Genomic DNA, 230,686 nt, shown 5'->3' on the forward strand with positions numbered 1-230,686 from the left:
GGCCGGATCGTAGATGATTGGCGGCGGGTTGTGAAGCCCGAAAGAAACGGCGGTGGAAGCGCCGAAAGCGTGGGCGGTTTGGAAAGCGCCCCTCCTTGGTTTACGCTCGACGGTGGAACTGGAACGCATCGCGCAGTTGTTCCAAGAGAACTTCACGCGCTTCGGCGAGTTGGGCGCGGCCGTTTCTATCTGGCAACACGGAAAACCCCTCCTGGAATTGCACGGTGGCTTTCGCCAATCGAAACGCGAACAACCTTGGACCGCCGACACGCTCGTTCTCTTCTGGTCCGCCACGAAGGGACTCGGGAGCGCGTGTCTGCTGCACGTTTTGCAAGAACGCGGGATCAGCCTCGAACGAACGGTCGCCGAATTCTGGCCGGAATTTGCGCAGTCCGGAAAAGATCAGGTGACCCTCGGAGAACTACTCTCACACCAGGCCGGGCTGAGCGCGCTCGACGAGCAGACCGACATTCTCGATTACGCCGCGGTGATCGCTGCGCTCGAGAAACAAAAGCCGCTCTGGCCGCCGGGAACGGCGCACGGTTACCACGCTCGCACTTTCGGATTTCTGGTCGATGAATGCGTTCGCCGAATTACCGGCAAACGAATCTCTGAATACTGGCGAGAAATCTTCGCCAAACCGCTTGGACTCGACATCTGGATCGGCCTGCCCGAAACGCAGCTGCCTCGGACCGCGACCATTTATGCGGCCAAGGCCGGCGGCGAGCAAAGCCCGCCGGAGTTCTATCGCGAGCTGGCGACGCCCGGGACGCTGGTGAAGAAGACGTTCACCTCGCCCGCCGGCTTGCATTCCATTGCAGCAATGAATACGAGGGAAAATCGCGCCCTTCAGATTGTCTCCTTCAGCGGAATTGGAAGCGCCTCAGCGCTCGCGAAATTCTACGCGATGCTCGCCAACGACGGCGAAATGGAAGGCCGCCGCTATTTCAAGACTGAGACGATCACCCAAATGACGACGCCCCTCGCCGCCGGCATCGATTGCATTCTCCAAATTCCAACCGCGTTCTCCGCCGGGTTCATGAAGGACGCGGCGGGATCTCCGAAAAAAATCTTCGGTCCGTCGTCGTCGGCTTTCGGCCATCCCGGCGCCGGCGGCAGCAACGCCTTCGCCGATCCGGAGAACGGCATCGCGTTCGCCTACGTCATGAACCAGATGGAACAATCCCTCCTGCCTAACGAAAAGTCGTTGCGGCTGATCGACGCGACCTACGCGTAACGAACTATTCGCCCATCGCTGTGACGACAATTTTCCGGTGATGCGGCGCGCGACGATGCTCAAAGAGGAAGATACCCTGCCAGGTTCCAAGCTGTAGTTTGCCGTCGAGAATCGGGATGACCTCGCTCGTCCGGGTGAGCGCCATCCGGATGTGCGAAGTGCTGTCATCGGGACCTTCGTCATCGTGCTCATAATCGGCGTTCTCCGGGACCAGGCGCTCGAAGAATTTTTCCAGATCGCGTCGCGCGGCGGGAGCGGCGTTCTCCATGATAACAAGACTGCAACTTGTGTGGCGGACGAAAACGGTCGCGGTCCCGTTAGCGATCCCACTTTGTCTCACGATCTTTGCCACTAGGTCGGTGACCTCGTAAGTCCCCTTCCCTTTGGTCCGGACTTCGAGCGTTTCGCTGTGCACAGCCATCGCCGCATCCTAACGCGCGCCGGCCCCGTCGCAATGCTCGGAAGTTTTGACTTCGCAGCAAACCACGGACGCGGGATAGTCGGGAGGCCGATGCAAGCTGACCTCGAGCGCATCCTTTACGACGAAGCAACGATCCATCGCCGGCTCAATGAACTGGCGGCGCGCATCACGGCTGATTATCGCGATCGCGAGCTTACCGTTGTCGCGATCCTCAACGGCAGCCTGATCCTGACGGCGGATTTGCTCCGGCGGCTCCCGCTCCCGTTGAAACTCGATTGCGTGAGCGTGGCGAGCTACCACGGCGGGACGAAAAGCGCGGGTGAGTTGATGTTCCGCCAGGTCCCGTTCCCCGATATTGCCGGGCGTCACGTCCTTATCCTGGACGACATCCTCGACAGCGGCGTGACCCTGGCGACGATCCGCGAGAAGCTCGATGCGGCCGGCCCGCTCAGCATTCGAATCTGCGTGTTGCTCGCGAAAAAACGGACGAGGGTACGGGCGGTGGAACCGGATTACGTCGGGTTTGAGATTGCGGACGAATTCGTTGTCGGTTACGGGCTCGATTACATGGAACGCTACCGCAATCTGCCGTGCATCGGCGTGCTCCGGAAGGAATTGATCGGCGCAGGCGCCAACGGGAAATGAAGGTGCGGGTTCAGTTTTTCTCGCGGTTGCGCGATTTGGCCGGGACGGCCGCGATCGAGCTGGATGTCCCGGAGCGAACGACTGCCGCCGAATTGTTGGAGATGGTTTATGCCAGATCCCCGGCGTTGCGCAATTGGGACAAGAGCATTCTCGTGGCAAGCGGCGTCGAGTTCGTCGAGCGCGACTATGTTGTGCAACCAAATGACGAAATATCGATTATGCCGCCGGTTCAGGGCGGCTGAGCCTGAAAGCTTCAAGGAGCGGCGGTTTGAAACCGCCGGACGAAGAAGGGCGGTTTGGAAAGCGCCCCTCCTTGGTCCCTCAATCCCGGAAGTTCTTGAAGTTCGTGGCCACGCCGAAATCGCGGCCGCGGACGAACGCAATCACCGCCTGGAGATCGTCCCTCTTCTTCCCCGTCACGCGAATCTGCCGGTCCTGGAGTTGGCTTTGGACCTTGAAGTTTTGGGCTTTGATCGCCTGGATGATCTCCTTGGCCTTGTCTCCTTCGAGGCCCTGCTGAATTTTCAATTCCTGCCGGGCATGCCCCAGCGGTGAAATCGCTGGCTCAACCTGCTCGACATTTCGCAGATCGACGCCGCGCTTGCTCAGTTTCCCAACGACGATCTCGCGCAGGCCGCGCAAACGGGACGCGTCCTCGGCCGTGAGGGTGATCTTTTCCTTCTCCACCAGGATTTCGGCCGTTGTTCCCTTGAAATCGAACCGGGTCGCCAGTTCCTTGCGGGCTTGGTTGACCGCATTATCCATTTCCTGCGCGTCTACTTCTGAAACAATGTCGAACGAAGGCATCGGGTGATTTTCAATTTGCGATTTTCGATTTTCGATTGGTTCCGAGCCCGGAGTCAAGCTCGCGTGCTCGTTCTGGGGGTCGCTCTCGCCGTTGTTGTCGGTTTACCGGGGTGTCGTCGCGCGGGATCGAAGGAAGAAAGGGCCCTGCGCGCTGAGTTGAACAAGGCGCTTGCGGAAAAATCGTATGGACATGCGGTGGAGCTGGCGCGGCGCCACCTGAAATTGCGGCCGCAGGACAACGGCACCTGGGATCGGCTGGTGAGAGCGCAATTTGGGCTGAACGACCTCCCCGCCGTGAGCCAGAGCCTGGATGATTGGCGGAACTCGGTGTCCCAGCCTTCGCCGAAGCTCGACGAATACGCCGGGGATTACGCGGCCGCGAAAAAGGATGCTCCGTGGGCCGTGGCTGCCTGGAGAAAAGTGACCGCCGCCGATCCAAAGAACATCCGGGTTTGGGAAAAAATCGCGCGCCTCGAAAAGACGCAGAGACGTTGGGAGCAGGAAAACGATGCCTGGACCGCTTACCTCCGTGTCCAGGACAACGCGATGGCGCGCGTCAATCGAGCGCTGTGCCGGCGCCAACTCCATCGCTGGCCGGAGGCTTTTGAGGACTTGGCGCGAGCGCAGGCCCTTGCGCCCACTGACCCGGAGGTCCAGCACGGCGGCAAATTGCTCCAGCAAACGGAAAAATTCCTGACCGAAATTCGTGAGCTCGATTCAGCCCTCGCGGTGTCGCCCAACGATGCCGGGTTGCTCGCAGACCGGGCGCTGCTGTTCCTGCGCTGCCAGGATTACGAGCTCGCCTTGGAAGATGCGGAGGCCGCCGGCAATCACGGACCTTGGGCGGTAAGGCCGAAGTTGTTTTATGCCCTCGCCCTGATTGCTCTCGGCCGTTCGGATGAATGCGAGAAACTCGCCGTCCATCCACTCGTCCGCCTCGAGACGCTCACCCCGGAATTTCTCGAAACCATGGGCCGGCTCGATTCGGAGATCTCGGTGGAGCCGAACAATGCGGAGCTCCATGTCTCGCGGGCCTGGCAACTGAATGAAATTGGGCAACCCGCGCTCGCCTTGCAGGACGCGGAAACGGCGGCGCGCCTAGACCCAAAGGCCGCCGGCGCCTGCGCGGAAGCGAGCTATGCGTTGACGAAGCTCGGGCGGACAACGGAAGCGATCGAGCAAATCAGGCGAGCCACGGAACTCGACCCGAGTTTGTCAACGGCATGGCAATATCGCGGCGAGCTGGAAATGGCGCGCGGCGAAACCCTTTCCGCCATCGAATCGTTCACCCACGCGATCGAGGCCAACCAGACGGTGACCGCCCTGCAAAAGCGCGAACAATGTTATCGCCGGCTCGGATTGCTCGTGAAAGCGGAGCAGGATCGCAAGGCGAGGGAGGAGATGGCTCGCGCGGCCAAATAACTAGTAAGGCATTTTGTCGATCCGGATATTGCCGCCGCGTGCTTCCAGGGAAATGACCGCCTGTGCATCAGATCCAATGACCTCCGCCACAGAGTGAACGACGTCCCCCGGGCTCGTTTTGCTCGTGCCAAAGCCATTGGCGATCTTTCCTTCGGGGGCAGTCGCGCTCAGGTTGATGGACGCGTCGCTTGGAAAAATCGCGCGAAGGCCTCCATGAGTATTGAGCGCCTTGATTGCAAACTCGTGGTTTTCCCACCAATCGTAGGCCACATCGAGTCGTCCGGTTTCGACCGAGAGATCGAGATTGCCGAAGCAATTGTGACCGATCATCCAGCCGTTCACGAGGTGGGCTTTTGCGCTGCCGCCATTCCGCAGTCCTTCCACGAGGACTTCGCCGTTGGTCAGCTCGAGTTGGGTGATCTTCGCTGTTTGCGGCACGACGATGATGTAATCCACCGTGCCGGAACGATCGCTCAGGACATTTTTCCGGGGCGGAAAACTCGTAGTAATGGCGACGCTTTTCCGGCTCGCCTTCGTATCCACGACGATTCCCTGGAGCCGTTCCGTGTTATACGCCTTCTTGATCGCCTGGACGATAACGGCCGGCCGATCGGCCGCGTAGACCCGAATCGATCCATCGGTGTTCTGAATGCTCAGAGTCACGTCCGCATCGACGTCGAACTTCTGGTCGGTGATTTCTTCGAGCGGCTCAACGGCAAAGGCCGGCGTGACGCATATGGCACACAGGACCAATGAATAAAATCTGCCGCTACTCATATCGCAACGCCACCATTGGATCGACTTTCATGGCGCGACGCGCGGGAATGTAACTGGCGAGGGCCGCGGCGGCGATGAGCAGGCCGATTACGCTGCCGTAGGTCACGACGTCTGTCGTCTGGACGCCGTAAAGCATTGTGCTGAGCAATCGAGTAAGCGCGACCGACGCCAGGGTACCGACGACGACGCCGGCGAGCACAAGCGCGAAACTTTGCCGGAAAATCATGCGCAACATATCGAAGCGCTGGGCCCCGAGTGCCATTCGAATTCCGATCTCCGTCGTGCGTTGCGCTGTGATGTAAGCCATCACGCCGTAGAGCCCCACCATCGCAAGCAGCAGCGCTGCGCCCGCAAATTCACCCACCATCACCATGCCGAAACGCCGGTTGTCCAGCGAAGACGAGATAAGCTGTTCCAGCGTCTCGAACTTGATCGGCATTTCGGGATTCGCCGACTGCGCTTCACGGCGCAACGCGCTGATCAACGACCTCGCGTCACTCTGCGCGCGCACGACGTACGAAAAGTCGGAGGCCGAACCCCGCTGGAAGTAGTTTACGTAAACGGTCGGCTGCGGATCTGCCTCGAGCGTCTGGTCGCGCACATCTCCCACCACCCCGACGATATTCAGCAAATGCAGATCGCCATCCATGTTCCCGAACTGGATCTGCTTTCCGAGCGGATCCGTGTTCGAGAAATATCGCTTCGCGAGCGATTCGCTGATCACGGCGACGTGCGGACTGTCCGGCCCGTCGCTTTCCTGGAAAGTGCGTCCACGCAACAGCGGAATGTGCATGGTGGTGAAATAGCCGCCGCTGGCGACGCGATGCTGGGCGTCGCCGATCCGATCCGTCCCCATCAGTGCGGTCATCTTCTTTCCAAACTCCTCCATCGAACCGACGGTCACGCCGCCCTCCTCGATCAGGAAGCGGCCGTTGGCGCCATTGCCGCTCATTGGCAAAACATCGGTGCCGCCGACACTGGTCACACCGGGGATGCTTTCGACCCGGGCGAGTAATTGCTGGTAGGCCTGTGCGAGCCGCCGTCTGTCCGCCAAATCCTCCGGGTCAGGCATCGAGACGGTCATTGCCACGGCGCTTTGGGTGACGAACCCCGGATTGATCGCGAGCAGTTGCTGGAAACTGCGGGCGAGCAAACCCGCGCCGACAAGCAACATCATGGTAAGCGCGACCTGGCCCACGATGAGTCCGTTGCGGATCCGGCGATTCGCGCGGCTCGCCGATTGCCCGCGACCGGCATCCTGCAAATCGTTTTGCAGCCGATTTCGGGAGGCGTGCGCGGCGGGCACAAGTCCAAGCACGATCCCGAGGACGATGGCCACGCCGGTCGACAACAGAAGCACGTTCGGGTTGAGGCCAATCTTTCCCACCTGGGGGAGACTTCCGTGATACAAGCCCACGATCAGATCGACACCCCAGGCCGAGAAAATCGCGCCAAGGGCCGCGCCGAATATTGTGAGGAGAAGCGCCTCGATGATGAATTGGCGCGCCAGTCGTCCGCTTGACGCGCCGAGAGCAGCGCGCAACGCAATTTCCTTTCGGCGGACGGTTGCCCGGACGAGCAACAGGTTACCCACGTTCGAACCGGCGATGAGCAACAATACGCCCACCGCACCGCACAAAACGTAAAGGACGCGACGCACGTCCTGCACGCTTCGCTCCCGCAAGGGCAGCGCTGCGAAGCTGGCCGCATCGATCTCGCGGCCGTATTCCTGTTTCAATTGCTGACCGATCGTCGCGATGTCGCCACGGGCCTGCTCGAGCGTGACGCCCGCCTTCACCCGCGCCGCGACCTTCCAATTGTGACCGCTTCGCGAAGTGTTTGGTGGAAGCGTTTCCGCCGGATACCAGAGATCGGCGCTGGAAGGAAATTCAAGCTCCGCCGGCACAACGCCGATAACCGCGAAACTGCGATTGGCGAAGCGCAAATTTATCCCATCAAGACTCGCCGGCGCACCGAGCTGACTTTTCCAAAATGAGTAGCTAACAACCGCGACGTTCTCCGGCTTATTGCCCGAGAAGAAACGACCCATCATCGGCTGGATGCCGAGCACGCGAAAGAAATCCGCAGAGACCAGGGCCGTGTTTGCCCGGATGGCGTCTCGACCGCCCGCCACCGGTTGGGTCCAGACCGAATAGCGCGCGCTCGCTTCGAAACTGTGATTGCGCCCCGCGAGATCGTTATAGTTCGCTTCGCAAACCGGCATACCTCTGCCGCGTTCGTCGAGCTCGCGAACCTCGACCAAACGCTCGGGGTTCGGATACGGCGCCGGCCGAAGGAGAACTGCATCGACCACGCTGAAGATCGCTGTGGCCGCGCCCATCCCGAGCGCGAGCGTGATGATGGCGATTAAGGTAAACGCCGGCGATTTTACCAGGGAACGAAATGCGTATTTCAGGTCTGGAATCATAAGATGAATGGCGAAAGCGCTACTCGTAGCGCAACGCGACCATCGGATCGACTTTCATGGCCCGGCGCGCGGGGACGTAACTGGCCAGCATGGCTGCGGCGCCAAGCAAAAGGATCACGGCTGCATAAATCGAGACGTCGTTTGCGCCGACGCCGTAGAGCAACGTCGCCATCACTCGGGTTGCGGCGAGCGCCACCACAAAGCCGACCACGATTCCAATGATCACCAATGTCATGCTTTGCCGCAGCACCATCCCGAGCATTTGCGCTTTCTGGGCGCCGAGCGCCATCCGGATCCCGATCTCGCGGGTCCGCTGGGTGACGCTGTAGGCAATCACGCCGTAGATCCCGATCGCCGCGAGCACCATCGCGACGCCGGCGAACACCGCGAGCAGCAGCATGTTGAATTTTGGCTGGGCAAGATGCCGGTCAACGAATGCGGTCATCGGCTCGAGCGTCGGCACGTAGGTGTCCTTGTCCACTTCATGAATCGCGCGTTTCACGTCGCCGTTGAGGCCGACGAGATTCGTCGAGCTGACGCGCAGGACGATGTCGAGGCTGCGCCCCGGGTCCTGCGCGAACGGGATATACATTTCGGGCCCCTGCGGCTCCGCGAGCGAATCATGCCGGGTATTGGCAACTACCCCGATCACTTCGCGCGTGTCGACCTTGTTTTGCGCCTGATCGACCATTACCTGCTGACCGATTGGGTTCTTTCCGGGGAAATGTTTTTGGGCAAACGCTTCGTTGATCATGATCACCAAAGGCGAATCCTTGGTGTCCGCGCGAGTAAAGTCGCGCCCCTGGAGGACGGGGATCTTCATTGTCTTGAAATAATCCGGCTTCGCCAGCAGGTAACTCGCACCCGGATGATTGCCCCGCGGCAACGGCGCCGCCCCGCTGGGCATGAACGACTGGGAGCGCTGATTGTCGCCGAGCGGGATCGGATTCACGCCGCCCGCTGCTTCGACGCCAGGAACGGCCCCGATCTTCTCCATGATCAGGTCGTAAGTCCGGATTTGCTGGTCGACCTCGGGATAACGAATCTTCGGCAAAGTGATCGACAACGTCAGGACTCGGACGGGATCGAAACCTGGATTGGTCGCGCGGAGATTGAGGAAGCTCTTAATCAAGAGGCCGGCGCCGGCGAGCAAAAGCAGCGAAAGCGAAACCTGCGAGACAACGAGAAAAGCGCGGAGACGATTGGTATGCAGTCCACCGGTCGAGCCTTTCGCGCCCTGCTGGAGCGATTCATTGACCGCGGGCCGCGATACCTGGAGCGCGGGAATGAGACCGAAGAGCAGCGTGCTTCCAATCGCCAGGGCGAAAGTGAACGCGGCGACCGTCGTGTTGACCTTGATCTCGCCAAGGTGCGGCAAGCCCTGCGGACCAGCGGCCCCGAGCAGATCGACTCCCCACCACGCGAGAAGCAAACCGGCAGCGCCACCGAGGACCGCAAGCAACAGGCTTTCGCAAAGCAATTGCCGGACGACCAACACGCGACTCGCGCCGAGCGCGGTGCGGATCGCGATCTCGCGACTGCGCGAGGCGGCTCGCGCCAGAAGAAGATTCGCGACGTTGGCGCACGCGATGAGCAAGACCAGCGCAACCGCGCCCAAAAGAACGAGCAAGGCCGGACGAACGTCGCCCACGACATCGGTGTGCAGTTTCACCACCGACGTTCCGATGAAGTTCAGGTTTGTATCCGGATATTGCTTCGAAAGGCGGCTCGCGATCGCAGTCGTTTCCGCTTCCGCTGTCTGAATGCTCACCCCCGGCTTCAGCCGGCCCACCACCGTCAGAAAATGAGAGCCGCGATTGGTCAGGAATTGCTGTCCGAGATATTCGAGCGGCAAGGCATAATCGATGTGTTCGTCCTCGACCGGGAATTTCCAGCCCGGAGGCATCACGCCGACGACCGTATGCGGACGCGCCGAGATCGTGACCTTCTGACCGATAATCTTCGAATCGCCGCCGAACGCGCTTTTCCAAAGCGGATAAGTCAGGACCACGACCCGGTCCGCTTCATTTTTCGCGTCTTCCCTGGTGAACCCGCGGCCGAGCATCGGCTGGACACCCAGGACATCGAACACTTCTGGCGTAATCGCGAGGCCTTCCAGCGCCTTGGCGTCTTCGACGAGCGATAAGGTTCCGCCAGTGCGCGTGTAGGTCGCCATCGCCGCGAAGCTCTGGCTTTGATCGCGCAGGTCCGCGTAATCCGGGAACGAGTGAACATTGCCGCGGACTTTGCCCTTGTCGTTCGCATAGCGGCCCCAAACGTTGACGATCTCGTCCGGGTTCTTGAACGGCAACGGCCGGAGCATGACGGTGTCGATCACGCTGAAGATCGCGCTGTTCGCGCCGATCCCGAGCGCGAGGGTGAGAATGGCGATGATGGCGAAGACCGGTGCTTTGATCAGCATCCGGAAGGCGTATTTTAGGTCGGTTAGCATGGAGTTTTTGTCGGTTGGCGGGGCCGGAAATTGTCAGACGATGAAGCCGTCTCGGAGTTGGATGATGCGATTGCCGTAGGCGGCGTTCACATCGGAGTGGGTCACCTGGATGATCGTCGTCCCCTGCTCGTTCAGGCTCTTGAACATCTCCATGATTTCCTTCCCCTGGTCCGAGTGCAGGTTGCCGGTCGGCTCGTCCGCCAGGATGAGCTTCGGGTTTGCGATCATGGCGCGGGCGATGCTGACGAGCTGTTGCTGGCCGCCCGAGAGCTGGCGCGGATAGAGGTCCTTCTTTCCGACGATGTGAAACTTGTCGAGCGTATCGCAGACGATCGAATCCCGTCCGGATTTGCTGACGTGTCGATACGACAGCGGGATGTCGAGATTCTCGTAAACGGTCAGGTCGTCGAGAAGATGGTAAGCCTGGAAAACAAAGCCGATCTTTTCGTTCCGGAGCGTGGCGCGCTCCTTCGGCTTCAGGCTGTGGACCCCGACGTCGTCGAAGAAATACTCGCCGCTCCAGGCGTGGTCGTGCATGCCGAGGACGTGAAGCAACGACGATTTCCCGGCGCCGGACGGTCCCATGATGGAGACGAAGTCGCCTTCGTTCACCTCCAGGTTGATGTCGCGGAGGACGTAAAAGAACTTCCCTTTCGCGAGCGGATAAAAGCGCTCGAGGTGTTTGAGTGTGATCATTGACATAAGTTTCTTAGCTTTGCGCCAGGGCGATTTTCGGGTCCAGGCGCGCGGCGCGCCGCGCTGGGAGGTAACAAGCAACCAGCGCCACGAAAAGGAGCAACAAGGGAATTGCGGCGAAGGTCAGCGGATCGGTCGCGGCCACGCCAAAGAGAAGGTTCGCAATGAGCCGGCTAAGGGCGAAGGCGCCAGCGATACCGACCACAACACCAATCACGGTCAGAATCATGCCTTGCCGGATTACGAGCCCAAGCACGTCGGACTTTTGCGCGCCGAGCGCCATGCGGATTCCGATTTCCTGGGTTCGTTGCGTCACCGAGTAGGCCATCACACCGTAAATGCCAAGGGCCGCCAAAAGCAGGGCCGCGGCGGCGAAAACGGCGAAGAGCTGCATCGACACGCGACGCGTGCCTAACGAGTTCGCGACTACGTCATCCAGCGTCCGGACATTGTAAACCGGCTGGTCCTTGTCCAGCGCCTGGACTTCGCGGCGCAGCGTGGTGGCGAACGCCGCCGGATCGCCTGCCGTGCGAATGACCATCCCCATGAAATTCCATTGCGAGTCCTGAGCGTGCGGCACATAGATTTGCGCACCGCCTTCCCCGGTGAAAGAACCCGTCTTCGTATCGCCGACCACGCCGACAATTTCGCGCATGAATTTTTCGTCGTGCCAGATGGAAAGGCGCTTGCCGATCGCCTCCGCCGGTGAACCGAAATGATGTTTTGCGATGGTTTCATTGATGATGACCACCTTCGGCCCGTCAGCATTGTCGCGCAGTTCAAAGGTGCGTCCGGCCAGCAACGGAATTTGCAGGGCGCGAAAATAATCCCCCGTGATGGTGGAAAACATCGCGTCCCTGTTTTCGTCCACCGTGAGCGGCCGGCCTTCCGGAATAAACCCGCGTCCAATCATGTAACCGCTTGCGTTCAGCGGAAGATTGACGCTACCCCCCACTGCTTGCACGCCCGGCGCCGCCTCCAGCCGCTCTTTTAACTGCCGGAAGAACTCCACGAACTGTTGATCTTTGTACTTCGCACCGGGCAACGCCAGGTTGGCGATGAGGACATTGTGCGCATTAAAGCCCGGCCGTATTTCCTGGAGACGAAGGAAGCTCTTGATAAGCAATCCCGCGCCGACCAGCAGCATGAGCGAGAGGGCCACCTCACCGATCAAGAGCAGGCTGCGCGCGCTCGTCCGGCGATGTCCTTCGCCGCTGCGCCCGCCTTCTTTCAGCGAGCTGGTAACGTCGAGCTTCGAGGCCTGGAGGGCCGGGGCGATGCCGAAGAGAATTCCAGTCACTGCAGAGACGCCCAGCGCGAAAGTTAGGACGCGATAATCGATCCCGATCTGGTCAAGCCGCGGTGCGCCTTCGGGCAACATCGACATCAGCACCTGGGTTAGCCACATGCTGAGGAGAAGTCCGGCCATCCCGCCGATGATCGAAAGCAGCAAACTTTCCGTCAGCATCTGCCGGAGAACGCGCGAGCGGCTCGCGCCCATCGCGGCCCGGATCGCAATTTCCTTTTGCCGCGCGGCACTTCGCGCCAGAAGCAGATTGGCGACGTTCGCGCAGGCAATGAGGAGAACCAGACCGACGGCGCCGAGGAGAGCGAGGAGAGACGGCTTTACTTCTCGAACGAGCCTTTCGTGCAAAGTCGAAACAGAAACATCCCAGCCTTTGTTCGACTCGTGAAATTGCTTGTCGAGCTGCGCGTTGATCGCGCTCAGACGAGTTTGCGTTTTCTGCACGTCGATCCCGGGATTCAGACGCGCGATGGCGGACCACGAGCGGTTATCGCGCGGTTCTTCCGAAAGATTGACCGCGCTTGTCACCCAGATTTGCGTTTGCTCCGGATATTCAAACCCCGGCGGCATCACACCAAGAACGGTGATGGGCCTCGAGCTGATTTGGACCTGCTTTCCGACGATGGCCGGATCGGATCCAAAGCGGCGCTTCCACAGACCATGGCTGATGATCGCGGTGGTTATTGTCCCTGGCTTGTCGTCCTCAGGAAGGAACGCTCGCCCGAGAAAAGGCTGAACCCCGAGGACGTTGAAGAACCCGGTCGTCACTCCAGCGCGTGGCACGCGTTCCGGCTCCGCTCCATCGGCGCCGAGGTTGGCGCTAGCGGTCCAGTAGGCGGCCGTGCTCGCAAAAAGATCGGTTTGTTTTGACCAATCGGTAAAGTCGAGAAACGAGATGTTGCTGTCGGTAATGCCCGCGGTGGGATTTTTGCCTTCGAAGTAGACGATGCGCTCGGCGTCCGGAAACTGAAGCGGACGGAGAAGAACGCCGTTCACCAGACTGAAAATGGCGGTATTCGCGCCGATGCCGAGACCAAGCGCAAGAATGGCGACGATGGTAAAGCCTTTGTTCTTGAGAAGGAGACGAAGGCCGTAACGAATATCCTGGATGAGTGTGTTCATGGGTTAATTGCTGGCGAGGGCTTTGATCGGATCGAGCCGGGCCGCGCGTCGAGCCGGAAGGTAACAGGCGAAAAAGGAAACCGCGGCGAGCACCACCGGGATCCACACGAAGGTCGCCGGATCGGTGGCGCCGACACCGAAGAGAAGGCTGGCGAGCAATCGCGTGAGCGAGAACGCGCCGATCAAGCCGATGACAATACCGGCCAGCGTGAGCGACATGCCTTGCCTGACGATTAGTTTCAAAACGTCGCGGGCCTGCGCCCCGAGCGCCATGCGAATGCCGATCTCATGCGTTCGCTGCACAACGGTTTGGGCGAGAACCCCGTAAATTCCGATCGCGGCCAGAAGCAGAGCGAGCCCCGCGAAGCCGGCGAGAAGGAACATGGAGACGCGGCGCAACGAAATCGACTTCACCAGCACCTCGTCCATGGTGGCGACATTAAAGACCGCCTGCTCGGGATCGATGGCGAGGATCTCGCGCCGGACAGTTTCAATCATGGCCGCCGGTTCGGTGCGGGTGCGGACGACCAGCGTGAGCGTCGATTGCGACTGTTGCAGCAGCGGGACATAGAGCGCGACCCCGCCGGAAGTGTCGAGTCCGTATTGCTTCACGTCCCCGACGACGCCCACCACCGTCCTCCACGGATTCTGCTGGCCTGGAGCCGAGGCATAAAACCGAACCCGTTTTCCGACCGCCTCTTCGTTCGGCCAAAATTTTCTGGCCATCGCTTCGCTCACGAGGACGGCCAGCGGGGCCTCCGCCGTATCCTCCAACCGGAGCGGCCGGCCACGAACAAGCGGAATGGCCATTGTCCGCGCATAATCCGGCGTCACGAAATAATTATCGATGTCCGGCAACTCACCGGGCGGCCGTGGTTGTCCCTCGATCTCGATCGTCCGCCGATCAAAATTATCGCCAACCGGCAAAACGCTCGTCAGGCCGGCGTCTTCGACGGCGGGCAGAGCGCGCAATCGCTGAATAAGTCGATCAAAGAATCCATTCCACTGCTCGGCCTTGGGATACTTCGCACGGGGCAGCCAGACATTCATCGTCACCAGCTGCCGGGCCTTGAAGCCTGGATTGACGTTGTTGAGCTGAACAACCGTCTTGATCAACAATCCGGCGGCGATCAACAACACCATCGCGAGCGCGATCTCGGTCACGACGAGCGCGCTTCGAAGCGGGCTGCGCATGGAACCGGCACCGGGCGTCCGGCCGCCATCGTTAAGAGTTTCATTGAGATTCACCCTCGACGCCCGCAAGGCCGGGGCTGAGCCGAACGCCACGCCGGTCAACAACGACATCACAAAAGCGAACCCCAGCACGCCGCCGTCGATCTCCACTGTGGCGAGCATCGGGACGAGGCGCGAACCCAGCGCCTCGATCGCGCTCGTGCACCACATCGCCGTCACCACCCCAAGCGCGCCGCCCGCCGTTGCGAGCAGGATGCTTTCCGTCATGAACTGCCGGATCAAACGCGATCGGCTCGCGCCAACCGCCGCGCGAATCGCCACTTCGCGATAGCGGCCGATCGACCGGGCGAGCAAAAGATTGCCGACATTCGCGCAGGCAATCAGCAATAGGAACACAACCGCTCCCAACAACATGACGAGCGCAGGCCGCGCCGGACTCACCAAATCTTCGCGGAGATTGACCAGATGAATGCCGGCGTTGGAATCGCTTTCCGGGTGCTCAGCCTGAAGCTGCTTCGCAATCAGAGCCATCTCCGCCTGCGCCCGCGCGAGACTAACCCCAGGCTTGAGCCGCGCGATGGCACGCAGATGCCGGCTGCCGCGGTCCTTTTCAGCAGGCTGTTCCGCCACCGGTCGATAAAATTCTGCCGGCGCCGGGAGCAGGCCAGTGGGCAAAGAATGGAAACTCGCCGGCAAAACGCCGATAACCGTGTACGGCCGGGCGCTGAGGGTGATGGTCTTGCCAACGATGTTCGGGTCACCGGCAAACCGTTTTTGCCAAAGAGCGTAACCCAGGACCGCGACGTAATCTTTCCCGTCCACCTGTTCTTCGGGCGTGAAGAATCGGCCCAGCAACGGCTTCGCCTGCATCACGTCGAAGAAGCCGTCGCCGACCTGGGCACCGAAAATTCGTTCGGGTTCGCCCGCACCGGTTAACACGGGACGAAAGTCCGTATACGTACTGATCTCTTCAAAGACGTGATTCCGAGCGCGGTAATCGGCGATGTCGGTCGCGGAAACCTGGCCGCGCAAGCTCCCCGCGGCTTTGTCTTCGCCCCAGACGAGAACAAGCGACTCGGGATTCTGATACGGAAGCGTCTTGAGAAGGGCAGCGTTTACGACGCTAAAGACCGCGGTGTTTGCGCCAATGCCGAGCGCTAGTGAGATGATCGCGACCGCCGTGAATCCCGGACTCTTGAAAAGCATGCGGGCGCCAAAACGAATGTCCTGGAGAAGGGTGTCCATGTCAGGGTTCCCTCAAGGCGGTGATGGGGTTGACTTTCATGGCGCGGCGCGCCGGGATGTAGGTGGCAATTGTCGCAACCGCGAGGAGCAACAGCGGGATGATCGCAAAGACGAACGGATCGGTTACGCTCACCTGGTAGAGCAGGCTGCGGAGAAGCCGGGTTAACGCGAAGGCTGCGGCCAGCCCAATGACAATGCCGGCGATTGTCGTCATCATCGAATTGGTGAAGACGAGCTTCAGGATATCCGCGCCCCGCGCGCCCAGCGCGATTCGGATCCCCATCTCGTGAGTGCGCTGGGTGACGGTGTAGGCGATCACGCCGTAAATCCCCACGGCGGCCAGCACAAGTGCGAGCCCAGCAAAGACGCCGAGCAACCACATGTTAAAGCGGCGCTGCGCCATCGAATCGGCCAGATACAATTGCATGGTCTTGATCTCGGAAACCGGCTGGTCCTTATCGAGCGCCTGGACTTGTTCGCGGAGCGTTTGGCCGAGCGCGGTCGGGTCGATCGACGAGCGCACAATGATCGTCAGCGCGGAGGTTACGCTGGAGAGATAGCCGGGAGCGCTTTGGAACAACGGCACGTAAGCCTCCGGCTTCACCTCGGCATCGACGCCGTAATTCCGCACATCGGCGACCACTCCGACGATCTCGCGCAAATCTTTCGGAGCGCCGCTCATGTCCACCCGTTTACCGATCGGGTCTTCGCCGGCGAAAAAGCGTGCCGCCATCGTTTCGTTGATGATGACGACGCCCGGCGCGGGCTCCTTGTCGGAAGGCCCAAAGGCGCGGCCTTTCAGCAGGCGCATACCCATCGCGGCAAAGTAATCCGGACTGATAACCCGATAATCGGTCATCGCCCGTTGCCCCGGCGGTGCTGGCGTTCGTCCCTCGACGTCAAACCCAGTCGAGCTGCCGCCGTTCAACGGAATGTCGGTCACGACGCCTGCGGCGCTGACTCCGGGGACGTTGCGGAGCCGCTCGAGCAGCCGATCGAAAAACGCGGTCTGTTCTTCGTGCTTCGAATACTTAGCGACCGGAAGCGAAACGAACGCAGTCAGGACATGGTCGGCCTTGAATCCGGGATCGACGGCGAGTAAACGGGCGAAGCTTCGGATCATCAACCCCGCGCCGATCAGCAGCACGAGGGAGAGCGCCACTTCCGAGATGACGAGCAACGAGCGCATCCGATGCCGCCTCGGCGCATCGCTTCCGCCGCGGCCGCTTTCTTTGAGGCCTTCGTTTAGATCGGACTTCGAGACCTGCCAGGCCGGCGCGAGGCCGAAGAGAACGCCGGTCAATACCGACACCGCAGCGGTGAAGAGAAACACGGTGCGGTTGACGCCAATCTCGGCGAGACGCGGCAGGTTCGCCGGCTTCAATGAGACGAGCAGGTCGAGGCTCCAGATGGCGAGAAGCAAGCCGACAGCGCCACCGATGATGGCGAGGAGAACGCTTTCGGTGAGAAGCAGCCTAGCGACCCGGGACCGGCTCGCGCCGAGCGCACCACGAATGGCCATTTCGCGATGGCGCGCCGCAGCCCGGGCGAGAAGCAGGTTCGCGACGTTGGCGCAGGCGATGAGGAGAACGAACGCGACCGCGCCGAGGAGCACGACGAGCATCGGTCGGACGTTGCCCACCATGTGCTCCTGGAGCGAGACGACCTTCACGCCGACACCAGTATTCGTTTGCGGATAACGTTCGGCCTGAGACTGCGCGACCGCGGTCATGTTCGCCTGGGCTTGCTTGAGCGAAACGCCCGGCTTCAAGCGCGCGACGACGTCGATGAAATTCGTATCGCGAGTGGCGCGCTCAGCAGCATTGAACGCGACCGGCGTCCAGATTTGGGCGCGCGGACTGGGAAACGCGAACCCGCGCGGCATGACGCCGATGATGGTGTAGGTCTGGTCGCTCAACGTGATCGTCTGCCGAATCGCGTTCGGATCGCCGGCGAAACGGCGTTGCCAGAATTCGTAGCTCAGGATGACGACCCGATCGCCGCCGTCACGGTCTTCCTCCGCGGTGAAATCTCGGCCGAGGACCGGTTGCACGCCGAGCAATTGAAACATGTCGCCGGAAACGCGCGCGCCGATGACACGCTCCGGTTTATCTGTGCCGGTAAGATTGAAACCCTGGCCGTTCCAGGTGGCAATGCGTTCGAAGACCTGGTTCTCGGTTCGCCATTCGAGAAAATTCGCGGGGGAGGTCGGCGCCTCGTCGAGCGTCGGTTGCGTACCGAAAACTCGGACCAGTTGTTCCGCATGGGGATAAGGCAATGGCTGAAGCAGAACCGCATTGACCACGCTGAAGATGGCGGTGTTCGCGCCAATGGCGAGGCCGATGGTGAGAATGGCAATGAAGGTAAAGGCCGGCGATTTCACCAGCATCCGAATCGCGTATCGAATGTCGTTCATAATTGCTTCGTTCGCATCATGGGACCAAGCGTAACCGTCGTGTTTCGGCACAGCGCGTATCCAGCTTTCGTCGCGGATCGGCAAAGAATTGGCGGGCCAGCCCCTCGGCGCACTGCCGGTAGTCGTTGTAGTCTCTCGCGGGCGTTGGATCCTCTATTGTAACCTGAATGTGCGCGGCATCCCTGAAGACGACGTTGGTCGCATTATCATAGAGCTTCTCGATCTCATAGCCCGCCAGTCCCGACAGGGATGCATCCAATTCCCCGGTAAAAACGAGCTGCGGCCCATCATAATCTACGTGGGAATTTTCAATCGGCTCGGCGCGCCCCGAGGGCCACAACGCGCAGGTCTTGAAATTTCCCAGCCCTACTTCCTTGCCGAGAAGAGCGCGGACGATTTCGGATTTGGCCGCCGCTTGCGCATATTCATCCATGGACTCGAACGACTTCTCCTCGTTACAGTCAATGGAGAGTTGCTGTCCCTGGTGATACTTGCCCTGAACGGGAAACGGAACCGGGAAGGGCGCGCCCTCGCTCAGGGCTTCTTGCATTCCCTTCTTGCGCTCCATCTCTTCTTGCTTTGTCATCCTTTCCTGAATCTGGACCAGGAGCTCGCCGTCACTGCGAGCCGCGGCGTCCATGTAAGTCAACAGGTTTTGGATGCGGCGTTCGAAAGTCATAAAGAAGCCGCCAAACAACCAGTCGCGGACGAAGCTGAGCACCTTGCCATCGTCCAGTCGTGTGTCCCCGATCGATAGTGGCTGCTGTCGGAGCCGGGGAATCGCGGCAAGAAAGCGGCTCCGTAACTGGGGAAACTTGGACGAGCAGGCGGCGTCGGCCGCACATTTGGAGAAGAGCTTGTTCAGCACAACCTCGGTGCCCCGAAGATCGTCGACTACTTCTTGATCTTCCGGAAGGTCGGCGCCGTCATGCACGATGGAACGAACGCTCGAGGGATAATAGCGCGCCATCGTAAGTGCCAACCTCGTGCCGTAGGAAGCTCCCCAGAGATTCCACTGCTTCGCCCCCAGGGCCTTCCTCAGCGCTTCCATGTCATTGGAACTCTGGACGCTGTTATATTGCGAAAGATCTACGCCCTGCTTAATGAACTGATCTCGGCAGGTCTTCAGCCCCTTAAACCAATCGTCTTCCGGGGGGCAGTAAAGCGCCGGATTTGATCGGCCAGCGCCCCTTTGATCGAAAAACACCCAATCCCTATCAACAACCGTGTCACGGATGCTTGCAGTTGTGACCAATCTCTCTGCAAAAACCAGGCTTGTTCCTCCAGGCCCTCCGTTCAGAAAAAGGACTGGGTTTTCCGAATCTATGTTTTTCGCCGCCTTAACGACCATGAAAGCGAGCTCGATGGATCGGCCTTGTGGATCATCGTAGTTCTCAGGCACCTTCAGCCGGCCACACGTGACAGGAAGCAGCGCCTTACTCGAATCGAATGGGCAGTCGATCTTCTCCAATGAACCTTCGACTTGGGCAGCAGGGACCGCTTTCAAAGCAATGCCGCCTAACGCCGCCGCACCGAAAATCGCGACGATAGAGTTCAGCCGGAGCGGGTGTGGTTTCATCAAAGTGGCGTTAACCGGTCATGCTCCGTGGCCGAGCGCGATCATCGGGTCGGCTTTTGTTGCGCGTAGCGCAGGGATGTAACTGGCCAGAAGTGACACTGCGATGAGCGCGAGAGTCACTCCGGCGAACGTCATCGCGTCGAAGGCGCCGACGTTGAAGAGCATTGCCTGCAAGGCGCGGCTGCTCATGACTCCGAGGACCAGTCCGGCCGCGATGCCGATCAGGACCAGCCTGGCGGCGCGGCCGATGACGAGCCGCAAGACGTCGCCGCGTTGCGCGCCGAGGGCCATTCGCACTCCCATCTCATGGGTGCGTTGGACGACGAGGAACGACATCACGCCGTAGATCCCAACGGACGCCAGAACCAGCGCGACGGCGGCAAAGACGCCGATCAACACGACCGAAAGCCGCCGCGGAGCGATCGAGTCGGCGGCCACCTGCTCGAGCGTCCGGACATTCGCGGCCGGGAGATCGGGATCCAGCCGGGTGATCTCGCGGCGAATCGCCGACGTCAGCGAACGCGGATCCTGCGAACTGCGCACGGACAGGATCATGCCGCGATAGGGCACCTGGTTGTGTGGCTGGTAATCCTCGGGCTTTGGTTCCAGGTCGAGACCCCGATGCCGCATGTCGCCCACAACGCCGACGATGGTGATCCATTTTACGTCCGGCTTGCGCGGATCGCTAAAGGTGATGCGTTTGCCGACGGCCTCCTGGTTTGGAAACCATTTTTTTGCGAACGTGCTGTTAACGATCGTCACGCCCGGGCCATCGAACTGATCGCCCTCATTAAAGAATCGGCCCTGCAAAAGCGGGACCTTCAGGACGGAGAAATATTCCGGGGTAATGTTCCGAATCTCTTCGTCGGGGAAAACTTTCTCGGCCATGTGGTCGCGGCCTTCGATCGCGAACGAGCTATCGCTGTTTGTTCCGCTCAGAGGCAAAATGCTGGTGAACGCCGCCGCTTCGACGCCCGGCAACGCTTTGATCCGCCGGGTCGCTTCCGCATAGAAATCGGCGACCGGTTTACCACGTGGATATTTCAGGAGCGGCAGCGAGACCTCCATGGTGAGCACGTTTTTGGTCTCGAAACCGGGATGCACATTTTGGAGGCGCACGAAGCTTTTCAGCAACAGGCCGGCGCCGACGAGGAGGACGAGCGCGAGCGCTACTTCGGCAATGACGAGCGCGTTGCGGAGGCGGTTCCCGCGGATGCCGGTGGTCGAGCCGCGTCCGCCTTCCTTGAGTGCTTCGGTCAATTCCGGTTTGCCGCTCGCGAGGGCCGGAATAAGCCCGATCACAATTCCAGTCCCGACAGCAGTGGCGAGGGTGACAAAGAGGACGCGCAGATCGAGACCGACCTCCGCCAGGCGCGGCACGGTTTGCGAACCGATCGAGCGGAGCAGATCAAGCCCCCAGAAAGCGAGGAGAACGCCCGTGGCTCCGCCCACCAGCGCCAGCAAAATGCTTTCCGAAAGCATCTGTCGCACGAGCTGAGTCCGGCCCGCGCCCAGGGCGAGACGGATCGCAAACTCGCGTTCCCGCGCCCCCGCCCGCGCGAGGAGCATGGTAGTGAGATTCGCGCAGGCAATCAACAGAACCATCACCACCGCTCCGAGCAGAATCATCAGGGCCGGCCGCATCCCGCCGATGACCAGATCGTGCATCGGATAAATTGTGGCGCCGAACTTCGTGGACGGTTCGTAATTGTCCGGGTAGAGCGGGTGCCAGTTGGCTACGATGGTGTTCGCCTCGGCCTGCGCCTGCGCGAGGGTCCTTCCCGGTTTCAGGCGACCGACCACGCCGTAGCTGCGCGAACCGCGCGATTCGAGCTCGTTTTTCGTAAATGCGATCGGCTTCCAGATATCCGCCCGCTCGGAAAAGGTTCCGCCCTGTACGCCGAAAAGAGGCAACGGGAATTCGAACTTCGCCGGCATGATGCCGACGACCGCATAGCTCTTGCCGTTAATCAGCACCTGCGAGCCGATGAGCTGCGGATCGGAATTGAAGCGCCGCCGCCAGAGCCGCTCGCTGACCATGACGACGTTGTCGTTGCCTTCGCCGAACTCGCTGTCGCTGAAGACGCGCCCTTTGATCGGCGTAACCCCAAGGAGCGGAAACAGGCTCGGCGTCACCACCGCGCCCGAGATCCTTTCCGGCATGTCGCCGCCCGTCAGATTGAAATCCGCGAAGTTGAAGGCAGCGATTCGTTCATAACTTTGCGTCTGCTTTTCCCAATCGAGATATTCCGGAGCCGAGACCGGAATTTGATCGAGCCCCTGCCCGCTGAATTTTTCGAAAAGCAAAACGAGATTCCCCGGCGCCTTGAACGGCAGCGGACGGATCAGGAGCGCGTTAACCAGGCTGAACACCGCTGTGTTCGCCGCGATCGCAAGCGCGATGGTGACGACAGCCACGAGGGCGAACCCCGGGGTTTTGGCAAGACTGCGAAAGGCGAGACGGAGTTGATTCATATGGTAGGGACGCCGCGCCGCGGCGTCCGCGAGGTGGAGTTAATCGTTTGAGTTGAATTCGAGCGACGGACGGCGCAGCGCGCCGTCCCTACCACGGGCGCGTTATTCATAGCGCAGCGCCTCCATCGGATCCAAGCGCATGGCCGCGCGCGCCGGCAGGTAACACGCCGCGAGTCCGACTAAGAACAGGATCACCGGCACGAGGGTGAAGCTCGGCGGATCGTGCGCAGAAATTCCGTTCAGGCTTCCGGACAAAAGCTGGGCGAGAAAAAACGCGCTGATGAAGCCAATGACGAGGCCGGTCAGAATCAGCCGCAAACCCTGGCCGGTGACGAGCCGCAACACATCACCGGTCTGGGCGCCGAGCGCCATCCGCACCCCGATTTCCTGGGTTCGTTGCCGAACGGAATAGGCCATTACGCCGTAAAGTCCGAGCGACGCGAGAAAGAGCGCAAGCCCCGCGAAAATGGTAAAGAGCGTTCCGAAAAAGCGCCGATCCCAGAACGATTGCGCGACCACTTCGTCCATGGTGAGGACGCGATAGATGGGAAGGTCCTTGTTTACCGACAGCACCGTATTGCGCGCCAGGTTCGAGAACTTGGCCGGATCGGTTTTCGTCCGCACCATCACGGACATGAAACGGCTCGGCACCTGGTCCTGCGGAAAATAAACCGACGGTATTTTGGCCCTCTTGGTCAGTTTGTCGTAAACGACGGGTCGGACGATTCCGACAATGGTCGACCATTTCGGCGGTTCGCCCGCTTTGTCGAGGAACCGGAGCTGATGGCCGATTGGATCGTCGTTGGGAAACCAGGCACGGGCGCCATCTTCGTCGATCAACACCACCCGCGGCGCGTCCTTGGTGTCGGCGACCGTGAAATCGCGACCGCGGAGAAGCGGGACGTGAGCGGTTTGCAAATAGCCCGGCGTGATACTCAACTGCCGCATCTTTCTTGCGTCCTGGAGTTGTTTCGGCTCCGGCTCGCCGTCCAGGATAAATAGGCTCACGCCGATGTTGCCCGAGGCGGGAAGCGAAGTGGTGGCGCCCGAGGCTTCCACGCCGGGCAGGGCCGCAAGTTTCGGAATCAGCTGGGCGAAGAAACGCGGCGCGGCTTCGCTTTCCGGGAACTGCGCCTCCGGCAAACCGACGCGGAACGTGAGCGTGCGCGACGGGTCGGCGCCAATGTCGGTCTTCTGCAAAAACAGGAAGCTGCGCATCATCAGGCCCGCGCCGATAAGAAGAACGAGCGCAAGCGCGACCTCAGCGACGACGAGCGAGTTGCGCATCCGCTGGCCTTTGGCGCCCCCGGCCCCGGTGCGCCCACCTTCCTTAAGCGCATCGACGAGCTGCGGGTTCGAAGCCTGGAAGGCGGGAACCACTCCGAAAAGGAAGCTGGAGAGAGCGCCGATGCCGAGCGCAAACGAAAACACGCGCCAATCGAAATCGAATCGGATCCAGTACGGAACTTCGTTCGGCAACGCCGTCAGCATCAAGTCCACGCCCCAGACGGCAAAGAGCAATCCGAGAGCGCTGCCGATCATTCCGAGGACAAGACTTTCGGAGAGCAATTGGCGAACGATCTGGCGACGAGAAGCGCCAAGCGCCAGGCGGATCCCGATTTCCTTGGCGCGGGTTGCGCCGCGAGCGAGAAGAAGATTCGCGACGTTCGCGCACGCGATCAGGTGGACGAAGAGGACCGCGCCCATAACGAGCAACGTCAGCGTTTTGAAATTGTGCACGCTCTCTTCCCGGAACGAATTGACGTGCACGCTAACGCCGGTGTTCGTGTCGGGATGTTGCGCCGCGATCCGGGCCGTGATCGCTTCGAGTTCCGCACGCGCCTGCTCGATCGAAACGCCCTTCTTCACCTTGCCCATGCAATCGAGGAAGAAATTGCCGCGCGGATTAGCTTTCTCGTCCAACTGGAGCGGCATCCAGATGTCGCAGATTTCGGGGAACCGCCAGCCTTTCGGCATGACGCCGATGACGGTCACCTGCTTGCCGTTGATCGGAATGGTCTTGCCGACGACTCCTTTGTCGCCGGCGAAATGTTCCTGCCAGACCTGATAGCCGATCAGCGCGACTGGCGGCGCGTTCAGTTCGTCTTCTTCGGGCCGGAACAGCCGGCCGAGAATCGGTTGCACGCCCATGAACGAAAAGGCGTCCGCGGAAATCTGTCCGCCGAGATAACGTTCCGGCTTATCGCCCCCCGTAATGATAAAGGTCGCTTCCTGGACCGCCGCGATCCCATCGAGGGTGGTCGCGTTTTTCTTCCACTCCAGGTAATCGGGGAACGCCGTGCCGTTGTCATGGCCGGGGTCTTTGGTGAAAAACTCCGAGACGGCGACCAGGCGGTCCTGGTCCTGGAGGTACGGCATCGGCCGGAGGAGGAGCGCGTTGATCGCCGAGAACATCGTGGTCGACGCGCCGATTCCGAGCGCGATCGCCAGGACCGCAATCATCGTAAACCCCGGGGTCTTCACGAGCATCCGACACGCGTATCTAAGATCTCGTACCATCAGACCGGACCCCAGGGTTGCTTACATGGAGATCGAGAGCCTCCAGCTTCCGTAGCCGCCTAATGTGGGAGGGGCCGGCTGGCCCCGACGAATCGCCGCACCAAGGCGGCTCCCACATTGGGCAGGCGCTCCGCAGATCAGCGAAGCGGCTACAGAAGACATAACTGATTAACTAACCAGACTTGTTAGGCGGCCATCCGGTCTTCGACCACGCGGCCGTCGAACAGATGAATGGTGCGGTCCGCATGCTCCGCAAAACGGGTGTCGTGCGTGACCATGCAAATCGTCGCCCCACCGTCGTGCAGTTCCTTGAGCAGCGCCATCACCGCCTCGCCGTTGCGCGAATCGAGGTTACCCGTCGGTTCGTCCGCGAGGAGAATCGCCGGCTTGCCCGCGAGGGCGCGAGCGACTGCGACGCGCTGTTGCTGACCGCCCGAAAGCTGGCTGGGCAAATGCTTGGCGCGATGCCCCATGCCGACGCGCTCGAGAGCTTCGAGCACGAAACCCTTGCGGTCGCTGGAACCCATCCCGCGATAGGTCAGCGGCAATTCCACGTTCTCATAAACGGTGAGATCGCCGATCAGGTTGAAGCTTTGGAAAATGAATCCGATCTCGCGATTCCGGATCCGGGCGCGGTCGGGAAACGAAAGGTTCGCCACCTCGGTCCCCTTGAGCGAGTAGCTGCCGCCGGACGGCGTGTCCAGCAATCCAAGAATGGAGAGCAGCGTTGATTTGCCGCAGCCCGACGGCCCGGCAATGGAGACATATTCGCCGGTCCGGATATCCAGGTGGATGCCCGAAAGCGCGTGGGTTTCCACTTCATCCGTCAGGAAGACTTTGGTGACGCCGTCGAGATGGATGAGTGTGTTGTTGCCGTTCCCGCCGGTGCTGCGGGCCGGTTGTTCGTTGATGGTTTCAGTTGAGGCCATGATGTTGGTTTGGGTCGTTAGCTGCGTTGTCGTGGTTAGTTATCAGTTAAGGCGGATGCGCTCGTGAGCGTCCATTGAACTGGTGTCGGAAAGAATTACCTGATCGCCGGGCTCGAGCCCGTTGATGATCTCGATCGTGTTGACGGAGCTGCGGCCAAGCTTGACCGGCGTCCGAACCGCTTCGGAAGTGCCGGCGACGAGTTTGAAAATGCCAACCGTGTTGTTTTCCTGGCCGAAAGCCGGCCGGCCGACGTAGATCACATTATCTAGACGTTCCAGTTCGATCGTTCCGTCTACACTAAGATCGGGACGCGCCCCTTTTGGCAGCTCGCCGTCAATCGCCACGTCCACCGTTACCGTCCCCTGCTCTACCGCGGGGTCGACCCGGATCACGTGTCCGGCTACGACGCCGTTGCGGGTGTCGATCGAGGCGACCTGGGCGTTCTGGATATCCTTCGCCTGTGTTTCGGCGATCTTGACCTGCGCCTTGAGTTTCGTCGGGTCTGCCACCCGGGCCAGGTTATCGCCCGGCTTGATCCGCTGGCCGACCTGCACCGGCAATTGCTGGAGAACGCCAGTCATGCCGGCTTTCACATGTAACTGCTGCACCTGGTCCATCTTCAGTTTCGCAAATTCCTTCGCCTGATCGACGGCCGCCTGTTTCGACGCGATCTGGGGCTCGATCGAGCTGCGCGAGAATTCGAGACGCTTGGTTTCGATCTTATCGCGGTTCTCGAGCTCCGCTTCCTTTACCTTCGAGGTCTTGTAAACGAGCTCGGAGACCAGGCCGTTTTTCGCGAGCTGATCGTTGGTTTGGCGCTCCATCTTCGCCTGTTCGTATTCGGAATGAACGCGCGCCGTGATCGATTCCTGGTCGAGCAGCTCCCGCTGCAGTGTTGCCCGCAACGTGGTCAACTCGGCCTCCACCGCTTTCGCTTTCGACTCGGCGTCGCCGGCCGCCTGTTCAAGCTCAGGACTCGTCAGTTCCAAAATCACGCTGTCCGGCGTGACGTCCGTGCCGGGCCAGATCACGATTTTCTCGACCCGGCCGTCGGTGTTCGCCGCGATCCAGCGAATATCGACCGGCACGAGCGTGCCGAGACCGCGGACCTGCCGGACCATCGGCCCGCGCTTCACCGTATCGATCCAGACGGTCGAGCGATCGATGCTCGGCACCGCCGGTTTCAGGCGGGAGAGAAGAAAAGTAACGACGATCAGTCCGAGGACGGAAGCCGCGATATAGATGATGCGTTTCTGCCGTTTCTTTTTCGCTACCCCGGCGCGTGGCACATCCATGGAATTGCTAGGCTGGGTGAAACCGGATGGCCGCACAATGGTGTTTTCGGCTTTGGCTCCTGAGGCTTGGGTCATGGTAATCTCCGCGGTTAGAGGGCCGCGACCGAACGAACGAGATGAACCAGCGCCATGGCGGTGTAAATCAGCGGCACGGCGACCGTCATCACGATTACGCCGAAGAACGCGGCCTCGGTGGCAAATATCGAGCGTGCTTCGTTCATAAAGTATTCGCGGCTGATGGCGCGAATGGAGGCACGGCGCGAATCGTAGCCGCGTCCGCGGCTCGGCATCGAGGAAACCTGATAACCGAAGTCAGTCTTCGGCATGCGGAGGCCATTGCGTTCGTTGAAATGATTTGTGGGTTTCATATTCGTCCTGCTCTAGTGGGATGCGTCGTTGGGGCGACTTGGATTCAAGTTTTTGTGTGGTCGCCGCCCCCCTATTGCAATGCCCGTGCCACGAGGAAAAACAAAGTTATAAATGCCTTTTCCTAAAGTGGTTATGCAGACACACCAAAAACCGCTCTCCCCGGAAAAGCTTCGGTTGTGGGATTCCACTGTCCCGAATGTGGGACGGCGAAATCCTCATTTTCCTCGTGATCGTGCTCGTGCTCGTGATCGTGCTCGATCCCTCTCGATTTCGATCACGAGCAGGAGCACGAGCACGATTACGAAATGTCGCGGCGCACAGGCCGCTCCCACATTCTATTTCGGCAGCCGAAGTAAGGCTTCACATCCCGGCCCTGCGCGATTAGCCAGCGTCAACGATCCCCCATGCGCTTCCGCGATCTGCCGGCTCAGCGCCAAACCGATTCCCGAGCCGCCCGGTTTCGTGGTGAAAAACGGCACGAACAAATTCGTCGGATTCATAATGCCCGGTCCGGTGTCGCGGACGAAAACTTCCACGCACTCCGCCAGGTCGCGCCATCCCGCCGTGACTGTGCCGGCGGTTTCGAGCGCAGCTTCCGCGGCGTTATGCAGCAGGTTGATGAGCAATTGTTCCAATTGCGCCGCGTCAGCCTCGACCATCACTTCTGCCCCCTCCACGACACGAACGGCGATCCGCGTTTCCAGGCTGGCCACCCGCTTCACCAGCTCCCCGAGATTGACCGGCTCCTTCAACGGAGAGGGCAGTCGCGCCAGCCGCGCATACGCTTGCATGAATCGGCTGAGCGATTCGGCGCGAGTCGCGATAATGTTCAAACCGCTGCGCGCATCGTCGCGCCAGTCCGCTGGCGGCGGGTCGCGGCGAATGAGGGTCTCGAGGCTGCCGGCGATCGATTTGATCGGCGCCAGCGAATTGTTCATTTCGTGGCCGATCACGCGGACGAGGCGCTGCCACGCGTTGCGTTCTTCCTCGCGCAGGGTCCGGCTCAGGTCGGTCAGCACCAGTAGTTCGTGCGGCAAACCACGTTCGCGAAAGGAGCTGCGCTTGACGCCCCAGCGCCCGGCGCCGCCGGGAAAGGTCAGGGTAAGCGGCGCGTCCTGGTCGGCATCCAGGCAGACTTCCAACCCTAGATCTTTCGATCGGCGGCCGAGCAGCTTGTCCATCGGATGGCCTAACAAATCTTCGCCCGCCCGGTTTACCAGGCGGAGCCGGCGATCGGGATCGAAAGTGAAAACCGCCACGTCGATCTCCGCCATGATGGTGCGAAGCAGCGCGGTCGCCTCGAACGCGCCCAGCCGCTGTAAACGCAGGGTCTCGCCAAGCGCGTTGATTTCCATGAGCGCTTCGCCGAGCGCGTCATCGGCCCGGGCACCGCGGGCCCGGATGGAATAGTCACCCTCACGGAGCGCCGCCAGGAGATTGGTCATCGTCTGCAAAGGCCGAACGATGTGTTCCCGCGCATTCATGATGAAAGTCAGCGCGGCCCCGGCGATGAAAAGCGTCAGGGTCCATTGCACCTTGGCGGTGTGATCGCCGAACCAGAGAAGAATCAAGGCCACGATCGCGGCCGGAGCCGCCGCGCCAAGCGTAAGCCAGGTCAGCCGGCCCTCGTGCGTGAGGCGGTGCCGCAGCTTCTTGATCGTTTTCTTCATCTGCGCGCGAAGCAGCCGGGGCCACTACCGCTACGCCTAAAGACCATACTGTTGCAAGCGCCGATAAAACGCGCTCCTGCTCAGGCCCAGCGCTTCCGCCGCTTTCCGCGCGTTGCCGTCGAAACGCGAGAGCGCTTTTTTGATCAGGAAAGATTCCACTTCCTCCAGGCTCATGTCTTCCAGACGCGGCGTGTCTGAAATTCCACTTGTTAGGCCAAGATCGTTCGCTTTCACTTGCTGGCCCTGCGTCATCAGGACGGCGCGCTCGATGACGTGATCCAGCTCCCGGACGTTGCCCGGAAAGTGGTGCTGCATCAGAACGTCGCGCGCTTTTTCTTCGAAACCGGTCAGCGTTTTCCGATATCGCTTTGCGTGTTGGCGGAGAAAATTGTTGGCCAGCGGCATGATGTCTTCCCGCCGCTCCCGCAACGGCGGCAGTGCGATTTCGATCGTATTCAGCCGGAAGAGCAGGTCCTGGCGGAAACGTCCCTGGGCTACTTCCTCATGCGGATTCGCATTCGTTGCCGAGATGATCCGCACGTTCGCCTTCAACGTTTTCGAAGAACCCACTCGCTCGAACTCGCCGGTCTCGATCACCCGCAGCAGCTTCGCTTGCTGGTTCATCGGCACGTTCGCGATCTCATCCATGAAGAGCGTGCTCTCGTCCGCCAGCTCGAAGCGTCCCGCCCGGTCCGTCTTCGCGTCGGTAAACGCCCCTTTTACGTGCCCGAAAAGTTCGCTCTCGAAAATTCCCTCCGACAACCCGCCCATGTTCACCGTGATCATGGTGTGCGAGGCGCGGTTCGACAGGGCGTGGATCGCCCGCGCCACCAGTCCCTTGCCCGTCCCGTTTTCCCCCGTGATGAGCACGTTCGCGTCCGACGGCGCCACCCGCGAAATAATCTCCAGCACCGGCCGCATCCGGGGCGATTCCGCGATGATGTTCGGCGCGTTGCCGCGCAACAATTGATTCGCGGCCTCGAGCCGTCGTCCTTTCCGCAACGCTCCCGCCAGCTCGATTTGCGTCCGCACCACCGCCATCAGACGATCGTTGTCCCACGGTTTCGGAATGAAATCGCGCGCGCCGCGCTTCATCGCTTCCACCGCCAGATCGATTGTCGCCCACGCCGTCATCACCACGATCGGCAGCGTATTATCGAGCGCCTGGATTTTCGGGATCACCTCCAGCCCCTCCTGCCCCGAGGTCGTGTCCCGGGTGTAATTCAGGTCCATGATCAGGAGCGCGTAATCCTTCTTCTCCAGCGCCTGAAAAATCCCCGCGAGCGACGTCACCGCCTCCGTCTGGTGCCCCTCCCCCTTGAGCAAAATGCGCAATGCCTCCAGGACATCGTTCTGGTCATCCGCAATCAGAATCCTGCTCATCCGCTAAACGATGAACCGCGTTTCTGGTGTGCTGTCAATTCCGGTGGCGTGAGGCGCAGCCTTTTACGCCGTTTACGCCAGGATCCGATTGTGAAATAATGTCCTCTGTGAGCACGCGCGAGTTAATCGAGAAAGAGATCTCTACCTTGCCCGAGAATTTGCAGCGCAAGGTCTATGATTTCGCTGTGCGTCTCAAGAAGAGCCGAGGCGACGAATCGCTCAAAGGGGCAGAATTCAGCGAATCTGTTCTATCCCGTAATTGGAACTCCCCAGACGAGGATGCCGCGTGGGCAAACCTGTAGCCGGAGAAGCCGTCGTATTTCCGTTTCGGCAAACGGACTTGAAAGCGGGCAAACGCACGCCTGCATTAGTGCTTGTCGATCTTCCGGGCGACGACGTGATTCTCTTTGCCAGGTCACGAAGCCGCGCCAGATCTGATGGATCGTCAGTCGCATTGGACCCTGCCGACTTCGGACGTGGAAAGCTCAATCAAACGAGCTCTATCCGTCCCCAACGGCTGTTCACCGTCGAGCAAAGCATGATTGTGTATTCAGCCGGGAAGGTGAAGGGAACAAAGCTCGCTGAAGTTCTGGCGAACGTGCAAACGCTGTTCGCATAAAACGACTCCACGATGCCTGCGACCGAAAACCAGCGCCTCGCTTTCCGCGATAAGTTTAGAAGCCTTCACTACGAGGCTTTCCAGTCGTGGTTCGAAGAACTTATGCGGGCGGTCCATTCGGTGGGGGACTTTCAAGCCGTGCGAAAAACGCAGGGCGACGGTGGACTCGACGGCTTCGTCATCAGTTCACAAATGGTTTACGCCGTTTATGCTCCGGCCCGGAGAAAAGAAGACCGAGACTCTGAGACTGCGGCAAAGATACGGACAGATTTTGAGAAGGCTGCCACGACACTAGCAGGCAGACTGAAAACTTGGGTATTCGTCCACAATCATCCTGAGGGCAAACTCGGAAAGCGATCGACAACCGCGGTGGCCGAGCTCAGACGCCTGCATCCTCCTATCGGGATCAGCGTGCTCGGCATTAACGAGCTGTGGGAAAAGCTGGCAGAGCTGCCGGCCGACAGACTCAGGCAATTATTTGGCGAATTTCCTCAGTCAGAACCCCGCTGGCGTTCGCCGGATCCAGAAATCCCTGCGCGCATCAAGAAGCTATTAGACGCGGCAAAAGCCCTTGCGGACGCGGATCGCTTTACCGAGGCGATTCCAATTCTTAAAAAGGCATTAAGTGCTGCGATTCGCTCGAAGCACGAATTGGCTGAAGCCAAAATTCGAATCCGGATTGGCCACGCCCTATTTGAAGGACGTGAGGACTACGCGGGAGCGCAAGAGCATTTCCGCAGGGTTCTCGAATTGGCCGGAGAATCACCGTCTACAATACGCCACGCCGCGCTGCACGGTCTTGCTGACATGCTGCTGTGGGCTGGAAAATTGGACGAGGCAGAGGCGGTCATTCACAACTCGTTAGAAATCGCAAAAGTACTCGGTGACCAGGATGCTGCCGCGCGTTCACTCATTTCACTTGCCCTATTGGAACGGAGTCTTGGCCGCGCCGAAACAGCAGAGACGCATCTGGGCGATGCCATTCGGACTTTTCACCAATTCGCGCTGACGTTGAAGGGCGAGAAGCGTCAAAAAAACGCCCATGTGCTTGCGGTATGCTATCAAAACAAAGCCCAACTCAAACGCGACGATGGCAAGTTAGAGGAAGCTCTTGCGCTCTACGCCAAGGTGGAAGAACTCCACCGCGAGTCAGGTGACAGACTGAACTCCGGCAAGCTTCATCTCCTCACCGGGAGGCTTTATTGCGCAAACGCTGACGCGGAGTCTGGATTTCAGAGTTTCAAGAGGGCGATGGAAATGTTCTTGGAACTGAACAACACACTCTGGATAGCGCGAACCACAGCATCGGTCGCACGACTGTTTGCTCAACACGAACGCTGGGAAGAAGCTGCGAAAGCTGCTCTTGCAGCGAAAAATGGGTTCGAAGAGGCGAATGCAGGAGAGGAGCTTGTGGAGAGTCTCTTGTTCGCCGCAGACGTCTTCGCTCAATTAGTCAAAGCGGGATTCCGCGAAAACGTCCGAAAGCAAATTTACGATCTCTGCAAGAGCGCGCCGGAGGCACTAAAGGCTCAAGTGGCTGCAAAAATCACAGGTCAGATGGACCGAGTTCATGCCGAGATCGATGAGAAGGTGCGAACAGATGAGGCAATCGGTGGTTTTATAAGCGACGCACGGACGCTGGCCGAAAAGGAGGGACTTCATGAGGAACTGGCCGAATGTCTTCTAGCGGAGATCCGCCTGCTGACTCGAAAAGAGGACAAGGAGCAGCGGCAACAAATTTTGGAGGCTGCAATCGCGGTTCTGAAAAAGGCTCTCGACGCGACTAGCGTACCGAAACGTCGTGGTCACCTCATGGGAGAACTCAGTGCGCTTTTTCGCAGGCTTGGAAGCAGAAGGGAATCCATGTTATGGCTTCGGCGCGCTGGCGAAATCTTTGAGCAATCAGGTGATGTTTTCGGGTTGGCCAACTTTCACGGCTCGCTGGCCGAGCTACATAGAGAAAATGGAAGCTTGGAAGATGAAATCGCTGCCCACAAGAGGGTCCTCGAACTGACTGAAGGCAGGTCATTTCACCACCTCGCCGCTGGGACCCGGATTAACCTTGCTGCTTCATTGCGATTTAGTGGCGACTTTGACAACGCACTGGCGCTTCTCGCGGAGGCGGAAGCGATCTGCGAGCGGCATCGAATTAAAGATTTCATCCCGGCGATTGCCAGAAACCGGAGCGATATAGAGACAGAACAGAGAGCTGGGCAAGCGGCGGCGCATACGCTCCCGCAAATGCTTTGCAGTCTTCAGCAGTTAGTGCGGTACAAACCGGAGAATACTGTCGCTTACTTGGCGTTTTGGTATTTCGCTTGGAAGACTGAACTCATGGCCGTCCTTCGTGCGGGGCCCGGGATTTCGCTCATGCTTGTCACGGATGACGTGTCGCAGTTTATGGAATTTGCGGCGAAGTTCAGCAACCTCGCTGACCATTTCTTGATGGCGACGACTCGAAAACCCACTGTGGCGGCAGAGGAGCAGGTTCTCCCAATACCGCCAGCTTGGCGGTTTCCTGCAAGTTTTCCATTTCTAGGAATTCGGCAGGTCAAAGCACAGTCAACCGAAGAAGAACCGAACGCGCAAGCAGAGGTAGATGCCGGACCGCCAACCGTCCGATTGTCTGGCCCGGCAACGATGCTGCCGCCATACATGTTTGTGTCTGTTCCGTCCAAAGTACCCGGAGAAGGGCACGTGTCCGCGCTTAGCGTTCCTCGTCTGCCGCAGGAAGCAATTGACCTCATGACTCGCCGTCCAATTAGGGAGCTGGTTCGCCGCCGGGCCCTTTGGTTTCCGTCGCCGCGATTCGATTCAAAGGATGTCTTCCTGACCGATTTACGTGTCGCTCACGAGCGCGACGTGTTCCCCGTTTATTATAATCGCCTCCCGAGTTCCGACGCAGTGACCGCGATCGCGGCGGTAGCGATTCCGATTCCTGCCTCAGTCTTGAAAACCGGCGGGCACAAACTGGCCGACAAATGGAAGCGTGCGCTTTTGAAAATCACACGACTCGGAAAGGACGAGGCACGGATGGCCCTTCTCGACCTTCCCGATGCGTTATCTAATGATACTGGCAGCGAGGCTGCATCACTTCTCGAGGTCCATCTCTTCGAGTTCACTGAAATTGCTCGCAAAGTGATTCGTCCGGCGATTCTAGTCCGCGGGAGAATGGTGTCGCCCCAGCCTAAGAGTTGAAGATCACAGTTTCCAAAATCGAATGCGACTTTGTCGGGCCATGGCTGATTCAACCGCGCTCCTATTTCGGCAAGCAGAGATCGATTCTTTCAACTAGTCCTCGTATGAACTCCTTGCACTCCCAGGAATAATCCGGTGCGATCGCTCTCGGCTCGCCGTGCGTATCAACGTCAGCTTCGTGTGCGATTTGGTTGCGGCGTTTGTTGTAGCGATCGAGCCGCGCGGCTATGTCGTCCCGTGTCGTCTTCGGGCCTTGCCACCGTATAGCGACGTCAGACAGGATGTCTGGGATACCGAGAATCTTAAATGCGTTGACCACTTTGTCGGGGGCCTGGAATGCTTTGAATCGCGCGATTTTTTCGCGGATTTCTTCGGCGAGTAACCGCGGCCCGTTAGCTGCACGAACAAAGCGCAGGCTGTGTTGAACATCTTCTCGTTTTCTTGTAGGCATCACCGTTCCGACCGCATCTGCGAGGAGTTCCGAGACCATAAAGTCTTCATCGGCAAGCAGCGCCGGTAGATATGCTGCAAGTACGTCGTGCACATATGCATCAAGGGCGCCCACGGCCGAAACGACCGTTGCTCTAGGCAGCCACAGCAAATAGTCATTCGCCTTTGAGAGGGCTCCTCGACGTCCCAGATTCTTGCGCTGTCTAAGCTCGTAGTACATATCGAGGTACTTCTCTGCTCCCACTAAGTTCCTCCGGAACTTCTGAAGCGGGGAAACGCGAAATCGGAGGCGAACCTTCGTCGTCATTATCTTGCTATTCAATGCGATCGAGGTCGTACCCGCAACACTCAGTTCGATGCCGCATTCGGCACGGGGAGGGGGTCGCGTCAAAACATTAACATTCAAATCAGCTCACTTTTCTCTGGAGCCCGTCGCCCGGATCACTTCTTTGGTTTACCTTCCTCGCCGCGGACTTCCCGGGCGCCCTTCTTTGCGTTGGTGCCACTCAGTCTGCCCGCCACGGCGGGCGAACAAATCTGGGTGAATTACTCACTGGGGAGAGATCGCGGGCCGTTGCGCTCGCAAAAACATATTTCTGGATTTTGCCGGTCGCGGTTTTGGGGAACTCGGGGACGAAGGTCACGCCGTGCGGCGCTTTGAAGTGGGCGAGGTTGGCGCGCGCAAAATCGCGGAGCTCGCCCTCATCGGCGTGCGCGCCTTGCTTGAGAACAACAACGGCGTGCGGGGCTTCGCCCCATTTTTCAGGGTCTCCAAGGGATTAGAGCTAAATATCGATACTTGGACCCGACCCCGATGCCCCATAAGGTCAACATCGCGTCACCACACCAAGACGCGCATCGGCGCTACATCTTCTAATTTGGGTCGACTGGAAGAAGCCCTACTTTCTTACCCGTAACGGTGAGTTCTAATATCCCCGTATAGATCAGCTTCTGAAACGTCTCACTTGCCGCATTGCTGGTTCGAACAAACGTGCTTTTCGCTTGGATCGTAAGCGTTCGCGACTTCGGAAGGATGTCACCCGGACCAACCGACTTCATTTCTCCATCGAAGACCATCTTCCATCCTTGGACCTTGGCTTGTCCCGCAGGCTCGTCGACCAGTCCTTCAAAATGAAGACGTCCAGAACGAATGCCTCGGATTAGCTTTGCGTTGACCGATATTCCCAGTCTTACGACTTCCGGGCGCGCTGAAGTTGTGCACGCGACTTCGCACGTCCACGGCCCCTCTTTCCTTTTGGCGGGATCATTGGCGACATCCCACATTTGCCTTATCGCCTCACCAAGAGGGACAGCAGCTTGGCGTGGCGACAACCGGAAATCGTTTTCCTCGTCGGTTATTATCGGTTCTTTGGTGCCATCTGCGTGGGCAAAATAGGCTGCGATCGGCGTCAATTCCCAGATTTCTAAGAGGGCAGACGTTCTTAGGCCGATACCATCCAACCAGTCATGTTTTTGCGTATCGACATATCGATAGAGACTAACATTTTTCTTCTTTGCGAGAGAGTGCGCCGTTTCGGAAAACCCGGCCCGGGAAACCATAATTCCGATGTGTGCGCCAACGTCCTCCATCAGGCCAGCAAAAGCCGCCACATCATTGACATCGGGCTTACTGCTCCAGTTCTTGCAATCCACGATAATCAATACTTCTTCGGTCGAGACTGTTGCACGAATGCAAATGTCCACCTGGCGCTTTCGACCGAGCTTGCCGAATATCCGCTCGTTCGTCGTCACTTTTACATCGCCACCAAAACTTCTCTGAAGCCGGGCAACAATAGCCTCAAATTCTTGCCAGCTAATCGTCTCGCTCATTTTACGTCTTATCTTCTAAAGGGCCCGGTAATGTCCATTCGTCCGGCCGCTGCACAAATTGTTTGGGCGGAGGAAAACGAGGTAGGGGTCGCGTCTAAACATTTGACATTTGTTCGGCGGACTTCGGCAGAACGCCGGATTGGCGGGCGCGTATGCTTCTATCGACGCCATCCTTTTCGCTGAAGGCGGTCGCCAGATTCACTCCTTTGGTTTCGCCTTCTTAATGCGGACTCTAACGAAAGGTCGGTCATCGCAGTCGGTAACCGGGGGTCAGTCCTTTTTTCCTGCATTCTCAGTCTCTTGGAAGCCACCCGGACGGGCATTCAAACCTGGGAGAATCGCTTACTGCCGAGAGATTGCAGAGCGTTGCGCTCGCAACACGTATTTCTGGATTTTGCCGGGCGCGGTTTTTGGAAGCTCGGGGACGAAGGTCACCCGGTGCGGCGCTTTGAAGTGGGCAAGATTCTCGCGCGCGAAATCGCGGAGCTCGCCCTCATCCGCCTGCGCGCCGTGCTTGAGCACCACAAAGCATGCGGCGCTTCGCAACGGCATGCCTTGTTCAGCAACCACCGTTATTCAGCAACCACCGCTACTTGGCAACCAGCCTTCGGAGATTGGCAGACTTTGCAAAGTGTGTGACGGTCACAGGAATTTGAAGCCGTGCCGTCTTCTCCCCAGCCGACTCTTTGGCGCACCTGTCGGGTGCTGGCCAGCCGGAAACGCCTTCAGATGCTCGCCTGCCTGATCCGCCACCCAGGCCAGACGGTCTCTGCGGTCGCGCAACAGACAAGGTTGTCGATGCCGGCCGCCAGTCAATACCTGCGCGCCTTGGAAACGCGAGGATTGCTCACTTGCCGGCGCGTCGCCAAGCGGGTGGAATACCGGCCGGCGCCAGCCACGAGCGACAGTGCCGGTGCGGAAATTGTCGACGCCCTGCGCCTGGCCTTCGGGCGAGGAGAACAGCCGGCCGACGCGATCTTCAAACTAGCGACGGCCTTCACCCATCCGCGACGAATTGAAGTGTTTCGCGCTTTGAAGAAGGGCGCGGCATCGTTTGCCAAACTGCAAGCCGCGACCCACATCTCGGCGCGAGCTTTGGCCCGGCATCTTTCGAAACTCAAGTCGAGAGGGTTTGTGAAGAGGGAGAAGCAAATTTGGATGCTGAACGTCCCCAGGCATCCGCTCGCCCGTGCCTTGGCCCGTCTGGCAAGAGGATAGGTCGATCGAGAGTCAGACTTTGCAAACCACGCCGAACAGCGCCGCAGGAGAGTCAGCTTTGCAAAGTGTGCTTTACGGGACGTGTGTGCCTCACAGGGCGCGGCGCAAAGTCAGACTTTGCAAAGTGTGCCGCAAGCGGGCGGACGGTCCTGTCTCACTGAAGAAAGATCGCAGGCCGTTGCGCTCGCAAAACGTATTTCTGGATCTTGCCGGTCGCCGTTTTGGGGAGCTCGGAGACGAAGGTCACACGGTGCGGCGCGTTGAAGTGGACGGAGCCGCAATCAGGATCCTGCTCATCAGTTAAACGATGAACCGCGTTTCCGACGTGCTGTCAATCAGGCGCTTGCTCAAGTTCATTGAAATGCGCTTCAGGGTTCCGTGAAATTTTCAGCGCCAAAATTCCTTTTTTTTGCCTTGCCGCTCCATTCCCGAATTCCTAGCGTGGCGGCTGAACCTCACCCTCACCCCTCTCCCACGAGATAACTATGAAACCCACCGGAATCACGCGCAGGCGTTTTCTCGAAACCACCGCCGCGACCGCAGGCGCCGCCATGTTGCCACTCGGCGCGCTCGCGCAAACCAAGGCCAAGTTCCGGCGATACAACGTCATGAGCGCCGGCGGCAAGAAAGCGCTGGCGAGTTATGCCAGGGGCGTGAAGGCCATGCTCGCGCTGAAGGCGGACCATCCGCAGAATTGGTTCCGCAATGCCTTTATCCACCTGATGGATTGCCCCCCACGGCAATTGGTGGTTCTATGTCTGGCACCGCGGTTATCTCGGCTATTTCGAAGAGACCATTCGCAACCTGAGCGGCGACCCGACCTTCGCGATTCCCTATTGGGATTGGACGACCTTGCCCGAGATCCCCGCTGCCATGTTCGACGGCCTCCTGACGCCTCGCGACATGGGGTTCGAGCCTTACACCGGCAACCTCGGGCGCTTCACTGCTTTTGCTAAGCCCGCTCTCGAGAAATACTGGAATAGCCTTACTCCGGCCCAAAAAAACCAGCTCAACGTCCGTGGTTACACGGAATTCGAGCTCCTCTGGAACGATGTCACAGGCTATAGCCCTAAAAACCAATTCGGGATCTCGGGCAACATGGGCTACGCCATCACCTGTGGAGCGCGGTATCTCACTCGCGACAATCCGAAGCTCGACAAAAAAACCGCCTATGACGTGTCCCCCCGGATTGTCCACAGCGGGTTGTTACCAAAGGATTTTTACAGCTCGGACGACAAGCTGAGCTTCACCAGTTCCAAGACTCCTTCGCATAACACTCAGCCGGACAGTTCGACGGAGTTCTCCATCCTGGAAGGGTTCCCGCATAACAAGGTTCACAATTACATCGGCGGTGTCGGCCCGATCGATCCCGGACCGTACGGCAACATGACGAACTTCCTGTCGCCGGTCGATCCGATCTTCTTCCTGCACCACTCGAATATGGACCGGCTCTGGGATGTCTGGACGCGCAAACAGCAGGCACTGAAGCTGCCCTGGCTGCCCACTGGGCAGGATCTCGAAACGCTCTCCAAAGAGCTGTTCCTGTTTTACGTCAACGGCAAAGGTCAATACGTGGGCGAAAGCAAGGCGGGAGAATATTTGAACATGGACCGGTTTGGGTATGACTATGAGCCCGGCTTCGGCGAAGAAATTATCAAAGCGCCTGAGGAGGTGACCACCCGCGCGAATCAGCCATCGCCGGTCTCAAAAGGAACCGTGCAAGCCAATAACGCGTCCGTCCCGGTGGTCGCTGACTCCATTCAAAAGCACATTGACGCAAAGAAACCCGCACTTTTCGCGAAGATCACCCTCCCACGTCCCGATATGAGTTCGTCCCTAACCCGCGAATTTGACGTCTTCGTCGGCGCCCCGGACAACGCCGGGGAGCTGAATGAGGACAGCCCCCATTTCGCAGGGACCATCGCGTTTTTCGGCAAGATGCCCAGCATGGAGGGCATGCCGATGGATGCAACCTTTACGGTCCCGCTGCCCAATGCGCCGCAGGCCTTTGCGGAAGCTCTTGCCGCCACCCCGGACAGGACGGCCCCGGCTAACGTTAAAGTCCGTGTCGTGCCTTCTCACGGCCCACGGGAAAAGATGCCGACGCTCAAGGCGGTCTCAATCCACTCCTTGTAGCTGCGATGTTCAGGATCGTAACCGCGTTTGCCTTCGTTGCGCTCCTCGTCCGATTTGCAGGCGCCGCGGACTGGCGCGAGGTCGATTCGATTCTGCCCCGCGCCCTGGAAGCGGGCGAGACCGCGTTCATCCAGGTGCAAGTAGGAACGCTCGCGCGTGGAAAAGAGATTGAAGTCACGACGACTTCGGAACACGAGCTCGGCGTCATTTCTCCTCACGGAATCCGCACCGGACAAGAGGCCGGGATTTATACTTTGCCAGTCCCGTCAGAATTCATCGTCAACGGCCACATCATCGTCCGGCTGTCGCTGAGTTATCGTGGCGCCCATCGCGCCCCGACCAACGAGGAGGTAAAGAGCGTCCGCGTGAAGATCGCCGGCGGAGAGAAATAGGAGCTCCCCCCGCCGACTCGCCGAGCCGTTGAAATAAAGGAAGCCGTCAGAACAGCCCCTGATTATTGACTGGCCGCTTTTTCCGCCCGCTCGAGGAGTCGCGGTGCCTCCATTTTCTCTGCCCATGCGGCGAATGCCGGAGTGGGCCCGCGCCAGCGGAGGGTTTCGACATTTTTGAAGAGCGGCGCGTCGGTGCGCAGGGTCGCAAGCTTCTTGAACAGCAGCGCGAGCTTTCGCTGTTGGCCCAGAATGTTTGGCGGAAACTTTTCAATCGGGCCGTAGCGGTTCAAAAGCTCGGCGGCGCCTTTCATGCCGATTCCGGGAATGCCTGGATAGCCGTCCGCCGCATCACCCACGAGCGCGAGCAGATCGGGGATGAGCGGCGGATCGACGCCGAATTTTTCGCGGATCGCGGCGGCATCGCGAATGATCTTGCGGCGACCATCGATCTGGACGACGCGCGTATCCCGGACGCATTGCCCCAGGTCTTTGTCCGGCGTCCAGATCGCGACTTTCTCCACCTTCTTGTTCTTCGACGCAATGTGCGCCGCCGACGCGAGCGCATCATCAGCTTCGAGCTCAATCATCGGCCAGACGACAACGCCCATCGCGGCCAGTGCTTCTTCGAGCGGATGGAACTGCGCCCAGAGCGCCGGCTCGATCCCGTCGCCAGTCTTGTATCCTGTCCAAAGCCGATTCCGAAACGACTCGATCACGTGGTCCGTGCCGACGCCGATGTACATGTCACCCGTCTCAATCATCTGCAGGACGCCTTGGAGCACCCCAACCACGGCGCCGTAAGGCCGGTCGGCGCCTTTGGTGAAACGTCGCAACCCGTAGAAGTGCCGGAAGAGCTCGTACGTGCCGTCAATGAGATGGACCACCATTTCGCCACCAACTCTACCTCACGGCTCAAGCTGCCGCCGTGGCTACAGCGTTCGTCCTCGTTCGTAAACTCTGTTTGGGAACGCACTTGTCCCCGCAACTCCGTTGCTTCGTCATTCGTAATTGGTCATTCGTCATTTCATCAGCTTCTCCGGAAAATGCGCGTGCTGCTCCCGTCGCAGAATGAGCTGCTGACGCCAGCGTAACGTCCGCCCCGGGTTCCTCGGATCCCAGCCTTTTGGATTTGGCAACACCGCTGCCAGCATGGCCGATTGCTCCCGCGTCAGCCCGCGCGCACTGACGCCGAAATAATGCTGCGACGCCGCTTCCACGCCGTAAACTCCGCGCCCCATCTCGATCACGTTCGCATACAGCTCCAGGATTCGCCGTTTGGGCAGCAGCATTTCCATCCAGATCGTGTAGTATGATTCCAATCCTTTCCTGATCCAGGAGCGTCCCTGCCACAGAAAAATCGACCGCGCGCATTGATTCGTGATCGTGGACGCCCCCCGCACCGGTTTCCCGTTCCGCTCCGCCTTTTCCATCGCGCGATCCATCTCTTCCCAATCAAACCCAAAATGCCGGAAGAACCGCTGATCTTCCGATATCCAAAGGTGCTTCAAAAACATCTCCGGAATCTGCGACAACGGAACCCAGCGATAGCGTAACGGAGCCTTCGGCCCGCTCGACGACACCTGCTCAATCCACATCGGCAATGTCCGCGGCGGATTGACAGATCGCACCACTGCCACCTGCAAAGCCGGGATGAGGAGCAAAACTACCAACCCGACCAGGAGCCATTTCCAACGGCGCTTACGACCGCGCGAGGCGGACTTCTTTTGGCGCTCTTTCTTTTTCGACATCTTCGCCAAGAGACCGCGGTGGCACCCCTCGCGCAACCAAGGGTCAGTCTGCGATCGTGCGAAGTCGCTCAACCGCGCTGAAAACGATTTCGAAAAGGGCCGCCTTAATGCATCAATGGTTTGCGGCGAATCGGCGCATACCACCTGCGCAAGTTCGCAGCTACGATTTGAGCAAAGCCTCCATTGCCTCAAAGGCGAGATGCCTGGGCCGCGCCCGCCCCTGTTCCCATTCCTGCAAGGTGCGCCTTGATATCCGCAGCTTCAAAGCAGCTTCGCTCTGGGAGAAGTTGTTCTTCTTGCGCCATTCGTAAAGACGCTCGCCAAACGGAACCGGCACCGACGACGCCCTCGCCTTTCGCTTCATGACCCGCCGCACCCGACAGCTCATTGAACACCTCCTGGCTTAGCAATCATATACGTGACCCACGTATATGAGCGAAGGGTGAAACCAGACATTGGTCGCTCAAGCCCACGCCGCGACGCGGTCGCGGGCCCTGGCGATATACGTGATTCACGTATGTCATCGCTTCGCGCTGCTGATTGCCAGTTTCGGATCAGCGACCTGATAGCGAGCGCTGATCATTGACAAGCCGAGCGTTGTGACGCGGTCGGCGCACAATTGCCGTGTAAGCCGTCTTTCATTCGTTCCCCCGGCTCCTCTCGTGATTTCGCACTCATTGGTCTAGACCCAGAGCGTTCTATCGAAAGTACGATACTGAATCGCTTCGCTGACGTGCTCGGGGGTGATGGAATCCGAAGCGGCGAGGTCGGCGACGGTGCGGGAGACTTTCAGGATGCGGTCGTAGGCGCGGGCGCTGAGGTTTAGTTCGGTCATCACGACCCGGATCAACTCCTGCGATTCGTCGGTGAGCTGGCAAAGTTGTTTGATCTGACGCGGGCCCATCCGGGCGTTGCAGTTCACTTTCTTGTCGGAACGAAAACGGGCGCGCTGCCTTTCGCGGGCCAGCTGGACGCGTTCGCGAATTGCAGCAGAGGGTTCTTCGGCGCGCGTGCTCGAGATGTCCCGGTATTCGACGGCGGGCACTTCGATGTGGAGATCGATCCGGTCGAGCAGCGGACCGGATATCCGCCGGCGATAGCGCTCGACCTGGATCGGGCCGCGGCGGCATTCGCGGTTCAGATCGCAAACTTCAACGATCGCACCTTCTGTAATTCCGGGGATTGGCCTAATGCACATTATAAATCTCGACGAGGCCAAACCCCAAGGAACCGTTTTTTTCTTCCAGGATGGCGGTGAATGCGCCCGGTGCCAGCGGTGTCGGGGTAAAGATGCCTGACTCTAGCGGAAGGGGCACGAGTCCTCGGAGCGGAAATTCCACATCCGCCGAAACGTTAAGCATCCAGTTGTTGTTCAAAATCGGGGGCGTGGCGCCTTGCAGCGCGAGCGTTGGATCGGCGACCACCGGACTAAGGGGCAGCGAAGGTCCCATCCCACGCACCGCCACCCGGGTAGGGTTGCTGCTGCCGCCGAGTATAAACCCTCCGATCACGCCACTGGCACCGGCACCGGGATCGACAAAGCCGCGCGCGCTGATGTTGGCTAATTCCGAGCCAGCCGCGGGATCGAGGTCGTAGACGTCCACCACACCTACGCCGGTCCCTCCGTTCCTCCCGGCCAGGATCGCGGTGTAAGAAGCGCAGGGCGGCAGCGTGACGATCATGGCAGACTCCAGCTCGTGTGTCGGCGCCAGACCGACGGCCATGAGTTGCGCTGCTTGGGCCGGGTCATCCCGCCAGTTGTCATTCGACAAGAGAGGGTTTCCACCGCTATCGCGCAGATTCAGGGTTGGATCGGCCAGCGGATTCGGGATGCCGAAGGCGGCCAGGGATGGTCCAATGCCACGGATCGCCACGGTTTTGGGCGCATTCCCGGTGACGATAAATCCGACAATCAGGACCTTAGGTCCGATTCCAACCAGGGCCCGGGCGGAGATATTCAGGAGCTGAGCCGGGGACAGGGTTGCGGGTAGGCACGGCCCACAGACGACTCCACTCGACAAAACCTGGATCGTGTCAACGCGCCAGCCTGGAGAGGCCATGCTGTTGTCTGATCCCATGCGGAACCGCAGCCTGATTGTTTGTCCATTGACGTTCGGTCCGAGGTTCGCCACGGTACAGACGTAGCCGCACGAAGAGCCAGACCACGCCATTCGACCCGCAATCGGACTGTCGGTACTGGGGTCGATTTCAGCGTTATAGCCACCGGTGACAAAAGTCCCCCTCACTTCTGGAGCGAGGATGTCGGTGAATGCTCCGCCCAGGATGTTGGGTGACGAAACTTCCAGGACACCGCCATCAAAGCCGCTTTGCAGATCGAAATTACTGCGGAAGCTCACCTGTGCTGTGCTCGAGGTGATAGGAATCTCCGGACTGACGAGCAGCGCGTCGCGGATCGTCGCCGGGGCGGCGACGAAGGCGGCATTCAGCGGGGTATCAGAGTTGGTGGTCGAGGTCATCCACCCTGGGGCGATAGGTGTCGCGTTCCAGTTCGCGGGCAAGGCGGGCGCGGTCACATTGTCGAAGCTCTCGCTGAAAATTGTCCCCGGGCATGGCGTTACCGTAATGGGAGCTGTGGGGCCGGTACTGGCCACGGAAAAGCCTCCTCCGGCCTGGCCGCCCGCCTCGTTATAGTAAACGCCAGCCATGCTTGCGACGATGACCGCGAAGCTCAGCGAGATGGAGCCGCCCGGGAGGACGACAAACGGGCCGTTCCACGTAAGCCTCTGCCCGGAGACGGTCGGATTGCTGGTCGTTACGCCGGAAGTCAAATTCGATATGTAGCTGAATCCCGCCGGAAGCGTATCCGTAATTGAACTCAGCGTGACGGACATTGTGTTCGGATTATCGATCTTAATGGTGTAGTCGTTCCGCGACCGTGCCACTGATGTTGGGTTGAGAGCCGTTTTCGAAGTGACAAGAGGGCGCCTGCTAGCCGGGAAGGCTGTCAGATGCGAGAAGGTGGCGGAGCCGAGGGCGGGAATGCTGAAGTTCCAGCTGATCCCGGCCCCGTTATCCCGGTAGTCGATGCAGGCGCACTGATTCGGGAAAGCCGTTTGCGTGGCGATGCGGGCCCACACCAAATCGTAGCTTTCCTCATAATAGTTGCTGGGGCCCGTGAGCGGAATCCACTCCTCGATTCTGCCGGCCGGCATATTGTTCGCATTGACAGAGCAACCCACCGATCGGCGGTTGCCGAAGAGTGTGGTGAAACCGAAGCCTAAATCGGACCTTGCGAGCTTCGCGTCCCCCGCCCGATAGAGTACTCCGGTCGCCGGCCCGCCATTGTTGATGATCATGACGTCCGTTCGGTAAAAGTCATCTCCGGCGATGTAGGTATCGGTTTGCTGAATTCTGAGGGCGCTCGGGGGGAGACCCACGAGCGTAACGGCCCTGAATGGGTCAACTGCCGTCCCCGTGCCCGTCCGGACCTGGCTGATCCGCGTGAACACTACCCGCGGGCCGAGCAGGGCTGCTGCCGCCGTCCCTCCGTGTGCACTCAAATCAGGCGCGTAGAGCCTTCCGCCCGTGGCGATGAAAGTGCCGCAATCACCTGGAAATATGCCCGAGGGATAGAACTCGAAGACCGTCCCGTCTAAGATGTGCGCGACCTGGCAGCCTAGCTCGTCGCCGATGTAGACATGGGTGAGTGGACCTGCGGGCGCCCCAATGTCCACAACCGGAACGCGGGCGGGCCCATCGGGTACCGTGATATTCTTGGACGGATTCACGATGGGCGCGGGATTGCTCATCGCGAACGGGCACCACGCCGCGCTGGCCGACGCTGCAAGCAGCGCAATGGTCGCCCTCATCGTTAATTTCGTTGTCGTGCATTTCCCCCATCGACCAAGGTCGAAAGGGTTGTTCTTATCGTTTGGGGTTTTCATGGGAATGGTTTTGCAACTGCCGGCGAGAGCCGGAGCGTCGAACGACGGGACTGAAGGAAGAGCCGATCGATTCGTTGTTCATTGGGCGGGGATCGCGTTAAGCGGCCTTCCAGCGAAGGATCAGCCCCACGGACTTCTGCAGCCCGGCTGAAGATACGTTGAAACGTCGGGGGACGTAATCTCGGGTTGGGTCTACGAAAAGCGTCGGAAAGTGTCAACCAATCTTTTCAAAGCGGCTTTTTCGAAATTCCCTTCGCGCGCAATGCAGGCCGGTAAGGTCGCAGCCGCCGAGTGGATCGGTGAGTCGAGAGGTTCCCATCACAGGGCGGTTGCAGGGGGAACTGCGACTGGAGACAGCCGCCGCCGCTACGAGGCCGGCAACAGGCAAAAACCGCGTCCGCAATTCTGCCCTTGCGAGCGCTCGCCGTTGATCCTACAAACGCATGCGGGAAGAATGACCCGCTTTCGCAAAAACTACGGCGTGGCAGGGCACGAAACTAGACCCAGAGCGTCCGGTCGAAGGTGCGGTATTGGATCGCTTCGCTGACATGCTCCGGGGTGATTTCGCTTAATTCGGCGAGGTCGGCGACGGTGCGGGAGACTTTCAGGATGCGGTCGTAGGCGCGGGCACTGAGGTTTAATTCGGTCATGGCCACGCGGATCAATTCCTGCGATTCGTCGGTGAGCTGGCAATGTTGTTTGATCTGGCGCGGACCCATCCGGGCGTTGCAATTCACTTTCTTGTCGGAACGAAAACGGGTGCGCTGCCTTTCGCGGGCCAGCTGGACGCGTTCGCGAATCGCGGCGGAAGGTTCTTCGGCGCGCGTGCTGGAGATGTCGCGGTATTCGACCGCGGGCACTTCGATGTGGAGATCGATCCGGTCGAGGAGCGGACCGGAGATCCGGCGGCGATAGCGCTGGACCTGAACCGGCCCGCAACGGCATTCGCGTTTCAGATCGCCGAAGTAGCCGCAGGGACATGGGTTCATCGCGGCGACAAGCATGAACTCGGACGGAAAAGTCACGCTGCCGGCGGCGCGGGAGACGGTGACCTTTCCATCTTCGAACGGGTAGCGACGTATATCACCAACAGCGTGCCAGAAACAATCTCTGGTTCGATGAAGATTTTCTTTTCGCAATGGAGAAATGGAGATCGAGCGAGGAGTTCTCTTCACCAAGTACAACCAAGATTGTGGGGCTGTGCTTGTCGCATGATCGTCGATCATGGATATCAATGTTGAACGACTGCCGAGAGATTTTATTGCCGCAAGCCACGTAGCTCGCGTGGCTATTCAGCTGGCCAGCATTGGACAGAGCACGCCCGAACAGGAACTAAATCGGGCGTGGCGACTGATTGAGGTCGCGAGAGGTATGGTTCGAGAACATGCGGCTTTTCGCCCGGTTTCGACAGAGCCCCCAAAGCCGGCCGAAAAGCCTGAGGCGGAATTTGTGTCATTGCCAGGACCTGGCAAGCGGTGTCCGATCAGCGGTCTTTCACGCTCGACACTCTATCAGCTTGCGGCACTCGGGAAAATCAGAATGATCTCGCTTCGCCGCGAGGGCAATTCTCGCGGGAAAAGGTTAGTCGTGGTTGAATCTGTCAGGCATTATCTCCGGATGTTGGACGTGCAACAAAACCAGCCGTTACCCGATTTTGTCTGATTGAAGCCCCGCCTCGTGCCACCTACCGGGCGCCTAGAATTGACTAAAATTCTTGCATCTTGCGCTAAATGGTCCAAGTCGGATGGAAATTCGCACAAGCGAATCAACGTCCGCTTAGGAATTGACTGTTACGTCGAATCTTAGCACTCTCGCTTCGGTGGTATTTCCGAGGAACTTGTCACCGGCCGGCTCTCATTGCCCCCACAATGAGCGTGAGAGGCGGCACTTCCGTTTCCAATCAGTGAACCCAAGTGCGCTACACAGTGGAATGGCGGCAGCCGCATTCGTGGCCGTGACTCAACTGCTAACACGCGACCACCTGAACCACGCGCACCTTGCTGCCTTAACACTGTATGCGATCTCGCTTCCGCCCCTTATCACCGCTGCAATCGATCCTCGGACAGACAAGGCTGAAACCTGGGTAAAAATGGGCCTTCTTACAACAATGGCAACGTTGCTGTTTCTCGTGGCTACAAGTGCATTGTTCTGGTCGTTTAATGCATTTATTGGGTGCTCATTTCTCCTAAGCGCTGTCGTAACGGTTTTCGTAGGGGTTCTGAAGAGCGACTAACCCAAGCGAGCCGGCCGCGCCGCGGTCGTTCACGCGACATCCGTTTTCGAGCGGATGACGATGTCGCCACTTATTCAAATACTTCTGGATCGAGAGCACACGCTGCGAAGATATTGCTTGCGCATCCCGAAACTTCCTTGCTAAAACAAAACCCATCGCCATGAGGTCCCCCTGCCTGGTTCTCCTTATTACCTTTCTCGCCGTAACGGCGGTGACCGGCCAAGATGTTTATGTCTGGAAAACTGCGCCTTTCACGCGGTGTCCGTTGATCGGAAACGCCAGCCCGGGCACATCGAAGGCAAACAGTAACCAGAACAAAAATCGTTGGCACATACCCACGACCGCGCAATTTGACGCCCGCGTTACTTTGGCTGCCCTGTTGCAACCGGGCCGCGATGAAAGGCGATGGAATTCGCGCAAAGCAGGGCGAATTGTCGGGTACGTTGCGAAGGTCACGCCAGGAGGGATCAGCCACGGAGAGTCGTGCAACTGCGGGGCGAGGGCGGAGATCGACGCGGACACGCATATCGATCTTTTTCCTAACTCCGATCGGGCCACTCTGAACGATCCGTCGAAAAAGATCATCGTAGAGGTAACGCCACGAATTCGCGAAATCATGGCGGCACGAGGGATTGACTGGAAAACTAGAAAACTGAAGCGGACCCTTGAGGGACACTGGGTCGAATTTGAAGGCTGGCTATTCTTTGACCCCGATCACAAGACTGGTGCAGTGCACAGTGATCCAAATGAAGCCGTCGTCCCAGAGGAAAACTGGCGGGCTTCCGGTTGGGAGATCCATCCGGTGACACGGATTCGCGTTCTCAACGGCCGCCCGAATGCGATACGTCCGCGACGGTAGTGCAACGAGCCCAACTGATGAGTCGACTTCATTCGACCGACCGAATCGCATCAAGCAAACGTCTACGGTCTACCTAACTGGCCGTGGCGGGCTAATCGACGATCCCCGAGCCCAAATCTATTGCTGCGGCGCCGTGATCCCCGCGACCGGGTGTATTTCCCACGCTGCGAGCATTCCCGTGTCGTCGATGTTACTTCGATTTAAGAGCGGCCTCTTTTTGGCGTGATGGGTGTCGAAAAAGCCCTTGCCCAAAACCGTCACCACGGGATGGGAGTTTAGCGGCAGCGGTCTGCTTGAGGCTCGGAAGCGTGCGAAGGCTTGCCCTTTCTTCGTCCATCCGAACACGACCTTGCGAAGCGCGCACCATCGAGTTCCGAGAGGCACTTCAGCCAGGATGCGTCCGCGCTTTCGTCCGGTGGCGTCGGCGAGTTCGAAATGGATGTCGCCGTCCGCCTCCGCCTTTACCTCGACGACCTTTCCCGTGACTTTGTACCACTGCTGCTCGACGGGCGCGCGGGGTGATTTCCCGGTCAGACCGGGCACGGGCGCAAGCGCATACATACCCGACGGCGTGATGGTTCGGAAGCTGGATGCCTGCGCTGGTTGGCGGGCAGGGTCCAGCTTCGCAACCTTCCGGTCGTCGCTGTGAGCGCCGACACACTTGCAGGGCGAGGTGAAATACGTAGGCGGCCGCTCCTTCGCGTTGGCGCAGGGGTTTGCCGCAAGAATCACGAGACTGGTGGCGAAGACCAGCCCCAGGGAGTGCCGGGGATTCACGAAGGCAGCAAATCCTAAATCGCGCTCGCTAGGCAAGCCCTTTCTGATTTTTCCGCCAAAGTAAGAAGCCCTATTCGGTACTCAGCCAAAAGCCGCACGTTGGTGGTACCGTCATCCGTTATCGAGCGGATGACGGTGTCACCACTCGCATTTCAACGCGTGATCAGGCTACTGGGCGCAGCTTGTTACTTCGTCGGAGGCAGATTATTGATCAGCCTGAAACAAATCTCTTGCTTTGTGAATGCTTTCAGCAAACACTCAATTTCTATATGACAGCATCCACAGCGACAATGATAAGCGACGAATCCTACGCAGCTCCAACGACGGGCCGATATCTGGCCACGGTACGAGAGGCCGCTGGATTAACACAATCTCAGCTCGCGCAGGCAGTTACGTTCAGCACCGCGACGCTTTCCAGGATTGAGTCCGGCGACAAACTGGCAAGCTATGAGGATATCTCAGCTCTTTTAAAGGCGATCGGAACGCCCAAGGCCGCGGAGCTAACTGAGTTCCTAAACCAAGAATGGGACGAAGTCACCCGCCCCGAGTTTGACCACCCAAATCGCGGCGCTCTCTGGGAAGCAAATCTCGCTCTCAGGAAGGTAGCCGCGCTCCGCCGTGATCCGAATTTAAAGGCCGTATTTCTCCGTCAGATTGACCTTTACGAGGGAGAACTGCGTCGCGTTATCAAACTATTGGTCACCCGCGATCATCAGATCGCCGTTATCGGAAGCATCGGTGTCGGAAAGTCGACTGCAATCTGCAAATTGACCGGACTCCTCCGGATCGACGAGCCGAAACTTGATCGCCAGATTGTTTTAGAAACGGGAGCTGGAGGAATCACACTTTGTGAAGTCCACATTGCGCAAGGGCCGCGATACGGCATCAGAATAGTACCACGAAGTGAGGAGTCAATTCGACGGGATGTAGAAGACTTGTCGGATTACATTGTGACGCAGGCAAAGCCAGTTTCGCCTAGCGTGGAGCAAGAAGAAGAGGGTGACACGCTGGGTCTCTCTAAAGAGGTCGTCAGAGCTATCCGCAACATGGCCGGCATGACGGAACGGCGGCGGGAGCTAAATGGGCGTCGTGTTCGCTTTGATCCAGCGAAGGACTTAGCAATACAATTGGGCAGCGCCCAGGAACTATGCGTGCACATTTTAACGAAAATGGACCTGCTCCGCCGCAATCGCCGGGACGCATGGTATCCCGAAAATCACCCCCACCCCCCCAGCGCCTGGCTGCAGGAAATCTTTGCGGCCATCAATAATGGTCGTCATCCAGAATTCACCTTACCGCACAAAATCGAGATCATCGTGCCCGAGCCAGTCCTGAATACTCAGGAGCTAGCGATTCGAATCGTTGACACGAAAGGCATTGATCAAACCGCCGAACGTCAAGACCTCGAATGCCACTTTGACGACTCGAAGACGTTGGTCGTTCTCTGTAGTCGCTTCAACGATGCGCCTGAAATTGCTCTCCAGACTCTTCTTCGCCGCGCAAAGGATTCAGGTGCCCGTGATATTGCACCGAAAACAATTCTCCTTGTTCTTGCCCGCCCCGAGGAGGCACTCGCTGTGAAACACGATGACGGCGTTCGCGTTGAAGACGAGCAAGAAGGCTGCGAGCTAAAGCGCGACCAAATCCGGTTAAGGCTGAGTCAACAAGGATTGGCCGACATCGCCGTCGAGTTCTTCAATGCGCGGGAGGAACGACCAGACGAACTGCGGGAACTGCTAATACGGAAGATCGAGGAGCATAGGACATACTTTGCGAATCAGATCACACACCTGGTGGAGGCCGTCGATAACCTGAGCGATAACAGGCAAGACGAGCAGATCCGAATGGTTTTCGAACATGTAATGAGTGATCTGCGTTCGTGGATCAGGGGCAATCGCCAAATTGAATTATCTCAAGAAGGCGTGCAACAACCACTGGTGGCCGCGATTGATGGAACTCGATACGCGAGCACAATCCGCGCTGCGGTTCGCCGTTATGGCGACTGGTACAATCTTGATTACTACCACCACTTGGCATTTGGAGTTCGTCGATTGGCAGTAGAGCAGATCGGGGCACGAATCGAAAAGTTCAAAGTCATCGCCAATAACCTTAGAAACAACGATGACCTTTCACCCGCAAAGGAATTCCTCGAAGGAGTGAATCGGCGGCTAGACGCTTTGATCGACGAAAGCTATCGGCGAATTCAATCTGCGGGCAGGGAAGCCTTCAAACAAACTCTCGCCAAACACAGCGCGTTTTGGGATCAGTGCGAAGAACGATGGGGGCAAGGGACAGGCTACAGAGTAGCGATTCGCGATATGACGGACCAGGAGCTCCAAAAAGACGCGACGGAACTTGAGAAACTGCTCGTAAGCCTGCTGACTGCGGAGTGGGAAGCCATGGTCCTTACGGTCGAATCGATGTTGGAAAACACGGAGGTTCCTCCATTACCCAGTCAGCCAATAGCGCACCTGCAGGGCACACCGTGAGCTACGATGCTCTGAGCACAAATGCCGTCTCTCTCGCTCATTGTGGGGCAATGAGAGACGGCTGGCGGCAATTCCTCACAGAATACCGCCGGAGCCGAGAATGCCAAGATTCGGCTGCGCGCTTAAACAACCAAAAGTGCGTCGGATTTCCGGACGCGCTTAAAGAACGGGCCAAGATTGAAAATGTTCAGTTGTGATTTCCTTGCCCTGGGGCTGCTCGATCGACTAGAATCACGCCAGTTGACCCCAGAATGATTGCAAAAGCCGTGTCACCGCCCCCAATAATCGTTCAACGCGCTCCGGCGCTGAGAGTTTACCAATGACTCGTATCGCAGTCTCGATATACGATTTGCCACCAATCGAGACTGGCGGGTCAACCGCCCGACAGGGATTTGCATTCCAAGATCACGTAGCCATTGATTTTTGCTTGGAGTTGTTAACCAACGGTCAACTTCAAGAAGTATGGTTGGAAACACAAGATGATATAACTCTGCTGTGGAAGTCAGATTCCGCTTTGCTAGTGGAATTTATCCAGGTCAAAAGCACCCAACTCGACCAGTTATGGTCACTGTCGAAGCTCTATACGGCAGATAATGCAGGTCTTTCAGTGATGGAGAGGTCACTTGAATATGACCGGTGTTCGGAACCGACACTGTTTAGGCTAGTCACTGCGATTCCGTTTAATTCCGAGCTTTCGGTGCTCACGCTTGATCGCGATTGCTCGGCACGACGAGCTCAGCAAAACCAGATTAATGAGCTGATTGGTCGACTGCCGCGAAGATTAGAAAAGATTCGTTCTGCAAATGGTGCCACCTGTAAGGACTGGCTAAATCGCTCGCTCCTTAATTGCCATGATTCCGAGAGCGCCGTTCGCGACCACAACCTGTTAAAGCTAACAAAGGTACTTGAGACAAATGGGACACCCCCGCTCCAGGGGCAACTTCAAGAACTGTACGCACACATTCTGGGCAAAGTCTCTGACATGAGTAAACTTAGCGCCACGACTCACCGTGAGAGCAAGCGGTTTACGGCGGCGACATTTGGCGATTTCCTTGGGGCAAGTGTCAACACTCTGTTCGGTATACCTTCGCCCACGGGCGGCAGGAAACTTCGGGAGAAGATGGAAAAGGCCAATTTGCCAATCGACACGATTTTACAGGCCCAAGAACAACGCCGGTTTTACCGCTCCCGCTCGTTGACGCCCCGATATTTGGAAATTGGTGACGAACCGACCTTGAGCGAGGAGGTTCTAGCGTTGCTAAATCAAGTACGCTCACAGCTAGATGCGGGCGCACTAACCGACGACGGGCCGTCATTCCACGCCCGGTGTCTACAAGAACTCTCCAATTATCGGAATACACATCCTCCTCGGCAGAGACCCTCGCTGGCCGACTTGCAAGGCTGCATGTACAACATCACCGATCGCTGCCTGCATCGTTTTCAACGCGTAACGGCATGAGATCGACGCGAGGCTTGGCTGCAACACCCGCGGGAGTACCCTTACGTGCTGATGATATCTTAGAGTTCCACGCTGCTCGGATTCTTCTGCTGTTTGCCATTTGTGGCACGGGCGGCCGTATCGATAGCCTGACAAAACTCGCGAAACTCGACTTCTTCGTCCGTTATCCTGATTTTTTTCGAAGAGCTTGTCAAACCTTGGGACTGGACGTAGAGGACATTGAAACGACCGTTGAGTCCGCGATGGTTCGGCACCATTACGGCCCCTGGGACAAGCGATACTACCAAGTCCTCGGATATCTTGAGGCCAGAGGTTTGATTCAGACGACGCGGGTGGGACGAGCGTTCAATTTAACTCTAACGCCAAAAGGCAAAGGCATCGCGTCACAATTACGCATGGACCCAAACTTCGCTGTCGTGTGCGGTCAAATGAAACGCGTGAAAAAAGTTTTCGGTCAAAAAAGCGGAGCTTCAATAAAAAATCTTATTTACAGGGTCTTCGAAAAGGAAGTCGCCCTCCTTCGACATGGAGAAAGCATAACGAAAAGTGAATAGCTTACTCATTCGCGGAATTACTCGACGCCATCTCGCGGGAGATGTTGAAGAACTATTATTCGACGAAGGCGTTAATGTCATAGTCGGTCGACCGAACACAGGGAAAACCAAGTGGCTCCAAATGCTTGATTATGCATTAGGCAGTCGGAAGCCGCCGGAGGAGGTATTCGGAAACGATCTGGCCGAGAAATTTGTTTCGATATCCGTAAGCGCTGAAATAAGCGGCGTACCCGCGACGATAGAGCGTCGCTGGAATGAACCAGGGTCGCGTTCAAAGGTCTTTTTGGACGGCGCAGAGATGCTCGCGCCGGACTTCTGCACAATATTAAATAAACGTCTCGGAATTCCTGTCCTTCATTATCCTCAAGGCGACGCCTACGGCAAGCGACCGTGGCCAGAGCTAAGCTGGCGAAGCCTGAGTCGTCACATTTACCGCCGGCAACATTTCTGGGCCGATCTCGCTGAAATGCAACCCACCAGTGAACAACACGCGTGCATTCTCCAATTTTTGGGGCTGGCGGAACATGTATTTTCGAATGAATTCGGCGATTTGGTCAAACAACAGAAGCAGATCTTCGAGCTACAGGCCGCCAAGGATCAGTTTCTCACCATGTTACACGAAGTTTCGCGTGACTTGCTCGACGAAGCCGACCGATCAGTAGCTCTCACGCCCGAATCGATTGCGTCAGCTATGTCTACAGTGAGGGAGCACATTAACGCTACGCGTCAGCAACGAACTCGCATTTTGGAAGAACTTGCCACGTCAGCGGAGAATGGAACACGCGATCAGGATGAAAGCAGTGTAACCTTTTTTCAACAGACCAGCAATGAACTCAGTAGATTTCGGGAAAAGGCGGAAAGCGTTCGTTCCGCGAGACTTCAACTCGAACAACGTGCAAAGGACATTGAGCTCTTCGGCTCGCACGTAACCCAAGAAATTGATCGCCTAGCCAGAGCACGCTCTGCGGGAGCCACTTTGGCGGACTTAAAAGTTACCCATTGTCCCGCTTGCGACCGTTCGCTTGATCCCCCACATACCGAACAGTCTATCTGCTATGTTTGTCGGCATGAGGTTCCCTCCAATACTTCGCCGTCGGATCAGCGAATTGATTTTGAATTGGCACAACTGAAGGCGGAGCAAGCTGAATCTATGGAACTGCTCGCTACATTGCGAGCCGACCTTGAAGCGCACGTAGTTCTCGAGCGTGATTTGAGCGGTAAGCAAAGAAGGACGGAAGCAATGCTCCAGCCGATCCGCCGCAAAGCCGCCGCGATTCTACCGCCCGAGCTCGCAGCGTTGGATGTTCGCACAGGTCAATTAGATGAACGTTTGGCACAGCTCCAACGGATACAAATAACATTCGCGAAGCGTGAGCAACTAACGGCTGAGATTCGACGGATCGAAGCAGCCGTTGCCGAACTTGAGACCAAGGTGCAGGAACAATCGAGGGCGGTCAATTTTGAAGAGGCCGCCGAGTGGCTCGAAGATGGGATTAATGATTATTTGAACGCCATAAACCGTCGCCAGCCCGGCGCGTGGCCCCACGACAACAGGATTAAGGTCTCCCTGCGGGAGAGGCAGTTTCGAATCACGATCGGCGGCAGCAAATGGGACACAAAACTCGGGGGCACTCTCACACTCTACTTTCTACTCGCATATAATTATGGCCTACTGCGCCTAACGAGTCGCGCGCAGTGTCATTATCCGGGTTTGGTGATACTCGACTTTCCTCCCGAACTTGAGGAAACGTCGATCAGAGACAAAGAGAATTTTGTAATCGAACCATTTGTCGATCTGGTACGACGAGCCGGGTTCGAGAAAACTCAGGTGATTGCGGCGGGGGCCGTCTTCGAAAACCTGCAAGATGCAAATCGCATCGAACTAAACCAAGTCTGGACTGTTTGAACCGATCGAGGAATATGGCACGGTTAATTACCGCTCCGCCTCACCACTCCTAGCCAAGAAGCTCAACGCGTTCTTGGATGAATTGCGCGATCTGCGCCGGCGTGAACTGTCGGGCGTCGATGTACCCATCGGTATTGAATACGCCCTCGACCACGCCGTCGTCTAACCGAACAAACATGATCCTTTTGTGGTCCCGTTTCATGATGATTTCTCGGATGGCCCGGAATTCGATACCGCACCAGTCTTTTCCTTGGTATTCCTCGCAGAGAAACACTACAACTAGCTTAGCTCGACTGCGGTAAATGTCTTGGAGCAAGATGTCGAGCGACGGACGTGCCAGTTGGGACACGTAATTGTTGTCGTAAAAGTATGAATTTGGCCCTATCCGACGTTCGAGTTCCAGTGCGATTGCCTCCACGGTTACCCGAGCCTCCCCTGGAAAAGAAAGTGCAACATCAAACGCGTGAGTCGTGATATCAACGGCCTTTGAAATATCACGAACCCACTCAGGAAGAGTGATCCCCTTTGCTCGTAGCTCCTTCGCGAGGTTGATGTCCTTAACGGCCCAGTGCGTGCGATTCATTTCCCACTTCCCAATGTCGAGTTCGAATGCGAGGGCAACGAGGTCCCTTGCCGACAAGAAAGGATGGACCTCTTGCAGTTCGTATTCGATTCGCACCTGACCCTGACGCTTGGTGAGGTCTCTCAGTACGCCAAATTGGGGAGCAACCTTGCTTGGCGTTTCATACGCGAAGATGCTCGGAAGCTTTCTGAGTTCGTTTACAGCATTTGCATCGAGCTCAGCAAAACGCTTGGTGATTGCCGTATCGGTGTACTCCCTCACGCACCGACCGACCTCCAAAAGCCAGGGGCTTCCATTCCACGTTTCTTCGACCGAGGAGACGAGCAAGTTGTACATGTTGTTTGTCTTTAGCAGCGATTAGTCGGAGCGAAGGCCTAATCTATCGGGATGTTTTCATGATGTTATAAAGCCTTAAAGCTAGCCGGAACTGGCGTGCGGTAAAAGGAAGTTTCCACCTCGGATTCGGACCTTGTGCGGCATGTTTTAATGGTGGTCTATGAATGAACCACCATTCGTTAATAAACGGAACCCCGCACAGAAGTGGGTTTGCTATTTCCGCGTCAGCACCAACAAGCAAGGCCACAGCGGCCTTGGATTGGACGCACAACGCGACTCGGTCACTCGCTACATCACGGAGAAAGGCGGCGCGATAATCGCGGTGTTCACTGAAATCGAGTCGGGCAAGAAAGCTTCGAATCGACCAGCCCTGAACGAGGCTATTGCGATGTGCCGTGCCAAACGCGCGACCCTCTGCATCGCGAAGCTGGATCGACTGGCGCGGAACGTTCATTTCATTTCAGGCCTCTTGGAAACGGGGGTCAATTTTCTGGCGGTCGATCAACCAACGAAAGATCGGTTCATGCTGCATCTCCACGCGGCCTTCGCGGAGGAGGAGGCCCGACGAATTTCGATTCGAACCAAGGAGGCGCTGGCGGCCGCGAAGCGACGGGGGGTCGATATCGGTGCGACCGGACGCACACTCGCCGCACGCCACAAGGCCGAAGCCTTGGCCCGGGCCAAGGCTTACGTTCCAATCATCGCCGAGCTACGACGCGCTGGAATCACGCAAGTGCGACAGACCCGAGATGAATTGAACAGGCGTGGAGTGCCTTCGCCTGGCGGCGCGCATTGGCATTTGCTCAATACGCACAAAATGCTCAATCGCATTGCCGCGTTGAGCGGCTAATCATCGAAGCTGTGCGGCCAAGTTGGCCACGTAACTTGGCTTTAGCTTAACACTCTTCATGAGAATCGCGGATGGACTGACCGGCGGGGGCGCGACGGGTTGCGTCAAAGCCGCTCCGGTCAAGACGACGACGCGACCGGTGCTCGTGGGAATGAGAATACGGTCAAAACACCGCAAATGAGGCACAAACCCTACAGCCTCCGCGCTGGTGTTGTGTTTCACCCCCCACCCCAACACGATGAACTTCCCACTTCCGCTCGGAACCGGGAAATAGAGATTTTTCCCACCCGAAAGCCGCCATGCGGTCAACGCACCCGCGCTTTTCGGGTTTCGAAAATAATAAGTGTTGAGGATTTCAATGTAGTCGTCGGGCGCCGGTGCGATGAGCCGCAGTGTTGCCGCTTCCTGCCAGACTCTGAACAAAAGACGTAACGTAGGGTCGCCGGGGATTTGCTGGTGTTCGAGGGGGGAATATCCCGAAAATTGGAGGCCAAAGACGGACTGAGCCCCACCAGGGTTCTCGCCGATGAAGGTGCCAGCACACTTGCCAACCGTCCCACTAATCTGCGGTTGCCAATACAGTCGCGTGTCCCGGCGCATAATATTTGGCGCAATCGAGAGGTCCCAATCAGCCCAATAGTGAGAATGTGTGATATCCCGTTGTGTTTTCATGACGGCTTAAACGCCGTTCGTGCTCCCAGACAACTCCTTTACGATCCGCAATCCGCCACTAGTGTGATTATCCGGTGATTGCCAAGCTAGTGAAAGACAGAAAGAACGCGGGACTACTTGCGCCCGAACAGTTTGCGAAATGGATGAGTTCCAATCGTGCCAATGACAAAAAGCATGGCCGGAAGGTTTACCGCTATCACCCGAGGTCGGACGAACACTCGAAACGCTTGTGTGCACTCGTTTTGGATGACTTGAAGGCCGTCTGTCCCCCGTTGGCTGAGCAGATTAATACGGGCGAAGTTCTCGCCCGAATTAACGCTGTTGTCGTTTTCGACAATGGCAAAACCAAGGCGTTGGATCTCGCGATTGGCGAGCCCACCAGACCGCGGCCAGGAGAGCTAACATTACAAGGCCTTCCGGCGGGAACGATCGGCAAAGTGCGACTCTCTTGTGAAGCAAAACAGTGTATGACGGAGCACTCGAAGACAAAGCCACGTATTTTTGATGAACTCTCCTCCTCGCATGAAATTGTTCACCAAGGAGAATCTTCTGCGATCGCGACCGGGATTGTGGTTGTCAATGCGGCTCCGCGTTTCGCCTCTCCTCTTCGGCAGTCGCCGACCCCAGCTGAGATAATGTTTTCAAAACACTCGCAGCCCAAAGTAACTGCGGACATGGTGCGCCACCTTCGCGGTTTGAAACGTCGAGACGGCGCGACGGGCGTAGGATTCGACGCTTTCGCTACGATTGTCGTTGATTGTGACAACACCAGCGATTGCAGTTTGGTCACCTCTCCGCCAGCGCCACAATTGGCAGAAAGTGACAATTACGAGGCGTTCTTGCTCAAGGTCGCCTCCAGCTATGCGGAGCGTTACGGGTGAACCGTGATTTGCGGAGTCTGCCGAAACAAGTGCTGTTGCGCGGCTGCATTCACGATCTTTGTTCGCGCGAGTTGAAAGTATTCTGCATCCAGCTCGTTCATGATGCTGTTTCTGTTCGCCTTCATCGCAGCCAACGTCGTTGAGCCCGTGCCTCCAAATGGGTCGAGGACAGTGTCGCCAGTAAACGAAAACATCCTTACCAAACGATAAGCAAGTTCGACGGGGAATGGTGCGGGATGATGTTTGGTTGATTCCCCACGGAGGTCAGTCCAAATGGGGCGAAACCACTGGGCCTGTTCTTCCTTTGTGAGTCGAGACGACGATCTCTGATCTGATGTGGGTTGTCGGTAAGCGCCATGCTTTCGCAGCATCAGAATATACTCGATATCATTCTTGATTATCCCGTTGGGCTCGTAAGGCTTTCCGAGAAATCCGCCACCGTTTCCTTCGGCTTCGAACGCCGCGTTGGCTATTTTGTTCCAGAGGATTGGAGTCAGATAGTCAAAACCGAGGCGCTCCGCGCGGACGGAGTAATGCGCATGCAGAGGAATTACGAGGTGTCGTCCGTTGTTTCGACGGCGGGCAAGACAAACATCGCCGGTGTTACAGACGAGTCGTCCTCCGGGTATCAATACGCGATAGCAATGACGCCAGACTTTGTCGATCTCGTCTAGGAAACTGTCCAAATCGGCGAGGTTGCCAAGCTGCGACTCGTGGGCGTTGTAGCGTTTGAGATTAAAATACGGCGGAGACGTTACAACAAGGTGCACGCTCGCATCTGGAATCCACTCCATCGCTCGGGCGTCGCCGCAATGGAGTGTATGCTGAGTGGCGGCACCCGCATATTCGGTTTGCGGCGGGATGGCGGTCGCCGTGATAGAACGCTCCGACCGCGACGCTACGACACTAGGACCGTCCAGCTCTGAGACGGTCGATTTAGGGCGCAGCATTACCGAAGTTTACGACGGCGGAAAGCCCGGTGCAATTCTTCCGTTCATAATCGAGACATCAATTCAGATTTCGGACGCAAGAATTTTGACCACCCAAGTTTCTCCAGCTTGTTGTGCGCCCGCTTTTTCCCTGCACGGGCGTCGGCGACCAACGCCTTTTTCAGTTTTGCGTCATGGCCAGGCAGAAACCGGCCGCCTTTCGTTCGACCACCGCAACCGCACAGACATTCGGGGAGTTTGAGTTTTCTTTTCGTGTTCATCCCAAAATTAAAACACGCCCGGGAATTCCCCCTTTCGACAAGAGTTTCGGTCGCTTTTAGGGGATAGTTCGTCGCCTAAATATCTCCGCGAATTGACGTGCGACACGTCCGCGCCGTCCGCAAGGCCGCGCGCGTCGCGCGCGCACGCGCGAGAGTCTCGGAAGTTGGTTTCTCGATTGGAAGCGGCGCACCCCTACCTATCCGCGTGAGGACGCGACGATTTCGAACTCGACCTTACGCCAAGCGCTGGCTGCGCAGGAACAAGAGAATCCGGCGCAGCCTATTTACAGCGGTGCTGTATGCTCTGGCTGGTTGCCATTCCCCGTAGCGGGATTGCCGAATTCCTGCAGGGGCGATTGCCACGACACGATTTCTGCGCGGTCGAGGCAATTACTATAGTTTTCGCCAAGAATTCCTGTAAACGTGATCGAGTCGCCCTCGGACAACAGGAGGGCTCGATCACGTTCTGAATCGGGGAGCCACAACCAAACATCCGAATCCCACCAAGGTGAAGAACGCGGGTCCATCTGTACATCAACCTTCACCACGTATTCGCCGCTCACAGAATGAACTTTGCCAGTCCATTTTATCTTCTTCCCCTGAATTTGCTTCCAGCTTTCATCTCTTTGAATCTCCGTCTGCGGAGATTCTCGACGTAGGAGCGACGCGACCGTCGGCCAGTCGATGTTGGAAATCGAAATCTCGGGATGGAGCGCTGCCTTCCGCTCCTCCCAAAGAGCACTCAACGATTGCAAGTTCGTGTCAACATACCACCGCCCTACACATACGAGAGACAGGCCGAAATACCAAACCCACACTCTCGAATCCAATGGCTCTGCTGAAAACCACCACCCAGCGATCAAGAGAGCGAACGCACACTGCGCGATGACTATGATACTGCCAAGTGGCGCACCCTTATCTTTTCGTGGCCGTTCGATCCCATAGTAAGAGATCGCCACACCGACGACGAACGCCACCGCTGCGGCTGGAATCGTCTGGGCGCGTGTATAAGAGCTCGGCATTGACGCGGCGACGGCGGCAAACGTGAGGCCATATTCGAGGCCGAACATCACCAGCTCGCGACCAATGGCGTAACCAAGGGCGGTCTCTTGCCGACCCTCTTCCGCGAGAAATAGGCAGAAGCGGTACAGCTTCGTTATCAGGCAGCCTACGGCAGCGAGAATTGCGGCAAGCGCCACGAGCCCCAAAAAGATTGCGACGAGCTGTGCCAAAGAGTCTCCCTCTAGAACCCGGCTGCAGGTATTAACAAACCCGTGCGGAATTCGGCACGATTACAGCACGGCAGATTTACTAGCGTCAAGTGCCGGATTCGGCACGGATGGAGAACCCTCGCAACATGATCGGCCCGCAGTTGAGGCAAATTCGTAATAATCGTGGGCTATCTCAGCCGAAGCTGGCAGAACTGCTCCAGCGGAAGGGCTGGGATATTTCGCGCGATACCGTTGCCAAGATTGAAGATCAGCGGCGGTGGGTGTCCGATTTCGAGACCGCGTTTCTCGCGGAAGTGTTGCAGGTACCGCTGGAGGTGTTATTCGTAGCGCCCGGGCGCTCTCCAAAAGCGCGCGATTACATTTCGCGACTCGAGCGACCGCTAGGTTGAGCAGTCGCTAAAGGGATTGAGCCTGCCGAAGGGAGGTCGTGGAACGCGCACTTTCAGCCCCCGGCATAGGCCGCGTCTTTGTCGCCAGCCTCGGCGATTAAATTATCCCACGGCCAGTGAACGGTACTAAACCGTCGATACAAAAGTAATTGCTTGTCAACAATGTACACTCGCTCTGTCGACTGATTATAGGATAGCACCATCCCGCGACCATCCTCATCAACTTGCAACTCCTCGATTTTTTCCAGCACCGTTTTCAAGTTCCCGCTTTGAATACGGTGCTGTCGTGCATGAGCAACCTTGAAGATATCCTGAAGGGATAAACCGTTAAGAAGATCCGAATCGGAGGCATCCATTATCACGGCAATGGCATGGGCATAAATGCCCGTCGAGTTCTTTCGCGTTCTGATCCCGCCAGACACGTTTGCCGCGAACTGTTGGTAGAGTGGATTAAGCAGCTCCGCGTATTCGAGCGCCGCTTGTTCGAGGGAGGCAGCATCGTCGAATTCCTTTGTGATGAAAAATCCGTCGGTAATTCCTGCTGCATCCAGAGTCTTCAAAGTGAGCTGCTGCAAGATCCCGGCATTAGCGAATGAAAGGGACGCCAGCTGTTCTTGAATGCGGGGAGAGAAATTTATTCCAAGAGCCCTTCCACCTTTATCCAGAATGCGACGCAGGTCCGGTCTGTTCCATTCGACCGCGATCTCGTGGACACGACCAGAAAGGTCCGGATTGAGATGCAGGAGCATGTTCGATTGACTCCAGACACCGACGATCACGACGAACAATCTGTAATCCCACAACGCCTTCAGATCGAATGCGAATTCCCGGCGCGCCGCGATTGTCATATAGTGAAAATCTTCAATAACCAAGCGCCGCCCCGATTCCCGAATCAAGTCCGCGACGAAGCGAAGATCGTTTATATCATGACCCACCTGTTGCGATGTCGTCGCTTCATTTGAAGCCCCACCAAGTTCTGCGCCGAGACCGACTTTGGCCAGCAACTTCACTCCAAATTCTCCCTTGGCCGTAAGTTTACCTTTAATGGCACTGCTGGATTCTGCTGACACAACAAGTTGGATATCAAGCTGCGACAGAGCGTCGATGTAGACATCGCGCACGCTTTTCGACAATCGACATTGCACAACCAGCGCGTCAGGAATCGCATTTTGCCGAAGCCAGGACTTTCCGCACTTCGACTCGCCCCTCAGCGCGATATGTGAATCACGGTTCAGATAAGTTCCGAATTCTGCGTCCAATTCGCCGCGATCAATATACGAAACGGGACGGACCGTAGCGGCAATCCCAAACACCTCATGCGTTTTCATTTGGCCGAGTGTTACCGCCGAATGATCCGAAATCCAGCATCATCGAGCTTAATTCCGGCTCCCGCCGTAGCACGGCGCAGGCGAACTCGTGGAACGGGCTGGGAACGGCTGGGTCGCTCGATGCCGCGCAGCGACATCCTGAAAAGCCCCGCAAGGAACGCGAGATACTGCGGATCGGCCAACCGCTTCCAATACAGATCGTTTAGGCGAGCGTGCTCCTCTGGAGGCAGGCGGAGATATTGATCAAAGGAGGGTGAGGTCATGTGGGGGGATCGAAAGGCGAGCGAGATCGCTAGCTGTTCGATTTTTTGGTGGAGGGTTTCTGGGGGATCATGGGCAAAGTGTGGCAAGTCTCGCGTTCGGGTAGAAGGAAAAAAAGCATCCCTCGGAGCCCAGCCAGAGGGACGTGTCGCGCCACCACGAAAACTTTCCGGAGGCATCGCCGTGGGCTTCGGAGATGCCTCCGTCGCGCTTGGCGGTTGCGTCCGCTACTCCGAGACTGCCCCAATGGCGATCGGGCACCGCGTCGAATGCATTTTTATCAAACTCACGAGACCCTTACGGCAGGTACTCCATCGGTGGAAACACCTGTATCCCGTGCCATTCATAGCCAAGCCCATCTGCGGTTTTGCCAATTCGCAACGCGTGCTTGAGGGCTGCACACTGCGCGGACGGCGATTCGACAACACTCTGAACGAATGTGTATGCAGCATCCTCAAGTTGCGACGCGACAATATGCGGTAAGAGGTAGGGACCGATCCGGCGGATCGAGTTGAGCTGTTTGAGAACTCGACGAATGCGTTGGAAGTGCAGTTCGCGCTCGGCTTGCGAATCGGCGGCATCTGGCTTGAGGAACGATGCCATTGTCGCAATCGCAGTTTCCGCGTCCCGCACCCACGCCACCGATGGAATAGAGATAAACAGCAACCGGGCGAGGGCGATCCAATCCGGATCGCCGTAGGATTCGCGTGCCTTGCGCTCCAGCGCGAGGGCGCTTGCTAGAAAGTCGCCCGCAAGACGCTTCGGCATTTCGCGGCGGAACTGTGCGGCGCGTAACTTCGCATCCAAGATGATCTCCGCGTTCTCTTCGGAAAAAGTCCTCGCTCCATCGGGAGCGAGACAAGCGCCAATAAGGGCAATCGCTTTGTCCAGGGAGAGAGCTGCATCCACTACCGCAGAAATTCGACGAACTTTCTCTCCGAACTCCATCCAACCGGTGTCACCTCGGTGGCGGATGATCGGGGTCGCGAGTTTTCCGCAGCTGCGCGCAAACCGTTTTTGGACGCCGCGAGGAATTGATTCCTCGCGGTCCCCGCACAATTGTACGGCCTTTCCAAGGCAAATCAGATCGTCTCCGGACCAGCCCGGCTCCTTCCTCTTGCGGAAAGTGGCCTCGATCTTGGTAATCACCCATTCCACGAGCGCTGTGTTCGGCGGGTGCGGCATCTCGTCGTAATCATCAACCGTCGCGACATCAGCTCGGTTCGGGTTCGGGGTTTGGTCGATTTTGTTCATCGGTTGGCGGTTTCAAGGTTTGCGTCGCCCACCAGTTCCGGACGAATCCAATATTTTTCGGAATTAGCTCTGCCTGAACGGCCGTACCGAAACTTGCGGTTCCAGCGACGGTTTAGTTGCCACATCCAGCTTCGCATTGGGGTCTTAAAACCAGCGTGATCGTGAATTAGTTGCTCGCCCGATTTCAACGCAAGCAGCAGTTTAGTTTCCTTTCTAGGACCGGGACCAAGCGGCTTGCTCAGGTCGAAGTAACGCGGTTTCACTCCCCCTTTTCTCTCCCGATTTTGTCGGTGATGCGAGCCGGAACGCTGCTTCAAAGCGGAATTGTACGCGCCAACCCCGTTCACCTGTCAAGCGATTCAGAATTCCGTTCGCATGCTCGCAAAGGAGGCCTTCATTCGAGCCCCACAACAACAAACGAAAGGGAAACTCAATGGAAAACACGATGGAAGAAAACGCCGAACGTCATCTCACGAAGGATCAAGATCAACCCTTACCCATCGGAGAGTTCGGGAAGATAGACCTCGCGAAATTCCGGATCCCCCAAGAAGGACTCGGCGAGGGTCAAACCGAGAGAATCATGACAACCGTGCGCGTAGGGAAACCGACGAAGACCGCGTTTTTCCGCGTCAACCCGGCGCAGAATTACCGAATGCTGGCCGGCATTGTCGAGGTCGGCGCAATGGAACCTGAAGCGTATCTTGTTGTCGGGGCTCTTTGCGAGGCGCTGCTCGAGGAAGCGACGTTTTCGACGCGCATGCTGGTGACGGCGGTGACACTCGGCAGCACGCCGTTTATCTGGCCACTGAAAATGTCGACCGATAATTCGTGGACGCGTAGCGCTCACGACGCGGCGGAAATCGCAGAAAAGCGTTGGATTCGCCTTAAGGCGAACTCGGAACTCCGAGCGTACGAACTCATCGCCGCCGTTAACCAGAATCGGGAGCCGGTCTGGCCAGCGTTGTCGTTCGAGGAACTGGTCGATCTCGCGTTTCGCGGTCGCGTGATCGACACGGCTGATCATCCCGTGCTTCGCCAGCTGCGCGGCGAATAAGGTGGATTCGGTGTTCGCGGCTTTCCCTGAAATCTGGGTCGAGGACAGTGAGTTCGCGCAGGCTCCGGGCTGCCGTCCTATACCGCACTGTATCGTCGCCCGTGAGCTTCGCAGCAATCGTGTAATCCACCAGTGGGTCGCCGGCTCGGCGTGGTCGACCGAGCCAGCGAGCCCACATTTTTTATCTAGCGATCAGGCCCTGACAGTCACGTTTTTTGGCTCTGCCGAGGCTGGATGCCGTTTGGCCTTGGGAATGCCGCTACCCGCCAACCACATCGACCTTTACGCGGAATTCCGACTCCTGACGTGCGGGTCGCACTGGGACGGCGGTTATGCGTTGGTCGATGCCCTGCGGTATTTCGGAATCGACGCAGTGGACGCAGCGGGAAAAACCGAGATGCGCAAACTGGCGGTCCGCGGCGGCCCGTTCACCGCAGAGGAGAAACGCGACCTCCTCCGATATTGCGAGCGGGATGTCGAGGCGACCTTGCGGCTTTTTGGCGTAATGCGGGATAAGATTGACCTTCCGCGCGCCTTGATCCGCGGTCGCTACGTGAACGTGGTCGCTATGATGGAGCATCACGGAATTCCGGTCGACGCGGACCTGGTCGGCCAACTCCGGGAAAATTGGGCGGAAATCCGCGGCTTGCTGATTTCGAGCGTTGACCGCGACTACGGCGTCTTCGACCGGGGCTCATTCAGGACTCGTAGGTGGGAGGAATGGCTGCGTACGCGTGGAATTGAGTGGCCTCGGCTTGCTAGCGGCGCGATGGCGCTAGACTTCGACACGTTTCGGGATGTTGCCCGGTCGTATCCAGAAGTCGCGCCGATGAAGGAGCTGCGCGCGACTCTCAGTAAATTGCGGATTGATAGCTTGCCCGTCGGCCCAGACGGCAGGAACCGCACGTTACTCTCTCCCTTTCGCGCGAAAACCGGGCGCAATCAGCCGAAGTCGAGTCAATTCATTTTCGGTCCGGCGAAGTGGGTACGCGGCCTGATTCGCCCACCTGCAGGGAAGGCCCTCGCCTACTGTGATTTTTCAAATCAGGAATTTGGAATTTCGGCTGCGCTCTCCGGAGACATCGGCATGCAAGCGGCATACTGCACGGGCGATCCGTACCTTGCGTTTGCGAAGAGTGCCGGCGCTGCTCCCGAAGACGCGACCGCCAAAAGCCACAGGGCGGCTCGCACGCTGTTCAAGACCTGCGTGCTCGGGATGCAGTACGCCATGGGAGCGGAGACCCTCGCGCGTCGGACCAAGCTTTCTATCGCGCACGCGCGTGCGTTGATCGACACGCACCGCACGACGTATCCCGCGTACTGGAGATGGACTCAGAGCGTGCAGGATCAAGCGACCCTTAACGGGCAGTTGCAGGCCTCTTTCGGATGGCGCGTGCGTGTCAACGACGACACGAATCCGCGGTCGACTGGCAATTTTTTGGCGCAGGCGAACGGCGCGGAGATGCTCCGCGTTGCCTGCATCCTGGCGTCTGAAGCCCGGGTCGCAATCTGCGCTCCCCTGCACGATGCGCTCTTGATCGAAGCCGACGCGGACGACATTGATGTTCACGTCGAGCTTTGCCGGTCGGCAATGCGCCGGGCGAGCGAACTCGTGCTGGCAGGGTTTCCTCTGCGGATCGAGGCCAAAATCACCCGCTATCCTGATCGCTTTCCGACCAGCGCGGCAGCGATGTGGGAAAAAGTCCTGGGCATTCTGGATCAGGTCGCGCCCGATGCCGCGGTGGGTCGCAACGGGACACCGAGTGTGTCGCCGGGAAACACCCGGCTCCTCTTTTCATAACTCTTCTTATGGATCGAAAAGTTTTTGACCTTTCCCACTACCGTGGCCGAGACGAATCACCGATCTCCACCCGGCGGAGTTCGACCGCTTTGGGTGCCCGCAGGCAGGGCGAATTCTTGAAAGGCCCTATTCCGCTGTCGTGGCTCAGCGTTGCCGCCTGTTTACCGGGCAAAGCCCTCCATGTTGGTGTCGCCATCTGGTTTGAGCACGGCCGGAGAAAGCACGCACAGTTCAAATTGACCGCCGCCATCGTCAAACGGTTCGGCGTGGCTCGCAAGGCAGGATATCGCGCTCTGGGCACGTTGGAGCGTGCCGGTTTGATCAAAACAGATCGCCGACACGGCAAGAACCCTATCATCACACTCACTACCGAGCCCAAACCCTTGGACCGGGGCGGCTCGCGCCCCTCCAACGACGTGCAAACGCGGGAAAGACCGGAGCAGCCGTGAGCGGTAAGATTAGAGCTACGCCCTCTTCGCGAATCGCCGAACCTCTCCCGGCTGTCGTGGAACGGCTACTCGCCGTCGCCCATGCGGAGGAACTGCAAGTGAAAGGGCTGCACGAATCGGTTCGTCGGCTGTGCGACGCGATCTCGCGTCAGGATTGGGAAACGGCGGCGGCGATGGCGATAGTCGTTTCGAGCGCGCTACCATCTGCGAACGCCGTGACCCCGTTGGCAGAAAATTGCGGCGATTTGGCTGCGCCTGCTTTTTTAGAATCATGATCACCCAGCGTGCAACAGCCAACCCAATCGCACTGACACCTGCTCCGCCGTTGCGTGTCGCACGCTGGGTGAGGGTGAGTACGGATGAGCAAGCAAAGGACGGGCATGCCGGTCTGCAGAGGCAATACGCTCAAACGGATCGCATCATTGCGACACGTGGCTACGAATTAGTGGCCTCTTTCGAAGTCATCGCGGTAAGCGGCGCTAGTGTGGTTGCGCACGCTCCGGAGTTCCAAGCGCTCATGAACTTGGTTAGGACCGGCGCCATTCAGGCGATTATTGTGAGCGAGGCAAGTCGGCTGATGCGTGTTGACTCTTGGGAGAGTCTCGGTTGCCTGGATTGCCTCGGAAAATATCGTGTCCCGATCATCGCGGACGGCACGGAGATCGATTTTTCGAGTTTTGCTACTGCGATCCCTCTCCTGTTTGCCGCGGACGAACGTCTCGATAACGTGCAGAAGATTTCCGACAGCAAGGCAGCCTTGAGGCTCGAAGGGAAATTGGCATCAGGGGGAAAAACGCTCCCATTCGCAGTGCGCTACAGCAGACGGAAGCACAAATTCCGTTACGACGTGAAGGATATCTGGCGCGTCCAGAAGGCTTTTGAACTGGTAGATTTGGGAAACACCAACCTCTCGTCCGTTGCCCGCGCCACGGGCTTTCAGCGCACCGGCATACGCTATATTCTCACTAACCCAATCTACATCGGCATCCGCCGGTATGACACCAAGCGCGATCCGAACGTGAAACGCGTTGGCCGTGATGGCCGCAAAACCTATCGACCCAAAATTCGGTTACTTCCCGAAGAGATTCTCGAAATACGCGTCATCGCACAGCCAGCGGTCCCGCCCGATCGCTTTCAACGCGTGCAGCGAATATTGGAAGAGTTGCGACTCAACCACGTCGCAACTCTGCCGAAGGAAAAGCGCGTTCACCTCTGCACGACCTACGGGAGATGCGGTTGCTGCGGCCAGGCGCTCTATATTAGTGGAAACGGCAAGAAGGATAAGGTTACAGGGATGCCGCTGCTATGGTACTGCTGCCGCAGCCAGCATCCCGGCAAAAAGGGAACCCTGCCGCGTTGCACCAATTCGTGGACGAATTCCAAAAAACTCAACGCACTGCTCGTCGCGTTTGCGACCAGCGTTCTCACCGATCCGGAGTTGTTGACGGGACTCATCAGAAGATCGATCAAGCTCTCGTCAGATGTAATCCGTCCGTTCCCAAAACGCGGAGGAGTGCAAGAATTGATCGCGAAGCTCGAAAAACAAGAGCACAAACTCATCCGAATGTGCTCTTCGGACGCGATCTCCATCGCGGAATTGAAACGTGAACGAATGAAGGTTCGCGACGAGATGGACCGGCTTCGCGCCGCCAGCTCGCCGCCGGAATGCCGGCCGATGACCCTTGAAGGATTTGCACGGCTGGTAATCAAAGGCGCGCTCGGCTTCCAGCGCCTTCAGAATGCCCGCGAGCAAAAGACGGTGCTGGAGCAAATCTTTTCCGAGGTGTTCTTCCGCCACGACACAATAACGGCGTTTCGCTTCACTCCGAGCCTCGTCGGAAGCACGGACGAGCACGCAAAAGAAATGGGACGGATCATCAATCTGGAAAAACCGTTCCGCATCACACCCGAAATCCCAGAGAGTCACAAGCAGTGCTCCAAGTGCCTTGCGATCTTGCCAAACGATTCATTTCGCAAGGGTCGGTTGCTCTGCCCCGATTGCTTTCGGGTCTACAACACCCAACGATCCCGACACTATCGCCAGCGTCGCACCCTTAACATCGGGCCGCAGGCTTCGGCCTAAGCAAAGGCCTTTTCGGGAGGCCACATCCACGTCTTTGGGATGATTTCTAGGACTTTTTTGACATTGCGTAAGCACTGCTAATGAATTATGATACAGGCTGGTCATTTCACATGCCCAAAGTACGCAATAAACAAACTCGCAAGCGCTCAGCTTTCGCGGAGATGCTCGTCAGCAAGCGTACCGAAGCTGACCTGACGCAGCGAGACCTGGCAAACCCAGACAAGGGCCTAAGCCACAGTTTCATCGCGCTCTTGGAGACTGACCGTCGAGGGAAGGCAGAGCCAACGCTAACTCGCGGCCAAGTGTGGTACCTAATTCAAAAACTGGAAATATGGCCGCCTGATTCGGATCGGTTTTTGGAAGCCGCCGGTCACGAGGCCGATCGGTCGGCCAAAGAGGAATTGGATATTCAGGAACGTTTCGAATTCGACGAGCTTTGGGTCTATGCCCGTTACATTTTGGACCCCGACGATGCTTGGTTCGAGGTCGTCTACAACAATATCGTTGGGAGCCGAGCGATAGCCTATCGGTACTTTACGGAAGACAAGACACCGTTCTTAAACTTGGTTTATCGGTTATCCGAAGCGGGAGTTGATGAAACGCTCCTCAAGAGCCGACTCGAGTGCACTATCGTGCCTCCGGATTTTTTCATCTCAAGCTTTGCGTTATATCTTAAGGACAAACGCCCGCGGTACGGTTGTGGGACAAAGCTCCACGAAGGTCGGGCCGAGAAGTTTTATGCCATGCATGCTTCTGAGGCCTCACGTTTGTTCGAAATGCTCCGCAGGTGGAGGGATTCGCTTCGCCGCGAACATGATATCTCCCTGAGTCCGTTGCGACGAATATATCCGGAACCAAAACAGTCTAAGTTTGTCGCCGAATGATCTAACCGAGGTCCGAAAACAATGGAACGCGCCAACGCCCCTACTCTGAAGGACAAAACGTTTAAGCTTTACGACGTAGTGTCGATGTTATTTGTGGCGGTATATCTCATTTCACAGGTGGCTAGCGCGAAATTGTTTTCGTTCGGACCGTTCCAGTTTCCTGGGGCGATCATAATATTTCCATTCAGTTACATCTTCGGTGACATCTTGACCGAGGTTTACGGTTATGCCCGAACCCGCCGAACCATTTGGATTGGGTTTTTTTCCGCCGTCTTGATGGCCGTCACGTTTTGGGTTGTTGAGAAACTGCCGCCAGCGGCAGGGTGGCTGAATCAAGAGGCTTACGAGAAGATCCTTGGAATAGTACCGCGGGTCGTCCTCGGCAGCATCGTGGGCTACTGGGTGGGAGAGTTCGTGAACTCCTTTGTAATGGCGAAACTAAAGATATTCACCGAAGGCAAGCATCTATGGACACGAACAATAGGCTCGACCCTGGCGGGGCAAGCGTTCGATACCGCCGCCTTTGTTCTCATTGCTTTCTCAAGCATGATGCCCTTCCCGGTGCTCCTTAAGCTTTCCCTCAGCGTTTACGTCTTCAAAGTTGTCTACGAAACCGTGGCAACTCCACTTACCTACGCAATTGTCGGGTACCTGAAGCGTATTGAGGGTATAGACATCTACGACCGCGGGACCAATTTTTCTCCTTTTAGATTTTGAAGGCAACTCCTACAAACATTAGCATCACTGCGACAGAGAAACGGATACGAACTTCTTCCGAGGAAGTGGATCTCCATCGCCTGTACGACGACGCGGCCAAAGATTGGTCGCGAGATACTCCCGAAGTCAGAGACGATCTCATCACATGGCCCTTTCTCGTCAGGAAGATACGGGATTTCGCTTCCAACGGCATTGTCGTCGATATCGGCTGCGGCACTGGCAACATTTGCCGTCTTGCAAGCCCGCATGTGAAAACGGCCATCGGACTAGACATCTCACAAGAAATGATATCTGAAGCCGAGCGATGTTCGGCCGGAGTTCGCAACGTTCTGTATGTCAGAGCCGACATGAGGCACCTTGCAGGCGCGATCGCCCCTACCTCGGCAGATTTGGTTTTGTCAATTTTCGGATATTGCTGCCTTGAATCCCGTGAAGAATTGAACCTCACGTTGCGCGAGACTGCTCATATATTGAAACCTGGCGGACGGCTACTCTTACAGATACCGCACCCCTGCGAACCACTATTTGAAAGCAAGTCGCAATGGGCTCGCGAACTCGACCCCTTGGGAAACTATTTCAACAATGGCGCGACGGTGCGACGACGATTGCGCATGGTAAATGGCAAATGGGTTACCGTAGGTCGCCATCATTTTACCCTCAGTTGTTATTTCGACGAGATATTAAACGTAGGTCTGGCGATTCGGCAGGTCATCGAACCTCAAGCGCCGGCGCAATTGATCGAGAAGCATCCGGATCTTGCTCCCGAAGCGGCACGACCATCGTCCATATTCATCGTGGCGCAGAGGTTGTAGAAGCTGAGGTTGGTGTGGTCGAGGCGGCACGGTTATCACTCAAACCGTCTGGAGCGATCATTCTCTTGAGCGTCACGTGCTTACCCGGCCTATGGCAATCGCGCCACCGCCGGTGACGTGTTGCGAGGCAACGCGATCCGTGCCGCGAGGGTAATCAGTCAGTCATCCCCATCCCGGACCAATCGTTGCCCCGTTCTAACGTCGGGGAGGGCCGCGTCTCGGCGTTTACGGAGTCAGCTGGCAATAGGACCAAAATTATCAGGGCCTCGTCTTGCCAGGTCGGGAGTGCGATTGGAACGACGGTGACGCGGGTTGCGGTATCAATCGTCATTTCTTTCTTTCTATGGTGTGTGCAATTTGCGGCACTTGATTTTGGCCGCGCGGTTTCGATAAAGTTTTTCGCAAGCGATACGGGCTGAGTGCTCATCTGACGGGTTTCCATAAATCTCGATCGCGAAGTACTTTCCCCGTCGCTCGGCGATTCCGAAACGAATCGGCACGTCTAAAAATTCCAGGGATCGGAAAATATGAACATTCACGATAATAGAAAGCACTATAGTTGAATTGTAAGCAAGACTTTAATTATGACATTTTTGACACATTCTCGCACCCGCCTCTTGTCGGCCAATCGCGATCGGCGTGGGAAAACGCTCTACCAGATCGCTATCCTTTGGAGACAAAGCGAAACGAGAGCGCTCCAAGAAGACGGGGAAGAGCCTTGGCGGCGGCTAAGCACGCTGGCGGGTAATGCGCGGCGCTAAGAGTGATGGTCGTTGGCGTCCGTCTTCGAGCGGCTGGCGCATCACTTCGAGGGTCGAGCGTTTGAACTCCGGCAGCTCGTCGAGAAAGAGCACGCCGTGGTGGGCGAGGCTGACTTCGCCAGGCGCGGGAATGGCGGAGCCGCCGAGAAGACCCACATCCGAGATGGTGTGATGCGGCGAGCGAAAGGGCCGGGTGGAAACAAATGCCTGCTCGCCGTTCAGCATTCCCGCGATGCTGTGGATCTTCGTGCTTTCGATCGCTTCCTCGAGCGACATCGGCGGCATGATGGTGGCGATTCGTTTCGATAACATCGATTTGCCGGAGCCAGGCGGGCCGATCATCAACAGGTTATGACCGCCGGAAACGGCCACTTCGATGGCGCGCTTCACGTGCCCCTGCCCTTTCACGTCGGCGAAATCGACCTCGTAGTTTTTGTGGGTGGCGAAAAAGGAACTGAGATCTCCGTAAGTCGGCGCGATCAGCGATTCGCCCCGGATGAACTGGAAGGTTTCGCGCAGATTATGGACGCCGTACACCGTGATACCCTCCACCATCGCGGCTTCGTGCGCGTTGGCTGCGGGGACGAAGATCGCTTCCTTTTTTTGCCGCCGCGCCTCGAGCGCCACCGGCAACACGCCTTTCACGGCCCGGACGCCGCCATCGAGCGCCAGCTCGCCAACGAAGCTGAATTTCTCGAATGGATTGCCGGTGATTTCCTCAGCCACTGCGATCATGCCCAGTGCAATCGGCAGGTCGAAACTCGGCCCTTCTTTCTTAATGTCGGCCGGGGCGAGGTTGATCGTGGTCCGGCCGCGCGGCCAATAATAGCCGCTGTTTTGGATCGCAGTCGTCACCCGATCCCGACTTTCCTTCACCGCCGTGTCAGGCAGGCCGACGATGATGATTTTTATTTCGCCGCGTCCGCCGTTAACCTCAATTTCAACTTCGTAGGCATCAACGCCATAGACCGCGGCAGAATAAATCTTGGCCAGCATGGGGGGAGCCGAAAAGTGGCAGAAACCCTGCCCCGAGAAAAGGTCAATCGACGCCTGCGCGGACCAGCGTCGCCCCGGCGCTTACGACGATCGGCGGCGCTTGCCGTCTTGAATTGCCCGCAGCAGCAGACAACGACAGAACCCGGGGCATGTTGCGTCATCGGGACAGGGGCGGGCGCGGTAACGCCCAAACGCCTCAATTCTCACGCCGATCCGCCCTGGTTTTTCGCATCTTAAAAAGGACAATCGCGGGGGATTCTTGCGGTCGCGATTCCGCTTTTGTAAAAAATTCGTAAAAGCTATCAAACAAGCTCGTTACAGAGGGGTTTCACTATTATTGAACAAGACGCATCCAAAGGCTGTCAGTAATGCGATATTTAATATTTAACGTTGTTAACTACTTTGGAAAATGCTAAAACGAGAAATCGACACGCCTTCCCCAAGTGGAACAACGGGAATTCGGCTCGCGTGTCCCCTTTACCCTGTTCATGAAAAGTTATATGGCTGCTGAAGATAGCGATACTGGAATAAAGATTTACCTGCGTGAGATCGGGCAAATCCCCCTCCTCACTCCCGACCAGGAGATCGAGCTCGCCGCGAAGATCAAGAAGGGCGACCGCGAAGCGCGCGCCCTCATGATTCGCTCCAATTTGCGTTTGGTCGTCAAGATCGCCCACGATTACGCAAACCTTGGCCTGCCGCTTCTCGACCTGATTTCCGAAGGCAACATCGGCCTGATGAAGGCGGTCGAGCGTTTCGATCCCGCCAAGGGCGGAAAACTGAGCACCTACGCCGCCTGGTGGATCAAGCAGTCGATCAAGCGCGCCCTGGCAAACCAGAGCAAGACGATCCGGTTGCCGGTCCATTTGGTGGACAAGATTTCCAAGATGCGCCGGGTTTCGCTCCAGATGAGCGAGGAGCTTGGCCGCGAACCGACCGACGACGAGCTCGGCGAAGAAATCGGCATCGCGAGCGGGAAAGTTTCCCAGCTCAAGACAGTCTCGATCCGGCCCGCGTCCCTCGACGCGCCGATCAGCGATGACGATTCGACCGAGTTCGGCGAAATCGTGGGCGACGAAGAGGCCCAGACGCCGTTCGAGTTGCTCCGCGACAAGAACCTTCGCAACGAGGTCGGCGGTTTGCTGGACGTGCTCGACGATCGTGAACGGAAAATCATTTTCTCGCGCTTCGGGCTCGATGGCGGCAAGCCGAAGACGCTCGAGGAAGTCGGCAAGAAGTTTGGGGTCACCCGCGAACGGATTCGCCAGCTCCAGAACATCGCGCTCTCAAAGCTTCGCCGCGCGCTCAGCAAGAAAGAGCGCCCGGTCGACGTGGAGCTGCCGGTCGAAGCGTAACAACAGTTTAGAAGGAGTCTCAAAAACGCGCGGGAGCAATCTTCCGCGCGTTTTTGTTTTGGTAGGGACACCGCGCTGCGGTGTCCGCGGCGTGTGGTTGCAGAATCATTTCGGACGGCGCAGCGCGCCGTCCCTACCAATTATTCGACCGTCCGCAGCTGCACTGAATCCACTTTGTCGCGCCCGCCGAGCATGTCGCTCAGGACAATGAGATGGTCGCCGGGCTCGGTGAGCTTCTGTTTTCGCAGGTAGGCGATCGCCGCCTCAATCGTGTCGTTCGGGTTTTCGGCAAAGTCGAGCATGACGGGGTGTGTTCCCCAAAGAATCACGATCTGGCGAAAAACGGTTTCGCTGCAGGTGAAGGCAAAGATCGGCGCCGTGGCCGGCCGCAAATTCGAAGCGTAACGCGCCATGGTTCCGTGGTGGGTGAACACGACAATTTTGGATCGGCTCAGCGAATTGGCCAGCACGACGGCGGACGCCACCGTTTTCTGCCGGTTGTCCTCCAACATCGCGTCCTGGCCGTAGCCCGCTCCGCCGCTGCGCTCGATCCGGCGCGCCACGCGGTCGAACACCTTCACACACTCGATCGGGTAACGGCCCGTGGAAGTTTCTCCGCTCAACATGATGGCGTCGGCCTGTTCGAAGACGGCGTTGGCCACATCCGTAATCTCGGCCCGCGTCGGCATTGGATTCTCGATCATCGACTCCAGCATGTGCGTCGCCACGATCACCGGCTTGCCGATCCGCAGGCAGCGCTTCACGATTTTACGCTGGATGATCGGGAGCTCTTCCATCGGACATTCGATCCCCAGATCGCCCCGCGCGATCATGACGACGTCGGCCGCTTCGATCATTTGGGTTATGTGGCGAACGGCGGACTGGTCTTCGATTTTCGCCACAATTTGGGCGGAACTCTTCGCCTTCTTCAGCACCCGGCGCAGCTCCTGGAGATCACTTTTCTTCCGGGCAAAGCTGAGCGCGACGAAATCGACCTTCAGCTCCACACCCAGCGCGATGTCGGCGCGGTCCTTATCAGTCAAGGGCGGCAGGTTCACGTGGACTCCAGGCAGATTGATATGCCGGCGTGAGCCGAGCACGCCCTGCGTTAGCACCTTGCAGCGAATCCGGTTCCGCTTTTTTCCCAGAACCAGGAGCCGCATGACGCCGTTGTCGACCAAAACGATGTCGCCGACGGAGATGTCGTTGACGAGCCCTTCGTAGTTCACGTCGACCGAATATTTTTCCTCGCTCCGCGCGCCGCGGACGGTGAATTCGAGAATATCGCCCGGTTTCAAATTGAGCTCTGTCTTCAGGTCGCCCGTCCGAATCGCCGGTCCCTGGGTATCGAGAAGGATTGCCACCGGCCGCGAAATTTCCGCCGCGATTTTCCGGATCCGCGGAACGATCTCGCGCACCCAGGGATGCTTCGCATGGCTCATGTTCAGGCGAAAAACATCCGCGCCCTCCTGGAGCAATTGCCGCAGCGTCTCGGTCTTCTCCGTGGCCGGACCGATCGTGCAGATGATTTTCGTCTTCCGCATCAGGTTCAGGTTTGAAGTTTAATCCGAGAAAGCAAGGGTCTCCTCCTTCACGCCCGGCGGAGGCGGCATCGCAGGAACCGCGAGTCGCTCCTCGGACGAGAAATCCGGCACCCGCGGAGGAAACGCGATTTCGAACCCGGGGAGATTCAGCGAGAGATTCGGATTATAAAACGGATCGCGGATCAACCGCTTGGGCCAGACGCGCTGGACGTAGCCTGCTTCCTTGAGAAAGAGCGCCTGTTCTTCCAGCGTGCGCTGGTGCCCGCGCGAGGCCGATTCGTGATGAATGAGGTTCGTGTACGGCGTCCACACAACCCAATAGCCCCGTTCGGTCAGGCGCAGGCAAAAATCGATGTCATTGAACGTGACGCTAAGATTTTGCTCATCGAACCCGCCCAGTTCTTCGAAAACTGCTTTGCGGACCGCCATGCAGGCGCCGGTCACGGCCGAGCAATTTTGCCGGAGCCAGGCGCGATTGAAATATCCCGGATGTCCGCGGGGAATACGAGGGAACGCGTGCCCGGCCACTCCGCCGAGACCAAGAATAACTCCGCCGTGTTGCAGGGTCCCGTCCGGATACCAGAGCCGCGCGCCGACTGCGCCGACTTCTTTCCGGGCGGCATGACTGACCATTTCCGTGAGCCATCCCGGCTCGTCGATTTCGGTGTCGTTGTTCAGCAAGACCAGGATGTCTCCCCGCGCCTCAGCCGCTGCGTGATTGTTGAGGCGGCTGTAGTTAAATGGACCGGCGTCGACTACGACTCGGACAAGGCCCTCGCTCTGAGCACGGCGGAAAAAGGCGAAAGTCCGTTCCTCGACCGATCCGTTATCGACGATGATAATTTCGTAGGGCTGGTAATCGGTCCGCGCCCGGATGCTTTCCACACAGCGCTCCAATAATTCCAGCCGGTCGCGCGTCGGGATGATGATGGAAGCGAGCGGCGCGGGCGTGGGCACCGCGTGAATGAAACGGTGGGACTCCGTGTTTTCAGGGCATGGCACCACGGTGCCGGGCATCTGGCGGCGTTTGCAGTAGTCCGCGATCGCGCGGCGCGCGGCTTCTTTCGCGTACGGTTTCGCGTCGGGAACGGCCGCCAGGCTGCCGGTGACCATTCGCCAGTGATAAAGAATGCGCGGAATATGCCGCACCTGTTCGGGGCGCAGTCTCGCCACACAACGAAGCGCGAGATCGTAATCCTGCGAGCCTTCGAATCCCTCCCGGAACCCGCCGATCTCGCGCAAGAGATCGGCGCGATACACCCCCAGGTGGTTAATGTAATTCTGGCCCAGAAAAAGTTCGGGATTCCAGTCCGGCTTGAAGAATGGATTCGAGCGGACGCCGTTCTCATCGATTTTGTCTTCATCGGAGAAAACCAATCCGGCGTCCGGATGGCGATCGATCTCCAGCGCCACCGTGGCCAGGGCGTGCTCCGCCATTTCGTCGTCCTGATCGAGCAGGGCGCACCAGTCGCCCGTAGCGAGCCCGATAGCTGAATTCGAGCAGGCCGAGATATGACCATTGCGCTCGCGGAACGTGATCCTGATCCGGCTCTCTTCGCGGGCAACGGCCTCCAGGAAGGGGCGCACTCCGGTATCCGTCGAAGCGTCGTCCGCAATGCACAGCTCCCAATTCTCATAGATCTGCCGGCGGACGGAGTCGATGGCTGCTTTCAGAAACTGCATGGGCGGATTGTAGACCGGGAGGATCACGGAAATCCGAGGCTTCCGCGGGAGACGCCGCAAAGCGCGCCGGAGACGCACCCTGTCGATGTCGCCAAATTGGCGGAGCCATTCTTCGTAACCGGTTGCGATGCTGGGATCGTCCAAAGGCCTCGACCGACAAACGTCTCTGAACAGCTCGCCGAACCGGATCGCCAGCCGTTCCAGCCTAAAGTGGCGTCGAAAAGTCCGCAGGCCCGCGGCGCCGATCCGATTCAACAATTCGCCATCCGTCACCAACCGTTCAATGGCGTGAGCGAGAGCCGTTGGATCGTTCGGGGGAACAAGAAGCCCATTGCTTCCGTCGCGCAGCCACTCGCTGATACCGCCGACGTCTGTGCTGACCACGCCTTTACCCAAGCCCATCGCTTCCAGGATCGTGATCGGCATGGTCTCGTCGCGCGATGGGCAGACCAGGACGTCGGCTTTCGCCAGGGCGGCGAGCGACGTCTCATGATCGCATTCGCCAGTAAACTCAATGTTATTCGTCCCGGCGGCAGCCTCTTTCACTTCGTCCGCAAACGGCTGTTCGAGAAAACGCCCGATTAGTTTGAAATTCGCTTGCGCCGCGACATCACCCGGAAGTTTACGGATCGCCTCGACGAGCACGTCCTGCCCTTTGCGCGGCTCGATGCTCGCGAGGGTGACGAACCTCGTCCCTTCCCCCTGCGGTTTCGGGGGAATCACGCCCAGGGGATCCGGAATTCCATAAGGCACCACCTCCACCGGGGTGTTCGTCAGGCCTTGGAAGACACGGGCGGTCCGTTCTGTTGGCGTCACCAGCAACGTCGCCAGATGCAGCATGGGCGCGATTTCGGGAATCTCTCGAATCAGGCGCACGGCCACGAGAGTCTCGTGCAGATACCAGATTACGGGCTTGTTCTCCGCCCGCGCGGCCCGGACCGCGTTCCAGCTGACAATCGTGTTGGCCACCACGACGTCGAATTCCGCGACCAACTCGCGGAGGCTTCCTTGTCCGGAATCATCCAGCATGCCAGGCTGAATCACGACCGGGACGTCGCCCAGGAGATCGGAAATCGGCCCTTTCTCTGGCGCGACAACCGTCAGTCTCCATCCGTCGGCATGGAGCGAACGAGCCAGGTGCAGCAGTTGGATCGGAGCGCCGGTCAGGGTCGTTTCATGGCTCACCAACAAAACCGACGGGCGCGAGCCTGACGTGTTACGGTTCACGTCTTGGTACGGATGACTTCGGCGACCAGCTCGCGGAAATCGGCGCCAAACCGTTCCTCCGAAAGTTTTTCTTCGAAGGTAGCGCGACCAGCCTCCCCGAGCTGGCGGGCCAATTCCGGCTTGCCGACGATTCGCTGGATCGCGTTCGCCAGGGCTTTGGGATCTTCGGGTTTAACGAGAATCGCGTCCTTCGCCTCGGTCAGCACTTCGCCAATTCCGCCGACCCTCGCTGAGATCACCGCTTTGCCGAAGGACAACGCCTCGAGAATCGTCACCGGCAGGGCCTCGTCCCGCGATGAACAAACCAGGACGTGGCAACGTTGAATCGCCTCCAATGCGGCGGCGTGATCGCTTTCCGCCTCGATCACCACATTTGGCAGTCGAGCCGCTGACTTCTCGATGCGAGAGCCGAATTCCGAATCCATTACCCGACCGATCAGGCGAAATTCCGTCACCTTTTGCACCCACTCGGGCAGGAGCGAAATGGCTTCCAGAAAGATATCCTGACCCTTCCGCGGTTCGATGCTGCCCAGGAGCAGAAAGCGGAGAATGTCCGGCGGTGATTCGTTCCATCCCCCATCACTCTCACCACGAACATCGGGAATTCCGTACGGCGAACAGACCACCGGTGATTCAGTACACGGCCGGTACACGCTGGCGGTCCGTTCCGTCGGCGCGAGGATAGCGTCGGCCATTGGCAAGGCCGAGCGCAGTTTCGCTTCTTCGCGCAGGTAATGTTCGCCCACCCGGGTTTCGTGCACCCACCAAATGACCGGCACGTTCGCCTTATGCGCGGCCCGGACCGCGCCCTCGGTCCGGACCGTATTCGTCAGGACACAATCGAAATCGCGCGCGAATTTGCCGAACGATTCGTGTCCGGTTTCGCAGAGCGGATCAATGATCAGCGGAATACCCGCGTTCTCGTATTTTTCGCGCAACGGCCCATCCGTCGGGGCCATCACCGTGACAAACATCCCGTTACGCGAGCACCACCGAGCGAGGTGCAGGAGCAACAGGGGCGCGCCGCTCAAGGTCAGGTCGTGCGAGACAAAAAGGAGATCGGGCGAAGCATCAATTGGTGCGGCGGGCTGGACGGCATGCATTCGGATCGGCGTCGGGGAATCGAGATGCAGCCAGTCCCGCATATTGTCCGTGAAATAGGGATCATGAGTGACGTAGCTGCCCCAGCGTTTCAGCAAAAATGTCGTCGCCTTGTCGGCCTTGCGGGGGCGACTTTTTGTTTCCGTCGCACCGATCGAGACGTGGCCGAGATGGCGCAAGGTGGCGTATGGCGTGTAAACACAGCGCAACCCGGCCTCGCGCACCTTGAAACACAGGTCAACGTCGGAATGCGCGATGGGCGTGTTGGCCGCATCGAAGCCGCCGACCTGGAAAAAATCGCTCCGCCGCATCGCCAGGCAGGCCGCCGAGAGCGCGGAGACGTCGCGCAGCGATTGCGCGAAATTGACATGCTCGGTCGAATCCGCCGCGCGCTGGTGAAAAGCCGTTCCGATCAATCCGCGGACGCCGGTGACCAGGCCGGCGTGTTGAATTTGGCCGGTCTCATAAACCAGCTTGGGCGCAACGGCTCCCACCTCAGGATTCTCGAGCGGCTCGATCAGGTTTTGAATCCAGTCGGGCTGGATGCTCTCGACATCGTCGTTGAAAAAAATCAACCGCGTCCCAGTGGCCGCTTCCGCGCCCAGATTGCATTTGTCGGAGAAGTTAAAGGGGGTGTCATAGGGCACAAAGCGAAAGATAACGTTCTCCCCTTCCAGGAACCGGAGCGGCTCGGCCAGCTTGGAGTTGGTCACCAGGATGATCTCGAGGTCGGGATATTTCGTTGCCTGCGGCAGATCGCGCAAACACGCCTGCGCGCGCATCGGCGAATCCGTCGGCACAATGATCGACACGCGCGGCCAGTTTGCGACCTTCAAGCGCGCTCGATTCGCGGTCGGGTATTCGATGATCTCAGCGGGAAGATTACGCCGGCGCATCGCTTCCCCTAAAGCGGCCAGATTGGTCTGGCGCGCTCCGGGTTTGCCCCCCGTCGACCCGGAAGCCGCGTGCTCGCGCCAGTGGTAAAGAACATGTGGAATGTGCCGAATCGATTTCGCGCGCTCCGTTGCCCGCAAGGCAAAGTCGTAGTCCTGCGACATATCGAATTCCTTCCGGAATCCGCCCAGCTCCAGGGCCAGGGAACGGCGGTAAGCGGTCAGATGCCCGATATACATCGAGGCCAGGAGAAGTTCAGGGCTCCACTCCGGCTTGAAAAAGGGCGCGTGCCGTTTTCCTTTCGCGCTCAGGCGGTCTTCGTCGCTGTAAAAAATATCGGCCTGTTCGAATTCCAGGGCAGCCCGCGCCAACTCAAACAAGGCAAAAGGGGCCAGGAGATCGTCATGGTCGACGCATGCCACCAGATCGCCGCTCGCCATTTGCAAAGCGCGGTTGGTGTTCTCCGCGATGCCGAGATTCTCCGTCAATCGCTCGATCCGAATCCGTGCCTCGCTTGCTTCCCAGCGCCGCAACGTCTCGATTGTTTCCGGGCGATCCGAGCCGCCGTCGATCACGCATATCTCCCAATTGCCATAGGTTTGAGCTGCGACGGACTGGAACATCTCCTCCAGATAATTTGCCGGAGTGTTATGGACCGGGGTCAGCAGACTGATCTTGAGGCGCGTTGAAAATTCTCCCGAACTCTGGCGCTGCCGCTCGAGGGCCGTTTCGTCCGGCTCGTGTTCGCTGATCCAGGCCGCATATCGGTCGACCGGCTGGCGGGACGCGGCCGGCGCCGCAGCTTCTTTGGAATCCGGGACTGCCTTTGGCGGGCGAGAAATCCGGAAACTGCGCGGAAGACGCTTGAGTTCGCGGACGACCCTTTCCCCAAAAGATTTGCGGACCTTCGGTCCACCCTGCACCTGAAAACATTTCCCTCCCCTCCGACAGGCAATCTTCGCGGCGTTGAGGATCTGCTTCTGGTCCTTGACCTGGGTTTTGAGTTTTTCGATTTGGCTTTTCAGCTTCTCCGCTTCCGCAACCCAGTTCCGGAGCTGCTCCTGCTGGCCGTCCATGACAAGCTGAGCCTTCGCGCGATCACGGCGCAGATTTTCGAAATGATCCTGGAGTTCCGCCTGGGCCTGTTCGAGCGCCGCAATCGAGCGGCCCTGATGGTCCATGATCGTCTGGACTTTCCCGCGGTCCGCGAGGAGCGAATCGAGCCAGATTTGCCGAACCTGGAGGGTGGCAGTGGTTTTTTCCGCCTGCTCGGCGCGCCCCAGCGCGTCAATGCGAGCCGCGGCCAGCGCGTAAATGGCGCCCAGATCCCTTGCCTCTTCGGAAGATCCAAAAAGCTGTTTCAATAGAAACGGGGCGGAAGAATCGGGCGGTGATTGTCGGGCCAAGCCGAGCCCGAGACCGGCTGGAAACTCCGTGCTCACTCGCTGGGCGGTCCATTCCGTCCAAGCCGTTTTCGGGCTATCAACCCGCTCGAGGCCGGCGCCGTGCAGCAACACGATTGCCTCTGGAGCCAGCTTGGAAGCCCAGGCGGCCAAATCGGCTCGGATTTCCGCCCCCGAGTCGCAATCATCCAGCAGCAGAAGATTGACGCTCCCCTCCGCCAGCTCCGCGAGGGCCGCGCTCGCGGAACCGAAGTAGCGAGCGCACTCGCCGTAAACTTCCTGCCCATCATCCTTCCCTTTTTCCCAGGCAGTATCGTCAGTCTCCGCCTCGCCGTCCCGCTCGCGCCGGACGGCCACGCATTCGCCATCCAGTCCCAGTTCCGTGACAGCCTGGCAAAAGGTGAAAAAGGCCTGGCCGTCGCCAAATCCTAAGGTCACCACCCTTCCCGGTTTCAAGGTCGCGATGAGGTCGTAGAGCAACGGGAGATGAAAACGAACCGGCCCGCCGGAATAAAATTTCGGCTGGAACGCGAGCAGGCTCGGCAACGTCTCGAACATCAGGAAAAGCGCGTGGTTGAACCGCTCAATAGAGGACTAAACAGGCCTGCCTGTCTAACGATTCGCAAAAATCCCTTGCTGGGCGCGGACCCTCCTTCAGAATCATCGGGAGCCGCCCGCGATTGTTAAATGGCGTGGACGAGTTTATTGGGCAGCACGATGCATCGGCATTCCTTCGATAGCATGGCAGAATTTCGGAGCCGGTACCTGGAGCCCCGCCGCCACGAGCCGCTCACGGTTATCGACCTCGGCAGTGCCGACCTGAATGGCTCCTATCGCCAGCTCTTCGCCGCTCCGCCCTGGCGTTACCTCGGGGTCGATCTCGTTCCGGGAGAGAATGTCGATATCGTTCTGCGCGATCCCTACCACTGGCGCGAGCTCGGTTCCGACTCGATCGACGTCGTCGTTTCCGGGCAAACGTTCGAGCACACGGAATTCTTTTGGGAAACGATGCTCGAAATCGCGCGCGTCCTGAAACCCAACGGGATGTGTTGCATCATCGCCCCCTCCTGCGGTCCCGAACATCGTTTCTCCCGAGATTGCTGGCGGATCTTTGCCGACGGTTTTTCGGCTGTGGCGCGCTATGCCGGCCTTGAAGTCGTGGATGTCCAAACCCAATGGGGAGACTTGCCCGACTACGATTCGGAGAGCAACAAGTGGCACGACTCGGTCCTGATCGCGCGGAAGCCGGAACGGCCTTTCGGGACCAGGCTGCGTTGGCAAATCCACTCCTTTCTGAAGCGCCTCGTCCCGCCTCCTGCTCGGGCGCCGGAGACGATTATCCAAATTTTTCATTCCCACGATGGCAGCCACAGCGAGGCCAATTCCGTCACCGCCAGAATCGGGCATGAAGCCTGGAAGGAAGTTTCAATCCTCCTGCCGCCGGGCGCGGGAGCGGCGCCGCTCCGGATCGATTTCATGAGCGACCTGACGGTGATAGACGTGGCTTCCATTGAAGTGGCCACCAAAACCGCGTCCCTGTTTCGCGCAGCCGATCCGGAGAGTTTCAAAACGATCGCCCTTGCCGGTGATGCGCAACCGATCGCTCACCCGGAGTATTTGCGACTCAAGGTCACCGGCATCGATCCCCAGTTGATTCTGCCCGCTTTGCCAGCGGTCCCCGCCGACGAAGCGATCGAAGTGAAACTCCGCCTGCTGGTCTCCGCTCCGGACCAGCCAAAAGAGGCCTGATAAAAGAAACGCGGCGCCAGGTAGGCGCCGCGTCGCTTGCAGAGTTCCTCCGAATTATTTCATTTTCGCCTGCGCAGCCTTGACCATGTCGAGGTGCTTCTTGATCACCGACGACGTTTTCGAAGCGAATGCTTTCACGTCCGCGTCGGTCCCGTCCTTGGCTTCGGCCTGAAACGCGGCCAGGTCTTTCTCGTGGTCCTTCACCATCATGTCGATGTATTCCTTGTCGAAGTTCGCGTCGTTCATCGAATGCGATTTCGATTTTTCTTTCGAAAGATCGACGCCCTTCTTCTTGGCGATCGCCATCAATTCGTTGTTCGCCTTGGTGTGATCGGTCACCATGGTGGTGCCGATTTTCTTTACTTCGGGGCTTTTGCCCTTTTGCTGGGCCATCTTGCCCATGTCGACTTCCATCATGCCGCCCTTCGCAGCCTCTTTCATGAAGGACTTGTCCTTGGCGCTGGGGCCGGCTGCCGCAGAGGGGCTGGCAGTCGGTTTTGACTGGTCCGTTTTAGGCGGCTCCTTCGCGGCCTGCGCCGCCGGGCCGAGGCAAAGCGCGCAACCGGCTGCGATGAGCACCAGGCTTGAGAGTGATTTTGTTGGTTTTTTCATAAGTGTGATCTGGTAGTTAGCGCCGGTTATCCGGCACCTACACTTCGCGTCTTTGACCGCTTTTGGACGTGGGTGTTGCGCCCCATCCGCCCGTTTTCATCGAACCCTGGGCGGCGGCGTCTCTTCCCAGCCGTGCCGCCTCCCCATCGGCGGGATCGATCTCCGCGATCCGATTATAGATCTTCGCTTCGGTATCGCTCTCTCCCAGCTCGTGATAAAGTCGGCCCAGCTCGTGCAGGAGCTTGGTATCGCGCGGTTCGTCCTCCAGCAGCGTCTGCAAGGCGAAAACCCCCAGCCGCGGCCAGCCGGCGGCCATCGCCGCTTCCTTTAAAGCCAGATTGGCCTGGCGATGATACGGTTCGTTCTCCAGGAGATCTTCGATCATTTCAATGGCCCGCTTCGGATCTTTCCGCAGCTCCCGCCGCGCTTTCATCACGGAAAGAAAAGAGGTGTTGAAGAAGGACTTCTTCCCCGCTTTCTGCCGGGTGATCGCCGTGCGACGCAAAAGCTGGCGGCCCTGGAGAAATTCCGGCTCTTCTTTCAGAATTTCCCGCAACAGGGAAATCGCGTAACCCGAATTGCGCAGCTCGATCGCCGCCAACGCTTTTCGCCAGTGACTGCGCAATGGTTCGGTCAGTTCGTTCTCGCTTCTGGGGGGCATGTCATCTGAGGGGAGGAGTGCGGTCAATCCATGTCCTAAAACAAATCCATCTGCGGTTTAACCGGCGCAACAACTACCTTCTTGCTGCGTTTTCCTTTTCTCGGCTTGGGTTCTTCCGCGGCGCCGTTCGGTTTTTCGAGGTGCGAGAGAATGTCCTTGGCGCGATCGAGAATCTCCTTCGGCACCCCGGCCAAACGCGCGACATGGATGCCGTAACTCTTGTCCGCGCCACCCGGAATGATCTTGCGCAGGAAAATGATCTGCTCGTTCCATTCCCGCACGGCCACGTTGAAGTTCGCCACTCCCTTGCGTTCTCCGGCCAGCTTCGTCAGCTCATGGTAATGGGTTGCGAAGAGCGTGCGCGCCTTGATTCTGTCGTGGAGGAATTCGGCCACGCTCCAGGCGATCGAGAGTCCGTCGAAGGTTGAGGTGCCCCGGCCAATCTCATCCAGGATCACCAGGCTGCGTTCCGTCGCGTTGTTGACGATGTTCGCCGTCTCGTTCATTTCCACCATGAAGGTCGATTGGCCCCGGGAAAGATCGTCGCTCGCGCCGACGCGCGTGAAAACCCGATCGACCAGGCCGATCTCCGCGCTCGAGGCCGGGACGAAGCTGCCGATCTGCGCCATTAACACAATCAAGGCTACCTGCCGAATGTAGGTCGATTTGCCGGCCATGTTCGGTCCCGTGATGATGGCGAGGCGCATCCGTTCGCCATCGAGATCAGTGTCGTTAGGCACGAATTTTTCCTCCGCCAGGTTCTGGTCGAGCACCGGATGGCGCCCGTCTCGGATAACCAGCCGGAGCGAATCGTTCAGCACCGGTCGGGAATAACCGTAGAGGCGCGCCGTTTCTGCCAGCGAGCAAATGACATCGAGCGTGCCAATCGCCGCCGCCGTGCTCTGGATCGGCTCCAGTTCGCGGAGCGTCTCTTCGCGGACCGTCTGGAAGAGCTGATACTCGAGTTGCCGCGCTTTTTCATCGGCACCGAGAATCTTCGACTCCATTTCCTTCAGCTCCGGGGTGATGAAGCGCTCGCCGCCCACGGTGGTTTGCTTGCGGACATAACGACCCGGCACGTTTGCGAGGTTCGATTTCGTGATCTCGATGAAATAACCAAAAACCGAGTTGAACCGGACCTTGAGCGATTTGATCCCGGTCTCGGCAATCTCGCGCTCCTGCAATTGCGCGATCCAATTCTTCCCTTCCCGGGAGCCTTGCCGGAGTTCGTCGAGGTCGGCGTTGAATCCGTCCCGAAATATTCCCCCCTCCTTCAAAACCATGGGCGGGTCCTCCACCAGCGCTCCCGCCAGCTTTTCCGTCAGCGCCGGCATCTCCTGGAGCGAGTCAAACACCCGGCGGCAGAGAGTGCCGGGCTGGGGTTCCTTGCCAAATTCCGTCCGATCGATCAGCTTCCGCAACTCCCCCTTCAATTCCGGGATTTGCTGAAGCGAAACTTTGAGCGCCACCAGGTCGCGCGCGTTGCCCGACGCCTGGCTCAACCGGCCGGCGGCGCGCTCCAGGTCCCGGATCGATTTCAAGCAGGCGCGCAGACCTGCCAGAAGATCGGCTTCGTGCAACAAATCGGCGATCAATTGCTGCCGGCACTCCAGTTCGTGGAGATCGCGCAACGGCTGCAAAATCCAGCTTCGCAATTTCCGGCCGCCCATCGGCGTGACCGTGCGGTCCAGCGCGGCGAGCAGGCTCATGTTTCGCGCCCCGCGCGATTCCACCAGCTCGAGATTCGCCTGGGTGGCGGCGTCGAGCAGGACATAATCGTCCCGCGCGTCACAACGCAGCGACGCCAGGTGATCGACTTTCCGGCGCAGCTGCTGCTTTAGGTAATGCACGATTGCGCCCGCCGCACCGATCGCCGCCGGCATCTCGCTGCAACCAAAACCATCGAGTGATTTGACCCGAAAATGTTCGCAGAGCGTGAACCGGGCGTGATCGGTCAGGAACGCGAAGTCATCGTAGGCCAGAGAGCGCGCGATCTCGCCGAACTCACCCATTTGCCGCTCGCTCACCAGCACTTCCGCGGGCGAAATCCGAGCCAGATCGTCCAGCAAAGCGCTGATGTTATTCGCTTCGGTCACGCGAAACTCGCCGGTGCTCAGCTCGGCATAGGCGAAACCAAACCGGCCCTCGTGGAAATAAACCGCGCCGAGATAATTCGGCCGGTTCGCCTTCAACAAATCCAGCTCGCTCACTGTTCCGGCGGTGATGATCTGGGTGATCTCGCGCGTGACGATTTTCCCCGGCCGCGGCTCGCTGGTTTGATCGCAGATCGCGACTCGGCGCCCCGCCTGAATCAATTTCGCGATGTAGCCCTGGGCGGCATGATAAGGCATGCCGCACATCGGCACGCTGTTCCGGTGGGTGAGCGCAAGATTCAAAAGCCCCGACGCTTCCTTGGCGTCCTCGAAAAAGAGCTCGTAAAAATCCCCGAGCCGAAAGAGCAAGAGCGTGTCCGGCGGCACCGAGGCGCGCAGCCGCTGGTATTGCTGCATCATCGGTGTAAGCGCGTCCGGCATGGTTTTCAGCTTGGAATCAAGGGGGCTGTTTTGCGAGTTTGTAATTCGACCGCCGCGTGCGGGCGCGTCGCTTACTTCCATCTACAATACAAAATGAGCGGCGGCCTCTATCAAGCATTCATCTATCTCCTGGCGGCAATCGTTTCGGTGCCGCTGGCGAAACGTCTCGGGCTCGGCTCGGTGATCGGGTACCTCCTGGCGGGCGCGGTCATCGGGCCCTACGCGTTGCGTTTCGTGGAGGGCGGCGGCGACGTCATGCACTTCGCCGAGTTCGGCGTCGTGATGATGCTGTTCGTGATCGGGCTCGAACTGCGGCCGGCGTTGCTCTGGCAAATGCGAAGGCCGATTCTCGGGTTGGGCGGGCTTCAGGTGGTGGGAAGCGCCCTCGTGCTTGGGCTGGTTGCGATTTTGTGCGGGCTCGGCTGGAAAGCGTCGCTCGCCGTCGGCCTGACGCTCGCGATGTCTTCCACCGCGATCGTGTTGCAGTCGCTCGGCGAACGCGGGCTGATGAAAACGCCGGCGGGTGAAAGTTCGTTCGCCGTTCTCCTTTTCCAGGACATCGCCGTGATCCCGATCCTGGCGCTGATGCCGCTACTCTCTCTCAATCCAGGAGAAACGACAAAGCACGAGGGATTGATCAGCAGCCTTCCCGGCTGGCAACAGGCGCTGGTGGTCGTAGCCGCGGTCATTGCGATCGTTTTTGCCGGGCGCTTTTTGCTCCGGCCGTTCTTTCGTTACATAGCCGGAACGCGGTTGCGCGAAATGTTCACCGCGACCGCGCTCTTCATCGTGCTCGGGATTGCGTTGCTCATGCAAAAGCTCGGGCTGTCCCCCGCGCTCGGGACTTTCGTCGCGGGAGTAGTGCTCGCCGAAAGCGAGTATCGGGTTCAGCTCGAAGCGGACATCGAGCCGTTCAAGGGCCTGCTCCTGGGCCTCTTCTTCATCTCGGTCGGCGCGAGCATCGATTTCTCGCTCATAGGCCAACGGCCCGGAGTGATCGCGTTAATTGTGATTGGCTTGCTCGCATTGAAGTTCGTCGTTCTGCTCGCGCTGGGCCGTGCCTTCAAATTGAGGGCGGGCGAAGGGCTGCTCTTCGCGTTCGCGCTCGCGCAGGGCGGGGAGTTCGCGTTCGTGCTCTTTTCGTTCGCGACCCAGAATTCTGTTCTGCCGGCAGACGTGGCGAATCTTCTCGTCGCTTCCGTCGCCCTGAGCATGGCCGCCGCGCCGCTCCTCCTCACTCTTGAGGAAAAATTGGTGAGGCCGATCTTTCAAAAATGTCCGTCACCGGAACGCGACGCAGACGAAATCGACGAGCACGATAATCCCGTCATCCTCGCCGGCTTCGGCCGCTTCGGTCACATCGTCGGCCGTCTTCTCCGCGCGAACGGCTTTCCGACCACGGTTCTCGATCACGACGCCGATCAAGTAGAGACGCTCGCGAAGTACGGAATGAAATCGTTTTACGGCGACGCGTCGCGGCTCGACCTGCTTCATGCAGCGGGCGCGGCCCGGGCCAAACTATTCGTCCTCGCGATCGACGACGAAACCAAGGCGCTCGAAATCATCCGCACCGTGCGGCAGGAATTCCCGCGCTTGAAGATCCTGGCGCGGGCCGCCAGCCGCCAGCACGCTTACGAAATTCTCCGGCTCGGGGTAAGTCAGGTTTATCGGGAAACGCTCGGGAGCGCGCTGGACCTGAGCATTGACGCCCTCCGCGAGTTGGGAATGGACGAGCGCCGTGCCCGACGGGCCGCCGAAATTTTCCGCAAACACGACGAAGCCTCGGTTCGCGAATTGGCCAAGGTGCCGGATGACGATGAAGACTACGTCTCGATCGCCCGCAAACACATCGAGAACCTCGAGCGCGCGCTCGCCTCGGACCTCGAGATGCGCGACGCGCCGGAAACGTCCAGCTAAACGATCGCGGTGCCTTCAGTCGTTGTTCGCTCCGCGAAAAGCGCGCTCAGCCGTTGCGTCACCGGGCCGATCTGGCCGCGGCCAATTGCCCGGCCATCCAGCGTGAGCACACCGGCTAGTTCGCCCATGGTTCCAGTGCAAAACATTTCGTCAGCGGCAAAAATATCGTCGAGCGTCAGGTCCGCTTCGCAACATAGGATCTCGTTGGCGTGGCAAATTTCCAGCACGGTCGCCCGCGTGATCCCTTCTGGACAAGCCACCACCTGCGGCGTCGCCACTTCACCCTTGCGCACGATGAAAACATGAGTCGCGTTTGTCTCCGCCACGAAGCCGCGCAGGTCGAGCATGAGCGCGTCATCGGCTCCGGCCTTGTTCGCTTCGATCTTGGCCAGGATCGAATTCAGCAAATTCGCGTGGTGAATTTGCGGATCGAGGATTTCCGGCGACGGCCGGCGCATCTTGCTTGTGATCAAAGTCAGGCCAGACTTTGCGTAAACTGGCGGCTTAAACTCCGCGAGGACGATCAACGTCGGCCCAGCCTGGTTGAGCCGGGGGTCCATTCCGGAGGTGACTTTTAACCCGCGAGTAAGCGTGAGACGGATATGGACGCCGTCCCGCATTTTGTTGCCCGCGAGCGTTTTCTTAATCTCGGCGATGATTTCTTCGTCGGCCGGAATTTCATCGAACGCCAGCGCTTCGGCGGAACGTCGCAACCGAGCGAGATGCTCGGATAGTTTGAAAATGCGCCCGTTGTAGAGTCGCAATCCCTCCCAAACCGCGTCCCCACCCTGCACTCCCGAATCGAACGGGCTGATCCCGCCTTCATCCCGATGGGCGAGCCGCCCGTTGATATTCACCAACAGGTCGCGGTTTCTCTCGTCGTATCGCTGGAGCATGATTTCATTTCTTGTCACGAGCGCCGCCGAAATCTTGACGGCTTTAAGCCGTCAAGTTTTTTAGTGCAGGCGATGTTCATACAGGCGGTCGTAATATTCGCGAGAGCGATCATACACATCGGACAAATGCGGTGGAACCGGAGGGTGGGTTTGGTCCGATCGTTTTCGGAAACCGGTCGATTGCGCCACCTCTCCATACCAATGCTTTGCCCAGATACCATCGGTCTCGCGCAAACCGGGCGGCCAGGAAAGCATCGCCTCCGTAAACTCGACGCCGACTGCTTCGCATAACAATCGCAGGATTCTCTCGGGATTCTCAAGAACGTCGTGCGCATCAATCACCGGCGGCACCAAACCGCTGCGGGCGGCGACCCAGTCGAAAATCTCCGCCTGCTGGACAAACCCGATGTCTTCCAGCGTCGGATCGTTGTTCTTCTTGAGGTAGGAAATGATCACTTCCGCCGGATCGCGGATCAGAAAGCAATTCGTGACGCTTCCCAGCCAGCTGCGATCCATTTCCGGGAGAAGATGATGCGTCATCTGTTTCTGATAATAGATGCGCTTGCCACCGGGGACCGGCCCAATCAATTGTGCGGCCACTTTGCGCCAGTCGGTTTCGCCGTGTGCAATCACTTCCTCGGCGCCAGGATGGTCGAGTCCAGTCTCGCGCAAATACCAGGCGTAAAACGGCTCGTCGCAGACAACGGTGTCCGGCCGGTTCCCCCACGCCCGCATCATTGCGGTGGAAATGTTGCGCGGCCCCGACCACATGGCGATCCGGACCGGCTGATTGTTCAGCATCGCCGGACATTCGGACGCGAAAGCGATTCTGACGAGATCAATTGGATGACTCCGCGCAAATGCACTGGGATTGCCCGGCGCTCAATCCTTGCGGCTAGATTCGCGCGGACGCTAGGGTCGAAATTCGAGACGACAGAAAGTGCTACAACCAAAGAAATAGGAAAGGAACGGCCATCTGCTTGTCACTCACGGCACACAAAGATCGGGATGAGCGAAAATACTCGTGGGGCCGGCTTTGCGAACTCTCCACGAGACTTGGGTTCCTTTTGCGCCTTCAAGTTCGACGCTCTTAGCGGCAGGCACGTTGACTTCAATGGTTTGGCCTTTTGCGTATTCGAGGAGATTGGGGAATCCCGGTACTCCGTTGACGGTGAAAACCGCCAGTGTAGCAATGACATAGCCACTCAATTCGGGATGCGAGCGAAAGGCTACGAGACGCCCCGTGATATCGGCCCAGTTTTCGATCACCTTCACATTGAACATGGATGTTTCCTGCTTTCCAGCCAGGTAATCCACCACCGCGCGAGCGATTGGCTGGCCGGTTTCTTGTTCGTAGTAGCTGTAAGCGGGAGACGGATTCACCTCGAAGCAATAGTATTCGTCGTCCGGGGTCCGCATAAGGTCAATGCCGCAGAATGGCAAACACAACGCCTGGGAAAGGCGGACGCAGCGCACCGCGATCTCAGTGGGCAATTCGATTTCGCGCATCTCCACTTGTTCGCCATCCCGGTGGGCGTAGCGGTAGTCCACCGCGGTCGTCGCAATCTCGGTGGGAAAGAGCCTATTGCCGACCACGTGGACGCGTATGTTCGTGCCCGTGATTCGCGCTTGAAATTGTGTCGGTAGCGCGCGCAATTTGGATAACTTTTCTGGATGGGAGGAATCAAATTCGCGGACGATCGATCGAATGGAACTTGTCGATTTATAAACCACGGGCCCATGCCGGCGGGCAAAGTCGACGGCCTCATCCGGCTCGTTCGTCACCAATGTCGGCGGGACGAGAAATCCAGCCCGTTGAATCCACTGAGCCTGATAGGGCTTGGATCCGTTCGATGCCATCGCTTCCGCCTTGTTCAGGACCCGGCACTCAGCCATCTCGATCCAATCGGCTAACACCGAATGGAGAAAAGCGGAGTGTTTCACTGCCTGCGGATCGGCCTGCCTCCGCCCGCGGGCGCGACTTTCGGGCAGGCCGCCGTAGTCGATCATACGGCTATAGACCCCGGTGAAATCCTTCAACGGCCACGCCGTCTCCTGCGTCCAAAGCGTCCCGCTCCACCGACCGCCTTGCTGTTCCAAGAGCAGATCGGAAAAGGCAGCCTCGCGTTGGTTAAAGACGACATGGCGAACTTCCGCCTCCGCCGCCGCGGCGAGCGCCATCGCCATCGGCGGCTCCGATGGGATGCCACAGAAAAGAATCATGCGACTTCGGCCTGCACTGGGATTTCGTTCTCTGCGGCGCGCTCCAGAAGGTGGACGACGGCCGCGAGCTCAAGGGCATCCAGCATAGGCAAAATCTCAGCGTGGCGAAAAAGCCAGCGTGCGCCGTGAGGTTGGCCCGAGGTAAAGTGAAGACGGAGAAGCAGCGCGCGAGCCAGCCGCGCGAAGGTCCGACAGGCGGGGAGCAGCCCTGGCGGCAAGTTTCCACAGACTTCCTCTCCGGCGAGCAGCACCGAATGGGCGTTGGGCCCAGGTGGCTCGGCGACAACGGCAAACCCACGCGTTGCGAAGGAGCGCCCAACCGGCCCACTGGAACCGTCCGCTAAAGGCAGGCCATCTGCCGGAAAGCGACGGAGGTTGCTCGTCAGGCGCAACCGCGGGACCGGCAGCCCGGCCTCGGTAGCTAGTCTGAGCCAGCCCGTTGGAGTACGATTCGGGGCGAAACCACGGGTTGTGACCGGATTGATGACAGGACAGGGAAATCCTTCTAACCAACTCTGGAGCAGCGCCGACATCTCCGCCCCTGCATAATCCCGGTCAGCGTTTCCAAATTGCGTGAGGTTGAGGAAAGATAACCGATGCAAGACGACACCTACCTCTGTGTTGTCGATCAGTGTGCCGTCATGCAACTGTACTCGGGAGCGGACGCCGTCCGTATCCAGACGGTGCACCCACCGCGGAGCGAGGACCAGTTCCTCCGCGGCGACGAGCCGGCATGCGCCACTTCCGTGACGGCGGGAGAGGACCGCTGCCACCGCCGCCGCCGACATGTCCGTGCGATGGGCCAGGATGAGAAACTTCATCTTGAGCGCCTCGCCAGCAACTTAGCGCTCCAAGACCTTTGTATCGTAAGAACGTTTGGCCTGCGCGGATCCCGCTTCCATCTCTTGCTGGGCCCGCGCAAGATCCTGCTCGTTGAGCAGAGCGCCTTGGGTAAGGTCTGGCCGCAACTCGCGCCCAATGAATGGCTGAGCCGTCGCGGCTTGTCCCCCTGTTCCCAGGGCAGCCTCGATCGCTTGGATACGCGTGAGCAGATTCGTCAGAACGGCCTCGTTGCCTCCGCTCAGGCTGCCAAGTTCGCCCAACTTTCCACCTTCCCCTTGCTTATCGAATCCTTTATCGAACGCCGCCGATTTGTCGGTTATTGGCTTTTCAAACTCCTTCACCGGCTTTTCGACGATGTCTTTCTCCTTGATTTCCTTGTGGTCCTTCTTCTCGAACTCTTTCCCCTCCTTATCCTTTATGATATCTTTGTGGGTATCTTTCTGATCCTTGATGATCTCCTTAATGTCTTTTTTCTCGAGCTCTTTCCCTTCCTTATCCTTGATGATATCTTTGTGGGTGTCTTTCTGATCCTTGGTGATCTCCTTGATGACCTTGCACTTGACCCGGAGAGTTGCGGTGATGATAGGACCCGGCGCACCAATCGCACTGACGGCTACACAGGTATCCTGCCCGGAATACGATTTTGAGTTAGGGGTGGATGTGTTGCTGAAGTTGGTATTGTTCGCCGTCCCCGGGTAAGGATCGCCGGCGTCACCGCGGTTGACGTTGTGTTCAAGATCTTTTTTCGCGTCGGCCTGGATGAGCGCCACCTTGTAATGATTTTCATCGGTATTGCCGCCCTGGGAATCGTCGATGTGCCATATGAGGAGACCCCCGCCAGGCAGTGAGGCATCGAATCCGGTCCTCTCGCGATTCTCCACGAGGAAGTATTCGCTGCCGGAAGCTCCGTCCTTCCAGAGCCGGAAGACTTGATGGGAGGTCTTCACATCCTCGATGTTTTTTGCACCATTAGCCATCACGTTCATGACCGATGCCCAGCCTTGGTTGGCTTTGCACCACGCCGAGGGATGCACGGGCGTGTCTCCACCCCCGCCCCAGCTTCCGCCCGCCATAAGGCAGAAGTTGCCGATGCCTTCGGAAGTGTTGTCGGTATCGTAGAGATCAGGAAAGCCGAAGAGAAGGTGCCCTAGCTCATGGCAGCACACCCCTATCTTGCAATCTTCGGGCACTGTAAGATAAGCGAATATCTTCGTTCCATCGGCTGTCCTCGCTCCCCCGTCTAACACCCACTTATGGGACCATATGTCCCCCGGATTACCGGTGACCTCTCCGCCGGGGCCGGCGTGAACGACAATGAAGGCATCGACGAACCCATTCCCGTCGTTGTCGAAGGGCGCAAAATTTACCGTTGGATCAGCGGCGGCGACGGCGTCACGCGCCATCGTACGCGCATTGGGCAGCACACCGCCCAGCCCCGCGGCGCCGTGCGCGTAAGCCGCGATGGTTTGTGGCATCGTAAAAGGCCCGACGACCTGCCCTTGGATATCGATTATGCCATGGGTCACATCCTTGTAGTACTCCCGAACGCTCTTGGTCGGCATGACTCCCTGAGAGAAAAAGAGATCGTTGAAGTGCGCTGCGGAGTGGCTCATTTGCTTGTCTGGAAAGTTGACCAAAACTACAATCACGCGCACGACGCCGGCGAGGGGGGCGCGCTCTGCCGCTCCGCTCCGGATCGCCCGCAGCGGCGTGCCGAGCGGATACTCGTCGGGAGGAACGATCATACCATCATTCAACCCCGGTGCCTGGGGCTCTGCCGCGCGCACCAATCCGCGAATGACGCTTCGTTCAGTCGCTCGGAGCGTTTTCAGCTCTGCCTTGATCTTGTCTTGAAGGTCCGGATGGGCCGCTACCATGCAGCGTCGCCCGTCATCCGTCTGGCGTGCCGCTGCGTAAGTCCTCGCGACCTGCGCCGCGAGGATCTTTGCTGCTATATGGATGTCCTCGTTTTTCATTTGATTTGTTTTGGGGAATGTCTTGGAGTTCGTTTTCCTGGGTTCGGAGGTTATCTGCCTGAATCAAAGAGGTTCATTCACTTCTACGGATGCGGCGGTTCGAAGTTCTTGCCGAAGCGCGAAATTCCGCGAAGACCAAATGAATTCCTCTTACGGAACCACTTACGATTCACTTTCCGATTCAAAAGAAACGCCAGGCCGGGCACGAGTCCGGCTGCAAATAGTTCGAGTCCCAAATTGCCCGAACTAACCATGAAAAGAATCCTAATCGCATTCCTCTTTCTGTTGCCCCTGGTTCCGACGACGCAAGCCACCGAACAATCGGTCCTGGCGCGCGTGACAGTTTACTGGGCCAGCGGCGGAAAAGGATCCGATCGCTGGACGCGTCAGCATATTTGCTCGACCGGCACGCGGCTGCGCGCCGGGCACTGCGCGGTCGATCCGCGCCGGATTCCGTACGGAAGCAAAGTCACGCTGCCGGATGGAACGTTGCTCGCGGTCGATACCGGCTCTGCTGTCCGCAGCCGCAAAGCGGCCCGGCTTTCCGGCCGCACGGCAATGGAACGCAACGCGATCGTGATCGATCGCTTTTTCGAGACCAAACAACAGGCGTTGAGCTGGGCGCATCGGAATCCGTATTTCATGTTTGTGCGGATCTCGCCGCCGAACATGCGAAGTGGCTCGTCGTTTGCCCAACCGCAAAAGACCACCCTGGCGGTGGAGCCGGTGGCCCAGGCGCCCGCACCCCGGCGCAGCCCGGAAGAGCGACCGAGGCGCCGGTCGAGTTGGATGCCTTAGCGAAGCACTCCAGCGCCGAGGCGCCTTCCCATATTTTTGCTTCGCCGCGCGGAGCGGATGTGTGAACATTCGCGACTCGTATGAAACGAATGTCGCTCGCTGCCGCCTTGGTCTTCCCTCCGCTCGCCGCTTTCGCCGCCGATCCGCCGGCCAAACCGCCGCTTACGCCGGCCGAGAATCTCGTTGTCGACGGGGTGCCGCCGATTCCCGGAGAACTGCCGGAACAAGTCGGGCGCTACACAGAATCGCGCGCGGCTTCGTTCCAGGACTGGCATCCGGCGCGCGCGGAAATGCTAATCTCGACCCGTTTCGCCGATACCAACCAGATCCATCAGGTCACCCAACCGGGCGGCGCGCGGACGCAGCTGACATTTTTCCCCGATCGGGTCGAGAGCGCTTCCTTCGAGCCGGCCAAGGGCGACTATCTCATTTTCCACAAGGGGACCGGCGGCGCCGAGTTCTTCCAAAATTACCGATACGATTTCGCGACGGGTAACGTCACGTTGCTGACCGACGGCAAATCGCGCAACAGCAGTCCGACCTGGAGCAACAAAGGCGATCGAGTCGCCTACTCATCAACGCGCCGCAACGGCACGGATACCGACATTTATGTCCAGGCGCCGACCGATCCTAAGACCGACCACCTGGTCGCTGAAGTAAAAGGCGGGTGGGATGTTGCCGATTGGTCGCCGGACGACAAACAGCTGCTCGCGGTGGAATTTATTTCCGTCAACGAAAGCTACCTTTGGCTGGTCGATGCCCAAAGCGGCACGAAAAAGGAAGTCACCCCGCGGCCGCCGGAAGGCGCCGAGAAAGTTTCCTATTCTGCCGCGCGTTTTGCCAAGGATGGCAAAGGAATTTTTGTGACGACCGATCGAGAATCGGAATTCCAGCGCCTCGCTTACATCGATCTCGCGAGCGGCAAACACAGTTACCTGATCCCCGAGGCGAAGTTTGACGTCGACAACTGGGACTTGAGCCAGGATGGGAAACAGATCGCGTTCGCGTTCAATGAGAATGGGTTGAGCACGCTTCACCTGATCGACGTGTCGATCGCCAACGGAACGGCCAAAGCCGGCGCGAAAAAGGAGCCAGCTTTCAATCCACCGCTGCCCGCCGCCGTCATCTCCGGCGTCCAGTTTCATCGCGATCCGAAACAGGCAATGCTCGCCTTTAGTGTCGCCGGGGCGCGGTCGCCTTCGGACGTTTACACGTGGTCGTTTGGCGGCGGGAAAAACACGACCGCCCGGTGGACGGCGAGCGAAACCGGCGGCATTCCCGCAAAGCAATTCGTAGAGCCGGAGCTGGTGAAGTGGAAAACGTTCGATGGAAAGGAGATCACGGGGTTTCTCTACAAGCCGGACGCGGCAAAGTTTCCGGGCAAACGCCCTGTCATCGTCAACATCCATGGCGGCCCGGAAGGACAATCGCGCCCGACCTACCTCGGGCGAAACAACTACCTCGTTAATGAGCTCGGCTGCGCCATCGTCTTCCCAAACGTGCGCGGCTCGGAGGGTTACGGGAAAACATTTCTAAAACTCGACAACGGCCTTCTGCGCGAAGGTTCCTACAAGGACATTTCCGCGTTGCTCGACTGGCTGCCGTCGCGGTCCGAGCTGGACTCGGGCAAGGTGATGGTGACGGGCGGTTCCTACGGCGGGTTCATGACCCTGGCAGTGGCATCAAATTACGCCGATCGAATCCGCTGCGCCCTCGATGTGGTGGGGCCGTCGAACTTCGTGACCTTTCTCAAGAACACCGAAAGCTATCGCCGCGATCTTCGCCGGGCCGAATATGGCGACGAGCGTGACCCGAAAATGGCGGAATTCCTCGAGCGCATTGCGCCGTTGAACAATGCGCAGAAAATCACCAAGCCCCTGTTCGTCGTGCAGGGCGCGAACGATCCTCGAGTGCCGAAGACGGAAGCCGAACAAATCGTGGCGACCTTGAAGAAGCAGAGCACGCCAGTCTGGTTTCTCATGGCCAAGGATGAGGGGCATGGCTTCGCCAAGAAGAAAAACGCCGACTTCCAGTTCTACAGCACAGTGCAATTCATCCGGGAATTTTTGCTGAAGTGACAAACGCGTTTTGAAAGCGCCGGTCAAACTGGGCAAGGCGGTTCTGGTAATTCAACGGCGGGAAGACACCGCCGCTCCTTGACGCGGCATCTGATTCGGTAACGACTTACGATTCAAGGTCGTGAAGCTGTTCCTCGCTATGGTTGCGGTCGTTTTCGCTGTCGCGACTAACGGACGCGCCCAGGATTTAATCCTCCCGAATCCCAAGCTAACGCCTGGCAGAGTCGCCCGCGCGGACAAGGAGCGAACCGGGGTGACCCCCGAGATGGAGCGCAAAGTCTTCGCGCGCTACCGCCTTCCCTGGTCCCGCCGGGCAGAATTCAAGATCGACCATCTCGTTCCGCTGGAACTGGGCGGAGCGGACACCATCGACAATCTTTGGCCGCAAAGTGTGCGCGCCAGACCGTATGGCGCGGATCGAAAAGAACTGCTGACAGAGGTTCTTCTCGCGCAGATCGCGAAACGGCAAATCACGCTCGCTCAGGCCCAGGAGGAAATTCGGCGGGATTGGATCGATGCCTTCATCGACCACGTCGGAATGGTTTACCTGAAGTCGGGTTTGATTCCCGCTACAGATTAGGAAGAGAATTTTCCGTAGACCGCGACGAGCGGGTACTTGCAACGATTGCTCGTCCAGTAATCGCTCACGAAACCGGTCTTGGTGCGAATAACCACATGGCCGGCCGCACCGTGGCCAAAAACAAGGACAGCCCCGATTGGCGCCGCGTACTGATCGTGAATCGGCAGTTTCTTGAATCCGTAGTTTTGCACCAACTCGTCGCCAGCCTGCGTGGCGTAATTCGTCTTCGGATAGGAATTGATCACACCAGCGTCAAAGAGCGCCTGTTTGACGTATTGCCAGCAACGCGATTTGGAGCGGGCGTTGGCTCTTTCCTGGGCGATCGTTGCGGCGCGGCGCAGCCGGGGATCAAGGCGTGAATCGACGGCCGCGTCGGGATGAACTACGGGCACATTCCAGTAGTGCCGCATGATCCGCGCGGAGGTTGGGGTGCCGTCGAAATTCCGATAATAGAAGTGAGATCTCGAGGGCGCCAGGCCCGCGGATTGCACTTCCATTGTGGTACTTATCAACGCGCAGCCAGTCAGACAAACAAACAAGAGAAAACGTTGCACGCGTCCTCTGTATGCAAACGGCGTACCACTCTGACAAGCCTTTTTTCGACCGATTAATAAACTTTTTTCGGGGCTACGGTTTTTCGACGTTTTCTGTCTGAATTGCCACAAAAATGATCAAAAACTGTAGCTTTGGCGCGCAGCTCTCCGCTTCCCGCGCTTGCACCGGTTCTTCAAAACCGGTTCGATAAATCATGGTCCAATTTCCTGACGAACAAACCAAAAGCGGTTCCTTCAAACGCCAGGAAGACGCATTCCGCGATTGGGTGAAACGCGATGGCTCGACCGCGTGGAAACCGGAACGCGACCGTTACCACCTTTACGTCTCGTTCGCCTGCCCCTGGGCTCATCGGACGATCATCCTGCGCAAACTCAAAGGACTGGAAGAGACAATCGGAATGACCGTTGTCGATCCGGTCAGGGACGAGCGCGGCTGGGCCTTTCGAGAAGGGCCCGGGCATTCGGAGGATTCGGTGAACGGTTTCAAATTCCTGAGCGAGGCTTACCAGGCGACCGATCCGGGCTACGGAGGACGCGTCACGGTTCCAGTTTTGTGGGACAAACAAACGAAACGAATTGTCAGCAATTCGGACGATGATCTGCTGCGGATGCTGAACAGCGAATTCAGCGATTTCGCGACGAACGCTTACGACTTCTACCCGCCCGATCTTCGGGCTGAAATTGAGGCGCTCAACAAGACGATTTACGAGCGGGTGAACAACGGCGTTTACCTGGCCGGGTTCGCGACCCGCCAGAAACCTTACGAACGCGCCGCGCAAAGATTATTCGAGACGCTCGACCAGCTCGAGGCGCGGCTCGGCACGGGCCGCTACTTGTTAGGCCAGCGCATGACCGAAGCGGACTGGCGATTGTTTCCGACACTCATTCGCTTTGATGCGGTTTATCATGGGCATTTCAAGTGCAACCTCCGCCGGATTGTCGATTACCCAAATCTCTGGCCGTACCTGCGCGACCTCTACCAGCACGACGGCGTCGCCCAGACGGTCAACTTCGACCATATCAAGCGCCATTATTACATGACCCACGAGCAGATTAATCCAACGCGCATTGTGCCGATCGGGCCCGCGCTGGACCTCACGGCGCCGCACGGGCGGGGGTGAGCGCAGCCGCACCGTCCCCGTACACAAGAAGGGACGGCACAGCGGCCGTCCCTCCAAATTTGATGTCCGTTCCGCTTAGCCCTTGGCGTAAACGCCAAGTAACGGGCGCTTCGACGGGGTCTTCGAAGTGAAGTCGCTCACGAAACCGTTCTTGGTCCGAATTTCGACATGGCCGGCAGCGCCGCGGGCCGTGTAAACGAGGACCGAGCCGATCGGAGCCGCGAACGGGTCGCGGATCGGGAGTTTCTTGAAACCGTAATCGCGCACCAGCTCGTCGCCGGCTTGCTTCGCCAGGGCGGTCTTGGGGCGGGCGTCGACGGCGCCGGAGGCCAGGAGCGCTTCCTTGACGTAGTGCCAGCAGCGGGACTTGGAATGGGCATGGGCCCGTTCCTGGGCGATCGTCGCGGCCCGCATCAATTTTGGGTTCACCCGCGGGTCGACCTTGGCGGTAGGATAGACGAGCTTCTTTTGCTGGTATTTATCGACAATAGGAGCCGAAACTGTCTTGCCGTTGCGATCTTTAAAGACGAACTGCGGTTCAAAATTGAGGTTGTCGGTCTTCGCCGCCGAGGCCGAAAAGACCAGGGCAAAAGCCGAAAAAACAGTGAGTAGGAGAGTAATTTTGCGCACGGAAGCGCCCCCTATGCACTCGATTGGGCCTCCTCGCAAACGATTTTTTACATTTGTTTTCATAAAAAGGCCGACAGCGTTGCCGGATCCCCCGCTATCCAGCAGGTTGTGGTCCGGTAGTCGTTGCAATCTATGCGTGGGAGTAGAAATTTCGTGGGACAAATCGGCCTGGCTTCCGTGGCTTTGGCTGCGGCCATTGTCCTAAGTGGCTGCGCCGCAACGCCCGAGCCGTGCGCGACCCCGGAAGCGGCCCAAAAGACCGTCTTTGTCGTCCACCACGGATCTCTGCACACCGGCCTGACTGTGAAACGGTCTGATATTCCCCGGGGCCATTGGCCGGCCAGCGCTGATTATGGTGACTCTAGATATATAGAGGTCGGGTGGGGCGACGAAGGCGGCTACCGCAAACCGCTCACCTCCGGCATCGCCATGAAAGCCCTGCTGGGCGATCGGCAGACGGTCCTGTTCGCCGAAGGGTTTAGCCAGCCGATCCGGCGGAAATACAGCGACCCAAAGTTCACCGTCCTGGCGGTGGGGCTGTCCGGACCAGGCCTGGCCAGCCTTTGCGACCACATCCAACAGACCTACGCCCTGAACGAAAAGGGCCAGCCAATCCGGTTGGGTGGAGGCTGGTATCGGGCCCGGGGAACCTATTCAGCTTTCAACACCTGCAACACCTGGGTCGCGCGGGGCCTGCGCGAGGCTGGTTGTCCGATCGACGACACGCTCTGCCTGACCGCGGGCCAACTGCTCGGCCGGGTCCGGCCCTTTGCGCGCGAGATTTCAACCAGGCGGTAAAGCGCGGCATCTTCTCCTATTGACAGTCTATAGGAGAGCGGTCATCCTCCCTTCCTACAGATCATCTATATGAGCAATCGCGAAGATGAATTCACGGCCGACCTTCTCCAGGGCACGCTCGATCTGCTCGTCCTCAAAGCGCTTTCGGCGCAACCGCTCCACGGGCTCGGGGTTTCGACCCGAATCAATCAGATCACGAAGGGGACGTTCGACGTGAAGCCCGGCTCGCTCTTCCCCGCCCTCCACCGGATGGAGGAAGCCGGCTGGCTCAAAGCCGAGTGGGGCGAGTCCGAAAACAAACGGCGCGCAAAGTTCTACAGCCTCACCCGGGCAGGCCGCCGCCAACTCGAAACAGAAACGCAAGACTGGCAGCGCATTTCCCTCGCGATCGGCAGCGCCTTGCGCGCGACCTGAGAAACCCAACATGCTTTCGCGTCTGCAAAGTCTTTTCCGGAACCTGACCCGGCGTGGAAAGGTCGAGCGCGATCTCGCGGCGGAAGTGGAGTCTTACGTTGAGCTGTCAGCCCAGCGAAAAATCAGGGACGGCCTGAGCGAACGCGAGGCGAGGCGCGAAGCGCTCGTGGAGTTGGGCGGCGCCGAGCAGGTGAAGGAGCTCGTCCGCGACGTTCGCGTCGGCCATCTTATCGAAACGCGACTGCAGGATGTGCGCTACGCGTATCGTAGTTTGCGCAAAGCGCCGATCTTCTCGCTCACCGTCGCGCTCGTTCTCGCACTCGGGATTGGCAGCACCGCGCTCATGTTCACGATCGTGAATGCGGTTCTGCTCAAAGGCCCGCCATTCCCGGAAGCCGACCGCCTCGTGATGCTGTGGCAGGATCTGCTGCAGGAAAAACGCGTCTCGTTCTCGCCTCGCGAATTCACGGTCTGGCGCGATCAATCGCAGCTCTTCGAAAACTTCGCCGGGATGACTGCCACAGGATTTACGATTACCGGCCGTGGCGATCCCGAGCTGGTCATTGGCCAGCAGGTCACCCCTTCCTTCTTCCCCACTCTGCGCGCCACGCCGGCACTCGGCCGCGTCTTTCTCGACGCGGAAGGCAAATCGGGCCAGGAGCACGTCGTGATTCTGAGCCACGCCTTGTGGCGGGACAAATTCGGCATGCGCCGGGATGTCCTCGGCGAAAGCGTCGTCCTGAACGGCCAGCCTTACAGCATCGTCGGGGTGATGCCGGAGAACTTCTATTTTCTTCGACGCGAAATGAAGCTCTGGGTGCCGGCGGCGTTGGACGGGCCCGTCTTCCAGGAAAACCCCGACGCGCATTTTCTGCGGGTGATTGGACGGCTCAAACCAAGCGTGACCTCGGAGCGTTTGAAAACCGAAACCGATCTGCTCGCCACCCGAGTCAACGCGCCGAATGACGATACGCTCCGGAAGTTTTACTCTCTCAGTCTCCGGGAAATGATGTCGGGCGATTTGCAGCGGCCGCTTCTCGTGCTGTTGAGCGCAGTCGCTTTTCTCCTCCTCATCGCCTGTGCGAACGTCGCGAACCTGATGCTCGCGCGGGGCAGCTCGCGGCAATCGGAAATGGCGATCCGCAGTGCGATGGGCGCGAGCCGCCGGCGTTTGATCGCGCAACTGCTCACGGAATCCGCGCTCCTGGCCGCGATCGGTGGCGCAGCCGGGATTGGCATTGCCGCTTGGGGCCTTGATGCGATCAGGGCATTCGCCACCGATAAAATGCCGGAGCTTCTCCGCAGCCAGATCGACGGCTGGGCGCTCGTTTTCGTTATCATTGTTTCAGCCGCCTCCGGAGTTGTCACCGGACTCGGCCCCGCCTTCGCCGCGTCCCGCACGAATTTGCAGGACGCTCTCAAAGGCGCGACGCGCGCGAGCACCAGTGCCAGCGCGGAACGCACCCGTCGCGTCCTCGTCTTTGCCGAGGTCGCACTCGCTTGTGTATTGCTGGTCGGCTGCGCGCTCATGCTCCGCAGCTTCGCGGCGCTCATGCACGCCGATCCCGGGTTTCGCCCGCAGAATCTCGTCGTTACTGAAACGGTCGTCATGAAGGACCGTTATCCTGACGCCGAGCACATGATTCGATTTTACCGCGAGGCGCTTGCTGCGGTCAGCACACTTCCCGGGGTTGAATCCGTCGGCGCCGTCACCCATTTGCCCTTTGGCGGGAACAGTTGGGGCAACAGCTATGAAGTTGAAGGCCAGCCCGAGCCGCCCGGCGTGCAAACGAGCGCCCAAATCCGGCCAGTCAGCCCCGGCTATTTCGCCACTCTCCAGATTCCGCTCCGGCAAGGCCGTGCCTTCACCGAGCACGACAACGAAACCGCGCCCGGCGTCGCGATCGTGAACGAAGTCTTCGCGCAACGCTTCTGGCCTAACGAAAGCCCGCTCGGAAAACGAATCCGTTACGGCCGCGATTGGCTCTCGATCGTCGGCGTGTGCGGAAGCATCAAGCACAACAGCCTCGAGGCCGCGTCCGACGCCGAAATCTATGTTCCCTACCCGCAAACCGCAGCCGGCGCCCTGACCTTCGTCGGTCGCTCGCTCAACTTCGTCCTTCGCTCGAGCGCGCCCGCCAGTGTCGCCACCTCTGCGCGGATAGCGATTCATTCCCTCGACTCCGGCCTCGTCGTGAAAGTCAATACCATGGAATCGCTCATCGACGATTCGATTGCGCAACCACGTTTCCGCACCTGGCTGATCGGCGTGTTCTCGGTTTTCGCGCTGACGCTTGCCTGCCTCGGCATCTACGGCGTCATCGCGTATCTCGTGACCCAGCGTTACAAAGAGATCGGCATCCGGATGGCGCTCGGCGCGACGCGCGCGAATATTCTTCAGCTGATTCTCGGCCGGACCCTGAAGCTCACCGTCCTCGGAATTATTGCCGGCCTCATCGCCGCCTTTTTCCTGTCCCGCTTTCTCAGCTCGATCCTGTTCGGCATCACCGTGCACGACACCGTCACCTTCGTGGCCGTGCCGCTCTGCCTGATCGCCATCGCACTCCTCGCCGGCTACCTGCCCGCTCGACGCGCCACCCGCGTCGATCCGGTCAGTTCGTTGCGTTACGAATAGCGAACAGGGTTACTTCAGCTGGACCGCGCGACTCGCTGAGCCGCCGAGGTTGCTGCGCACGGTGATGTTTTGCGGGTTCGTCGACAGCGCGAAGGCGCCGCTGTACTTACCCCCGCCGTTGTTCGTTAGCGTCCCGATGAGCTGATTTGTCGAGGTCACGAAAACTTGCAGCGTCGCAGTTGACTTCGAGCTGCTCGCCTCGACCCGGAGAGTGCTTTTGGCGCTCTCGTATTCCGCGCGGGTGATGGACACCGCGTCCGGTGCTGTGGTTGGCGGCGTCGGTGTCGGTGTCGCTGCTGGTGGCGGCGGCGTTGCTGCTGGTGGCGGCGCTGGCGTCGGCGTTGCTGTTGGCGGGGTGGTGCCGGCCGGGTAGACCGTGAGACTCGCCGCGCGCGAAATATTTCCTGCGGTCGCGGTGATCTGCACCGGCGTCACGGAACTTACTTGCCTCGGAATGATGTTGAAGCTCACAGACCTCGTGCCAGTCGAGACGGTTACGCTCGTCGGTATGCTGACGTTCGAGTTGTTGCTCCGGATTTGGACGGTCGTCGGGCTTTGCGCGGTGCCGCTGAGCGTGACAATGCCAGTGCCCCAGTTGGGGGCCACGATCGAAGTCGGGTTCATGACCAAGCTCTGTAACGTCGGAGCGGGCTGCGCTGTCGTTGACCCGGTCGTATTCAGGAAAATATCGGTGGCGCCATTTCCTCTAACCTCTAGCGCGAGGTCGGGTTTGGTGTCGCCGTTGAAATCGGCCGCGATGAGCCAGCCGCCGCCTTGATTGGTCAGCGTGCTCGGAACCGCATAGCGGACGAGGGGCCGGAACGTCCCGTCCCCGTTGCCATGGAATATGTGGATCAGCCCGCGGAGGCCGTCCGCCATTCCGCGCGCGATATCGAGGAAGCCGTCGCCATTGAAATCAGCGACCGCCTGGCCTTGTGGCGCCGAGACCGCCTCCTCGAGGATGCGGGTGAAGACGCGGAACGTGCCGTCGCCGTTGCCGAGGACGATCGCGGTGCCGTTCCCGTTGCCGAGTGGGACTGTGAGGTCTTCGATGCCGTCGCGGTTAAAGTCCGCGATGTCCACATCGTTGCTCGCGGAGAAGAGGTCGCCGCCTGGCACAAGCTGCATCACTGCCGGCGGCCCGAAAGTTCCATCACCCACTCCGAGCAGAATGGAAAGCTCCGTGTTCGACCCGCCGACGGCGAGATCTTTGATGCCGTCACGGTTGAAATCGCCGAGCGCGAATGAATAGGGGAACGTGTTGACGTCGATGTCGCGTGCCGGCTGGAAGGTCCCGTCGCCGTTCCCGATCATGAGCGTGACGATGCGAGCGCCGTGGCATGGCTCGGGTCCAAAACAATCAATGCTGTGCATGATCAGAACATCGAGTTTGCCGTCATTGTTGATGTCGCTCGCCAGGGCGTAGGGCGAGTCGAAGCCGCTCGTATTCGGGTAATACGTCGCAGGGCCGAAGGTACCGATGCCGGTGCCAGGCAGGATTGCCATGCTGAATTGCGCGTTTTGCAAGACCACCGCGAGGTCCATCTTGCCGTCGCCGTTGAAATCGCCGGCTGCGATGCCTTGCGGATAATTGACCAGCGGAAACTCGGTCTTCTGGCTGAAGGTGCCGTTGCCGTTGTTCAGCATGACCGCGGCTCCGGTCACGCCGGGGCCGGCGAGGTCGGGTTTGCCATCGCCGTTGAAATCTGCAGCAACGTGGGTGTTGCCGAGAATGGGATAGGTCTGGATGGAGAAGGTGGCGTTTTGCGCGAAGGCCTGAGCGCCCGCGCCGATCAAGGCGCAGATCGTCATTGCCAGAAATTTTTGGATGAACCGGACGGATGCTTTTTTCATAACGGGTGGCAGTTCATCTCAAAAGAATTTTCCGGCCAAGTCGTGAAATGTAACGCGATTGTTACCTTTACGAAATGGAGCCTCCCGGGCCCGACCCCAAAGAAATCCAAAATAATTCGTTGACCCGTTCTACTGTGCCATACATACTGTGTCTCACATAGTGTTTGACACCTGGTAAATGGTAACTGAACCGAATTCCGATCTCTTCGATAATCTCCGGCTGGAACTGCGCCGGGGCCTCCTCATCGTCGCGGTCCTCGCCCAACTGCGGCGGGAACATTACGGCTATACCCTCCGCAAGGATCTTGCCTCTCTCGGGATCGAGATCGACGAAGGCACCCTCTATCCGCTTCTCCGCCGTCTCGAAACCCAGGGCCTCCTCGAAAGCGAATGGCGCGAGGAAAACAACCGGCGGAAACGCTTCTACAAGCTTTCCAAGGAGGGCCGCCAAATCCTCAAACTCCTCCTGACCGAGCTCGACCAGATCAACGCTTCTCTCACCCGCATCATCTGAACCAACCACACCGTTATGTCCCTACTCGATCGCTACCTCACCGCCGTTAGATTCTGGCTCCCGAAATCTCAGCGCGACGATATCGCCGCCGAGCTCGCCGCCAATCTCCAATCCGAAATCGACGACCGCGCCGCCACCCTCGGCCGCCCGCTCAACGACACCGAGCTCGCCGCGCTCCTGAAACAACACGGCCCACCCATAGTCGTCGCCTCCCGCTACCGGGGCGAGCATCGCACCGTGAATTTCGGTCGCCAGCTCATCGGTCCGCTTGTGTTCCCGTTTTATTGGACTGCGCTAAAAGTCACCCTGGTTCTGTTGCTCATTCCTCGTCTCATTTCGACCGTCTCCCTGATTAGCGGCGGCGTTAGGATTACGGAGCTGGGCCGGACGGTGGGTCACGTCGCGTGGAATGCGTTGCCGGCCCTCCTCTTCGTTACCGCGGTCTTCGCCTTGATCGACTGGAACCTGCGGAGGTTCCATCTCCTCGAGAACTGGAGCGCCCGCTGGAAGCCGGAGAGCCTGCCTCCCGCGGAACGCCAGCAGAAACAGATTCCGCGCTCCAGTTCCATCGCCGGAATCATCTTCCATTCGCTCTTCATCCTGTGGTGGATGAGATACGCGAGCATTCCCCTGCTCGTCATAACCAAAGCCGGCGCCCAGGTTCATTTCGCTCCAGTGCTAGCCAGTCTTTATCTTCCAATCCTGGTCTCTGCGTTCCTCTGCCTCGCCCAAAATTGGATTAACCTGGTCGAACCCGGCTGGCGCTGGCTTCGGCCCTTGGTCGGAATCATTACCTCCCTGATCGGAGTTTTCATTTTTTACTCGTTGTTCAAGACTCCCGAGCTCATCACGATCACCGATCAAAACGGCATCGCGATTAGCCCGGGCGCAGCCGCGAAGCTTCACCGGCTCCTCCCCGTTATTCTGGGAAGCATCTGGCTCGCGATGCTGATCGCTGCCATCAGCTACGCATGGCAACTGATCTGGATTATCTGGAAGTCGATTCCGCGTCCGCCGGTCGCGCCCAGTGGTAAGGGCATTTCACTGGTCTAAACACAGGTTTGATCCGGGCGTTCGCCGCGCTACGAACAAGGCAGGGCTTGTCTCGTCACCGCGTCGGTTGCTAAACTCGGCCGCATGAAGACCATACGCTTGAGCTTTTTCCTGGCGCTGGCGATCTGCCTCGCCGCGCCGATCATCCGCTGTGAGACCGAGCCGCTTCGCAACGATCTCGGCACCTACACGCGCAAAATCACGACGAAAAACCCGAAGGCGCAAAAGTACTTCAATCAAGGCCTCGCCTTCCTGCACGGTTTCAATCACGCCTCTTCGATTCGTTCCTTCCAGGAGGCGGCGAACGCGGATCCGGATTGCGCGATGGCCCATTGGGGTATTGCGCTCGCGGCTGGTCCGCACATTAATTATCCGCTCGTCCCGCCGCCGATGGCCGAGCTGGCCTGGAAGGAGCTCACCCTCGCCCAGCAGCACGCCGACAAAGCTTCACCGGTCGAGCGGGATCTGATCGAAGCGCTCGGCAAACGTTACGCGAATCCGCAGCCGGAAGATCGCAAGCCGCTCGATGAAGCCTATGCGGCCGCGATGCGCGAAGTCTGGAAAAAATACCCGAAAGACCAGGATGTCGGCGTTTTCTTCGCCGAGTCAATGATGGACCTAAGTCCGTGGAACCAGTGGACGAACGACGGCAAACCGAATCCAGGCACGGAAGAAATCGTCGCGACGCTTGAGACGGTGATGAAAATGAACCCCAACCATCCGTTTGCGAATCACCTCTACATCCATGCGGTGGAAGCTTCGCAGCATCCTGAGAAGGCGGTCCCCGCGGCCAATCGTCTCCGCACCTTGCAGCCCGGTCTCGCGCACAACGTGCACATGCCTTCGCACATCGATATCCGTACGGGCAATTGGCAGAAAGCGATCGCGACGAATGCCAAGGCGATCACCGACGACCACAAATATTTTCAAACCCTGGGCAAAAACTCCTCCGGCCTCATTCCCTTCTACGCCGCGCACGATCATCACATGCTCGCGTATGCCGCGCTGATGACCGGCCAGCGCAAGCTCGCGATGGATAAAATCCGCGAGTTGGTTCGCGAAATGCCGCCGGAGTTTATGAAGGCCGCCGCCGTGAAAGCCGAGGCGTTTCTGGCTTTGCCGATGGAAGCGATGGTGCGTTTCGGCCGCTGGGACGAAGTTCTCGCCGAGCCCGACAATTATCCCGAATACGCGCCGTTCTCGCGTGCCTTCCATCACGCCGCCCGCGCGATTGCGTTCGCGGCCAAGAAGCAGCCCGAAGAGGCGCGGAAAGAACAGGCGAAATTCAACGAACTCGTGCCCGCCATTCCGAAAGAAACGGAAGTCGGCAACAACACATCCGCCGACATCGTCGCCCTCATTCAAAAGATGCTCGAGGCCGAGATCCTGGTTGCCGAAGGCAAGAACGACGAGGGCATTGCCGGACTCCAGGAAGCGCTGAAGATGGAAGACGCGCTCAAGTACGACGAGCCGCCCGCCTGGATGATCCCAATCCGTCACTCCTTAGGCGCCAATCTCATGAGGGCCGGGCGTTTCGACGAAGCCGAAGCAGTTTATCGTGAAGACCTGCGACGGCTGCCGGGTAACGGCTGGTCGCTTTACGGCCTCGCGGAAACCTTGAAGGCGGCTAAGAAACCGGAAGCCGTCGCGGTGGAAGCCAGTTTCAAAAAGGCATGGGCGAAAGCCGACACCCAGATTAACAGCTCCTGCCTTTGCCGTGCCATGAGGTGAGGTAAGGGAGCGGCGGCGACCGGGCCGCCGAGCTAAAACACGGCGGTGCCTCTTCGAGCGCTAATGCTCGCTTCCGAATTGACGCCGTGACGCGCTGGACAGTATACTGTCCAGCCATGAAGTCGATCACCTACACCGCCGCGCGGGAGAACCTTGCTTCGACCATCAACCGCGTTTGTGAAGACAATGCGCCGGTGGTGATCACGCGGAACCGCGATCAGGCGGTGGTGATGCTGTCACTTTCCGAATACGAATCCTTGGAGGAAACGGCGCATTTGCTGCGCTCGCCGGCGAACGCCAAGCGACTCCTTCGGTCCATCGACCAACTGGAGAGTGGCAAGGGAAAGCGCAAGAAGGTGAAGCTGGGCGAGTGAACCTGGTCTTCTCGGACGACGCGTGGGAGGACTATCTCTACTGGCAGGAGACGACGCCGGAGACGCTTAAGCGCATTCACCAGCTCATCAAAGACGTCAAACGCGATCCGTATCGGGGAATTGGAAAGCCGGAGCCGTTAAGGCACGCGCTGCAGGGATATTGGTCGCGTCGGATTACGGCCGAACATCGAATTGTATATCGGGTTATCGGCGGCGAGATCCGGATCGCACAGTTGCGCCACCACTACCGCCAATAAGGCGAGCGACGCCCGCCAAGCGGCGGCTACAGAAGAAGTCCGCTGGCGACAGCGGACGCTACAAGGCGCATAATCCCGCGATGGATCGCCCTTCCTTTTCTTCGACCGGTTTCCGGACCGCGTTCGTCCTCATTCTGGTGCTCGCGGTTTCGGCGTTGTTCATCGCCGTGATCTGGCCGTTTGTGAAGCCGCTGCTGCTGGCCGGGTTGCTCGCCAGTTTGTGCCGGCCGCTTTACACCTGGATCCTGGGGCTGGTTCGGGGCCGGCGCTCGCTGGCGGCGATCCTTACCCTTTTCCTTCTCTTCCTGCTCGTCGCGGGACCCCTCAGCGCCTTCGTGGGAGTGGTGGTCTCTCAGGCCGTGACCGTGAGCGAGCACGCGATCCCCTGGATACAGGGGCACTTCGGCGCGGCCAGCACGTTCAACCTGCATGATTGGCTGGTGCAACGGTTCCCCTCTCTCGCGCCCCACGTGCCCGACCAGGCCCAGCTCCTCGAAGCCATTGGCCGCGCGGTGAAGGCGATCGGCGCGTTCCTCGTCGCGGGCGCCACCCAATTCACCGCGGGCACCGCCGGCGTCCTGCTCGATTTGTTCGTGATGACTTACGCGATGTTCTTCTTCTTTCGAGACGGCTCGAAGATCGTCGACAAGATTTTTTATTACATGCCGCTCGAGCATGACGACGAAGTGCTTCTTCTCGAACGGCTGAGGTCCGTGACGCGGGCGACGATCAAGGGCACGCTGGTGATCGGCGTGATCCAGGGCACGCTGGCGGGGTTCGCCTTCTGGGTCGCGGGCATCGATGGCGCGGCCTTCTGGGGGACCGTCATGACGGTGCTTTCGATCGTTCCGGGAATCGGCGCCGCTCTCGTTTGGGTGCCGGCGGTAATCTATCTCTACATCGCCGGCCAACCGCTCGCCGCCACCCTGCTCCTGATCTGGTGCGCGGTCGTCGTGGGAACGATCGACAATCTTCTCCGCCCCATCCTGGTCGGGAAAGATGCGAAGATGCCGGACCTGCTGATTCTCGTCGGCACGCTGGGCGGATTGTTTTTCTTCGGCGCGATCGGGTTCATCGTCGGCCCGATCGTATGCGGCCTGTTCCTGACCATTTGGGAAATTTACGGCGTCACGTTCAAGTCGATCCTGCCACCGGTGGGACAGGGCGAGCGGATTAACGCCGGCCCTGAATGAGCGACGGGTTTGCTTGTCCAAGGAGCGGCGGTTTGAAACCGCCGAATCGTGCCGCTAGCCGACCTCGCTTTTTCTTAAAGACAACGGCGGTTTCAAACCGCCGCTCCTTGAGCAAGCAATTGCGCGCGCGAGAACAACGGCTCGCCGCGGCGAGCCGTCTTCAAGGGCCGCTACGGAATGTTATAGATCTCGACGAGACCCGTGCCGGTCCCGCCGGCAACGCCGCGGACGATCACCGTGTAATTGCTTGGGGCCACGTGGAGACAGGTGGCTGACTCCTTCGTCTTCGTCGGCCCCAGGTTGTAGGTTTGAACCGTAGAGGCCTGCGCATCGTCCTGCCAATTGTCATTTGTGGCAATCACGCTGCCATTCCTGTCATAGACGGTAAGATTGGGATCGGCCAGGGCCGCGTTGATCCCAAAGTCCGCCAACGAAGGCCCGATCGCGCGCGCCACGATCGTGGCACTGCCGCTCCCACCAACGATGAAACCACCGATCAACACGTCGTCGTTGACGCCGACCGGCCCGCGCGTGCTGATGTTCGCCAGGCTGGAATTCGAGGTTTGCGCGACGTCGTAAACCTCAGCCAATCCAACTCCGGTAGCGTTGTTCTGGCCGCTGACCGTCATGGTATAACTTCCGGGCGCCAGGGTTTGCACCGTCGCCGATTCGGTGGAAACGGTCGGCGCGAGGCCCGCCATCTGGATCTCACTCGCCCCCGGATCGGACTGCCAGTTGTCGTTGCTCGCGATCTCCTGGTTCGAAGCATTAAACAAATGGAGCACTGGGTCGCTCAGGGCTGAGAAAACACCCAACGATGCGAGGGAGGGGCCAATGGCGCGTAACACCACTCGCTTGGGCTCGGCTCCGGTAATGATGAACCCGGCGATTAGAATATTGTCACCCTGCAGGATATCGCCACGCGTCGCAATATTCCTGGTTGGCGCGGCCGGTGTCGTCGCGGGCGGCACCACCTCGAACAGCGTCATCATGCCATCGTCTTCGTGTTCCAGGATGTGGCAATGCAACATGTAGATGCCGGTGTGATCGGTGAACCTCATCTTCAATTCCAAAGTCTCACCGGAACCGACGCTCCAAGTTTCCTTCATCGTCTCGTAGGGATAACAGGGTCCGCCATCGCGGCTGATGCACTGCTGATCGACGTCGTGAATGTGGACCATGTGAGTGCTGCCGGTTGGGTTGGTGAAGACCCACTTCTCGGTCGTGCCCAGGACGGGCCGCACGTCGACGCGCTTTGGATCAAAGCCAAGGCCGTTGATTGTCCAATGGCCCGAGGTGTAATCGAAACTGAAGTTCCGCGTCACCGTGGGCTCGCCGATGTCCGGCAGGGCGCGGAGGTTGGCGGGAACCGCGCTGGAATCGGGGACGTGATCGGTCACCCGGAATTTCAGGAGGCGTAACGGCTTGTTCGCGTCCAGCAGGTAGACGTCCTGCCCGAGTTTGTCCGTGAAATCGACGACCACGTCGAGCCGTTCTCCCGGGCCCATCTCCATCGCCGTCCGTGAGACCGGCGTGGGCAACAGGCCGCTCTCGGTCCCGATCTGGGTGAACGCTTCGCCCGTGCTGAGGGTCAGCATGTAAATGCGGGCGTTCGCTCCGTTGAGGAAACGCAGCCGGTATTTGCGATCGGCGACGTTGAGATACGGCTGGTACGTCCCGTTCACCAGAACCTTGTCTCCCACCACTCCAAACGGGTCGTAGAAATATTCGAGCTGGTTGTCCTCGTCGAATTGACGATCGACAATCACCAGCGGCAGCTCGTAAGCGCCCGAGGGGAGCGTCGCCGGGTCTGCCGGGTCGTCGATGATGTAAAGACCGTGGAGCCCCTGCCAGACGTTGAAGCCGGTCTCACCCATCCGGTGGTCGTGATAGAACTGCATCGCGCCGCGCTCGTTCTCGCCATTCTCAACTCCATCGTAGGTGTAGGTTCGCGATGTCCCCGGACCAAAAAGAAAACCAACGCCGGTCGCCTGGCCGTCATCGACTGACGCAGTATGATTTCCGTGGTGGTGCACGGTCATCCCTCCGGCCATTGCCGGGAGGTTATTCGTGAACGTGACATGGGTGGTCTGCCCCGCAGGTCGGCGAATCTCGAGGCCAGGATACGTTCCTCCGTAGGTCCACATATAAGTACACGGCCCGTTCAAGATCGACACGCACGCTTCGCTGATACTGACTGGGATATCCGGAGCAGTCGCGACGGGTGGGAAGCGCAAGGGAGATGAGAACGGAATTGGCGTGGGCGACGGCGTCGCGGTGGCAGTCGGAGCCGGCGTTGCAGTTGGGACTGGAGTCGCGGTCGTGGTGGGAGTCGGGGTCGGCGTCGGAGCAGGGGTTGCGGTCGGAACTGGAGTTGCCGTCGGAGCCGGGGTGGACGTGGGAACCGGGGTCGCCGTTGGCACTGGCGTCGCGGTGGGCGCCGGAGTTGGAGTCGGAGTCGGGGTTGGGGTTGGAGGGACCGGAGTCGCGGTCGGAGCGGGAGTCGGAGTTGGGGTTGCCGTTGGGACCGGAGTCGGCGTCGCTGTGGCCGCCGTGACCGTGATCGTCCCCGTCATCATCGCCCCATGGACCCGGCAGTAGAAGGGATAGCTGCCTGGAGTCGTGGGAACGTACGAAAAAGTGGCCCCGTTGTTCCGAATGCCCGAGTCGAAGATTCCGTTAGGCGTATTCGGAAGCCCTGATGTTGCGCTGTGATTATTACCGCCCCACGTCCAAAGGATGGTGTCTCCGACCTGGGCGGTAATCGTACTCGGATTATAATTGGCCCCGCCTTGCCCTACGGTGATGTTTCTCGTCGCCGCGGGAGCCAGGACGGGCATGAAGAGAGCAAAAAAGGCGAGCAGCCGGAGATGCATTCGGGAATTCGAAAGCGCCCTTTATCTCACTGAAAGGCCAAATGTCAATCCGCCTTGGGACGAAAACGGGGTCATTTGGGACGAACCGCCCATCTCCTGATCGCGTTCTCGTGGGCTGCGACTTTTTCGCGGAGCCGGTGATGCAGGAGCCCGCGTGCTGGCCGGGTTGCCGAGGGGAATACGATGTGCTTCCCGGTGTGCAAACCGAAAGTCATGCTCCCTCGACTTCTGCCCTATCTTTGCTGCGCTTTACTCGGTCACCACGCGATTGCACAGCCGGCGACGGCTGAAATGACAGTTGCCCAAATCCGGCAATCCGCTGGCTTTGACTCGATCGAGCCTGGCGACCCAGCGGAGACGCGCCCGGACCTCTTTCCTTTGCGGGACGAGACCGAGCAACGCCTCCGGCAAAACCTGCCCAAGCTCATCGGCAAGCTTACGAGGTTTGAACCTGGGGCACGCGGCATCCCTCGCGATTTGTCGCTTCGATACGAGAAGGAGCGAAACCTGATGCTCGCCTGCTGGCAGATCGACGGCGTGGATGGCCGCGCGTTGGCGTTGCTCGACGTGATCGGCAAATTACGAATTCATATCGTCGCGAATTCGAACACGTCATTTGGGATCGCAAGCGAAGCAAAACTAACCGACGCCCGAAACGTGCTTGCGCTTCTTTGGGGTGGGACGCCGGCGAACGAACCCAGGCAACTGCTTCGGCGGTCGTGGGAATGGCACGGACCGGACGGTTCCGTCGATAGCGACCTCACCACCACGAGTGTTGCGTTCGAGGCCGAACCAAAATCCGGCCAGTGGTTGCCGAGAGAAATCTTTGTCAAAACGGGCGTGCCGTTCGAAAAATGGCAGAAGCTCACGTCGGACAAACCAGCGGTCGCTTCAGGCTGGTTGACGAGACGAGAGGCAATGGCGGCCGCGCTTCAGCAAATCGATACGGGCGAAATTCGTGACTGCCCCGCAGACATATCAGGAGCGTCGTTTCGGCGCGTCTCACGCAATCAACTCGGATGGCATCTCGAGCTCGAGACGATGGCTGAGCCCGCAAAACGGTTCGTGTCAGTCGGTATTGCGGATCGAACCAGGCGAACCACGTCTTCCTGGGTCTCGCCGCAGCCTTGCGCTCTGCCTGCGACCGGCGACTGCGAGATGGCTGAAGCGGTCAGGTCCTGGCCAGAGTATAAGGCCGCGGTGGCTCGTGCTCGCGCGGATGAAAAAACGTTTCAGGCTGCCTGTGCAAACATTCGCGGAAAAATCGCGGCGGCGATTGCCGCGATTCGCCCCGATCTCAAGGATTGCGCCCGCCACCTTGTCTTCGGGCAAGACGGCTGGCGAACTGGCGCCGGCTTCGCGAACTATGTCGACTCGGCGCACGATCGCGTGCCGGCATTTACTTTCACATTTGAATACGGCGACTCGCCATCACGGCTCACCACCGCGCTAATGATCCTGCGACCTGCCGGAGATGAACCCGGCATGCGGGATGAGGAGGCGTGGAAGCGCTTCGGGATCAGCACCCTCGATAAGGTTCTCGGCGTGGAACCGAGAGCTTACGGCCAGAAATTTAGCAGCTCTCACAACCCTCCTCCTCCTCCGGACCCCGCAAACGCTCAGATGACTGTCGACTCCATGGAAATGTGGTGGATAGCGAACCTCGAAGGGCGGGAGATTTCGCTGCCGCGGTTTTGGCGGGTGCAAAGATACGCGAACGGAAATTACAACTTCTATTGGAGCAGCTATGCGCCGTCCGCCGAAATTGACGCAGCTTTGCAGGCTGTGCGTGACGGCTTGCCGGTTTCCGATAACCAAGCGGCGAAGATAGCGGTTAAAACAGCCCTGTTGCGCTACCCGGATTTGTCCCTCGACGACTGGTCTGCCTCAACAAACCAGCTTCAATTTGCGCCTTTCGGGGGTGTGACACTCCGGCCAACCTTCACCCAGAAGCGCACGTCTGTCTTAACTCCATCCTGGAGAATCGTTCTGCGCCAATTTTCGAATTCTCTCCGCTACATCGAGGCTTCCGTGGATGCGACAACAGGTGATGTTCTCGATCTGAAGGCAAAGACGGTTCCGGTCGAATAGGTCCTCATCGCGAGGCCCCTGCTACCTCCTGCCGGCTTACAACCCGAGACTTTCCTGTTGCGGCGCCTTCCTTTCTGTCGCGATTCCTCCGAATTTCTTCACCAGCTCGTCCAGCTTCGCGACGTAATAATCCACGTTTTCATCGCGGTTCTTCGGATCGAAATCGGTCGCGAGCTTTGCGGCTTCGTAGGCGGCAACTTTCTTGGGCGTGGCCTTAATGTAATAGCTGATCTGTTCGCCCGGCTTGTAAACTCGATCGCTGGCCAGCGCCAACTCATAGGCGGCAGCGCGGTTGCGCCCGCCGGCGCCGATCTTGGCGCGGTATTTATCGAGCGAATCCTGAAGGGTGTCGGTTTTCATCAGCATGTCGATGTTCCATGCCCCACCCCGAATCTTCTGCTCGAACTCTTCTCGTAACTGCGGGATCCCTTCCGGCTTGCCTTCCATCAGCAGCTTGATCATTTCCTCGAGAAATACGCGCTGAAATTTCTCGAGCCCGCGCGACTTGAGCGCGCCGCCCTTGATGACGACCTCGCCCTCACGGGTCAACAGCGCGTAGTTCTTCGCCTTGTAACTGAACATCGCCTCGAATTGCTCATCGAATTCGACTTCGATCCCGGGCGGCAATTCTTTGGCGAGGGCACTTCGGAGCGCTTCTGTAGCCGCCGCCCTGTGGGCGGCATCGGCTTCGGAGCTGATCCCCGGCGCGTCCCGCAGGGACGCGGCTACAGAATCCGGCGGGACGAAATAGATGCCGTCCGTGTCGACTTCGATCACCTGCGCGCCGCGGGCAGTCAGCCAATCGATCATTTTCTGTAAAAGCTCGCGGCCGATCTGGGTGACGCGCGCCGCCGCGTCGAAATCCGCGAAGTGGCCCTGGGCGAAACCGAGGTAGCCGTAGAAACTGTTGATCAGGATTTTGAAGGTGTTCTGCAGGGCGTGGAAATACTGCTGTTGCGGCCGCTCTTTCGCCGCGCGCATGCTGGCTTTTGCTTCCAAGCGGAAGGTGCGCAGGTCGGTGAGCAAATGGCGAAAGATCTGGAGCTGGTCGGTCGCCGGCCAGCAATCGAACTGGAGCATGATCGACGGGTAAAGCGACGCGATGTCGCAATGCCAGACGTTGCGCGCCACGCCCGTAAAAAAGATCGCCGTGTAGCCGCCTTCGAAGCCGCGCACCATCGGCATCTCCGGAATGGAATGGCGCTGCCGGTAATATTCCCGGAGGAAGAGCGCGTTGATCCGGGTGGCGTTCCCGCGCACGATCACGTCCTGGTAATTGTAGGGAAAAATTTGCGCTTGGATGAAATAGCTGGGGCTGAGCAAATCGGCGACGGCCCGTGTTTCGCGCACGGCGCACACAGCCCGTTTCCGGAATCGTTCGCTGCCGGCGAGATATTCACGCTCGAGCTCTTTCCCCGTCAGCGACGAAACGTCCGCCGAATCGCAAAGCCCGAAATGCTGCGCGACATCGATCCGCTCGAAGCCGGAGAGGCTCCGCATGCCGACATCATAGAATTGCGCGAGCAGAAACGTGTCGACGAAATGCCGGCCATCGACGGCGAACTTCGGGTAATCAATCGTCTTCTCCGCGATCTGGAGGCGCGACGGACGTGAGCGGAGAAAACCGCCGCTGCGGCCCCAATCCAGTTTCACCTTCGCCTTGCGCGCGCGAGCGACCAGCAGCGGCAGGTCGGAGCGAAAGAGATTATGGCCTTCTATCACGTCGGGATCGCGCTCCTTGATCAACGCCGTCAGGCGTTTGAGCGCGGCCCGTTCCGATTCCTCCTCCGCCGGATCGACGACGATCAGCTCTTCCCAGCCGGTGTTGTCCGAAAGCGCAATGCTCATCAGACGGGAATCGTCGCCGGCTTCGAGCGCCAGGACTTCGAGCTGGAGCCGGCGAAGTTCCTCAAACGCCAGGCCCTTGAAAAGCGTCCGGCCGGTATGCGTGAGGTAATGCTGCACAGGGTCGCTCAACGCGAAAAAGCTGCGTCCGGCGCTCTTCAGTCCATTGCGCAGCGCAATCAATTCCTTCCAGCTGTTGACGCTGATCCGCCAACCGTAGCGCAAGTCGCCCGCCAGTTTCTCCGCCTCGATATTCAGGTCGGCGACGTCGGAATCGCACCAGACGAAGGGATGAAACGGCTCGAGATCGCTCGCGATCGACCCATCCTTCTCGCGTCGGTAAACCTTCACCGTGCCCGTCTCGCCCAGCTCGATGGCCACGATCCGTTGGGTCGGGTCGGAACCGAAAAGGAGCGTGTTTTCTTCGAACGCCATGAACTCAAAGGTTCCGCGAGATCCGCGCGTTTGTCATCCAAAGCGAAGCTGCATTGTCTTTCGTAATCGTGCTCATGCTCGTGCTCGGCTGCCACGATTTCGATCACTACCAGGAGCACGAGCACGATTTCGAAGGGAAGAGATTCAACCTATGCTTTTTCAGCGCAGCTCTGTTATACGTGGCGGATGAAGATTCGTTTTCTTTCCATCGTCTTGTCGCTGGCCGCCGCTCCGATTTTCGCGCAACAGACTCCCCAGGCCATCGCCGACGCCGAGTTGCCGTCTTTGCTCACGATCTACAAGGACTTGCATACGCACCCGGAGCTTTCGACGCATGAGGAACGCTCGGCCGCGATCGTGGCGAAGGAACTCAAAGCGGCCGGCTACGAGGTCACCGAGCGCGTCGGCAAATACGACAAGCCGGGCCTGACCTGTTTCGGCGTGGTTGGGATAATGAAAAACGGAGACGGCCCGACGGTCGCGATCCGGACCGACCTGGATGCGCTGCCCGTCAAGGAAGAAACGGGCGTTCCCTACGCGAGCACCGTCACGACGAAGAACGACGCCGGACAGGAAGTCGGTGTGATGCACGCGTGCGGCCACGACATTCACATGTCGACCTTCATCGGGACGGCGCGCGCCCTGGCAAAACTGAAGGACAAATGGAAAGGCACGCTGGTTATGATCGGCCAACCGGCGGAGGAAACGGTCGGCGGCGCCCGGGCCTTATTGAAGGACGGGCTTTACACACGGTGGCCGAAACCGGCTTACGTCCTCGGCCTGCACGATGACGCGGAGATCGCGACGGGACAGATCGGCGTCACGGAAGGTTACTGCTACGCGAATGTCGATTCCGTTGACGTAACCGTGCGCGGCGTGGGCGGTCACGGCGCTTACCCGCACAAAACGAAGGACCCGGTGGTGCTCGCCGCGGAAATGATCACGGCGTGGCAAACGATCGCCAGCCGCGAGAACAATCCGATTGACCCCATCGTGATCACCGTCGGCTCGATTCATGGCGGCACGAAGCACAATATAATTTCCAACGAGGTGAAGATGCAATTGACCGTCCGCACCTATAAACAGGAAGTGCGGGACCGGGTTCTGGCCGCGATCGAGCGGATCGCGAAAGGAGTCGCCGCCACCGCCGGTATCCCGGCCGACCTCGCGCCGATCGTAAGTGTGGAAAAAGATCAATACACGCCCGCTACCTACAACAATCCTGAACTGACCAAACGCGTGTCCGCCGTCATGAAGGCGGCGCTCGGCCCCGACAGCATCGTCGCGAAAGACCCCACCATGGGGGGCGAAGATTTTTCCGAATACAGCCTGCCTGACCACTCCATCCCGGCTTTCATGTTCAACGTCGGCGCAGTCGATCCCGCGAAAGCGGCCGAGAGCAAGAAGAGCGGCACCCCCTTGCCGAGCCTCCACTCCAGCAAATTCGCGCCCGTGCCCGAGCCCACGATCAAAACAGGGTTGATTGGAATGGTCTCCGCCGTGCTGGACCTGATGAAGAAATAGTGAGGAGTGCCGGCGCGTCTACGGCGGTGGCAGAAGGTGGGTGAAGTGTGCAACGTCCGTCGTTCGCTCCATCCATGGTTAAACCTTTCGTTGGGAGTGTGTAATGAGGTCATCTAACGTCCAGCCCGTAATCAGAGACATGTTCGGAAGTAGAAGCTTCCCGCGCCGAGTGAATCCGCCACGCGAAATGAAGTATCCGAACGACATCGTTTCGGCGTAGAGCGCGCCGCAAAACTCGCGAAGCTCCTTGACCCCTGAAGGCGCCAACCATGCTTTGCACTGCGCGGCGCCTCGTCTGCCGTCCTTTTCTAGGATCACGTCAAGACCCCCATCGTTTGTGCGTGGCGTAGTGCGCGCGGCGAAGCCAAGCGCACGAAAAGCTTCTGCGCAGTGATACTCAAACTCTAGTTCCGATAGACTCATCCAGAATGCGCGTAACGTGCGATTGTGCTGCTCCTTAGCGGCTAAGTCGCGCGCCGCCGCCTCGCGGCGGGCAAGCGATTCAGCCTCTTCCTGGGCTCGCTTTCGTTGCGCGCATTCGGAGCAGTAGGCGTGCACCGTGGAATTGAGAACGTCATCTCCACCGCAGCAAACAACTGTCGCGTCGCAGCCACCGAGGCTCATAACGGGCGGATACCCCCACTCGTTAGTATCCGCGGCTATGAGATACCGACAGGTCCCTCTGCACGGGTTGTCCGGATCAGACGCGTTGTAGCAGTTGGTTGCTTCTTCGTAAATACGATCATAGCGCGAGCGGAAAACCTCTTCGGCGTCAATGTCGTGCATGCGTGGGACGAAAGGCCTAACGAGAATAAGATAAGCCGCCGCGAGCGAGGGTACCCGTCGCTGCGGGACAGGGTAAGGAAGTCATCACAATACTAAACATAATGCCGGCTCGCGGTCGGCTCCATCGATTAGATGACATGTTGGGAGTTCTCGGGTGCGGGTCTGGGACCTACACCCGACAATATGAATAAGTGTTGGCACACTGAGTTGTCCTCACACGAGGGAATCCGCTCGGAGTCTAATTCGCGCAAAACGCTGATCAAGCCTGGAATCGACAGTCCACCAGGAGTTTTAGGTGGTGGTTTGCCAGGTGGGCGGGAGCAACCCGAGGCCGGCGCAGCGGCTTAAGAAGGAAGCGTTTCTTTGCTGGGCGGCGAAGCTTCAGCAGAAGAGCCGATACTCTAAGCCCAAATCGACATCCCACTTTGGGAACGTGAGGCGAGCCTGTGGCCTAACCTGAAAAGGCTAAACGCCCTTCTTTGACGCCTTAGATTGGGCCGCCTCCAGTTCCTCTTCAACCGATCGCATTGATCAAATGGTGCTCTCACTGCGGTGAGAAGCAACGGATCGGAGAGCCGTTGGAACACCAATCCCATCGAGCCGACCGAAGAGGAAGAGCGCCAAAGAATCAACCGCCACCCTTCTCACCCAAACCTTAATGAATTAAAACTACCTATCCCGCATCCACGCTTGACTCCCTACATAGGGGTTAGGCGACGGTTGATTGCTGTTGAATCTCATCGGAGGAGGTCATTTTCCCGATTATTTCAAGTAGCTTGACAAAGTCGGGGTTTGATTCCCCGACTGCAAGAGGTTTGAGTAATCGCTCATCATACCATCTCGTGTATGAGCCCAAAAGTCGGGCGGCAAGCGAGTGGTCGAGTAGGTTGTCGGCATAAATTAGAGCCCATCGCTCGAAATAATGGACTACACGGAAGAAGTGATCCGCATACGGTGATAAAGTGCTGGGTTCGCGTTGAAAGCGCTCGAAGTCGGTGAGGGTTGGCAGGGTAGCAATCTTGCCTTCTTGAACGAGTTCTAAAAAGTTGCTCACCTGAATGCGACTCTCATGGACAAGCGGAGTATGCCACTCGTCATAAACGCGAAGCGCCCGATCAATACGACGCTCTTCGGTAATCCAGTATTTTGCTTTCGCATTGAACTCGTCCGGCGCAAATGGGGTTAACGTGGCCAAAATCCGGCGCATCCCGTCCGCCCAGTCCCGGAATAGGTCAACGCGTTGAAGGTCGGTCAGCGTCTCTCCGGCGCCGATACTGTGTTCAGGAATTTCGCAGTCATCAAGGCGAACGGGAATAAACCATGATTGATCGTGCCGTCTCTTACTCAGTTCTCCGATGGCGAAGCCAAGCTCGGTGTTCATGAACGTTACTGGACGATCCCAATACTGCTTGGAGAAACACGCCATGAAAATTGCTCCTTGTCGGATAGCTTGGCGGATGGCGTCCTGCCAATGTAGCCCGGGAGCAATAGAATCTCTATCAAGCCACACATCAACGCCCGCCGCCCTAAGTGTTTCAGTAATGCGATCCACGTGTTCGGAATCTCCGCGCACATAGGAAATAAAGACGTGAGTTGCCATATGGACTTAACTGCTGGCTACTTGAGGGTGCGGCTAGTCGGCTAACGAGAATTATGCTGCAAAATGTCGTATAACAAGGCGACGTTTTGCAGCCTGTTTCTGAAGTTTGCTGGGGAGAACGCAGTGATGGACTGCACACGGCGATGATCCCGCCTGCCCCCCAAACCAGGCAAGCCGAAACTCCTCGATCAGGCATGTCCATCCCGGGGGCACGTCTGCGGCCCAGCGGCGGGTAAACTGTGTCCAATATCGAACGGGGGACGCCTCGACTGAGCGAGGCGGCTACAGCACTGCTCGCGGAGCTCTCAATTCTCAACTCTCAACTTCCGCCAGCGTGGTTTTCACGCGGCCGGGTCCAGACGGCGGTTTCAAACCGCCGCTCCTTGGGGCGTTTCAAAGAAACGCTCTGCAAAGCTTATCCAGGATGGCGCTGTAGCGGCCTTTAAGGGAGAACGGCCCGCGAATCACGCGAATGGACGCGAAAGAAGAGGGAATGATTCCGAGCGGACGGCGCAGCGCGCCGTCCCTACCATTAATTCGCGCCCATTCGCGTCAATTCGCGGGCAACTTTCCTCCGGCTCATTTTACCCGCACGTTCTTGCGGAGAAACGTCGGCACATCCAAATCCTGGCCTTCGACGATGGTCGGCTCGCTTTTCTCGAACCGGCCCCGGGTGACCGGCTCGAACTGCATGACTTCCTGGCGAGCTTGCGGCCGTTTCTCGGCAGCCGGTTGGGGTTCCTTGAAGATGGCCGGCTTCTTGCGCGGTAGAATTACCCGGGGCGGCGGCAGGGGCGCTTCGACTCCCGGTGGTTCGGGCAGCTCCGCCACGAGCTCAGGTTCCGGCTCGGGCTCGCGTTGGATTGGCTCAACCGAAGTTGGAGTCGTAAGATCCGCTTCGATCAATTCAGGCGTAAAGACCGTATGCTCCGCGACCGGCTCGGGCTCGGGCTCGGTCTCGGTCTCGACCACCGGCGGCGCTTCCTGTTGTTGTTCCCAGATCGGTGGCTGAGACTCGACGAATGGTTCAGGTTCCGCCGGCAACGCTTTCAGTTTCGCAATTTTCGCCGGCTTTTTGGCAACGGGCGGCGCGATCTCCGTTTCTTCTTCTTCGCCCGCGAGGGAACTGATCAACGTCACACTGAGCCGATTCCCCATTCGCAAATCGACCGTCGTTCCGAAAATGATGTGGGTGTCGTCGCTAATATGTTTGCCCAGCTCCTGCATCAGGATTTCCACTTCCGTCAGGGTCATGGCGGGACCGCCCGAAACCTGGACCAGGACATGCGACGCATCCGCGAGCATCCGGCCCCGATCCATGAGGGGGTTCTTCAACGCCTGGGTGAGCGCGTCGTGGGCGCGATTGCCGGACTCCGATTCGCCGAACCCAAACAGGCAGCGGCCGCTTGGGCTCCTGAGCGCCGTAATCAAATCGTCGAACCCGATCCGGATAAGTCCAGGCCGCTGAATCAGGTTCACGATCGAGCGCACGCTTTGACTGATCATCTGGTCCGCCGCAGCGAACGCCTGATGAATCCCCGCTTTCGGCGCGACCATGTCGCCGAGCCGATCGTTCTCGAAACAAATGACTGCGTCGCAGTGCTCACGCAATCTCGCCAGCGCTTCCTTCCCCTGGGCCAGCCGCCGCTTTCCTTCAAAGGCGAAGGGCAAGGTCGCGAATCCAAGCACGAGCGCTCCGTTCTCGCGCGCGACCTGCGCCACCGCCGGCGCCGCCCCGGACCCGGTCCCGCCGCCGAGGCCGGCACAAACGAAAATCATCCGCGCATCGGTGAGCGCCGCGCGAAGTTCGTCCGCTGATTCGAAGGCAGCGTTGTAACCAACCTCCGGGTCGCCGCCGGCGCCGAGTCCGCGCGTCACCGTTCGGCCAAGCTGCACCTTTGTTGCCGCCACCGAGCTGGCGAGCGATTGCACATCGGTGTTGATGGCGATCAGGTCGGCCTTCTCGAGACCATCCAGCACGACGCGGTCGAGGACATTCGTGCCCGCGCCGCCGACGCCGACCACCTTGATCGGAATGTCTTCCTCGGCCCGTTCCGGCAGGTTGTAATTGCGATTGAGTTGAATCATAGGCGTGTTGATTTCACGATCTCATCCCGTGGAAAAATTTCCCAAAAATGCGGCCCAGGCCACGGGTGGGACGCTCGTCGGCCTGCATGGCTTGCGCGTATTTGATCAAACCGATCGCGGCCGAGAACTGCGGGTTCTCGAACGCACTCGTCAGCCCGGACATCGTCTGGGCGTGGGCGACGCGGGCCGGGAGCTCGAAGATCTCCTCCGCGAGATGATCGATCCCATTCAAGTGGCTGCATCCGCCGGTGATGAAGATTCCCTCCCCGATGTAATTGATAAACGGCTCCTCCTCGAGCTTGCGCTTCAGCAGCTCGAAGGTCTCCCGCAGGCGCAGGTGAATAATAGTGTTGAGCGTCTCCCGCTCGATTTCCTTTCCGGCAAATCCGGAATCGTCCTTCAAGAGAATGGTTTCGCCCGGCAGACAATTGCCCAGCGTCACGCTGCCTTCCCCGATTTTTAGTTTCTCGGCCCGCGTCATCGGGATGCGCAGGCCCATGGAAATATCGTTGGTGATGTGATCGCCACCCACGGCGAGGACCCCGCTTTGCTTCACGGCGCCGTCCACGTACAAAATGTAATCGCTCGTTCCGCCGCCGATATCGATGACGAGAGCTCCGAGATTCTTCTGGTGCTGGGTCAGAACCACCTGCGCGGAGGCCAGGGCCGTAAAGACAACATCCTCGACTTCGAGCGGCAGCTCTTTGACGCACCGGATCGTGTTCTGAATCCGGGTCCGCACTCCGTGGATGATATGGAAATCGGCTTCCAGTTTTTGCCCGAGCATGCCGACCGGATTGAGGACGCCATCCTGCCCGTCGACGTGGTAGTGCTGGATGATGGAATGAAGAAATGCATTCTGCGCGGGGATGCTTACCTCCCGGGCGTTGATCTTTACGTCCTCGATGTCCTGCTCGTCGATTTCGTCCCGTTCCTCCGGAAGCGAAACGGAGCCGCGATTATTGAAGCTCTGGATATGTGAACCGGCGATGCCGACGTAAACACTCCGGATCATCACGTCGCTCTTGGTCTCCGCATCGACGACCGCCTCATGCACGCACTTCATTGCGGTCTCGAAATCGACGATCTCGCCCTTGCGCACCCCACGCGAAGGCGCCTGGCCAACCCCAAGGATCTTGATTGTCCCGTCCGGGCGGCCTTCGCCCACGACGACGCAAATCTTGGAAGTGCCAATTTCGAGACCAACCATCAAGTCGCTGCTTGCCATTTCGTCTAATCCTTTCTGCTCTTTCGAAGAGGAATTGCTTTCCGTACCGTTGGTGGAGATTTCTTTGTTTCTGCCTTGGAAGAAGCCGGCGCCGGCTCCGTTTTTGCCAGAGGGTGGACCGGAATCGCCTTCAAAATTCGGGGCTCCGCGCCTTCCGGATCGATCGTATCATTGATTACCTCGATCGAATTCCTGCCAAAAGTCACCGGAATATTTCGCTGCACGAGAAGATTCACGGTGGCGAGCTCGCGCTTCGAATCGTCCGCGTAAACGAGAAACTGTTCCAGGCGCTGCAACTGCGTGTCGAGATTATCGAAGCCAAACGTGACCCGGGTGTGGTTCTTGTCCGAAACGAGAAGGCAATAACCTTTCGAGATATCGATCTCGCGAATCTGGAAACGGGTCTGCATGAAGCTGCCCATGCTCAGCCGCAAAAGCTCGAGCGCGGCCTTCGCTTCGAAAGAGTCGACGGTTTTTCCCGGCTCGAGCGATTCGCTCGTGCATCCCGTGATCAGCGGCAGGCCGAGATATTCAGGCAACAACTTCTTTTCTTTCATCAGAACTCCGCGCGCGTCCACCAGAAAAGCGACCTCGGAAGCAAATGGATCGGAAATTTGTTTCTCCGACGTAATCCAGGCAATCGGTTTGCGCTCGACGATTCGGAGATCGATTTCGCCGGGCAACTTCCGGACGACCTCCACTTCATCCACCTGCGCCAGCAATTGAAGCCGGTCGTGGACCTGACTGAGATCGATCCCGAAAATATTTTCGCCCTCCTGCAAGCCGGCTGCTTTCAGAATTTGATCGCGTTGCAAAGTCCCGTCCGTTTGCACTTCGATCTGGCTGAGCCGGTAGTCCGGATTCTCGAAAAAGAGCCGCTTCGCTCCAAACCGGACTCCGAAGACCGCTCCGATACAAAGCGCGAGTCCGAGCAGAACCTTCGACACGACCACCAGGACCCGCCGATTGCGATGCTGGGTGGCCTTGTGCGAACGAACCCGGACGTCGAGAAGATGCTGTTGCCGCCTCTGGCGCATGTTCGAGACGCGCTGATTTCGCGGGCGAAGACGTTGGTTCTTTGCTTTCATCGCCGGGTCCCGCGTTTGGCAGAAAGTTCGATAATCCGCCGGCACAATTCCACGTAGCTGATTCCAGTGGCCGCCGCCGCTTCCGGCAGCAAACTCGCTTCGGTCATTCCGGGAATGGTGTTCACCTCGAGGACGCTCGGCTCGCCCTCGTCGGGCAGCATGATGTCCACCCGGGAATAAACCTCCAGGCCCAGGGCGCGATGGGCCCGCAGAGCGAGGTCCTGGACCGTGCGGGTTTGCTCCTCCGGGATTTGGGCCGGGCAAACATGCTCGGCGCCGCCCCCCGCGCTCGGATTGAGAAAGGGATATTTGTTCGTGAAATCGTAAAAGCCGCCTTTGGGAATAATTTCGAGAATCGGCAGCGCCCGGTCGCCGAGAATGCCGATCGTCAGCTCGCGCCCGGGAACAAATTTCTCCACGAGAAGTTCGTCATCGTATTTCGAAGCATCAACAATCGCCGACTCGACATCCCGGTCGTTTCTAATGATATGCACTCCCACGGTAGAGCCCTGCCGCGGCGCTTTGATGACGAAAGGAATGGGAATCGTCGGCCGCTGTCCCGCGGTGATGATCTGCCAGTAGGGCGTCGCCACCCCCGCGCGCTGAAACGCTTCCTTGGAGCGGATCTTGTTAAAGGCGATCTCGCTCTCGGAAGCCCCCTCCCCGGTGTAAGGAATCTTTCGGCCTTCCAGGATTCGCTGGACCTGACCGTCTTCGCCAAATGTTCCGTGCAGGGCGATGAAAGCCAGCTCGGTTCCCGCGGGCAATTCGAAATCGGCGCCTTTTACATCGATCTCGCTGACCTCCGCGCCTAACGAGCGCAACGCTTTCGCGACTCCTTTTCCCGTAGCCATGGAAACGGCGCGCTCCGAGCCCGGGCCACCCATCAGGACCGCGATTTTTTTGGGAAGCGTGCTCATGGATTCACGCGTCTTCCCCCACGATTTGCACTTCGGTCTCCAGCTCGACGCCCCGCTTCTGCCGAGCCACTGCCTGGATTTTCGAAATTAACTCGAGAACCTCGTCCGCCGTCGCACCGCCATCGTTGACGATGAAGTTGCCGTGAACTTCAGAAACGCGAGCCTTCCCTACGCTTGTGTTCTTCAAGCCAAGCTCGTCGACCAGTTTGCCGGCCGGGATCGTGGCCGGATTTTTGAAAATGCACCCGGCGCTTTTCGCGGCCGGCTGTGATGTCCGGCGTTTCTCCTGCGATTCGTCCAGTTTGCGCTCGATTTCTTCTGCTGGGGCCGGCGTCCCTTTGAAGACGGCCGCGACCGCGTAATTCCTTTCCAGCGATCGAACATGCCGATAATGCACATCCATTTCCGCCGGCGTTTTCTCATGGGCATTGCCTTCTTCGTCGAGATAGCGCACTCGCACCACCCTCTCGAACGTTTGGGAACCCATTGCGCCGGCGTTCATCCGCAGCGCGCCGCCGATCGCTCCCGGAATTCCTTCCATCCATTCCAGGCCGCCGAGTCCGGCCGCTTTCCCGGCATAAGCGATTTGTTTCAGCTTCGCTCCGACTCCCGCGCTGATTTCGTTGCCGGCCACTTCGATCCTGTCGAATTCGCCGCCGCACGGGTGAACGACCACGCCGCGGATCCCTCCGTCGCGCACCAACAGGTTTGATCCGCGACCAATGACAAACAGCGGCAGATTTTCCCGGCGGCAATGGCGAATCAGATCGGCCAACGCCGCTTCCGTTCGCGGCTCGACCCAAAATTGCGCGGGACCGCCGACCCGCAGCGTGGTGTGTTTCGCGAGCGGCTCGTAAAGACGGACGTCGCCTTCCTCCCCGACAATTGCCTTGAGCCGTTCCGCGATCACAAGGTCCGCCGCGAGAAGGGAAAGCTGCTCGTGAATATTCCCCGCGCCCATGCTCAGGACCAGGTCGCCCGCCGCGATCATGTTTCCGACGACCCAATGGAGCCGGTCCAGCCGAGGCTGATAAATTACGCCGCGATGTCCGTGGGCGCTGATTTCGTCCGCGATGGTTTGGCCGCTGATTCCCGGGAGCGGGGTTTCGCTCGCCGCGTAGACGTCGGCCACGACCACCTGGTCCGCCTGATCGAAAGCCCCGCCAAATTCCCGGCGCAAGGCCTTGGTCCGGGAGAAACGGTGGGGTTGAAACATGGTCAGGACGCGATTGCGACCGGCCGATTTCGCCGTGGCCAGGGTCGCGGAAATTTCCGTGGGATGATGCGCGTAATCGTCCACGAGCAAAAAGCGATCGCTCTGGTATTTGATCTCGAAGCGCCGGCGAGCGTGCTGAAAATGGCCCAGCGACGTGGCCACTTTCGGGAACGGAATTCCAACCTCGGTCGCCAGGGCGATGACGCCGAGCGCATTGCTCACATTGTGACGCCCCGGAACGTTCAGGACCGCTTCGCCCAGTTTTTCGCCGCGACGCACGACAGAAAATACCGACGCGAAATTCTTCAGGTCGACGTCCGTCGCCCGGTAATCCGCCTGCGCGGAAAATCCGAAGGAGATGGATCGCGGCCGCGCGCCACAAATTCGGGCCGCGTGGGGATCGTCCGCACAATAAAAGACCGAGCCGCTGGTTTGATCGAGCAATTGCCCGAAGACGGCTTCGATCGCCGCGAGGTCTTGATAGAAATCGAGATGCTCTTCTTCGATGTTCAGGACGAGGGTGTGCTCCGGTTTGAAGTAACGAATGGTGCCGTCGCTCTCGTCCCCTTCCGCGACGAAGTATTCGCCGCGCGAATCCCAGTGCGCGTTCGAACCGAGAAGCGGAATCTCCGCGCCCACATAATGCGACGGATGCAGGCCGCCTTCCCGCAGAACGTGCGCCGCCATCGCAGAAGTCGTCGTCTTGCCGTGCATGCCAACGACGACGATGCCGCGCTTTCCGGCCATGATCGCAGCCAGCGCCTCGGCCCGGCGCACGAGCGGCTGTCCCACGGCCGCAGCCGCCGCGCGGATCGGGTTCGATTCCCGGATGGCGGACGAATAAATCACCAGATCGGCTTCCTTCGCGTCTTCCGCCCGGTGTTCCGCCCGGAAATGCAGACCCAGCCGCTGCAAGCGATCAACTTCCCACGACTTCACCTTATCCGAGCCGCTCACCTCGTGACCCAGCTCGAGCAACAGCGCCGCAATCCCGCTCATGCCGCTCCCCGCGACACCAATCAGGTGGATGCGGTGGCGCTCACGCGTCAGCACTTGCGGAAGATCGATGTCAGAGGCGAGCATCATGGTTCGGTTGCGTATACCTTTCCATCGTTTCGACCACGAGCGCGGCTGCGTTTTTCGGCGCGAGACGCGCGGAATTCTCCGCCATGCGCCGCAGCAGGTTTGGATGCTCGATGAATTCCCGGATCTTATGCGCCAGAGCTTCGGCGGTCAGTTCGGACTCCTTAAGGAGGATCGCCGCTCCGGCGTGCGTGAAAATTTCCGCGTTCTTTGTCTGGTGATCCTCGGCCGCGTAGGGAAATGGAATCAGGATCGATGGGAGCGAGAACGCGGCGAGCTCAGACAGACTGGCCGCGCCCGATCGGCCGAGGGCGAAATCCGCGGCACTGTAAACTTCCTCCATGGAATGATGGAACGGCGCCACATGCGCCGGGATCTTTTCCCGCAAATAATTGTCGGCCACGAGGCGCTCTTCGCGCAGGCCGGAAAGATGGATCATCTGGATCGGCACATCGTGGAGGGAAGGGAGCGTTTTGATGACAGCCTGGTTGATTCCGCTGGCGCCCTGGCTTCCTCCCATAACCAGGAGAGTGATCAGGTCCTCGCGCAACCCGAGGCGCTCCCGCGCAAGCTTTCGATCCATGGGCTGAAGTTCCTTGCGAATCGGAGTGCCGGTTACTTCGGTGCGGGCGCTGGGGAAGAATGGCGCGCATTCCTTGAACCCAAGGAGAACGGCACGCACCATTCGGGCCGTAAGACGGTTGGCTTTCCCCGGGATCGCGTTCGATTCGTGAATGAACGTCGGAATGCCGCGCATTTTTCCCGCGAGCACGGGCGCGGTGGAAGTAAATCCACCCATGCCGAGGATGGCGTGCGGTTTGAACTTCCGATAAATGCCGCGGCAGAGTCTAAGGCTTTCGGCAAAACGCCGGGCGAACCCCAGAATCGCGGGAGAAAAGGGCGACGGCAGACCTACTGTGGGCAGCTTGTGAACGCGGAACTCGGGCCGGCCGGAGAGCGCCAGGGAATCGATCTCTTTTTCCGAAACGAAAAGCATGACTTCGTGCCCGCGCGCGCGCAGCACTTCCGCGACAGCCAGGCCCGGGAACAAATGGCCGCCGGTGCCGCCACATGCGATGACCGTGTTCATGGCGTGATTGCAGATTGCAGATTGTAGATCGCAGATTGAAAACGGCAGCCGGTCGCAACCAATCTGCAATCTGCAATCTGCAATCTGAAATCTGTCATATCCGCGGCGTCGTTCGCGCGCGGATGACCGCGCTTTTTTTCTTCGCCGGCTCCAGCACGCCTTGCCGATAAATGTTTAACAACAGGCCCACGCCAAACAGACATGCCGCCAGGTTCGACCCGCCATAGCTCACAAATGGCAGCGGCAAGCCTTTGTTGGGCAGAAGCGACGTCGTCACCCCGATATTAACCGCGGCTTGCAGTCCGAGAAGCGAGACGACGCCGCAGCCCAGGAGCAAGCCAAACCGGTCCTTGGCGTGGAGCGCGATCATCATTCCACAGACGATGATCACGACGAACAGGAAGACGACGAGCAGGCTCATGCGCAGGCCCAGCTCTTCGCCAATCATCGGAAAGATAAAATCCGTGTGCGCGTAAGGCAGGTAGAGCATTTTTTGCCGGCCGTTCCCGAGGCCGAGCCCCTCCATTCCGCCGCTCCCCCAGGCAATGAGCGCCTGCATTTGCTGCAACCCCGCGTCATCCTTGAAGCGCTCGGGATCCATGAAGGCAGCCAGCCGGCCCATCCGTTCGGACATGTGGGTGGCGACAAAAAGAATTCCCCCAAGGCCACACAATGAGAGCAAACCGAGCAACGCCGGATGGGTGCCCGCGACAAACATGATGACAAACATCGTGGCCCCGATCAGCGCCGTCGTGCCGAGGTCAACTTCCATCACGATGAGAAGCAGCGCGCTCGAAACAATGGCGAAAGGGACCAGAAAACCCTGGACGACCCGTCCACTCTCTTTTTCCCGGTTCGCGAACCAGGCCGCGAGAAAAAAGACCACGGCGATCTTGGCAATCTCGGAAGGCTGAAAGGTGGCCGGCCCAAGCGCGACCCAGCGGCGCGAGCCGTTGATTCGCATGCCGAAATGCGGGACGAAACAGAACGCCAGCGTAACCAGCGCGAGCCCGAACCAAATCCACCAGGTCCGGAGCCAGAAATGATAATCGACCAGGGCGGCGGCAGCGCAGACCACAAATCCCACGCCCAGCCAGACCGCCTGGCGTTTTACAAAAAAATACATGTCGCCGTGGCTATCCCGGGCAAAAGCGCTCGTGCTGAAAAGCATGACGATGCCGATGACCAGCATTCCCAGCACGGCCAGGAATAAAAAATAAGCGCTTTTGCGATGCATCTAGTTGCGCGGCGGCGGCGGCACCCGTGGACAAAAGTCCTCCCTTTCCCTGCCAGAATCCTTCGACGCAACGAGCGCCTTCATTTTCGCTCGGAGTTTCATTATTCGGCTTTCTTTGATTTCTTCGGCTTCTCTGGGATCACGAGTTTCTGGCCAATCTTCAATTTGTGGGCGTCCTCGATCTTGTTCGCCACGAGCAATTGGTTGGAGGTGATCTTAAATTTCTTCGCGATGGAGACCGGCGTGTCTCCTTTCGCCACGACATAAGTCTTCTTCGCGCTCTCGGCCTTCGGCGTGTTTTCGGCGACTGGTTTTAACGGGATCGCTTTCCGCTCTTCCTTCACCACGGCCTTCGGCGATTCGTCTTTCGTCTTCGTAGTAGTCTCCGGAGCTGAAACCGCCGGCACGGCTGGTTTCTGTGCGACCACCTTTGCCGTCGCCACCGGAGGCACGTCGCTTTGCCGGCTTTTGATGGTGTTGAAAGCAATGATGCCGGCCACGGCCACCACATGAAGAACGAGCACGATCAGCAACGCGCGCGACAGCTTCATGTTCGGCTCGGACATCTCTTCGTAGTCCATTTCGTCCGGGCCGCCGAGCGATCGGCGCGCGGCCGTGGCACGCAAGGTTTTACGAGTAAGAAGACTGGGTAGTTTCATGGTTTTACTTGGGCAACGCGTGCACGAGGGCACGAAATTGATCGCCGCGATCGGCGTAACTCTTGAACATGTCGAACGAGGAGGTGCCGGGAGAAAAGAGAACGACCTCGCCAGGTTTGGCCAGGGCGTGAGCGCGCTCGACCGCGTCCGCGAGCGAATTCGCGATCTCGCAGGGCACCGTGTCCTTCCAGTCCTGGCAGATTCGCGTCGCCATCTCGCCGATCAGAATAACGGCGCGCGCTTTTTCCGAGACCAGCGGCCGGAGGGTTTCGAAGGTGAATCCCTTGTCTTTTCCACCCGCGATCATGATGACTTTGCGGCTTTGCGCGAGTAGCGCCTTTTCCACCGCGGCCAGGTTCGTCGCCTTGGAATCGTTTATGTAGGCGACGCCGCTGATTTCACGGACGAACTCGCATCGGTGCGGGCGCGGCTCGTAGGCCCAGAGGGGCGGCAGCATTTGCTCGAACGACAAACCACGGGCTAAACCCGCGGCCAGGGTCGCCATCAGATTCTCGATGTTGTGCGAGCCACGCAGTTTTGTGTCGACCATGCGCAGGACCGGAGCGTTTCGGTAAAGGATTGAACCGCCTTCGAGCCGGAAATCTGCGCCATCTGCATAGGCACTAAACGTCACCGTGCGGGCCGCGATCTTTGGCAACGTCTCGGCCCCATTGATCACCGCGACGTCATCCGCGGTTTGGTTGTCGAAAATTCGCAGCTTGGCGGCTCGATATTCCGCGACCGATTTGTAACGGTCGAGATGATCGGGCGCGAAATTCAGCCAGATGCTGATGGAAGGCCGAAACGTGCTGATGGTTTCGAGCTGAAAGGAGCTTACCTCGACGGTGAGCACATCCAGGTCGCGATCTTCGAGCGCCACTTCACAAAGCGGTTTGCCGATGTTGCCACAGGCGATCGTGCGCTGGCCGCACGCGTTCAACATCTGGGCGAGTAATTCCGTAGTGGTGGTCTTCCCGTTCGTCCCCGTGATGGCGATCACCGGGAGATCGACTGAGCGCCAGCCCAATTCGAGCTCGCCGATCATTTCGATTTGCCGGGACGAAAAATTTTTCGCGAGCGGCGAATCCGGATCGATCCCGGGACTCAGGACGACAAGATCGCAGGGTGACGAGTTTGTTTCGGCGGGCGGGCCGCACTGCACCGTCACTCCTTTGGCGCGCAGGTTTTCGATCGTCGATTTCAGCAGGGTTTCTTCGGCGGCGCTGTCCAGGACAGTAACGGACGCGCCTTCACTTCGCAGAAGCAGCGCGGCCGCCGTGCCGCTCAGGCCCGCTCCCAAAACCACCGCCTTTTTGCCCTGGTACTTCACAATTTATCTCAGCTTCAACGTGGCTAAACCAAGGAGCGCGAAAATGGCCGACAAGATCCAGAAACGGACGATGACGGTGTTCTCTTTCCAGCCTCGCAATTCGAAATGATGATGAATCGGCGACATCGCGAAGAGGCGTTTGCCGGTCAGCCGGAAGCTGAGCACCTGCAAAATCACCGAGGCCGCTTCGAGAACAAAGACTCCGCCCACGACGGCGAGAAGCAGCTCCTGCTTACAGCAAATGGCGATGACCCCGATCACTCCGCCAATCGCGAGCGCGCCGGTGTCGCCCATAAACATTTTCGCGGGATGGCAATTAAACCAGAGGAAACCGAGACCCGCTCCGACCAGCGCCGAGCAGACCACCGCGAGTTCGCCGGTGTAGGGATAGAATGGGACCTGGAGATATTCCGCGATGCGAAAATTTCCCGCGGCATAGGAAAGCAGGGCGTAGGCAAAAGCGACCGTGATCGTGCAGCCGATGGCAAGACCGTCCAAGCCATCGGTCAGGTTGACGGCATTGGACGAACCCGTGATGACAAACGCGAAGAAGAGCAGCGTCAACCAGCCCATGTCCGGCACGACCGGGATCTTGAAGAACGGGAGATAAAGCGACCGCGCCTGCACTTCGATCAGCGGATTGGTCAGGAAAACAGCCGTGACAATTCCGGCCAGGCCAAGCTGGAAAACCAATTTCAGGCGGCCGCTGATTCCGTCCGATTTCTTCTTGGTGACCTTCAAATAATCATCCACGAAACCAAGCGCGCCGAGATAGACCATGCTGAAGAGGGCGAGCCAGACAAACGGGTTGTCCGGCCGCGCCCACATCACACTCGAGAGAAGAACCGCACCGATAACGAGAACGCCGCCCATCGTGGGCACCCCCTGTTTGGCGCTGTGCAATTCCGCCAGGCGATGCACTTCATCCGCGGTCCGAATTGGCTGGCCGACCTTGAGCGCAATCAGTTTTCGAATGACGAAATTGCCAAACGCCAGCGAAAGCACAAAGGCGGTGACCGCCGCCGCGACGGCGCGAAAGGTCACGTAGCTAAAGACGTTGAAGCCTTTGACCTGCTCGCTCAGGAGATGGAGGTAATACATCATGGCGTGACTCCCGCCGTTGACCTGCGTTTTCCGAACGCTTCCAGCACTCGCTCCATCCGGGCCGAACGACTTCCCTTCACCAGAATCAAATCGCCGGCGGCCGCGTTTTCTCCCAGGAGATCGGCCGCAGCCTGCGGTGAATCGACCGCACTGCTTTCGCCCAGGCCCGCGCTTTGGGCAGCCTGGGCAATGATCGCCCCCGCGGCTCCGACTGCGATTAACCTGTCGACGCCGAGCGCGGCCGCGGCTTCGCCGACTTCGCGATGGCCCCGCTCCGATTCGTCGCCCAGCTCGCCCATCTCTCCGAGCACAGCGATCCGGCGCCCATCCGCCTCGAGTTCGATGAGGGTCCGCAAGGCCGCTTTCATCGAATCGGGGTTGGCGTTGTAACTGTCGTCAATGAATTGGATCCCGCTGATCTCCCTGATCTGGAGCCGCGCTTTGGTGAGTGGAGTCGACGCGAGGCCAACCGCGCATTCTTCGAGCGAGAGTCCAAAGGCGCGCCCGGCAGCGATGGCGAGCATGGCATTTTGCACCATGTGCATGCCGGGCACCGGCAATTGAGCGCGGCAGCGGTGCGCTTCTTCCAGAATCGTGAATTCGCTTCCGGTCGGGCTTTGGCTGATGTCAGTCGCTCGAACGGACCCCTTCTCAATGCCGGCCAGAACAGTCCGAGCTCGAGTCCGCTGGGCGATCTGTTCGCTGAACGCATCGTCGGCGTTCAGAATTACCAGCCCATCCGCGCCAATTGCCTCGGCCAGCGATCCTTTCTCGGCAGCGATCGCTTCGCGGCTCCCCATGAATTCGATGTGGGCGAGACCGACATTGGTGATGATTGCCACGTCCGGCGCCGCCAGTTTCGCCAGGGCCGCAATCTCCCCGGGATGATTCATTCCGATTTCCCAGACGGCGATCGCGTCCTCGCGCATGGCCGCCAGCATGGTTTGCGGAAGACCAACGTGATTGTTGAAATTCCCTTCAGTTTTTGTGACGCGAAATCTTCTCGCCAGGGTGGCGGCTACAAAATCTTTCGTACTGGTTTTGCCGTTGCTGCCGGTGATCGCGATCACCTTCAAGGAGAGGGACTGCCGATAATTTGCGGCCAGGTTTTGATAGCCAACAAGAGTGTCCGGCACGCGAATGAGCGCGAATCCTGCCGGCACTTCGCCTTTCCAATTCTCTTCGACCATCGCACCCACCGCGCCTCGTTCCACGGCTTGCGAGACGAATCGGTGACCATCGAAGTTCTCTCCGCGCAACGGGACAAAAAGGTCGCCCGGCTGCAAGGTTCGCGAGTCGGTGCTGACCCTCGTGACGACGGCGTCGGCGTTCCCCGCGGCGAAGGAGCCACCGGCGAACTTGGCGATCTGGCCTAACGAAAGAGGATCCATGATCAGAAGGTGAGTGGATGGTTATCCAGGGCCTGGCGGGCCACCTGGATGTCGTCAAAAGGAATGGTGTGGTCCGAGAACTCCTGGTACGCCTCGTGCCCTTTGCCCGCGATCAGGACGATGTCGCGTGGTTGGGCGAGCTCGATCGCGCGCGCGATGGCCCTGGCGCGATCCGGAACCTTCTCGTAATTGCCCGAGCGGAATCCCTTTTCGGCGTCGGCGATGATCGCGTCCGGATCTTCTTTCCGGGGATTATCCGAGGTGATGATGCTGAAATCGGCGTTTTGATCCGCCACCCGGCCCATCAGCGGGCGCTTCTGTTTGTCGCGATCGCCGCCGCATCCGAAAACCAGAATAAGACGGCGGGGCGAGAGTTCTCGCAAAGTCTTGAGAACGTTGAGCAATGCGTCATCGGAGTGGGCGTAATCGACAAAAACCTGAAATTGTCGCTTGGCCGGAACGGCCTCGAGCCGCCCGGGCACCTGCGGGGAACGGCTCAGGCTCAGAATAGCGTCACGCAGGCTGAGACCGATGCTGCTCGCGGCGGCGAGCGCAGCCATCGAATTCGCCACGTTAAATCGGCCGATCAACGGCACGCGGACGAGATAACTCTTGCCCCGCGCGTCGAGCTGATAAGAAGTGCCCGCAAACTCCGCATGATAATTGGAGGCGCGAAAATCGGCGCGAGGACTCATGCCGTAGGTGATAACGGGAGTCAGTTTCTGGAGCCGGTCGGCCAATTGGGCGCCGTAGCGATCGTCGATATTCACGATCGCGGGCGCCTTCGTTTTGGCCTGCTGTTCCGCGAGTCCGGTGAAGAGCTTCGTCTTCGCCTCGAAATAATTTTCCATCGTCCCGTGAAAATCGAGATGGTCCTGGGTCAGGTTCGTGAAGACCGCCACGTCCCATTCCAGGCCGCGAACCCGGTCCTGCGCGATGGCGTGCGATGAAACTTCCATCGCGGCCGCTTTGCAGCCCGCGTTCACCATCTGCGCGAGCAGTTCCTGAACATCGAGCGATTCAGGAGTCGTGCGCACGGCCGGCAAAACGCGCTCGCCAATTTCATAACGAACCGTGCCAATCAGGCCGCAGCGCAGGCCCGCTTTTTCGAAGATGTGTTTGAGCAGGAAAGTGGTCGTCGTTTTTCCATTGGTGCCGGTCACGGCCGCGAGTTTGAGCCGGCGCGCAGGGTTATCGTAGAAAGCGGCGCCGAGATCGGCGAGCGCCTGCCGCGTGTTCTCGACCACCACGCAGGTGGCATGCGCGTGTTCCACCTCCTGCTCCGTGACAATCACGGATGCGCCCTTTTCGATTGCTTGCTCGATGAATTGATGGCCATCGCTTTTTTCGCCGCGCAATGCGACGAAAAGCCCATCCCTTTGCACACGCCGCGAGTCATACGCGACGCTTTCCACGACGCGATCAAGCGGGCCGATGATTTGGCGGGGGGAAATGGCGGCGACGAGAGTTTTGAGCTGCATGCGAAGTGGTTAAACGGGCGCAGCGCGCTCAACGGTGGGACGCATTGGTTAAGGCCACTCGGTCCGCGCCGGTCTTTCCGACATCTTCGTGCGGTTCAAGATCGAGATAGCGCGCGGCCTTCTCCGCGATCCGCGCAAAGATGGGGGCCGCAACCAGCCCACCGTAATTCAATTCCGGATTGGTGGTGTGCGCGTCATCCAGGACCACCAGGCCGACGAATTCCGGATGCTCGGAAGGCAGATAACCGGAAAATGAAACCACATATTTCCCATGCTCGTATCCCCCCTTGGGGTCCACCTTCTGCGCCGTGCCGGTTTTCCCGGAGATGCTGAACCCGGGGACCGCCGCCGCCGCCGCTGTTCCGCGATCGCTCACCACCCCGCGCAACGCGTTCCCCACCTGCGCCGCCGTTTCCGGCGAAATGACCTGCCGCAATACGACCGGCGAAAACACGCTGACCGTCTTCCCCTCTTCGGTGGTGATCGATTTCACGATCCGCGGCGTCACGAGCTTGCCACCATTAGCGATCGTCGCCATCGCCACCGTCATCTGTAACGGAGTGACGCCCACTTCATGGCCCATCGGAATTCGGGTAATGGAAATTTTGCTCCACGATTGAGGCGGCCGAATCACTCCCGGGATTTCACCGGGCAGCTCGATACCGGTGCGATCGCCAAACCCGAACCGGCGAATGTATTCGTAAAACTTTTGTTCGCCGACAGAGAGCGCCAGCTTGGCCGCCCCGATGTTGCTCGATTTGACCAGGATGTCCTGCACGGTCAGATCGGCGTAAGCCTTGTGATCGTGCAACGGGCGGCCGCCGAAATTCCAAATGCCGTTTTCGCAAAAGATGGTCGTATCGGGCCGGACTTTGTGTTCGTTCAAGGCGGTCGCAGCCGTGACGATCTTGAACGTTGAGCCCGGCTCCATCATGTCGATGATGGCCCGGTTTTTCATCTGCTCCGGCTTCGCCTCGGAGCGCTGGTTGAGGTCGAAGTTGGGCCGGTTGGCCATGGCGAGGATTTCGCCGGTCTGCGGACGCATGAGAATGATGGTCGCTTTCTGCGGCGTGTATTCGCGCATGGCGGCGTCGATTTCATTCTCGACGATATTTTGCAGGTTCAGATCGATGGTCAGGTGAACCTGATAGCCGTTGCGAGGCGTGCGCTCCTGGCCACGATAGAGCACGATCTCCTGGCCGGCGCGGTTGTGTTCGATGTAACGGTAGCCGTCCTGGCCGTGCAGGTATTCTTCCATCGAAGATTCCACTCCCTGGATGCCGTGATGTTCGAAATCCGTGAAGCCGATTACGTGACACAACATCGAGCCGTTCGGATAAATGCGGGTGGAATCCCGTTCGAAGTAAATGCCCCGCAAATTCTGGGCGCGCAGTTTTTCCCGCAAGGCGGTGGCCACCGCTATGGGAACCTCGCGTTTCAGCACAATGTAACGCCGCTCGCCCTCGAGTTTTTCCGCAAGCTCGCCCGCGGGAATCTCCAGCGCGTCGCGCAGCAAAGGAATAGTCGCCTCACGATTATTCAGGTGCGTCGCGTCGGCCACCACGGTTTCGACCGGCGTGTTGTGGGCGAGGACTTCGTTGTTGGCGTCGAGGATCGATCCGCGCTCCGCGAAGATGGGCTGTTTGTAGACGTGCTTCTCAGCGGCAAGCCCGGCGTACTCGTCGTGCTTGATCATCTGCAGGTAAATCAGCCGGAACGAAAACGCGCTGAACAAGGCCGTGAATGCGAGGCAAACCAGCGCGCAACGAATCCGGCTGTTCCACTTCATCTGCCGGCACGTTTGTTCGCGACCGGCTGGACCGCGTCTTCCGGATGCACCCGCGCGGGCGTGCTCAAGCGCACGATGTTCTGCTCCGCGATCGGAATCATTTTCAAATAGCCCTCCTTGAGCCGGCGCTGCATCGCCGAGCGTGAGGTCAAAGCCGCGATCTGCACGCCGGCGACATCATTTTGCGAGCGCAGACTCGTCAGTTCGTTTTCGAGAGCCTTTTTCTTGTCGCCCTGATGATAGAGCTGAAGAGTGAGGTAGACGTAAATCAGTCCGGTCAGCGCGAGGAATGCGGTGATCACAATCCAGCGCGCCAGGGAAGCCGCGTTTACGGAATTGAAACTTTTACGGCGCGAGGCGTGCATTAGATTTTTTCGGCGACCCGGAGCTTGGCGCTGCGCGAACGCGGGTTGACGCGCTGTTCGTTTTCGCCGGGTTCGATTGGTTTCGAGGTGATCAAACGAAGAGTAAAATCAGGATTGCGCTGCGGCTCCGGCCACTCCGGGCGGTCCAGCCATTCGCGGCTTCGATCGCGAAAGAAATTCTTCACGATCCGGTCTTCCAAAGAATGGAAGGTGATCACGGCGATACGAGCGCCCGGCTCGAGTCGTTTCGTGAGTGTTCGTAGGCCCTCTTCCAGGGCCCCGAGCTCGTCGTTGACTTCCATTCGCAGCGCCTGAAAAACCTGGGTCGCGGGATGGCGCCGTCCGTGCCGCCACACAATCTTCTCGATCGCCTTGGCCAGTTGCATGGTGTCCTGGAACGGGGTTGCCTTGCGCAGCTTCACCAGCTGACTGGCGATGCGGCGCGCCGCGGGCTCTTCTCCCAGCTCGCGAAAAAGCCGGGTCAAATCTTCTTCGGAATAGGCGTTGACGACTGTGGCGGCGGTCAACTCGCGGCGTGGGTCCATCCGCATGTCGAGCGGCCCCTGGCGCAGGACACTGAAGCCACGGCTCGCATTTTCCAACTGCCGGGAGGAGACGCCGAGATCGAGTAACGCTCCGCCGATTCCCACGATGCCGAGTTCGTCGAGAACATTCCCGGCATCCCGGAAATTAGCCTGTCGCAGGGTAACCCGGCCACCGAACTGGCCCAGTTTTTCGGCGGCGAATTCGATCGCGTCCGGATCCTGGTCGAGCGCCAGGACGTCCGCGCCCGTCCGCAAAATCTCGGCGCTGTGTCCGCCTCCGCCACAGGTCGCATCCACGACGAGCGCGCCAGGGCGCGGCGCGAGCAGCTCGACCGCTTCGCGCATGAGCACCGGACGGTGATAAGTGAAATCCTCCATTTCCTGCGCCTCCTCCACCTCCAGCGGACCGGTCGCGAACCAGACGGGCCGCTCGAACAACAATGCGTTAATCATTTTACGGCTAAGCCCCTAGAGCCCGATCACGTTGGCGACATGTTGATACGTCGCGGTTTCCTCCTCGTGAGCGCGCTTCCATTTCTCCAAATTCCAAATCTCGAAACGGCCTCTGTTGCCGACGAGAGCCACCTCGCCCTTCAAACCCAGCTGGCGGCAAATGTCCTCCGGGAGGATCAGGCGACCCTGCTTATCGGGAGTGCCATGTTCGGCACGGGAATGGAGCTGACGCAAAAACGCCCGGCGATCGCGGGCCGAAAACGTAGTGTTCGCTTCAGCCTGCGCGCTCATGCTGGCGAACTCCTCTTCCGACATGACGAGAAGAAAGGGATCCTGGGGATGCGGCAGGAGAATGAACTCTTCGCCCTTACCCCGGCGCCAGCGAAATGGGATGGTGACCCGGTTTTTCTCGTCCAGAGAATGGCGGAACTCGCCGGCGAAGAATTTTTGGGGTTGAGAGTCGTTTTCCATACGCCAGCGGACAAGAGTGCCATTTCAATCCACTTCCCCCCACTTCTAACCACCTTCCGTACCAGGGGTCAATAAAAAATAACGCCCGTTTGCGCCCTTTTTTCCCCTCGGTAGGCTCTCCCATGTTGCCTTGGTCGGTCGCCGCCGGATGGGCCGTCGCGTGGCTGGCCCTGGCCCCCCTCGCTCAAGGCCAGGAAACGAGCCCGTCGGCTGACGCAGTCCGCGTCACCGTTTCCCTCAATGCCGACGGTTCGCGGACGGTTTACGAATTCGATTCCCTGCACCACAAGGCGACCGCCACCACCACCGGAAAGGATGGCAAAATGATGGGGAGAATCCGGTACGTGCTCGACGATGCGGGGCGTTTTGCCAGTGGAGAGGTTTATGGGCCCGACGACCAGTTTCGCTTCCGGACTCTCTACAAATACGACGCGGCAGGCAAGATCCTGCAGGAAACCCAGCTCGGAGAAGGCGACGCGGTGCGGAACAAGATTGTTTACGCTTACGACAAGCTTGGAAGACAGACCGGCTACACGGTTTACGACGCCGCCGGGAAAGTGGCTCGGAAGGTGCCGCCCGGGCCGCCGCCGAAGCCGACGCCACCGAGCAAAAGGGCCGCTAAATAGGAGCGCTTCCGGCGAGGCGCCATGCTTCCCGGCTTGCCACAACCACCAAAGCCAGCTAAGAAAATCCGATGATCGACTACATCCAGAAGGGCGGTCTGTTGATGTGGCCAATCCTCTTCTGCAGTGTGATTGCCATCGCCGTCTTTGCCGAGCGGCTCTTTTATTTCCATCGCGCCACCATTCACGTGGGCGAATTCCTTCAAGGCCTTTCCAACCTCCTCCAGCGCCGCAATTATGCCGAAGCTCTCCATGAGTCCGCCGGCACTCCGGGACCGGTGGCGCGTGTTATTCACGCCGCGATTATCCGACACGATGCGCCGCGGACGGAGCTTCGTGAAATCGTCCAGGAAGCCGGACAACTTGAAGTGCCGAAACTGGAACGTTTTCTCGGAGTCCTCGCGACCCTTGCTTATGTCGCGCCGTTACTGGGGCTGCTTGGGACAGTGTCTGGGATGATCGACGCATTCGGCACGCTTTCGTCGAATGGCGGCTACGCCACCGTCACGGAATTATCCAACGGTGTTTATAAGAGCCTCCTCACCACTGCGGCGGGATTGGTCGTCGCCACGCCCACGTTCGTCGCTTACAGCTACCTTTCTTCCCGCGTAAACTCCCTGATGCATGAAATGGAGCGCGCCGGGATCGAAGTGGTCCATATGTTGACGGACCGAGAGCCGCGGAGCGACATCATCAGCTTCCAGGCGCCCGTGGAAGAACGGGAAGCGCGCTAGTTATCATCGGCCGGCAGGCCGTAACGGCATGAAGCTTTCCCGGACGAAGGAATATCATTTCGGCTGGCTCGCGGCCGTCCCGCTGCTGGACGTGACCTTCCTCCTGATTTTCTTTTTGGTCCTCAGCTCGAATTTCATCCTTCAGCCGGGGATTTCTGTCTCCGTGCCGTTGTCCCGTTTTACCCTCGGTCCGCAAATCAATCCGCAGGTGATCAGCATCACCGGCGGAGCGGCGCCCGCCATCTATTTCCGCGATCAAAAAGTGGCGCTCGACCAACTCGGTCCATTGCTCGACGCGGCGAAAAAGGAGGGTCGCCCCATTATCATCAAGGCCGATCGACTGACGCCTTATGCACTTGTGGTTGAGGTGACGAATCTGTCGCTCGAGCATGGCATCACTTCGGTTGCCTTGGCGACAACGCTTCCCAAATGAATTCCCCGCAGGCTTCCGCCAACGATCTCATTTTTGGGTGGGACACGCCGGCCCGAAGCAAAAGGACGATAGCTGGATTCCTTCTCGCCTCGCTCGCAGTTCACGCTTTGGGGTTTTACCTTTTTCAGATCCTCTATCCCCCGGCGGTGGCGCTGTTGCCTCCGCCTGGACGCGTCAGTTTGATTGCACCGAACTCGGATGAAGGCCGTCTCCTGCTTCGTTGGCTTGATGCCGAAGATCCCGCCCTCGCTTCCACCACTCAGCCGCCGGTCGAAGGAAAATCACTGGTCATGCCCACGATTCAGCACGCGCCCTCATACCTCGGTCGCCAGTCCCCTCTCGTGGAACTGCCACCGGCTCCCCCGGCGGTCCGCGTCCCGAGCGCCCGCCCCCCTGCTCCCGTCGAACGCGTGGCACCGCGTCCTCAACCTCTGACGAAAGTCGCCCCTACCGTGGTTCGGTTCTCCGCCGAGTTCGACAGGCTCGGGCCGCCCCAAAGTCCCGATTTCAAATTCCAGACGCTGAGTCACGAGTCGCCGCAAGCCGCGCACTTCCGAGTGGCGATCGATAAAAAAGGAAATGTCTCTTACTGCTTTCTGCAGGATTCGTCCGGAGACGCGACTCTCGATGCGCAGGCGCGATCTTACCTTATGCTTTGCCGCTTCCCTTCCGCGCCTGGCGCCTCCGCCCCCGCCGATTTCACCTGGGGCATGGCGACCGTCGAATGGGGCAACGACATCGTCTCGTCCTCTTCGCCCACCCCGGGAAATAACGCGCCGTGATTCGGGTCAGCCTCTCTGCCCTGGTCACGATCTATTTGCTTGTTTTTCTTGCGGCGGTTTTTCTGCTCTGGATAGTAGGTGAGTGGAATCGTCGCCGTCGCGAACGTCGCGCTTTGCGCTATCGACTGCGGTGCGTGATTTGCGCGTTTGAATTTGAAGATCGAACGCCCGCTTTGCTTCCGCGCTGTCCACGGTGCGGAAGCTTGAACGAACGTTTTAAACCGGAACAAATTTAATCATGGGAATGTGGATTGGCCGTAATCGTAAAGCTCGCGTGACCTACGGTTTCGACGAGATCGCCCTCGTGCCGGGCCGGGTCACAATTAATCCGAACGAAGTCGACATCGCCTGGCAATTGCCGCGGCGCGATGCCGAACCGCTGAAATTCAAAATCCCGATCCTGGCCAGCGCCATGGACGGCGTGGTCGATGTCCGGTTCGCCATTGAGATGAGCAAGCTCGGCGGCCTGGCGGTCCTGAATCTCGAGGGCGTCCAGACTCGCTACAAAAACCCACAGGAAGTCCTGCAAAAAATCGTCGAAGCCGACAAGGCGGAGATCACTCACCTGCTCCAAAAAATTTACCAGGAACCGGTCCAGGAAGATCTGATCGCTGCTCGCATTCGCCAGATCAAAGACAGCGGCGCCATCGCCGCCGTGAGCTCGATCCCGCAACGGGCGGCGGAATTTGGCCGGATTGCGCAGGAAGCGGGCGCCGACGTTTTCGTGGTGCAGAGCACTGTCTCGACCGTGCGCCACATCTCGTCAGAGTATAAATCGCTCGATCTCGAAAAATTCTGCCGGGAGATGCGCACTCCGGTTATTGTCGGCAACACGGTCGGCTACGACGTGACTTTCGAGATCATGCAATGCGGTCCGGCCGCGGTGCTCATTGGCGTCGGGCCGGGCGCAGCCTGCACGTCACGCGGCGTGCTTGGTTTGGGCGTGCCGCAGGTGACGGCGACGGTCGATTGCGCCGCCGCGCGTGACGCTTATTTCAAGAAAACCTCCCGTTATGTTCCGATCCTGACCGACGGGGGCATGAGCAAGGGTGGCGACGTTTGCAAAGCGCTGGCCTGCGGCGCGGACGCCGTCATGGTAGGCAGCGCGTTTGCGAAAGCACATGAAGCGCCCGGCTGCGGCTACCATTGGGGAATGGCAACCCCGCACGCGAATTTACCGCGAGGCACTCGCATCAAAGTCGGCGCGACCGGCTCCCTCAAACAAATCCTGTTCGGTCCGGCCGAGGTGGATGACGGAAGCCAGAACCTCGTGGGAGCGATCACAACCTGCATGGGCAACGTGGGCGCGCGGGACATTACCGAGTTTCAACAAACCGAAATCATCATCGCTCCATCGATCAAGACGGAAGGAAAACTATTCCAGACCGTCCAGAGCGTGGGCATGGGAACGCGTTAACATTCCATGATCTCGGACCGGAGAGTTGTCATCACTGGCATGGGCGTGGTTACGCCCGTGGGGAACGATCTGGAAACGTTCTGGCGCCATCTCAAGGAGGGCGTCAGCGGCATCGGCAAAATTCAGGCGTTCGATGTCAGCGGGTACGATTGCCAGATCGCGGGCGAGGTTCGGGATTTCGATCCAAAAAACTATTTCGCCAATCCGAAGGAAGTTCGCCGCACTGACCGTTACACGCACCTGGCCATGGCCGCGGCAAAGATGGCGAAGGATGACAGCGGGATCGACCTGGAGAGAGTGGACCGCCTCCGCTTTGGCGCGATCGTGAGCAGCGGAATCGGCGGCCTGAAGACGCTCGAAGACCAGCACTCGGCGCTCCTTAACAAGGGGCCGTCACGGGTCTCCGCCTTCACCATCCCAATGCTTATTAGCAACATGGCAAGCGGGCTGATTTCGATGGAATACGGATTGAAGGGACCGAATCTCTGCATCGTTACGGCCTGCGCGACCTCGAACAACGCCATTGGAGAATCCTGGCGCATGATCAAGTTTGGGGACGCGGACATCTTTCTGGCAGGTGGCGCGGAGGCATCGATCATCCCGATCGGGCTAGCGGGTTTCTCGGCGATGAAAGCGCTCAGCACGCGCAACCAGGAACCGGAGCGCGCCTCGCGCCCGTTCGACCGCGATCGCGACGGCTTCGTCATGGGCGAGGGCGCCGGCGTCGTGGTGGTCGAAGAACTCGAGCACGCGAAAGCGCGCGGAGCGAAAATTTATTGCGAGCTCACTGGTTACGGCCTGTCAGCCGACGCCTACCACATGACGGCGCCGCCGCCGGATGGCGAAGGCGCTGCCCGGGCGATGAAAATTGCGCTCGATCATGCCCGGACCAACGCCAGCCAGGTCGATTATGTGAATGCCCACGCCACCTCGACTGGACTCGGCGACATCTGTGAAACTCGCGCACTCAAGACGGTTTTCGGCGCAGACGCAAAGACGGTTTCGATTAGTTCGACCAAATCGATGACTGGCCACTTGTTAGGCGGGGCTGGCGCTGTTGAAATGGCAGCCTGCGCCCTGGCCATCCGCGATTCGGTTATTCCGCCGACGATTAACCTCGAGAATCCTGATCCCGAGTGCGACCTGGACTACACGCCCAATGTGGCGAAGGAAAAGAAGCTGCGCGTCGTGCTCAACAATTCCTTTGGGTTCGGCGGCCATAACGCCACGCTCGTCCTGTCGGAATTTACCGGGTAGATCTCCGGCCCGGGAAAATTACTGGTCGGCGAAAACAGGCGCCGCGGTGATGTCGGAAGCATCGAAAGAAAAGCCGTGGCCGTTTTTCGAGAGAGCCTTCAGTAAAGCCCCGACGTTCTGGGCTGCGCTGGCGGAATAAAATCGCACCAGTCCAACTGTCGTGCGCCGTCCGAAAACGGTGATCATGATCGTGTCGTCATCGACCGAGTTCATGAAAATGTGATTGCCGTTTCCCTGGTGATAAAGCGCGTTGAACTCCACTTCGCCAATCCGGCGGGCCAGTTCCTTCGTGGCGGCAAACGATCCGGCCGCAAGCGCGGCGATGATTGTGACGTCCATCACCGTCATGTCGCCAAACTGTGAGATGACGTTGCCCCCGCGGTCGATCACCACGGTCAGCTCCGCCTCGGCCTTTTGGAGAAAGTCTCCCAGCACCCCATCCAAATTCGCGACGTCGTCGATGGTCAGGCACGGGATCGCATTCATACCGCGGCCCCTTCCTTCTTCGGCATGGGCTCGACCGGGATCGCCACCGGCGCGGGCGCCGTCTTAGGCGCATCGCTCTGTTTGCTAAACTTGTGCAACAAAATCTGTGAGACCGCGTTGAGAGAAGCGAAAACGTTTTGCCCCGTGCTCGAAATAACTTCAAAGCTTTGAACCCGCTTCTTCCGATTGTTTAGGACGTATTCGAGATAATTGACCGGGGCGACATTTTCCAGGTCCCGTTTGTTGTATTGGAGGACGTAAGGAATTTCGTCGATCGAGATATTTTGCTTGGCCAGGTTATCCTCGAGGTTTTTGAAGCTCTCGACGTTTTCCTCCATCTTTTCCCATTGCGAATCGGCCACGAAAATAACGCCGTCGACGCTACGCAAAACGAGCTGCCGGGTGGCGTTGTAAATGACCTGACCCGGCACCGTATAAAGCTGGAACTTGGTCACGAATCCCTTGATCACGACTGCGTTCAAAGGCAGGAAATCGAAGAACAACGTGCGATCTGCCGCCGTTGCCAGGGACACGAGATCGCCTCGGTTCTCGGGATTAATGCGCTTGTGGATGTAACCGAGGTTCGTGGTCTTTCCGCACAGCGCCGGACCGTAATAAACGATCTTAAACTGAATCTCTCGGCTTGCGTAATTGATAATCGACATGGAGAAATCCTTAAACCGGGTGGGAATATTTTCGGGAAAGCTCGAGGACAACGCGGGAGAGTTTCTCGCGCGCCTCCGCCGGCAAATCGATCGTTGCATGGAGCGCGCCAAGGCAAAGGTTTTCGCGCATAAAAAATGTGACCGTGCCCTTGGTGCACGAGAGCGTCATGCTGCGGAGAGTCCCTAGCTTCGTATCCACCAGATGATTCTCGACGCGCTGCATTAGAGCAGGCGCCATCGCGCAAAGACCTTCCGCCTCCACGTCTGGAGGCAGGCTTCCCGCCAGACTGAGGCCGTCGCCAAAAGTAATCGCGCACGCCTTGACCCCGGCGATCTTGTTAACGTGATCCACCACCGACTTTCCGTCGAGCTTATCGTCGGTATCGAGCGCGACCTGCAGCGGTGAGCGCGGTGGCCGATCCAAAGCCTTTCCTTCCGGCAGCTCGATTGGCTCTGCTTCGACTACGGGCGCTACCGGTTCTACCGGCGCAGCCGGCGCTGGCTCTGGTTGAGCCGCCACCGGTTCAGGAGTAATTGCCGCAGGCTTGGCGACCGGCGTCGCGGGCACATTGAAACGTTTGGCGTCCTCCTCCGCCTTTGCGGAAAATGGCGTTGCGAAGTTTGCCCCCGCTTCCTGTTCCACCTGGTCGTCGCGCATCCGCAAAGTCGAGGTGGGCAGGTTTTTCAGGACTTCTCGCAACGGCAATGAAACATCGATGGGGGGATCGCCGGCCTGGAATTGGCTGCGAAACTGTGAGGGCAGACAGGTTTCGAAAACTTTCGCGGTTACGCTGATCCGGCCCGCGGCCAGTTGGGGCTCGATCAGGGCAAAGGGGATCTCGATGAGCTCGGCTTCCGGGACACTGCCGGTATCGCCGCTCCATTGCATCGGCGGCAGCTCCTGCACGATGGACTTGAGCGCCAGCTTGATTTTGACCTCTGCGGCAACAGCGGGTTTGGGATTGAGCGCAATCGGCGCGGGCGGCGGGACGGCGGCGACGGGCGCTGGGGTCTGCGGCTTATCCGTCGAAACCGCGAGAGTTTCCGCGGTCAGCCAAGGCTCAACTTTCGGCCGCGCGTCCTCCGACGGCGGCGTCATCTTGAACGGAATCCGAACCGGGGTCGGGGTCGGGGGCGTGGGTGAAGAAGTCGGAACGGACGGCCCGCTTGAGGCTGGAACACTCTCAGGTGCGGGCACGTCCGTTCCATTCGGTGAAAGTTTGAAAGGAATTCGGGCGGGTGATTGGGTGCGGTTATCTCGGGCCGGTTGTGCCGCCGGCATCTTAAATGTGGCATCGGTCACGGGCTCCGGCTCGGCAAAGGCGAATGCTTCCGCGGTAGCGGGTTCGACCCGAACTGGCGGGAGATCTCCCGTTTCGAGCGGCTCCATCGTTGTCCCGAAATGCTGGTTGTCCTCGAGCGTCACCTTCAGAAACGGCGTCTCCACTTGCGGAACCGCGCGGGCCCGCTCCTGATCGGCGCGAACCTGCAGGCTGCTGAATTGCTCCAGCACTTTATTGAACGGCAACTTCAGTTGGGAAGCGTCGGCGGGTTCGACCGTGCGGAGAAAAATCTCAGGCACCTGCTGATAAACGGTAGCGAGCGAAACCGCCGGTTTCCCGTTGGCCATTCCTCTTTCGACTTCAGATGCCTTCAGGAGAATTCGCCGCGTGAGATCGATGCTTTCCGCCGGTTTAACGTAACCGGCTGGCATTTCCGCGAGGACGTCGCCTAACTCCAGCGAGATCACGCGCTCAACGACCGGTTCCAGGGCGAGTGCCACGGCTGGCGGCAGGTCGCGCTGCACGACCGGCATGGAAGGAGGGGCAAAGGCGATCGTGCGGGGCGCCCCCGGCGGCGGCGCCACCATGGTAGCCGCCCCGTTAGTGCCCCCGAGGGCGGTCGAACGTGAGGCCATTTCAAACGGGTCCTGCGGCGCAATTGTGCGGGTGGCATTTGGCATGACCGTCTTGCTGAACCGCTCGCTGCTCGGTTTCTCGAGCGGCGGCAGCACAGGCTTTGGCGCTGCCGCGTTCTCTTTCGGGGCGGCGTCGGTCTTGCCTCGTTTGAAATAACTGAGAAAAGGAATCGTCATCGGTCGATTAGTGGTCCTCGGCCGTGACGCGCCAGATTTCCTCCAGCGTAGTTATGCCTTCGAGCGCCTTATCAATTCCCACCATTCGCAGCGTCCGCATTCCCTCGCTGATCGCCTGGTTTTTCACGACCGCGGAAGAAGCGCGCTTGATAATGAGACGGCGAATCGCCTCGCTCACCGGCAAGGCTTCGATGATCGCAACCCGGCCAAGATAACCGCGCCCCTTGCACCGATCGCAGCCGCTCCCGTGATAGAAGACCGCCCCTTCCGGCGCAGCCATTGAAAGCCGTTCGAAAATCTCCGGTTCAGGGACGAACTCCTCGCGGCAATTTGTGCAGATCCGCCGAACAAGTCGTTGCGCGCAGGCCATGATGACGGAGCTCGAGATCAGGAATGGCTCGATCCCCATGTCATCGAGACGGGTAATGGCGCCGGCGGCATCGTTCGTGTGCAGCGTGCTCAAGACCTGGTGGCCGGTCAGCGCCGCTTTCACCGCGATGTCAGCCGTTTCGTTATCGCGAATTTCACCGACCATCACGATGTCGGGGTCCTGGCGCAGGATCGAGCGCAGGGCCGAAGCAAAATCGAGCCCGATGTCGTTGCGCACCGACACCTGGTTAATGCCGGAGAGCTCGTATTCGATCGGGTCCTCGACCGTCACGATGTTGTACTGCGGATTGTTGAGTTCCTGCAGGACCGAATAAAGGGTCGTGGTTTTTCCGGATCCGGTGGGGCCGGTCACGAGGATCATTCCGTGCGGCGCGTCGATCGCCTTCTTGAATTTGTCGAGCGTGGATTCATCCATGCCCATCTGGTCGATGCTGCCGGTGAGGGCAGTCTTGTCGAGAATACGAATGACGATTTTTTCGCCGTACGCAGTTGGCAAAATCGAGACACGGAGATCGACCTCTTTCCCAAGAACCTTGATCCGAAAACGTCCGTCCTGCGGCACGCGGCGCTCGGCAATGTTCAGGCCGGCGAGAATTTTGATGCGCGAAGTGATTGCCAGCTGGAGCGCTTTCGGAGGCGACTCCGCTGCGATCAGTTCGCCGTCGATACGATAACGAAGTTTCAGCGTTCGCTGGAACGGCTCAATGTGGATGTCCGACGCCTTTTCCTTCACCGCCTGGACCAGGATCAGGTTGACGATCTTAATGACGGGAGCGTCCTCACTGTCGGTCGCCAGGCGGTCGAGATCGATCTCTTCATTCTTTTTCGCCTGAACTTCCACGTCGCTCGCAGCGGCCGCGTCTTCCGCGACCTGCTTGAGCATTTCGGCCATCTTCGCGCCGCCATGGTGAACACCCGCCAGGGCATCGTTCACGGATTTTTCCGTCGCGATCATCGGGACCACTTCGAGCTGGACCCGACGCTTCACGTCGTCGACCGCGAGGACGTTCGTCGGGTCGGCCATGGCGACGAAAAGCTTGCCGTTCAAGCGCGCGATTGGGATGAGTTTGTTCGCCTTCGCCATGTCGCGGGGCACGAGCGACATCACTTCCTCCGGCACCCGCAATTTCGACAGATTGATCAGCGGCGTATTCAGGCAACGGCCCATGCTGACCGTCATGTCCTGGTCGGTGACGAACTGTTTGTCCGTCAAAATTTTCAGGAGGCGTCCGCCCTCTTTTTGCTGAACGGCGGTCGCTTCCTCGAGTTGATTGGGCAGGAGGAGACCGTCCTCGATCAGGACATCGGCGATTCGTTCCGCGAAAGATTTGCTTCTCATCTTGTCGCGCGTCCTAGGCCCGGCTCTCGAGCCGGTAAACATCCTGCAAAGACTTGATGATCGCGCCGGGCCGCGCCAGGTACCACGTCACCGTGTAATCGAGCGACTGCTGCACCGCCTCGCGACCGGCCGCGTCGAACGGATTGCTGCACGCCACCATGATGGAGCGGCTGATCAAATCGAAAGGCAGAAAGAGCCGGCCCAAGGTCAAATTATCCGGTAGCATTCGCGGAATCTGCCGATCGACGTCGTAATATTCGATCGGGACAAAGGCGAATTTGGTCCGATCGATCAACCCGGAAATCGCCGCATCGAGCTTGTCCGTGTCCTGGCGGCAAATTTTGTCGAGCAACGATGCCCCGAGCGCCTGCCCGCTCAAATCTTTGTTCAGTTGTTTGACCGTCTCCAAGGCACTCGTCACCTCGTCCTCGCTGAAGAGCTGCTGCATCACCAAAAACTTGGCGAGATGGTCGTCCCCGCGATCCTGCAAATTCTGTCCGTGCCGGGCCTGCTGGAGATCGGTCAGCGCGCCTTCCTGGGAGCGAAGGTGGGTCAAACCGTTCACGCCATTGGTGGACACTGGGGCCGTGAGACCATTCTTGGAACCGCCCGTGGCGATCTGATGTCCGGCAGCCTGCAAGCGCGTCTCGATGTCGCCCAGCATGGCGAGAATCTCGGGTGCGTTAGGTTCCTTGAGCAGGATTACCTCGCATTCCTGCATCGCCAGCGTGTAGGAACCGGAATTGAAATAGGCTTCGGCCAGGCGCCGGGAAGTCTTGAGCGAGTCGGCAGTGCGCCCGACTTTTGAGTAAGCTTCTTTGAGGATTTCGAGCGATTGATAATCGTCAGGCTGTGTTTGAATTATGACTTCAAACATCTCGATCGTCTGAACGATCTGACTATGCTCCTCCTCGGATAAGGTGTGTTCCAGCACAACACCTTCATAAAAGCTAGAAGCATGCCCCCCATTCCGGTCGTGGCCCGCAAAAACCTTCTGCGGGTGCGATTTTTACCTGCTCCTACCGCGCTCGAGCCAGTGACAGCAGCGCACAATCCAACTCCTGTATTCCCATCCATTTACACTTCCATCCCAGCCCTCGGCTGGTTAAAGTTTAGGAATGGTCCCCCCAGACCGTGAGCCGGCCGCTTTCACCCTGATCGAGCTGATCGTCGTCATCGGAATTATCGTTCTGTTGACCGTGCTGGCCGTTCCGGCCTTTACGAATCTTGGAAGTTCAGGCGACCTCACCAAGGCAGCGGACTTGATCGCGGGAACCTTGGCCCAGGCGCGCACGCACGCGATAGCAAACAATACCTACACGTGGGTTGGTTTTTACGAGGAAGCCGCGGGCACACCCGCGGCGACTAACGAAACCCCGCCCTACCCGGGAAAAGGCCGGCTGATTCTCGCTGTGGTCGCCTCCAGGGACGGCACGTCCGATTGTGAAGATCCAGCGTCAACCTCCGGAAACCGCATTCCCTTGCTCGCCAACAAGATCACCCAGGTCGGCAAGCTGGGGAAGATCGAAGGCGTGCACCTGACTGACATTGGCGCGCCCGTCCCCGGCGCCACCCCGATCGTTGACGCGAATTCGATCGATGCGCGACCAGACTTTCCTTACACCAACAACGCTCCGGCCTTCGATTACCAAAACAGAATTAGCAGCGACGACACCCATAGCCCCGAAAATCAATCGATCTATCCGTTCGTAGCGCAGGGCTACACTTTTCATAAAACGGTCCGTTTCACACCCCGGGGCGAAGCCCAGATCAATGGGACCTACAACCTGCGTCGCGTCGTGGAGATCGGGTTGCGACCGACTCATGGCAAGGTGGTCGACCTCAACAATCCCAACGTAATCGCGATTCAATTCAGCGGCGTCGGCGGGAATTTTAGGATCTATCGGCGCTGATCTTCCGCCCGTGAAACGCAACGCTTTTTCACTTGTTGAAGTAACCCTCGCCCTGGGTGTCGCTGGGATTTCGTTGCTGACAATCTTCGCCCTCCTTCCAGTGGGCGTGAGAACGAACCAGCTCGCCATCGAACAAACCGCGTCGACTGACATCTTGTCCGCAGTTGCAGCCGACTTGCGGGCGACCCCGGTAACCACGCCTCGTGGCCGCGCCGCCGTTTCGCCACTTTTCGCGATAGGACTTCCAGCCAATCCGGTGGCGGCCTTAACGATGACAACTTTGTTCTTCACGGCGCAGGGACAATCCTCCGTCAGCCTCCAGACAGATTCGCGCTACCGCGTGACCATCACGCTCTTGCCAAACGGGGCTGGCGCTCGGACCGCAACGTTTGTCGATCTCAAGGCGACCTGGCCGGCGTCTGCCTCCATCCCCGACGCATCGGGCGCAGCGGAAATGTTCATTGCGCTGGACAGGAATTAGCGATGACCAAACGCTCCCCGGCTTTCACTCTCACCGAACTTCTTGTCTCGATCACGATCCTCGCCGTCCTCGTCCTGGTGATCAGCCGGCTGTTGGTCAGCGCCAGCAACATCACCATCTCTGGAAACAAACGGATGGATGCCGACGGACAGGTGCGACCCTTGTTCGAAAGATTCGCCGTCGACTTCGCCCAAATGATCAAACGGCCTGACGCGGACTTTTTCGGCAAAGGCACGGGAGCTCCCAACTCTGTCGGCGGGGCGATGCCGGGCAACGATCAGTTCGCCTTTTACAGCACCGTTCCGGGGTACCACGCCTCGGGCGTCTCGCCAAGTCCGGTATCGCTCGTGGCCTACAGGATCTCGACAAACAAGCTGGAGCGAATGGCCAAGGCGTTGTGGTGGAACGGTGCCTCGCCCTCGGGTTTTCCGATTGTATTCCTCCCATTGACGATTGCCGGCAACTGGACCGCCGCGACAAATGCCAATTCGGATCCCGATTATGAGCTGATTGGTCCATATGTGTTTCGTTTCGAATATCATTACATCCTGAAGAATGGCGCGTTGTCGGTGACGCCTTGGGATACCGCCGCGGGACATGGCAGCGTGGGCGGACTGCAGGATGTGGCGGCAATATCGATTTCCATTGGAACGCTCGATCCGAAAAGCCGGCAACTGATTACAGAGGAAGGGCTCGAGGCGCTTGCCCGAACGATGAACGATTTTTCCGCGGCGATGCAACCGGGCGATTTGCTCGCCCAATGGCAAAGCGCGCTGAACGGCGCCAACGGCCTGCCGCGCCCTTCCCTGGCGGCGGTTCGGTTGTACGAGCGCACTTTTCTGTTAACGCCGGCGCCATGATTCAGCGTCCCGAGCGTTTGCCCTGCCGGCGCCGGAACGGCGGAGTCGCGCTTGTCATTGTCCTGGCTTTTGTCGTCCTGCTGACGCTTTCCGTTGTGGCTTACTTAACGCGCACCAGCATTGCCAGGCCCATTGCGCAGGGCGATTTCCACGACGCCAAATCCGACCAGCTTGCCCGCGGCGCAATGGACCTGATCGTGGCTGATCTTAGACAGGAGATTCTCGATGGCTCGACGGCGTCGACCGTGGGCGCCTCCACCATCTACCTGCCGTCAAGCAATGCGAACATCTCACCGATGCGCAGCGGTTGCCCTGATGGAAACCCCGACCCAATTCCAAACCTCGTCCGACGCAGTGTCCGGATGGATTCCATCGCGGCACCCGGCGTCGCGAGCCGCGCCTCCGCGGTAAATTCGGCGACCGACATTTCACCGAACGGGCGCTCGATCAGCAACGCGCGGTGGAACAAGCATTACCTGATTCCGCGCGACCCAGCTTTGTACGGCGGAGCCAATGCCAACAAGGTGGGCACGGATCCCACACCGCAGTTTTCGGCGCCGGATTGGGTTTTCGTAACTTCCGACGGACCGACGGCAATTGGCGCACCATCAAACTCCACGATGGGCCGGTATGCGTTCGCGATTTATAACGAAGGCGGTCTCCTCGACATAAACGTCGCCGGTTACCCGCAATCGGCCGCGGTCGCGCAATCTGGTCCGAAAGGCCTTCTTGCATTTGCCGATTTGCGGCAGGTTTTCGGAACTACCACTTCCGCGAGAAACCAAATCGACAATCTGGTTGGCTGGCGAAACTACGCCTCGGGGCAGGCGAACGGAACATTCCCAAATCTGACCTGCTCGGCGACGAGCTTTTTCAATTTCATAATCAAGCCGGCCAACGATTTCCTGACGACCAGCTCGGTTCAATGGAGCTCAAGATCCGACCAGGCAATTGTCAGCCGGCAGGAACTCATTGATTTGCGAAGTGCCACTGGTTTCACCCAGTCGGCACTTCATAGTCTCGGGACATTTTCGCGCGTCCTGGATTATCCGACGTGGGGTAACGCGGCGACGACGCGCGTCACTTCACCGTTTGCTCGACGGTCCGACGGGAGGTTCGCTCAACCGGGCGAGCCGCTTTTCCGGCGTTTTCCCCTTACCCATCTCGGCTGGCTGGGTCCAACCGGCATTTTGGCGCCCGGCGATGCTGCCAGTGTAAAACGCGATTTCGGATTAGTCTGGAACACAGATCATTGGGATTATTGGGGCGCCACCGGCTCGACCATCGCGTCATTGATTCCGCCGATTACCGGCAGTTCGGAGCCGGACTTTTTCCAAGTCCTGACTTTTGCCAACCCAAGCGCCTCCATTGCCGAAGCGCTTTCCGTCGGAGCGTCGTTGATCGATCGCTGGGATTCCGACAACGCGACGACGTGGATTGAGTACGCAAACCCCAGTGGCGGACCGAATCTCAAGGCCTGGGGAATGGAAGCGGCCAACCCGCCGACTCCATCGGCCGCGCCCACTCCGGCGACTGGATATGTAGCGATGAATCGGCCGCTCAGGAATGTCGGCGAATTTGGATACGCCTACAAAAACGCTACCACGACGCTGAACTTTTTCAGCGCGACCAGCCCAGACGCGGCCGTGCTCGACCTCTTCGGGTACTCCGATGTTCTCAAGCGGGCCGGCGCAGTTGACCTGAATACGCGAAATGCCGCCGTGCTCGCTGCGCTGATATCGGGAGTCTACGAAAACGGCACCACGCCGTTTCCTTTTTCCACGTCGCGGCCGATGGATCTGGGAGCCGCCATTGTCAACGTCACCACAATCCAGCCGGCCAGAAGCCGGCAGGACCTGGCCCGCATCACGGCCGACACCGGAGTTCTTGCCTCTCTCGGGAGCACCGAGGAAAAGAAAGAGGTTGTCTCTCGCGCGCTCGCTGAATTGTGCCAAACGCGCGTTTGGACTTTGATGATCGACGTGGTCGCACAATCCGGCCATTACCCGCCTAACGCCACCAACCTCACTCAATTCGTGGTCCAAGGAGAAAAGCGATACTGGCTGCACGTCGCGATCGATCGCTTCTCCGGCGAAGTGATCGATCGGCAGCTCGAGGCGGTTTACGAATAGCCGGGATAAAAAGATCGCCAAGCGCGCTTCATCCCGCATCCTCTCCATTGTCCCCACGACAATGAACTGGCCGGGCATTTATCTCACCGCAATTGTGACGACCGCGGTAGCCGCCGCGATTTTCGGACACGTGATCTACAGGCTCGGATCGCCGGCCAATCCACGTCTCTTGTGGTTGGCGTTCGGCATTGCCCTGCCCCTTCAGCCCCTCGCCTTTCTCATCGTTCGTTCGCCGATCGATCATTGGCTGGTTGCTCAGCTCGGTTCCACTTCTCCAATCTATCAATGGATTAGCTCGCTCTATGCGCCGCTGACTGAGGAACCGGCTAAACTTCTCCCCTTGCTCGTCCCCGCGATTTACCGCGACATTCGCTCCACGAACTTTGCGCGTTACGCGCTCGCCATCGGCCTTGGCTTCGCCATTGGCGAGATGTGGTTCCTCGCCTATCTCGTCGCGCAGATGCCGGTCTACGCCCATCTGCCTTTCTACCAATTCGGCGGCTATTTCGGCGAGCGCCTCATGGTGTGCGTGTTTCATAGCGCCTTTGTCGCGGTGGCGCTTTGGCGTCTGCGAAATCGATTCCTCCTCGGCTTCGCGGGGGCTGTGGCCCTTCATTGGCTCGGCAACTTTCCGATTCTCCTTCTGGCTTGGAACGTCGGTGGTTTGGGCCAGGCCACGTGGGGCATAATCATTCAGAGCTGGCTCGTGTTCTATTTTATCGGGGCCTTGGCGTTGCTCTCCTATTTCACCTTCGGCCGGATTGCTCTCGGCCGGATATTTTATGGACGCAGGCGTTGCCCCGAGTGCCAGCAGGACTACGATGCTCCGCTCTTCTTCGCGATTAATTTTGGCCGCACCCGTTATGAACGTTGTCCTCACTGCCGGCGTTGGCATTGGACCACCGGCTCTGTCACAGAAAAGGTTTCCGCTACTTCCGAGGGAGAATGATCTCTGAACAAAGCGTTGGCCGGCTACGCGTAGCTGCCTTGATCGTTATGGCGGTGAGTGTCGCGATCTCCATTGGGTTGTTTCTGCGCGCCGGGCAACGGACGCCCAGGCTGTTGCTGCTGGGAATGGCGTTCTGGGTTCTTTCTCCCTTTGCAATTCTCGCCTGGCTCAATCTGCTTTCGAAGCAGTGGTCGATCGTTACCCGGATCACGCTCTGTTGCGTGACCATAGCGATCGCGTTGGGAACATTCGCCGTTTACGGCGATGACGCTTTGGGACATCGCAGAGCGCAGGCTGCTTTCGTTTACGTCATCGTCCCTCCGGCGTCGTGGCTGATGATAACAGTGACGATTCCCGCCGCCGCGCTGATCGCTCGCCGTCGAGCTCGCCGCGGAGCCTAATCGTGATTCAATTCGGCGATCAAATGCTTCCCGATCGCCGGCAGCAAAGTTTTATCGTCTGCGGCGCCGCGGGTAAGAATGACAGCAATTAATTTGCGGCCGCCGGGCAGCTCGATGTAGGCCGCATCGTGACGGACTTCGCTCGTGTCGCCTTCTTTCGACCAGAGCCGCGAGCCGGGCGGGAGCGATTCGCCCATGAACTCCTTCACCTGGTTTTCCGTGGGACGCGGCGGATCGAGCGGACGTTCCAGCAAGGCAAGCATCGCTTTGCTCGCCTCCGGAGAGACCGCGCGCTGGCGCACGATCCAGAGGAGAAGGGAGGCCATGGAGTTCGCGCTGGCCCGGTTCCGGTTAATTTTGTTCTCGCCCATGATCTGCATGTCGCGCCCGAACGGACCGAAACTCCAGGGTTTGAGAAAGACGCTGACGTCGTAACCGAGCGAGGCGAAATACCGGTTTAGCTTCCGCCGGCGCTCGAGAAAATCTTCGAGCGCCTTGCCGCTTAGCTCGGAGCCGCTCGCCGTGTCCGTCAGGACATCGACAAGAAATGCCGCGGCATCGTTATCGGAGACCCGAATCATTTCCCCCAGGGCGCGCTCGATCTCGGGAGTGAGATGACCCTCATGGAAGGTTTCGACCATGAAGAAGAGCTTCACGAGCGAGGCGGGATAAAACGGGGCGTCGCCATGGTAATCGGCGCGGAGCAGAGTTTCCGGTTTGGTTACATCGATAACGCTGAATGCGAGATTGTCCGCGGCAAGGCGCGGGAAGTCCTTCAGCGAAGTTTCCGCGGCCCGCGTGAGTTTCGCGCTGAGCTCGGCATCAACCGGAACCGCCTTGAACTCGCGAAAGTCGGCCCGCGCGATGGCGGGCGCGAGGAGGAGAAGCGCTGCGAAGAAGAGGCGTGGCATCAGCTCTTGGTTATCGACCACTCTAGGTCCGGAAACCAACCTAAATCACCTGCGCACCACCGGGACCGGCGAGTTTTCATCTCGCTCCCGCCTCCGGAAGACACTATGAGTGCTGCCTTCAAATGAGATTAGTGCGGCTAGTGTTGGTTTCCTGCATTGCGGTTCTTTCTTCTACTTGCGGAAGAAAACCAGAAAAAACGGAACGCGTTCACTGGACGGTGACAGTTGGCGTGCAAAGTCGTGAACAGCTCGTCGACCGTTTAAGAAAGTCGACGCTCTCCGAGCAAAATGAAGATGAAAGTTTCATCCTCCTCGTTAAAGACTCTCCAGACTTCAAAATCAGTCCAACCAAGGAAGAGCTGGATTTGGTGGTCGTGACCGCGGAAGAGCTAAAATTACCGACCGCCCTCTGGGAACCGCTGATCCCCTTCGACGAGTTCAAAGCCAAGGTCGCGGAGGCTGGATACAAATTCTGTCCTCATGACGCCGTTGCTCTGCTCCTGCTCTCGCTTCAAAAACATGAGCCTTTGGACTTTGCCTACGTCGCCACGGAACGGATCATGGGCATGCGGGAGAAGTTGCCCGTAAGACGGTCTTTAGTTCCGGTGGTCTTCACCTATCTAGGCATACCGTACGTCGTGATGCGACCCCTTGATCTGGTAAAGCATGCGCCCCGCCGCTACATCGTGGTTCAACCTCGAAGGCCCTAAGCTCGTCGCGATGCCGCAGCGCGGCGTGGCTACCCTCGCCGAGGCCGGCTTCCGGTCCTACTTGGCCGGCTGCGTTTGCAGAAGCTTGATCGCGTCCCGCAATTCGGCGGCGCGTTCGTAAAGCTCGCTCGCGATGGCCACTTCCATCTCGCGCTGCATGATCTCGAGTTTAGAGAGCGGGCGTTTGGAGCTTACTTCCTCGAGCCATTCTTCCAGGAACGCGAGCTCGGAGCTTTTGGCGGCCAGCTCGGGGAAGCTGGACTGCTGGAAGAAATCCTGGATAGCGTCGCGACCGGTCTCGATCTCGCGCATGGCCTCCGCGAATTTGCCGTCGCCGAGCAGAATCGAAGCCTTGGCCCGCGTGTTCATCATGAGCACATAGGGCCGAAATTGCTGGAAACTCCAGATCATCTCGTCGCGATCGGCATGCTCGGCGACGAAGGCAAAGAGGTCGAGGTTGCGCTGAGTGTCGCGGATTACCCCGGGGAAATCGTTGATCTGAAAAAGGCTGAGATACCGGTGATAATATTGAATGCCTTCCTGCTGCAGGTCGTTGCATTGTTCCGGATTGAGCTCGTAGGTCTCGCCCCGCCCTTCGGCCCGCTCGGCCCGGCGTTGATGGTAAACGAGCAGGGACTCGCAATTATGCGGCCGTTGCCCATCGGGCCGGCCGGCCACCTCCATCTGGAGGACCCCGAGATCAATCCGCAGTTGCAGTTTCTCCCGCCCATCGAGGCCGATAATCTTGCGCACTTTGATCGCACCGGTTTCGTGCGGCCAATCCTTGAGCAACGAATTAAGATCAAGACTCATTATGTGAATAACGTTCGGAACTGACTCTCTCTTTGTCAATTACAGGAAAGTTACAGGGGAAATCAGTGACATGTGACGAGTGACGCGTGACGTGTTGCGGAATTGCTGCCACGTTTTTAAGACGCACACGGCTCCCCCGCTATTCAACGATAGTGCACATGCGTTGAGGTGTATTTGCTTGTCACTCGTCAGATTCAAGCGCCTCGCAGATTTCGCTTGTCACACGTCACACGTCACTCGTCACTTTCCTTCGTGGAACAGGAGATCGATTCGTTTATCCGCTTTCTGGCCACGGAACGCGGTCTCTCGGACAATTACCAGCTCTCGACCCGCCGCTCCCTCACCGAGTTTGCGGAATGGTGTTCCTCGGCGAAAAAAATCAGCGCCGCCCGCGAAGTCACCCAGCCTTTGCTCAGCGAATACCTGGCAACGGAGAAACGACGCGGGCTGGCCGCGGCCTCGATCAAGTTGAGGGTCGTGGCCCTGAAAATCTTCTTCCGCTTTCTAACCGGCAAAGGCGTCCTCGAACGCGATCCGACAGACACGCTGACCCTGCCACGGATAGAGCGCTATCTGCCGGATACGCTAAACGAGCTCCAGGTCGAGCGCCTGATTGAGAGCATTGACACCCGGCATCCCCTCGGCCTGCGCGACCGGGCGATGGTGGAGCTGCTTTACGCGAGCGGGCTGCGCATCTCGGAACTGGCCAATGCGCGCCTGGAAAACCTCAGTTTCGACGAGCGAATTCTGCGCGTCACGGGCAAGGGAAACAAGATGCGGATCGTTCCAGTGGGAAGAAAAGCCTGCGAAGCGCTGGCTTCGTATCTTTCAACGGAGCGCCCGAAGCTCGTGAAACGCCGCACCGGCAGTGAAATTTTTCTCTCCAGCCGCGGCACCAAACTGACGACGACGCGTATTTGGCAGATCGTGAAAGCACGCGCCAAACATTCGGGCCTGGAGACGAATATTTATCCCCACCTCCTACGGCACAGTTTTGCGACGCATCTGCTGAGCAACGGCGCCGACCTGAGAATTATCCAGGAAATGCTCGGTCATGCTGACATTTCAACGACGCAGGTTTATACGCACGTGGACCAACAACGCCTGAAAGCCGTGCACCGGAAATTCCATCCCAGAGCGTAGCCGGGCTCTCCAAGCCCCCCGGGGCCCGGAAAAATTCGCGACAGCGGAAGTCCGCCGCTACAATGCAGGCCTCATGAAGCGATTTCAGCTGGTGGTCCTGGCAGCTGCCATTGCGGCCGCCGCGATCTGGTACGTTTTTTACCGTTCCCAGCACACCTCGAGCGTGGCCGTTACCTCGCTCTTGCCGAAGGAGACACTCGCTTTCGTTCACGTCCCGGATTTCAACCGGTCACGCCAGGACTGGCACCGGACCGATATCTACCAGCTCTGGATGGAACCGGCCGTCCAGGATTTCCTTTCGAAGCCGCGTTCGAAGATTTCGCGGCCGGCGAACGTCGGACAGACCATCGAGGAAATCGAAACGCTCGAAATCAAAGATGCGTTCATTGCCCTGGTCTCGATCGAGTATTCAGCGTGGAAAATCGTAGGCGGATTTCGATGTAAAGACGGTGCGGACGCGGACAAGATCGTCGCCAGCTGGCGCGCGAAATTACTTGGCGATGCGTCCGACCTGAAACAGGAAACTGTCGAATATCAGGGGCGCCAGATCCAGACCGCCAAGGCGGGCCTTTGGAACCTCTCCACGGTCCGGGCTGCCAATTGGATCTTTTTCGGGAATGACCTCGAGCACCTGAAACCGCTGCTCGATCGTGCGGATGGACGCCAGAAGGATCCTAAAACCGCGCTCTTAGCGGACGATTCTTTCCTCACCACTTCGAAACATATGCCGTCAAGTTACGCGGCCCTGGGCTACGGACGCGTCGATCAAATCTTTGAGAAGCTGGCGCCTGCCGATCGCCTGGCGTCGCTCCGCCAGATTCGGAATTTTTGCGCGACTACGACCTTCGACGGCGGCAAGATTCGCGATAAGCTTTTTGTCGGGACGCCCAAGCTCGCCGACACGGGCCATTTGACCCGAGCGTCGCTCTCCCTGGGAACTGCAGACACGTTTCTGTATGCGGCGAGCGTCTTTAACCTGACAAAAGAGATGGAGCTCAGTCCGCAGGCGGCGGGAATGGGCTGGCTCGGGCACTTGCAGCAAATCACGAGCGCGCTTTCCGCAAACGGCATCGGGCTCGACGAATGGAAGGCCGCCTTTGGCTCGGAGCTCGGCTTGATCGGCGATTGGCCGGCGAATTCGCAGTGGCCCGCGCTCTTTCTCACGCTGCCGGTGAAAGATTTAGCGAAGGCCAACAAGATCGTGACTACGATCACGTCGAAAGCTTCAGATGGCGATGCTTGGAGCCACCAGGAGAAGGAAGGGGCTCATTATTTTTCCAGGATGTCAGGCGGACAACTCTTTTCCTTGTCGCCGACGATTGGGATTTCGAACCGAATCCTGGTAGCAGGCATGGACACCGGCTCGGTGGAAGCAGCGATGAAGCGAACGGCGGCGGGAAACTCCGGCCTGACGGCTTCAAAAAAGTTCCAGGACGCAGAGCAAACCTTGCCCCGGCCCGAGCAGGCGTCCGGCTATTTGGATCCGGCGCTGATGTACGCACGCTTTGACGCAAGATTACGGCCGGTGCTGGTGATGGGCGCGGCATTCATGCCGGGGATCGCGGACAACGTGGACCTAAGCAAACTGCCCGACCCGGAGATCATCATGAGACATCTTAGCCCGCTCGCGATGTCGCAAAGATACGAACACGATGGATATGAGGCGGAATCGATCGGCCCGGTGCCGCTTTACCCAACCATTTTGGGAGCAGTCATCTCGTGGACTGGGTTTTACCGCGGGCTGGAACTCGGCGCGCGGCCTTCACCATCGCTCCTGAAACCCGCTTCCCCGCCGCCAGCCTCCGCTACCGCTTCCCCAGAGGATTCACCTTAGCGATTTGTTCGCCAAAAATAGGCGTAACCGCCTTATTTTAAGGAACTAACGACTAAAATAGAATTCTGCTGCGGAATAAGGAAAACATGATATCATTTGCGCCTTATGGCTATTCTCAAGAAAAACGCATTCTCACGTCGAGTTCCCGATCTCGTGACCGAGGAACTGGTCGCGGTGCTTTCACGACGTGCATCTTTCGAGTTCAAGCAACTCTTTGATATCGTGCACGAAAATCTTCGTGCCCGGAATGCGGCCAGCGGCGGCGAAGAAATGTTGCGCCTCCGTGCTTACGAAAAGCTTCAGAATCTGGTAGCTCGCGGTGCGGTTAGAAAAACCGGAAAGAAATATAAAGGCCTCCCGGCCGCGCTCGCCCAGGCGATTGCGCCGCAGAATGGACACATTCCGGCCGCAGCTGCCGCCGCCGCCAGCGCCCGGACCGCCGCTCTCGCGCGGGCCGCCGCCGCCGCCAAATAGCGCTCCGGCGCTCGATGCGCTACTGTCCCGAGGGGACCAGTATGCTTCGTGATTATTTTCCACTTCTTCTCCAAATCGGAGTCGCGATTGGATTTGCCGTCTCCGCGTTAGTTGTAAGCGTCCTTCTCGGCAAAGCCGGGCGCCGCACCCGCGTCAAGGATACCGCCTACGAGTGCGGAATGGTGCCCCAAGGAGAAACGCAGCCGCGTTTCAGCGTGAAGTTTTACCTGGTCGCGATGCTCTTTATCCTTTTCGACCTCGAGATCGTGTTCATGTATCCGTGGGCGGTCGTTTACCGGGAGTTGATCGCCGAGAGCAAACTGATCCTTTGGAGCATGTTGAGCTTTATCAGCATCCTTATGGTAGGATTTGTTTACGCGCTCAAGAAGGGTGCGTTAGACTGGAAAAAGTAGTAAAAAATCGGTCCGGATTACAGCTTGCCTGCCGAGCCTTCCCGACTAAACGTAACCCCCCATGGTGCACCACATCGTCTTATTCAAACTCAAGCCCGAGGTCACTCCCGCCCGCATCGAAGAGATGATGATGAACACCCGCATGCAGCTGCTCAAGATCCCCGAGGTCCTGAGCATCAAATGCGGCAAACGGATCGACCCGGACCTGCCCTGGCCGTTTTTTATCGCGATCGATTTCGAGTCGATGGACAAATTCGAGATCTTCCGGGAAGACCCCATCCAGGTGAAGTTCATGGAGGAAGTGATCAAGCCGAACACGGCCGATTCGCTCGCCCTCGACTTTGAGATGGACCCCGGCAAAGACGTCCGGTTTTCGTAAATGCAGGGGCGGCTGTCTCAGCCGCAGCCCGCTACTTCAATCGTTTTGCGCGTGGCGACACGCGCCACTACACTGGCGCGATGCGGCTCGGCTACCTCTATTCGCGCTACCCGGTGCTTTCCCAGACGTTCTGCGACATGGAGATGCTCGCGCTCGAGCGGCTGGGATTTCCCCTCGTGATCGGCTCAATCCACCCGCCGCTGACCAGTATTCGCCATCCCCACGCCAGGAGACTGAAGACTCCCGTGCAATATGCCCCGCCCCCTCCGATTCTCCGCCTTTGGGAAGACAAAATGCGGACCGCGAAGCGCTGGCCTGCAGCCCTCATCGAAGCGCACGAGCGAAAGTACGGAAGCGCGGTCAAGGCGGCGACCCGGGCCCGAAACGCCAGCTATTTCGCGGAATTCTTTACCCGCCAGCGGGTCGACCATTTTCATGTCCATTTCGCCAATCGCGCGGCGCACACAGCGTTGTTTGTGAAGGCGATGACGAATATCCCTTTCAGCGTCACCGCCCACGGCCAGGATTTCATGGCCGATCTCGGCAACGATGACCTCCTCCGCGAAATCTGCGATGAAGCCGAGTTCGTCGCCGTGGAAACTGAATACAGCCGGGGCTTAATGGCCGCGCGCTGCCCGAACGCCGCCGGCAAGATCCATCGTGTTTATAATGGAATGGACCTGACCAATTTCCTCGATGCCAGCGCCACCCCCCCAAACGCCGGGCCGATGCGGATTCTGAGCGTCGGGAGGCTGGTCTCGTTCAAGGGGTTCGAATACCTGATTGAAGCTTGCGAGCAACTGCGGCAACGCAGCATCCAGTTCCACTGCGAAATCATCGGGGACGGGCCGCTCCGAAAAAACCTGCAAAAGCAGATCGACGATCTGCGCCTGGGCGCCTTTATCACCCTGGCCGGCGCCCTGCCCCAGGATTGTGTCCTCGAAAAACTTAAGGAATGCGACATTTTCGCTCTCGCCTCGACCACGGACGAAAAAGGTGCGAGCGACGTCTTTCCGACGGTGATCCTGGAGGCGATGGCCTCTGGGCGCCCGGTCATTTCTACGACCCTGGCCGGCATCCCGGAGTCCGTGGTCGACAAGGAAACGGGCTTCCTCGTTCCAGCGGGAGAAAGCGGACTCTTCGCCGACGCGTTGGAAACGCTTTGCCGCGACGCGGAATTGCGGACGCGTTACGGGGCTGCCGGTCGCGCTCGGGTTGAACAGAATTTCCAGGTGGAAATAACCGTCCGTCCGCTGGTGGCGTTACTCGGGAAAAATGGGACCGAAGCTCAGCCGAACAAATCTGCGGGCGCGAATGAGGCTGGAAGCGCAAGTCCCGGCCGGATTGCCTACCTGATCGATCAGTGGCCGGATGACGGGTTACCCGCGCTCGAAACGGAACTGCACGAAGTCCGGGAACGAACATCCAATGTCACTGCCTTCGTTTGCGAATTTCGAGCCGATCGCCGGCTGAGCGGGCCCGCCAAACAGCTCGCGCTAGATCTGGAATTCTTACCGGACGCCATGGCAATCGAGGCGGAATGGCAGGCAAATCGCGAGCTCGTCCTCGCCCTGGAGGACGACCGCGCGAATGAATCTCACCGGGCGCCCGTCGACCTTTTTTTGCGCCAGGCCCGGTTTGCCCTCACTTTGCGGCGCATGTTTGCCCAGCAAAAAATTTGTCACGTCCACGCCACCAGCGCTGGCGCGCTGATTTGCGGCGTGCTCCTGAAGAAAATGCTCGGCGTTTCCTTGAGCGCCGCGATCGAAGCAAAACCGCCCCTCTCCCGCGAGGTCATCGAAGCCTCGCTCGGTCACGCCGTGGGGGGGCGGATCGCCGACCGAAAGCTGAGCGAACACCTGGGTCCCCCCTTCTTTTTCGATCGCGCCGCGTCGAACCAGCCCTGGGTTCGCGGTCTCCGATGGTTGAAACCGGTCAGCAGGATCGATTTGACTCGGCCGGCCAGTTTTTGGCAGGAATGGGTGAATCGGCTCGATCATTGGAGCGCCGGCGCGTGACGCTTCCTTCGCCATGAACAAAAAAGCCATTCTTCTCGCAGGCGGCGCCGGCACCCGGCTCTATCCGCTCACCAAAATCGTCTGCAAACAACTGCTCCCGGTTTACGACAAGCCGATGATCTGTTATCCGCTCGCGACCTTGATGCTCGGCGGATTACGCGAAGTCCTGATCATCTCCACGCCAAAGGATTTGCCGATGCTCGAGGATTTCCTCGGCGACGGTTCCCGGCTCGGAATCCGGATCGAATACGCGGCGCAGCCGAAACCGGAAGGAATCGCCCAGGCGTTTTTGATCGGCGCGGATTTTCTGGGCGGTTCGGGCGCCTCCCTGATTCTCGGCGACAATATCTTTTACGGAAACCTCGACTTCTATCGCGATGCGCTCACCATCGATCGCGGCGCGTGCATTTTCGGGTATCAGGTGCGCGATCCGGAGCGTTACGGCGTGGTGGAATTCGGACCGGACGGCCGCGCGCTCAGTCTCGAAGAAAAGCCAAAGCGCCCAAAGAGCAATTTCGCGATCCCGGGCCTATATGTTTACGACGCCCGGGTGGTCGAGTTCTGCCGGGCGCTCCGCCCGTCGGCTCGAAACGAATTGGAAATCACGGACTTGAACCTGGTTTATCTCAAGCTAAACGAATTGCACGTTAAGCCCCTCGGCCGCGGCATGGCCTGGCTCGACACCGGGACGCAGACGAGTTTACTCGAAGCGGGAAATTACATTGCGACCATCGAGCATCGGCAGGGACTGAAAATTGCCTGCCTGGAGGAGGTCGCGTTCCGGATGAACTTTATCGACCAGGCCCAATTGATGCAAATCATCGACGGTCTGCCGAAAGGCGAATACCGCGAGTATCTCCGACTCGTTTGCGACGAGGGGCCCAGCGCACAACATCCCGAACCGGCCGGAGCATAGGCTTTCAGTCTGTATTCCTTTATTGGGTGCTCGCGCACAAGATGGTTAGTGTCGGCCCGCAGTTGTGTTACGCCGTCTTCGTGTAACCGCGGATCATGGCACCGCGGTCGTACCCAAAGCAACAGGCGGCATGGAGCGGATGCGCGTCGGTGCTTTCCCCGGGATGTCTCTTTCGTCATGGAATGGACTGGCCCGGCTATGGCACTAGGGGGATCTGGCAATCGCTGATTGCCCGAACCACCCTCGGGCGTCGGGGAACTTCACGAACCGCAGTTAAGCAAGTCTTACAAACTGCTGGCAGAGAGCATACCGCCCCAAACCGTGCTTCCTACTAGAGCTGGCTCCCCATCGCCATGTAGTTCACGTCGGTATCGCGGCTGAGGATCAGCCTGCGCCGCTGGGCGTTGTACCGCTTCTCCAGCTCTGCCCTTATAGATGTATACCAATCGGGCGGCGAACTCCGCGGCCAATTCGGCGGAAGGTCCGGGACCCAGGCCGTGCGCGGATTATTGGGAAAGGTAATCGACCCGGAATGGTGCACGTAAACAACACCGCGTTGCCACACGCGAACCTTGTTTGAATGGATACGACCACGCATCTCGATGTCCCAGGCACGCGCTTCATCCTCGCCCGGGCGCCGGCCGACCCGGCCGACCCAAACTCCGGTCAAAGGTTCGCGGCTGAACGGGCGCGCGAACGTCTGGGGCTCACCCGCGCCGGCGAGCTTGAGGCCGAATCTTTCGTTCAGGTAGTCTGACCCCGTCTGCGGCGGCGGTTTGCCGGCCACCAAGGAGTTCCACTCCGCCGTCCAAATGACCCGCCAGTTCTTCAGCTCGCGAGCTGACCCACCAGTGGTGGGAGTCGAGTAGACGAAGGCCACAGCGGCCCTCTCGGCCTCCCCCGGGGAAGTGCTCCAGCCTTGCGGGTCCGGTTCACGCCAGTTTGTCGACTCGGGGCCGAACGACCCTCCGAGCACGAACAACATGCTCCTGCCCTGGGTCGTGCCGGTGGGATTCGGGCCGCGGTCGACTAGCACGCCCTGCGGGATGGGCTCCGGAAGTGCCACCCGCTGCGTTTGGATCGAGCCGAGCCTGGGCCCCTCCTCGTTGAAGAATTCTGCGTTGACGGCTCTGATGTCCTCCACCGGGTCCCTGTTGGCCACCTTCCACTCGGCCCTTTGGGTCGCTGCCAGCGCCTGGTACTGCTCGAGGTAGTCGTAAAATCTGCGCAATGCCAACGAGTGCTCGGAGCTCAGGTAGCGGTTGTTGTTGAGGAGCAGGCGGCCGTAGGCGTCTACCAACGTCTCCTTCCCCATTTTCCCGTCCAGATGGCGGGTCATGTTGGCGAGGTTGGTCCCTGCGCTGGTGGTGTTCAGCAACTGCACGAAGCGCTGCTTCCTCTGCTCCAGACAATCCTTCGCCTTCTCGATCTCCTCTGGTGTAGCGGCCCCGGACATGACCCTAGCCAGGTTCTCAGCGGCGCGCGCGAGCCCCCGCATGCCGTCGCGGTTGATCGAGTCGACGTTGTTCCTGTAGAGCTCGAAGTCCAACATCTCACGGTTGAACGCGGTCTGATCGACACGTTGTCTGAGCTCGTTGAGGGTGTCCTGCAGGGCGACCAGCCTACCGTCTATCTGGGTCAATTGCGCGGAGATGGCCCGCAGTTGCTCGGCGGTGGGGTCGGCTTGGGCGAGCCCGAGCCGGTTCATGACGAAGGAGAACGCTTGGTTGCCGATGCGGCTCTTGGCGGCGTCCCAAAACGCTTGGACCAGGTCCATCGCCGGGTTGGCGGCGGCGGCGGCGAACTGGGCCTCGGCGGTCCCGGCCGGGGGGCAGATCTTGTCGGTGTCGCTGGCGTGGGCGAGTCCCGCACCGGCGATCAGGCCTAAACTGCATGCACCGATTACCGTCGCGGCGACGACCGCCCTCTTTCGGAACACGGCCCCGCCACCCTGCGCGGCGTCGGCGCGGACCAGGTCCTGGTGCTCATCAACGGCGTCGGGGAGCTTCACGAGCCGGAGTTAAACAAGTCTTACAATCTGTTGGCAAGACCCTTTATTTTTTCGGGACAAGGGCCTAGGGCCTTTGTTCCGCTGGTTGCTCGCGCAGCAGATGGTGCGTGTCGGCGACGAGTTTCGTGACGCCGTCGGCCGCGAGTGCATCGTAATAGCCGCGGATCGTTCCGCGTCGATCCACCAGGACGAAGCGGGTGCTGTGCACGGGACCTGACCCGGGCTCTTCGCCGGCGGCGATCGCGAGCTTAAATCCATCACGCGACAGCGAAGTAATTGCGTCCAACGGGCCTGTCAGAAAATCCCAGCGGAACGGCTCTTTCCGCAGTTTGTCGGCGTAGGCGCGTAAAACCTCTGGAGTGTCTTTCTCCGGGTCAACAGTGAATGAGACGAGATGAACGTCGCTTTTCGCCAGAGGTTTTTGGAGCTCGCTCATTCGAGTGCTGATAATCGGACATGGGCCCGGGCACTTCGTGAAAATGAAATCCGCGATCCAGATTTTTCCGGTCAATTGCTCCGAACCAAACGGCTGGTTCTCCTGATTGGTCAGTTCGAATTTTGGAATGTCGCCATATGCCGGGAGCGGGCGGTTCGAGAGTTGATTGACCTGAACCTGCCGCAGCCAGAAGAGCGCCCCGGCCGTCACCAAAGGAATCAGGATCAGGGTGGCTTTCCAGGCCGTACTCCTTCCTGTCGTCACCGGAGATCGCACCGGCAGAGTAGCAGTCTCAGCCTTCATAGTTTGGTGAGGACCAGCGCGGCCAGGAGCAGAGGCAAATAGATGATTGAGGTAAGGAAAAGCCGGCGCGCGTCGGCGACCTTTTGGGTTCGGAGAAACTGCATTGCGGCAAAGATGAACAATCCATTCAAGACGAGCTCGGCCACCAGGTAGGTCGAGCTGACCACCTTCAGAAACGCCGGAATTCCGGAAATGAAAAGCAGGAGGAAACAAAACAACACGCTCTGGCTGGCGCTGCGGTTGCCGCTGTCGTCGTTCTTCGAGATCATTTCAAATCCAGCGCGGGCATAATCCTCCCGGTACATCCAGGCGATCGCGAAAAAGTGCGGCAATTGCCAGAAGAACAGGATCGCGAAGAGACTCCAGGCGCCGGGGTCGAGCCGGCCGCTCGCCGCCGCCCAGCCGACTACCGGAGGAAGCGCTCCCGGAATTGCGCCCACGAGAGTGTTGAACGTCGTAACCCGCTTGAGCGGAGTGTAGGCGAAAATGTAAATAACGACTGTAGCTGCCGCCAGGATGGCACTAACCCGGTTGCACAGGATCGCGAGATAAATCACGCCGCCGAGAGAAAGGAGACATCCCAGGATGAGCGCATCGCGCGCCTGCATTCGGCCGGCGGGGATTGGTCGCGTTTTCGTGCGGTGCATGAGCGCGTCGAGCCGGCGTTCCCACCATTGGTTGAGCGCGGCAGCGCCGGCCGCGGCAAGGGCAGTCCCAAAGACCGCGTGGAAAAGACCGGCCGGATTAATCGGACCCGCCGCCCCGAGGTAATAACCCACTGCGGTCGTCAGCAGGACCAGCAGGGTCAGGCGCGCCTTGACCAACTCCGAAAAATCAGACAGCAGCCGGCGGCGCGACCCGTCGCGGGCGGACCCAACCGGGTCGACTTCCGAGTCCGCGGGAATGGCGACGGTCTTCATGAGGCTGCAATCTCCATCGGAACGGGATAGTTGCGAGCGGAGGTCATCCGTTGGTCGCCCCGCCGGAGGCGCAGGCAGATCGTTGAGATGGCAACTCCAAGAGCAAACATGGTCGCGCCGACAGCTACATGCGCGGTGGCGATATCGGCCGCCTTGTTGCTCCAGATGACCCACGCCCCAAGAGTGATCTGCCCGCAAAGAAGCAGAAACCAGAGATCGGTTAATCGGGAAAGCAGCCCTGCGTTTTCTCCACTTTTCCGCGCCGCAAACAGCGAGGCGATGACGCCGGCCGCGATCGCCAAGGCTAAGGCCCGGTGAGCCATATGGAGCCAGATTTGGCCGGGCGTCACATCCGATAGGGCACGGGCATCGCGCCAGGTATTAATTTTCGCGATCCGAGCAGGCGACGTATCAGGAAAAATGGCGCCATAGGCGAGTGGAAAATCCAGGATCGATAAATCGCGATGTTGATGGCGCATGGTCGCGCCGAGGCCGAGCTGCACGTAAATCAGAAGCGTAGTGGCCACGGAGATGCGCGCCAACATTCTGGTAGGGACGCCGCGGTGCGGCGTCCGCCGATTGTCCTCCAACGTTCCATCGACTGCACGGACGGCGCCGCGCGCCGTCCCTGCCATTTGCCGCCAGAGCCGCGAGGTTGCGAGGACAATAACGATCAGCATCCCGAAATAGGCCTGGGCCAGACAGGCGTGGAAGACCCCGATCTCATCCTTCAACAAAGTCACACGTAACCCGCCGAGGATGCCTTGCAAAATGACAGCGCCAAGCGCGGCGAAGCCGAGGTTCCGGACCCAGCGGCGGCCGTCTTTCCTCCAAATCCAGAGCGCGAGGATAATCGTGAGGAAGCCAACCGTGGAAGCAATGAGGCGATGGGTATGCTCGAAGAAAATTCCTCCAACCCATCTTGAGACCGGAAAGAGAAACATGTTGTAGCCGAACGTCGTCGGCCAATCAGGCACGGCGAGGCCCACGCCTTTGCTCGTGACCATTCCTCCGCTGCAAATGAGAAGGAGCGTGGCGATGGCCGTCAACCAGGCGAAGCGATGCAGCCATTTGGAGCCGCGATCCGGTATCGTGGCCGAGGAGCTAGACGACATTGAACCAATCTGGCCGGGATCATCGATCCCGGCTACAAATCAATGATGTTCGTGGGCGCTGGGGCTGGGATTCGGCGCAGCCGGCGGCTCGCCGGGCTTGGCGTCAGGCGCACCACTTGGGTTCGTCGTCTTGGGGCCACCCGGCGGTGCTATGGTGCCGGGAGTTGGTCCGACAGGTGGTTCGCCGGGCGGACGTTCGGCCGGAGGCGGAGCGGATTGGCTTCCCGAAAGCTCCACTCGTTCCTTCATCCAAGCCTGATAATCCTCCGGACTGTCCACGACCAGCATCCCTTTCATGCTGTAATGACCCAGGCCGCAAAGCTGCCCGCAGACGACTTCGAAGCTGCCCTTCTTGATCGGCTTAAACCACATTGGAATAATCTGGCCGGGGATCGCGTCCTGGGCCGAGCGCATGTTGGGCAGCGCGAAATTATGGATTACGTCTTTCGAGGAGAGTTCGATAATGACCGGTCGATCCACGGGCACGTGCAGCTCTCCCAGCACCACGATGTCGTCCTTGGACGCGGCGTCCGCCGAATCGAGGCCGAGAGGATTCGAATTTGTCACCAATCCGATATCTCGGCGGCCAAACTGGCCGTCCGGCCCGGGTAAATGGAAATTCCAATTGAATTGCTGGCCCACGGCATGGACGACGATGGCATCTTTGTCTTCCGGAAATTGGTTTACCCGCTTGGCCCAAAGCGGGATGGCGAACCCAACGAGCAACACCGCCTCGATGAGGACCACCGCGAATTCCAAGTGAGTGGAGATGCCGCTCTTAACCCCCTCGTGATCGGCAACCGAGTGACGGCCTTTGCGGAAACGCACCAGGACATAAACAAAGAAAGCCGACCAACCGACAAAGAGCGCGCCCATGAACCAATGGCTGAACTCGATGATGTGATCGATCTGAAAACCGTGCTCCGAGGCATTGGGCGGCATCCCGATGAGCTCATTGATGAGGGCGAGACTATTCATACGGCTTCAAGTCCTCGTCAGTCAGTTGTTGATGGGGCTCGAGGGGAGTGTTCGCGTGCCGCCAAAGATGAAAACTGAACGCGCCCACGCCTCCCATGACCGACATAATGACCCCCATTAGCACCCAGACCGCGACGGCCATGTGCTCCCCTGTTTTCCCCTCCCGCGCCGCGTAACAAACCGAACAGGCCAGTGCCTGGCCCACGGAAGTGCCCAGGAAAAGACAAACGGCAATGATGATTCGCCCCTTCATGTGATGATGCGCAGCCGTTTCATTTTTTTCCAAAACCAAATCCCATAGACAACCAGGGCGGCCGCCGCCACGAACGCGACGATCGCGCCGACGCGGAACGCGGGCGAGCCATGGATCGAATCGACCCAGAGACACCAGGCGCCGGTCCCCAGCGCCAGCAGGGTCGAGAAAGTAATGAAAACGATATGAAAGCCTTTAAGCGACATTAGCGAGTGACCGGATCGTACCAGGCGAGATAAGTCAGGAAGAAAAGTCCGAGCACGAAAAACGCGGTGAAGATGAGGATGCGGTAGATGAGCTTCTTTTCGTTCGACAAGTGCATGAAGATCGCGGCGACGAGCCCGGCCTTAAACGTCGCGACAGCCATGGCCACGGTGACGTTCATCTTCTGGGTCCCAAAATCGACATAGGAAAGCCAGACGGTGATGGCCGTGAACGTGACCAGGATCAGCCCGATGAGCAGGTACTTGCGGACGTGCTTGGCAACGTTGTGGCCGGCGTGTTCGTCCGGCGCGGCGTGCGGATCGACCGCGATCGTATCGTGATGAGATTCGTCCATGGTTAGAGCAGGTAGAAAAGCGGGAAAACAAAGATCCAGACCAGGTCGACGAAGTGCCAGAACAAGCCGGCGACTTCGACGCGATTGGCGAGATGCTCGGGATTTCGCCGATAAATCCGCGTGCTTGCCGGCAGCATCATGTAGCAAAACACCAGGACACCACCGAGCACGTGCGCGCCGTGCAGCCCGGTGATCGTGAAATAGGTGGCAAAAAAGGTGTTGTGCTTCGGCACAAACGTGGTGGCCATCTCCACGTCCTCTTTCGCGATTTCCGCTATTTTTTCCGAACGCGCCAACGGCCAGAAATGCGGACGATCGCTCTGCGGATCGGTCGGCGCGGCGTTTATCTGGTCGAGCTGAATTTCGTATTCGTGGATGTTGGCGTCTTCCGCAGCCTTTTCGTTGTGAAGGTGGCCGGTGATCTCGCGGCGCGGCGCCAAACCCTTTTCCTTCGCGTGGTGGTTGCCGAGGTACTCCTCGTATTTCTCCAGACGATCTTCGCGAATCCTGACGCCGAAATGTTTGAACTTGTCGGGCCATTCATAAGCCAGCTTCACCACGAGGAAGATCACACCGCAAAGGATCGTGATCGCCATGTAGATCCTGTATCTCGCGAACTGCCGCATCTTCAGCGCCGCCCACGCCAAAACCACCGTGACCGACGACGCGATCAGGATCGCCGTGTTCATCGTCCCGACCGGAACATTCAAAAGGCCGTGCGGCCAATCGCCGGGTGAAGCGTCGAGCCGGAGAAAAACGTAAGCGGAAAACAATCCGCCGAAGAGCATCACTTCCGAGGCGAGAAAGAGCCAAATCCCAACCTTGGCGTTCCAAAGGCCGGTATCAGGCCGGGCCGTAACTGTGTAAGGAATTTCCATGAGCGGGAATTAGTGAACACCGGCGGCGGCAGCCGCTTCGTAAGCTTTTCGGTCGCCCTCGGTCAGCGGCTCGGTCTGCATTGTGAAATCGCTTTCGCGCCCCGGCAGGCTGTACTCATACGGCCCGCGATAAACAACCGGTGTGATGGCGAAGTTTCCATGCGGCGGCGGCGAAGGAGCGGTCCACTCGAGAGTGGTCGCCTCCCAGGGATTGTCGTCCACTTTCTGTCCCCGCCTGATGCTCCAGAAGAAGTTAATGATGAACGGGATTTGGGCCAGGCCCATTACCCAGGCGGCGATTGAGATTGGCGTGTTCCATTCAAATCCGCTCAAGCCCCAGACCTTTTCGCCGGCGAGCGTCCAGCCCTGGCCGCCGTCGTACCAGCGGCGGTGCATGCCGAGCATTCCCTGCAGGAACATCGGCAGGAAAATGATGTTCATGCAGATGAGCGAAGGCCAAAAATGCACCTTGCCCCAGAACTCGTTCATTCGTCGCCCGGTCGCCTTCGGGAACCAGAAGTATATTCCGGCAAAGACCGCGAAGATCGTGCCGGGGGCGACGATGTAATGGAAATGCGCGATGACGTAATAGGTGTCGTGCAGATAGAGGTCGGCGGAATTAAACGCGAGCGGGATTCCGGTCAGGCCCCCGATACCGAACATCGGCAGGAACGCCGTGGCAAACAGCATCGGGACATTGAACCGGATCGAGCCGCCCCAGAGCGAAATGAAGAACGCGCTTAGGATGATGACCGACGGAATGGAAATGATCATCGTGGTCGTCTGGAAAAAGGCGCTGACCACCGAGCCCATGCCGGTGAGCCACATGTGATGGGCCCAGACGATGAAGGAAAGAAAGCCGAGCACCATGGCGGCGAAGACGAGGGACTTGTAACCCCAGAGCGGCTTGCGGGTATTGTTGGCGATGATCTCGGCGACAATCCCCATGCCGGGAAGAATCAAAACGTAAACCTCCGGGTGCCCCAGAAACCAGAATAGATGCTGCCAGAGCAACGGGCTTCCCCCGCCGCTGACGTGCAGCGGCGCCCCGTTAATCACCAGCCCGCTCGGCATGAAAAAGCTGGTCCCGGCGACACGGTCCATCAACTGCATGACAACCGCGGATTCGAGCGGCGGAAACGCCAGGAGCAAAAGAAACGCCGTCACGAATTGCGCCCAGACAAAAAACGGCAGGCGCATCCAGGTCATTCCCTTGGCGCGCAGCTGGATGATGGTCGCGATGAAATTAACCGCTCCGAGAAGGGATGAAGTAATGAGCAGGATGAAGCCGACCAGCCAGAGCGTTTGGCCATTCCAAAAGGGATCGTAGGTCGGCCCTTTGTCGGCGATGACCGCCAGCGGCGTGTAAGAAGTCCAGCCGCCTTTGGCAGCGCCACCCGGAACAAAAAAGCTGATCAGCATGACGATGCCACCGACGAAAAATGCCTGGTAGCTGGCCATGTTGATCTTTGGAAAGGTCATGTCCGGCGCACCGATCTGGAGCGGCACGACGAAGTTGCCGAAGGCAGCGAAGGCGATTGGAACGATGCCGAGAAAGATCATGATCGTGCCGTGCATCGCGCCCAACGAGTTATAGAACTCCGGCGTCATTTTCCCGTCGGGCATGCTGCCGGGACCGAAGAGGCTGCCCAGCGCGTTGCCGATCACGGGCAAGGCGTGGCCGGGATACGCCAACTGCCAGCGCATCAGCATCATGAGGGAGAAGCCGAAGAAAAGGAAAATGAGCCCCGTGATGCCGTATTGAATCCCGATCACCTTGTGGTCCGTCGAGATTATGTATTTTCGCCAGAAAGGGAGCTCGTGGTGGTCGTGCCCGTGATCGTCGTGGTGCGGATCGTGTTCGGCGTGCGGATGAGTAGCGAGGCCAGAAGATGCGTCCATAAGCGGAATCTGAAACTGAGTATCAGGGCAAAGTTTTCAAGTGAAAAGCGCCTTTTTGAGGAGATTACGCACCCTCCCGTATTGATCGCGGCAAGGGGGCCATTTGCGTGCGTCCAATTCCGGGAACGGCCCCTTCCCCCTCTGGGCACACTTCTCGCTAGTTGATATCGGCTTCTCCAGCTTTTTGTGAATAAACAGGTCATAGATGCTCTGCTTTCAGCGATGATCAGCAGCAGCGAAGGCGTTTCCGATTTGCTCTTCGCTGTCGGCAAACCTCCTGTCATCGAAGAACATGGCACCCTCGAGGAATTCCCGATCGATACCCCCACGGGCGTCCTGGATTCGGCTCAGATCGAGCAGATCGCCGACCATCTCATGAACGGCGATGAACGGCTCAAGAAGGACTTCGCGACCCTGGGTTCCTGCGATTGCAGCTATGCTCTCGCCGATCTCGCCCGGATGCGGGTCAATATTTTCAAGCAAAACGGCCGGCAGGCCATCGTGATGCGCAAATTGCAGACCGAGATTCCGAGCCTCGATCAGCTGGGATTGCCCCCGATTTTTCGGGAAATGATCAAGGAAAAGAACGGGATCATTTTCGTGACTGGCGCCACCGGCAGCGGCAAGACGACCACCCTGGCGGCAATGTTGAATGAGCTGAACGAGACCCAGAAGATTCACATCCTGACCCTGGAAGATCCGATCGAGTTCCTGCATCCGCACAAGAAGGCGCTCTTCAATCAACGTCAGCTCGGCAAGGATTTCCCCGATTTCGCCAGCGGACTGCGCGCGGCTTTGCGCCAGGCCCCGAAGGCGATCCTCGTGGGCGAAATTCGCGATCGCGAAACCATGGAGATTGCCATGACCGCGTCGGAAACCGGTCACGTGGTTTTCACGACGATGCACACAGTCAACGCCGGCCAGACCATCAATCGCGTCCTTGGCATGTTCGGCAAGGACGAAGAACAACAGTTGCGCCAGCGGCTGGCGGACACGATTCGCTACGTGGTCAGCCAGCGGCTCGTGCATAAAGTCGGGGGCGGCCGTCTGATGGTGTCGGAGATCATGGGCAGCAGCCTGCGCACGCGGGAGACGTTGCTTTATGGCGAAAGCGAGAACCGGACGTTCCAGGAAATCATCGAGGCCGGCGACACCATGGGCTGGCACAGCTTCGACCAATCGCTCCTGAAAGCCTACAAGACGGACCTGATCACGGATGAGACCGCGCTGATTTTCTGCACGCACAAAAACAAAATGCGGCGTGACATCGAGATGGTGAAAAAGCTGCGGAACCTCGCTTGCGACGAACCCTCCGGATTGCGGATGGAAATGGAGTCAGCCGCCTGATCGAGCCAATTGTCCTTTATTAGAAAATAATATCATGAACCAAACTGCTCCACCCCCCACCGCCCCCGCGGTTTCCGAGAAGCTCTCCGAAAAAGAGAAGGAGTTTCGCGCGGACTTGAACCAGAAATTACGGGCCCCCCTTAACGCCATCATCGGTTTCGCGGAACTGGTGGGCATGCGGCCCGGGAACGCGGCCAAGGACACCGACGTCCAGCATATTTTGAAAGCCGCGCGCGACCTGCTCGGGATAATCAATACGGAGCTCGGTGAGGAAGGGGCCGCGGAACAAGGTCCCGCCCGAACCGAAGAGAAGTCCAAGAGTTCCTGCGACGTGCTTTATATCGAGGACGACCCGGTCAACTTCATGCTGGTCGAGCGCATCCTGGAGTTTCGACCCGCGCTGACGCTGCTGCATGCGCGCAGTGGTGAAACTGGCGTCGAGCTGGCCCAGATGCATCATCCCAAGCTGATCCTGCTGGATCTCAATCTGCCGGACATCCACGGATCCGAAGTCCTGCGTCGGTTACAAAATGAAGCGGAGACGGCGAAAGTGCCGGTGGTGGTGCTGAGCGCGGATGCGACTCCGAGCCAGATCGAGCGATTGCTGACCGCCGGCGCGCGAAATTATCTGACCAAACCCTTCGACATCGATCCATTCCTGGCGGTCGTCGATGAGATGGTGGCGGCCTGACGAAAAGCAAGTAGTCGTCCTCCTCGTTCCAGCTCCGGAAGCATGGGAAGCCTCAAGGAGCGGCGGTTTGAAACCGCCGACCTGCAAGCCGGCGGTTTCCAACCGCCGCTCCCTGGCCTAAGTTCCACGCGTGTTCGCAACGTCCGATCTCAGCGCCCTAAGCAAGGCTGAGCTCTATCGCGAGCTCGCAGCCCAAATCAGCGGCCTGATCGAAGGCGAAACTGACCGAGTCGCGAACATGGCGAACTGCGCGTCCCTGATTTTCAATTCAGTGCCCCGGCTTAATTGGGCCGGTTTCTATTTGTTGAAGGGGGGCGAGCTGGTGCTGGGACCGTTTCAGGGGCGGCCGGCCTGCGTCCGGATCGCTTTCGGCCGCGGGGTTGTGGGCACCGCCGCGGAAAAGCGAACCACGATCCGCGTCGCGGACGTGAATGAGTTTCCCGGCCACATCGCGTGCGACACCGCCTCAAAATCGGAAATCGTAATCCCGTTGACGAGCGATGACTCGCACTTGCTCGGGGTTCTCGATGTCGATAGCCCGGACCTCGACCGTTTCGATGCCGAGGATGAAGCCGGCCTGAAAGCGATAGGTAAACTAATCGCCGCGAAACTTTAGTCGGCTTTTTCCTCGGCTTCTTCGCCGTGCTCGACGATGTCGCCTTTTTGGAAAAGCACGCCCTGGGCTATCTCACGCCACTCCGGCTTCGCCCGCAACAGCCATTCGAGGTCCATCGAGAAATGTTTGAATTCCTCTTTCTGCGCGTTCTGCATGATCGCCTTCGCGCTCTTGTCTTTTTCGACCGAAATACGCTGTTCGTACCAGTTGATCGCCTCGGCCTCTTCGCCTAACGAAACGATCATGCGCGCGAATGTCCTGGTTTCCTGCGAGAGTTCGCCAGCCGGTTCATGATATTGTTCGAATCCCATTATTTTTTCCTGCCTTTCCGCTTTGGGTTTACAACTTCCGGGATGGTCTTCTCCTCGTCCAGCTGCGCGGCGCGGAAACGCCGGAGCGAGTGGGTCGCCAGACTTTCCTCGAAGGAATCGCGATTGATAGCCTGGGCCGCCGCGGCGCCCTGGCCAGCCGCGATAATCATCTGGCAGTTCGCCGGGGTCACGCAGCCCGCGGCATAAAGCCGGGGCACATTCGTGCGCATGCATTGATCGACTTGGACCTGCCCGTCCCGGTCAATCTTCGCGCCGAGCTTTTTCGCCAATTGATTATGAAAAATATCGCCCCGGGTGGTGAAGATGTAATCGATCTTCACTCTCTCGCCTCCGGCAAAGACGAGTGCTCGGATTTTCCGTTTCCGGTGGTCCACGTCGCAGATCCGTTTCCGGACCACAGGGATTTCATATTCGGCCAGCCAGCGCGCATGCTGTTTGTCCCAAACTGCTTTTTTTCCGTTCGTGGCGACGATCAGGCAGGCGGAATAGCAGAGCATGCCCAGGGCATATTCCACCGCCTCGTTATTCGCGCCGATGATGGCGATCCGCTTTTCGCGGACGCGGCAGCCATCGCAGTCTTTGCAAAAGAACATGCTGTGACCGAGGCATTGCTTTACCCCGGGAATATCAGGCGGCCGGTGAAAAATACCCGTGGCCAGAAGCAATCGTCGGGTTCGATATGTTCGTCTTCCCTTTAGGATGAAGACCGATTCGTTCGCGGAGACGGTCTTGATTTCATCCTGCACAAACCGCACGCCGTATTTTTCCGCCTGCCTCCGGCCATTCCGCAAAAGCTCTTCGCCGGCAACCCCTTTTGGAAAGCCAAGATAATTTTCCACATCCGGCTCCCACTTCGCCATGGAATGGCCGGAATCAATTACGAGGGTGTCGCGTTGCGCGCGTCCCAGATAAATGGCCGCGGAAAGGCCCGCGATGCCGCCACCGATGACAATCGCTTCGCGCATATTTGGTTCGTCAAAGTCGGCGGTTCGTTTCATCACGCGTTGAGGATGAATCGGCGGCCGGGGGTCGCTGAGATGCCTGTATACGGCGACAGAGCGCCGTTGCTGCAACAAAAGCAACTACGGCTTCGGCGGGGGCGCCGGGCTTTGCGCTGCCGCGGGGTTCGCCCCGGGGGCTTCGCCTCCAGGAAGATCTTCGTCCGGGACCGCGTGCAGATCGGCTTCGACAAAAGAATCAGGATGGCTCGCCAGTTCCTTGCGTAGGGCAGCAATCTGCGCGGCGGAAACAGCGCTCGCTTTGTTTCCCCACTCCTGACGAATATAAGTGATAACGTCGGCAATCTTGGCATCGCTAAGCGTCTTGTCCCACGGTTGCATAACCGCGGTGCCGAATTGCTGGCCCTTGACGGTGATCGGGCCCGTAAGGCCTTTCAGGACAATCATGCCGACGCGCCGGCTCCCGCCATTAACGATTTCAGAACCGGCGAGCGGCGGATATCCTTGCCCGGCCGCGCCGAGCCCATTGGGTTGATGACAAACCGCGCAATTTGCCGAAAAGATCTTCTTCCCGCGATCGGCTTGCGAAAGTTCCTGCTTGTCGCCACCACCGGGACCGTTCGGCCCTAGTTTCTTGGATGACGGTGGCCCTGTTAGCGGATCGAGCCCGTCGCCGCTGAAGTTGCCGGAAAAGCGGCCCAGATACGCGCCGCCAAAAAAGATGGCGAGTCCGTAGATGGCGATCAACCAAATCGAGAGCGGTTCGAGCCCGACCCGGGGCTCGCGTTTTTCGCGCTGGATCGCGGCGTGCACCTGGTGGACGTCCGCGGTTTCACCGTAATCCATTCCCTGCCGAGTGCGCTTTTCAGGAGACGAGGAGCTCTCGTTCATTTCGCCTCCTTTGCTGGCGCCGGCGAAGAAGAAGCCGGAGCGGAATTTAGTTTCGCTTCCTTCAACTCATGGGATTGATCGAGCGACATTAAATAAGAGACCAGACATTTTGCGTCATAGGTAGGCACAATCTCCCACTCTTCGGACGGGGAATGGGTGGCAGGCAATTTCAACGCTTCAGCGGATCGTTCGCCGCTCACCCGCCGCTCTTCGTAAAGGAAATGATAGGCCGGCATGTTGGAATCGCTGTTCACGCTGCGCGGACTGTAAAGGTGGAGATGGTGCCAGGCGGCGGAATATTGCGGCGGAGCGCCGTCTGATGGAGCGGCGGTATCCGCGCTGGCCGGCGCACTCGCCGGTGAGGAAGCCGGAGCAGTCGCGGTCGTCGAAGCCGGCGCCGGGGATTTGGCGGCGGCGACGGCGTTCGCGGGCGACGCTGAGGGCGATGCCGCAGCACTGGCCGCCGGTGACGGGGGCGCCGCACTGGTCGAGGCCGGTGCCGCTGAAGCGGCTGCGGGAGAAGCAGCGGGCGAATTACTGGCGGCGGGCGACGTGGCGGCGGCAGGTGACGAAGCTGGACCCGCGCTGGCCGCGGGTGACGCCGCGGGCTCTTCCGCCGGCGCGCGCTTTCCGATGTTCGACAGGTCGGGACCTAATCGCATCTTGCCGAGCATCGTCGGCCGATCAAAAAGGTAATCGCGTGGCGCACTGCGACGCAGGCCCCATTTTCTTTCGATGTCGGACGCCGCGTAATCGGCGCGCACCTGCTGGCTGTGGCAGTAGGCGCAACCGTTAGCCGCATAAATCCGCCGGCCGCGCTCGGCCATGCCGGACTTCGGCGCGGGATAAATATCGGTCTGTTCCTCGTCCATCTGAGGATCAAGATGACCAATCTGATAGTTCGGAATCAGGGTCAGCCCGATCCACGAAAAGGCGAACGTTCCAAAGATCCCGAGAAAGAGCGGTACTATCCCTTTCATATATGTTCCTTAACCGCCTCCTCTTCCTGCGGATTGAGAAAAGTGGGAACACTCGCCGTCCGCCCCAGGCCAAAGAGCATGAGCCCGAAATGAAACGCGAAAATGAAATGGGCGACCGTCAAGAGCAGGCCGGAAAGGCTCCGGCCCCGCAAATACATCGGGACATATTCCAGTCCCTGAGTGAACGAGAGAGAGGCGTCGTCGAGAGCGCTCCCCTGCGCAATGGCCGCCGCGAAAAGCATCAAGACCATCAGGCCGACTCCGTAGGCCGACGCCCAGAAGTGCAGTTTGATCAGGCTGGCGTAGCGCCATTCCCGGCCCACCAGGCGCGGCACGATGTAATACATCGACCCGAAAATGGTCATCGTGAAAAACGCGTATAACCCCATGTGCGAATAAGCCACGCTCGCCTGGGTAAAGTTCAGATAGCGCTCGACCGAGCGGAGGGAAATCAGGACACCCGCCAGACTGAACACGGTATAGGAAATCGCGCCGAAGACCGTGAAGCGCAGCGTTGGGCTATAGCGCATCAGGCCGAAGTATCCCCGCATTGTCATGTGGTGATTAAGCCCCACGGTGGCCACCGGAATGATGGTGAAAATCGTCGCGGCGATGCTGGCCGTGATCATCCAGGCAGGGAACGGTCCATCGACCAGGCGCTGCATTCCTGTCCAACTCGCGAACAACGCATAGGTCCAGAAACCGATCGCCGCGAGGTGGTAACTGTAGACCGGCCGGCCGATCACTTTCGGGATCATGTAATACGCCGTGCCGAGACCGATGGCGCCGAACCAGAGAAAGAGAAGATTATTCGCGAACCACCAGGTCACGGCGGATTGCATCACGCCCTGCACCGGCGTCACGAAAAGCATCACCTGGGTCGCGCCATACACCCACGGGAACCAGAGAAACGCGCCGAGCAAATACCATTGCGTAATGTAAATGTGGTCGCCCCGGCGGAAGCGGAACATCAGCATCGCCCACGAGACGACGAGCGAATAAGCGACGAACAGGACGATAGCGGCGTAAGGCGGAAATTCCAGCCATTCATAACCGGTGCTGTCTCCCCAGAGAATGCCACCCACGCCAAGGAGCACTCCGAGATTCCAGAAGGCGCCGCCTCCGATGAGCAGCAGCGGATGGCGCAGGGTGGAACGGCAGAGGCGCGCCATCAGCCAGATGGCGGTGCCGATGCCGGCCATCGACGCCCATCCATAAACCATCACGTTCATGTGGGCCGGCCGAATCCGGCCCCAGGTGAGAAAGCTGCAATCGGCCAACAGATCGGGAGCGTGGAGCTTGAAGGAAGTCAGCCCGGCCAGGATCGTGCCCAGGAGGAGCCAGACAATCGCCGAGCCGTAGAAAAACAGGACGGGCAGCCGGGTCGACGCATCAATCAAGGCGCGCTCGACTTGCTCGACGTCGCGATTCGTCACGTCGGCATCGGGCGTGGGAATAGCCGCGCTGGTCGGTGCTTTCAGTGGTACTTCGCTCGGATTCATCAGGAAATTTTCAATTCTCGGCTCATGGCGTCTTGCCGCGGACCGGCAGCGGTGTCCCCGGTGCGGCTGGGGTCGGTGAAACGGTCGGGCTCGCTGGCGCCTTGGCGGCGCTGGAAGGAGGAGAACCGCCAGGAGTGGCCGATGGTCCCGGCTGGGAACCGGGCGGCGCAGGCGGCGGTTTGATGGCGGCGGCAGGCTGGTTGTGGCTCTCCGAATTTGGCCCCGAGACAGAAGTGGGCTTCGGCGTGGTCGCGGCCGGGGACGCGGTTACGGATGGTGCTGGGGTCGCGCTTCCCGCCGGCGAGGTCGCGGGGGCCGCTGGGCTTGTCGCCGTCTGTGGCGCCGGGCTCGTCACGGGAGCGGCAATTGGCCCCGCAGCCGCGGGCTTCTTTTGGGCCAGCTCCGCCACGGTCAATTCCATCGCTCTCTCAATCGGGATCCTGGCGACGCCTTTCGCTTTATCAGCCCAGGCATACGTCGTCAGGGCGTTCATGTTTTCCTTCTGCGCCGCTTCCAGTTTCTCGGCCCGCACCTTGGCGCGTTTCGCTTCGTAGGTATCGCCGCGAGGCGAAGCCCGCACGATCACCAGCGCCAGCAACCCGAAAAAGGCGAAGAGCAGCACCACCCCGATCCAGGTCGAGAACATGGAACGCGGTTGATGACTTTGGATTGGTTCTTCCTGGCTCACGTCAATTCACGGTGTGGAGCGATTCCAGCAGGCGCGGATCGCGGTTCGGGAAAAGAGAACTCCTGCGAGCAATCCGCAGGTAGAAAAAGGCAAGCGTCGCGCCCATTCCCAGCAGCGGCATGAAGTCCCAGATGCTCACGAGAAGGCCGGCCCCATGGAGAGCCGGCAAGATCACAATATAGAGATCGACGAGTTGCATGAAGACGATCCAGCCGGCGATCAGGCAAAGCTGCAGTGGTCTTTTCTTCGGCGAGCGCACCAGCAGGATCGCGAACGGGACAAAGAACCGGCCGATCACGAGGAAGAGACTGAGCGCATTCCACGACTCGGTGTTTCGCCGGATAAAGTATTCCGTCTCTTCGGGCATGTTGGCGTACCAGATCAGCATGTATTGGCTGAAACCGATGTAGGCCCAGAACACCGTGAACGAGAGCATCCACTTACCCATGATGTGGAAATGCTCCACCGTAACGGTTTCCTTCAAATAGCCGGCCCGTTGCAAACCGGCCATCACCAGGACCAGGAGCGACATCGAGCTGCCCGCGGCTCCCGCAAAAATATATACGCCCCACATGGTGGAGAACCATTTGTAGTCGATCCCCAACAGCCAATCGTAGGCGCCAAAGGTGAGCGACACCCCGAACAGAGGCAGAGCGACGAAGGCCAGCCGGCGCATCGCCAACGTAAATCCGGGATTGCCATTGCGGTCCTGCCGGATGGAGAAACGCCGGAAGAGCAGCGTCGCGACAATGAAGAAGAAGAAATAAAATGCCGAGCGGAAGACAAAGAAATGCCAGTTCAAGTAGGCGCGTTTGCTGTCCAGAATCGGATCGTGACCGGGCGGAATGTTCATCCACTCGTAGAGGTGATGCCGGAAAATCACGATTGGAACAAAGAAGAGGACCATCAGCGGCATGAGCATCGCCAGGTTCTCCAACTGGCGCCGGACGACGACCGACCAGTCGGCGTCCGTCACGTGATGGACGATGATCCAAAAGAAACAGCCGGCGATCAGCGTGAAATAAAAGGCAAAGGCAAAGAGCCAGGAAAAACTGAACTGGTGCTTCGCCACGAAGGCGCCCACCACACTGAGCCCAAGTCCGACGATTCCCATAAGGGCCAGCAGGAGAGACAACGGGGCAAACCGGTTTGTCTCAATGTATTCCCCTTCCGGAGTCGGGACGACGTCAGAACGTTCGCTCATTTCTTGGCCGCCTCCGCGGTTGGTTCGGGTTTCGTTTCCGGCGGCTTGTCCAACTCGGCGCGATGTTCCGGCGGCACATCCGCCTCGGTCGCGTTCTGGCTGCGTTGCAATGCGCGCAGATACGAGATGATCGCCCAACGATCGCGCACGGTGACATTGGGCCCGTAAGCCAGCATGGTGTTTTTGCCGTTCGTGATCGTGTTGAAGATCTCGCCGTCGGACATCTTGCGAATTCGCTCATCCTGCAACGAGACGACCGTGGTCAGGCCATACTGCTTGGTCATTCCGTTGCCGGCGGCGGCCGGTCCATGGCAAATGGCGCAGTTGATATTGAAGCGCTGTTTCCCCCGCTCCATCAGGGCTGCGTCCACGGTAATGGGAAAACCGGTCCCCCAGTTGGTCCCCATCTTGCCGGTGTTGAAATAATCAGTGCCGCCGCTGAACCCGAACTCTGGTTGCGCATTCGTCTCAGCCGGGAGAGGCGGGGCGCCCGGCGCGGGTTCGCTGCCGGCCTTCGGCATTTCGTAGCCGAGTGGAACCGTGCCGGGAACTGGCGGGCGCGCGCCGCGGCCATCAGCAAAGAATCCAAGCGGCGCCTGCGCCCGGACTTTCGGCTGCCGCACCATGTCCGGGAAAACCTCGATCGGCGATCCGGTACTCGTCTGGCCACGGAAACCGAACACCGCGACAATCGCGATGCCGATCAGTAGAAAGATGAGAAGGAAGCCGCGCAGCATAGGTTACTCTTCGTGGATAATCGTGACGTGCTGGCCGCCGCTTTGTTCCAAAAGTTCGCGCGCCTCGAGCTCGGTGAAACGCGGATCACGCGCTTCAATGATCAGGAAAAATCCGTCGTTCGTCGCACGGGAAAATCGTTGCCAGTTAAAAACCGGATGGTACCAGCGCGGGAGACCGTTCATGATCAGCATCGCGAAAAACGCGGTGAACGCTGAGAAGAGAACGGTGAGCTCGAACATGATTGGGAAAAACGCGGGAACGGTCCGCCAGTCGACCGGCTTTCCATGAACCACCAGCGGATAAATGATCGAGGAAGGCCCAAACTCCAGGATCACGGCCGTGAGCAATCCGGTAATGCCGCCCGCCAGGACGACGGCGCTCAGCCATGATTTGCCCAGGCCCATCGCGTCGTCCATGCCGTGAATCGGGAAAGGCGAATGCACATCCCAGCGTTTGAACCCGGCATCGCGCACTCGTTTCGCCGCCTCATACAGGGCGGAGGCGCTCGGATATTCCGCGCCCATCCCGTAGACTTTATTTCCGGACGGCGTCCTCATCAGTTGCGCTCCTTTCCGCCGGCCCTGTAGCCGCGTCCCTGTGGGACGCGTAGCGTGGCGCGCTGCCAATCACGTCGGCCCTCATCGCTTCGCACAGCGAAGCGGCTACAGAAAGAGAGCGTTCTCAATTGCGCTCCTTTCCGCCGGCTGCGACGGGATGATGCCCAGCCGCCGTCGCATGGTGCGGGTCGGCCTCAGGCAGGACGATCTTTACCTCCGACATCGCGATCATCGGCAGGTAGCGAATGAAAATGAGGAAGAGCGAGAGGAAGATTCCGAACGTCCCGACGAACGTCCAAATATCGACCCAGGTCGGGTAAAACATTCCCCAGGACGAGGGAAGGAAGTCGCGATGTAATCCGCCCACGATGATGATGAAACGCTCGAACCACATGCCGGCGTTCACGCACATGCAGACGAAGTAAACGACGTAGATGTTGGCCCGGAATTTTTTGAACCAAAAGAGTTGCGGGGAAAGGGCGTTACAAAAGAGCATGCCGGTCCACCAGTACCACCAGTAAGGGCCGAAGATGCGGTTATAGAACGCGAACTTTTCGTATTGATTGCCGCTGTACCAGGCCACGAAAAATTCCATGCCGTAGGCGTAGGTCACGATCGAGCCGGTCAGCAAAATGATCTTCGCCATCTTGTCGACGTGTTGCGGCGTGATGATGTCGTGCAGCTTGTAGATCGCGCGGGCCGGAATCATCAGCGTCAGCACCATGGCGAACCCGCCGAAAATCGCGCCGGCCACGAAGTAGGGCGGGAAAATCGTCGTATGCCAGGTCGGGATAATTGAGGTGGCGAAGTCGAAGGAAACGACGCTGTGCACCGAAAGCACGAGTGGGGTGGAAAGGCCGGCCAGAAGCAGGTACGCCATTTCGTAATGACGCCAGTTCCGGTTCGATCCCCGCCAGCCGAAGGCGAAAATTCCGTAAAGCAACTTCTTGATCTTCGTCGTCGCGCGATCGCGCAGGGTCGCCAGATCAGGAATCAGTCCGGTGTACCAAAAGAGGACCGAGACCGAGAAGTAGGTCGATACCGCAAAAACGTCCCAGAGCAGCGGGCTCCGGAAGTTCGGCCAGATCCCGTAGTTGTTCGGCAGCGGGGCAAGGAACCACGCCATCCAGACACGGCCAACGTGGACGCCGGGGAAAATCGCGGCGCAAATAACGGCGAAGAGCGTCATCGCCTCCGCGGAGCGGTTGATGGAGGTCCGCCATTTTTGCCGGAGCAAAAACAGAATGGCTGAAATAAGAGTGCCGGCGTGTCCGATACCGATCCAGAAAACGAAGTTGGTGATGTCCCAGGCCCAACCGACCGGATGATTCAGTCCCCAGGTCCCGACGCCGGTCGAAATCTGGTAGCCGAGGCAGAACAACCCAAACATTGCGACCATGGAAGTGATCGCGAAAGAAACCCACCACCAGCGGGGCGCCGGGCCTTCGACCGCACCGGCAATGCGCTCCGTGATCCAGCTGAAGTTCCGCTTGTGCAAGACAAGCGGGACGCGCTGCAACGGCTTCTCCACCGAAGCCGACGCTTCGCCTTCAATTACATCTGGAGCTGTGATTGCGCCGTCCATATCTAAATTGCCGAATGCAGATTGTAGATTGCAGATTGGCTCCGTGGCATGAACGCCAATCTGCAATCTGCAATCTTAGATCTGAAATCCGTCCTCACGGTTTCTCCTCGGGCTGCGTCGCGTTAGTCTCGTGTTTGGGCTTCGCGCCGTTTTCGTGGCTTTCGTGGCCCAGGCTTGCCACCGCGATCCGGCTCGCATCCGGCATCTTCGGATTCGGATTCCTGATTCGCGCCAGGTAGCTCGTCCGGGTGTTCACATTCAGATATTTGAGCAGCTGGTAATTCCGGTCCTGCATTTTCATCTTCGAGACCCGGCTTTCCGGATCTTTCACATCGCCGAAAACGATCGCCTCAGTCGGGCAGGCTTGCGCGCAGGCACTGGTGAACGAGTCGCGCGGAATAAGGAGCTTGTCCGAAGCGCCCGCCCGGACGTGGGCCGCGATTTTTGCTTCCTCGATTCGCTGCACGCAATAAGTGCACTTCTCCATGACCCCGCGCATCCGGACGGTGACATTCGGATTCTTCTGGAGCTTGCTCGCATCGGGCGCGCCCTTCTCGGTCAGAGGTCCGAGATATTCCTGGTAGACCGAGAGCGGGCCGACTTTCTTTTTGCCAATCGGCCGTTGGTTGTAATCGAAAAAGTTAAAGCGCCGGACTTTAAAGGGACAGTTGTTGGCGCAATACCGGGTGCCGATGCAGCGGTTGTAGGCCATGACGTTCAAGCCGTCTTCGCTGTGGACGGTGGCGTTGACCGGGCAAACCGTTTCGCACGGCGCATTTTCGCAGTGCTGGCACATCATCGGTTCGTGGACGATCTCGGGGTTCTCCGGATACTCGCCCTTGTCTTCGTTGAACGGCTTCTCGCTCGCGTAATAACGATCGAGCCGCAGCCAGTGCATGGCCCGTCCGTGGCTAACCTGGAGTTTGCCGACGATCGGGATGTTGTTTTCGCTTTGGCAAGCGATGATGCAGGCGCTGCAGCCAGTGCAAACGTTGAGGTCGACCGCCATCCCCCATTGTTGTTCGGCGCTTAGCGGTGGATGGCTATAAAGTGAGGGAAGCCTGGGCGGCAGTTCTTCGTCACCCGCGATCTTCTGCACGAATTCATTGTCTTCGCGGTAATGCTCCAGCGTCGCCTCGCGGACGAGGCCGCGGCCTTCGATGCTCCAATGGTCCTGCGTAATCGAAAGCGCGTACGACCCCAGGGTATGCATCTTCGGACGGTCCGGAGTGTTGTCCGGTGTGGCTGAGTCCCCCGGCTTCGGAGTTGGCTTCGCCTTTGGCGTCGGCGCGGTCGTTACGGATATCGCCTCAATCGTCTTCCCGTCGACAGCGATGTAGTGAGGATTCGAGCTGGTCCGCAGGAGATAAGCATTGAAGCCAGCTTCTTCACCGATTGGACCGGTTTTCTTTCGGCCATAGCCAAGCGGAATGGTAATTGAATTGTCCGCGTGCCCTGGCGAAATGAGAGCCGCGATCACGAGTTCCCGCCGCATCGGCTTTTGGTTCGCGTCCTTCGTCATTTCCGTTATGGCGATGTTGATGAGATCGCCGGTGGTGACGCCAAGATGCTGGGCGAGAACCGGACTCATCATCGCGGCATTGTCCCAGGTCAGCTTAGTGATTGGATCGGGCAATTCCTGGAGCCAGCCGTTGTTGATGTAACGGCCATCGTCCATGGCATAGCTTCGGGTGAGGACAATCTCCGGAGCGTCCAGCGTCGGGTTGGCCGCCGTGGCCCAAAGCGTGTGGGCAACGCCACCCGCGTTATTCGAATTGAACGTGGGCGGCTTATCCTTGAGCACAATATGCGTCGCAAACCCATCCCGCAGTAGTTGCGACCAGGCCGTCGCCAAATCGCCCGGGGGGGCGGTCGCCCTAAATGTTTCCTGAACGAGTTCGGGGCCCTCAACTTTCGGGCCGCCGAGGATCGCGTTCATCAGCTCGATCTCGGACATTCCTCCATAGAGCGGAAGGATCATCGGTTGAATCGCGAGATAGGCGCCCTCCGACGTGAGCGCGTCTCCCCAGGCCTCGAGATAGTGCGCGGCGGGAACATGCCAGTGGCTCAACTCCGAGGTCGCATCCTCGAAATGTCCAAGGCGGACGACATCCGGCACCTTCTTCTGCAGATCGGGCCAATCGACCGGCGCTTTCGTCTCGCGATCGATCGTGATCCCGCGTGGCGCGTTGTAAACCGGGTCGCCCCCGAAAATGAAAAGCTGTTTGATCCGGCCGCCATTAATTTCGCCGGCCAGTTGCAGAATGCTGTTCGTCTTGGGCGCGCGCAAAAATTCGCGCACGATCAGGGTCGCCCCCACGTTCTTGAGCGCCGAATTAATGGCATACGCCATCAATTGCACGACGACGGGCTGATGCGGCCCGGCCAGCACCAGGCTCGCGCCGGGCTTCGCCATGAGATCATTCGCGCACTCGGTGAGCCATTGATCGTCGAACTTCATCGCGTTCGTCGGCTCCGTTAAAGTCGCAATCGTCGAAGCGAGACCCGCGTCCTTGGTGGCGAGCGCAATTTTTCCGGCCAGGGCGCGCGTGAATGCGGGAATTTGGCTCGCGGGGCACCGCATCCGGTGATCGGCCATCGCGCCGGTGAGCGTAAACCGGTTCTCCACCACGTAGAGCCGGTTCATCGTGTCCTTGGACGTCCCCACGCGACGGCGTGACGTGAAGGCGCGGATGCCTGCCAGGTTGCCTTCGCCGCAATCGAGGAAATCGCTATCGAGCGCGAGCACCACATCGGCGCGCTCCAGGTGCGGGACGAGCCGCGCGTTTTCGCCGAAGCTGAGCTGGGTCGCGAAACTTTGCGCTTCGGTCAGAACCGGATCGTAAACGCACCACCGCATTTTCGGATAGACCTTGAGCAGCTCGGCGCGCAAACGCTCGCGCGTCGGCGAATGCACTTCCTCGACGAGAAAGGCGAGCCCCGCTCCGCCATCCGCGGCGATCTTCGTTCGAAGCTGGGTCAGGTATTTTTCGAATTCGGCCCGGTCGCGCGTCTCGAAAGTTTCCTTCTTTTCGCCCTTTTCGGTCTTTTCCCCTTTTTGGGCGAACCGCTTCGAGCGTGCGGGGTCGTAGAGATCGAGAACGGAAGCCTGAGCGAACCCGTCCGTGGCGCCGCCGCTGGCGGGATGAAGAGGATTGCCGTCGATCTTGGTTGGCCGGCCATCGTGGGTCGTGACCACGAGCGGAATTCCACCGGTGCGCCGAGGCATCGCCGTCGCGTAATAGAGCGCCTTGCCCGGAATCGCCCACTCGACGCTCTTCGTGAACGGAACCAGGTGCGCTTCAGGCCGGCGACAACTCGTCATGCCGAAACCGGCCAGCGCCATCGAAGCTCCCATCAACTTCAAGAAACCACGGCGCGACCATTCATCGCCGTTGAGCTGATCGGCGCCGGCGGGAAATTCGCGCTCGAGCCAGCTGCGAAATTCCGGCGTGTCGCTCAATTCGCCCAGGCTGCGCCAGTAACGCTTCCCGGTCAGCTTCTCCGGTGGGTGCTCGAAAATGCGCTTCATCGGTGGCACCCCTGGCAATTGAGCGGAGGCTGAATGTTCCAACGTTCTTTCAACGTCTGGCCAATCTCCTGTTGGGTCAGCTTTTCTTTCTTCGACCAATCGTCCTTGGCCTCTTTTGGCTGGCCGTACTTGGCCACAAAGTCCGCCGGTTTTTCCGATTCCGGTTTCCAATCCAGGTTAGTGATCTGGGTTTCCGGACGGAGAAACTTCTCCGGGTGGCGATGACATTCGAGACACCACGCCATGCTATGGGGCTTCGCGTGATAAACTACCGGCATGTGATTGACCTCGCCATGGCAGCTGGCGCAACTGATCCCGCGATTCACGTGGGCCGCGTGATTGTAATAAACGTAATCGGGCGTGCGATGGAGCTGCACCCATTCAACCGGCTGCCCGGTCTTCCAGCTCGCCCGGATCGGCTCCAGCTTCGGATTGTCCTTCTGCACCTGCGTGTGGCACGCCATGCAGGTCTGCGTGTTCGGCAGGTTCGAATGCGCCGCTACGTCCACGAAGCTGTGGCAATACCGGCAATCCATTCCGAGCTGCGAGACGTGAATGTCGTGCGGAAACGGAACCGGCTGGACGGGCTGATAGCCGACCCGCGTGTATTTTGGCGTAATATAGTACCACGTCCCCGCGGTCAGGCCGCAAACGATCACGACGCCGCAAATGGAAATCTTAAGCGGCAGCCAGTTGGACCATCGTGGAAAAAAATTCGCCATAGGGCTTAGCGAACTGTGCTTCCGTAGAGGTGCAGCCGCCAAGATAAAAACGAACCGGACTGGTGGTTAGGATGTGCGGTGCTCAGAGGTCGGCAGGTTAAAGGTTAAATCGCATTGCACCGGAGGGAAGGCGGCAAGTCTATAAATCGACATCTCATTGGCAAAAAGAAATTTGTTTTTCCGTCCGTTTTCCCTCGAAAAACGACGCAACAATTCTTCTCATACGGAAAAGCGCCGAATAAGCAAAACCGATAAATGAAAAACTATTCACAGGATTTGCGGTCTTTTTTCGCCAATCCGAAGCGCGCTCGACCTTCCGCCCCGGAATCGTGAAGATGAATGGCATGAACAGATCAGGGATTTTTCTTTTTCTCGCGCTTTGCTTCGCTCTCGCCGGGCCGGGGCGCGCGGAAACGGCCCAAACTGTTTTCATCAACGGAAACATTTACACGATGAACGAACACCAGCCACGAGCCGAAGCGATTGCGGTGAAGGGTGATCGAATCGTTTTCGTAGGCTCAAACGCCGAAGCGAAGAAATATCAGACCGAGACGGCCCGGACCGTCGATCTCGGCGGCAAGACCGTCGTCCCCGGCCTGACGGATTCGCATTGCCACATTTTCGGCATCGGCGAGCGCGAGCTGACTTTGAACCTGGAAGGCACGAACACGCTCGAAGATTTTCTCGCGAAAGTGAAGGAGCGGATCGCGAAGACGGAGAAGGGAAAATGGGTCACCGGCCGCGGCTGGATCGAGACGTTCTGGAAACCGGCGCAGTTCCCCACCCGCGCGGATCTCGATAAGATCGCGCCCGAGAATCCGGTTTTCCTGACTCGGGCGGACGGCCACGCCGCGATCGCCAACAGCGCTGCCTTGCGCATCGCGAAAATCGACAGGCAAACGCCAAATCCATTTGGCGGCGAAATTTTGCGCGACAAGGGAACCGGGGAAGCGACCGGCATGTTGCTCGATCACGCCCAGGAACTGGTCCACAAAAATGTTCCAAAACCGACAGAAGCGGAGCGCCGGGAAGCGTTCGTCGTGGGCGTAAAGCGCGAGCTGTCGTTAGGCTGGTGCGAGATTCAGAATGCGGGCAGCAATCTCGAAGATCTTCCGCCGATCCGGCAGGCGTTGGAGGCGGGCCAATGCAAGATTCGGGTTTACAACGCCGTCTACGCGCCCGGACCGGCCGGAGCAGCATTATTAAGAGACGGCCCGGTGCTTAACCAGTTCGATCACCGTTTCACCCAGCGGACGATCAAGGTCGTTTTCGATGGTGCGCTCGGCTCGCGCGGGGCGGCATTGCTGGAGCCATACTCCGACGCGCCGGAAACCTCAGGCTACCTCACGCAAAAGGAATCTGAACTCCAGCCAATTTTCGAGGAAGCACTCCGGAAAGGCGTTCAGATCGAAACCCACGCCATCGGCGATCGCGCGAACCGGCTCATCCTCGACCTCTACGAAAAAGCGATGATCGCCGTCCCAAACACAAAACGAAAAATGCGTGAGCCGCGCTGGCGCATCGAGCACGCCCAGATTCTCAGCGCGCAAGACATCCCGCGTTTCGCCAGCATCAATGTCATCGCGTCGATGCAACCATCCCACGCCATCAGCGACCTCTTTTTCGCGCCGGCTCGTCTCGGCAAAGAACGCCTCGCCGGCGCCTACGCCTGGCAAAGCCTCCTTAAGTCGGGCGCGATCATCTGCTGCGGCTCCGACGCTCCCGTCGAACGGGGCGAACCGATGATCGAATTCTACGCCGCCGTCGCCCGCAAGAGCATCAAAGGCGAATCGCTCGATGGCTGGCACCCGGAGCAGGCCGTTACCCGCGAGCAAGCGCTTAAGATGTTCACCCTCGCTCCGGCCTATGCCGCCTTCGAAGAGAACGACAAAGGCTCGATCGAACCCGGCAAGCTCGCCGATCTCACCGTCCTTTCCGCCGACATCATGAAGATCGCGGAGCCGGAAATTCTGACGACCAAGTGCGCCATGACCGTGATCGGCGGCGAGGTGGTTTACGAAAGAAAATAACTTCGCTCGACCTAACGAAAACCAAAGATCAACAACGAACCGATCTGCGAGCCGCAGCCGATATAATGGTATGAAGACATTAATTTTGGTTATCGCTGCGGTCACCTTTTGCACGGGAATATCGCGGGCGGCAGAAGGTCAAAAAATCAACGTGACGATGTCAGAATATAAATTCGAGATGCCGTCCACGGTGAAGGCGGGTAAAACGACATTCGTAATCAAGAACGCCGGCAAACATGCGCATAGCTTCGCGATCAAAGGCGAAGGCATTAACAAAAAGCTGGCGACAAATCCGAAGCCTGGGCAAACGCAAACATTAGAAGTGAATCTGAAGCCCGGCACGTATGTGGTCACCTGCCCGGTGGACTTTCATACCGCCAAAGGAATGAAAACCACCCTGACGGTGAAGTAGCTGCTACGAGTAAAGATACTCGTCGTGGTACTCGCGCTGGGGAGCGAACTGAACGGATGGATCGGCGCCGGTCTCGGGGTATTCGAAGATTTTGCCTTCGTAATTGCGGATCACGATCTTCTCGTTGTCGTGATACAACACGTAACCAGGATTGATCGGCACCTTGCCGCCGCCACCGGGAGCGTCGATCACGAACTGGGGCACACCGTAACCGGTCGTATGGCCGCGCAAGCCTTCGATGATCTCAATTCCTTTCGCGACAGAGGAGCGCAGATGAGATGAGCCGGTGATCAGGTCGCATTGGTAAATGTAGTACGGTCGGACCCGGCACATCAGGAGCTTTTGCACGAGCGTCTTCATCGTCTCGATGTTGTCATTCACGCCGGCGAGAAGAACGCTTTGGTTGCCCAGCGGAATGCCGGCGTTCGCCAGCCGTTCGAGGGCTTGTTTCACTTCCACGGTCAGCTCCCGGGGATGATTAACGTGCACACTCATCCAGAGCGGATGGTATTTCGCCAGCATGGCGCAGAGCTCGGGAGTGATGCGTTGCGGCAGGAAGATCGGGACGCGGGTGCCGATTCTGAGAAACTCAATGTGTGGGATCGCCCGCAAACGGCTCAGGATTTTCTCCAGCTTGTCGTCGCTGAAGAGGAGGGCGTCGCCACCCGAAAGCAGGACGTCGCGCACTTCGGTATGTTGTTCGAGATAACGAAAGGCCTCCTCGAAATCGGTGTGCAATTCCTGTTCGCCGGCGCCGCTGACCACTCTGCTCCGGGTGCAATACCGGCAGTAACTCGCGCAACGGTCCGTCACGAGGAAGAGGACGCGATCGGGATATCGATGCACCAATCCCGGCACCGGCATATGGGAATCTTCCCCACACGGGTCGACCATGTCGTAGGGCGACGTCCAGGTTTCCTCGATCCGCGGGATGACCTGGCGGCGAATCGGGCAATCAGGATTATCGCGCTCGATCAGGTTAAAAAAGTGCGGGGTAACGGCCAGGGCGAGCTTGTCGCCGGAAAGGAGCACGCCGGCGCGCTCCTCATTCGAGAGCTCCAGGTGCTGCTCAAGTTGAGCCAGGGAAGTGACCCGATTTTTGAGCTGCCATTTCCAATCGTTCCAGAGTTCCAGCGGAGTCGCCGGCCAATAGCCGGGCGCGTGCGAAACGAACTCTTTTCCATCCATTTTCCCAGGGGCAAGAGTAAGCATTTTAGTTTTGTGAGGGAAAACGTTAAGGGCCTTAACAATCGTGTCAATGTGCGCACCTCGAGGTGCGCGCTCCCCTGTTTCTGCTCCTTCTCTTACTCTTGCTCTTGCTCCTGCTCTTGCTCTCTCCCCAGCCACCCGAAGAGCAAGAGCCAAGAGCAAGAGGTAAGACATGAAGCCACCCCTATCGCCAATTGAACAGGTGCCGTAGAGTTCCTGTCCAAGTCCGAAACCATGCGTACTCTTCTCATTCTCGCCCTGGCCGCGGCGGCTGTTTCCGGACGCGCCGCTCCGCCGCTGGCTCAACCCGATAGCGGCCCGAGCGCAACCGTCGCCCCGGCGGCAGCCGATGCCGGAAAGGACGTCGTCCACCAGCTCAATAGCGCATTTACGAAGGTGTTCGAAATCGTGGCGCCAACCGTGGTCATTATCGAAGTGACCAAAAAGAACGACAGCGGCGAAAATCCCACTCTGGAGGATCTCTTCCAAGCGCCGCCGCAGGACGACAATGCCCCCCGGCGGGGGCCGCGCTCGCCGCAGCCGATTCAAAGCGAAGGCTCCGGGTTTATCGTGCGCGCCGACGGTTTTATCTTCACCAACTACCATGTCCTCGAGGGCGCCGATCGGGTGGACGTGAAGCTCAAGGACGGTCGCGAATTTCAGGCAAAAGTGGTGGGCACGGATGAAAAGACCGACGTCGCCGTGATCAAGATTGAGGCGACCAACCTGCCGGTGGCGCAATTTGCCGACAGCGAGGCAGTGCGAGTGGGGCAGTTCGCCTTCGCGATCGGGGCGCCGTTCAAGCTCGATTACACGTTCACCTACGGCGTGATCAGCGGGAAGGGCCGGAGCAAATTGATCGCGACCGGCGGCTATTCGATCTCGGATTATTTGCAGACCGACGCGTCGATCAATCCGGGGAACAGCGGCGGACCGCTCTGCGATATCGACGGGAAAGTGGTGGGAATGAATACGCTCATCAACGGGCTTAATCGCGGACTTGGGTTCGCGATCCCGAGTAACCTCGCGAACGAAATCGGCCAACAGCTCATCGCTGGTCATAAAATTCTGCGGCCCTGGCTCGGCATCCGGATCGAATCGCTGGGCGACGACCCGTCGATTCGCGATTTGTTCAAGGGCCTCGACAAGGGAGTGGTCGTGCGCACGATCGAAGCGGACGCCCCGGCCTACAAAAGCGATCTCCGCCCATTCGATGTCATTACCCAGGTGGACGGTGCGGCGGTCAGCACCGACATCCAGCTCCAGCGCGAAATCCTAAAAAAGAAGATCGGCCAGAACGTCGAGCTCACCGTTTGGCGGAAAGGCCAGACGCTCAAGATCCCGGTGACGACGGGCGAGCTGCCTAACGACATCTCCCGCGCCTCAAACGAGCTCCCGCAGCAAACTCCATCGAAGCCGGAAGATTCGAATAAATTCGGGCTCCAGGTTCAGGAGTTGACCAAAGAAGTCGCGACGCGTTTGAAACTCGGAGTGGACCAGGGTGTGATCGTGACCGACGTGGCGGACAACAGCCTGGCGGCAGCCCAGGACATCCAGCGCGAAGATGTGATCACGGAAGTGGACGGCAAGAAAATCACGACGGTGGCGTCGTTCCGCGAAGCCTTGAACAAGGCGGACCCGCGGAAAGGCGTTTTGCTTTACCTGGATCGCAAAGGAAGCAAAACCTTCGCCGTGCTGAAGGCGGGCGGGTAGTTGCGGCTCATTTCGCGGTCGCCCGCAGATAATCGCCGAGCGGCTTATTATCGAGATAGAGCATCTCGATGGCAGCGTCACCGCGGAAGACGCGGACCGTCACGAAAGCGTTCCGCTTATCCCGCCGGCTTTGCGCGCGGTAGGCAGCTTCGGCTGCGGGCGCATCGCGTTCAGTGACCCAATATTTGTCGAACGGCAGCGCGACTTTGTTTCCACTTAACTGCACCGTGAGGAAATCATCGCGGGCGGGCGCCACTACCGAAACCTGGTCGATTTCGGCGAAGCCTTCAGCGCCCTGTTTAAGGGTGACGAAAAATGTTTCGTGATTTCCCGCGGCGGCAGGCCGGGTCACCTCCTGGGTTTCGATGTCGAATTGAAGCGCGACGTAGCGACCGCGAAAGACGTCCACCGGATCGACGGGAGCGGTTCGGAATTTCCAAACGCTGCCGCTCCGCAAGGTGGTTTCCCGTTTCCAAATCAGCGAAGCCGGCGCCGCGAGCTGAGCGAGCGCGACCAGAACAAAAACGATGAGCCGCCAGTGTTTCACGGGCGCGCTTTCCTTTTCAAAACGACCAGGTTCGTAACCAAGAACCCAAGCCCGATGGCGATAAACGCAATGCCCCGGACGACGAACTCGAAGTCGCTGTCGAAAAATCGCGCCGTCGCCAGGCTGGCGATAACGAGCATCCCGAAATTCGCCTCGAATACCCGGCCGGCCCGAATTCCGCGCAGGAGAGTGAAAATGCCGAGACCGAGGGCGAAGGCGTTCATGAGTAAAGATGGAACGAGCGGATCACCGAAGCGTTTGGCGATGAGCCAGGCGGCCAGCGCCACCGGCGTAAGCGCAGCCGGCGCGAGATTCGTCTCCCTCACTTTCCAGCAGCCATAGCCAGCGAGGCCGAGCGCCGCGGCCACCCACGCAATTTGAATGCCGGCGGAAAGCGCATCGGGATAATGACGCGTCGTGAAGTCCACCGCGGTTTGCCAGGAGTGAGTGCGCCAGGTGTCGCGGAAGGAGAGAACGATTGTCATCGAAAGAACTCCGATCCATCCAATCGCCACGAACGGATGCGGCCGGGTCGCGCGCCAATCGCGAAAACAAACCGCGCCGACGAGATAGACAATGGTCCAGTAGGCCGCGAACGAACACCGCCAGAATGACTGCGCGCCCAACTCGTCGGTCTGGCCCAGTGAAAACGCGGCCGCGATCGCGATTGCGATCAGGGCGAGCAGCGCCCGATAACCGTTACGGTTCTCGCGGCAGATCGAGATAAACAAGGGGAGACCAAGCGCGAGAATCGGCCAGACCCAAAGGTCGTTAGGACGGAACCCGAGTAAATCGCTGTTCTTGGACGACATGACCCAGACGGTGGCGCCGACAAACCAGGCCGCGAGCCCGACACTGCTTTGGAAGAGATAAACCGTCGGCAGCGCGAGCAGCATCCAGGCGAGAATGAATCGGGCGAAATCGCCCTGGATCTGGTAGGTCTGGCTGACGAGCGCGATGGCGGTGCCGATCCCAGCGACATTCAGGATCGCGGCGCTCTCCCGCCACGCGGGGGAACCGCTTCGACGCCACAAGACGAAACCACCGAGCGCGACGCTGAGCGCCAGCGGCGTAAAGGCGATCGCGCACCGGATCGGCCGGCTGAAAAAATCCCAGTTATGCGCGACGAGGAGGATGATCCCGGCGCCGATCAGCAACGAGCCCAGAATCGCGGAGAGAACAAACCCGATCCGGCGCGGCGAATCCGATGGCGCGGAGGAATAATGCTGCCGCAGGGCGTCGGCCGCCTCGGCGCTCAGGACACCGCTCGCGACCAATTCCGGAAGCTCGGCCTGAAGCCAGCGAATCCCCGAGCGGTCAGCCCCGCGCATGGCCGATGATTCAATCAGGCCGGGAAAGCGAGGAAAAGACTAATGCGAGATTGGCCGCCAAGACAAATGGAGGGGGAAGACATGAATCGAAGCGCAATCCCTCCGGCACGACGGCGTGCCGGCTCCAAGCCGTTGGCGGAAAACGCGGCCGAAGCGCTCGCCTACGCTTTCCTGTTCCCGGCGAGGACCAACACGATTCCGCCGATCAGGCAGATACCACCCAGGATGGGCGGAAACGGGACGGTCTTTTCTCGGTCCGCGCTCACCTGGAGGGGACCGGCATCAATAATCTTCTCGCGTTTCGTGTAGCTGAAGCCCCCGTAAGCGAGGGCGATGATGCCGATCGCGATCAGGATGATCCCGACAATTCCAGCGGGTTTCATTACCTCCGGCGACGCCGGATCAGACCCCCCGCCGGCCGGAGATCAAATTGATGATCAGAACGACGACTGCGATGACGAGCAGAAGATGAATAAAACCGCCCATTGTATAGGAACTGACGAGTCCTAGAACATAGAGCACCAGCAAGATAACGAAGATAGTCCAGAGCATATTATTTTCCTCGGTTGGTTGCTATTGCTTCGAAAATGGACGCGCGGGTGCGCTTAAAGATTTTTCATAATTCTCGCGGGTGGAAATAGCTGGCGGTCAGGATTGGAAATGACTACAACGCGTTTGATCGATTCAACCTCGTTGCTATGCGTACAAAACTTCTCATTGTCCTTCTCCTCGCCAGCCTGCTCGCCGGGGGCGCGTCCGCGGCCATCGTAGTGGAAAAAAAGTCGCGACTCCTGCCTTTCGTGGAGGTCTTTGACTGCCCGGGCGTGCACGCCTTCGTTTTTCGCGGCCCGACCGGGACTTCGCGTAAACCGATCCTGGTCCCGCCCAAGGAGTATTGGATGGCGAAGGAGGCGGGGCTTTACCAATTCGTCCTGCGCTATCACAGCGGAAATGTCTGCTCGCGGCTGGTCACGCCGGAAGTCTTTGCCCGTTATTCTGTGGGCGACGATTTTCGCGATTCAGAATCGTTCACCGAGCAAATTCAGACCGAGGACAGCAAAACTGTCCAGCCGGTGGTGCACCACCGAAGGCACGCGGCGCAGGTAACCAGGCGGAGCCACAAGCGGCAGATCGCGAAACATCACCGCGTCCATCGCTCGCGGCTTATCGCGCAGCGATAGGGCAACGATCCTTCTTCGGCTCCATTTTGGCTCGCGCGCGAGGACGGTCATCGTTCCTCACCTGCGGCACCGAGTCGACCACTCGTTGCGCGTGTCGACTGACCATTACTCCGCTCGCGGGTCATGATTCGGAAAATGGCATCCCGAACGGCAATTGACGCCATGGGTCAAAATTGAGTAAAACAGCTCCGCGATGAAGCCCCCAGGCGTCATTTCCCCGCCAGCGCGCGAGCCTGCTCGAGTTCTCGATGGCGGCCCCAACCACCCCAACAGCCCATCGAGCGAACAAGGAGCAAAATCAGAATGAACCCAATTCAAACCCCATCGTTGCCCAGAGGAAAGAAGCGCTTCCTCTTACCCATACTTCTTTGCAGTTTGGCGTTTACGAGCGTCGCCTTTGGCGGCGCATTTCTGGTCCATTTCGACTGGCCGAGCAATTTTCATCCATTCACAAATAGCCCTGGGTCAGCCACCATTGAGGCGGAATGGATTGTTTACCCAAAAGGCCTGGGACCATACAATAACTTCTACCTCACCAGCACGACCCCTCACATGGTTCATGGCAGCGAGGTCCTTTTCTTCTACTACGGCGGCAACGCCGTATTCAAATTGTACGGAGGAACTACCGAGATGTTCCTCAATCCCGACACGGTGAACCCATATATTGGGACGCGCGTGATTCTTGGCGAAACTCGTTCCGTGATGCGATATCGGTTTTCCAATGTTAGGACTGCGGGACCTGCCAAAGTGAAGCTTACGTGTAACAATCGTGCCACCACCATAGCGGCGGCTTCGGGCGGAGTTTCTTTACCGCAATCGACTATTTATGTGAATCCCAATTATGCCTTTCCCTCCTCTGGCACGGTTCAGGTTATCAGCAGCGCTGGCGGTCAAAATATTTCTTATACCGGGACGACTAATAATGGAAACCTTACGACTAGTTTTACCGGCTGCACCGGAGGCACTGGCACTTTGACGGAAGGTAGTGAACTGGATCAAATATCAGGAAATTCAAGTACTGCCACCCACTTCAAAAATAGCGTTTCCCTTTGGAACTATGTAACTGGCGTATGGGAATTGTTTGACGAGGTCGAGTTTGATCGCCCCGCCTTGTTGCACGATTGCAACGTCTGTGGGGGATGCGGATTCTGGGGGCCAACGTTCGAGTCGAACTATTGCATGACCGGCGTTTTGCCGCCGATTGGTGTAGTCGATTGGCTGGTGTCCGTCGACGGTGGTCCTTTTGTCCAGGGCAACTCGAGCAATTCGTCTCCTCTTATCACGGACCTGTCCGCTTGTAATCAATCCAGTCCTTACCAGGTGATCTCCTACCTCCCAAATTACCAGTGGATCATAAAGACGCCTGATCAGCAGTGAACCGGACTAGGACCGGTTCTTTCGCGAGATCGCGCGCGGTTGAGCTCTAGCCTAGGGCAGCCCGGACATTCCAGCCGTGCGCTTCCAGGCGCTCGGCTGCTTGCGCCTGATCGCACTTCGCCAGGTTCGCTACCAGGCGGACCGCGCGATCGCGCAGCTTCGCGTTCGAGGTTGTCAGGTCGATCATCAGGTTCCCGCGCACCTTGCCCAGGCCGATCATGGCGCCTGTGCTGATCAGATTGAGCGCAACCTTCGTTGCGGTACCGGCCTTCAGCCGGGTCGAGCCGGTAAGCAATTCAGGACCAGTCGCGAGGTCGATTTCGAGATCGCAATCCGGCCGCCGCTCCCGCTGCGGATTGCAGGTCAACAGGATCGTTTGGGCGCCACGCTTTTTCGCCTCGGTCAGCGCGCCCAGAACAAACGGCGCCCGGCCGCTTGCCGTGATCCCGCAGACAACATCGCTGGCGGTCACGCCACGCTCCTGGATCGCGAGCGCCCCGCTCCCCGATTCGTCTTCCGCGCCCTCGACACTCCGTGACAGCGCGGCCATACCGCCGGCAATGATTCCCTGCACCATTTCCGGCGAAGCACTGAATGTGGGCGGAATCTCGCTGGCATCGAGCACGCCCAGGCGCCCACTCGTTCCCGCGCCGACGTAAAAGAGCCGGCCTTTGTTCCGCAACGCCTTGGTCGCCATTTCGATCGCGCGCGCGAGTGAAGCTTTCTCTTTCCGAAGCGCTTCCTGGACGAAGGTCTCTTCCTCAACAAAGAGTTCGACCAGCGCCTCCGCGCCGAGTTTCTCTAGATTTTCCGAGCGCGGATTGCGTTGCTCAGTCAGCGCTCGCGCCAGATTCTCGGTCTCCGCGGCGGACGGCTTCACCGTCACGGCTGGATGCTCGTCGGCATGCGCCACCAGCCAGGCCGCGCCGAGCTCCGGCGATTGGTCGCTCATCGAGACCCGCGCGTCCGAGAGGTTCTTTTTCAACCGCCGTTTGAAGGCGTGAACATAAACGCCGTCGCGCTGGAAAAGACCGCCCAGCAAAATCACTTTCGGGGCGAGCAAACCGAGGCGGGTCGCTACGGCCGACGTGTACTCGCTCAGGACCCCGGCCCCTTCCTCGACTATTTTCATGACGCTTTCGTCGCCATTCATCGCGCATTCCAAAACGACCGGCGCCAGACCGGCGACGTCGTTCTTGTCCGCGGTCTGGGCCCAGCGAACCAGATCGTCGCGACTGTTGAGACTCAAGGCGCGAAGGATGGTGGCGGTGAATTGCGCTTCGCCGCGGTGGAGATCGTATTCGCGCAAAATGAAGCGAAGCGCCTGGAGCGCCAGTGAATAGCCGCCGCCCGCGTCTCCGAGAATATGGCCCCAGCCGCCTGCCTTTTCGATGCGGTCGCCGCGCCGGCCCGTGACCGACGCGCCCGTCCCGGCATTGACCGCGATCCCGTCGCCTCGGCCCAGCGCCGCCGCCAGACCGGAATCGCGATCGCTGCCCGCTATGATCTTCGCGTTCGGCCAGATCTCCGCTCCCAGTTTCCGTAATTCGATCCGGTCTTCTTCGGTCGCGCAGCCGGCGAGAAACATTCCTACCCGGTCCGCTTCCCGTGGCATCTGCTGGAAGATCGCGCGCAAACGCTCGGGCGAGACCAGTCGGAAATTGGACGGAGGCAGCTTGCCTTGTTTGGTTACGGAAAAGGAGCCGCCTTCCGATTCGACGAGTGCCCAGGACGTTTTCGTCCCGCCGCCTTCCACGCCGAGAATGCGCTCGCTCACGGTTGGTAATGGTTAAACTGCATATCGCCCCGGATTGCAAGGGGCGCCTCAAGGAGCGGCGATTTGAAATCGCCGAAAAACGGCGGTTTCAAACCGCCCGTCCTTGAGGCTTATTCTGAGCGCGATGGCGTTAGACGAAACGAAAGCGGCCCGGCGGATCACGCAGCTGCGCAAAGAAATTGAGGAGCATAATCGCCGCTATCACGAGGAGGCCGCGCCAACGATCAGCGATCGCGAATACGACGCGCTCTATCGCGAGCTAAAGGACCTCGAGAAGCAGTTTCCGAAACTGGCGACACCGGACTCCCCCACCCAGCAAATCGGCGACAAACCGCTTAAGGCATTCGACCAGATCACGCATCGCGTGCCGATGCTCAGTCTCGACAACACCTATTCCGAAGAAGAGCTCACCGACTTCTACCGCCGGCTTGAGCGACTGTTGCCGAACAAAAAAATCCCGGTCGTGATTGAGCCCAAGGTGGACGGCGTGGCCGTGTCGCTCCTTTACGAAAACGGGCACCTGCGGTATGCCGCCACCCGGGGTGACGGCACGGTCGGCGACGACATTACGCAGAACATTCTCACGATCCGCTCCGTCCCGAAGCAGTTGAAGGGCGATGTGCCGGAAATTCTCGAAGTCCGCGGCGAGGCGTATTTGAACAAGGCCGGGTTTGCGAAGCTGAACGCGGAACGCCGGGATGCGGGACTGCCCGAGTTCGCCAATCCGCGCAATGCCGCGGCCGGATCGCTGAAACAACTCGACCCGGCGATCGCCGCGAAACGCCCACTCGGCCTCGTCTGCTATGGCACGGGCCTGATCGAAGGCCTGACCCTCGACCAGCACTCCAAGCTCTTCGCGTTGCTCAAAAAACTCGGACTGCCGGGCAGCGAGAAATGGTGGCTGGCGGATTCCGTGGATGAAATTTTGCGCGCGATCCATGAGCTGGATCGGATCCGCCACGACTTCGCTTATCAAACAGACGGCGCCGTCGTGAAAGTCGATTCCTTTTCGCAACGCGAGGTGCTCGGGTTCACCGCCAAATCGCCGCGCTGGGCGATCGCGTTCAAGTACGAGGCGGAACGCGTCGAGACCCGGCTCCTCGACATCCTCGTTCAGGTGGGGCGAACTGGAACGCTGACGCCGGTCGCGGCGCTCGAGCCGGTGGTGGTGAGCGGCAGCACCGTCAGCCGCGCGACCTTGCACAACGAAGAGGAAATCGCACGCAAAGACATTCGCATCGGCGATACCGTGCTGATCGAAAAAGCCGGCGAAGTCATTCCCGCGGTCGTGAGCGTGCGGACCGATTTGCGCCAGGGGACCGAGAAGAAATTCCGGATGCCGAAGCATTGCCCCGAATGCGGGAGCGCGGTGGTGAAGGACGAAGGCCAGGTCGCGATCCGCTGTGTGAACAGCCAATGCCCGGCGCAGGTGAGGCGGCGAATCGAGCATTTCGCGTCACGTGGAGCGATGGACATCGAAGGCCTCGGTGAAGCGGCCGTCAATCAACTCGTCCAACAAAAGCTGCTCGCTGATGTCGGCGACATTTATTCGCTCAAACCCGAAACGCTGCTCGAACTGGAACGCATGGGGGAAAAGAGCGTCGCCAATTTGATCGACGCCATCGAGCGCAGCAAAACACGTCCGCTCTGGCGGCTCTTGTTTGGCCTCGGCATTTTGCACGTCGGGGTCAGTGCCTCGCGCGCCCTGGCGGATCATTTCCCGAACCTCGACGCCCTTCGGGAAAGCTCGGTCGAGGAGCTGCAACAAATCCCGGACGTCGGCGAAGTGGTCGGCCAGAGCATTCACGAGTTCTTTCGCGAACCGCACAACCTGGCGGTCGTCGAGAAACTGCGGAAGGCCGGGCTGCGCTTTGACGCGGAACCGAAAGCGGAAGGCGCCGCGCCTGGATTTCGGAACACGACCTGGGTCATCACCGGGACGCTCAGTCAATCGCGCGACGAAATCGCCGAGCTGATTCGGGCCCGGGGCGGGAAAGTAAGCGGCAGCGTGAGCAAGAAGACGAGTTTCGTGCTCGCGGGCGAGGAAGCGGGGAGCAAGCTCGAAAAGGCGAAAAAGCTTGGCGTTCGCATTCTCGACGAAGCCGAATTTCGCCAGATGTTGGCGTAAGAAATCAACGCGGCAGGATACTTTAGGATTGTGTTCGGCAAGCGAGATGGATAGCCAAACGCATTGTGCGCCAGTCCATTCTTCTCCGCGTTGTTTCCTCTGTCATCGTCCTGAGTCTTCCGCTCGCCGTCTACGGCGGCAGTTTCCAGTTAAGCGAACAAAGTGTCAGCAGCCTCGGGACCGCATTTGCCGGGGGCGCGGCCAGCGCGGAAGACGCCTCCACGTTATTCTTCAACCCTGCCGGGCTCGCGCGGCTGGATCATGGGGAATTTCAGATGGGGCTTCATGCGATTCTGCCGTCCGACGAATTCACCAACCAGGGATCCCGCTACGACCTGCCTGGCACACCGTTTGCGGGACTGCCGGTGACCGGCGGCAACGGTGGAAACGCCGGGATCAATCACGTCCTCGGGAACCTGTATCTATCCCAACCGCTGGTGCGTGACCGCAGCTACGGCGACATCACCGCCGGAATTGGTGTCTTCACTCCGTTTGGATTGGAGACCGATTACCAGCCGGACTGGGTAGGCCGCTACGCCGCGCTCCGGACCAAGCTTACTACCATCGATATCCAACCCACTTTGGCCTGGCGGTATGGCCGGCTCTCTCTCGGCGCTGGCCTCGACATTCAATACGCCTCGGCGCGGCTGACCCAGGCGATTGACTTCGGCCTCGCTGCCCAGACACCGCTCGGGCAGTTCTTTACCGCCTTGCCTGCAGTCCTCGCGGCGCAAGGCGTTCCGCCGGCGCAGATCCCCGGTATCATTTCGGCGACGCGCACCGCCTACACCGCGGCCGCTTTCGTTCCCGGCGGGCGCGATGGCGTGACGGAAATTACGGGCGACGACTGGGCCATTGGTTTCACGCTGGGCGCGCTTTTCGAATACCGTAAGGCCGGCGAAGGCGAAGATGGATGCTTCCAGGATGGCCGCATCGGCGTGAGTTATCGGTCAAAGATGGATCATACTTTGGAAGGCGACGCGGAATTCCGCCGGGTTCCGCTGATCGCAGCTCCGGGAGCTCCGCCTCTCCCGGCGTTTCCGCAGCCGGGCGCGTTCCAGGCGGTCTTCTTTGATCAGGGAGTCACGGCGCCCCTCGATCTGCCGGACATTCTGCACGTCAGCATTTACCAGCGGTTCCTGAAGAAGTACGCCATCATGGGCGACGTGAGCTGGACGCATTGGAGCCGACTCCAGCAAGTGCCGATCATTTTCGATAATCCCGGCACACCGCCTAACGTGCTGGGCATTAATTATGACGACTCGATGCGTTATTCCGTCGGGTTTGAATGGTACGCCTGCAAGGCCCTGACGCTGCGGACCGGCTTTGCCTACGACGAGACTCCGATCCAGGGCGCTGAGTTTCGCACGCCCCGCATTCCGGATAACAACCGTTACTGGCTCTCGTTCGGCGCCAAGTATTCTCCGCGTGACTGGCTCGACCTCGATGTCGGTTATGCGCACATCTTCGTTGACGAGCCGCGCTCGGATTTCACCGATAGCCAGCGTCACGAGCTCATTGGGACTTACGATGCGCATGTCGACATCGTGAGTGCGTCGGTCACCATCAAGTGGGGTGGCCCGCGCGAAAAGACAACCTACGCAAAGGACAGCAAGTCGGTTTACCGGAAGTAACGACGCCGCAGGGACGATCTACCCTTACGGCGTCCGTTGGGTAGCGTCGAGCTGAAGGGGAATTCCCTGGCTCGGGGTCAAGGTCGCGGCCATCGGCACGTGACGGCTCGCCGGATGAAAATCAGCCTGGACGTCGAAGGTCAATTTCTCATCCCCGCGCATGACCGTGATCGGGACGGTGTCGCCGGCGGTGATGAAAAATGATGCGTCAATCACATCCTCGGGCTGGTGGACTTTGGTCTTGCCAACCTGGAGAAGGATATCGCCGGTCTGAATGCCCGATCCGTAGGCCGGCGTGTCTTTCATGATCTCGGTCATTTCGGCCGTGGAACCGTCCACCGGCTTCTCGGCGGCCGCGACGTTGATCCCGATCCAACCGTGGCGCGCTTCGCCGAAACGGATGAAGTCATTTCGAATTTTTTCGGCCGCGTCGATGGGCAGGGCGTAGCAGGCGGAACCGTTATCAATGGTCATGACGAGAATGCCGACGACTTCCCCTTTGAAATTAAGAAGAGGCGCGCCCGCTTCGCCCCGCTGCGTCGGAAGATTCACCCGCACGTGGGTGGTTCGAAAATAATTGCCCAGAAACTTTCGGTCGAACCCGGCGACCATGCCGAAACTCGGCGTCTTGGCCAGGTCGAGGGGAAACCCAATCGTCATTACGGGGGTCGCCACTTCCATTTGCTCGGACTTGCCGATCGGGAGGGCGGGGGTCGCCATATCCGCCTTCAGGATCGCGATCCCACTGCGCACGTCCGACATCATGACCCGGGCGGGATGGACTTTGCCTTCGAATTCGACGGTCAAATTCTCGGTGTCACCGCCGACCGCATAGGCGGTGTAAAGCGTCCCCGCCGGATCGATGAAGAATCCGGTCCCGGAAAGGTCGCCATGCTGATCGGTGCCCCGGATTTTCACCACGGCTTTGGCCGACTTGTCGAAAATTTCTTTGACCTCGCGGCTGATCGAAGTGGTGGAGGGCTCCGCGGATTGAGCTGGTGGGGCAGTGGACCCTGGCTCCTGAGCCCGCGCGAGGGCGCCGCAGGCAAGGAAAACGACCAGGAAACGAAAGGTCATTGCCGGGAAAGACAACCCGCGGTTCGGAAACGTGCGTTTCCTGAGATTAAAACCTGAAAGCCGCTTCATAACTCACAGGCGTACTATCAAGCACGTAACGCGGAGGCGCCGCGACCCGGTGAGTTTTGGAGCTGTCTTTGACCGTGCGAACGAGCGACGGGCCAAGATCGCGGGTCGAGACCGGATTGGACAGGCTCCAGGCGGAATCTTGCAACGTAGTCGCAATGGCGGGAGCGCGATTTTGGGCCGCGACATTCACCGTCTCGGGGGCTTGGTAAAGTTTCAGGGAAATGACCGCCGCACAAACCAGGATTGCCGTCACCGCGGCGGGATAGGAAGTGAGCCCTGGAAGGTTCAGGCGGAAAAGGAAATCCTGGGTCCGCTGCAGGCAAATGCGCCAGAGCGGTTCGCGCAATAATTCGTCCCGCTGCCGGCGATGGAATTCGTGCAGGAAATTATCGAAGTAGCCCGGCGGCGGCTGCTCATATTTCTTGAGCCGCAATAGCTTGCCGATCTCGTCTTCGTTAATTGGATTCATGCAGCGGTGGATCTAAAAATTGGCGTTGGGTCAGGGATTAGGAAACTGGGTTCTTCCGGAATTCCTCCAGATAGTTCTGCAATTGCCGGTTCGCGTAGAAGAGCCGGGAACGTACCGTGCCTTCGGAAACACGCAAGATTTTACTGATCTCGGCATGGGGCATCCCCTGAATGTGAAACATGGTGACCACGGCTCTGTGTTCATCAGACAATTTCATCATGGCCTCGTTCAATCTTCGCTGGAGCTCGGACAAATCCGCTTCCCGGACCGGGCTGCTCGTGGCCGTCAGCTCGAGGAACTCCTTGTCGTTCTGGACGCTCGCGTCCATGTCGTCGAGGCTCAAGTGGAAACGGCGGCCCCGCTTTTTCAGGAAGTTTAGGGTCATGTTCACCGCGATCGAGTGGATCCAGGTGTAAAACGAGGATTTGCCCCGGAACCCGCCGATGGATTTGTAGGCCTTCGAAAACACGTCCTGGAGCAGGTCATTCGTGTCCTCGTGGTTCGAGGTCATGTTGTAGATCAGGCCGTAGAGCCGGGGCGTGTATTTCACCACGAGTTCGTCAAAAGCGGCCGCCTCGCCGCCTTGGGTCCGCGCGACGAGCTGCTGGTCTTCATCCGATCTCGGCTGTTCCATCGCGTTGCGCTTAGGCTTAACACGCTTGCGCAGGCCCGACGATAAGAAATCGGCAAAGCGATTTCGCGGCGACGGCAAGGCGATGGTGGGATTCATTTTTTCAGGAGGCGCCACGCGAGTTTAACGGCGGTCGCGAACGGACAGGAGATAAAGCAAATTGCCGAGGGTGGCGATGAACGCAGCCACGTAGGTCAGGGCCGCGGCATTAAGCACCTTGTTCACGCCCAGGACCTCGTCGCCCGGCTGCACAATGCCCATTTGCTGGAGAATGATTTTGGCCCGGCGGGAGGCGTCAAACTCGACCGGCAGGGTGATCAATTGGAACGCCAGCAGGATCAGGTAGCAGTAGATGCCGAGGGTGATCAGCCCGGTCATGTGGAAAATCAACCCGCCAATAATGACAAAGGGCAACATTTTAGAGGCGATCTGGGTCACCGGAACGACAGCCATGCGCATCTTGAGCGGAGCATAGGCAGCGGCATGCTGGATGGCATGGCCGGTTTCATGCGCGGCAATGCCGAGAGCGGCTACCGATGGCGTGTTGAAAACGTTAGTGGAAAGGCACAACCGCTTGCTGGTCGGGTCGTAATGGTCGCCGAGATAATCATTCGTCTCGACCACCTGGACGTCATTGATTTTCGCCGCCGCCAGAATCTCGCGCGCCGCCTCGGCACCGGTGATATTCGAGCTGGCCCGCACCTGGCCCCATTTGTTGAAAGCGCTGCTGACCCGGAACTGGGCCCAGAGCCCGATCACGATCGGGATCCCAACCAGGATCAGCCAATTTGAGCCGAATCCGTAGCCGTAAATGTAACTGAGCAGTGTCATGTATCTTTAGATGTAAAACGAAGTCGAAGGCCCTCTTTGTCTTCCAAAGGACCCTCGACTTCGCTCGCCATTACGTCGTTGCAAGGTTAGACCGCTCGAAGCGTGATTTGTTCAAGCGCTGTAGCCGCCCCCGCTCAGTCGGGGCGACAGACCGCCGTGGCCACAGCGCCCCGTCAGATTTCCAGCCGCTTCTCGAATCGGGACAGCATCCGCGTTCCCGACTGGGTCACGGCCACAACGTCCTCAATCCGAACGCCCCCTACCCCGGGATAATAGAGACCCGGCTCGACGGTCAGAACCTGCCCCGGTTTGAACACCGTCTTCTGGAATCGCGGAATCTCATGGATTTCCAGGCCGAGGCCGTGGCCGGTCCCGTGGAAAAACCCAACCTGACGGCCATTCCGGATCTCCGTCGGAAAACCCTGGTCGGTGAAGAACTGCTTCACCTCGTTGTGTAACGTCAATCCATCGACGCCGGGCTTCATTTTGCGCAGGGCCATTTCCTGTCCTTTGCGCACGGTTTCCCAAAGCTTTCGCTGCTGTTCGTTCGCCCGGCCGCGCACCACCGTCCTCGTCATATCGCCAAAATAGCCGCTCTTCGCGTCACGCGGAAAGATATCGAGAATGATCAACGAATCGGCCTTTAACGGGCCGAAGCCCCGCTCGTGGGGGTCGCACGCCTGATCGCCCCCGGCCACAATCGTGTTCGCGGGAAGTCCTCCGGCGCGGAGAATCGCTGAGTCGATTTCGGCCCGCAGGATTTCCGAAGTGAGCGTGCGCCCGGACCACGACAACTTCCGGCCTGCGCCGGGAGTGGAGGCGCCAAGGACTTCCATTGCCCGCGCCAAACCGCTCTCGGTAATGGCGAGAGCGCGGCGCATCAGCTTCAACTCCTCTTCTGATTTCGCCTCGCGCTCCGGCCAGAAGAGGCCGTTGCTGGTCCGAAGACGGATTTTCGATGCAGCCAGTTCCTGGGCAAAACCGAGCGGGAAACTCGCCGGCACCAGGGCCGAGCGGACGCCGCGTTTCCGCAGAAAATGCGACAACACTTTTTCGTAAGCGGGAGCTTTCTTTTGCTTTCCCTGCACTTCGCGCTCGAGCGCGCTGTAGGAAACAAACTCGTCCGCTTCGGCCTGTTTGCGGGCGCGATCGATCTCCAGATCGCTCAGGACCAGCGTTCGTTTCCCGCGTTCCTCGAGGAAAATAAAAGCGTCCGGCGCGAAAAAACGGGTCGCATACAGCATGTCGGGATCGTGCTCGCTCGCCGCGACCATGAGACGGGTGGGGGCATTTTCGATTTTCGATTTTCGATTTTCGATTTTTTTCATCACGATCGCCTTACTTCCAGTTGTCGTCGTAGAATCCAATGGAGAATGCCGAGCAGCCCCAGCGTTGATCCAATCAGGACAATCGTGTTGAAAATGAACACGTTCACTTTCATCCCGAGGTAGCGCTTCTCCTCGCCAAAAAACACGTTCAGCTTACCGCCCCGCCGGTAATCGCTCTGTTCCATCTCCGCATTCGAAATCAGATCCGAGACCTTTTGATTCACGTAAAGTTGTTCGGCAGTGACCGGACCGACCGCGTCTTTGAAATCTGCCCGATTGAATGGGCGCTTGCGCTTCAGGACCTCGTCGATTACTCCGAGATAGCCGTCTAATTCTTCCGCCGTTTTCGCTTCCAGGCCCGACAGGACCGCGAGCGTTTCCTTCAATTCGTCCAATCGTTTGGTCGACTCCGGATTCTGCTCCTTTTTCGCGATCAGGCTATCGATCTCATCCTGGGTTCGTTCCTGGCGGACGGTGAGCGGATTCAGTTTGGCCTGCGCCACCACCATCTCTTCATACGACCAGCGCATGGCGATGAACTGACAGACGAAGGGCACCTGGAGCCGGCTGTTCATCTTCTTCCCCTGCTCCGAGTTCGGATGCTCGGAAAACCAGCGGGAGAACGTGTAAACCAGCGCCAGGTTACGGTTCATGTCCTCATACTTGATGAGCGCTCCACCCATGATGATCTGCGGAATCAAGACCAGCGGGACGATATTCGACGCCGTCTTGGGATCGGCCACGAGGGAAGAGACAACGAGTCCAAGCGCCACGCCGCCCATGGCGGTCATGAACATGATGCCGAGATCGAGCCAAAACATGCCGCGAATCTCGAGGATGTAATTGGCGATCAGGACAAAGAGAAGGCATTGCACGATCGCGAAGAAGCCGAGCGACACGAATTTCGAAGTGACGTAGTAAGGCAGGCGAACGTTGAGGTTGCGCTCGCGCTGAAGAACGGCCCGATCGCGAATAATATCGTCGGCACTGTTTGTCAGGCCAAGGAACATCGCCACGATCAGGCTCAGGAAGAGGAAGGTGGGAATGTGATAGGCCGACGCGAAGTCGTACTCCCCTCGTTCGGAATAACGGAGCAGGGTCGCGATCAAGAGGGCCAGGACCGGGGCCACGCCGATGGTGATGACGAGGTTCGCCCGATTGCGCAGCTTGCTCATGAACGAGCGGTGCAGGAGGGTGCGCAACTGCGTCCACTCGTCCCGCCAGCGCATGATGAAGCGGCGCTTGTTCGACGGCGCGGCGGGCAGCGGAGGCGGCGGCCCCCGGCGCAGCGAAACCTGCTTCACATCCTGGATGAGCCGGAACGCTTCGTATTTGTCGCGCCAGAATTCCGGAGAATATCGCCGCGCCGCGACCAGCTGTCCGCGGGTGTTCTCCTCGTAGATAATGTCACCGCTGATGTCGCGTAGCGGGGTCTCCAGGACGTCGAAAATAAACTCGGGACGCGTCGTTCCGCAGGAGGGACAGGCCCCGAGATCAGCGCCAAACTGGTGCTGATGTTCCGCCTCGGCGAAGTAGCGCAACATGTCGGTGGGCGTGCCGAAAAAGACCAGGCGCCCGCCTTTATCGAACAGGATCGCCTTGTGAAACATCTGGAAAAGTTTCGAGCTCGGCTGGTGGATGGTGACGATAATGATCTTGTTGTGGGCCAGCGCGCGAATGATCTCGATGACGTGCTCGGAATCCTTTGACGACAACCCGGAGGTCGGTTCGTCGAAAAGGTAAACGTCGGCCGAGCCGATCATATCGAGACCGATGTTGAGCCGTTTCCGCTCTCCGCCGCTCAACGTCTTCTTGACCGGGCTCCCGACGATGCTGTCGCGGCGCTCGTTCAAACCGAGTTCGATCAGTTTGCCCTCGAGACGCCGGGTCAGATCGCGGCCGGAAAGATGGGGGGCGCGGATGGCGGCGGCGAATTGCAAGTTTTCACCGATCGTGAGGTGTTCGTCGAAGGCGTCTTCCTGGGGGATATAACTGATGTAGCCCTTGAGTAGGTCGAGATTCTCGTAAAGTGGGCGGTCGTTCAGGAGCACCTGTCCCTGGCTCGGCTGGAGTTGTCCGCCCAAAACTTTCATGAGCGTGCTCTTCCCCGAACCGCTAGCGCCCATCACGCAAACGAGCTCGCCCCGGTTGATAGAAAAGGAGACGCCCTCCAGCCCGACCTCGGCATTCCCAAACCGATGGGTAATGTCCACCACTTCGAGCGAACGAATGATGTTGCGCTCTTCCTCGATGATTCGCTCGGAGAAATTGCAGCGCAAAAACTGCCCGACATCGATCCGGATCGTATCCCCATCCTGGAGAGGAGTGGTGCCTTTGACCGGCGTCTCGCCCACCATGATGGGCCGGTCGGCGTCGATCACTTCCAGGGTCCCGACGCGCTTGTCGTAATCGCACAGAATCTTCAACAACACATCGCCGCTCGTGCCGGGCGAGAGAAGAATGTCGTCTTCCTCGAGCATGCTTGGATTGTTGGAAACGAGATACTCGGATTTGGAGGCCTTGAGCTGAAAGCGACCGCCCATGGCGCGCGCCCGCCGGCGCAAATCGATCAGGTCCATTTCGCTGTCGTTGTGAAAAACGATCCGATCTTCCAGGGTCGCCTCGACCGTGGTGCCGGATTTCAGCTTCACCCCGTTGAGGACGGCATCCACTTCCCGCAACGCTTTCACCCGGACCTTCAAACCGAAGGTGACTTCCAGGGCGCTTTCCCGCGAGCGGGACCGTTCCAGTTGCACTTCATCCGCATCCTTGTGGACGCGGACAAAAATTTGCGGCAGCGAAACATTCTTCTTCGCGTTGAAATAGGCCGCCAGTTCCTGGTAGGTCAGAAACTGATCGCCCACCAGGATCCGCTGGCCCGGATAGATCCGGCAAAAACCGCCGCGGAGGAGCGGCCGGCCCCGCACCGAAACAGTCTGGCCGGTGTAATTCTTGAGCAGGATCAAATCGTGATAGCGAAAGGCGAGCAGCCGGTCGTTTTCAGTCAGGCTTTTCAGGACGACGTCCGCCGCACCGTTGGTCCCGAAAGAGAGCGACTCGAGAGGAGAGGCGCCGCGCTGGTAAATGGAGGCGTCCGCATCCTCCGAAGCGTTCAACTGATAAACGATATCGATCGCCTGGGCCGCCATCCCGAGCTGCGACATGAAGGAGTAAAACGCGACCACCTGCTCCTGTTTCAGGCCCGCCTGCGAAATCAGGTCGTAAAGTTGAACGCCGAGCATGATCTTGCGATCGGTGCTCAGCTGCGCGGACAGTTTCTGCGCCATGGCCGAGAGGTCCTGCTGCTCGTAAAGCGCCTGGCGGAAGAGCTGGCGGAGCTCGGAGTAGACCGCTTCTGGATAATCGTAGCGAAGAAACCCGAGGCTGGAGTCGATCTCCTCCTCGAGCAAAACACCGTCGGCTTTCGAAAAACTGGCGAGCACCTGGATGAGGAGCGGCAGGAGGTTCGGCCCTTCCGAAACGCTGCGCGGTTTGCGGAGCGCGCGGCGCATCCAGCGCCGGCTTCTTCGCTGAATGCGATAAGCAAACGGCGTGACCTTCTGCACGGCGCGGTCGATCTTATCTGCGACTCTTGCTAGGGCGGTCATGGTTAAGGTCGCGCAAAATTACCGCACGGAGGGGGTAACCGCAATGCGCGCGCTTGGAGCTGGCGCGCCCTCGCGCCGGCCTGTTGGCGTGGCCAGTCCCCAACGGCTCGCCGCGGCGAGCCGTCTCCACCCCGTAAGACCATGGTCTCATTGCATTGGCAAAAGATCATGTTAGCCTTTTTGCGCCCGCCAAAAGCGGGCTGCACATCCTATGGCCCAGCCTGATCGCAACTCGCAAAAGGACAACAAAAACCGCGGGAACGAGCCCAGCTTTAACTGGCGCGGCGTCATCCTCATCGCCATCGCTTTCGCCCTGATCGGCCTGGCCGTTCTTTTCCGCGGCGGCGCTTACGCGAACTACGAAGACGTCCCCTACAATCGCTTCCTCGAATTGCTCGAGAACAAGCAGATCGTGGTCGACAAGAATTTCCCGCTTCAGCTCGTTTACGAAGAAGGCCGGCCGACCCAGACCCTTCGGGGCGCCTACATTAAGCAGGCCATCGGGCCCAACCAAGCCCAGCAGGTCCCCTTCCGCACGACGGTGGCCCTGAATTACGCGACCAATCTCCAGGAAAAACTCAGCGCCGCCGGGATTCAGCCCGCCATTCGGACCGATTCCAACCTGATGGCCCAAACCCTGGTCGGTTTCCTGCCGATCGCGCTTTTCCTTTTGGTTCTCTATTTCCTCTTCCGCCAGCAGATCCGCATGGCCGGCAAGGGGGCGTTGAACTTCGGCAAGTCCAAGGCGCGGATGCTGGCGCGGGACAAGAACAAGATCACGTTCAAGGACGTCGCCGGTGTCGAGGAAGCCAAGGATGAAGTCCAGGAGCTCGTTGAATTTTTGCGCGACCCGAAAAAGTTCCAGAAGCTCGGCGGCCGCATTCCGAAAGGCGTCCTGCTGGTCGGACCTCCGGGAACCGGTAAGACGCTCCTGGCGCGGGCCATCGCTGGCGAAGCCGATGTGCCGTTCTTCTCGATCAGCGGATCGGATTTCGTGGAGATGTTCGTCGGCGTCGGCGCTTCCCGCGTTCGCGATATGTTCGAGCAGGGAAAGAAATCGGCGCCCTGCATTATTTTCATCGATGAAATTGACGCGGTCGGCCGGCATCGCGGCCATGGCGTGGGCGGCGGCCATGACGAGCGTGAACAAACCCTGAATGCGTTGCTCGTCGAAATGGACGGCTTCGATACCCAGGAAGGCGTCATCATTATCGCCGCCACCAACCGCCCCGACGTTCTCGACCCGGCGCTCCTGCGTCCCGGCCGTTTCGATCGCCAGATCACGGTGAATTTGCCGGACGTAAAGGGCCGCGAAGAAATCCTGCGCGTGCATTCCAAGAAAGTGAAACTGGCCGAAGGCGTCGATCTCCAGGTCGTGGCTCGCGGCACTCCCGGATATTCCGGTGCGGAATTGGCGAACGTGATCAACGAGGCGGCCTTGCTCGCAGCACGTCGTGGATTGAAGGGAATCACCCTCAAGGAACTCGAAGAAGCGCGCGACAAAGTCCGCTGGGGCAAGGAACGCCGCAGCATGGCGTTGAGCGAGAAAGAGAAAACGAACACCGCTTATCACGAAGCCGGGCACGCCCTGCTCCTCGAACTGCTGCCGCACACGGAGCCGCTTCACAAAGTTACGATCATCCCGCGCGGTCCTTCGCTCGGTTCGACCATGTGGCTGCCCGAGGAGGACAAGTACACCAACCGCAAGAACGAGCTCATCGCCGGCCTCGCCGTCGGGATGGGCGGTCGGGTCGCCGAGGAAATTGTTTTTGGCGACGTCACCAACGGCGCCCGCGGCGACATCAAACAGGCTACCGCCGTTGCTCGCCGGATGGTTTGTGAGTGGGGGATGAGCCAAAAAATGGGAATGGTCGAATACGGCGAGCACGAGGATTACGTCTTCCTCGGCCGCGACATCTCACGGGCCCGCGATTACTCGGAAGCGACCGCCGAACAAATCGACGGCGAAGTCCGCAAGCTGATCGACGATGCCTACCAGACCGCAACGAATGTTCTCACGGAGCACCGCGCATCGCTCGAAGCCATCGCCAAAGCGTTGCTCGAGTACGAGACCCTCGACGGCGCCCAGATCAAGGAAATCATCGAGCACGGCCGCCTCATCAATCCGCCTCCCGGCAACCCGCCGCCCACCCAGAAAATGCCTCCCGAAAAACCGCCGAAGCAGGTCGTCGTCGCTCCCGACGTCACCCCACCTCTCCCCGGCGCCCTCGGGGGCGCTCCGGCGTAAACAGAGCGCGCTGGGCGACGACGCCCAGAAACAGGCATGAGATGGCGTAACGAATCTCTTTGGGCCATCGCCATTTTAGCGGTCTGCGTCCTCGTCTTCGCCAATTCGCTCGGCGGCGAATTCGTTTATGACGACACGCGGCAGGTCGTTCAAAATACCCTGATCCAGGACAACGCACAGATCTGGAAGGCGCTCACCTCTGATGTGTGGGCGTTCAAGGGTGACGGGTCGGTGGTCACCAGCAATTACTGGCGACCAACGTTTACCGCCTGGCAGATCATTAATTTCCGGCTCTTCGGGTTGAGCCCGCTGGGGTGGCACGTGACGAATCTGATTCTTCATGCCGGCGTCTGTTTGCTGGCCTTCGCCTCGCTCCGGCGTTGGGAATATTCGGCGCCGATCGCGTTTGTGATCGCTTTGATCTTTGCCGTACATCCAGTCCAGGTCGAGACGGTCGCCTGGGTTTCAGGAGTACCGAATCTCCTTTTCGCCCTGGCGTTTCTCGGTTCGCTTTGGTTCGCTCGCTCCTTTGCCGAGAGCAAAAAAAACAAACACCTTCTGCTCGCGACCTTGCTTTACGCAATCGCCCTGGGCGCAAAAGAGATCGGGATCATCTGCCTGCCGATCTATTATTTCGTTCTCACCGGCACGCCAAAAAAGAAAAAGAAGGCGACCCAGCCAAACGTGCCGGGACCGCTGCTCCTCCTTGGAGCCGTCGCCGCGATTTACTTCATCCTGCGCTGGATAGTCCTGGGCGGATTTTCGCAATTGCCGGAAGGCGCCGTTGGGCTGCGGGAAGCAGTCCTGTCCGTGCCATCCATGTTCGCCTTCTATCTGCGCCAGGCTTTTTTCCCTTTGTGGATGGCGTGCAATTATCCGCTCGCACCGGTGGCCTACATCGGAGTGGCGAACTTCGTTATTCCCCTGAGTATTTCGCTGGCCGCATTGGCCGCGCTCTTTTTCGTCGTAAAAAACGATCCCAAGACACGGCTCGCGGCCGCGTTGTTCCTGCTGCCGCTGGTGCCGGCGATGAACGCGACTGTGTTCAACCCCGATCAGCTCGTTCACGATCGCTATCTTGGCCTCCCCTTGCTCGGGATTCTGATGTTGATCGTGCCTCTCGCGGCGAAATTCATCGCGGAACGAACGGTCTTGATTGCGGGCGTTGCCCTGGCTTCGCTGCTCTCTATCCGGACGTTCCTGTACAACCGCGCCTGGGCCACCGAGCTCTCGCTTTGGGAATCAGCCAAGGCCTACGATACTTCGGCGTTTACCACCGGGCAGTACGGCGCCGCTTTGCTGCAAACGGGGCGATATGAAGAAGCGGTAAAAGAATTCGATATTTCCATCGCCAAACAAAGCCGGCCGCGCGCCCTTCTCGACCGTGGACGAGCCCTGTTAGGAACGCGGCGATACGCTGACGCGGAACGGGACCTCAAAACGGTAACCGGCCTCGCTTTGGACAAGATCGATTTCTACGCCTTCTATCAGGCTTATGTGGCGCTCGGTTTCGTTTACAGCGAGCAAAAGGATTTTCAGTCCGCCGCAAAAAACTATCTCGAGGCGCGTTCCAAACTTCCGATGTTCTCGGCCTCGCTCACCGTCAATTTGGCCGGCGCTCTTTATCAAAATGGTCAAAAGGAGCAGGCCCTGCAGGAACTGGAGTCGGCGCGAGCGCAGGCTACGCGCGAACGTCTGCCGGAATCCAAAGCCGTGTTCCTGCGTCTCGGAATGCTCTATGCGGAATTTGGCCGGAAAACAGAAGCTCGCGCCGCGTTGCGGGAATACCTGGATCTGACTTCGACATTCGGCGACAAATGGACCCTGGCTGGCCGCGGCACCGCCGCCAAAGTCCTGGAAGGCCTCAAATAGGAACAACGAGGCCATCGCCAGCCTCAAGCTCCCGAAATGGAATTCTCGTTATTTCGGCGAGCGTGAGTCGGCGTGGGTCTTGACTTCGTGACGTTGTTTTTCAACCAGGCGCCGCAGCTCCGCTCGTTCGAAAAATCGTCAAGGCCCGGATCGCTATTGCAAGTGATAGACCTGGACCAAGGCAACGCCAGACACGTTAGTGGCGTCTTTAACAATCGCGGTGTAGCTGTCTCCCGGCACCAAGGTCACCAGTAGTGCGGATTCCCTAGGGTTCGTCGGTGCGACGCCAGTCGCGGCAATTGCGGCTTGCTGGTCGGTTTGCCAATCGTTGTTCGAGGCGATCAACGCGCCGTTTTTATCGTGCAATTCCAGGAACGGATCGGGAATGGCGTTCGGCACGCCGAAGGGAACGAGACTCGGGCCGCGGCCCGTGATCACGACTTTGGGCTGGCTGCCGTTTCCACCGCCGATAATTCCCGCAAAGAGGACATTATCGCCTGACTCGATAAAGGCGCGGGTGCTGATGTTCGCCAGCTTCGCGTCAGCGCCTGTGTCCAAATCGTAAACCTGGACAACCCCAATCCCAGCCGCGTTGTTTTTGTCCGAAAGAACGGCGGTGTAACTGCCGGGATCGAGAGTTCGGATAATGGCGGATTCCAGGTTGTTTGTCGGCGCGAGTCCGCTGTTTTGAATTTCGGTTTGCTGACTATCTTTCCAATCGTCGTTTGTGGTCAGAACCGTGTTATCGCGATTCAGTTGGAGAGTGGGGTTAGGGAGCGGGTTGGGCACGAACCCGGCGAGGGAGGGCCCGATGCCGAGGACAATCACCTTCTTCGGCACATTCCCGGTGACAATGAATCCCGCGATGGAGACGTTGTCTCCGCCTACAACGCGGGCCCGCGTCGAAATATTCGCCAGGCGCGATCCGGCGCTGAGGATGCCGTCGGTAGAGGTAAAGGAGACGCCTTGCGGAAGGGTGAAAGTAAGAGCAGTGGTGTTCCCGAAGTTGGACACAGCAGGACGGTCGCCCTGGGCTTCAGCGAAAACATACGCGCTAAGGGAGAATGTCAGGCCGCCGGGTGGAACCGTAACGGTCCCGCTAAAATCAGCTCCGCCATAGCCTTGGTTGAAAGGCTGGACAGATGAAGTTTCCCAGCCGGTGGCGCTGGTACTGGTAGCGGCATGACTTGGATTGTTGTCCAGATACGCGGAGCCGCCGAAAATCGCGGTCAGGCCTGGGCCATCGAGGCGGAGCTCAGTTTGATAATCGGCGTGGCATGCAGTCGAGCCCGGGGTGGCAGTGAGCGAGCCTTCGACCTTCCAATCGACCGTGATCGTAGCGGGCTGACCAGTGGAATTGCTGAAGGTAACCGTGTCCAAGACCTGGCTCTTACTTGATGCGTTGCCCGTGTTGACGTTTTGATTGGCCTCGCCGACGGCCGCGTCAGCGCTGACAACGCCATGGGCCAGGTCTGCCGTGCCGTGGGACGCGACGGGGCTCAAGTCTATGAAGGCGTTTTGATTGAAAAACTGGTGACCTGGAAGGCCGTCCCCATCGTAGTAGTAGTTTCCGTACCTGAACTGGCTCACGGTGACACCGCTGCCGGTAGTGTAGGTTACCCTCGCATAGCCGTATTCGCTGCTGCCGGCCGCCGAATCCGTTCGGACTTCGGCGGTGGTTTGCGCTAGAGAGAAAACGAGCGCGAGCAACGCAAGAGTGAAAATGCGCGTGGCTGCATGGGGGCCGATTGGACAATTTTCCAAGCGGGTGTGGTTCACAGGGTTCCCTCCAACCCATTAAGGCGCAATTTGGGACGGTTGTCGATGCTTTTTGGGCGTCACGGTCGGACGCAACCAGCGCGCGCCCAACGTAACCTGTCGCGACAGCAAACGAAATCGGCCCGCCTATTTCGGCGAGCGCGCGTCGGCGTGGGTCTTTACTTCGTGGCGCTGTTTCTCGACTACGCGCCGAAGTTCGCGCTCCATGGTTTTGAACGCGTCGTGGATCACTTTGGTGAGCGGGGCGTAGGAGCCGTTATCCATACCCTTTTCGTCGGCGACCAACTCGTGCCCCGGTGGAACGGTGACGTCGATCCGGACCCGGAAAGGATTCCCCTTTTGATGGGCATGGTTCGGCTGCTCGATAGCCACGTCGCACCGGTTAATGTGGTCGCAGAACTTTTCCAGGCGCGCCGCTTTTTCCAGGACGAATTGGTCGATGGCGTCGGTCTTGTCGACGCCGCGGTAGGTGATGTTGACGGGTAGTTGCATAAAGCGTGGTCGCTAAATCTAAAGGTTCCGATCAATAAAGGGCGACTACAAAAGTCGTCATCCCTATCGCGGCTGTAACGATCGAAAATGTCCGGGCAATTTCGCCAGCTCGATTTTCACCAAATCCGATTTTACATGCTCGACGATGCGGTCGCGCACCCCCGGAGGAAGGAGCTCGACCACGGCAGCATGAATGGAAGCCGGCGCGGCAAAGGACCAGCCCACCTGGCCTTCGCGCTCTACGACTTCGACGATGCTGTCCGCCAGTTGCCGGCAGATCCGCCGGTCGTTTTCATTCTCGATCCCGGTCCGCTCGGCGATGGAATTTTGCCCCGGCGCCGCGCCACTCGGGAAAGCGCCGGCCTGGTCGGTCATCTTGTCCATGTAACGTCCGTGAGCATCGGTCGTGTCAAAGGCCTGGACCAATTGCAGGCTCGGGCCGCGGGTCGGTGTGTCGTTCACCTTGTAGGCCTTCAATGATCCGCGGTCCGTAACGATAATGAGAGATGTCGGTGTCATGTTGCTAACAATGGTTTCGCAGAATTTGGGGACTTTGCTTGCTCTAATGATTCGTTTGTCACCGCGGAAGCGCGCTCGTGAAACTTGGATTTCCCCTCCCCGGCACGGAGGCGTGCCGGCTCCATTAGCCGGCCAGCGGGGATTGATAATATCTATCGAGCAGGTCGGCGGGGTCGCGGAAAATTGCGGCCGCGCCTTCGTCGCGGAGAACATCCTCTGCAAAACCGCCGCAAAGAAGTCCGATGATGGGGAGCCCGATTTTCTTCGCGGCTTCAATATCGTAAGGCGTGTCCCCGATCGCGATGACCTCTTCCGGCAATAGATGGCCGAGCGCGCGCAAGGCCGAGACGAAAACGTCCGGCTTCGGTTTGGAATGGGGCACTTGATCGGCGGTCACACGCGAATCGGCCAATCCATCGATCCCGGCGATTTTTTCGTGATGCCGGACTTCGTCTTCCTTGCCGGAGGAAGCGAGCGCGATCTTCTTTCCATCACGGCGGACGCGATCGACTAACTCCCGCACCTTTGGAAACGGCCGGACTTCGGGCAGATATTTTTTCTTGAAGAGCTCGCCGCGGTATTCATCCACCTGCGGACCAAACTCGCGCATCTCCATTTCGGTCAAAAACTCAGGCAAATATTGATCGCCGCCCTTTCCAATTTGTTCGCGGAGCCGCTCGATCGGGATCTCCTTCCCGAAGTGGCGAAAGGTTTCCTGCCAGGCCCGAACATGAAGTTCGTTGGAATCGACGAGGGTCCCGTCGAGATCGAAAATGACGGCGCGAATCATTCTTATTCCACCGGATGGTAAGGCGCCCCGGGCAATGGCGGCGGTTTCGAGCCGGCAGCCCCCGGCCCCGGGTCGCGCGGCAATTCTACCTGTCGTTTCTTCCACGATTCATGGCGGGCCTGCGCCTGCCCGCCTGTGGCCAACTTCAATAGTTTCAACCCCCGGCCAATCACTTCCACGTCGTCGCCCGAGGGAACGTTCACCGGTTCGGGCAGGAAGCCGTGGTCTTCCGCGGTGTCGAGAATAAGGCGCCACTCGATTTGTTCCTCGCCCGGGAGGACAAAATTGAGCGGCTCATGATGAGCGTTGATCAGGAGCAAAAACGTCTCGTCGCGGATCGGTTCGCCTTCGAAATTGAGGACGTCGATCGTATCACCACTCAGGAGCACCCCGATACATCGGACAAAAGGCGACATCCATTCCTCGTCGCTCATTTCATTTCCGCCCGGATTGAACCACATGACGTCCCGGATTTCCGAACCGCGAATTCTGCGGCCCTGGAAAAATTTTGGCCGCCGGAAGACCGGATGATCGCGGCGGAGCTCGATCAATTTCTTCGTGAAATCGAGAAGCGCCTTCTGCTCTTCATTGTGTTCCCACGCGAGCCAGTTCAGCTCGTTGTCCTGGCAATACGTATTGTTGTTTCCATTCTGGGTCCGGGCCCATTCGTCGCCGGCCAGGAGCATCGGGACACCTTGCGACAAAAACAGGGTCGTCAGGAAATTCCGCCGTTGCCGCGCGCGCAATTGATTGATCTCAGGATTGTCTGTCGGTCCTTCGGCGCCGCAGTTCCAGGAGTTGTTGTTATTGTCTCCGTCCCGGTTGTCCTCGCCGTTGGCTTCGTTGTGTTTGTCATTGTAGCTGACCAGGTCGTTGAGCGTGAACCCGTCGTGCGCCGTGACAAAATTGATGCTGGCATACGGCCGGCGCCCGCTGTGCTGGTACAGGTCCGGGCTCCCCGTCAGTCGATAGGCAATCTCGCCGATGCGTCCCTCGTCGCCTTTCCAAAAACGGCGCACTTCATCACGGTACTTCCCGTTCCACTCCGCCCATAACACCGGAAAGTTCCCGACCTGATATCCACCTTCACCGACATCCCACGGCTCCGCGATTAACTTCACCTGCGAGAGAACCGGGTCCTGGTGAATGATCTCGAAGAAGGCATGCAGCTTGTTCACTCCCTTGTCATCGCGCGCCAGAGTCGAGGCGAGATCGAACCGGAACCCGTCGACATGCATGTCGTTGACCCAGTAGCGCAGGCTATCCATGACCAGCTGGAGCGTGCGCGGATGGAGCAGATTGAACGTGTTCCCGGTGCCGGTGAAATCCATGTAAAGCCGCGGATCGGCCGGCGCGAGGCGGTAATAGGCTGGATTATCGACGCCACGAAAACTCAGCGTTGGCCCGAGATGATTGCCTTCCGCCGTATGATTGTAGACCACGTCGAGGATTACTTCGATCCCCGCCGCGTGGAGATTGCGCACCATGCCTTTGAACTCGGAGACCTGTTCGCCCATCATCCCGCTGCTGGAATACTTGGCCTCCGGCGCGAAGAACCCAATGGTGTTGTAGCCCCAGTAATTGACCAGCCCGCGGTCGACTAAAATCTTGTCGTCGATGTGGTGATGCACCGGGAGCAATTCCACCGCGGTGACCCCAAGGTTCTTGAGATACTTGATCGCTGCCGCGCTGCCTAATCCCGCATAGGTGCCGCGCAATTCCTGCGGCACGTCGGGACAAAGCTTGGTGAATCCCTTCACATGCGTCTCGTAAATGATCGAGCTGTGCAACGGGGTCCCGGGCCGCTTGTCGTTGCCCCAATCAAACGCATGATCGATTACCGCTGCTTTCGGAATGCCCCAGGCGTCATCCCGAAAATCGCGCGTCAAATCTTCCCCGGCGCCGCCGACCACATACCCAAACATCTCATCCGCCCAATTGACCTGGCCGGCGATCGCCTTCGCATACGGATCGATCAGCAGTTTCGAGCTATTGAAACGCATCCCGCGCTCGGGATCGTAGGGCCCATAAACACGAAAACCGTAGAGCTGCCCCGGCCGGACGTCGGGCAGAAAGACGTGCCAGACCTGGTCTGTCTGTTCCGTCATCGGGATGCGAATGTTTTCCTGGGGCGCGTCGATATTGTCGAACAGGCAGAGGTCGACGGAGGTGGCGTTCTCGGAGAAAATCGCGAAATTCACCCCGTTGCCGAGCCAGGTCGCTCCGAGCGGATATGGATAGCCCAACCAAATTTTTACCGGCGTCATAAAAACGAGCGTGTTCTATCCGCTACGCTTTTGGGCTTGGCAATGGATGAAGAAATTTCACGGAACCCCGCAGCAGCTCAGCGGTTGTAGCGACGCCGCTCGGTCGGCGTCCGAGCGCGCCGCTTGCTTACACGCTTTGAAACGGCGACAGAGCGCCGTCGCTACAACATGAAGCGCACCGAGCCTCAGCCAGAGTGGCCACAGTCGTGGAAGGATTCCTACTTCTACGACCGCAGCGAAATCTATGGGGAGATCTCGCACTACGGCTACGCCTACGCTTACGAGAAGCGCCGGCGCGAAACGCTCCGTCTTATCTCGGAAGTTCTTTCGCCGGGCGCGAGCGTTCTCGATATCGCGGCGGCCCAGGGAAATTTTTCGCTCGCGCTCGCCGAGCTCGGTTTTGAAGTGACCTGGAACGATCTCCGCACCGAATTGGCGGATTATGTCCGAAGCAAACACGAGCGCGGCCAGATCCATTTTGCTCCCGG

At 58.9% G+C, this 230,686-nt stretch carries 193 protein-coding genes (1 of these 193 running past the window's edge); 77 read left to right on the forward strand and 116 right to left on the reverse strand.

Annotated features, from left to right (window positions below; all coding sequences use genetic code 11):
* Positions 1–52: 52 nt before the first annotated feature.
* On the forward strand, positions 53–1,237 hold the full coding sequence (locus tag VJU77_18745; GenBank protein ID HKP05394.1) for a serine hydrolase domain-containing protein: 1,185 nt from the start codon (positions 53–55) through the stop codon (positions 1,235–1,237).
* Positions 1,238–1,241: 4 nt separating this feature from the next.
* On the opposite strand, the gene VJU77_18750 is transcribed toward VJU77_18745, so the two are convergent.
* Positions 1,242–1,658: a secondary thiamine-phosphate synthase enzyme YjbQ gene (locus tag VJU77_18750; GenBank protein HKP05395.1), complete on the reverse strand. Its 417-nt coding sequence runs from the start codon at positions 1,656–1,658 to the stop codon at positions 1,242–1,244.
* 90 nt (positions 1,659–1,748) lie between these two features.
* On the opposite strand from VJU77_18750, the gene hpt reads away from it, so the two are divergent.
* Both hpt and VJU77_18760 read left to right on the forward strand, forming a co-directional pair.
* Complete coding sequence (gene hpt / locus VJU77_18755) at positions 1,749–2,303, forward strand: hypoxanthine phosphoribosyltransferase (protein HKP05396.1); 555 nt, start codon at positions 1,749–1,751, stop codon at positions 2,301–2,303.
* On the forward strand, positions 2,300–2,545 hold the full coding sequence (locus tag VJU77_18760) for a MoaD/ThiS family protein (protein HKP05397.1): 246 nt from the start codon (positions 2,300–2,302) through the stop codon (positions 2,543–2,545). The genes hpt and VJU77_18760 overlap by 4 nt, the downstream gene beginning before the upstream one ends.
* Positions 2,546–2,624: 79 nt before the next feature.
* Here the strand turns inward: VJU77_18760 and VJU77_18765 are convergent, their stop codons facing one another.
* A complete protein-coding gene (locus VJU77_18765; protein HKP05398.1) occupies positions 2,625–3,110 on the reverse strand; it encodes a YajQ family cyclic di-GMP-binding protein in 486 nt (161 codons plus the stop codon).
* Positions 3,111–3,266: 156 nt separating this feature from the next.
* On the opposite strand from VJU77_18765, the gene VJU77_18770 reads away from it, so the two are divergent.
* Positions 3,267–4,532 carry a tetratricopeptide repeat protein gene (locus VJU77_18770; protein ID HKP05399.1) on the forward strand — a complete coding sequence of 422 codons (1,266 nt, stop codon included), beginning with the start codon at positions 3,267–3,269 and terminating at the stop codon, positions 4,530–4,532.
* Here the strand turns inward: VJU77_18770 and VJU77_18775 are convergent, their stop codons facing one another.
* The 15 genes from VJU77_18775 to VJU77_18845 all read right to left on the reverse strand — a co-directional run bounded on the left by VJU77_18775 (position 4,533) and on the right by VJU77_18845 (position 30,389).
* Positions 4,533–5,309 (reverse strand): hypothetical protein, encoded by a 777-nt coding sequence (locus VJU77_18775; GenBank protein HKP05400.1) that lies wholly within the window; start codon positions 5,307–5,309, stop codon positions 4,533–4,535.
* Complete coding sequence (locus VJU77_18780) at positions 5,302–7,737, reverse strand: ABC transporter permease (GenBank protein HKP05401.1); 2,436 nt, start codon at positions 7,735–7,737, stop codon at positions 5,302–5,304. The genes VJU77_18775 and VJU77_18780 overlap by 8 nt, the downstream gene beginning before the upstream one ends.
* 19 nt (positions 7,738–7,756) lie before the next feature.
* Positions 7,757–10,189, reverse strand: a complete 2,433-nt coding sequence (locus tag VJU77_18785) for an ABC transporter permease (protein ID HKP05402.1) — start codon at positions 10,187–10,189, stop codon at positions 7,757–7,759.
* A 33-nt stretch (positions 10,190–10,222) separates the two neighbouring features.
* Positions 10,223–10,885 (reverse strand): ABC transporter ATP-binding protein, encoded by a 663-nt coding sequence (locus tag VJU77_18790; protein ID HKP05403.1) that lies wholly within the window; start codon positions 10,883–10,885, stop codon positions 10,223–10,225.
* 13 nt (positions 10,886–10,898) lie between these two features.
* The gene (locus VJU77_18795) at positions 10,899–13,313 is read right to left on the reverse strand and encodes an ABC transporter permease (GenBank protein HKP05404.1); all 2,415 of its coding nucleotides are present in this window, start codon (positions 13,311–13,313) and stop codon (positions 10,899–10,901) included.
* 3 nt (positions 13,314–13,316) lie between these two features.
* The gene (locus VJU77_18800) at positions 13,317–15,752 is read right to left on the reverse strand and encodes an ABC transporter permease (GenBank protein HKP05405.1); all 2,436 of its coding nucleotides are present in this window, start codon (positions 15,750–15,752) and stop codon (positions 13,317–13,319) included.
* Position 15,753: 1 nt separating this feature from the next.
* Positions 15,754–18,168 (reverse strand): ABC transporter permease, encoded by a 2,415-nt coding sequence (locus VJU77_18805; GenBank protein ID HKP05406.1) that lies wholly within the window; start codon positions 18,166–18,168, stop codon positions 15,754–15,756.
* Between the two features lie 16 nt (positions 18,169–18,184).
* Positions 18,185–19,747 (reverse strand): alpha/beta fold hydrolase, encoded by a 1,563-nt coding sequence (locus VJU77_18810; protein HKP05407.1) that lies wholly within the window; start codon positions 19,745–19,747, stop codon positions 18,185–18,187.
* An 18-nt stretch (positions 19,748–19,765) separates the two neighbouring features.
* Complete coding sequence (locus tag VJU77_18815; protein HKP05408.1) at positions 19,766–22,222, reverse strand: ABC transporter permease; 2,457 nt, start codon at positions 22,220–22,222, stop codon at positions 19,766–19,768.
* Between the two features lie 102 nt (positions 22,223–22,324).
* The gene (locus VJU77_18820; GenBank protein HKP05409.1) at positions 22,325–24,742 is read right to left on the reverse strand and encodes an ABC transporter permease; all 2,418 of its coding nucleotides are present in this window, start codon (positions 24,740–24,742) and stop codon (positions 22,325–22,327) included.
* Positions 24,743–24,927: 185 nt separating this feature from the next.
* Positions 24,928–25,671 carry an ABC transporter ATP-binding protein gene (locus VJU77_18825; GenBank protein ID HKP05410.1) on the reverse strand — a complete coding sequence of 248 codons (744 nt, stop codon included), beginning with the start codon at positions 25,669–25,671 and terminating at the stop codon, positions 24,928–24,930.
* 42 nt (positions 25,672–25,713) lie between these two features.
* Positions 25,714–27,042 carry an efflux RND transporter periplasmic adaptor subunit gene (locus tag VJU77_18830; GenBank protein ID HKP05411.1) on the reverse strand — a complete coding sequence of 443 codons (1,329 nt, stop codon included), beginning with the start codon at positions 27,040–27,042 and terminating at the stop codon, positions 25,714–25,716.
* Positions 27,043–27,056: 14 nt separating this feature from the next.
* Complete coding sequence (locus VJU77_18835; protein ID HKP05412.1) at positions 27,057–27,335, reverse strand: hypothetical protein; 279 nt, start codon at positions 27,333–27,335, stop codon at positions 27,057–27,059.
* A gap of 336 nt (positions 27,336–27,671) precedes the next feature.
* Positions 27,672–29,006 (reverse strand): ATP-binding protein, encoded by a 1,335-nt coding sequence (locus VJU77_18840; GenBank protein HKP05413.1) that lies wholly within the window; start codon positions 29,004–29,006, stop codon positions 27,672–27,674.
* 36 nt (positions 29,007–29,042) lie between these two features.
* Positions 29,043–30,389 (reverse strand): sigma-54 dependent transcriptional regulator, encoded by a 1,347-nt coding sequence (locus tag VJU77_18845; GenBank protein ID HKP05414.1) that lies wholly within the window; start codon positions 30,387–30,389, stop codon positions 29,043–29,045.
* Positions 30,390–30,496: 107 nt separating this feature from the next.
* Between VJU77_18845 and VJU77_18850 the strand changes: the two genes are divergently transcribed.
* From VJU77_18850 to VJU77_18860, 3 genes are read left to right on the forward strand one after another with little or no spacing between them, the layout of a single operon-like run.
* Complete coding sequence (locus tag VJU77_18850; protein HKP05415.1) at positions 30,497–30,691, forward strand: hypothetical protein; 195 nt, start codon at positions 30,497–30,499, stop codon at positions 30,689–30,691.
* Positions 30,692–30,729: 38 nt separating this feature from the next.
* On the forward strand, positions 30,730–31,008 hold the full coding sequence (locus tag VJU77_18855; protein ID HKP05416.1) for a hypothetical protein: 279 nt from the start codon (positions 30,730–30,732) through the stop codon (positions 31,006–31,008).
* Positions 31,009–31,020: 12 nt separating this feature from the next.
* Positions 31,021–34,206 carry a tetratricopeptide repeat protein gene (locus VJU77_18860; GenBank protein ID HKP05417.1) on the forward strand — a complete coding sequence of 1,062 codons (3,186 nt, stop codon included), beginning with the start codon at positions 31,021–31,023 and terminating at the stop codon, positions 34,204–34,206.
* A gap of 61 nt (positions 34,207–34,267) precedes the next feature.
* Here VJU77_18860 and VJU77_18865 read toward each other — a convergent pair whose 3' ends face one another.
* The 3 genes from VJU77_18865 to VJU77_18875 form a co-directional block, all read right to left on the reverse strand.
* A complete protein-coding gene (locus VJU77_18865; protein HKP05418.1) occupies positions 34,268–34,876 on the reverse strand; it encodes a HEPN domain-containing protein in 609 nt (202 codons plus the stop codon).
* Between the two features lie 653 nt (positions 34,877–35,529).
* Positions 35,530–36,486, reverse strand: coding sequence for a restriction endonuclease (locus tag VJU77_18870; protein HKP05419.1), 957 nt, complete (start codon positions 36,484–36,486; stop codon positions 35,530–35,532).
* Between the two features lie 342 nt (positions 36,487–36,828).
* Positions 36,829–37,056, reverse strand: coding sequence for a hypothetical protein (locus VJU77_18875; GenBank protein ID HKP05420.1), 228 nt, complete (start codon positions 37,054–37,056; stop codon positions 36,829–36,831).
* Between the two features lie 90 nt (positions 37,057–37,146).
* Between VJU77_18875 and VJU77_18880 the strand changes: the two genes are divergently transcribed.
* The 3 genes from VJU77_18880 (at position 37,147) to VJU77_18890 (ending at position 40,232) form a co-directional block, all read left to right on the forward strand.
* Positions 37,147–37,704 carry a helix-turn-helix domain-containing protein gene (locus VJU77_18880; protein HKP05421.1) on the forward strand — a complete coding sequence of 186 codons (558 nt, stop codon included), beginning with the start codon at positions 37,147–37,149 and terminating at the stop codon, positions 37,702–37,704.
* A gap of 726 nt (positions 37,705–38,430) precedes the next feature.
* Positions 38,431–39,840 carry a tyrosinase family protein gene (locus VJU77_18885; protein ID HKP05422.1) on the forward strand — a complete coding sequence of 470 codons (1,410 nt, stop codon included), beginning with the start codon at positions 38,431–38,433 and terminating at the stop codon, positions 39,838–39,840.
* Between the two features lie 5 nt (positions 39,841–39,845).
* Positions 39,846–40,232: a hypothetical protein gene (locus VJU77_18890; GenBank protein ID HKP05423.1), complete on the forward strand. Its 387-nt coding sequence runs from the start codon at positions 39,846–39,848 to the stop codon at positions 40,230–40,232.
* A 62-nt stretch (positions 40,233–40,294) separates the two neighbouring features.
* Here the strand turns inward: VJU77_18890 and VJU77_18895 are convergent, their stop codons facing one another.
* The 6 genes from VJU77_18895 to VJU77_18920 form a co-directional block, all read right to left on the reverse strand.
* A complete protein-coding gene (locus VJU77_18895; protein ID HKP05424.1) occupies positions 40,295–41,119 on the reverse strand; it encodes a 5'-3' exonuclease H3TH domain-containing protein in 825 nt (274 codons plus the stop codon).
* 132 nt (positions 41,120–41,251) lie between these two features.
* Positions 41,252–41,980 carry a monofunctional biosynthetic peptidoglycan transglycosylase gene (gene mtgA / locus VJU77_18900; protein HKP05425.1) on the reverse strand — a complete coding sequence of 243 codons (729 nt, stop codon included), beginning with the start codon at positions 41,978–41,980 and terminating at the stop codon, positions 41,252–41,254.
* Between the two features lie 160 nt (positions 41,981–42,140).
* Positions 42,141–42,368, reverse strand: coding sequence for a helix-turn-helix transcriptional regulator (locus VJU77_18905; GenBank protein HKP05426.1), 228 nt, complete (start codon positions 42,366–42,368; stop codon positions 42,141–42,143).
* Between the two features lie 294 nt (positions 42,369–42,662).
* On the reverse strand, positions 42,663–43,178 hold the full coding sequence (locus VJU77_18910) for an ATP-binding protein (protein ID HKP05427.1): 516 nt from the start codon (positions 43,176–43,178) through the stop codon (positions 42,663–42,665).
* The gene (locus VJU77_18915) at positions 43,168–45,885 is read right to left on the reverse strand and encodes a hypothetical protein (protein ID HKP05428.1); all 2,718 of its coding nucleotides are present in this window, start codon (positions 45,883–45,885) and stop codon (positions 43,168–43,170) included. The genes VJU77_18910 and VJU77_18915 overlap by 11 nt, the downstream gene beginning before the upstream one ends.
* 497 nt (positions 45,886–46,382) lie before the next feature.
* Positions 46,383–47,111 (reverse strand): ATP-binding protein, encoded by a 729-nt coding sequence (locus tag VJU77_18920; protein ID HKP05429.1) that lies wholly within the window; start codon positions 47,109–47,111, stop codon positions 46,383–46,385.
* A gap of 1,272 nt (positions 47,112–48,383) precedes the next feature.
* Between VJU77_18920 and VJU77_18925 the strand changes: the two genes are divergently transcribed.
* Positions 48,384–48,977: a hypothetical protein gene (locus VJU77_18925; GenBank protein ID HKP05430.1), complete on the forward strand. Its 594-nt coding sequence runs from the start codon at positions 48,384–48,386 to the stop codon at positions 48,975–48,977.
* Between the two features lie 117 nt (positions 48,978–49,094).
* Here VJU77_18925 and VJU77_18930 read toward each other — a convergent pair whose 3' ends face one another.
* Positions 49,095–49,754 (reverse strand): hypothetical protein, encoded by a 660-nt coding sequence (locus VJU77_18930; protein ID HKP05431.1) that lies wholly within the window; start codon positions 49,752–49,754, stop codon positions 49,095–49,097.
* A gap of 269 nt (positions 49,755–50,023) precedes the next feature.
* On the opposite strand from VJU77_18930, the gene VJU77_18935 reads away from it, so the two are divergent.
* The 4 genes from VJU77_18935 to VJU77_18950 all read left to right on the forward strand — a co-directional run bounded on the left by VJU77_18935 (position 50,024) and on the right by VJU77_18950 (position 56,162).
* Positions 50,024–52,243 (forward strand): helix-turn-helix transcriptional regulator, encoded by a 2,220-nt coding sequence (locus tag VJU77_18935; protein HKP05432.1) that lies wholly within the window; start codon positions 50,024–50,026, stop codon positions 52,241–52,243.
* Between the two features lie 319 nt (positions 52,244–52,562).
* Positions 52,563–53,702 carry a dsDNA nuclease domain-containing protein gene (locus tag VJU77_18940; protein ID HKP05433.1) on the forward strand — a complete coding sequence of 380 codons (1,140 nt, stop codon included), beginning with the start codon at positions 52,563–52,565 and terminating at the stop codon, positions 53,700–53,702.
* Positions 53,699–54,256: a hypothetical protein gene (locus VJU77_18945; protein HKP05434.1), complete on the forward strand. Its 558-nt coding sequence runs from the start codon at positions 53,699–53,701 to the stop codon at positions 54,254–54,256. Before VJU77_18940 ends, VJU77_18945 begins: the two co-directional genes overlap by 4 nt.
* Positions 54,249–56,162 (forward strand): hypothetical protein, encoded by a 1,914-nt coding sequence (locus tag VJU77_18950; GenBank protein HKP05435.1) that lies wholly within the window; start codon positions 54,249–54,251, stop codon positions 56,160–56,162. Before VJU77_18945 ends, VJU77_18950 begins: the two co-directional genes overlap by 8 nt.
* Positions 56,163–56,211: 49 nt before the next feature.
* On the opposite strand, the gene VJU77_18955 is transcribed toward VJU77_18950, so the two are convergent.
* Positions 56,212–57,081 (reverse strand): TIR domain-containing protein, encoded by an 870-nt coding sequence (locus VJU77_18955; GenBank protein HKP05436.1) that lies wholly within the window; start codon positions 57,079–57,081, stop codon positions 56,212–56,214.
* Between the two features lie 160 nt (positions 57,082–57,241).
* Here VJU77_18955 and VJU77_18960 point away from each other — a divergent pair, with 160 nt between their 5' ends.
* On the forward strand, positions 57,242–57,931 hold the full coding sequence (locus VJU77_18960; GenBank protein ID HKP05437.1) for a recombinase family protein: 690 nt from the start codon (positions 57,242–57,244) through the stop codon (positions 57,929–57,931).
* Here the strand turns inward: VJU77_18960 and VJU77_18965 are convergent, their stop codons facing one another.
* Positions 57,932–58,603 carry a hypothetical protein gene (locus VJU77_18965; protein HKP05438.1) on the reverse strand — a complete coding sequence of 224 codons (672 nt, stop codon included), beginning with the start codon at positions 58,601–58,603 and terminating at the stop codon, positions 57,932–57,934. It abuts the gene before it with no gap.
* Between the two features lie 74 nt (positions 58,604–58,677).
* On the opposite strand from VJU77_18965, the gene VJU77_18970 reads away from it, so the two are divergent.
* Positions 58,678–59,484 (forward strand): hypothetical protein, encoded by an 807-nt coding sequence (locus tag VJU77_18970; GenBank protein HKP05439.1) that lies wholly within the window; start codon positions 58,678–58,680, stop codon positions 59,482–59,484.
* Here the strand turns inward: VJU77_18970 and VJU77_18975 are convergent.
* Positions 59,475–60,434 carry a site-specific DNA-methyltransferase gene (locus VJU77_18975; GenBank protein ID HKP05440.1) on the reverse strand — a complete coding sequence of 320 codons (960 nt, stop codon included), beginning with the start codon at positions 60,432–60,434 and terminating at the stop codon, positions 59,475–59,477. The genes VJU77_18970 and VJU77_18975 overlap by 10 nt on opposite strands.
* Positions 60,435–60,978: 544 nt before the next feature.
* Positions 60,979–61,926, reverse strand: coding sequence for a hypothetical protein (locus VJU77_18980; GenBank protein HKP05441.1), 948 nt, complete (start codon positions 61,924–61,926; stop codon positions 60,979–60,981).
* A gap of 107 nt (positions 61,927–62,033) precedes the next feature.
* Between VJU77_18980 and VJU77_18985 the strand changes: the two genes are divergently transcribed.
* On the forward strand, positions 62,034–62,315 hold the full coding sequence (locus VJU77_18985; GenBank protein HKP05442.1) for a helix-turn-helix transcriptional regulator: 282 nt from the start codon (positions 62,034–62,036) through the stop codon (positions 62,313–62,315).
* A gap of 53 nt (positions 62,316–62,368) precedes the next feature.
* Here the strand turns inward: VJU77_18985 and VJU77_18990 are convergent, their stop codons facing one another.
* The 3 genes from VJU77_18990 to VJU77_19000 all read right to left on the reverse strand — a co-directional run bounded on the left by VJU77_18990 (position 62,369) and on the right by VJU77_19000 (position 65,421).
* Entirely contained in the window at positions 62,369–63,643 is a 1,275-nt protein-coding gene (locus VJU77_18990; protein ID HKP05443.1) for a hypothetical protein, read from the reverse strand.
* Between the two features lie 558 nt (positions 63,644–64,201).
* Positions 64,202–65,158, reverse strand: coding sequence for a hypothetical protein (locus VJU77_18995; protein ID HKP05444.1), 957 nt, complete (start codon positions 65,156–65,158; stop codon positions 64,202–64,204).
* Complete coding sequence (locus VJU77_19000) at positions 65,155–65,421, reverse strand: hypothetical protein (protein ID HKP05445.1); 267 nt, start codon at positions 65,419–65,421, stop codon at positions 65,155–65,157. The genes VJU77_18995 and VJU77_19000 overlap by 4 nt, the downstream gene beginning before the upstream one ends.
* A gap of 170 nt (positions 65,422–65,591) precedes the next feature.
* Here VJU77_19000 and VJU77_19005 point away from each other — a divergent pair, with 170 nt between their 5' ends.
* The 8 genes from VJU77_19005 (at position 65,592) to VJU77_19040 (ending at position 72,958) form a co-directional block, all read left to right on the forward strand.
* A complete protein-coding gene (locus VJU77_19005; protein HKP05446.1) occupies positions 65,592–66,212 on the forward strand; it encodes a hypothetical protein in 621 nt (206 codons plus the stop codon).
* 253 nt (positions 66,213–66,465) lie between these two features.
* Complete coding sequence (locus VJU77_19010) at positions 66,466–68,013, forward strand: DNA polymerase (protein ID HKP05447.1); 1,548 nt, start codon at positions 66,466–66,468, stop codon at positions 68,011–68,013.
* Between the two features lie 8 nt (positions 68,014–68,021).
* Complete coding sequence (locus VJU77_19015; protein HKP05448.1) at positions 68,022–68,462, forward strand: hypothetical protein; 441 nt, start codon at positions 68,022–68,024, stop codon at positions 68,460–68,462.
* A 56-nt stretch (positions 68,463–68,518) separates the two neighbouring features.
* Positions 68,519–68,737 carry a hypothetical protein gene (locus VJU77_19020; protein ID HKP05449.1) on the forward strand — a complete coding sequence of 73 codons (219 nt, stop codon included), beginning with the start codon at positions 68,519–68,521 and terminating at the stop codon, positions 68,735–68,737.
* A 302-nt stretch (positions 68,738–69,039) separates the two neighbouring features.
* On the forward strand, positions 69,040–70,545 hold the full coding sequence (locus tag VJU77_19025; protein ID HKP05450.1) for a recombinase family protein: 1,506 nt from the start codon (positions 69,040–69,042) through the stop codon (positions 70,543–70,545).
* 80 nt (positions 70,546–70,625) lie between these two features.
* The gene (locus tag VJU77_19030; GenBank protein ID HKP05451.1) at positions 70,626–71,429 is read left to right on the forward strand and encodes a hypothetical protein; all 804 of its coding nucleotides are present in this window, start codon (positions 70,626–70,628) and stop codon (positions 71,427–71,429) included.
* A gap of 21 nt (positions 71,430–71,450) precedes the next feature.
* Positions 71,451–72,146 (forward strand): queuosine precursor transporter, encoded by a 696-nt coding sequence (locus VJU77_19035; protein ID HKP05452.1) that lies wholly within the window; start codon positions 71,451–71,453, stop codon positions 72,144–72,146.
* Positions 72,147–72,211: 65 nt separating this feature from the next.
* Positions 72,212–72,958: a class I SAM-dependent methyltransferase gene (locus VJU77_19040; GenBank protein HKP05453.1), complete on the forward strand. Its 747-nt coding sequence runs from the start codon at positions 72,212–72,214 to the stop codon at positions 72,956–72,958.
* Between the two features lie 728 nt (positions 72,959–73,686).
* On the opposite strand, the gene VJU77_19045 is transcribed toward VJU77_19040, so the two are convergent.
* Positions 73,687–74,715: a YifB family Mg chelatase-like AAA ATPase gene (locus VJU77_19045; protein HKP05454.1), complete on the reverse strand. Its 1,029-nt coding sequence runs from the start codon at positions 74,713–74,715 to the stop codon at positions 73,687–73,689.
* Positions 74,716–75,215: 500 nt separating this feature from the next.
* Between VJU77_19045 and VJU77_19050 the strand changes: the two genes are divergently transcribed.
* Complete coding sequence (locus VJU77_19050; GenBank protein ID HKP05455.1) at positions 75,216–76,070, forward strand: RNA polymerase sigma factor RpoD/SigA; 855 nt, start codon at positions 75,216–75,218, stop codon at positions 76,068–76,070.
* A gap of 140 nt (positions 76,071–76,210) precedes the next feature.
* Here the strand turns inward: VJU77_19050 and pyk are convergent, their stop codons facing one another.
* From pyk to VJU77_19065, 3 genes are read right to left on the reverse strand one after another with little or no spacing between them, the layout of a single operon-like run.
* Positions 76,211–77,614 (reverse strand): pyruvate kinase, encoded by a 1,404-nt coding sequence (gene pyk, locus VJU77_19055; GenBank protein ID HKP05456.1) that lies wholly within the window; start codon positions 77,612–77,614, stop codon positions 76,211–76,213.
* Positions 77,615–77,632: 18 nt separating this feature from the next.
* The gene (locus tag VJU77_19060) at positions 77,633–80,482 is read right to left on the reverse strand and encodes a glycosyltransferase (GenBank protein ID HKP05457.1); all 2,850 of its coding nucleotides are present in this window, start codon (positions 80,480–80,482) and stop codon (positions 77,633–77,635) included.
* A 38-nt stretch (positions 80,483–80,520) separates the two neighbouring features.
* Positions 80,521–84,480 (reverse strand): glycosyltransferase, encoded by a 3,960-nt coding sequence (locus tag VJU77_19065; protein ID HKP05458.1) that lies wholly within the window; start codon positions 84,478–84,480, stop codon positions 80,521–80,523.
* 129 nt (positions 84,481–84,609) lie between these two features.
* Between VJU77_19065 and VJU77_19070 the strand changes: the two genes are divergently transcribed.
* The gene (locus VJU77_19070) at positions 84,610–85,671 is read left to right on the forward strand and encodes a methyltransferase domain-containing protein (GenBank protein ID HKP05459.1); all 1,062 of its coding nucleotides are present in this window, start codon (positions 84,610–84,612) and stop codon (positions 85,669–85,671) included.
* A gap of 54 nt (positions 85,672–85,725) precedes the next feature.
* Here VJU77_19070 and VJU77_19075 read toward each other — a convergent pair whose 3' ends face one another.
* From VJU77_19075 to mutS, 3 genes are read right to left on the reverse strand one after another with little or no spacing between them, the layout of a single operon-like run.
* Complete coding sequence (locus VJU77_19075) at positions 85,726–86,283, reverse strand: DUF4142 domain-containing protein (GenBank protein ID HKP05460.1); 558 nt, start codon at positions 86,281–86,283, stop codon at positions 85,726–85,728.
* Positions 86,284–86,320: 37 nt separating this feature from the next.
* Positions 86,321–86,944, reverse strand: a complete 624-nt coding sequence (locus VJU77_19080; GenBank protein ID HKP05461.1) for a hypothetical protein — start codon at positions 86,942–86,944, stop codon at positions 86,321–86,323.
* A 35-nt stretch (positions 86,945–86,979) separates the two neighbouring features.
* Entirely contained in the window at positions 86,980–89,478 is a 2,499-nt protein-coding gene (gene mutS, locus VJU77_19085; protein HKP05462.1) for a DNA mismatch repair protein MutS, read from the reverse strand.
* Positions 89,479–89,571: 93 nt separating this feature from the next.
* Here mutS and VJU77_19090 point away from each other — a divergent pair, with 93 nt between their 5' ends.
* Positions 89,572–91,395: a monovalent cation:proton antiporter-2 (CPA2) family protein gene (locus VJU77_19090; GenBank protein HKP05463.1), complete on the forward strand. Its 1,824-nt coding sequence runs from the start codon at positions 89,572–89,574 to the stop codon at positions 91,393–91,395.
* Here VJU77_19090 and VJU77_19095 read toward each other — a convergent pair.
* From VJU77_19095 to VJU77_19115, 5 genes are all read right to left on the reverse strand, one after another.
* The gene (locus VJU77_19095; protein ID HKP05464.1) at positions 91,392–92,309 is read right to left on the reverse strand and encodes an aminotransferase class IV; all 918 of its coding nucleotides are present in this window, start codon (positions 92,307–92,309) and stop codon (positions 91,392–91,394) included. The two genes, VJU77_19090 and VJU77_19095, sit on opposite strands and share 4 nt — an antisense overlap.
* Before the next feature lie 42 nt (positions 92,310–92,351).
* Positions 92,352–93,092 (reverse strand): hypothetical protein, encoded by a 741-nt coding sequence (locus VJU77_19100; GenBank protein ID HKP05465.1) that lies wholly within the window; start codon positions 93,090–93,092, stop codon positions 92,352–92,354.
* Positions 93,093–93,278: 186 nt separating this feature from the next.
* The gene (locus VJU77_19105) at positions 93,279–94,514 is read right to left on the reverse strand and encodes a hypothetical protein (GenBank protein HKP05466.1); all 1,236 of its coding nucleotides are present in this window, start codon (positions 94,512–94,514) and stop codon (positions 93,279–93,281) included.
* Positions 94,511–95,335, reverse strand: a complete 825-nt coding sequence (locus VJU77_19110) for a hypothetical protein (GenBank protein ID HKP05467.1) — start codon at positions 95,333–95,335, stop codon at positions 94,511–94,513. Before VJU77_19110 ends, VJU77_19105 begins: the two co-directional genes overlap by 4 nt.
* Positions 95,336–95,356: 21 nt before the next feature.
* Complete coding sequence (locus VJU77_19115) at positions 95,357–97,144, reverse strand: M6 family metalloprotease domain-containing protein (GenBank protein ID HKP05468.1); 1,788 nt, start codon at positions 97,142–97,144, stop codon at positions 95,357–95,359.
* A 441-nt stretch (positions 97,145–97,585) separates the two neighbouring features.
* Between VJU77_19115 and VJU77_19120 the strand changes: the two genes are divergently transcribed.
* From VJU77_19120 to VJU77_19130, 3 genes are all read left to right on the forward strand, one after another.
* Positions 97,586–98,131, forward strand: coding sequence for a 3D domain-containing protein (locus VJU77_19120; protein ID HKP05469.1), 546 nt, complete (start codon positions 97,586–97,588; stop codon positions 98,129–98,131).
* Between the two features lie 80 nt (positions 98,132–98,211).
* Positions 98,212–100,209 carry a S9 family peptidase gene (locus VJU77_19125; GenBank protein HKP05470.1) on the forward strand — a complete coding sequence of 666 codons (1,998 nt, stop codon included), beginning with the start codon at positions 98,212–98,214 and terminating at the stop codon, positions 100,207–100,209.
* A gap of 121 nt (positions 100,210–100,330) precedes the next feature.
* Entirely contained in the window at positions 100,331–100,789 is a 459-nt protein-coding gene (locus VJU77_19130; GenBank protein ID HKP05471.1) for a hypothetical protein, read from the forward strand.
* On the opposite strand, the gene VJU77_19135 is transcribed toward VJU77_19130, so the two are convergent.
* Entirely contained in the window at positions 100,786–101,286 is a 501-nt protein-coding gene (locus VJU77_19135) for a hypothetical protein (GenBank protein ID HKP05472.1), read from the reverse strand. The genes VJU77_19130 and VJU77_19135 overlap by 4 nt on opposite strands.
* Positions 101,287–101,537: 251 nt before the next feature.
* Here VJU77_19135 and VJU77_19140 point away from each other — a divergent pair, with 251 nt between their 5' ends.
* Positions 101,538–102,464 carry a glutathione S-transferase family protein gene (locus VJU77_19140; GenBank protein HKP05473.1) on the forward strand — a complete coding sequence of 309 codons (927 nt, stop codon included), beginning with the start codon at positions 101,538–101,540 and terminating at the stop codon, positions 102,462–102,464.
* Positions 102,465–102,539: 75 nt separating this feature from the next.
* Here the strand turns inward: VJU77_19140 and VJU77_19145 are convergent, their stop codons facing one another.
* The gene (locus tag VJU77_19145) at positions 102,540–103,094 is read right to left on the reverse strand and encodes a hypothetical protein (GenBank protein ID HKP05474.1); all 555 of its coding nucleotides are present in this window, start codon (positions 103,092–103,094) and stop codon (positions 102,540–102,542) included.
* A 132-nt stretch (positions 103,095–103,226) separates the two neighbouring features.
* On the opposite strand from VJU77_19145, the gene VJU77_19150 reads away from it, so the two are divergent.
* From VJU77_19150 to VJU77_19160, 3 genes are all read left to right on the forward strand, one after another.
* A complete protein-coding gene (locus tag VJU77_19150; GenBank protein HKP05475.1) occupies positions 103,227–103,892 on the forward strand; it encodes a DUF2459 domain-containing protein in 666 nt (221 codons plus the stop codon).
* A 69-nt stretch (positions 103,893–103,961) separates the two neighbouring features.
* Positions 103,962–104,306 (forward strand): PadR family transcriptional regulator, encoded by a 345-nt coding sequence (locus VJU77_19155; protein HKP05476.1) that lies wholly within the window; start codon positions 103,962–103,964, stop codon positions 104,304–104,306.
* Between the two features lie 10 nt (positions 104,307–104,316).
* Positions 104,317–106,941: an ABC transporter permease gene (locus VJU77_19160; protein HKP05477.1), complete on the forward strand. Its 2,625-nt coding sequence runs from the start codon at positions 104,317–104,319 to the stop codon at positions 106,939–106,941.
* 9 nt (positions 106,942–106,950) lie between these two features.
* Here the strand turns inward: VJU77_19160 and VJU77_19165 are convergent, their stop codons facing one another.
* Positions 106,951–108,795 (reverse strand): VCBS repeat-containing protein, encoded by a 1,845-nt coding sequence (locus tag VJU77_19165; GenBank protein HKP05478.1) that lies wholly within the window; start codon positions 108,793–108,795, stop codon positions 106,951–106,953.
* A 178-nt stretch (positions 108,796–108,973) separates the two neighbouring features.
* On the opposite strand from VJU77_19165, the gene VJU77_19170 reads away from it, so the two are divergent.
* The 6 genes from VJU77_19170 (at position 108,974) to VJU77_19195 (ending at position 113,917) form a co-directional block, all read left to right on the forward strand.
* A complete protein-coding gene (locus VJU77_19170) occupies positions 108,974–109,309 on the forward strand; it encodes a helix-turn-helix transcriptional regulator (GenBank protein ID HKP05479.1) in 336 nt (111 codons plus the stop codon).
* Positions 109,310–109,324: 15 nt separating this feature from the next.
* Positions 109,325–110,362: a hypothetical protein gene (locus VJU77_19175; protein ID HKP05480.1), complete on the forward strand. Its 1,038-nt coding sequence runs from the start codon at positions 109,325–109,327 to the stop codon at positions 110,360–110,362.
* Between the two features lie 84 nt (positions 110,363–110,446).
* Positions 110,447–112,093, forward strand: coding sequence for a hypothetical protein (locus VJU77_19180; GenBank protein ID HKP05481.1), 1,647 nt, complete (start codon positions 110,447–110,449; stop codon positions 112,091–112,093).
* Positions 112,094–112,209: 116 nt separating this feature from the next.
* The gene (locus tag VJU77_19185; GenBank protein ID HKP05482.1) at positions 112,210–112,467 is read left to right on the forward strand and encodes a type II toxin-antitoxin system prevent-host-death family antitoxin; all 258 of its coding nucleotides are present in this window, start codon (positions 112,210–112,212) and stop codon (positions 112,465–112,467) included.
* On the forward strand, positions 112,464–112,724 hold the full coding sequence (locus VJU77_19190; protein ID HKP05483.1) for a Txe/YoeB family addiction module toxin: 261 nt from the start codon (positions 112,464–112,466) through the stop codon (positions 112,722–112,724). Before VJU77_19185 ends, VJU77_19190 begins: the two co-directional genes overlap by 4 nt.
* Before the next feature lie 80 nt (positions 112,725–112,804).
* The gene (locus VJU77_19195) at positions 112,805–113,917 is read left to right on the forward strand and encodes an AI-2E family transporter (GenBank protein HKP05484.1); all 1,113 of its coding nucleotides are present in this window, start codon (positions 112,805–112,807) and stop codon (positions 113,915–113,917) included.
* Between the two features lie 170 nt (positions 113,918–114,087).
* Here VJU77_19195 and VJU77_19200 read toward each other — a convergent pair whose 3' ends face one another.
* Positions 114,088–116,793, reverse strand: coding sequence for a multicopper oxidase domain-containing protein (locus tag VJU77_19200; protein HKP05485.1), 2,706 nt, complete (start codon positions 116,791–116,793; stop codon positions 114,088–114,090).
* A gap of 213 nt (positions 116,794–117,006) precedes the next feature.
* Between VJU77_19200 and VJU77_19205 the strand changes: the two genes are divergently transcribed.
* Positions 117,007–118,884: a hypothetical protein gene (locus tag VJU77_19205; protein HKP05486.1), complete on the forward strand. Its 1,878-nt coding sequence runs from the start codon at positions 117,007–117,009 to the stop codon at positions 118,882–118,884.
* A 36-nt stretch (positions 118,885–118,920) separates the two neighbouring features.
* Here VJU77_19205 and VJU77_19210 read toward each other — a convergent pair whose 3' ends face one another.
* Positions 118,921–121,164 (reverse strand): DNA polymerase domain-containing protein, encoded by a 2,244-nt coding sequence (locus VJU77_19210; GenBank protein HKP05487.1) that lies wholly within the window; start codon positions 121,162–121,164, stop codon positions 118,921–118,923.
* 186 nt (positions 121,165–121,350) lie between these two features.
* Between VJU77_19210 and VJU77_19215 the strand changes: the two genes are divergently transcribed.
* Positions 121,351–122,688: an amidohydrolase gene (locus tag VJU77_19215; protein HKP05488.1), complete on the forward strand. Its 1,338-nt coding sequence runs from the start codon at positions 121,351–121,353 to the stop codon at positions 122,686–122,688.
* A gap of 78 nt (positions 122,689–122,766) precedes the next feature.
* Here the strand turns inward: VJU77_19215 and VJU77_19220 are convergent, their stop codons facing one another.
* From VJU77_19220 to VJU77_19305, 18 genes are all read right to left on the reverse strand, one after another.
* Positions 122,767–123,474: a restriction endonuclease gene (locus VJU77_19220; protein ID HKP05489.1), complete on the reverse strand. Its 708-nt coding sequence runs from the start codon at positions 123,472–123,474 to the stop codon at positions 122,767–122,769.
* A 709-nt stretch (positions 123,475–124,183) separates the two neighbouring features.
* Positions 124,184–125,074 (reverse strand): toll/interleukin-1 receptor domain-containing protein, encoded by an 891-nt coding sequence (locus VJU77_19225; protein HKP05490.1) that lies wholly within the window; start codon positions 125,072–125,074, stop codon positions 124,184–124,186.
* Between the two features lie 579 nt (positions 125,075–125,653).
* Positions 125,654–127,162, reverse strand: a complete 1,509-nt coding sequence (ftsZ, locus tag VJU77_19230) for a cell division protein FtsZ (GenBank protein ID HKP05491.1) — start codon at positions 127,160–127,162, stop codon at positions 125,654–125,656.
* A 13-nt stretch (positions 127,163–127,175) separates the two neighbouring features.
* Positions 127,176–128,390, reverse strand: a complete 1,215-nt coding sequence (gene ftsA / locus VJU77_19235; GenBank protein ID HKP05492.1) for a cell division protein FtsA — start codon at positions 128,388–128,390, stop codon at positions 127,176–127,178.
* Between the two features lie 5 nt (positions 128,391–128,395).
* Positions 128,396–129,478, reverse strand: a complete 1,083-nt coding sequence (locus VJU77_19240) for an FtsQ-type POTRA domain-containing protein (protein ID HKP05493.1) — start codon at positions 129,476–129,478, stop codon at positions 128,396–128,398.
* On the reverse strand, positions 129,475–130,398 hold the full coding sequence (locus VJU77_19245) for a D-alanine--D-alanine ligase (GenBank protein HKP05494.1): 924 nt from the start codon (positions 130,396–130,398) through the stop codon (positions 129,475–129,477). The genes VJU77_19240 and VJU77_19245 overlap by 4 nt, the downstream gene beginning before the upstream one ends.
* A gap of 4 nt (positions 130,399–130,402) precedes the next feature.
* Positions 130,403–132,700, reverse strand: coding sequence for a UDP-N-acetylmuramate--L-alanine ligase (gene murC / locus VJU77_19250; protein ID HKP05495.1), 2,298 nt, complete (start codon positions 132,698–132,700; stop codon positions 130,403–130,405).
* Positions 132,684–133,787: an undecaprenyldiphospho-muramoylpentapeptide beta-N-acetylglucosaminyltransferase gene (gene murG, locus VJU77_19255; GenBank protein HKP05496.1), complete on the reverse strand. Its 1,104-nt coding sequence runs from the start codon at positions 133,785–133,787 to the stop codon at positions 132,684–132,686. The genes murC and murG overlap by 17 nt, the downstream gene beginning before the upstream one ends.
* A gap of 94 nt (positions 133,788–133,881) precedes the next feature.
* A complete protein-coding gene (gene ftsW / locus VJU77_19260) occupies positions 133,882–135,024 on the reverse strand; it encodes a putative lipid II flippase FtsW (protein HKP05497.1) in 1,143 nt (380 codons plus the stop codon).
* A gap of 101 nt (positions 135,025–135,125) precedes the next feature.
* The gene (locus VJU77_19265) at positions 135,126–135,683 is read right to left on the reverse strand and encodes a LysM peptidoglycan-binding domain-containing protein (GenBank protein HKP05498.1); all 558 of its coding nucleotides are present in this window, start codon (positions 135,681–135,683) and stop codon (positions 135,126–135,128) included.
* A gap of 4 nt (positions 135,684–135,687) precedes the next feature.
* On the reverse strand, positions 135,688–137,013 hold the full coding sequence (gene murD / locus VJU77_19270; protein ID HKP05499.1) for a UDP-N-acetylmuramoyl-L-alanine--D-glutamate ligase: 1,326 nt from the start codon (positions 137,011–137,013) through the stop codon (positions 135,688–135,690).
* Positions 137,014–137,016: 3 nt separating this feature from the next.
* A complete protein-coding gene (gene mraY / locus VJU77_19275) occupies positions 137,017–138,117 on the reverse strand; it encodes a phospho-N-acetylmuramoyl-pentapeptide-transferase (GenBank protein ID HKP05500.1) in 1,101 nt (366 codons plus the stop codon).
* Positions 138,114–139,508, reverse strand: coding sequence for a UDP-N-acetylmuramoyl-tripeptide--D-alanyl-D-alanine ligase (murF, locus tag VJU77_19280; protein ID HKP05501.1), 1,395 nt, complete (start codon positions 139,506–139,508; stop codon positions 138,114–138,116). The genes mraY and murF overlap by 4 nt, the downstream gene beginning before the upstream one ends.
* Before the next feature lie 2 nt (positions 139,509–139,510).
* Entirely contained in the window at positions 139,511–140,989 is a 1,479-nt protein-coding gene (locus tag VJU77_19285; GenBank protein ID HKP05502.1) for a UDP-N-acetylmuramoyl-L-alanyl-D-glutamate--2,6-diaminopimelate ligase, read from the reverse strand.
* 28 nt (positions 140,990–141,017) lie between these two features.
* A complete protein-coding gene (locus VJU77_19290; GenBank protein HKP05503.1) occupies positions 141,018–142,778 on the reverse strand; it encodes a penicillin-binding protein 2 in 1,761 nt (586 codons plus the stop codon).
* The gene (locus VJU77_19295) at positions 142,775–143,143 is read right to left on the reverse strand and encodes a hypothetical protein (GenBank protein HKP05504.1); all 369 of its coding nucleotides are present in this window, start codon (positions 143,141–143,143) and stop codon (positions 142,775–142,777) included. The genes VJU77_19290 and VJU77_19295 overlap by 4 nt, the downstream gene beginning before the upstream one ends.
* Complete coding sequence (gene rsmH, locus VJU77_19300; GenBank protein HKP05505.1) at positions 143,143–144,141, reverse strand: 16S rRNA (cytosine(1402)-N(4))-methyltransferase RsmH; 999 nt, start codon at positions 144,139–144,141, stop codon at positions 143,143–143,145. Before rsmH ends, VJU77_19295 begins: the two co-directional genes overlap by 1 nt.
* A 15-nt stretch (positions 144,142–144,156) precedes the next feature.
* Complete coding sequence (locus tag VJU77_19305) at positions 144,157–144,612, reverse strand: hypothetical protein (protein ID HKP05506.1); 456 nt, start codon at positions 144,610–144,612, stop codon at positions 144,157–144,159.
* Positions 144,613–144,734: 122 nt separating this feature from the next.
* Here VJU77_19305 and VJU77_19310 point away from each other — a divergent pair, with 122 nt between their 5' ends.
* The 6 genes from VJU77_19310 (at position 144,735) to fabF (ending at position 149,858) form a co-directional block, all read left to right on the forward strand.
* Entirely contained in the window at positions 144,735–145,238 is a 504-nt protein-coding gene (locus VJU77_19310) for a hypothetical protein (protein ID HKP05507.1), read from the forward strand.
* Positions 145,239–145,306: 68 nt separating this feature from the next.
* Positions 145,307–145,969: a MotA/TolQ/ExbB proton channel family protein gene (locus VJU77_19315; protein HKP05508.1), complete on the forward strand. Its 663-nt coding sequence runs from the start codon at positions 145,307–145,309 to the stop codon at positions 145,967–145,969.
* 28 nt (positions 145,970–145,997) lie between these two features.
* Positions 145,998–146,402 carry a biopolymer transporter ExbD gene (locus tag VJU77_19320; GenBank protein ID HKP05509.1) on the forward strand — a complete coding sequence of 135 codons (405 nt, stop codon included), beginning with the start codon at positions 145,998–146,000 and terminating at the stop codon, positions 146,400–146,402.
* Positions 146,399–147,184: a hypothetical protein gene (locus VJU77_19325; protein ID HKP05510.1), complete on the forward strand. Its 786-nt coding sequence runs from the start codon at positions 146,399–146,401 to the stop codon at positions 147,182–147,184. The genes VJU77_19320 and VJU77_19325 overlap by 4 nt, the downstream gene beginning before the upstream one ends.
* 244 nt (positions 147,185–147,428) lie before the next feature.
* Positions 147,429–148,601 (forward strand): GuaB3 family IMP dehydrogenase-related protein, encoded by a 1,173-nt coding sequence (locus VJU77_19330; GenBank protein ID HKP05511.1) that lies wholly within the window; start codon positions 147,429–147,431, stop codon positions 148,599–148,601.
* A gap of 6 nt (positions 148,602–148,607) precedes the next feature.
* Positions 148,608–149,858 (forward strand): beta-ketoacyl-ACP synthase II, encoded by a 1,251-nt coding sequence (fabF, locus tag VJU77_19335; GenBank protein HKP05512.1) that lies wholly within the window; start codon positions 148,608–148,610, stop codon positions 149,856–149,858.
* Between the two features lie 18 nt (positions 149,859–149,876).
* Here the strand turns inward: fabF and VJU77_19340 are convergent, their stop codons facing one another.
* The 5 genes from VJU77_19340 to VJU77_19360 are packed head-to-tail and all read right to left on the reverse strand — an operon-like array spanning position 149,877 to position 155,767.
* The gene (locus VJU77_19340; GenBank protein ID HKP05513.1) at positions 149,877–150,344 is read right to left on the reverse strand and encodes a roadblock/LC7 domain-containing protein; all 468 of its coding nucleotides are present in this window, start codon (positions 150,342–150,344) and stop codon (positions 149,877–149,879) included.
* Positions 150,341–151,009, reverse strand: coding sequence for a GTPase domain-containing protein (locus VJU77_19345; protein HKP05514.1), 669 nt, complete (start codon positions 151,007–151,009; stop codon positions 150,341–150,343). The genes VJU77_19340 and VJU77_19345 overlap by 4 nt, the downstream gene beginning before the upstream one ends.
* Positions 151,010–151,019: 10 nt before the next feature.
* A complete protein-coding gene (locus VJU77_19350; protein HKP05515.1) occupies positions 151,020–153,104 on the reverse strand; it encodes a roadblock/LC7 domain-containing protein in 2,085 nt (694 codons plus the stop codon).
* Between the two features lie 7 nt (positions 153,105–153,111).
* Complete coding sequence (locus tag VJU77_19355; protein ID HKP05516.1) at positions 153,112–154,833, reverse strand: ATPase, T2SS/T4P/T4SS family; 1,722 nt, start codon at positions 154,831–154,833, stop codon at positions 153,112–153,114.
* A 13-nt stretch (positions 154,834–154,846) separates the two neighbouring features.
* On the reverse strand, positions 154,847–155,767 hold the full coding sequence (locus tag VJU77_19360; GenBank protein ID HKP05517.1) for a hypothetical protein: 921 nt from the start codon (positions 155,765–155,767) through the stop codon (positions 154,847–154,849).
* Positions 155,768–155,951: 184 nt separating this feature from the next.
* On the opposite strand from VJU77_19360, the gene VJU77_19365 reads away from it, so the two are divergent.
* The 6 genes from VJU77_19365 to VJU77_19390 all read left to right on the forward strand — a co-directional run bounded on the left by VJU77_19365 (position 155,952) and on the right by VJU77_19390 (position 161,569).
* Positions 155,952–156,746, forward strand: coding sequence for a hypothetical protein (locus VJU77_19365; protein HKP05518.1), 795 nt, complete (start codon positions 155,952–155,954; stop codon positions 156,744–156,746).
* 10 nt (positions 156,747–156,756) lie between these two features.
* Positions 156,757–157,227, forward strand: a complete 471-nt coding sequence (locus VJU77_19370; protein ID HKP05519.1) for a hypothetical protein — start codon at positions 156,757–156,759, stop codon at positions 157,225–157,227.
* A 2-nt stretch (positions 157,228–157,229) separates the two neighbouring features.
* Positions 157,230–158,087: a prepilin-type N-terminal cleavage/methylation domain-containing protein gene (locus VJU77_19375; GenBank protein ID HKP05520.1), complete on the forward strand. Its 858-nt coding sequence runs from the start codon at positions 157,230–157,232 to the stop codon at positions 158,085–158,087.
* Positions 158,084–160,219, forward strand: coding sequence for a hypothetical protein (locus VJU77_19380; protein HKP05521.1), 2,136 nt, complete (start codon positions 158,084–158,086; stop codon positions 160,217–160,219). Before VJU77_19375 ends, VJU77_19380 begins: the two co-directional genes overlap by 4 nt.
* Positions 160,220–160,280: 61 nt before the next feature.
* Entirely contained in the window at positions 160,281–161,168 is an 888-nt protein-coding gene (locus VJU77_19385; protein HKP05522.1) for a hypothetical protein, read from the forward strand.
* The gene (locus tag VJU77_19390) at positions 161,165–161,569 is read left to right on the forward strand and encodes a hypothetical protein (protein ID HKP05523.1); all 405 of its coding nucleotides are present in this window, start codon (positions 161,165–161,167) and stop codon (positions 161,567–161,569) included. Before VJU77_19385 ends, VJU77_19390 begins: the two co-directional genes overlap by 4 nt.
* On the opposite strand, the gene VJU77_19395 is transcribed toward VJU77_19390, so the two are convergent.
* The gene (locus tag VJU77_19395) at positions 161,566–162,480 is read right to left on the reverse strand and encodes a serine hydrolase (GenBank protein ID HKP05524.1); all 915 of its coding nucleotides are present in this window, start codon (positions 162,478–162,480) and stop codon (positions 161,566–161,568) included. The two genes, VJU77_19390 and VJU77_19395, sit on opposite strands and share 4 nt — an antisense overlap.
* Positions 162,481–162,602: 122 nt before the next feature.
* Between VJU77_19395 and VJU77_19400 the strand changes: the two genes are divergently transcribed.
* Positions 162,603–163,190 (forward strand): hypothetical protein, encoded by a 588-nt coding sequence (locus tag VJU77_19400; GenBank protein HKP05525.1) that lies wholly within the window; start codon positions 162,603–162,605, stop codon positions 163,188–163,190.
* 57 nt (positions 163,191–163,247) lie between these two features.
* On the opposite strand, the gene VJU77_19405 is transcribed toward VJU77_19400, so the two are convergent.
* Positions 163,248–164,003 (reverse strand): UvrB/UvrC motif-containing protein, encoded by a 756-nt coding sequence (locus VJU77_19405; protein ID HKP05526.1) that lies wholly within the window; start codon positions 164,001–164,003, stop codon positions 163,248–163,250.
* Positions 164,004–164,219: 216 nt separating this feature from the next.
* Here VJU77_19405 and xerD point away from each other — a divergent pair, with 216 nt between their 5' ends.
* From xerD to rfbA, 7 genes are all read left to right on the forward strand, one after another.
* Entirely contained in the window at positions 164,220–165,146 is a 927-nt protein-coding gene (gene xerD / locus VJU77_19410; GenBank protein ID HKP05527.1) for a site-specific tyrosine recombinase XerD, read from the forward strand.
* 73 nt (positions 165,147–165,219) lie between these two features.
* Positions 165,220–166,980, forward strand: coding sequence for a hypothetical protein (locus VJU77_19415; protein HKP05528.1), 1,761 nt, complete (start codon positions 165,220–165,222; stop codon positions 166,978–166,980).
* Between the two features lie 105 nt (positions 166,981–167,085).
* Complete coding sequence (locus tag VJU77_19420; protein ID HKP05529.1) at positions 167,086–167,454, forward strand: hypothetical protein; 369 nt, start codon at positions 167,086–167,088, stop codon at positions 167,452–167,454.
* Positions 167,455–167,468: 14 nt separating this feature from the next.
* Positions 167,469–167,867 carry an NADH-quinone oxidoreductase subunit A gene (gene ndhC / locus VJU77_19425; GenBank protein HKP05530.1) on the forward strand — a complete coding sequence of 133 codons (399 nt, stop codon included), beginning with the start codon at positions 167,469–167,471 and terminating at the stop codon, positions 167,865–167,867.
* A 61-nt stretch (positions 167,868–167,928) separates the two neighbouring features.
* Entirely contained in the window at positions 167,929–168,246 is a 318-nt protein-coding gene (locus VJU77_19430) for a Dabb family protein (protein ID HKP05531.1), read from the forward strand.
* 80 nt (positions 168,247–168,326) lie between these two features.
* Positions 168,327–170,264: a glycosyltransferase gene (locus VJU77_19435; GenBank protein ID HKP05532.1), complete on the forward strand. Its 1,938-nt coding sequence runs from the start codon at positions 168,327–168,329 to the stop codon at positions 170,262–170,264.
* A gap of 13 nt (positions 170,265–170,277) precedes the next feature.
* Positions 170,278–171,180 (forward strand): glucose-1-phosphate thymidylyltransferase RfbA, encoded by a 903-nt coding sequence (gene rfbA / locus VJU77_19440; protein HKP05533.1) that lies wholly within the window; start codon positions 170,278–170,280, stop codon positions 171,178–171,180.
* A 331-nt stretch (positions 171,181–171,511) separates the two neighbouring features.
* Here the strand turns inward: rfbA and VJU77_19445 are convergent, their stop codons facing one another.
* The 10 genes from VJU77_19445 to VJU77_19490 form a co-directional block, all read right to left on the reverse strand.
* Complete coding sequence (locus tag VJU77_19445) at positions 171,512–173,191, reverse strand: hypothetical protein (protein HKP05534.1); 1,680 nt, start codon at positions 173,189–173,191, stop codon at positions 171,512–171,514.
* 64 nt (positions 173,192–173,255) lie between these two features.
* A complete protein-coding gene (locus VJU77_19450) occupies positions 173,256–173,930 on the reverse strand; it encodes an SCO family protein (protein HKP05535.1) in 675 nt (224 codons plus the stop codon).
* Positions 173,927–174,850 (reverse strand): heme o synthase, encoded by a 924-nt coding sequence (cyoE, locus tag VJU77_19455; protein HKP05536.1) that lies wholly within the window; start codon positions 174,848–174,850, stop codon positions 173,927–173,929. The genes VJU77_19450 and cyoE overlap by 4 nt, the downstream gene beginning before the upstream one ends.
* Positions 174,847–175,965: a COX15/CtaA family protein gene (locus VJU77_19460; protein HKP05537.1), complete on the reverse strand. Its 1,119-nt coding sequence runs from the start codon at positions 175,963–175,965 to the stop codon at positions 174,847–174,849. Before VJU77_19460 ends, cyoE begins: the two co-directional genes overlap by 4 nt.
* A gap of 39 nt (positions 175,966–176,004) precedes the next feature.
* Positions 176,005–176,943: a hypothetical protein gene (locus tag VJU77_19465; GenBank protein ID HKP05538.1), complete on the reverse strand. Its 939-nt coding sequence runs from the start codon at positions 176,941–176,943 to the stop codon at positions 176,005–176,007.
* Positions 176,936–177,196: a hypothetical protein gene (locus VJU77_19470; protein ID HKP05539.1), complete on the reverse strand. Its 261-nt coding sequence runs from the start codon at positions 177,194–177,196 to the stop codon at positions 176,936–176,938. The genes VJU77_19465 and VJU77_19470 overlap by 8 nt, the downstream gene beginning before the upstream one ends.
* Positions 177,193–177,402, reverse strand: coding sequence for a hypothetical protein (locus VJU77_19475; GenBank protein ID HKP05540.1), 210 nt, complete (start codon positions 177,400–177,402; stop codon positions 177,193–177,195). The genes VJU77_19470 and VJU77_19475 overlap by 4 nt, the downstream gene beginning before the upstream one ends.
* Positions 177,402–177,755: a cytochrome C oxidase subunit IV family protein gene (locus tag VJU77_19480; GenBank protein HKP05541.1), complete on the reverse strand. Its 354-nt coding sequence runs from the start codon at positions 177,753–177,755 to the stop codon at positions 177,402–177,404. Before VJU77_19480 ends, VJU77_19475 begins: the two co-directional genes overlap by 1 nt.
* A 2-nt stretch (positions 177,756–177,757) precedes the next feature.
* The gene (locus VJU77_19485) at positions 177,758–178,633 is read right to left on the reverse strand and encodes a heme-copper oxidase subunit III (protein ID HKP05542.1); all 876 of its coding nucleotides are present in this window, start codon (positions 178,631–178,633) and stop codon (positions 177,758–177,760) included.
* 9 nt (positions 178,634–178,642) lie between these two features.
* Positions 178,643–180,535, reverse strand: a complete 1,893-nt coding sequence (locus VJU77_19490; GenBank protein HKP05543.1) for a cbb3-type cytochrome c oxidase subunit I — start codon at positions 180,533–180,535, stop codon at positions 178,643–178,645.
* A 222-nt stretch (positions 180,536–180,757) separates the two neighbouring features.
* Here VJU77_19490 and VJU77_19495 point away from each other — a divergent pair, with 222 nt between their 5' ends.
* The 3 genes from VJU77_19495 to VJU77_19505 all read left to right on the forward strand — a co-directional run bounded on the left by VJU77_19495 (position 180,758) and on the right by VJU77_19505 (position 183,189).
* Positions 180,758–181,882, forward strand: coding sequence for a PilT/PilU family type 4a pilus ATPase (locus tag VJU77_19495; protein HKP05544.1), 1,125 nt, complete (start codon positions 180,758–180,760; stop codon positions 181,880–181,882).
* A gap of 34 nt (positions 181,883–181,916) precedes the next feature.
* Positions 181,917–182,573: a response regulator gene (locus VJU77_19500; GenBank protein HKP05545.1), complete on the forward strand. Its 657-nt coding sequence runs from the start codon at positions 181,917–181,919 to the stop codon at positions 182,571–182,573.
* A gap of 130 nt (positions 182,574–182,703) precedes the next feature.
* Entirely contained in the window at positions 182,704–183,189 is a 486-nt protein-coding gene (locus tag VJU77_19505) for a GAF domain-containing protein (protein ID HKP05546.1), read from the forward strand.
* Here VJU77_19505 and VJU77_19510 read toward each other — a convergent pair.
* The 13 genes from VJU77_19510 to VJU77_19570 all read right to left on the reverse strand — a co-directional run bounded on the left by VJU77_19510 (position 183,186) and on the right by VJU77_19570 (position 197,312).
* Positions 183,186–183,500, reverse strand: a complete 315-nt coding sequence (locus tag VJU77_19510) for a hypothetical protein (GenBank protein ID HKP05547.1) — start codon at positions 183,498–183,500, stop codon at positions 183,186–183,188. The two genes, VJU77_19505 and VJU77_19510, sit on opposite strands and share 4 nt — an antisense overlap.
* Entirely contained in the window at positions 183,500–184,519 is a 1,020-nt protein-coding gene (locus VJU77_19515) for an NAD(P)/FAD-dependent oxidoreductase (protein ID HKP05548.1), read from the reverse strand. The genes VJU77_19510 and VJU77_19515 overlap by 1 nt, the downstream gene beginning before the upstream one ends.
* Before the next feature lie 84 nt (positions 184,520–184,603).
* The gene (locus tag VJU77_19520) at positions 184,604–185,371 is read right to left on the reverse strand and encodes a cytochrome c (protein ID HKP05549.1); all 768 of its coding nucleotides are present in this window, start codon (positions 185,369–185,371) and stop codon (positions 184,604–184,606) included.
* Entirely contained in the window at positions 185,368–186,351 is a 984-nt protein-coding gene (locus tag VJU77_19525; protein HKP05550.1) for a cbb3-type cytochrome c oxidase subunit II, read from the reverse strand. The genes VJU77_19520 and VJU77_19525 overlap by 4 nt, the downstream gene beginning before the upstream one ends.
* Positions 186,348–187,853 carry a cbb3-type cytochrome c oxidase subunit I gene (locus VJU77_19530; GenBank protein HKP05551.1) on the reverse strand — a complete coding sequence of 502 codons (1,506 nt, stop codon included), beginning with the start codon at positions 187,851–187,853 and terminating at the stop codon, positions 186,348–186,350. The genes VJU77_19525 and VJU77_19530 overlap by 4 nt, the downstream gene beginning before the upstream one ends.
* A 22-nt stretch (positions 187,854–187,875) precedes the next feature.
* Entirely contained in the window at positions 187,876–188,499 is a 624-nt protein-coding gene (locus VJU77_19535; GenBank protein ID HKP05552.1) for a hypothetical protein, read from the reverse strand.
* A 43-nt stretch (positions 188,500–188,542) separates the two neighbouring features.
* A complete protein-coding gene (locus VJU77_19540; protein ID HKP05553.1) occupies positions 188,543–189,745 on the reverse strand; it encodes a hypothetical protein in 1,203 nt (400 codons plus the stop codon).
* Positions 189,742–190,482 carry a cytochrome c gene (locus VJU77_19545; GenBank protein ID HKP05554.1) on the reverse strand — a complete coding sequence of 247 codons (741 nt, stop codon included), beginning with the start codon at positions 190,480–190,482 and terminating at the stop codon, positions 189,742–189,744. The genes VJU77_19540 and VJU77_19545 overlap by 4 nt, the downstream gene beginning before the upstream one ends.
* Before the next feature lie 3 nt (positions 190,483–190,485).
* Positions 190,486–191,040 carry a DUF3341 domain-containing protein gene (locus tag VJU77_19550; GenBank protein HKP05555.1) on the reverse strand — a complete coding sequence of 185 codons (555 nt, stop codon included), beginning with the start codon at positions 191,038–191,040 and terminating at the stop codon, positions 190,486–190,488.
* Positions 191,041–191,164: 124 nt separating this feature from the next.
* A complete protein-coding gene (gene nrfD / locus VJU77_19555) occupies positions 191,165–192,625 on the reverse strand; it encodes an NrfD/PsrC family molybdoenzyme membrane anchor subunit (GenBank protein HKP05556.1) in 1,461 nt (486 codons plus the stop codon).
* 94 nt (positions 192,626–192,719) lie between these two features.
* Positions 192,720–196,157 carry a TAT-variant-translocated molybdopterin oxidoreductase gene (locus tag VJU77_19560; protein ID HKP05557.1) on the reverse strand — a complete coding sequence of 1,146 codons (3,438 nt, stop codon included), beginning with the start codon at positions 196,155–196,157 and terminating at the stop codon, positions 192,720–192,722.
* Positions 196,154–196,879, reverse strand: a complete 726-nt coding sequence (locus VJU77_19565; GenBank protein ID HKP05558.1) for a cytochrome c3 family protein — start codon at positions 196,877–196,879, stop codon at positions 196,154–196,156. The genes VJU77_19560 and VJU77_19565 overlap by 4 nt, the downstream gene beginning before the upstream one ends.
* Positions 196,880–197,033: 154 nt before the next feature.
* Positions 197,034–197,312: a hypothetical protein gene (locus VJU77_19570; protein HKP05559.1), complete on the reverse strand. Its 279-nt coding sequence runs from the start codon at positions 197,310–197,312 to the stop codon at positions 197,034–197,036.
* A 19-nt stretch (positions 197,313–197,331) separates the two neighbouring features.
* Here VJU77_19570 and VJU77_19575 point away from each other — a divergent pair, with 19 nt between their 5' ends.
* Entirely contained in the window at positions 197,332–198,909 is a 1,578-nt protein-coding gene (locus tag VJU77_19575; protein ID HKP05560.1) for an amidohydrolase, read from the forward strand.
* A 70-nt stretch (positions 198,910–198,979) separates the two neighbouring features.
* Positions 198,980–199,321 carry a cupredoxin domain-containing protein gene (locus tag VJU77_19580; protein HKP05561.1) on the forward strand — a complete coding sequence of 114 codons (342 nt, stop codon included), beginning with the start codon at positions 198,980–198,982 and terminating at the stop codon, positions 199,319–199,321.
* Positions 199,322–199,324: 3 nt separating this feature from the next.
* On the opposite strand, the gene VJU77_19585 is transcribed toward VJU77_19580, so the two are convergent.
* Positions 199,325–200,533: a KamA family radical SAM protein gene (locus VJU77_19585; GenBank protein HKP05562.1), complete on the reverse strand. Its 1,209-nt coding sequence runs from the start codon at positions 200,531–200,533 to the stop codon at positions 199,325–199,327.
* Positions 200,534–200,764: 231 nt separating this feature from the next.
* On the opposite strand from VJU77_19585, the gene VJU77_19590 reads away from it, so the two are divergent.
* Positions 200,765–202,243 carry a trypsin-like peptidase domain-containing protein gene (locus VJU77_19590; protein ID HKP05563.1) on the forward strand — a complete coding sequence of 493 codons (1,479 nt, stop codon included), beginning with the start codon at positions 200,765–200,767 and terminating at the stop codon, positions 202,241–202,243.
* Between the two features lie 7 nt (positions 202,244–202,250).
* On the opposite strand, the gene VJU77_19595 is transcribed toward VJU77_19590, so the two are convergent.
* From VJU77_19595 to VJU77_19610, 4 genes are all read right to left on the reverse strand, one after another.
* On the reverse strand, positions 202,251–202,790 hold the full coding sequence (locus VJU77_19595) for a GDYXXLXY domain-containing protein (protein ID HKP05564.1): 540 nt from the start codon (positions 202,788–202,790) through the stop codon (positions 202,251–202,253).
* Complete coding sequence (locus tag VJU77_19600) at positions 202,787–204,121, reverse strand: DUF2157 domain-containing protein (protein HKP05565.1); 1,335 nt, start codon at positions 204,119–204,121, stop codon at positions 202,787–202,789. The genes VJU77_19595 and VJU77_19600 overlap by 4 nt, the downstream gene beginning before the upstream one ends.
* A 161-nt stretch (positions 204,122–204,282) precedes the next feature.
* The gene (locus VJU77_19605; GenBank protein HKP05566.1) at positions 204,283–204,504 is read right to left on the reverse strand and encodes a DUF3185 domain-containing protein; all 222 of its coding nucleotides are present in this window, start codon (positions 204,502–204,504) and stop codon (positions 204,283–204,285) included.
* 19 nt (positions 204,505–204,523) lie between these two features.
* Entirely contained in the window at positions 204,524–204,673 is a 150-nt protein-coding gene (locus VJU77_19610; GenBank protein HKP05567.1) for a lmo0937 family membrane protein, read from the reverse strand.
* A 146-nt stretch (positions 204,674–204,819) separates the two neighbouring features.
* On the opposite strand from VJU77_19610, the gene VJU77_19615 reads away from it, so the two are divergent.
* Positions 204,820–205,302: a hypothetical protein gene (locus tag VJU77_19615; GenBank protein HKP05568.1), complete on the forward strand. Its 483-nt coding sequence runs from the start codon at positions 204,820–204,822 to the stop codon at positions 205,300–205,302.
* 303 nt (positions 205,303–205,605) lie between these two features.
* Positions 205,606–206,679 (forward strand): hypothetical protein, encoded by a 1,074-nt coding sequence (locus tag VJU77_19620; protein ID HKP05569.1) that lies wholly within the window; start codon positions 205,606–205,608, stop codon positions 206,677–206,679.
* 46 nt (positions 206,680–206,725) lie between these two features.
* Here the strand turns inward: VJU77_19620 and murQ are convergent, their stop codons facing one another.
* On the reverse strand, positions 206,726–208,456 hold the full coding sequence (murQ, locus tag VJU77_19625; GenBank protein ID HKP05570.1) for an N-acetylmuramic acid 6-phosphate etherase: 1,731 nt from the start codon (positions 208,454–208,456) through the stop codon (positions 206,726–206,728).
* 124 nt (positions 208,457–208,580) lie between these two features.
* Here murQ and ligA point away from each other — a divergent pair, with 124 nt between their 5' ends.
* Positions 208,581–210,584, forward strand: coding sequence for an NAD-dependent DNA ligase LigA (gene ligA / locus VJU77_19630; protein ID HKP05571.1), 2,004 nt, complete (start codon positions 208,581–208,583; stop codon positions 210,582–210,584).
* 65 nt (positions 210,585–210,649) lie between these two features.
* Positions 210,650–212,218, forward strand: coding sequence for an OmpP1/FadL family transporter (locus VJU77_19635; protein ID HKP05572.1), 1,569 nt, complete (start codon positions 210,650–210,652; stop codon positions 212,216–212,218).
* Between the two features lie 24 nt (positions 212,219–212,242).
* Here the strand turns inward: VJU77_19635 and VJU77_19640 are convergent, their stop codons facing one another.
* From VJU77_19640 to VJU77_19665, 6 genes are all read right to left on the reverse strand, one after another.
* A complete protein-coding gene (locus tag VJU77_19640) occupies positions 212,243–213,295 on the reverse strand; it encodes a trypsin-like peptidase domain-containing protein (GenBank protein ID HKP05573.1) in 1,053 nt (350 codons plus the stop codon).
* A 46-nt stretch (positions 213,296–213,341) separates the two neighbouring features.
* A complete protein-coding gene (locus VJU77_19645) occupies positions 213,342–213,833 on the reverse strand; it encodes a hypothetical protein (GenBank protein HKP05574.1) in 492 nt (163 codons plus the stop codon).
* Positions 213,834–213,870: 37 nt separating this feature from the next.
* Positions 213,871–214,467 carry a sigma-70 family RNA polymerase sigma factor gene (locus VJU77_19650; GenBank protein HKP05575.1) on the reverse strand — a complete coding sequence of 199 codons (597 nt, stop codon included), beginning with the start codon at positions 214,465–214,467 and terminating at the stop codon, positions 213,871–213,873.
* Positions 214,468–214,587: 120 nt separating this feature from the next.
* Complete coding sequence (locus tag VJU77_19655) at positions 214,588–215,295, reverse strand: zinc metallopeptidase (GenBank protein HKP05576.1); 708 nt, start codon at positions 215,293–215,295, stop codon at positions 214,588–214,590.
* 173 nt (positions 215,296–215,468) lie between these two features.
* The gene (locus tag VJU77_19660) at positions 215,469–216,623 is read right to left on the reverse strand and encodes a Xaa-Pro peptidase family protein (protein ID HKP05577.1); all 1,155 of its coding nucleotides are present in this window, start codon (positions 216,621–216,623) and stop codon (positions 215,469–215,471) included.
* Positions 216,623–220,231, reverse strand: coding sequence for an ATP-binding cassette domain-containing protein (locus tag VJU77_19665; protein ID HKP05578.1), 3,609 nt, complete (start codon positions 220,229–220,231; stop codon positions 216,623–216,625). Before VJU77_19665 ends, VJU77_19660 begins: the two co-directional genes overlap by 1 nt.
* Positions 220,232–220,442: 211 nt before the next feature.
* Between VJU77_19665 and ftsH the strand changes: the two genes are divergently transcribed.
* Entirely contained in the window at positions 220,443–222,479 is a 2,037-nt protein-coding gene (gene ftsH / locus VJU77_19670) for an ATP-dependent zinc metalloprotease FtsH (GenBank protein HKP05579.1), read from the forward strand.
* 36 nt (positions 222,480–222,515) lie between these two features.
* Complete coding sequence (locus VJU77_19675; protein HKP05580.1) at positions 222,516–224,351, forward strand: tetratricopeptide repeat protein; 1,836 nt, start codon at positions 222,516–222,518, stop codon at positions 224,349–224,351.
* 153 nt (positions 224,352–224,504) lie between these two features.
* Here VJU77_19675 and VJU77_19680 read toward each other — a convergent pair whose 3' ends face one another.
* The 5 genes from VJU77_19680 to glgX form a co-directional block, all read right to left on the reverse strand.
* Complete coding sequence (locus tag VJU77_19680) at positions 224,505–226,115, reverse strand: hypothetical protein (GenBank protein ID HKP05581.1); 1,611 nt, start codon at positions 226,113–226,115, stop codon at positions 224,505–224,507.
* Positions 226,116–226,256: 141 nt separating this feature from the next.
* Positions 226,257–226,622, reverse strand: coding sequence for an HPF/RaiA family ribosome-associated protein (locus VJU77_19685; protein HKP05582.1), 366 nt, complete (start codon positions 226,620–226,622; stop codon positions 226,257–226,259).
* 63 nt (positions 226,623–226,685) lie between these two features.
* Positions 226,686–227,141 (reverse strand): host attachment protein, encoded by a 456-nt coding sequence (locus tag VJU77_19690; protein HKP05583.1) that lies wholly within the window; start codon positions 227,139–227,141, stop codon positions 226,686–226,688.
* 124 nt (positions 227,142–227,265) lie between these two features.
* On the reverse strand, positions 227,266–227,931 hold the full coding sequence (locus VJU77_19695) for an HAD family phosphatase (GenBank protein ID HKP05584.1): 666 nt from the start codon (positions 227,929–227,931) through the stop codon (positions 227,266–227,268).
* A 2-nt stretch (positions 227,932–227,933) separates the two neighbouring features.
* Positions 227,934–230,198, reverse strand: a complete 2,265-nt coding sequence (gene glgX / locus VJU77_19700) for a glycogen debranching protein GlgX (GenBank protein ID HKP05585.1) — start codon at positions 230,196–230,198, stop codon at positions 227,934–227,936.
* A 168-nt stretch (positions 230,199–230,366) separates the two neighbouring features.
* Here glgX and VJU77_19705 point away from each other — a divergent pair, with 168 nt between their 5' ends.
* On the forward strand, positions 230,367–230,686 hold the 5' end (the start) of the coding sequence (locus VJU77_19705; protein HKP05586.1) for a methyltransferase domain-containing protein. 481 nt of this gene lie beyond the right edge of the window; the window shows 320 of its 801 coding nt (coding positions 1–320); the start codon lies at positions 230,367–230,369; its stop codon lies beyond the right edge, outside the window.

The organism is Chthoniobacterales bacterium, from assembly GCA_035274845.1.
Lineage (GTDB): Bacteria > Verrucomicrobiota > Verrucomicrobiia > Chthoniobacterales > UBA10450 > AV80.

Coding starts and splice junctions, on each gene's coding strand:
- VJU77_18750 (HKP05395.1), bottom strand. CDS start 1,658: ATGGCTGTGCACAGCGAAACGCTCGAAGTCCGGACCAAAGGGAAGGGG.
- hpt (HKP05396.1), top strand. CDS start 1,749: ATGCAAGCTGACCTCGAGCGCATCCTTTACGACGAAGCAACGATCCAT.
- VJU77_18760 (HKP05397.1), top strand. CDS start 2,300: ATGAAGGTGCGGGTTCAGTTTTTCTCGCGGTTGCGCGATTTGGCCGGG.
- VJU77_18765 (HKP05398.1), bottom strand. CDS start 3,110: ATGCCTTCGTTCGACATTGTTTCAGAAGTAGACGCGCAGGAAATGGAT.
- VJU77_18775 (HKP05400.1), bottom strand. CDS start 5,309: ATGAGTAGCGGCAGATTTTATTCATTGGTCCTGTGTGCCATATGCGTC.
- VJU77_18780 (HKP05401.1), bottom strand. CDS start 7,737: ATGATTCCAGACCTGAAATACGCATTTCGTTCCCTGGTAAAATCGCCG.
- VJU77_18785 (HKP05402.1), bottom strand. CDS start 10,189: ATGCTAACCGACCTAAAATACGCCTTCCGGATGCTGATCAAAGCACCG.
- VJU77_18790 (HKP05403.1), bottom strand. CDS start 10,885: ATGATCACACTCAAACACCTCGAGCGCTTTTATCCGCTCGCGAAAGGG.
- VJU77_18795 (HKP05404.1), bottom strand. CDS start 13,313: ATGAACACACTCATCCAGGATATTCGTTACGGCCTTCGTCTCCTTCTC.
- VJU77_18800 (HKP05405.1), bottom strand. CDS start 15,752: ATGGACACCCTTCTCCAGGACATTCGTTTTGGCGCCCGCATGCTTTTC.
- VJU77_18805 (HKP05406.1), bottom strand. CDS start 18,168: ATGAACGACATTCGATACGCGATTCGGATGCTGGTGAAATCGCCGGCC.
- VJU77_18810 (HKP05407.1), bottom strand. CDS start 19,747: ATGAAACCACACCCGCTCCGGCTGAACTCTATCGTCGCGATTTTCGGT.
- VJU77_18815 (HKP05408.1), bottom strand. CDS start 22,222: ATGAATCAACTCCGTCTCGCCTTTCGCAGTCTTGCCAAAACCCCGGGG.
- VJU77_18820 (HKP05409.1), bottom strand. CDS start 24,742: ATGGTACGAGATCTTAGATACGCGTGTCGGATGCTCGTGAAGACCCCG.
- VJU77_18825 (HKP05410.1), bottom strand. CDS start 25,671: ATGGCCTCAACTGAAACCATCAACGAACAACCGGCCCGCAGCACCGGC.
- VJU77_18830 (HKP05411.1), bottom strand. CDS start 27,042: ATGACCCAAGCCTCAGGAGCCAAAGCCGAAAACACCATTGTGCGGCCA.
- VJU77_18835 (HKP05412.1), bottom strand. CDS start 27,335: ATGAAACCCACAAATCATTTCAACGAACGCAATGGCCTCCGCATGCCG.
- VJU77_18840 (HKP05413.1), bottom strand. CDS start 29,006: ATGAAGAAAACGATCAAGAAGCTGCGGCACCGCCTCACGCACGAGGGC.
- VJU77_18845 (HKP05414.1), bottom strand. CDS start 30,389: ATGAGCAGGATTCTGATTGCGGATGACCAGAACGATGTCCTGGAGGCA.
- VJU77_18860 (HKP05417.1), top strand. CDS start 31,021: ATGCCTGCGACCGAAAACCAGCGCCTCGCTTTCCGCGATAAGTTTAGA.
- VJU77_18865 (HKP05418.1), bottom strand. CDS start 34,876: ATGTACTACGAGCTTAGACAGCGCAAGAATCTGGGACGTCGAGGAGCC.
- VJU77_18870 (HKP05419.1), bottom strand. CDS start 36,486: ATGAGCGAGACGATTAGCTGGCAAGAATTTGAGGCTATTGTTGCCCGG.
- VJU77_18890 (HKP05423.1), top strand. CDS start 39,846: ATGTTCAGGATCGTAACCGCGTTTGCCTTCGTTGCGCTCCTCGTCCGA.
- VJU77_18895 (HKP05424.1), bottom strand. CDS start 41,119: ATGGTGGTCCATCTCATTGACGGCACGTACGAGCTCTTCCGGCACTTC.
- mtgA (HKP05425.1), bottom strand. CDS start 41,980: ATGTCGAAAAAGAAAGAGCGCCAAAAGAAGTCCGCCTCGCGCGGTCGT.
- VJU77_18905 (HKP05426.1), bottom strand. CDS start 42,368: ATGAGCTGTCGGGTGCGGCGGGTCATGAAGCGAAAGGCGAGGGCGTCG.
- VJU77_18910 (HKP05427.1), bottom strand. CDS start 43,178: ATGTGCATTAGGCCAATCCCCGGAATTACAGAAGGTGCGATCGTTGAA.
- VJU77_18915 (HKP05428.1), bottom strand. CDS start 45,885: ATGAAAACCCCAAACGATAAGAACAACCCTTTCGACCTTGGTCGATGG.
- VJU77_18920 (HKP05429.1), bottom strand. CDS start 47,111: ATGATCGACGATCATGCGACAAGCACAGCCCCACAATCTTGGTTGTAC.
- VJU77_18935 (HKP05432.1), top strand. CDS start 50,024: ATGACAGCATCCACAGCGACAATGATAAGCGACGAATCCTACGCAGCT.
- VJU77_18940 (HKP05433.1), top strand. CDS start 52,563: ATGACTCGTATCGCAGTCTCGATATACGATTTGCCACCAATCGAGACT.
- VJU77_18945 (HKP05434.1), top strand. CDS start 53,699: ATGAGATCGACGCGAGGCTTGGCTGCAACACCCGCGGGAGTACCCTTA.
- VJU77_18955 (HKP05436.1), bottom strand. CDS start 57,081: ATGTACAACTTGCTCGTCTCCTCGGTCGAAGAAACGTGGAATGGAAGC.
- VJU77_18960 (HKP05437.1), top strand. CDS start 57,242: ATGAATGAACCACCATTCGTTAATAAACGGAACCCCGCACAGAAGTGG.
- VJU77_18965 (HKP05438.1), bottom strand. CDS start 58,603: ATGAAAACACAACGGGATATCACACATTCTCACTATTGGGCTGATTGG.
- VJU77_18975 (HKP05440.1), bottom strand. CDS start 60,434: ATGCTGCGCCCTAAATCGACCGTCTCAGAGCTGGACGGTCCTAGTGTC.
- VJU77_18985 (HKP05442.1), top strand. CDS start 62,034: ATGGAGAACCCTCGCAACATGATCGGCCCGCAGTTGAGGCAAATTCGT.
- VJU77_18990 (HKP05443.1), bottom strand. CDS start 63,643: ATGAAAACGCATGAGGTGTTTGGGATTGCCGCTACGGTCCGTCCCGTT.
- VJU77_18995 (HKP05444.1), bottom strand. CDS start 65,158: ATGAACAAAATCGACCAAACCCCGAACCCGAACCGAGCTGATGTCGCG.
- VJU77_19005 (HKP05446.1), top strand. CDS start 65,592: ATGGAAAACACGATGGAAGAAAACGCCGAACGTCATCTCACGAAGGAT.
- VJU77_19010 (HKP05447.1), top strand. CDS start 66,466: ATGCCGCTACCCGCCAACCACATCGACCTTTACGCGGAATTCCGACTC.
- VJU77_19015 (HKP05448.1), top strand. CDS start 68,022: ATGGATCGAAAAGTTTTTGACCTTTCCCACTACCGTGGCCGAGACGAA.
- VJU77_19025 (HKP05450.1), top strand. CDS start 69,040: ATGCGTGTTGACTCTTGGGAGAGTCTCGGTTGCCTGGATTGCCTCGGA.
- VJU77_19030 (HKP05451.1), top strand. CDS start 70,626: ATGAATTATGATACAGGCTGGTCATTTCACATGCCCAAAGTACGCAAT.
- VJU77_19035 (HKP05452.1), top strand. CDS start 71,451: ATGGAACGCGCCAACGCCCCTACTCTGAAGGACAAAACGTTTAAGCTT.
- VJU77_19045 (HKP05454.1), bottom strand. CDS start 74,715: ATGCTGGCCAAGATTTATTCTGCCGCGGTCTATGGCGTTGATGCCTAC.
- VJU77_19050 (HKP05455.1), top strand. CDS start 75,216: ATGGCTGCTGAAGATAGCGATACTGGAATAAAGATTTACCTGCGTGAG.
- pyk (HKP05456.1), bottom strand. CDS start 77,614: ATGCGGAAGACGAAAATCATCTGCACGATCGGTCCGGCCACGGAGAAG.
- VJU77_19065 (HKP05458.1), bottom strand. CDS start 84,480: ATGTTCGAGACGTTGCCGAGCCTGCTCGCGTTCCAGCCGAAATTTTAT.
- VJU77_19070 (HKP05459.1), top strand. CDS start 84,610: ATGGCGTGGACGAGTTTATTGGGCAGCACGATGCATCGGCATTCCTTC.
- VJU77_19075 (HKP05460.1), bottom strand. CDS start 86,283: ATGAAAAAACCAACAAAATCACTCTCAAGCCTGGTGCTCATCGCAGCC.
- VJU77_19080 (HKP05461.1), bottom strand. CDS start 86,944: ATGCCCCCCAGAAGCGAGAACGAACTGACCGAACCATTGCGCAGTCAC.
- mutS (HKP05462.1), bottom strand. CDS start 89,478: ATGCCGGACGCGCTTACACCGATGATGCAGCAATACCAGCGGCTGCGC.
- VJU77_19090 (HKP05463.1), top strand. CDS start 89,572: ATGAGCGGCGGCCTCTATCAAGCATTCATCTATCTCCTGGCGGCAATC.
- VJU77_19100 (HKP05465.1), bottom strand. CDS start 93,092: ATGCTGAACAATCAGCCGGTCCGGATCGCCATGTGGTCGGGGCCGCGC.
- VJU77_19105 (HKP05466.1), bottom strand. CDS start 94,514: ATGATTCTTTTCTGTGGCATCCCATCGGAGCCGCCGATGGCGATGGCG.
- VJU77_19110 (HKP05467.1), bottom strand. CDS start 95,335: ATGAAGTTTCTCATCCTGGCCCATCGCACGGACATGTCGGCGGCGGCG.
- VJU77_19120 (HKP05469.1), top strand. CDS start 97,586: ATGAAAAGAATCCTAATCGCATTCCTCTTTCTGTTGCCCCTGGTTCCG.
- VJU77_19125 (HKP05470.1), top strand. CDS start 98,212: ATGAAACGAATGTCGCTCGCTGCCGCCTTGGTCTTCCCTCCGCTCGCC.
- VJU77_19135 (HKP05472.1), bottom strand. CDS start 101,286: ATGGAAGTGCAATCCGCGGGCCTGGCGCCCTCGAGATCTCACTTCTAT.
- VJU77_19140 (HKP05473.1), top strand. CDS start 101,538: ATGGTCCAATTTCCTGACGAACAAACCAAAAGCGGTTCCTTCAAACGC.
- VJU77_19150 (HKP05475.1), top strand. CDS start 103,227: ATGCGTGGGAGTAGAAATTTCGTGGGACAAATCGGCCTGGCTTCCGTG.
- VJU77_19155 (HKP05476.1), top strand. CDS start 103,962: ATGAGCAATCGCGAAGATGAATTCACGGCCGACCTTCTCCAGGGCACG.
- VJU77_19160 (HKP05477.1), top strand. CDS start 104,317: ATGCTTTCGCGTCTGCAAAGTCTTTTCCGGAACCTGACCCGGCGTGGA.
- VJU77_19165 (HKP05478.1), bottom strand. CDS start 108,795: ATGAAAAAAGCATCCGTCCGGTTCATCCAAAAATTTCTGGCAATGACG.
- VJU77_19170 (HKP05479.1), top strand. CDS start 108,974: ATGGTAACTGAACCGAATTCCGATCTCTTCGATAATCTCCGGCTGGAA.
- VJU77_19175 (HKP05480.1), top strand. CDS start 109,325: ATGTCCCTACTCGATCGCTACCTCACCGCCGTTAGATTCTGGCTCCCG.
- VJU77_19180 (HKP05481.1), top strand. CDS start 110,447: ATGAAGACCATACGCTTGAGCTTTTTCCTGGCGCTGGCGATCTGCCTC.
- VJU77_19185 (HKP05482.1), top strand. CDS start 112,210: ATGAAGTCGATCACCTACACCGCCGCGCGGGAGAACCTTGCTTCGACC.
- VJU77_19195 (HKP05484.1), top strand. CDS start 112,805: ATGGATCGCCCTTCCTTTTCTTCGACCGGTTTCCGGACCGCGTTCGTC.
- VJU77_19200 (HKP05485.1), bottom strand. CDS start 116,793: ATGCATCTCCGGCTGCTCGCCTTTTTTGCTCTCTTCATGCCCGTCCTG.
- VJU77_19205 (HKP05486.1), top strand. CDS start 117,007: ATGCTCCCTCGACTTCTGCCCTATCTTTGCTGCGCTTTACTCGGTCAC.
- VJU77_19210 (HKP05487.1), bottom strand. CDS start 121,164: ATGGCGTTCGAAGAAAACACGCTCCTTTTCGGTTCCGACCCGACCCAA.
- VJU77_19215 (HKP05488.1), top strand. CDS start 121,351: ATGAAGATTCGTTTTCTTTCCATCGTCTTGTCGCTGGCCGCCGCTCCG.
- VJU77_19220 (HKP05489.1), bottom strand. CDS start 123,474: ATGCACGACATTGACGCCGAAGAGGTTTTCCGCTCGCGCTATGATCGT.
- VJU77_19225 (HKP05490.1), bottom strand. CDS start 125,074: ATGGCAACTCACGTCTTTATTTCCTATGTGCGCGGAGATTCCGAACAC.
- ftsZ (HKP05491.1), bottom strand. CDS start 127,162: ATGATTCAACTCAATCGCAATTACAACCTGCCGGAACGGGCCGAGGAA.
- ftsA (HKP05492.1), bottom strand. CDS start 128,390: ATGGCAAGCAGCGACTTGATGGTTGGTCTCGAAATTGGCACTTCCAAG.
- VJU77_19240 (HKP05493.1), bottom strand. CDS start 129,478: ATGAAAGCAAAGAACCAACGTCTTCGCCCGCGAAATCAGCGCGTCTCG.
- VJU77_19245 (HKP05494.1), bottom strand. CDS start 130,398: ATGAGCACGCTTCCCAAAAAAATCGCGGTCCTGATGGGTGGCCCGGGC.
- murC (HKP05495.1), bottom strand. CDS start 132,700: ATGATGCTCGCCTCTGACATCGATCTTCCGCAAGTGCTGACGCGTGAG.
- murG (HKP05496.1), bottom strand. CDS start 133,787: ATGAACACGGTCATCGCATGTGGCGGCACCGGCGGCCATTTGTTCCCG.
- ftsW (HKP05497.1), bottom strand. CDS start 135,024: ATGCATCGCAAAAGCGCTTATTTTTTATTCCTGGCCGTGCTGGGAATG.
- VJU77_19265 (HKP05498.1), bottom strand. CDS start 135,683: ATGAAACTACCCAGTCTTCTTACTCGTAAAACCTTGCGTGCCACGGCC.
- mraY (HKP05500.1), bottom strand. CDS start 138,117: ATGATGTATTACCTCCATCTCCTGAGCGAGCAGGTCAAAGGCTTCAAC.
- murF (HKP05501.1), bottom strand. CDS start 139,508: ATGGATCCTCTTTCGTTAGGCCAGATCGCCAAGTTCGCCGGTGGCTCC.
- VJU77_19285 (HKP05502.1), bottom strand. CDS start 140,989: ATGCAGCTCAAAACTCTCGTCGCCGCCATTTCCCCCCGCCAAATCATC.
- VJU77_19290 (HKP05503.1), bottom strand. CDS start 142,778: ATGAAGTGGAACAGCCGGATTCGTTGCGCGCTGGTTTGCCTCGCATTC.
- VJU77_19295 (HKP05504.1), bottom strand. CDS start 143,143: ATGCACGCCTCGCGCCGTAAAAGTTTCAATTCCGTAAACGCGGCTTCC.
- rsmH (HKP05505.1), bottom strand. CDS start 144,141: ATGATTAACGCATTGTTGTTCGAGCGGCCCGTCTGGTTCGCGACCGGT.
- VJU77_19305 (HKP05506.1), bottom strand. CDS start 144,612: ATGGAAAACGACTCTCAACCCCAAAAATTCTTCGCCGGCGAGTTCCGC.
- VJU77_19310 (HKP05507.1), top strand. CDS start 144,735: ATGTTGCCTTGGTCGGTCGCCGCCGGATGGGCCGTCGCGTGGCTGGCC.
- VJU77_19315 (HKP05508.1), top strand. CDS start 145,307: ATGATCGACTACATCCAGAAGGGCGGTCTGTTGATGTGGCCAATCCTC.
- VJU77_19320 (HKP05509.1), top strand. CDS start 145,998: ATGAAGCTTTCCCGGACGAAGGAATATCATTTCGGCTGGCTCGCGGCC.
- VJU77_19325 (HKP05510.1), top strand. CDS start 146,399: ATGAATTCCCCGCAGGCTTCCGCCAACGATCTCATTTTTGGGTGGGAC.
- VJU77_19330 (HKP05511.1), top strand. CDS start 147,429: ATGTGGATTGGCCGTAATCGTAAAGCTCGCGTGACCTACGGTTTCGAC.
- fabF (HKP05512.1), top strand. CDS start 148,608: ATGATCTCGGACCGGAGAGTTGTCATCACTGGCATGGGCGTGGTTACG.
- VJU77_19340 (HKP05513.1), bottom strand. CDS start 150,344: ATGAATGCGATCCCGTGCCTGACCATCGACGACGTCGCGAATTTGGAT.
- VJU77_19345 (HKP05514.1), bottom strand. CDS start 151,009: ATGTCGATTATCAATTACGCAAGCCGAGAGATTCAGTTTAAGATCGTT.
- VJU77_19350 (HKP05515.1), bottom strand. CDS start 153,104: ATGACGATTCCTTTTCTCAGTTATTTCAAACGAGGCAAGACCGACGCC.
- VJU77_19355 (HKP05516.1), bottom strand. CDS start 154,833: ATGAGAAGCAAATCTTTCGCGGAACGAATCGCCGATGTCCTGATCGAG.
- VJU77_19365 (HKP05518.1), top strand. CDS start 155,952: ATGGTCCCCCCAGACCGTGAGCCGGCCGCTTTCACCCTGATCGAGCTG.
- VJU77_19375 (HKP05520.1), top strand. CDS start 157,230: ATGACCAAACGCTCCCCGGCTTTCACTCTCACCGAACTTCTTGTCTCG.
- VJU77_19380 (HKP05521.1), top strand. CDS start 158,084: ATGATTCAGCGTCCCGAGCGTTTGCCCTGCCGGCGCCGGAACGGCGGA.
- VJU77_19385 (HKP05522.1), top strand. CDS start 160,281: ATGAACTGGCCGGGCATTTATCTCACCGCAATTGTGACGACCGCGGTA.
- VJU77_19390 (HKP05523.1), top strand. CDS start 161,165: ATGATCTCTGAACAAAGCGTTGGCCGGCTACGCGTAGCTGCCTTGATC.
- VJU77_19395 (HKP05524.1), bottom strand. CDS start 162,480: ATGCCACGCCTCTTCTTCGCAGCGCTTCTCCTCCTCGCGCCCGCCATC.
- VJU77_19400 (HKP05525.1), top strand. CDS start 162,603: ATGAGATTAGTGCGGCTAGTGTTGGTTTCCTGCATTGCGGTTCTTTCT.
- VJU77_19405 (HKP05526.1), bottom strand. CDS start 164,003: ATGAGTCTTGATCTTAATTCGTTGCTCAAGGATTGGCCGCACGAAACC.
- VJU77_19415 (HKP05528.1), top strand. CDS start 165,220: ATGAAGCGATTTCAGCTGGTGGTCCTGGCAGCTGCCATTGCGGCCGCC.
- VJU77_19420 (HKP05529.1), top strand. CDS start 167,086: ATGGCTATTCTCAAGAAAAACGCATTCTCACGTCGAGTTCCCGATCTC.
- ndhC (HKP05530.1), top strand. CDS start 167,469: ATGCGCTACTGTCCCGAGGGGACCAGTATGCTTCGTGATTATTTTCCA.
- VJU77_19430 (HKP05531.1), top strand. CDS start 167,929: ATGGTGCACCACATCGTCTTATTCAAACTCAAGCCCGAGGTCACTCCC.
- VJU77_19435 (HKP05532.1), top strand. CDS start 168,327: ATGCGGCTCGGCTACCTCTATTCGCGCTACCCGGTGCTTTCCCAGACG.
- rfbA (HKP05533.1), top strand. CDS start 170,278: ATGAACAAAAAAGCCATTCTTCTCGCAGGCGGCGCCGGCACCCGGCTC.
- VJU77_19450 (HKP05535.1), bottom strand. CDS start 173,930: ATGAAGGCTGAGACTGCTACTCTGCCGGTGCGATCTCCGGTGACGACA.
- cyoE (HKP05536.1), bottom strand. CDS start 174,850: ATGAAGACCGTCGCCATTCCCGCGGACTCGGAAGTCGACCCGGTTGGG.
- VJU77_19460 (HKP05537.1), bottom strand. CDS start 175,965: ATGTCGTCTAGCTCCTCGGCCACGATACCGGATCGCGGCTCCAAATGG.
- VJU77_19465 (HKP05538.1), bottom strand. CDS start 176,943: ATGAATAGTCTCGCCCTCATCAATGAGCTCATCGGGATGCCGCCCAAT.
- VJU77_19470 (HKP05539.1), bottom strand. CDS start 177,196: ATGAAGGGGCGAATCATCATTGCCGTTTGTCTTTTCCTGGGCACTTCC.
- VJU77_19475 (HKP05540.1), bottom strand. CDS start 177,402: ATGTCGCTTAAAGGCTTTCATATCGTTTTCATTACTTTCTCGACCCTG.
- VJU77_19480 (HKP05541.1), bottom strand. CDS start 177,755: ATGGACGAATCTCATCACGATACGATCGCGGTCGATCCGCACGCCGCG.
- VJU77_19485 (HKP05542.1), bottom strand. CDS start 178,633: ATGGAAATTCCTTACACAGTTACGGCCCGGCCTGATACCGGCCTTTGG.
- VJU77_19490 (HKP05543.1), bottom strand. CDS start 180,535: ATGGACGCATCTTCTGGCCTCGCTACTCATCCGCACGCCGAACACGAT.
- VJU77_19495 (HKP05544.1), top strand. CDS start 180,758: ATGATCAGCAGCAGCGAAGGCGTTTCCGATTTGCTCTTCGCTGTCGGC.
- VJU77_19500 (HKP05545.1), top strand. CDS start 181,917: ATGAACCAAACTGCTCCACCCCCCACCGCCCCCGCGGTTTCCGAGAAG.
- VJU77_19510 (HKP05547.1), bottom strand. CDS start 183,500: ATGGGATTCGAACAATATCATGAACCGGCTGGCGAACTCTCGCAGGAA.
- VJU77_19515 (HKP05548.1), bottom strand. CDS start 184,519: ATGAAACGAACCGCCGACTTTGACGAACCAAATATGCGCGAAGCGATT.
- VJU77_19520 (HKP05549.1), bottom strand. CDS start 185,371: ATGAACGAGAGCTCCTCGTCTCCTGAAAAGCGCACTCGGCAGGGAATG.
- VJU77_19525 (HKP05550.1), bottom strand. CDS start 186,351: ATGAAAGGGATAGTACCGCTCTTTCTCGGGATCTTTGGAACGTTCGCC.
- VJU77_19530 (HKP05551.1), bottom strand. CDS start 187,853: ATGAATCCGAGCGAAGTACCACTGAAAGCACCGACCAGCGCGGCTATT.
- VJU77_19535 (HKP05552.1), bottom strand. CDS start 188,499: ATGTTCTCGACCTGGATCGGGGTGGTGCTGCTCTTCGCCTTTTTCGGG.
- VJU77_19540 (HKP05553.1), bottom strand. CDS start 189,745: ATGAGCGAACGTTCTGACGTCGTCCCGACTCCGGAAGGGGAATACATT.
- VJU77_19545 (HKP05554.1), bottom strand. CDS start 190,482: ATGCTGCGCGGCTTCCTTCTCATCTTTCTACTGATCGGCATCGCGATT.
- VJU77_19550 (HKP05555.1), bottom strand. CDS start 191,040: ATGAGGACGCCGTCCGGAAATAAAGTCTACGGGATGGGCGCGGAATAT.
- nrfD (HKP05556.1), bottom strand. CDS start 192,625: ATGGACGGCGCAATCACAGCTCCAGATGTAATTGAAGGCGAAGCGTCG.
- VJU77_19560 (HKP05557.1), bottom strand. CDS start 196,157: ATGAAGCGCATTTTCGAGCACCCACCGGAGAAGCTGACCGGGAAGCGT.
- VJU77_19565 (HKP05558.1), bottom strand. CDS start 196,879: ATGGCGAATTTTTTTCCACGATGGTCCAACTGGCTGCCGCTTAAGATT.
- VJU77_19570 (HKP05559.1), bottom strand. CDS start 197,312: ATGAAAACAGTTTGGGCCGTTTCCGCGCGCCCCGGCCCGGCGAGAGCG.
- VJU77_19575 (HKP05560.1), top strand. CDS start 197,332: ATGAACGAACACCAGCCACGAGCCGAAGCGATTGCGGTGAAGGGTGAT.
- VJU77_19580 (HKP05561.1), top strand. CDS start 198,980: ATGAAGACATTAATTTTGGTTATCGCTGCGGTCACCTTTTGCACGGGA.
- VJU77_19585 (HKP05562.1), bottom strand. CDS start 200,533: ATGCTTACTCTTGCCCCTGGGAAAATGGATGGAAAAGAGTTCGTTTCG.
- VJU77_19590 (HKP05563.1), top strand. CDS start 200,765: ATGCGTACTCTTCTCATTCTCGCCCTGGCCGCGGCGGCTGTTTCCGGA.
- VJU77_19600 (HKP05565.1), bottom strand. CDS start 204,121: ATGCGCGGGGCTGACCGCTCGGGGATTCGCTGGCTTCAGGCCGAGCTT.
- VJU77_19605 (HKP05566.1), bottom strand. CDS start 204,504: ATGAAACCCGCTGGAATTGTCGGGATCATCCTGATCGCGATCGGCATC.
- VJU77_19610 (HKP05567.1), bottom strand. CDS start 204,673: ATGCTCTGGACTATCTTCGTTATCTTGCTGGTGCTCTATGTTCTAGGA.
- VJU77_19615 (HKP05568.1), top strand. CDS start 204,820: ATGCGTACAAAACTTCTCATTGTCCTTCTCCTCGCCAGCCTGCTCGCC.
- VJU77_19620 (HKP05569.1), top strand. CDS start 205,606: ATGAACCCAATTCAAACCCCATCGTTGCCCAGAGGAAAGAAGCGCTTC.
- ligA (HKP05571.1), top strand. CDS start 208,581: ATGGCGTTAGACGAAACGAAAGCGGCCCGGCGGATCACGCAGCTGCGC.
- VJU77_19640 (HKP05573.1), bottom strand. CDS start 213,295: ATGACCTTTCGTTTCCTGGTCGTTTTCCTTGCCTGCGGCGCCCTCGCG.
- VJU77_19645 (HKP05574.1), bottom strand. CDS start 213,833: ATGAATCCAATTAACGAAGACGAGATCGGCAAGCTATTGCGGCTCAAG.
- VJU77_19650 (HKP05575.1), bottom strand. CDS start 214,467: ATGGAACAGCCGAGATCGGATGAAGACCAGCAGCTCGTCGCGCGGACC.
- VJU77_19655 (HKP05576.1), bottom strand. CDS start 215,295: ATGACACTGCTCAGTTACATTTACGGCTACGGATTCGGCTCAAATTGG.
- VJU77_19660 (HKP05577.1), bottom strand. CDS start 216,623: ATGAAAAAAATCGAAAATCGAAAATCGAAAATCGAAAATGCCCCCACC.
- VJU77_19665 (HKP05578.1), bottom strand. CDS start 220,231: ATGACCGCCCTAGCAAGAGTCGCAGATAAGATCGACCGCGCCGTGCAG.
- ftsH (HKP05579.1), top strand. CDS start 220,443: ATGGCCCAGCCTGATCGCAACTCGCAAAAGGACAACAAAAACCGCGGG.
- VJU77_19675 (HKP05580.1), top strand. CDS start 222,516: ATGAGATGGCGTAACGAATCTCTTTGGGCCATCGCCATTTTAGCGGTC.
- VJU77_19685 (HKP05582.1), bottom strand. CDS start 226,622: ATGCAACTACCCGTCAACATCACCTACCGCGGCGTCGACAAGACCGAC.
- VJU77_19690 (HKP05583.1), bottom strand. CDS start 227,141: ATGACACCGACATCTCTCATTATCGTTACGGACCGCGGATCATTGAAG.
- VJU77_19695 (HKP05584.1), bottom strand. CDS start 227,931: ATGATTCGCGCCGTCATTTTCGATCTCGACGGGACCCTCGTCGATTCC.
- glgX (HKP05585.1), bottom strand. CDS start 230,198: ATGACGCCGGTAAAAATTTGGTTGGGCTATCCATATCCGCTCGGAGCG.